This is a genomic window from Pseudomonas jessenii (assembly GCF_002236115.1).
GTDB lineage: Bacteria > Pseudomonadota > Gammaproteobacteria > Pseudomonadales > Pseudomonadaceae > Aquipseudomonas > Aquipseudomonas jessenii.
Map to the genome: position 1 here is coordinate 1 of NZ_NIWT01000005.1, position 230,686 is coordinate 230,686.

Below are 230,686 nucleotides of genomic sequence, written 5' to 3' on the forward strand. Positions count from 1 at the left end.
GCTCAGCAATCGTTGGTTACATCTTTGATTTCTCGCGGAGTAACTTGTGATGCTGATAATCTGTTGACTAGCAGTCTGACTCCACAAGCACCCACACGAATTGCTTGATTCAGTTGTTAAAGAGCGGTTGGTTAAGATCTTTCGTCTCAACCGAGGCGCGCATTCTACAGCAGCCTCATTTGCTGTCAAGTGATTATTTTCAGAAGTTTTCCAAGTTTCCTTTTCAACTTCAACCACTTGCGCTTCAGATCTCTCGTCAGCGGGAGGCGAATTCTACAGCGTTACACGCTGCTGTCAACACCTCTTTTTCAACTCCCTTTCGGCTTCGATGAACTGAAGCAACCTGCTGCCGAAAACTGCGTAACTCTTTGTTTACCAAGGAGTTTTCCGTTTCGACTGCGCCGGAAGTGGGGCGAATTATAGGCCTCTAGAATTCGCCGTCAACCCCTTATTTCAGCTTTATTCGGATTTGAGCGTAATACGCGCAAATGCCTTCTTCCCAGCCTGGCAAACATGGGTCGCGCCCAGTGCGTATATAAAGGTGCGATCGACAACCTCACCATCTATACGTACACCACCGGAACCCAGGAGATCTCGCGCCACCGCCGAGTTCTTAACCAACCCCGCTTTATTAAGGACAGCAGCGATCGGCATGTCTTCGGCAGCAGTCAATTCGATTTCCGGCAGATCATCCGGCAGCTCGCCATCCTTCATACGGTTACCGGCGGCACGATGAGCATTGGCCGCAGCCTCCTCACCATGGAAGCGCGCAACGATCTCCTCAGCCAACTTGATCTTGATATCGCGCGGATTGGCACCCGCCTCGACATCAGCGCGGAATGCATTGATCTCATCCATGGAGCGGAAGCTGAGCAACTCGAAGTAACGCCACATCAGCGCATCCGGAATGGAAACCAGCTTGCCGTACATCACACCCGGCGCCTCCTGGATGCCGACGTAGTTACCCAAGGACTTGGACATCTTCTTCACACCATCCAGACCTTCAAGCAGCGGCATGGTCAAAATGCACTGGGCTTCCTGACCATAACCACGCTGCAGCTCACGCCCCATCAGCAAGTTGAACTTCTGATCGGTGCCGCCGAGCTCCACGTCTGCGCGCAGAGCCACAGAGTCATAACCCTGAACCAGCGGATAAAGGAACTCATGAATGGCGATTGGCTGATTGGTTGTGTAGCGCTTATCGAAGTCATCGCGCTCGAGCATACGAGCCACGGTGTATTGCGAAGTCAGGCGAATGAAGTCGGCCGGCCCCATCTGATCCATCCAGGTGGAGTTGAATGCCACTTCGGTTTTTGCCGGATCCAGAATCTTGAAGACCTGAGTCTTGTAGGTCTCGGCATTCTCGAGGACTTGCTCGCGAGTGAGCGGCGGACGCGTGGCACTCTTGCCACTCGGGTCGCCGATCATCCCGGTGAAGTCACCAATCAGGAAGATCACCTGATGCCCCAGCTCCTGGAACTGGCGCAGCTTATTAATAAGCACGGTGTGACCCAAGTGCAGATCCGGAGCCGTTGGATCGAAGCCCGCCTTAATACGTAGCGGCTGGCCACGCTTGAGCTTTTCAATCAGCTCGGACCCGACCAACAGTTCTTCCGCACCACGTTTGATCAGCGCTAGCTGCTCTTCAACCGACTTCATAACAGACCCGCAAGGCTCAGATTCAAAGGGAACCAACCATACAAGATCGCGCGTCAAATACAAGGTTTGCCCGGCGCACGGACGCCAATCCGCAGACAGAGTGCCTACGGACTTGCTTCAGAGATGATTTGGTTATATTTTATACAGTTATTTCATCTTCATCATGTCATTCATCTTTTCCAATTCATCTTTTTCAAAGTCAAAACCACTTATGACCACAGAATCGTCTAAAGCGCCGCCGCTTTACCCGAAGACCCACTTGCTTGCTGCAAGTGGCATCGCCGCCCTTCTCAGTCTGGCGCTCCTGGTATTCCCTTCCAGCGATGTTGAAGCCAAAAAGACAACCCTGAGTCTTGAACTGGAAAGCCCTGCTGAACAACTGACACAAGAACAAGACGCTGCTGACGCCGTTCAAGCCACAAATGAACCAGCAACCTCCCCCTTCGCGCAGATCGACAACAGCGCCGAAGACACCCAGGAAACTGCTCAAGCCGAACCTGCACCGGTGCCGGTCGTCGAAGAAAAGAAGCCGGCAAGCCACAGGGAAGTGATCGTCACCAAGGGTGACACCCTCTCTACGCTGTTCGAGAAAGTCGGCCTCCCGGCCACCTCAGTGCACGACGTGCTGGCCAGCGACAAGCAGGCCAAGCAGTTCAGCCAGCTCAAGCACGGGCAAAAACTCGAATTCGAACTGAGTCCTGACGGTCAGTTGACCAACCTGCACAGCAAGCTCAACGACCTCGAAAGCATCAGCCTGACCAAGAACGACAAGGGCTATACCTTCAACCGCATTACCGCAAAACCAACCGTGCGCTCGGCTTACGTTCATGGCGTGATCAACAGCTCGCTGTCGCAGTCCGCAGCCCGGGCCGGCCTGTCTCACAGCCTGACCATGGACATGGCCAGTGTGTTTGGCTACGACGTGGACTTCGCCCAGGATATTCGCCAGGGCGACGAGTTCGACGTGATCTACGAGCAAAAAGTGGTCAACGGCAAGGCCGTCGGCACTGGCCCGATCCTGTCGGCGCGCTTCACCAACCGCGGCAAGACCTACACCGCCGTGCGCTACACCAACAAACAAGGCAACAGCAGTTACTACACTGCTGACGGCAACAGCATGCGCAAGGCGTTCATCCGCACACCGGTGGACTTCGCCCGCATCAGCTCGAAATTTTCCATGGGCCGCAAACACCCGATCCTGAACAAGATCCGCGCCCACAAAGGCGTCGACTACGCTGCACCGCGCGGCACGCCGATCAAGGCTGCCGGTGATGGCAAGGTGTTGCTGGCCGGCCGCCGTGGTGGCTACGGCAATACCGTGATCCTCCAGCACGGCAACACCTACACAACGCTCTACGGCCACATGCAAGGCTTCGCCAAAGGCGTGAAGACTGGCGGCACGGTGAAACAGGGCCAGGTGATTGGCTATATCGGCACCACCGGCTTATCCACCGGTCCGCACTTGCATTACGAGTTCCAGGTGAATGGCGTGCACGTCGACCCGCTGGGCCAGAAAGTCGCGATGGCCGATCCGATCTCCAAAGCCGAGCGCGCACGCTTCCTGGCACAGAGCCAACCGCTGATGGCGCGCATGGACCAGGAAAAAGCCACTCAACTGGCTTCGGCCAAGCGTTAAGTCATGGCGCTTTATATAGGTGTGATGTCCGGGACCAGCCTTGATGGCCTGGACATCGCGCTGATCGAGCAGACCCCGGCGATCAGGCTGATCGCCACGCACTACATCCCCATGCCCGATTCCCTGCGTACAGAGCTGCTTGGCTTGTGCGCCAGCGGTCCGGACGAGATTGCCCGCTCCGCCATCGCCCAGCAAAACTGGGTAAAGCTCGCGGCACAGGGCATCAATACCCTCCTCGCTCAACAGCACCTCATCCCTGACGATATCCGCGCGATTGGCAGCCATGGCCAGACCATTCGCCATGAACCAGCGCGCGGTTTCACGGTGCAAATCGGCAACCCGGCGCTGCTGACCGAGCTGACGGGTATCACCGTGGTCAGCGACTTCCGCAGCCGCGACGTAGCCGCCGGCGGTCAAGGCGCTCCACTGGTTCCAGCCTTTCATGAAGCCTTGTTCGAAGAGCGGGCCGGCAACCGTGCCGTACTGAACATCGGCGGTTTCAGCAACCTCAGCCTGATCGAGCCCGGCAAACCGGTGGCCGGTTTCGACTGCGGCCCAGGGAATGTGCTGCTGGATGCCTGGATTCATCAGCAGCGCGGCGACACCTATGACCGTGACGGCCAATGGGCCGCCAGCGGCAAGGTTGAACCCGATCTGTTGAAGGCACTGCTCAGCGACCCCTTCTTCGTCACCCAAGGCCCGAAGAGCACCGGCCGAGAAGTCTTCAACCTGCCATGGTTGATGCAGCACCTGGCGCAGCTGCCGACCTTCGCCGCCGAAGACGTACAGGCAACGCTGCTTGAGCTGACCGCACTGACCATCATCGAATCGCTGCAAGGCGCCCAGAAAGAGACTCAAGAAGTGCTGGTCTGCGGCGGTGGCGCGCATAACGCCGCACTGATGAATCGCCTGGCCAGTCTGCTGCCGAAGGCGAAAGTCAGCAGCACATCAGCATATGGCGTCGATTCCGACTGGGTCGAAGCCATGGCGTTTGCCTGGCTCGCTCACTGCTGCCTCGAAGGCATCGCCGCCAATCGCCCAAGCGTTACCGGCGCCCGTGGATTACGGGTCCTCGGCGCCATCTACCCCGCATAAATACCAGACAGCAAAACGCCGCAAGGCCCTAAGGCCCTGCGGCGTTCTGTGAAACAGGTGCGCTGATCAGATCGAGAACGAAGAACCACAGCCACAAGTGGTGGTCGCATTCGGGTTCTTGATGACGAAACGCGACCCTTCCAGACCTTCCTGGTAGTCCACCTCGGCACCTGCCAGGTACTGGAAGCTCATCGGATCGACAACCAGACTCACACCTTCGCGCTCGACGATGGTGTCGTCATCGGCCACTTCTTCATCGAAGGTGAAGCCGTACTGAAAACCTGAACAACCGCCGCCCGTAACGAATACGCGCAGCTTCAAGCGATCATTCCCCTCTTCATCGACCAGGCTCTTCACCTTGTGCGCGGCACCGTGGGTGAATTGCAAAGCCGTGGGGGTGAAGGATTCGACGCTCATGCTGACTATCTCCCGGCGTTACGCCGTCATATTGCGTGATGACGCGCATTATCCGCTTCTCCTAGAAAAGCGGTCAACTATTGTTATGGTATATCAACCAATCCAGTCGCCGGCCCGGAATGCAAAAAGGCCCGTCAGACGGGCCTTTTGCTGTACGCGATAACGCTTACGGCAGCATGCCGGCGTGGGACAGGCCCAGACGCTCATCCAGCCCGAACAGAATGTTCATGTTCTGCACGGCCTGACCCGAAGCACCTTTGACCAGGTTGTCGATCACCGACAGCACCACCACCAGATCACCGTCCTGAGGGCGATGCACGGCAATGCGGCAGACGTTGGCACCCCGCACGCTACGCGTCTCCGGATGGCTGCCGGCCGGCATCACATCGACGAACGGTTCGTTGGCGTAGCGCTTTTCAAACAGCGCCTGCAGGTCCACCGAGCGATCAACAACGGTTGCGTAGAGTGTGGAGTGAATGCCACGAATCATCGGCGTCAGGTGCGGAACGAAGGTCAGGCCGACGTCCTTGCCTGCTGCGCGACGCAGCCCCTGGCGAATCTCCGGCAGGTGACGGTGACCTTTGACCGCATAAGCCTTCATGCTTTCCGACGTCTCGGAGTACAACGAACCTACGGAAGCGCCACGACCGGCACCGCTGACGCCGGACTTGCAGTCAGCAATCAGATGCGCGGCATCGGCCAGGCCGGCTTCGAGCAATGGCAGGAAACCCAATTGCGTTGCAGTTGGATAGCAGCCCGGCACGGCAATCAGGCGCGCTTTCTTGATCTGTTCGCGATTGACTTCCGGCAAGCCGTAGACCGCCTCGTCCAGCAACTCCGGTGCACCGTGCGGCTGGCCGTACCACTTGGCCCATTCATCCGCATCTTGCAGACGGAAGTCCGCCGACAGGTCGATGACCTTGGTCCCGGCCGCCAGCAACTCGCCCGCCAAGGCATGGGCAACACCGTGCGGTGTGGCGAAGAACACCACATCGCAGGCACCCAGAGTCTTGATGTCCGGAACGCTGAACGCCAGGCCGTCGTAATGGCCTCGCAGGTTCGGATACATGTCGGCCACGGCCAGGCCAGCCTCGGATCGGGAAGTGATGACAACCACCTCAGCTTGCGGATGTTGCGCCAACAGACGCAGCAGTTCGACACCGGTGTAACCCGTGCCGCCGACGATACCGACCTTGACCATAAACCTGCCCTCAACGAACCCACTGGAAAGCCGTCGATAATAGGGGCCGCGCGCCCCTGCGACAACCGTCAAGGTGACGTGCGGACGCTCAACCCCCTACTATTCCCACTACCGTGAATTGGGGAATAACCAAAAATGCTCTATCTGTGGCTCAAAGCGTTTCATATCGTCAGCGTCGTATGCTGGTTTGCCGGCCTGTTTTACTTGCCACGACTGTTCGTTTATCACGCACAAAGTGAAGACACGATCAGCAAGGAACGCTTCAGCGTCATGGAGCGCAAGCTGTACCGGGGCATCATGGGCCCGGCGATGATCGCCACGCTGATCTTCGGCGGCTGGCTCATCTACCTCAATCCAGGCATCTTCAGCCAGGGTGGCTGGATACACGCCAAACTGACCCTGGTCGTGTTGCTGATCGGCTACCACCACATGTGCGGCGCCCATGTAAAACGTTTTGCCCGTGGCGAGAACACCCGCAGCCATGTCTTTTATCGCTGGTTCAATGAAGTGCCGGTTCTGATATTGCTGGCTATCGTAATTCTGGTCGTCGTTCGGCCGTTCTAAATCCACCAGGCACAACTTACCGGGGTACTTCCAATGTCGCTGCCCGCTCTGCTCGAAGAACGTTTGCGTCTGCCCGTGGTGGCGGCGCCGATGTTCCTGATTTCCAATCCGCAATTGGTACTCGCCTGTTGTCGCCAGGGCGTGGTCGGCAGCTTCCCGGCGCTGAACCAGCGCGAAAGCAGCGGTTTCAAGGCCTGGCTGGAAGAAATCGAAGCCGGGCTGGCGACAATGGAGAATCCAGCGCCTTATGCCGTGAACCTGATCGTCCACAACAGCAATCCTCGTTTACAGGCGGATCTGCAGATCTGCGTCGAGCACAAAGTGCCGATCGTGATCACCAGCCTGGGCGCAGTGAAAGAAGTGGTCGACGCGGTGCACAGCTACGGCGGCCTGGTGTTCCATGATGTGACCACTCGTCGTCATGCCGAGAAAGCGGCCGAAGCAGGCGTGGATGGCTTGATCGCCGTGGCTGCCGGCGCCGGTGGACACGCGGGGACCTGGAGCCCGTTCTCACTGATTGCCGAAATCCGCCAGTTTTTCGACAAGACCCTGTTACTGGCCGGCTGTTTGAACCACGGCCACGAAATTCTTGCCGCTCAATTGCTCGGCGCGGATCTGGCCTACTTTGGTACACGATTTATCGGCACGACCGAAAGTCACGCGCCCGACGCCTATAAAGAAATGCTGCTGACATCCAAAGCGGCAGACATCATCCATACTCCAGCCGTGTCGGGTGTCCCCGCGAGCTTCATGCGCCAGAGCCTGGAGGCCGCCGGTTTCGACATGGCCGCCTTGCAAGGCAAGGGCGAGATCAACTTCGGTTCCAAGCTCAAACCCGTGAGCGATGAGGCCAAAGCCTGGAAGACCGTTTGGTCTGCAGGCCAGGGCGTGGGAGAAATCGAAGACTTGCCGAGTGTCGAGCAGTTGATTGCGCGTCTCGACGCGGAGTACCGCCAGGCCCTGGAGCATGCCGCCCAGCTGCCAAAACGCTGGCCGCGCTGACAGCAAACCTTGGCCAGTCTTGCCCGGCCGGACTTACACTCGCCCGGGCACAACATTGTTCTTTCAACCTCTCGCGACAAGGATGCTTCGCACATGGGCGAAAATCATTTCAAAATCGTATTCGAGGGCGCCTTGCTGCCCGGTGTCGACATCACCACGGCAAAGCTCAATCTCGCCGATTTGTTCAAAAGCGATGTCACGGCCATTGAGCGCCTGTTCACCGGGCGTCCGGTAGCGCTCAAACGCAACCTGTCGCACGCCGATGCCCAGACCTATCTCCAGGCGCTGAGCAAAACCGGTATCGACGCCCGCATCGAAGCCGAAACGCCGATCGAGCTGAACCTCGCCGACGTTCATGACCATGCTCCGGTCGGCAGCCAGGCGCCTTTTGCAGATCCGCAGTCCCCTTACGCGCCGCCGCGCGCGCCCGTCGGCGAAGCCGTAGCGGAATTCGCCACGCTCAAACCCTTCAGTTTCGATGGCCGTATCGGCCGCTTGCGCTACCTCGCCTGGACGCTGGTGCTGTCGACTGTGCTCCTGGCCGTTTGCGGGGTGTTTGCCTTGGTCGCCCTGGCTATCATCGGCGCAGATTCGACCGCCGGCCTGATATTGGGCAGCTTGCTGGCCTTTATCCTGTTCATCGGATTTGTATTCGTCAGCATCCAGATCACCGTTCAACGTTTGCACGATGTCGGCTGGTCCGGCTGGTTGTGGCTGCTGAACCTGGTGCCGTTCGTTGGCAGTTTCTTTCCGTTCGTGATCATGGTTGTGCCGGGCAACGACACCGCCAACCGCTACGGCCCGCCGCCTCCGCCGAACAGTACCGCAGTCAAGGTACTGTCTTCGCTGTGGCTGATCGTTATCGCGCTGGTTCTGTTCGGCTCGCTGGCCGGTGGTCTCACAGCGATACGGGAAGAATACAAAAGTGCCGCCCAGAGCAGCTACGACAGCAGTTCGGTCACCACCGATGAAATCGAAGTCGAGGTCGAACCGGTGCCAAATTCCTCCGACGATGCAGCCGAAGAGGCCCAGCCCCCTGTAGACTCTGCGAAAGAATGAACAGCGCTCCTGGCCCCTGACACCTGCGTCGCGGCGCGGAGCTGTTGCGATGGAGAACTGCATGACCCGTTACGCTCTGATCACTGGCGCCTCCAGCGGCATCGGCCTGGCAATGGCCGAAGCGCTGGCCCGGCGCGGCCGCAGCCTGATTCTGGTGGCCCGACAACGTGATCAGCTGGAAAGTATTGCGATTGAACTGACCCAACGGTTCGGCGTGGAAGTGCTGTTCCGTGCCTGCGACCTGGGCGAGCCGCTGCGCCTGTCCGGATTCCTGCTGGAGCTGGAAGAAGGCGACCGGCAAATCGATCTGCTGGTCAACTGCGCCGGTATCGGCACATGCGGCCCGTTTCTGGCCCAGGACTGGATGACCGAGCAAGACCTGATCGAAGTGAACATCCTCGCCCTCACCCGCCTGTGCCATGCCATCGGCAACAGCATGGCCCTGCAAGGCGGCGGGCAGATTCTGAATGTGGCCTCTGTGGCGGCGTTTCAGCCGGGGCCGTGGATGAGCACCTATTACGCCAGCAAGGCGTATGTGCTGCACTTTTCCGAAGGATTGCGCGTCGAGCTGAAAAAATGTGCGATCAAGGTTTCGGTGCTCTGCCCCGGGCCGACCCGCACGGCGTTTTTCCGTACCGCGCAACTCGACAGCGAAAAGCTGACCAACAGCAAACTGCTGATGAGCCCCGAGGAAGTGGCGCTCTACACCGTGCGCGCACTGGAAAAGAATAAGGCGATCATCATTCCCGGGCGGCGCAACCGCTGGTTCGCCTTCCTGCCGCGGCTTGGCTCGCGGTGGCTGACTCGCACAATCGCCGGCATGGTCAACAAGGCCTACTGCCCGCGCTGATCCAACCCAAGGTAAAAGGCTGGGCGCAGGCATACGCCATGAGTACACTCAGGCCAGCCCAAACAACGGAGAAAACAGCTGTGGATACTCTGTTCACCAAGATCATCAACCGGGAAATCCCGGCGAAGATCATTTACGAGGACGACCAGGTACTGGCCTTCCACGACATTGCCCCACAGGCACCGGTACATTTCCTGGTGGTCCCGAAGAAACCCGTTCGCACCCTGAACGACCTGACCGAGGACGACAAGACATTGGCGGGGCACATCCTGTTCACCGCCCAGCGCCTGGCAAAGGAACTGGGTTGCGAAGACGGCTTCCGCGTCGTCATGAACTGCAATGAACTGGGTGGGCAAACTGTCTATCACATACATATGCACGTACTGGGTCAGCGCCAGATGCACTGGCCTCCGGGCTGATTGCTGCCTCCCCCTGTGGGAGCGGCGGTGCGGCGATCCGACTTGATCGCGAAGACGGAGTATCAGCCAGCATGGATGCTGAATGTCAGACCCTCTTCGCGAGCAAGCCCGCTCCCACAAAAGGCATCACGACACTGTCACAGTCTCTGCATCACAATGACCCAGCGCAAACCTTCCCCGGCCGATTGGGTTAAACTGGCCGCCGAAATTCCCCCGGAGGTCAGCATGACAACCCAACGTCACTACTCGCCAATTGACCGCCTTCTGCTGCAAGCCGATGCCGCGATGCGCACACTGCTGCCCTTCAGCGGCCAGCCGTACCGTCCGTCGCCCGCCATCGTGCAGCCGGATGCGAAAATGAGCGACGAAGACACGCGCCACGTTGCCGGCCTGATGCGCATCAACCACACCGGCGAAGTCTGCGCCCAGGCGCTGTACCAGGGACAGGCGCTGACCGCCAAGCTGCCGCAAGTGCGTGCTGCGATGGAGCATGCCGCCGAAGAAGAAATCGATCACCTGGTCTGGTGCGAACAACGCATCCATCAACTGGGTAGCCACACCAGCATCCTCAATCCGCTGTTTTATGGCATGTCGTTCGGGATTGGCGCAGTGGCCGGCCTGATCAGCGACAAAGTCAGCCTGGGGTTCGTTGCGGCAACGGAAGACCAGGTGTGCAAACACCTGAACGAACATCTGGAGCAATTGCCGGCCGAGGATGAAAAATCCCGGGCGATTCTTGAACAGATGCGTATCGATGAAAAACAACATGCCGAAAGTGCGCTGGATGCTGGCGGGTTCCGCTTTCCGGCACCGGTGAAGTTCGGGATGAGCCTGATGGCCAAGGTGATGACCAAGAGTACTTATCGGATCTGACTCCGTTTTTTTGTAGGAGCGAGCTTGCTCGCGATAAACCTGAGGGCAACGCGTTTATCCAGAAAACACGCGTTATCGTTAACGTCCATCGCGAGCAAGTTCGCTCCTACAAGGGCCAGCACCAGACACAAAAAAGGCGACTGCCGTGAGGGAGTCGCCTTTTTTGTGTCCGAAAATCTTACGCCATATTGCGCGCGTAGAAGATTTCGAGCATTTCGTGTTTCACCCGCTCGGTCACCTGGGCGCGCTGCTCAGAGGACAGGTTGCTGGTGGCGTCGCCGAACAGGTAGTTATCCAGTTCGAAGTTCTTCAGCAGCATCTTGGTGTGGAACAGGTTTTCCTGATACACGTTCACGTCGGTCATCTGGTACGCGTCGTAAGTGTCATCGGAGAGGTAGTTCTGGATCGAATTGATCTCGTGGTCGATGAAGTGTTTTTTGCCTTCAACGTCACGGGTGAAGCCGCGCACACGGTAATCCACGGTCACGATGTCCGAATCGAACTGGTGAATCAGGAAGTTGAGCGCTTTAAGCGGTGAAATGACCCCGCAAGTCGACACGTCGATGTCCACACGGAAGGTTGCAATGCCGTCGTCCGGATGGATTTCCGGGTACGTGTGCACCGTGATGTGGCTCTTGTCGAGGTGGGCCAGGATGATTTCGGGCAACGGGCCCGGGGACTCTTCGATCTGGCTATCGGTCGGGGTCACCGGTTCTTCAGAAATCAGAATCGTGACGCTGGCGCCCTGTGGCTCATAGTCCTGACTGGCAATGTTCAGGATGTTGGCACCAATGATATCGACAACTTCCGTGAGGATCTGCGTCAGGCGTTTCGCGTTGTACTCTTTATTGATGTACTCGACGTAAGCCTGCTGGTCTTGCGGAGTTTCCGCGTAGCAGATGTCATAGATGTTGAAGCTCAAGGTCTTTGTCAGGTTATTGAACCCGTGGAGCTTGAGTTTGCTTTTCACCGTTAAAAACTCTCTATGTGTTTGCGGCCCGGCCGCGTGATCAAGCATGCCCGTCAGATGCGAACAACGCACCTGCGTAGGACGGTTAACACCTCTTCGCGATGGCGATTTTGGTTGTCTGTTCGGGTGCGAGGCCTGTCGGCTGACGGGCCACTACCCTGAAAAAAGTGGCGCATTATGCAGACGTCAGCTTGGGATCGCCAGAGTCTGCACTGCTTTTATGATAGTTGAATGTCGATTCAACCGAGCTCGATGATTTCGTAGTCGTGAGTAATCTCGACACCGGCCGCGCCGAGCATGATCGAGGCCGAGCAATACTTCTCGGCAGACAGCTCGATGGCACGTTTGACCTGGGCTTCTTTCAGCCCGCGGCCCTTGACCACGAAATGCATGTGGATCTTGGTGAACACCTTTGGATCTTCGGTCGCGCGCTCGGCTTCGAGGAAGGCCTCACAGCTTTCGACCGCCTGGCGGGACTTCTTGAGGATGCTGACCACATCGAAATTGCTGCAGCCGCCGACACCCAGCAGCAACATTTCCATCGGCCGGACACCCAGGTTACGTCCGCCGGCATCGGGCGGACCGTCCATGACCACGACATGACCGCTACCGGATTCGCCGAGGAACATGGCTTCGCCAGCCCATTGGATGCGTGCCTTCATCGCCAAGACTCCACTGTATAAAAAAGGGTCGCCAGCTTAGCACAGGCCCCGTGATTGACAGCGCCCGGCGTCCTAGGACATATCCCACTGCCTTGTAGGTAAATGCTCGAATATTGCAGGAAGTGTCTGTTAAGCTGACGCCAATTCAATGGCGCATGGCCAGCTTTACTCCAGCGTTCACTATTCATAAAAACCAAACACACCGTGCAGTCTTTTCGGGATACAACCATGGTTGCTATTGCCCCCAACCCCAAGATCAAGAACCTCGACAAGCTGTTGATGCATTGCCAGCGCCGCCGTTATCAGGCCAAGAGCAACATCATTTGTGCCGGCGACCGCTCGGAAACGCTGTTCTTCATCATCAAAGGCTCAGTCACCATCCTGATCGAAGATGACGACGGCCGGGAAATGATCATTTCCTACCTGAACCCCGGGGACTTTTTCGGCGAGTTGGGTCTGTTTGAGCAGGCCGGCCTGGAGCAGGAGCGCAGCGCCTGGGTGCGGGCCAAGGTTGAATGCGAAGTCGCAGAAATCAGCTACGCGAAGTTCCGCGAGTTGTCCCTGCAGGATCCAGATATTCTTTACGTCCTCAGCGGACAAATCGCACAGCGCCTGCGCAACACTACGCGCAAGGTCGGTGACCTGGCATTCTTTGATGTAACCGGTCGAGTCGCCCGCTGTCTGCTGGAGCTGTGCAAACAGCCAGACGCCATGACGCACCCCGATGGCATGCAAATCAAGGTGACCCGTCAGGAAATCGGGCGGATTGTCGGTTGTTCGCGGGAGATGGTCGGTCGCGTGCTCAAGGATCTGGAAGAACGCAACCTGGTGGACGTCAAAGGCAAGACCATGGTGGTCTTCGGTACGCGATAAGCTCGAAAACCTAGCCGCTGAACATCTGCGCCAGCATCAACCGGTAGAGTTCGTCCAGACGTGCCAGTGCATGGGGTGCCGCGAACTTCTCATGCAGCGCGATGTGGCTTTCGGCGCGTACCCGTTGCTCCAGACCGCAGGCCTCGTTGAAACGATTGACCGCGGCGACCATTGACGCTCGCTCGTTATCGATCAGCATCGCTCCGTGCACCAGTCCTACCGGACGCTGCCCCCCCTGACTCTGGCGCCAGCGCTGGGCGGTTCCGACCATTTTGCGTCCATCGAGGTTGACGTTGAAGCGACCGTCACAGAAAGCGCCTTCGATTTCACCCAGGGACGAAGTACCACCCAACTCATCCAGCAACTGACAAATCGGATCGCACAAACGGTGGTAACCGGTTTCGATGCGATTCAGATCCCCTTCGCTGCGCGGCGGCGCGTAAACCAGTGCGATATTGATCGTTGAGGCCGATTGCGGCACCGGCTCGCCACCGGTTTCACGCAACAACACCGGCCAACCTGCCGCCGCCGACACTTCACATGCAGCCTCGAAACCGGGCAGGCGGTTCAAACGGCGCGGCATGACCAGCGCCCGATCGCTCGGCTGCCAAAACAGCAGGCCGAACTCCGCGTCGCCGGCGCATACCGAGGCCAACAGATCCTGTTCGGCTTTCAGGCCAGCTTCGATGGTCAGGGAAATTGGTGAGGTCATAAGGTATTCCGTAGGACATAAAGTCTGTGGTGCTTCTTATGCCGCTATCGCGAGCAAGCTCGCTCCCACATTTGATCCCGGCAGCTCATAGATTTTGTGGCCACCATCAAACCCTGTGGGAGCGAGCTTGCTCGCGATGCTTTTTAGTCTAGGGTTGAGCCGCTGACAGGCACGCCGCGCTCAGGGAAGAACAGGCGCTGCAACTCGGTACCCGGGCTTTCGGCACGCATGAAGGCTTCACCGACCAGGAACGCGTAGACGTCGCTGATTTCCATCAGCTCGACATCGGCGCGGTTGAGGATGCCGCTCTCGGTGATCACCAGACGATCACGCGGGATACGCGGCAACAGGTCGAGAGTGGTTTCCAGACTGACGTCGAAGGTGTGCAGGTTACGGTTGTTGACCCCGACCAACGGCGTGTCGAGGGTTTTCAACGCGCGCTCCAGCTCATCGCCATCGTGCACTTCAACCAGCACATCGAGATTGACGCTTTTGGCCACGGCCGCCAGCTCGGCCATTTTCACGTCATCCAGTGCGGAGACAATCAACAACACGCAATCGGCGCCCAGTGCACGAGCTTCGACGATCTGGTACGGATCGATCATGAAGTCCTTGCGGATCACCGGCAGGTTGCATGCCGCACGGGCCTGCTGCAGGTAGGCATCAGCGCCCTGGAAATAATCGATATCGGTGAGCACAGACAGGCAGGTCGCACCGCCCTTCTCGTAGCTTCTGGCGATGTCGGCGGGAACGAAGTTCTCGCGGATCACGCCTTTGCTCGGCGAGGCTTTCTTGATTTCTGCAATGACTGCCGGTTGCTTCAACTTGGCCTGGGCCAGCAACGCCTTGGCAAAACCGCGGGGTGCATCGGCCGCCTTGGCCAGGTTTTCCAGCTCGGCGAGGCTGACGCGAGCGCTACGCTCGGCGACTTCCTCAACCTTGCGCGCCAGAATCTTTTCCAGAACCGTCGGAACACTCATCCCTCATTCTCCACTTTGAATACCGCGGTAAATGCACCCAGTTCCTCAAGCTTTTCTCGAGCGAGGCCGGTGTGCAGCGCATCGTGCGCCAAGGCAACGCCTTCTTTCAGGCTGCTGGCAAGGTCGGCCGCGTACAGTGCGGCACCGGCATTGAGCACGATCATCTCGGCCGCTTTCTGACCGTTCTCGGTCTTGCGCTTGCCCAAGGCATCGCGAATCAGTTCCAGGGAAGCCGCCGGGCTTTCCACGGCCAGGCCATGCAGGCTCTGGCTCTTCATGCCCAGATCTTCCGGCTCGACCCAATACTCGGTGACCTGGCCGTCCTTCAGTTCAGCGACAAAGGTCGGCGCGGCCAGGCTGAATTCGTCCAGGCCATCCTTCGAATGCACCACCAGCACATGCTTGCTGCCCAGACGCTGCAACACTTCCGCCAGCGGCCGGCACAAGGCCTGGGTAAATACGCCGACCACCTGATGCTTCACACCGGCCGGATTCGTAAGCGGGCCAAGCATGTTGAACAGCGTGCGCAGGCCAAGATCGCGGCGCGGACCGGCGGCGTACTTCATGGCCTTGTGGTGGGTCTGGGCAAACATGAAACCGATGCCAACGTTGTCGATGCAGCGCGCCACTTGCACCGGGGTCAGGTTCAGATAGATACCGGCGGCTTCCAGCAGATCGGCACTGCCGCTCTTGCCCGATACCGCACGGTTGCCGTGCTTGGCCACGGTGCAACCGGCCGCCGCGACGACAAAGGAAGAAGCCGTGGACACGTTGAAGATGTTCGCACCGTCACCGCCGGTGCCCACCACATCGACCACACCGTCGAGGGTCTTGAGTTCGACCTTGTCCGCCAGTTCGCGCATCACCGACACGGCACCGACGATTTCGTCGATGCTTTCGCTCTTCATGCGCATGGCCATCATGAACGCGCCAATCTGCGCATCCGAGCATTGCCCGGTCATGATCTCGCGCATGACATCGCGCATTTCATCGGTGCTGAGGTCGAGGTGATCGACGATACGGCTCAGGGCTGTCTTGATGTTCATGAAAAGTCCTTAGCGCGTGCCGCCGGTTTGTTTGAGGAAGTTGGCGAACAGTTCGTGGCCCTGTTCGGTGAGGATCGACTCAGGGTGGAACTGCACGCCTTCGATGTTCAGAGTCTTGTGACGCAGGCCCATGATCTCGTCGACCGAGCCGTCTTCGAGCTGGGTCCACGCGGTCAGCTCCAGGCAATCGGGCAGGGTTTCGCGCTTGACGATCAATGAATGATAGCGGGTCACCGTCAGCGGACGATTCAGGCCTTCGAATACACCCTTGTCCTCGTGAAATACCGGGCTAGTCTTACCATGCATCACTTGGCGGGCGCGCACCACATCACCGCCAAAAGCCTGGCCGATGGATTGGTGGCCGAGGCAGACGCCAAGAATCGGTAGCTTGCCGGCGAAATGCTTGATCGCTTCAATCGAGATGCCGGCTTCGGTCGGGGTGCAAGGACCGGGGGACACAACGATGCGTTCAGGGTTGAGGGCTTCGATTTCAGCGATGGTCAGTTCATCGTTGCGCACGACTTTAACCTGGGAGCCGAGCTCGCCCAGGTACTGCACAACGTTGTAGGTAAAGGAGTCGTAGTTATCGATCATCAGCAACATGGCGTTAAGAACCTCTTGAATTCACTGACTTTAAAGATGGCCTTCGAATGATTTACCCGCAGAGCGCTGCACTTTGTCAGGTGCCGGTGTAGCGCCAGCAAAGCGGCATTTCAAACAGGTAAAGAAGGCAAAGCGGTACAGGTCCGGCGAAGCCGGCAAAAGAATTCAGGCGCGCCAACGCCAGCGGGCGTGTGCCTTGATGACTTGATCCAGGAGTTTACTGATGATCAACACGGGGAAGGTCTCGTTCGTACGTCCCGGCACAGTAACTTAGCTGGGCAGAGCGCGCAATATCACCGGGGATGCTGCCCGCGAAACTATCAAAGGCTTCGCGACAGATGGCAAAAGGCCGGAAGTTTTTGGTACTGTCGTTTCGTTCACTAAAACAATAAATAAACGGACTTGCTCATGATCAAACAGACGTTGTTTGTACCGCTCGCAGGATGCTTGCTCGCGATCGCATGCGCCCAGGCGAACGCCGCACCTAATCCTTATACAAATTTCGTTGTCTTCGGGGACAGCCTCAACGATGCAGGGACCTTTGCCGACACGGGCGGGCCTGCCGGGGCGACGCAGCGCTTCACCAACCGGACCGGGCCGGTGTACCTGGATGGCAGCGGCGAAGTCCGCTCGCTCAACTCCACACAGATTCTGGGCGGAAAACTGGGGTTCTCGGCGGACCAGACCGCTTCATCATCTTCGGCGGTACGCGCCAACAACGGCCAGCCCGATGGTAACAACTGGGCTGTAGGCGGCTACCGTACCGACCAGATTCTTGATTCGATTACCAGCACCTCCGCCACCGGCGAACGCACCCGGGCCGGCTATCTTCCATCCAATAACTTCCGTGCCGACCCGAACGCACTGTATTACCTGTCAGGTGGCGGTAACGACTTCTTGCAAGGACGCGTCACCAGCCTGCCACAGGCCAGTGCCGCCGCCGACCGCCTGGCCGATAGCGTGCAGACGCTGCAAACCGCCGGCGCCAGATACGTCATGGTCTGGTTGCTACCCGATATCGGCTTTACCCCCGCATTCAACGGCACCCCGCTGCAAGCGTTCACGTCCCAGCTCAGCGCCCAGTTCAACACTGAACTGGTAAGCCGACTGCAAAACATCAATGCCGAAGTCATCCCGCTGAACATTCCGGTATTGCTCAAAGAGACTTTCGCCAACCCGGCACAGTTTGGCCTGGCCACCGACCAGAACCTCATCACCACCTGCTTCAGCGGCAACGGTTGCACCGAGAACGCCCGCTACGGCATCAACAGCGCCACGCCGGACCCGACCAAGCTGATCTACAACGACTCGGTGCACCCCACCGAAGCCGGGCAGCGCCTGATCGCCGATTACGCGTACTCCCTGCTGGCGGCGCCGTGGGAGCTGACCCTGTTGCCGGAAATGGCCCAGGGCACCGTGCGCGCGCATCAGGATGAATTGCGCAACCAGTGGCTGGCCGATTGGGAAAACTGGCAAGGTGTCGGCCAATGGCGAGCCATTGTTTCCGGCGGCGGACAGCATCAGGACTTTGACGGTCAGGACAGCGTGGCAAGCGCCGACGGCAACGGCGCCAACCTGAACATCGGTGGCAGCTATCGTCTCGACGATGCCTGGCGTGTTGGTCTGGTCGCCGGTTTCTATAACCAGGAACTCGAAGCCGGCAACAACGACTCCGACTACAAGCTCAACACTTACCTGGGCACGGCATTCGCCCAGTACCAGCAAAACCGTGTGTGGGCTGACGCGGCGTTGACGGCCGGGCATCTGGATTACGACAGCCTCAAGCGTAAATTCCAGCTGGGCGTCAACGAACGCGGCGAAAAAGGCGATACCAGCGGCTACGTCGAAGCCTTCAGCGCACGCGTGGGTTACGACATTGCGCAACAAGCCAGCAGCCCCTGGCACCTGTCGCCGTTTGTCAGCGCCGACTTCTCCAAGGTACAAGTCGATGGTTACTCGGAGGACGGCAACAATTCCACGGCGCTGACCTTTGCCGATCAGGAGCGTATTTCCCGGCGCCTGGGCGCTGGCCTGCAGGGCAAATACCAGATCACCCCGCAAACCCAGGTGTTCGGCGAAGCGGCAATCGAGCGTGAGTACAACGACGACACCCAGGACGTGGACATCAACCTCAACAGCCTGCCGAACAACCAGTTCACGCTGGAAGGCTACACCCCGCAAAGTCACTTGCAACGTGTGAACCTGGGGGTGAGCCACAACCTCACCAAGGACCTGGCACTGCGCGCCAGCTATAACATTCGCAAGGACGACGACTTCACCCAACAAGGCATCAACGTAGGTGTTGCGCTGGACTTCTGATGTGCAGGCAATAAAAAACGCGGCGCCCTCACAGGCGCCGCGTTTTTTATGGTGGTGAAGTCATTGTGGGAGCGAGCTTGCTCGCGATGAGGGCTTCACAGGCAACATTGATGTTGCCTGACCCACCGTTATCGCGAGCAAGCTCGCTCCCACAGGATTTGTAGTCAGTTCAGCTTTCCGGGGTCTGTTCGGCCAGGGCAACGGCGCGGAACATCGCGCGGCGCTTGTTCAGGGTTTCTTCCCATTCCAGCGCCGGCACCGAGTCGGCGACGATGCCGCCACCGGCCTGTACATGCAGCTCGCCGTTCTTGATCACCGCCGTGCGGATCGCAATGGCGGTGTCCATGTTGCCGTTCCAGGCAAAGTAACCGACCGCACCGCCGTAGACGCCACGCTTGACCGGCTCCAGTTCGTCGATGATTTCCATCGCGCGAATCTTCGGCGCACCGGACAAGGTGCCAGCCGGCAGAATCGCCCGCAGTGCGTCCATGGCCGTCAGCCCGGCTTTCAGTTGCCCGGTGACGTTGGACACAATGTGCATCACGTTGGAATAACGCTCGATGACCATTTTCTCGGTGAGCTTCACCGAGCCGATTTCCGATACGCGACCGGTGTCGTTACGACCGAGGTCGATCAGCATCAAGTGTTCAGCGATTTCCTTGTCGTCCGACAGCAGGTCTTCTTCCAGCGCCAGGTCTGCCTCTTCATTGGCTCCCCGCGGACGGGTGCCGGCAATCGGGCGCACGGTGATCAGGTTGTCTTCGACCCGCACCAGTACTTCCGGCGAACTGCCAACGACGTGGAAGTCGCCGAAGTTGAAGAAGTACATGTAAGGCGTCGGGTTGAAGCAGCGTAGCGCGCGATACAGATCGATCGGCGCCGCCTTGAAATCGATCGACATTCGCTGGGACGGCACGACCTGCATGCAGTCACCGGCCAGGATGTATTCCTTGATGGTGTCGACGGCTTTTTCGTAATCATCCTGGGTGAAACTGGAGCGGAACACCGGGTCAGCCGATTGTTGCTTGCTGAAGTCCAGGCCACGGCGTGGGGTGATTGGTTGACGGAGTCTTTCCAGCAACTCTTCCAGGCGTGCCTGACCTTGCTCGAAGGCGTCATCCTGGGACGGGTCGGCCAGGACGATGGCGTGCATCTTGCCGGCCAGGTTGTCGAACACCACCACGGCGTCGGACACCATCAGCAGAATGTCCGGTACGCCCAGCGGGTCCGGGTTCGGGCACTTGCCCAAGCGCTTTTCCACATAACGCACGCAGTCATAGCCGAAGTAACCCACGAGGCCGCCGTTGAAACGCGGCAGGCCGGCAATGGTCGGCACGTTGTAGCGAGCCTTGAAGGTTTCGACGAAGGCCAGCGGGTCTTCCACATCGTGGCTTTCGGTCTCGACGCCATCGACGGTCACGCTAACGTGATGATCGTGAACCCGCAGCACGGTACGGCACGGCAGGCCGATGATCGAGTACCGGCCCCACTTCTCGCCGCCCTGTACGGACTCCAGCAAGTAGGAATTGGGCTCGTCGGCCAGCTTCAGGTAGATCGACAGCGGTGTGTCGAAGTCGGCCAGGGTTTCGCAGGCAAGCGGGATGCGGTTGTAGCCGGCAGCGGCCAAACGCAGGAATTCTTCGCGGATCATGAGGTGCCTCGTGGCTTGAGGATCGAACAGTCAGGTATGCAAACGCGCCGGAAACCGGCCAGGATCAAGTCAGGCGCGCCAACGCCAGCGGGCCAGGGCCTTGATGACTTTCATCCAGAGTTTGCGAGTGACCACCACGATGGCGTTTCCAGAAGGGGGTTTGACAGCGTCGGCCAACGTTATCTCAGCGGCCGGATCCAGGCAACCGGGAATTAGTTTGCGCAGGTCGTCGATCACCAGCGCCGGCGATTCTTCCGCGATCGGTCGGCCGTGGTTATAGCCGTAGCTCAGGGCTACGCACTTGACTCCCGCCGCTTTCGCCGCCAGCACATCGCTGCGCGAATCGCCAACGAACAACGACTGAGAAGCCGGAATATTGGCCATTTTCATCACGAAGAACAGCGCGGCCGGATCGGGTTTCTTCTGTGGCAGGGTGTCACCGCCGATGATCCAGCGGAAATAACGGCCGATTTTCATCTGATCCAGCAGCGGCGCAACGAAACGCTCAGGCTTGTTGGTGATCAGCGCCATCTCGACGCCCTGCTTCTGCAGCCATTTGAGGGTGTCGCGAACGCCGGGGTAAACCACGGTCAACTCATGGCTCTCGCCATAAGCCTGCATGAAATACTCCAGCGCCCGTTCGGCCTCGTCGTTATCGACCGCAGCATGATCAAGACCGCCAGCCAGCGCCCGACGCACCAGCACCGGCGCGCCATTGCCGACCCATTCGCGCACCGCTTCCAGACCGGCGGATTGGCGACCGAGTTTGAGCAGCATCTTGTCCACAGCCACTGCCAGGTCCGGGACCGAGTCGATCAACGTACCGTCCAGATCGAACATCACCAGCCGCGGCAGTTGCCCCGGGAACAGCTGCTCAAAACCACTCATGGGCGAGCCAGCGCCAGTTCGGAACGCATCTTGTCGATGACTTCCTGATAGTTCGGCGCATTGAAGATGGCCGAGCCGGCGACGAAGGTGTCAGCGCCAGCCGCAGCGATTTCGCGAATGTTGTTCACGTTTACGCCGCCGTCGATTTCCAGGCGAATGTCACGGCCCGAAGCATCGATCAGCGCCCGCGCTTCGCGCAATTTGTCGAGGGTGCCAGGGATGAACTTCTGCCCGCCGAAGCCCGGGTTGACGCTCATCAGCAGGATCATGTCGACCTTGTCCATCACGTACTTGAGCACGTCCAGCGGAGTTGCCGGGTTGAACACCAGGCCCGACTTGCAGCCGCCTTCGCGGATCAGTTGCAGGGAACGGTCGACGTGTTGGGTGGCTTCCGGGTGGAAGGTGATGTAAGTCGCGCCGGCTTCGATGAAGTCACCCACGATGCGGTCCACCGGGCTGACCATCAGGTGCGCGTCGATCGGCGCGGTCACGCCGTACTTGCGCAGTGCCGAGCAAACCATCGGGCCGATGGTCAGGTTCGGTACGTAGTGATTGTCCATGACATCGAAGTGCACGAAGTCGGCGCCGGCGGCGAGGACGTTGTCCACTTCTTCACCCAGGCGGGCGAAGTCGGCGGAGAGAATCGACGGAGCAATTACGAAGGGCTGCATGACGCACCTTTACTGAGCAGAATCACGATGGCGCGCATTGTATACCTCATGCTTTGACGCGCGCACCGTGAGCGCGATGATTGGACCTTGCCATCATCCATCAACGGCAATGGCTCTAGTACGCCGCGCGATAGATCTTTTCGATATCGACGGCACTCAACTTGCGTGGATTGTTGCGCATCAAGCGCTCGATCCCCGCCGCTTCCACGGCCATGGACGGGATGGCGTCCTCGGGCACACCGAAACTGCGCAGGCCCTGGGGAATTTCCACGGCGGCACACAGTTCGGTCATGGCTTGCACGGCTTTGTCGGCCGCTTCGTTGAGACTCAAATGAGCGGTCTTCACGCCCATGGCCTCGGCGATATCCTGCATGCGTTCGATGCAGGCCATCTTGTTCCAGGTCATGACATAGGGCAGTAGCAAGGCATTGCTGACCCCATGGGCAATGTTGAAGCGCCCGCCCAGCGGATACGCCAGCGCATGCACCGCGCCAACGCCGGCGTTACCGAACGCCATGCCGGCCATCAGGCTGGCAGTGGCCATGTCTTCCCGGGCTTGCAGGTTCGACGGGTTGGCGTAGGCCTTGGGCAAAGCCTTGGCGATCAGCTTGATGGCGCCGATAGCCAGGGAATCGGTAATCGGCGAGGCGTTGACCGACAGATAAGACTCGATAGCGTGCACCAGTGCATCGACGCCGCTGGCCGCCGTGACGCTGCGTGGACAGGTCAGGGTCATTTGCGGACTGACCAGCGCCACGTCCGGCAACAGGTAGTCGCTGACAATGCCCTTCTTCAGTTGCGCGACCTTGTCGGAAAGAATGGCGACGTTGGTCACTTCCGAGCCGGTGCCGGCCGTGGTCGGGATGGCGATCAGCGGCGGGCCTTTACGCGGGACCTGATCGATACCGAACAGATCCTCCAGCGCACCGTGGTACCCGGCGTAGGCTGCCACGCTCTTGGCAATGTCGATGGCACTCCCGCCGCCCAGGCCGATCAGCCCATCATGCCCGCCGTCGCGGTAAACCTGCATGCAATCTTCGACGATGGCGATTTCCGGGTCCGGCAGCACACGGTCGAAGATTTCGTAGGAGCGGCCACCCAACTGCGCCAGTGCCAGTTCTACCGTACCGGATTTGACCAGGGCGACGTCGGTGACGATCAGCGGATTGTCGATGTCCAGGCGTGTCAGCTCAGCGGCCAGCTGCTCGATGGCACCTGCGCCGGTGATCAGTTTGTGAGCGATTTTGAAAGAGGAAAGACTCATGTGCGCAGCCTCTTATAGATAGGGGAGCTGGGCACAATAGTAGCTGGGGATTTGGAGTTGGCTGGTATTCAGGTCATGAATGACCAAGGTTTCCGGGAACACCCAATAACACTGTAGGAGCGAGCTTGCTCGCGATGAACCTGAGAGTGACGCGGGCATTCAGAAGGCCCGCGTTATCGTTGGCGACCATCGCGAGCAAGCTCGCTCCTACAAGTTGCAGTGGATCGGTGTGTGGCTTCAGACCTGGGCAGTACGCAGTTTCTCGCTACGCCCACGCAACCATTCCAGGGTCAGCAACAGGATCACCGAGAAGGCAATCAACAGCGTCGCGGCCGCGGCGATGGTCGGGCTGAGGTTTTCGCGGATGCCGCTGAACATCTGCCGTGGCAGGGTCGCTTGCTCTGGGCCGGCGAGGAACAGCGTCACCACCACTTCATCGAACGAAGTCGCAAAGGCAAACAGCGCCCCGGAGATCACGCCCGGCGCAATCAGTGGCAAGGTCACCCGGCGGAACGTGGTCAGCGGCGAAGCGCCCAGGCTCGCAGCAGCCCGTACCAGGTTGTGGTTGAACCCCTGCAAGGTCGCCGACACGGTAATGATCACGAACGGCACACCCAACACCGCATGCACCACGATCAGCGAGAAAAAGCTGTTACCCAATCCCAACGGAGCAAAGAACAGATAACTGGCCACACCGATGATCACCACCGGCACCACCATCGGTGAAATCACCAGCGCCATCACCAGCGCCTTGCCGGGAAAGTCGCCACGGGTCAGGCCGATGGCCGCCAGCGTACCGAAGACCATGGCCAGCACCGTAGCCGCCGGGGCGACGATGATGCTGTTCTTCAGGGCGCGCATCCATTCCGCCGAGGCGAAGAAATCGTGATACCACTGCAATGAGAAGCCTTGCAGCGGGTACACCAGGAAACTGCCGGAGTTGAACGACAGCGGAATGATCACCAGCACCGGCAGGATCAGGAACAACAGAATCAAGCCGCAGAGAATCCGCAAGCTGTAGAACCACACCCGTTCGATGGGCGACATATAAGGACTCAGCATTTCGTTCTCCCCTTAGCTCAGGCGCAGGCGGCTTGCGCCTACCAGCCAGCTGTAAATCAGATAAAGCACGACCGTCGCGAGCAACAGCAGCCCACCAAGTGCGGTCGCCATGCCCCAGTTGATGCTGGTGTTGGTGTAGAAGGCGACGAAGTAGCTGACCATCTGATCGTTCGGGCTGCCCAGCAATGCCGGGGTGATGTAGTAGCCGATGGCGAGGATGAACACCAACAGGCAACCGGCGCCGACACCGGCATAGGTCTGCGGGAAGTACACCCGCCAGAAGCTGGCGAACGGATGGCAGCCGAGGGAAATCGCGGCGCGCATGTAGGTCGGCGAGATGCCTTTCATCACGCTGTAGATCGGCAGAATCATGAACGGCAGCAGGATGTGCACCATGGAGATGTAGACACCGACGCGGTTGAACACCAACTCGATCGGCTTGTCGATGATGCCCATGGCCATCAGGCCGCTGTTGATCAGGCCACCCGATTGCAGCAACACGATCCACGCCGCGACTCGTACCAGGATCGAGGTCCAGAACGGCAACAGCACCAGAATCATCAGCAGGTTGCTCTGGCGCGACGGCAGGTTCGCCAGCAGGTAAGCCAGAGGATACGCCAGCACCAGACAGATCACGGTGATGATCAGGCCCATCCAGAAGGTGCGGGCGAAGATGTCGAGGTAGATTGCCTGATCCGGGGTGGCCGGGGCGATTTCGCCGAGGTCGTCGATGCGGTGATCGACAGCCGCCAGCAGGTAATACGGGGTGATGCTGCTGGTGTTGCGGCGCACCGCTTGCCAGTAGGCCGGGTCCCCCCAACGCTCATCGAGGCCTTCCAGCGCTTCTTTATAGGAGGCCGGTTCAGTGGCAAGCGGCAAGGCGCGGGCCGTTTTGGTCAGCAGGCTGCGATAGCCGGCCAGTTCCATGTTCAGGCGCTTGGACAGATCGCCCAGGGTCTGATTCTTGCGAGCCTCGGCGAGGTCTTCGGCCGCTGCTTTGTAAACCGGTTCAGCGGGCAGGCCTCGGCCATCCCAACTGGCGATGGCAGTCACGGTGCGCGGCATGCCGCCGACCACTTCCGGGTTGCCAACGCTTTTGTAGAGCAGCGCCACGATCGGCACCAGGAACACCAGCAACAGAAACAGCACCAGCGGCGCGATCAACGCCTGGGCCTTCCAGCGGTTGACCCGCTCGGCGTGCTTGAGCCGCTGCTTCAAGGTGGGGCTGGTGCCCTCGTTCAGGGGAACGGCGATAGCCATGACGTACTCCGCAAATCTTTGATCAATCGTTAATGTGGGAGCGAACTTGTGGCGAGGGGGCTTGCCCCCGTTGGGTCGCGTAGCGACCCCGAAACCTGCATTCCCGATGCATCAGATGCACCGCATGCAATGGTTTTACGACTGCTACGCAGCCGAACGGGGGCAAGCCCCTCGCCACAAAAGCTCGCCCTCACAGGAGGGCGAGCCCTCTGCTTATTTCGCAGCCCAGGAATTGAAGCGCTGCTCCAGTTGCTCGCCGTTGTCAGCCCAGAAGCTGACGTCGATCTGCACCTGGTTGGCGATGTTTTCCGGGGTGGTCGGCATGTCTTTCAGGACATCCTTGGCCAGCAGCGGCACGGCTTGGGTGTTGGCCGGGCCGTAGGCGATGTTTTCCGAGTAGGTCTTCTGCTGCTGTGGCTGTACCGAGAAGGCGATGAATTTCTTCGCCGCTTCGGCGCGCTTGGCATCCAGACCTTTTGGAATGGCCCATGCGTCAAAGTCGTAGATGCCGCCGTTCCACACGACTTTCAGGTTGCTTTCTTTCTGCACGGCAGCGATACGACCGTTGTAGGCCGAACTCATGACCACGTCACCGGAAGCGAGGTATTGCGGCGGTTGTGCGCCAGCTTCCCACCACTGGATGTTCGGCTTGAGCTCATCGAGCTTCTTGAACGCGCGGTCCTGACCGTCCTTGCCAGCCAGCACTTTGTAGACGTCTTTCGGCGCAACGCCGTCGGCCATCAGTGCGAATTCCAGGGTGTACTTGGCGCCCTTACGCAGGCCACGCTTGCCCGGGAACTGCTTGGTGTCCCAGAAGTCCACCCAGCTGGTCGGTGCGGATTTCAGTTTGTCGGCGTTGTAGGCCAGCACGGTCGACCACACGAAGAAACCCACGCCGCAAGGCTGGATGGCGCCCTTGACGTAGTCTTCGGTCTTGCCGAACAGCGCCGGGTCCAGTTGCTCGAACATGTCTTCGTCGCAACCACGGGACAGTTCCGGCGATTCAACCTCTACCAGATCCCAGGACACGCTCTTGGTGTCGACCATGGCCTTGACCTTGGCCATTTCGCCGTTGTACTCGCCGGCCACGATCTTGCCGTTGCCTGCCGCTTCCCAAGGTGCGTAGAAGGCTTTGACCTGAGCCGCCTTGTTCGCACCGCCAAAGGACACCACGGTCAGATCCGGGCCGGCCGCCATTGCGTGTGCCGCGCCCATCATGCCCAGTGCCAAAGCGGTGAATTTCAGGGATCTCAACATTTATTGTTCTCTCCACGTGCAGGGTTGGTGTTGGTGTTGCCGGGGCGATCAATGCGCCTCTAAAAGTGGATCGAGCGCGCGAACGTGCTCGACCTGCCAGCCAAGCGGTACCACATCGCCGACGGCGAGCGAGGGATCAAGCTCGGCAATTGGCTGTTTCACGAAGAAGTCGGTCTTGCCGCAGACTTCCATGCGAACCCGGACGTGGTCGCCCAGATAGATGAATTCCTCGACTCGCCCGGAGAAGCGGTTGACGCATTGGTCGCTGGAGCCGTTGAGGCTCACTCGCTCCGGACGAATGGACAGGGTCACCGGCTCGCCGGTCTGGCCAACGTTGACCGCCAAGGCTTCCACCTTCTCACCGCGCCCGAGTTCCACAATGCAACGGTCGCCGGTTTGGCTGTGCAGGCGGCCATTGAGGCGGTTGTTCTCGCCGATGAAGTTGGCGACGAAGGTGTTTTTCGGCTCTTCGTAGAGGGTGCGCGGCGGAGCGATCTGCTGGATTTCGCCCTGATGGAACACCGCCACGCGGTCGGACATGGTCAAGGCTTCGCCCTGATCGTGGGTCACGTAGACCACAGTCACGCCCAGGCGCTGGTGCAGGTGCTTGATCTCCATCTGCATGTGTTCACGCAGCTGCTTGTCGAGCGCGCCGAGGGGTTCGTCCATCAGCACCAGTTGCGGCTCGAACACCAGCGCGCGGGCCAATGCCACACGCTGTTGCTGACCACCGGAGAGCTGCGCCGGGTAGCGCTGGGCGAAGGCATCGAGCTGGACCATGCTCAGCACGCGCTTGACCCGCGCACTGACGTCGCTCTTGTTCATGCCACGCACGGTCAGCGGGAACGCCAGGTTCTCGGCCACCGTCATGTGCGGGAACAACGCGTAGTTCTGGAACACCATGCCGATGTCGCGCTTGTGCGGCGGCACGTTGTTGATGGCGCGCCCGGCCAACAGGATTTCGCCCGCGGTCGGCGTTTCGAAGCCGGCGAGCATCATCAGGCTGGTGGTCTTGCCGGAGCCGGACGGCCCGAGCAATGTGAGGAATTCGCCCTTGCGAATATCCAGGTTGAGGTCCTTGACGATCAGGTTCTCGCCGTCGTAGCTCTTCTGCACTCCACGAAAGCTGACCAGAACATCATTGGCCCCTGCGCTTGAATCGACCTGGCTCATACCCACACCTTTGTTATTGATGACTGCTGTGGGGTTAAGCCTAGTGGACGCTGGGGACCGCGCAAATCGGGGCGCAAGAGAGATTCGCCTCAGCCGGATGGAAGGTTGGGGGTAGGGATTTCCCTACAAGGATGGCGGGGATGGATAGGGCAGCAGCACGCTTCAAGCTGCAAGCCGCAAGAATCGGCAAAGCCGCTGCAAAAACATGTCGCTTTTGGATATGCCGGTAATCGGATACTTGCTGGAGATCCCTGTGGGAGCGAGCTTGCTCGCGATGGCAGCATCACATTCAACATCGATGCTGAATGACCCGCCGCTATCGCGAGCAAGCTCGCTCCCACAGGTACAGCGATGTGCTTTAGAGGAGCTTGTGTTCCATCGCGTACTTCACCAGTTCCGCCAGCGAGGTGATGTTGAGCTTCTGCATCAGCCGCGCCTTGTGGGTGCTGATGGTCTTGCTGCTCAGCGCCAGTTGCTGGGCGATGTCGTTCACGTTGGCGCCCTGGGCCAGGCGTTCGAACACGGAAAATTCGCGCTCGGAGAGCAACGAGTGCAATGGACGCGAGTCGGTAAGACCGACCTCGAAAACCATGCGGTCGGCCAGTTCCGGGTCGATGTAACGCCCGCCTGACGCCACTTTGCGAATGGCCGTCAGCAACAGTGCCGGGTCGCTGTCCTTGGTCGCATAACCGGCAGCCCCCACCTTCAGCGCCCGGGCGGCCATTTGCGCCTCATCGTGCATCGACAGCACCAGGATCGCCGGCGGATTGTTCAGGGCGCGAATCCGCGGAATCGCTTCCAGGCCGTTGACGCCTGGCATGGAGATGTCCAGCAACACCACTTCGCAAGGCACATTACGCAAGGTGTCGAGCAACTGCTCGCCATTGCTCGCCTCCCCCACCACCAGCAAGTCCTTGGCCAGGCCGATCAACTGCTTGATGCCTTCGCGGACAATGGTGTGGTCTTCGGCTACCAGTACACGGATCACGTTCTTCTCCAGGTTCAAGATCATTCGCGAGCAGGCTCGCTCCCACATTTGGAATACGTTCCCCTGTGGGAGCGAGCTTGCTCGCGAAGGCGTCAGCACAGACACCACAAATTCTTCAGGATTCGTCCAGAGGCACTCGCACTTCTAACGTCGTACCCTCACCCGGCTCACTCTCCAGCGACAACTCGCCGCCCAGGATCAACACCCGCTCACGCATGCCGACGATCCCAAAGGACGTTGGCCTGCCAGGCGCGGCGACAAATCCTACGCCATCATCGCTGACCGTCAGACACAATTCGTTGCCTTCAAGGGTCAGTGTCAGTTCAACAGTATGCGCCTGGGCGTGCCGCATGACATTGGTCAGCGCCTCCTGAAGAATTCGAAACAGGCCGATCGCCTTCGCATCGCTGAGCACTGGCAAATTGTCCGGCACCTGCACCAGACACGGGATCTGCGTTCGCGCCTCGAACCGGCGGGCCTGCCATTCAATGGCCGAGGCGATACCTGCGTCGAGAATCGGCGGCCGCAATGCCGTGGCCACATCACGGACCAGCTGAAACAACTGAGCGATCAAGCGCTTCATGCTGTTCAAGCGCTCGTTAAGACCAGGGTCGAGCTGGGCGTACGCCAGTTCGCACATGGACGTTTCCAGCTTCAACACGGTGAGCATCTGCCCCAATTCGTCGTGAACTTCCCGGGCAATGCGCGCTTTTTCTTCTTCGCGCACGCTTTCCAGGTGCGCGGACAACTCACGCAGTTGTTCCCGGGAGCTGGCCAGTTCAATTTCGATGCGCTTGCTCTCGCTGATGTCCCAGACGATCCCGTCCCAAACATAGGCGCCGTCTTCCAGCCGGCGGGTGATGGCCTTGATTTCCGCCCAACGCTGCTCGCCCTGACGCGTGAGGATTCGCCCCTGCCACGACCAGTCGCTGTCAGTATCCAGCGCATGATCCTGGGTCTGGTGATAGCTGACCTTGTCATCCGGATGCACGAGGCTACGCAGGCCTTTATCGCGATGCGCCAGCGTGGCCGGCGAGTAACCCACCAGGCTTTCGCTGCCTTCGCTGATGTAGGCAAAGTCGATCTGACCGGTTACTGGCGCCCGCTCCAGCCGGAAAACCAGTCCCGGAACGTTGGCGGCGATGCCTTGCAGCCGCGCCTCGCTTTCCTGCAAGGCCGCCAGGGCGCGGCGCCGCTCGGTGACATCGTTGAGGTAAACCACCAAGTATTCGCCATCGCGAAAGCGCAGGAAACTCAACGAGACATCGGCCGGCAGGATGCTGCCATCAGCCCGCACGCAATTGGATTCGAAACTTTGCGGGCCCTCCTCACTGGCCCGGGCGCGCTTCCACAGGTTCAGCCAACGGTCCATGTGCAGGCCGGGCTCGAAATCGATCAGGGGCCGATCGATGATCCCTCCGGCCGGATAGCCCAGCATGCTTTCCGCCGCGCGGTTGGCGTAGCGCACATGGCTGTCCCAGTTGACCCAGAGGATGCCGACGGTGCTCTGGTCGATGGAAAACTGGGTGAGCCGCAAGGCCTCTTCGCTGGCGGCGCGCAAGGCAATGTCTTCCTGCGCGGCCAACAGGCGCTGCTCCAGGTTGTGCTGCTGGCGACGCTGCCAGACCACGATGACCATGCAACTCATCGCCAGCACGGCCAGCAGCAGGCAGAGGTTCTGCCAAAACCTCGGCGACTCGGTGAGCCGCGGATACTTGGGCTGCAGCCATTGATTGTGCAGTTGCTCCAGATCCTTGGCCGGGATCGCCCGCAATGCACTTTCGACAATGCCCGCCAGTTCCGGTTTGTCACGGAGCGTGGCCACCCGCAGCAACTGCGGCAGACCGACATCCCCCACCACGACCAATCCGGCGAACTCCGGTTCGACCGACAAGCGTCCCAGCTGCGCCTCATCGACCACCGCATAAGCCGCCTGCTGGCCCGCCAATAATTGCAATGCCTGGCGCTCCATCGGTACGCCTTGCAGATTCAGGTGCGGGTAGTTGCTGCGCAGGTAATCGGCGATGGCACTGGGCATGCGCACGGCGACGCGGGTCTGGCTGTCGAGTTTTTCCAGCTCGACCGCGCCAGCGCTTTTCTGATCGCTGACCACCAATTGCGGCACCCGCATGTAGGGGTCGGAAAACTGCCAGAGGCGCAGCCCGCCAGGGGTCTGGGTCACCCCCGGAGCGATGTCGATTTCGCCCTCGCGGGCCGCGGCTTCCAATTGCTCAAGATCGGGAAAATTGCGCCAGCTCAGTTCGACATTGAGGTTTTTTGCGAGCCACTTCATCAACTCGACGTTCACCCCGGACAGGCGCTGCAAGCGGCGATCGTATTGCGCATAGGGCGCCTGCAACACCACGCCGACCCGCAACTCGCCCTGCTGCACCAGCCAGTGCCGTTGTTCAGGGGACAGTTGGGCAGCGGGCGCCGGGGGCGCGGCGGCCGCCCAGCCCATCAAGGGAAACCACAAACAGCCGATAACCCACAGGCAGCGAAAAAGCATCATTGAACTCTCACACACTGACAAATACTGACCAACCCATTAGGCTGCCGGAACAACTTCTGGCCTGGAATACCCGATGCCCTCTGTCTACCGCCTGGCACTGCCAGCATTGTGCCTGTCGCTGATCCTGCCTTGCGCTTTTTCCGTCAAGGCGGCCGACCCGGCGCCCGCCGCGGAGGAAAAAACCGCCGAAGAAAAATCACTCGAACGTCAGCCGCTGCCTGAGCGTAGTCAGGAAGAAGCGACTGCACTTGAGCGAAAAATCCCGGCTCAGGAACAGCAACAACTGCAAGCAGGCTCCGACACCTTTCTGGCCTTGTGGAAACCGGCCAATACCGCCGAACCTAAAGGCGCGGTGATTATCATCCCGGGCGCCGGTGAAACCGTTGACTGGCCGCAAGCGATCGGCCCTTTGCGGCGCAAATTGCCGGATGCCGAGTGGAGCAGCCTGAGTATCACCTTGCCGGACCTGCAAAGCGACGCCATTGCGCCACGAATCGTGGAAGCAGCGCCGGCTCCCAAGCCCGCCGAAACCGGCAGTAAAGACTCGACCACCGCAGCCCCTATCGAACAGGTGGCCGGAGGCGAGGCCGATGTGGCCGACAAGGCCGTCACCGAAACCACCGAAGAACAGTCCAAGGCAGATGCCGAGCGCATCTTCGCCCGGATCGACGCCGCGATTGCATTCGCCGAACAGCAAAGCGCCCGCAGTATCGTGGTGTTGGGGCATGGCACCGGCGCTTATTGGGCGGCGCGCTATTTAAGCGAGAAGCAGCCTTCGCAAGTCGAGCGCTTCCTCATGGTCGCAGCGCAGACACCTGCTCAAGCGGAACCCGAGCTGGATGAGCTGGCGCCGAATCTGAAACTGCCGACCGCCGACATCTTCTACATGGACAAGCCGCTGGATCGCAATGCGGCGCTAGCCCGTCTGCAGGCCAACAAACGGGTGAAAACGTCGGCATTCAGCCAGGTCGCGCTCAAGGCGTTGCCGGATACCAAAGCCGAACAGGAGCAATTGTTCCGTCGGGTGCGGGGTTGGTTGAATCCGCAGAACCCCGCGGGCTGACAGATCGAGGCGCCTTCATCGCGGGTAAGCCACACTCCCACAGGTTTTATGCCGATCACAAAATTGCGGACGACATGAACCTGTGGGAGCGAGCTTGCTCGCGATAGCGGTATCACTGGCGAAGCAAGTTTTCCAGGCTAGCGAAAATCCCGCCGCTCCCGAATCAGCGTATAGGCGTTATGCAGTTCACGCGTTCGCTCGGTGGCCTCACGCACCTGCGTCGCCGTCGCGCCACTGCCGGCAATCTTGTCCGGATGATGGCGACTGAGCAGGCGCCGGTATGCACGCTTGATCTGCGCCGGTTCAGTGGTGGCCGACACCCCCAAAAGCCTCAACGCGTCCTGATAACTTGGCACACTGTTGCCCAATGGCCGTTTCTGCGGCTCATAGTCGTGGGCCAACGCCTGCACCTGATGGGGCGTCCAGCCCAGCCATTTGCCCCATTGGCCGATCAATTGACGTTCACTGCTGCCGGCACGACCATCGGCCCAGACCATTCGCCAGCAGGCGCGCAACACACCTTCCGCCGCATGGGGCTGGGCACTCAGGCGACGCAGATAACCGCGCAGGCGGTCATTGCCCGATTTTCCACGATTGAATGCGGCAATCGCCCGACGCTGGGCCGGTTCGGACATTTCCAGCGAGCGCATTTCCGCCCGGGCCTGTTGGATGTGGCCATCCACCACCCGCCCGTCGCACTTCGCCAGACGTCCCAGTAGCACGAAGAGCAATTCATCGTTGCGCAGCACCGGACGACCACCAAGCTTTTCCAGCAAATGCCCCCAACTCTGCAGGTGCAAGCGCCGGTCCAGCGCCTGCCCCAACAACGCGCCGAGCATGGCCCCCGGAATGCTGGCTATGGCAAAGCCTGCTCCGGCTCCGATCAGAGTCCCTGGCCACAGCATCTCAGCGGCTCGCTTCTATTAATGTTTCAACTTCGGCCAAACGCTCGTGAGTGCCGACATCGACCCAGTGCCCCCTCAATTGCTCGCCGGTCACCTGCCCGTCAGCCATGGCCTTGCGCAACAGTGGAGCGAGCTTGAAGGCCCCCTCGGTGCAACCGTCGAACAACTGCGGATGCAACACGGCGATACCGCTGTAGGTCAAGGTGCCAGCCCCTGGTTGACCGTCGAGCACCCGCGTTTCTACCAGGCCAAAGTCCCCGGCCGGATGATGGGGCGGGTTGCTGACCAGCACCAGGTGCGCCAGGCCGTTGATGGGCTGATGCAGCACGCTGAAGTCGTAATCGGTCCAGATGTCGCCGTTGACCACGACAAACGCTTCATCCCCCAACAATGGCAACGCGCGGAAAATTCCGCCGCCGGTTTCCAGGGGTTCACCTTCGGCCGAGTACTGAATGCTCACGCCATAACGCGAACCATCGCCCAGATAGTCTTCGATCTGCTGACCGAGCCAGGCGTGATTGATCACAATGTCGGTGAAGCCGGCAGCGGCCAGCGCTCGCAGGTGATACTCGATCAGCGGCACGCCGCCTGCACGAACCAGCGGTTTTGGCGTAGTCAGGGTCAGCGGGCGCATGCGCTCGCCTTTGCCCGCGGCCAGAATCATTGCCTTCATGCTTTCACTCCGGCACGCAGACTGGCCAGCAATACATCCAGCTCGGCCAGTTCAGGGCGGCGCGCAATCACCGCGTCTATGTACGCAAAGAAACGTGGCACATCACCCAGGTAACGCGGTTTGCCGTCGCGATGGCAGATGCGCGCGAAAATGCCGATGACTTTCAGGTGACGTTGCACGCCCATCAAGTCGCTGGCACGCAGGAAGTCCTCGAAGTCGGGCTGAACCGGAATCCCGAGGGCACCCGCTTGCTGCCAGTAGCTTTCGAGCCAGCCGTGCACGCGCTCCTCGGGCCAGCTGAGGAATGCGTCCTTGAACAGGCAGGTCACGTCGTAGGTCACCGGGCCATACACCGCATCCTGGAAGTCCAGCACACCGGGATTGGGCTCGCTGAGCATCAGGTTGCGCGGCATGTAGTCGCGATGCACCAGGACTTTTGGCTGTGCCAGGGCGCTGTCGATCAACAGTTCGCTGACCTGCTGCCAGAGCACTTGCTGCGCCGCGTCCAGTTCGATGCCCAACTCGCGCTTCACGTACCACTCGGGGAACAGCTCCAGCTCGCGACGAAGCAAGGCCACGTCATAGCTCGGCAGAGGCGCAACCATCGGCAGCTGCTGGAAAGCCAGCAACGCTTGCAGGGCATCCTTGAACAAATCGTCGGCGTTTTCGCTTTCGATGACGTCCAGATAGGTCTTGTTGCCCAGGTCATTGAGCAAAAGAAAGCCGCGTTCGAGGTCTTCGGCATAAATTTTCGGCACATTTATTCCGGATTTCGCCAGCAAAAAGGCGATATCCACGAAGGGTTTGCAGTTTTCCTGGGGCGGCGGCGCGTCCATCACGATGAAACTTTTGTCACCGCCTTCCCAGCGGAAATACCGCCGAAAACTCGCGTCGCTGCTGGCCGCAGTCAACGTGGCCGGGGGTACGACGCCCCAGCCCTGCTCGGCAAAAAGGGTCGCCAATTGTTCATCGAGCCAAACTTTCAGGTGTTGCAAGCGTACATCTTGATCAGGCATTGCAAGGGTCTCCGACGGCGCTAGCCGTCAAGCGGGTCATGCTTTATTATCCAGCATCTTTTTCAGACCATCGAGAGGCGTGCGGCCCACACCGCGGGCAGATGGCACGCAGGAAGCCCGGACTAATAAGATGGCATTGAAATCCCCCGCGTTTCGTAAAAAATTTCCGTTGTTGGTTACCGGCAGTTTGCTGGCGCTGCAACCCCTTGCCACTTCCTACGTGGTCGCCGCGGAACAGTTTGACTGCTCAGTCTCTGCTTCGGGCTCCTGGGACTGTGCGCCAAAGACGCCAGCGGCTGCATTGCCACCGCGTCCCGTCCATGACGGCAGCGCAGTTTCCGCCACCGGCGAAGCCCCGGCCGAAAACGGTTCCAGCGAAGACGCCGGCGCCAAGCCGGTGCTGGTCACCGAATCCAAAGGCCGTGGCCTGAAGTCGCGTAGCGCAGACTACAGTCACCTCGACTGGGTTCCCCGCGAGCAGCTTACCGCCGCACAATTGGCCGAAACCGGTCCTTATTGCTCCGGTTCCTATATCGAACCGATTCGTCCTGGCATGGATGACAAGACGGATAAAAGTGACGCTCCAACCTTTATCGGCGCAAAAGCCTCCCGCTATAAGCAGGATGAGCAAGTTGCGACCCTGGCCGGCGACGTTGTCATGCGTCAGGGCAGCATGCAGGTCGAAGCCGACGAAGCCAACCTGTATCAGGCCGAAAGCCGTGGCGAACTGAACGGCAACGTGCGCATTCGCGACAACGGTGCCCTGATCGTCGGCGACCACGCCGACGTGCAGCTCGACACCGGTGAAGCCAAGGTCGACAACGCCGAATACGTGATGCACAAATCCCGCATCCGCGGTAATGCGCTGTACGCCAAACGTGCCGAGAACGCGATCATCCGGCTCAAGGATGGTACGTACACCACGTGCGAACCGAACAGCAACGCCTGGCAGCTCAAGGGCAACAACATCACCCTGAACCCGGCCACCGGTTTCGGTACGGCGACCAACGTGACGCTGCGAGTCAAGGACATTCCGGTCCTGTACACGCCGTACATCTACTTCCCGATCGACGACCGTCGCCAGTCGGGCTTCCTGCCGCCAACCATCGGCACCGGCAGCGATACCGGCTTCATGCTGGTCACCCCGTACTACTTCAACCTGGCGCCGAACTACGATGCCACGTTGTACCCACGCTACATGGAAAAGCACGGCTTGTTGATGGAAGGCGAATTCCGCTACCTGACCAAGTCCAGCGAAGGCCAGTTCGGCGCGGCGTACCTCAACGACGAAAGCGACGAACGCGACAAGCAGAGCGACGCCGAAAAAACCCGCTACATGTACAACTGGCAGCACAAGGGTGGTCTCGACTCGCGAGTACTCACGCAAGTCGACTACACCAAGATCAGCGATCCGTATTACTTCCAGGATCTGCAGACCGACCAGATTGGCATCAAAAACAACGACTACGTGAACCAGCAGGGTTCCGTCACCTATCGTGGCGACAGCTATTCCGCTCGCGTGAACGCCCAGGCATACGAACTGGCGAGCGTGTCGAACATTACGCCGTACGATCGCCTGCCGCAGCTCACCCTCGACGGCATGCTGCCTTATCATCCGGAAGGCCTGGACTTCACGTACAACACCGAACTCGTACGGTTTGACCGGGATCTGCAGAGCGGAACATATTTTGACGAAGACGGTGTCGGCTCTCCCCGTCTTGATAACAACGTTCAAGGTCTGGCTCGCGCCAATGGCGACCGCCTGAACCTCGCGCCCGCCATCAGCCTGCCGATGAACACGACCTACGGCTTCCTGACACCGAAGCTCAAGTACCAGTACACCCAGTATCAACTGGACCTGGACAGCACCGGCAAAGGTCAGATTGCGAATCAGACCGCAGAACAGGACAGGCTCCTGGGAACATTCGACAGCAACCAGAACCGCGGCGTACCGATCGCCAGCATCGACAGCGGCCTGTACTTCGATCGCAATACCCAGTATTTCGGCAAGAACTACCGCCAGACCCTCGAGCCGCGCCTGTTCTACCTGTACGTGCCTGAGGTCGACCAGGAAGACATCCCGATATTCGATACCAGCGAATACACCTTCAACTATGCGTCGCTGTTCCGTGACAACCGCTTCTCCGGCTCCGACCGTGTCGGCGACGAGAACAAACTGTCCCTGGGTGTGACCAGCCGCTGGATCGAAGACAATGGCTTCGAACGTCAACGCCTCAGCGTCGGCCAGGCCTTGTACTTCAAGGACCGCGAAGTTCAGTTGCCGGGTATCGATGCAAAAACCCGCCAGGATACGCAAGCCAACGTGTCGCCTTACGCCCTGGAATACGAATATCGCTGGAACCGCGACTGGCGCACCACGGCCGATTACAACTGGGACCCGGACAGCCGCAGCCCTCGCTCGGGCAGCGCGATGTTCCATTACCAGCCTGAAGACAACCCGAACAAGGTCATCAACGCCGGCTATCGCTATCGCAATGACCAGGTCCGTTACGACCAGAACACCGGTCAATGGAGCGTTGGTGGCGGTGACTACGGCACCCCTGGCCAGCCTGGCTACGTGAAGGATTACTACAAGATCAAACAGCACGACTTCTCGGTGATCTGGCCGATCGTGCCGCAATGGAACGCCATCAGCCGTTGGCAGTATGACTACAACCGCAACCGTACCCTGGAAGCCTTCGGTGGCTTCGAGTACGACAACTGCTGCTGGAAACTGCGCCTGATCAACCGTTACTGGGTCGCTTATGACGAGTTCAGTCAGGAAGCACCGCAAAACGAAAAAGGCGACCATGGCGTCTTCCTCCAAATTGTTCTGAAGGGACTCGGCGGCCTGACTGGCGCCAAGGTAGAGAGCTTCCTCGACAAAGGCATTCAAGGTTATCGTGAACGTGAAGACCAAGCTTTCTGATTGTCTGCGCCCGCTGATGCTGGGCGCGCTGTTCCTGAGTACGGCGGCGAGCGCCGCCGTACAGTCCATCGATAAAGTGGTGGCCATCGTCGACAACGACGTGGTCATGCAGAGCCAACTGGACCAACGGGTTCATGAAGTTCAGCAAACCATTGCCAAGCGTGGCTCTGCCGTGCCGCCGGCCAGCGTGCTGGAGCAGCAGGTACTTGAGCGCCTGATCGTCGAAAACCTGCAATTGCAGATCGGCGAGCGTTCCGGCATCCGCATTACCGATGAAGAGTTGAACCAGGCTGTCGGCACCATTGCCCAGCGCAACAACATGTCGGTCGAGCAGTTCCGCGCCGCCCTGACTCGCGACGGCCTGTCCTACGACGACGCACGTGAGCAGATTCGCCGCGAAATGGTCATCAGCCGTGTACGCCAGCGTCGGGTTGCCGAACGCATTCAGGTCTCCGAGCAGGAAGTGAAGAACTTCCTGGCGTCGGACCTGGGCAAAATGCAGCTGTCTGAAGAGTTCCACCTGGCCAACATCCTGATTCCTACGCCGGAAAGCGCCAACTCCGACGCGATTCAGAGTGCAGCCAAGCAGGCCGATGCGATTTACCAGCAGCTCAAACAAGGCGCTGACTTCAGTCAGTTGGCGATCGCCAAGTCCGCCAGCGAAACCGCACTGGAAGGTGGTGACATGGGCTGGCGTAAAGCCGCTCAATTGCCGCCGCCGTTCGATCGCCTGCTGAGCACCATGCCGGTGGGCGATGTCACCCAGCCAATGCGCACCCCGGGCGGCTTCATCATCCTGAAGATCCTCGAAAAGCGTGGCGGCCAGACCCAGATGCGCGATGAAGTGCATGTGCGCCACATCCTGGTCAAACCGAGCCCGATCCGCGACGAAGCAAAAACCAAGGCCCTGGCTGACTCGCTCTACAGCCGTATCGAGGCTGGCGAAGACTTCGGCGAGCTGGCGAAAAGCTACTCGGAAGACCCGGGTTCCGCCCTCAACGGCGGCGATCTGAACTGGATCGACCCGAACGCACTGGTGCCCGAGTTCCGCGAAGTGATGGCCAGTACCCCGCAAGGTCAGCTGTCCAAGCCGTTCCAGACTCAATACGGCTGGCATGTCCTGGAAGTCCTTGGCCGTCGCGCCACCGACAGCACCACACAGGCTCGCGAGCAGCAAGCAATGACCGTTTTGCGTAACCGCAAATACGACGAAGAGCTGCAAACCTGGCTGCGTCAGATCCGTGACGAAGCGTACGTGGAAATCAAACTCCCTGGCGCCGACCAGGCAGCGCAGTGAAACCCCAACGTTTCGCGCTGACACCCGGCGAACCGGCCGGCATAGGTCCCGACCTGTGCCTGCTGCTCGCCTCGCAAGCCCAGCCTCACCCCCTGATTGCCATTACCAGCCGCGACCTGCTCATTGAGCGGGCCGCGCAACTGGGTGTGGCTATCGATTTGCTGCCGGTCACACCGGACAGCTGGCCGGATGTACCCGCGCCAGCCAACAGCCTGTATGTCTGGGATACACCGCTCAACGCCAAGGTCGTCGCCGGGCAACTGGACAAGGCCAACGCTGCCTTCGTACTGGAAACCCTGACCCGCGCCGGCCAAGGCTGCCTGAGCGGAGATTTCGCCGGCATGATTACCGCGCCGGTGCACAAAGGCGTGATCAACGAATCCGGCATCGCCTTTTCCGGGCATACGGAATTCCTCGCCGACCTGACCCACACCGCGCAAGTGGTGATGATGCTGGCCACGCGCGGCTTGCGCGTAGCCCTGGTGACCACTCACCTGCCCCTTCGCGAGATTGCCGATGCAATCACGCCGGAGCGTCTGGAGCGCGTCACGCGAATCCTGCACGCCGACCTGCAAAACAAGTTCGGCATCGCCCGGCCACGCATCCTGGTTTGCGGGCTCAACCCCCATGCCGGCGAAGGCGGACACCTGGGCCATGAAGAAATCGATATCATCGAACCCACATTAGAGCGCCTGCGCGGCGAGGGCATGGACCTTCGAGGCCCCCTGCCCGCCGACACTCTGTTTACCCCCAAATATCTGGAGCACTGCGATGCGGTGCTGGCGATGTACCACGACCAGGGCCTGCCGGTGCTGAAGTACAAAGGCTTCGGCGCGGCAGTCAACGTGACCCTCGGCTTGCCGATCATCCGCACATCGGTCGACCACGGCACCGCCCTGGACCTGGCCGGCAGTGGCAAGATCGACACCGGCAGCCTGCAAGTCGCCCTGGAAACCGCCTACCAGATGGCCGAGACCCGTTTATGACCGAGCAATACCAACACAAGGCGCGCAAACGCTTTGGCCAGAACTTCCTGCACGATGCCGGCGTTATCGACCGCATCCTGCGCTCCATTCATGCCAAGGCAGAAGACCGCCTGCTGGAAATCGGCCCGGGCCAGGGCGCACTGACCCAAGGCCTGCTCAGCAGCGGCGCGCAACTCGACGTGGTGGAGCTGGACAAGGACCTGATCCCGATTCTCAACCAGCAGTTTGCCGGCAAGAGCAACTTCAACCTGCATCAGGGCGATGCGCTGAAGTTCGACTTCAACAGCCTCAATGCCGTGCCTGGCAGCCTGCGCGTGGTCGGCAACCTGCCGTACAACATCTCCACGCCGCTGATTTTTCACCTGCTGCACAACTCGCACCTGATTCGCGATATGCACTTCATGCTGCAAAAGGAAGTGGTCGAGCGCCTGGCTGCCGGCCCTGGTGGTGGCGACTGGGGTCGCTTGTCGATCATGGTTCAGTACCACTGCCGGGTCGAGCACCTGTTCAACGTCGGCCCGGGCGCGTTCAACCCGCCGCCGAAAGTCGATTCGGCCATCGTGCGCCTGGTACCCCACGCGGTACTGCCACACCCGGCCAAGGATCACCGCCTGCTGGAACGCGTCGTGCGCGAAGCTTTCAACCAGCGCCGCAAAACCCTGCGCAACACTCTCAAGCTGCTGCTGAGCAATGCCGAAATCGAAGCAGCCGGCGTCGATGGCAGCCTGCGTCCCGAGCAACTCGACCTGGCCGCGTTCGTGCGCCTGGCCGACAAGCTCAGCGAACAAAAGCCTACCGCTGACTGACAGGCGATGAGCGCTATCGGGTAGGACGCCACTCTGGTCTACTACCCGATACTTGGCCTAGACTGAACCCCAACAGCTACGCCCCGCGTCCCGCTTCGTTTTTAAGGCCCTTTGCATGTCCGATCCTCGCTATCAGGTCGACGTCAGCGTCGTCACCCGCTATCTGGCAGAACAATCGCAACCCGAGCACGACCGCTTTGCCTTCGCCTACACCATCACCGTGCAAAACAACGGTGAAATGCCCGCCAAACTGCTTTCACGGCACTGGGTCATCACCGATGGTGACGGGCATGTCGAAGAAGTGCGCGGCGCAGGCGTAGTCGGCCAGCAACCGTTGATCGACCCCGGCAAGAGCCACACCTACAGCAGCGGCACGGTCATGACCACCAAGGTCGGCACCATGCAAGGCACCTATCAGATGCTGTCCGACGACGGTAAACATTTCGATGCCATCATCGCGCCCTTCCGCCTGGCGGTGCCTGGAGCCCTGCACTGATGGCAACGTACGCTGTCGGTGACCTGCAAGGCTGTCTTCAGGCCCTGCAATGCCTGCTCAAACAAGTGGCGTTCGACCCGAAACGCGATCGTCTGTGGCTGGTGGGCGACCTGGTCAACCGCGGCCCGCAGTCGCTGGAAACCTTGCGCTTCCTCTACAGCATTCGCGAATCGCTGGTGTGCGTGCTCGGCAACCATGACCTGCACTTGCTGGCGGCCGGACGCAATATCGAACGCCTGAAGAAGGCCGACACCCTGCGCGAGATCATTGAAGCGCCCGATAGCGCTGAACTGCTCGAATGGCTGCGCCAGCAAAAACTCATGCACTACGACGAACAGCGCAACCTTGCACTGGTCCATGCCGGCATTCCACCGCAGTGGTCGCTGCGCAAGGCCTTGAAGTGTGCCGCCGAAGTCGAGGCTGCCTTGCGTGACGACAACCTGTTGCCACCCTACCTCGATGGCATGTACGGCAACGATCCGGCGAAATGGGACAACGACCTCAAAGGCGTGACGCGCCTGCGGGTGATCACCAACTATTTCACCCGCATGCGTTTCTGCACCGCCGAAGGCAAACTCGACCTCAAGAGCAAGGAAGGCCTCGATACCGCACCACCTGGCTACAAACCCTGGTTCCAGCACAAGGAACGCAAGACCAAGAATCTGAAAATCATTTTCGGTCACTGGGCAGCACTGGAAGGCAACGTCGAAGAGCCGGGTATTTCGGCGCTCGATACAGGCTGTGTCTGGGGCGGCGCCCTGACCCTGATGAACGTCGACAGCCTTGAGCGCCTGTCCTGCAAATGCGACGAACACGGCCATGCCGTGCCGCCAGTCGCCTCATCCATTCCCCAAACATCACCAGCCAGCGCCCCGCGCTAGACTGCCCATTCAGCCGAGCCACAGGAGCCCGCCATGAGCGAATTCAAACGTATTCCCCCGGAACAGGCCCAAGCCCTGCGCGAACAAGGCGCAGTAGTGGTCGACGTCCGCGACCCGGCCACTTTTGCCGCCCTGCACATCGCAGGCTCCAAGCATCTGGACAACCATTCCCTGCACGCTTTCATCCAGGGTGCCGACCTCGATGCACCGACCGTGGTGGTCTGCTATCACGGCAATTCCAGCCAGGGCGCGGCCGCTTACCTGATCAGCCAGGGCTTCTCCGACGTCTACAGCATGGATGGCGGATTCGAGTTGTGGCGTACGACGTATCCTGCGGAAACGGCGCAAGGCACCACTGAATAATTTTTTTGTAACGTTGCAGGCCCCGGCTCCCGCGGGCTAGCGCGGTGGCAGACGAACGGTCTGCCACAACTAATTACGTATCTCGCCTTTACCTCCCGAATTCCCAACTATCCTTAAGCCCAGGCCATCCAAAACAGGGGAGAGCCGGTACACCGGCGCACGGGTCATCGGGAGTAGCTTTCGGAGTAGTCAGCTCCGGGAGAGTTCTGGGGGGTAAACAGCAATCGCCTGTTCGGTTGCTGCCAGCATCGACTGAGTGATCCGGCGTCGGCTCCACGTATCGAGCGAGGTGACGTCATGAGTATCTTTAGCCACTTCCAACAACGCTTCGAGTCCACACGCCAGGAAGAACTCTCTCTGCAAGAGTATCTTGAGCTGTGCAAACAGGACCGCAGCGCCTACGCCTCCGCCGCCGAGCGTCTATTGCTGGCCATCGGTGAACCGGAACTGCTCGACACCTCGACCAACTCGAGACTGTCGCGCATCTTCTCCAACAAGGTCATCCGCCGCTATCCGGCCTTTGAAGACTTCCACGGGATGGAAGAATGCATCGACCAGATCGTGTCGTATTTCCGCCATGCCGCTCAGGGCCTGGAAGAGAAGAAACAGATCCTGTACCTGCTCGGCCCTGTCGGTGGCGGTAAATCGTCCCTGGCCGAGAAGCTCAAGCAACTGATAGAAAAAGTGCCCTTCTATGCAATCAAGGGCTCGCCGGTTTTCGAGTCGCCCCTGGGTCTTTTCAACGCCACCGAAGATGGCGCGATCCTCGAGGAAGACTTTGGCATTCCACGGCGCTACCTCAACACCATCATGTCGCCATGGGCGACCAAACGCCTGGCCGAATTCGGTGGCGACATCAGTCAGTTCCGCGTGGTCAAACTCTACCCGTCGATCCTCAACCAGGTCGCTGTGGCCAAGACCGAACCTGGCGACGAAAACAACCAGGACATCTCGGCGCTGGTGGGCAAGGTCGATATCCGCAAACTGGAGGAGTTCCCGCAAAACGACGCCGACGCCTACAGCTACTCGGGCGCCCTGTGCCGGGCCAACCAGGGCCTGATGGAATTCGTCGAAATGTTCAAGGCACCGATCAAGGTGCTGCACCCACTGCTGACCGCCACCCAGGAAGGCAACTACAACAGTACCGAAGGCCTCGGCGCGATTCCGTTCACCGGGATCCTGCTGGCGCACTCCAACGAATCGGAGTGGCACACCTTCCGCAACAACAAGAACAACGAAGCCTTCATCGACCGGATCTACATCGTCAAAGTCCCGTACTGCCTGCGGGTCAGCGACGAAGTGAAGATCTACGACAAGCTCTTGTTCAACAGCTCGCTGGCCAAGGCCCATTGCGCGCCCGACACCCTGAAGATGCTGGCCCAGTTCACCGTGCTCTCGCGCCTCAAGGAGCCGGAAAACTCCAACATCTACTCGAAGATGCGCGTGTACGACGGCGAGAACCTAAAGGACACCGATCCGAAAGCCAAGTCGATCCAGGAATACCGCGACAATGCGGGCGTCGACGAAGGCATGAACGGTCTGTCGACCCGCTTCGCGTTCAAGATCCTGTCGAAAGTGTTCAACTTCGACCCGCACGAAATTGCCGCCAACCCGGTGCACCTGCTCTACGTGCTTGAACAACAGATCGAGCAGGAACAGTTCCAGGCCGAGACCCGCGAACGCTATCTGCGCTTCCTCAAGGAGTACCTGGCACCGCGCTACATCGAATTCATCGGCAAGGAGATCCAGACCGCCTACCTCGAGTCCTACAGCGAGTACGGCCAGAACATCTTCGATCGTTATGTGCTGTACGCCGACTTCTGGATCCAGGACCAGGAATACCGCGACCCGGAAACCGGCGAGATCCTCAACCGCGTAGCGTTGAACGAAGAACTGGAGAAAATCGAAAAACCGGCCGGCATCAGCAATCCGAAGGATTTCCGCAACGAAATCGTCAACTTCGTACTGCGCGCCCGGGCCAACAACAACGGCAAGAACCCGACCTGGCTCAGCTACGAAAAACTGCGGGTGGTCATCGAGAAGAAAATGTTCTCCAACACCGAGGACCTGCTGCCAGTCATCAGCTTCAATGCCAAGGCCAGCAAAGAGGACCAACAGAAACACAACGACTTCGTCACACGGATGGTCGAGCGGGGCTACACCGACAAACAGGTACGACTGCTGTCCGAGTGGTACCTGCGGGTCAGAAAATCACAGTAACCCGCTGCCGGTCAGACCGGTTGTCGTCAGCCAGAGGCCTGTGTACGCGTTTTCTGTTACACAGACCTCTGGAAGGTGTTCGAAAGTCGGTAGCGAGGTACAGGCAGCATCCAAAAGCGCTTGGGGGAGCGTGAACATCCCTTGGCACCGGTCCGATGCTGCATAACCGCTCGCCCCTTTCAGGACAGCTTCTAAGGAGCAGTCATGAGCTATGTGATCGACCGACGTCTCAATGGCAAGAACAAGAGCACGGTGAACCGCCAGCGTTTTCTGCGGCGCTACCGTGATCACATCAAGAAGGCTGTCGAAGAGGCGGTCAGCCGGCGCTCCATTACCGATATGGAACACGGCGAACAAATCAGCATTCCCGGCCGCGACATCGACGAGCCGGTGCTTCATCACGGTCGCGGTGGCAAGCAGACGGTCGTGCACCCGGGCAACAAGGAATTCACCAGCGGCGAACATATCGCCCGGCCACCGGGAGGCGGTGGCGGCCGAGGCCCCGGCAAGGCGGGCAATTCCGGCGAGGGGATGGACGAATTCGTCTTCCAGATTACCCAGGAAGAGTTCCTCGAGTTCATGTTCGAGGACCTCGAACTGCCCAACCTGGTCAAACGCAACCTGACCGGCACCGACACCTTCAAGACCGTGCGCGCCGGGATCAGCAACGAGGGCAACCCGTCGCGGATCAACATCATCCGCACCCTGCGCTCAGCCCACGCCCGGCGGATCGCCCTGTCCGGCAGCAGCCGCGCAAAACTGCGTGAAGCCAAGGAAGAACTTCTGCGAATCAAGCAAGAAGAACCGGACAACTTCGGCGATATTCAGGAAATCGAAGCAGAAATCGAAAAACTCAGCGCACGCATTCACCGTATACCGTTTCTCGACACATTCGACCTCAAGTACAACCTGCTCATCAAACAGCCCAACCCCAGTTCCAAGGCCGTGATGTTCTGCCTGATGGACGTGTCCGGCTCGATGACCCAGGCGACCAAGGACATCGCCAAGCGCTTCTTTATCCTGCTGTATCTGTTTCTCAAGCGTAACTACGACAAGATCGACGTCGTGTTCATCCGCCACCACACCAGCGCCCGCGAAGTGGATGAAGAGGAGTTTTTCTACTCCCGGGAAACCGGCGGCACCATCGTCTCCAGCGCCTTGAAACTGATGCAGGAGATCATGGCCGAGCGTTATCCGAGCAACGAGTGGAACATCTACGCCGCCCAGGCCTCAGATGGTGACAACTGGAACGACGACTCTCCGATCTGCCGCGACATCCTGATCAACCAGATCATGCCATTCGTGCAGTACTACACTTACGTTGAGATCACCCCGCGCGAACACCAGGCCCTGTGGTTCGAGTACGAGCGCATCGCCGAAGCCTTTTCCGATACATTTGCCCAGCAACAACTGGTCTCGGCCGGGGATATCTATCCGGTCTTCCGTGAACTCTTCCAGCGCAGGTTAGTGACATGACCGCCAAAGAGCAGAAACGCCAACCCATTTCCACCGGCTCCGAATGGACGTTCGAGCTGATCCAGGCCTACGACCGCGAAATCAGTCGTATTGCGGCCGGTTACGCACTCGATACGTATCCCAACCAGATCGAAGTGATCACCGCCGAACAGATGATGGACGCCTACGCCTCGGTCGGTATGCCGCTGGGTTATCACCACTGGTCCTATGGCAAGCACTTCCTCAGCACTGAAAAGTCCTACACCCGCGGCCAGATGGGGCTGGCGTACGAGATCGTGATCAACTCCGACCCATGCATCGCCTACCTGATGGAAGAAAACACCATCTGCATGCAGGCGCTGGTGGTGGCCCATGCCTGCTACGGGCACAACAGCTTTTTCAAAGGCAATTACCTGTTCCGCACCTGGACCGACGCCAGTTCGATCATCGATTACCTGGTGTTTGCCAAGCAGTACATCATGCAGTGCGAAGAACGCCACGGTATCGACGCTGTCGAGGATCTGCTCGACTCCTGCCATGCGCTGATGAACTATGGTGTCGATCGTTACAAACGCCCTTATCCGATCTCCGCGGAGGAAGAACGTCGCCGGCAAAAGGACCGGGAAGAACATTTACAGAAACAGATCAACGATTTGTGGCGCACCATTCCCAAGGGCGCGGACAAGTACAGCGACAAGGACAACGCACGCTTCCCCGCCGAACCCCAGGAAAACATCCTGTACTTCATCGAAAAACATGCGCCGCTGCTGGAGCCATGGCAGCGGGAAATCGTGCGTATCGTGCGCAAGATCGCCCAGTATTTTTATCCACAGCGTCAGACCCAGGTCATGAACGAGGGTTGGGCCACGTTCTGGCACTACACACTGATGAACGACCTGTACGACGAAGGCCTGGTCACCGACGGCTTCATGATGGAGTTCCTGACGTCCCACACCAGCGTGGTGTTCCAGCCTGGTTTCGATAGCCCCTACTACAGTGGCATCAACCCCTACGCCCTGGGGTTTGCCATGTACCGCGACATCCGCCGCATGTGCGAAGAGCCTACGGAAGAAGATCGCCGCTGGTTCCCTGACATTGCCGGTACCGACTGGCTGGCAGCCATCAAGTTCGCCATGAGCAGTTTCAAGGATGAGAGCTTCATCCTGCAGTACTTGTCGCCCAAGGTGATCCGCGACCTGAAGCTGTTCAGCATTCTCGATGACGACCAGAAGGACGACCTGCTGGTGCCCGCCATTCACGACGAAGGTGGCTACCGCATCATCAGGGAAACCCTCGCGGCACAGTACAACCTGGGCAATCGCGAGCCCAACGTGCAGATCTACAGCATCGACCGTCGAGGTGACCGCTCCCTGACCCTGCGTCACCAACAGCACGACCGCAAACCGCTGGGGGACTCGACCGAAGAAGTGCTCAAACACCTGCACCGCCTCTGGGGCTTCGACATTCACCTGGAAACCCTGCAAGGCGATCAGGTCATGAAAACCCACCATGTGCCGCCCAGAAGCGAGCACAGCGAAGGTGATTACGGCCGCCTGGACCTGGCCGTCATCCATCTTTGATCCGGTTTGTGCCTCCGAAAGCTCGATGCAACGGTTATCCTGTCGAGCTAACGGAGGTTTTTTATGCGTATTTATAAAGTCGGCGGTGCGGTACGTGATCGCCTGCTGGGCAAACCGGTTACCGATATCGACTGGGTTGTGGTCGGCGCTACCACCGAAGAAATGCTCGCCAAGGGCTTTCGCCCGGTGGGCGCGGACTTCCCGGTGTTCCTTCACCCCAAAAGCGGTGAGGAATACGCCCTCGCCCGCACCGAGCGCAAAAGCGGACGCGGTTACGGCGGGTTCACTTTTCACGCCAGCCCTGAAGTCACCCTCGAAGAAGACCTGATCCGCCGCGACCTGACCATCAATGCCATGGCCGAGGACGATCAGCAGAACCTGACCGACCCGTACCACGGCCAGCGCGATCTTGAAGCGCGCCTGCTTCGCCATGTTTCCCCGGCATTTGCCGAAGATCCACTCCGGGTCCTGCGTGTTGCCCGCTTCGCAGCGCGCTACGCGACGCTGGGTTTTACCGTTGCCCCGGAAACCCTGGCGCTGATGCACCAACTCAGCGAGTCAGGTGAACTTGAAGCGCTGACCCCTGAGCGCAGCTGGAAGGAAATTTCCCGCGCCCTGTTGGAGGATCAACCACAGGTATTTGTTGAGGTTCTGCGCGCATGCGGCGCACTCAAGGTTCTGATGCCCGAGGTCGACGCGCTGTTTGGCATACCGCAACCACCCGCCCATCACCCGGAAATCGATACAGGCGCACATACCCTGAGCGTGTTGCAGCAAGCCGCACTACACAAACAACCACTCACCGTGCGCTGGGCGTGCCTGCTGCACGACCTGGGCAAGGGACTGACGCCAGAGGATGAATGGCCGCGACACATTGCCCACGAGTTCAAGGGCCTGAAGCTGATCAAAGCGGTCAATGAACGCTTCAAGGTGCCGAGGGACTGCCAGGAACTGGCGCTGCTGGTGGGCGAGTACCACACCCATGGGCATCGCGCCCTTGAGCTGAAGCCATCGACATTGCTGGAATTGTTGCAAAGCTTCGACATTTACCGTCGGCCACAGCGGTTCGAGGAGTTCATCACCGCATGCGAGATGGATGCGCGTGGGCGCAAAGGGCTGGAAGAAAGAAGTTACCCACAGGCAGATTACTTGCGCGGCGCGGCAACTGCGGCGCGTAGCGTGGCGGTTCAGCCGTTGCTGGAGAAAGGCTTCAAGGGGCCGGAGTTGGGGGAGGAGATCAAGCGCGAGCGGCTCAAGGCGTTGAAGGCTTACAAAGAGGCGACGTCTGTCTGAAAAGCTTCGCGAGCAAGCCCGCTCCCACAGAAATTGCATCGTACCTGTGGGTGCGGGCTTGCTCGCGAAGGCGTCAGTAAGGTCACAACAAATCTGAAGGTGTCAGCTGTTCACCGCACCATTCGAACGCTACTGGCGCCAACACCTGATCGATCTGCGCTTCAGCCCACAAAGTCGCAAAACTCTTGCCTGCGCCCGGGTGCACGCGATCCGGCGCTATCAACGACAACGGCCACAGAACGAACGCATTTTTCAGAATTTCTGCCCGCGGCAAGATCAAGCCATCGAAATTGCCCACCAGGTCACCGAACAACAATACGTCGATATCCAGCGGCAAACCTCGGCGATCCGGTGCGTAACGACCGTTATCCGCCTCAATGAACTTCAATCGACGATCAAGTTCCATCAGCGGCAGATCGGTATACGCCGACACCACTAAATTGAAGAACGGCCCGCTCTTGATGCCCACCGGCTGGCTTTCGAACACCGCCGAACAGCGGATATCGACAAGGAATGCCGCCAGAGCATCGAGTCCCGCCCGCAAATGGGTTTCACGCTCGATATTGCTACCGAGCCCGAGGTACACCTGAGTCAGCGACATCCGCGCTCGATCTCCACGCCCACACCGCCGGTGGCAGCCGGGACGGCCCCGGGCTTGGTCAACTTAAGGCGCATCCAGGTGATCTTGAATTCGCTCATCAGCACTTCAACCAGGCGCTCGGCAAAGGTTTCCACCAACTGGAATTGCGCCTGCTCGGCAAACGCCTGGATGCGCGAGGAAACACTGGCGTAGTCGAGCGCCAGGGTCAGGTCATCACCGGCTGCGGCCGGGCGATTATCCCAGGCGAAACTCAGGTCAAGACGCAAGCACTGTCGGATGCCTCGCTCCCAGTCGTAGGCACCAATCACCGTGTCGACTTCCAGGCCCTCGATAAACACTCTGTCCAAGCACTTCTCTCCGCTACACGACAAGGGCGCAATGCGCCGTTAGAATCAGGGCTTCCTCGCCCGGAATAGTTAGCATGTTTTGGTTATTGGCGATCCTCGCCTACCTGCTCGGCTCTCTGTCCTTTGCCATTTTGCTCAGCCGCATGACCGGTAACCCCGATCCGCGAATGAGTGGCTCGGGCAATGCCGGTGCCACCAACATGTTGCGCCTGGCCGGCAAGAAGCTCGCCATCCTGACCTTGCTCGGGGACCTTTGCAAAGGCCTGCTGCCGGTACTGATTGCGCGTCTTGCGGGTCTTTCGCAGCAGGAACAGGCCTGGATCGGCGTCTATGCCGTCATCGGCCATCTGTTTCCGTTGTACTTTCGCTTTCGCGGCGGCAAGGGCGTTGCCACCGCTGCCGGCATGTTGCTGGGACTGTACCCGCCCGCTGCCCTTCTGGCGGTCTGCACCTGGCTCTTGACGTTCTACCTGACCCGCACCAGCTCCCTGGCCGCCCTCATCGCCACACCGCTGACCTTGCCGTTGCTGGCCTGGCAAGAACCGGCCGCCCTGCTGCCCATGAGCACGCTCACCGGGCTGATCGTCTGGCGTCATCGCGGCAATCTACGCGACCTGTTTGCCGGGCGCGAACGGCATTTCTAGCCGCCGGACATGAGCACCACTCATCACAATGCGGTCAACTGCTCCATCGGCCAACGCGCCTGCACGCTGATCGCCAGGCTTTCCTGCTGACCGGCCTGCAAGCGCTGGCAGCCGGCAAAGGCAATCATCGCGCCGTTATCGGTGCAGAACTGCGCACGGGCATAAAACACATCGCCCTTCATGTCGCCGAGCATTTTCTCCAGGGAAGTGCGCAACGCCTTGTTGGCACTGACGCCCCCTGCAATCACCAGGCGCTTCATGCCAGCGGCCTTCAGGGCACGCTTGCACTTGATGGTCAAAGTCTCCACCACGGCCTGCTGGAATGCCAGCGCGATGTCGCAACGGGCTTGCTCTCCGTCGTCCCCGGCGTTGACGCACTGTTGCCAGGTGTTCAGCGCAAAGGTTTTCAGGCCACTGAAGCTGAAATCCAGGCCCGGACGGTCGCACATCGGCCGCGGGAAGACGAAACGCCCTGCAACGCCTTGTTCTGCAAGGCGAGCGATCTCCGGCCCGCCCGGATAATTGAGCCCCATCATCTTGGCCGTCTTGTCGAAGGCCTCGCCGGCGGCGTCATCCAGGGTCTCGCCCAGAAGCGTGTACTGACCGATTCCGTCGACCTGAACCAGTTGCGTGTGACCACCCGACACCAACAAAGCGACGAACGGAAATTCCGGCGGTTGCGACTCCAGCATCGGCGCCAGCAAATGGCCTTCCATGTGATGCACGCCAAGGGCCGGAATACCCCAGGCAAAGGCCAGCGCCTGAGCACAGGAAGCCCCTACCAGCAAGGCACCCACCAGGCCAGGACCCGCGGTGTAGGCGATCGCATCGATCTCGGTCGGCACGCAGTCGGCCTCGGCCAACACCTGACGAATCAAGGGCAGCATGCGTTTGACGTGATCGCGTGAAGCCAGCTCCGGCACCACGCCACCATAGGCACGGTGCAGGTCGATCTGACTGAACAACGCGTCGGCCAGCAGGCCGCGTTCACTGTCATACAATGCGACACCAGTTTCGTCGCAGGATGTTTCTAATCCCAGTACTAGCATGGGTTTGCGCCTTGTTTAGGCTGAATTCGAAGGCGCGCATAATAGTCGTCGCGTGATGCCCCTACCAGCGGTTTTCGATCAGAGGCTTTGCATTCCGAGCGTTGAGGGGTTAACATCCGCAACCCTTAAAAACCGACGTCTTCAAGTGCTCTTTTGCCGCGAGGATGTTGACCCCGGTAATGAATGAAGGTAGCTCTGGATGCCAGCCGTCAAAGTAAAAGAGAACGAACCCTTCGACGTAGCTCTGCGTCGTTTCAAGCGCTCCTGCGAAAAAGCCGGTGTACTGGCTGAAGTTCGTAGCCGCGAATTTTACGAGAAGCCAACTTCTGAGCGTAAGCGCAAAGCAGCAGCCGCTGTTAAGCGTCACGCCAAGAAAGTTCAGCGCGAACAGCGCCGCGCCGTTCGTCTGTACTAATACACAGACGATCGTAGCAAGCTTCTGCCAAGCCCGGCCCTCAGCCGGGCTTATGGCATTTGCGTAAAACGCTTGATGCTTCACTGTCAAAGCCGCAGACGCGACCGAGACAAATCTGCTTCACCGCGTCAGACCTGGCTCTTTTGCCAGCGGTGCACGTCTTTTCTGACGAGCCTTTCAAGGCTACTGACGAGCACACCCACTGATTCCTCTCACGACGATCAGCCCAAGGCACCTGCTTGCGTGCCAGATGATGAGCTATCCGGGGCCTATGATTGGCCACAGCGGATTCAGCGCAACACATTCAAACAGTCGAATACTGATTGGCATTAACGTCAGTGGATTTTCGGCAGATACACTTCCCGACAGCGATTACGCAGACGACACTGGTCGAGCCGCACACTTTGCGCGCCTCAAACAATGACCGCGTTCGGTCGCCGTACGTTTCGGGTTCCTTTTCAGCGCAGATGACGAGAACGCCATGGCCGGGCTAATTCCCCAGAGCTTCATTGACGACCTTCTGAACCGCACCGACATCGTCGATGTGGTCAGCTCGCGCCTGCAATTGAAAAAGGCCGGCAAAAATCACACTGCCTGCTGCCCGTTCCACAAGGAAAAGACTCCATCGTTCAGCGTCAGCCCCGACAAGCAGTTCTATTACTGCTTCGGCTGCGGCGCCGGCGGCAACGCCCTCGGCTTCATCATGGATCACGACAACCTGGATTTCGTCCAGGCTGTCGAAGAACTGGCCAAAGCCGCCGGCATGGAAATCCCCCGTGAAGAAAGCGGCCGGCCGCACAAACCGCGACAGCCGACCGATTCGCCGCTGTATCCGCTACTGAGCGCCGCTGCCGACTTTTATCGCCAGGCTCTCAAAAGCCACCCATCGCGCAAGGCCGCCGTGGAATACCTGAAAGGTCGCGGGCTGACCGGCGAAATCGCCCGGGACTTCGGCCTGGGCTTTGCTCCGCCTGGCTGGGACAACCTGTTCAAGCACTTGAGCAGCGATACCCTGCAACAAAAAGCCATGATCGATGCCGGCCTGCTGATCGAAAACGCCGAAAGCGGTAAACGCTACGACCGCTTCCGCGACCGCGTGATGTTTCCGATCCGCGACAGTCGCGGGCGCGTCATCGCCTTCGGCGGCCGGGTATTGGGCGACGACAAGCCGAAATACCTGAACTCCCCGGAAACCCCGGTTTTCCATAAAGGCCAGGAACTCTACGGCCTGTATGAAGCGCGCAAGACCAACCGCAACCTCGACGAGATCATCGTCGTCGAGGGCTACATGGACGTCATTGCCCTGGCCCAGCAAGGCCTGCGCAATGCCGTCGCGACCCTGGGCACCGCCACCAGCGAGGAACACCTCAAGCGGCTGTTTCGCGTCGTGCCCAGCGTGCTGTTCTGCTTCGACGGCGACCAGGCCGGCCGCAATGCGGCATGGCGGGCGCTGGAGGCGACACTTTCGAGCCTGCAGGACGGTCGTCGCGCACGTTTTTTGTTCCTGCCCGAAGGCGAAGACCCGGACACTCTGGTCCGCTCCGAAGGCACCGACGCCTTTCGCGCACGGATCAACCAGCACGCGCAGCCACTGGCCGATTACTTCTTCCAGCAACTGACGGAAGAAGCCGACCCGCGCTCGCTTGAGGGCAAGGCCCATATGGCCACCCTCGCCGCGCCGTTGATCGACAAAGTCCCGGGCGCCAACCTGCGCACCCTGATGCGTCAGCGCCTGAGCGAAATCACCGGCCTGAGCGGTGAAGCGGTCAGTCAGCTGGCACAAAGCGCCCCGCAAGAAGCACCGCCGGCCTACGACCCGGGCATCGATTACGACGCGATGCCCGATTACAGCGACTATCATCAGCCGCAGGCACAGGAAATGTATGTGCCGCAGCAGGAATGGACGCCGAAGAAACCCGGTGCAGGAGGCAAGAAATGGGACAAGAAACCGTGGGACAAGAATGGCAAACGGGGCGGTGATCGTGATCAACCCCGCGCGCCACGGGTGCCCGCCGCCGTAGAACCGCCAACCCTCGCCGCCTTGCGCACGTTGCTGCATCACCCGCAACTGGCCGAAAAAGTCGAGGATGCCGGGCACTTCGCCGCCGAGGATCACACCAACACGCAATTGCTGGTGGCGCTGCTCGAAGCTGTACAGAAGAATCCCAAGCTAAACTCAATTCAACTGATTGCGCGTTGGCACGGCACAGAACAAGGCCGCTTGCTCAAGGCCTTGGCGGAAAAGGAATGGCTGATTGATGGAGATAACCTTGAACAACAGTTTTTCGACACCATTACTAGCTTGTCAGCCCGCCAACGCGAGCGAAACCTGGAACAACTTCTGCGAAAAGCGCGTCAAAGCGAATTGACCAGCGAAGAGAAAAATCAACTGCGCGACCTCTTGAGTCGCAATGTTTCCGCATCAAACCCGACCTCAACTGGCGCGTGAGGTCATAGCTCAGGTATAATCCTCGGCTTGTTTTTTGCCCGCCAAGACCTTCAGTGGATAGGGTGTTATGTCCGGAAAAGCGCAACAGCAGTCTCGTATCAAAGAGTTGATCACACTTGGTCGTGAGCAGGGCTACCTGACTTACGCGGAGGTCAACGACCACCTGCCGGAGGATATTTCAGATCCGGAACAGGTGGAAGACATCATCCGCATGATCAATGACATGGGGATCAACGTATTCGAGGTTGCGCCAGATAAGGATTCCCTTATGCTGGCCGACGCCGATACCGACGAAGCCGCAGCCGAAGAGGCCGCTGCAGCGTTGGCTGCGGTCGAGACCGACATTGGTCGCACTACCGACCCGGTGCGCATGTACATGCGCGAAATGGGTACGGTGGAGCTCCTCACGCGTGAAGGCGAAATCGAAATCGCCAAGCGTATTGAAGAGGGCATCCGTGAGGTGATGAGCGCAATCGCGCACTTCCCTGGCACGGTTGATCATATTCTCTCCGAGTACACCCGCGTCACCACCGAAGGTGGTCGCCTGTCCGACGTTCTGAGCGGTTATATCGACCCGGACGACGGCATCGCGCCGCCTGCGGCAGAAGTGCCGCCGCCGATTGACGCGAAAGCCGTCAAGGCGGATGACGATTCCGACGACGAAGAGGGTGAAGCCTCCGATGACGAGGAAGAAGCCGAAAGCGGTCCGGATCCGATCATCGCTGCACAGCGTTTTGGCGCTGTGGCCGATCAGATGGAAATCACCCGCAAGGCGCTGAAAAAGCACGGTCGCAACAACAAGGCAGCGATTGCCGAGCTGTTGGCCCTGGCCGAGCTGTTCATGCCGATCAAACTGGTGCCGAAGCAATTCGAAGGCCTGGTCGAGCGCGTTCGCAGTGCCCTGGATCGCCTGCGTCAGCAAGAGCGCGCAATCATGCAGCTCTGCGTTCGTGATGCGCGCATGCCGCGTGCCGACTTCCTGCGCCAGTTCCCGGGCAACGAAGTCGACGAAAGCTGGAGTGATGCCCTGGCCAAAGGCAAAGGCAAATACGCTGAAGCCATTGGTCGTCTGCAGCCGGACATCATCCGTTGCCAGCAGAAGCTGACCGCGCTGGAAACCGAAACCGGTTTGACCATCGCCGAGATCAAGGACATCAACCGTCGCATGTCGATCGGTGAGGCCAAGGCCCGCCGCGCGAAGAAAGAGATGGTTGAAGCCAACTTGCGTCTGGTGATCTCCATCGCCAAGAAGTACACCAACCGTGGCCTGCAATTCCTCGATCTGATCCAGGAAGGCAACATCGGCTTGATGAAAGCGGTAGACAAATTCGAATACCGTCGCGGCTACAAATTCTCGACTTATGCCACCTGGTGGATCCGTCAGGCGATCACTCGCTCGATCGCCGACCAGGCCCGCACCATCCGTATTCCGGTGCACATGATCGAGACGATCAACAAGCTCAACCGCATTTCCCGCCAGATGTTGCAGGAAATGGGTCGCGAACCGACCCCGGAAGAGCTGGGCGAACGCATGGAAATGCCTGAGGACAAGATCCGCAAGGTATTGAAGATCGCTAAAGAGCCGATCTCCATGGAAACCCCGATCGGTGATGACGAAGACTCCCATCTGGGTGACTTCATCGAAGACTCGACCATGCAGTCGCCAATCGATGTTGCAACCGTTGAGAGCCTTAAAGAAGCGACTCGCGAAGTACTGTCCGGCCTCACTGCCCGTGAAGCCAAGGTATTGCGCATGCGTTTCGGTATCGACATGAATACCGACCACACCCTTGAGGAGGTTGGTAAGCAGTTCGACGTGACCCGTGAGCGGATTCGTCAGATCGAAGCCAAGGCGCTGCGCAAGCTGCGCCACCCGACGAGAAGCGAGCATCTGCGCTCCTTCCTCGACGAGTGATCACAGAACCCCCGGCCCAGGCCGGGGGTTTTGCTTTGTACAGATTAAATCCCCCTGCTTCCCCCCTCCGCCCTGTAGCCGTCTACACTCGAAACATTCCCCCGAGCCATAACGAGACCGTTATGCCCAGACTGCCGACCGTGCTTTTTTTGCTGTCGCTGATGACCTGGACCGCAACGGCAGGCGCGCTGACTCTCACTGACGAAGAACGTAGCTGGCTGGCGGCTCACCCGGAATTGCGCCTGGGTGTCGATGCGTCATGGCCGCCCTTCGAGTTTCGTGACGATGAGGGCCGCTACCAGGGCCTTGCCGCGGATTACATTGAGGTCATCCGCAAAAGGCTGGCAACCCGGCTCACGCCCATCGAGCCGGTGAGCTGGACCGCCGTCCTGGAACAGGCCAAGAAGGGCAAGCTGGACCTGCTGCCGGGCATCATGTCGACCCCGGAACGCCAGAATTACCTGTCGTTCACCCGCCCCTATCTGGATTTTCCGATTGTCATCCTGGCCCATGTCGGGGGTCCTCAGCCACATAACCTGAAAGACCTGTACGGCCTGAAAATCGCCGTGGTGGAAAACTACGCCCCCCACGAACTGCTGCGTACCCACCATCCTGACTTGAACCTTGTGGCGATGCCCAACGTCAGTTCGGCGCTGCAGGCGCTGGCCATCGACGAAGTAGACGCAGTGGTAGGCGATCTGGCTTCCAGCGTCTGGAGCCTGCGCCAACTCAAGCTCGATGGGTTGTATGTCAGCGGTGAAACGCCCTATCGCTATCAACTGGCCATGGGTGTACCCCGCAACAACAAGATGCTGGTCGGCATTCTCGACAAAGTCCTGGCGGACATGAGCCCGGCTGAAATCAGCGCCATTCAGGAGCATTGGGTCGGTAACGTCCTCGATCATCGAACTTTCTGGAGTGACTTGCTGGTGTACGGCCTGCCCGGATTGCTGCTGCTGACTACCGTGCTGGCGGTGGTTATCCGCATCAACCGCCGCTTGAGCTCGGAAATCGCCCGCCGGGTCGACCTTGAACAGGAACTGCGCAGCAGCGAATACCACTATCGCGGCCTGGTGGAGAGCCTGTCGGCCATCGCCTGGGAAGCAAAAGTCACGGACTTCACCTACAGCTATGTATCGCCCCACGCCGAAGACCTTCTCGGTTATCCCCTGTCCCATTGGCTGATTCCAGGCTTCTGGCGCAACATCATTCACCCTGCCGACCTGACCCGCGCCCAGACCTTCTGCGATCACGAAGTACTGGCCGGGCGCGATCACCGCCTCGATTACCGGGTGATCACCGCCGACGGCCGCTGCCTGTGGGTGCGAGATATCGTCAGCCTGATCGAGCACGGGCATGAGCCGGTGCTGCGCGGTTTGATGATCGATATCACCGACGCCAAGCGCACTGAAGAAGCACTGCGCCTGTCGGAACAGAAATTTGCCTCCGTGTTCCAGCAATGCCCGGACATTCTGGTGATCGCGCGCCTGAGCGACGGTTGCCTGCTGGAGGTCAACGAAGCGTTCGAGGAGCAAATCGGCCTCAAGGCTGAGGACGTCATTGGCCAGACCGCCACCAACCTGAACATCTGGGGGATTCCCGGTGTCGGGCCGGGACTGCTGCAACGCTTGCAGGCCGGCAGCATCCGCAACCTGGAAATGCCCTTTCGCCGCAGCAACGGCCAGGTGTTTACCGGCCTGATCTCCGCCGAACCGTTCGACCTCGACATGACACCGGCGCTGGTGGTTGTGGTGCGGGACATCACCCAACTCAAGGAAACCCAGCAACAGCTGCAAACATCCGAAGAAAAGTTCGCCAAGGCCTTCCACGCCTCCCCCGACGGTTTGCTGCTGTCACGGCAAAGCGATGGCTTGCTGTTGGAGGTCAACGACGGTTTTAGCCGCATCACCGGGTTCAACAGCGCCATGTCGGTGGATCGTTCGGCGCTGGACCTGGGGATCTGGGTCAACCTCAATGAACGCAAGCAAATGCTCGATCTGCTGCGCCGCGATGGTTTTGTCCGCGACTTCAGTTGCCATATCCGCCGCAGCGACGGGCAGATCCGACTCTGTGAAGTATCCAGCCGTCCACTGCCGATTGGCGATGACGACTGCATGCTGACCATCGCCCGGGACATCACCGAGCGGCACCTGATGCAGGAAAAACTGCAACAGGCCGCCACCGTGTTCGAAAGCACCGCCGAAGGCGTGTTGATCACCGATACCCAACAGCACATCAGCGCGGTCAACCGTGCTTTCACCGAAATCACCGGTTACAGCGAAAGCGAAGCCCTGGGCCACACGCCACGCCTGCTCGCCTCGGGCCTGCATGACAGCGCGTTCTACGCGGCCATGTGGCATCAATTGACCGCCGAAGGCCACTGGCAAGGCGAGATTTCCAACCGACGCAAGAATGGCGAGCTGTATCCAAGCTGGCTGACCATCAGTGCCGTGCGCAACCGGGAGAACTTCATCACCCACTTTGTCGCGGTGTTCGCCGACATTTCCAGCCTCAAGCACGCCCAGGCCAAACTCGACTACCAGGCACACCACGACCCGCTGACCGGCCTGCCGAACCGCACGCTGTTCGAAAGCCGTCTGCTGACGGCGCTCAACAGCCAGCAGGAAAACGGCGGCCAGGGCGCGGTGCTGTTCCTCGACCTCGACCGCTTCAAGCACATCAACGACAGCCTCGGCCACCCGGTCGGCGACCTGCTGCTCAAGGGCATTGCCGTGCGCCTCAAGGAACAGTTGCGTGACATCGACACCGTGGCGCGCCTGGGGGGTGACGAATTCATTATCCTGCTGCCAGGCCTGCAACAATCCAGCGATGCCGACCACATCGCCACCAAACTGCTCAACTGTTTCGCCGCGCCGTTCCAGGCCGGTGAACACGAGTTTTTCATCAGCGCCAGCATCGGCACCAGCCTCTATCCGAAGGATGGCTGCGACGTTGCCACACTGATCAAGAACGCCGACGCCGCGATGTACCGCTCCAAGGCCAAGGGCCGCAACCGTGTCGAAAGCTACACCCGCGACCTCACCGCCCAGGCCAGCGAACGCGTGGCGCTGGAACACGAACTGCGCCGTGCCATCGAGCGCAACGAGTTGCGCCTGTGCTACCAACCGAAAATCAGCCTCGAAGACTACAGCCTGGTCGGCGCCGAAGCCCTGATCCGCTGGAACCATCCGACCTTTGGCGACGTGCCCCGGGAACACTTCATCCCGCTGGCTGAAGAAAACGGCATGATCCTGCAAATCGGCGACTGGGTCCTGGAAACCGCCTGCCGGCAGATGGCCGAATGGCACCGGCTGTACGAAAATCCCGGCCCGCTGTCGGTCAACCTGGCCGGTGCCCAACTACGCCAACCCAACCTGCTGGGTCGCATCGAACAGTTGCTCAAGGACAACGGTCTCAACCCCGGTTTCCTGCAACTGGAAATCACCGAAAACTTCATCATGAGCCAGGCCGAAGAAGCGCTGGCGGTATTGCATCAACTCAAACAACTGGGCGTGCAACTGGCCATCGATGACTTCGGCACCGGCTACTCGTCCTTGAGTTACCTCAAGCGCCTGCCGCTGGACATCCTCAAGATCGACCAGTCCTTCGTCCGCGGCCTGCCGGACGATCCCCACGACGCGGCGATCGTCCGCGCCATCATCGCCCTCGGACGCAGCATGCAGTTCACCGTGATTGCCGAAGGGGTCGAGACCCACGCGCAACAGCAATTCCTCGCCGCCGAAGGCTGTGAACAAATCCAGGGCTACATCGTCAGCCTGCCCCTACCCCCCGACGAATTTGCCGCAACGTTTCTTCGTACAGCAGTAAAGGCTTTTTCGGATAGCACAGTCGCAAAACCGTCGCTATAATCCGCGACCTACTGAGGGCCTATAGCTCAGTTGGTTAGAGCAGAGGACTCATAATCCTTTGGTCCACGGTTCAAGTCCGTGTGGGCCCACCAAACAAGAAAGCCGCGCAATGCGCGGCTTTTTCGTGCCTGGCGTTTAGTTTTGTTTACTTAAGCTCTCGCTTTATCGGATGACGCCCGCAGACCTTGTAGGCAAACTCCGAATCTTCTATTTGGGCACTTTGCCGCCTTGTTGCCCTTTTCTTCGACGGGATAGTCTCCGGACGTCGCTGACCATTCAGCGATCGGGCTTGGAAACCCGCCGAACTCTAGCCGCAACAGCGCCCTCATCACGATTGCTTGTATTGTGTGATCCTGAGTTATGACGGCTGTGCGTGGGACGCCTTCGGGCGTGCCGGTTCCTAGGTTCCCGGTTTTCCAACCTGCGTACAGCCGTCACCCATTCGCTTGGAAACGATTGTGGCGGCTCCTAGAACCCAGGAGTAAAACCATGACTGAAGCAGATTCACCCGCACCCTCAGACCTGAAAACCGCCGGCTTCACACCCTTCCTGTACCTCTCGGATCAACCTCTGTTCCACGTCTGCCGCAACGTCCCCATCGCCGACGCTCTGGCCCAAGCCTCCGACCTGCTGTTCCTCGCCAAGTCCCTCATCGTGGACGCCGCCTACTCCCAAGACTCCGACCGCCACGCCTGGGCCGCGCATTACCTGACGACGATGAGCAAAGCGGTGATTGATGATGTGGTAAAGGTGCTGACGCGCCGGCCTGTTCAAATGAGAAAGGAAGCAGCCCCATCGAAAAACACATAATCACGGCAAAGTTGATAATTCCCAAAAAGGGACCTATCGTTCCCTTTTTGGGACTTATAGAACCGACCATGCCTGCCATCCCGCTAAGCGATGCTCTCTTTACTGCCACCCAGCAAAAAGTGCTGGGCATGTTGTATGGCAAACCGGATCAGAGCTTCTATGCCAATGAAATATCCCGCTGGGCACAGGTCGGCAAGGGCAGCCTGATGCGTGAGCTGGAGCGTCTGCATAGCGCAGGCATTCTCACCATGAGTCGACGGGGTAATCAGACGCACTACCAAGCCAACCCTGAGTGCCCCATCTATGCAGAACTGCTTGGGATTGTGCGTAAGACTTTTGGCATTGCAGAGCAGCTGCGTGCGGCCTTGACTCCGCTGAATGATCAGTTGGTATGGGCGTTCATCTATGGCTCCATTGCCAAGGGTAACGAGCACGCAGGCAGTGACATTGACCTGATGCTGATTGGTGAAAATCTCAGTTACAGCGACTTGATGGAACGGGTACTGCCCGTAGAGGAACAGCTTGGCCGCACCATTAACCCAACGCTCTACACACTGGTCGACTGGCAAACCAAGAAGGCGGCCGGCAACAGCTTTGTAGTGCGGGTTGAACAACAGGACAAAATTGATTTGATTGGCCACAATCCAGCAGAGGTAGCCGATGGGCAGTAACGAAAATCTGGAAAACCTGGTGCGTAGCGGCGGCCTCAAAGCCGAACCGCCAGATCGCAAGGAATGTAAAGGGCTGCTGAGATCGGCCACGGACCGCTTGAAGGATGCTCACAGTTCGGCCCTGTCCTTCGCCAGTCGCTTCGACCTCGCCTACAACGCTGCACATGCCCTGGCACTGACGGCCATGCGTCTACAGGGTTTTCGCTCTGACCGCCGTTATCTGGTGTTTCAATGCCTTGTACATACTCTCGGTCTGAACAAAATCCAGGTACGCCTGTTTGCGCTTTGTCACGAGCGCCGCAATCTGGCTGAGTACGAAGGTTATATGGATGTAGACGAAACCCTTCTGGCTGAGCTACTAGGGGCGACTGATGCACTGTTGCTACGGGTGCAAGACGCAATGTTTGATAGCAAGTAACACTTCAGCTCTTCGTTATTTCCAATACTGAACGGCATCACTGCAACTGTCAGTCCAAACACGTAACGAAGGGATGGCCTGCACCGCCCGCAACCGTTCCAGCATCAGCCCGGTGTACACAACCTCATACGTATCCGCCCCCCGCCCCCATTGCTCAACGAGCACCATGCCGTCGACCAATGTCGCCGCCAATTCGGCAATCGTCCCGGCCTGATCTTCGATAATTCCTTGAGTCCGAATCCAAACCCGATCTGTCATCGCTTTAAGCTCCGCCGCTATCTGCTCAGACGACGCAGGATCGGTATCGGGGCAAGTGATATTGCGCAGCAGATGCTGAAGCTCCCTGATTTTTGCGTAGTCTTGTTCCGCCCCCTGCCCGCCTTTGAGGATGGCTGTGGCTTTCAGCTTATCGACGCGTTTGGCGGCTGAAGTTTTTGAAGGGAGTGTCTGCGCCATTGCGCCAGCCAGGAGCACCATCATCCGGGCTTCCAGATGCTCCTTCATGGCTTCCATCGACGAAATCGGGCGCACCAGCGTAATGCAGGCCCCTCCCTGGTGCCGCAGATCCATAGTCACCGTCAGGGTCACGCCGCCCGTTTCAAACCCCAGGGCGCGGGCCACGACGTAGTGGCCCATTTCGTGATGGGCGATCTGCAGGGCATGATCGCGTACTGCGGGGGGCATCTTCCTCGTCATATCCATTGCCTCGGAACCTTCGTTCTCGCATTCGACTACGAGTGACGGTCGCTGTCCATCCTGATGCCCCGCGCAATGTGGGAGCGAGCCTGCTCGCGATGGACTTGAAAGCACCGCGCCCATTCAGACAGCACGCGTTATCGTTCACGACCTTCGCGAGCGAGCTCGCTCCTACATCACCTTATTTGGGCAAAGCATAGGCAATCACATAATCCCCACGATCGGTCGACTGCCGCGCACCACCCACCGTCAGCAGGATGTACTGCTTGCCGGTTTTCGGCGATACGTAAGTCATCGGCCCGGACTGGCTGCCCACTGGCAAACGCGATTTCCAGATTTCGTTGCCGTTGCCGGTGTCGAAGGCGCGCAGGTAGAAGTCCTGTGTGCCAGCGAAGAACAGCAGGCCCGACTGGGTGGCCAGCGATGCGCCGAGGGTCGGCATGCCGATCGGGATCGGCAGGTGCATGCGGATGCCCAGCGGGCCGGTGTCTTGCACGGTGCCGACCGGGACTTGCCACATCAGCTTGTGGGTCTTGAGGTCGATGGCCGACATGGTGCCGAACGGTGGTTTCTGGCACGGAATGCCGACCGCCGAGAGGAAGCGCTCGCGCATGGCGCCGAACGGTGTGCCTTCCTGCGGTACCACGCCCATTTCAATTCCACTGGCCCCGGCGCCGATCTTGTCGCGCGGGATCATGTAGTTGGCCAGGCCCAGGCGCATGTCGTTGACGAACATGTAGTTCGTGTTCGGATCGACCGAGACGCTGCCCCAGTTCATGCCGCCCAACGAACCCGGGAATTGCAGGGCGCGGTCCATGCCCGGCGGGGTGTAGACGCCTTCGTGGCGCATGCCTTTGAACTGGATGCGGCACATCAACTGGTCGAACGGCGTGGCGCCCCACATGTCGGATTCGGTCAGGGTCTTGTTGCCTATTGATGGCATGTCCACCGAGAACGGCTGGGTTGGCGAGTAGCGTTCGCCGGGAACCTTGCCTTGCGGCACCGGGCGCTCTTCGACGCGGGCGATAGGCACGCCGGTTTCGCGGTTTAGCAGGAAGATTTCGCCCTGCTTGGTGACTTGCGCCAGGGCTGGCTGGGTGCCGCCCTTGTCGTCCGGCACGTCGTACAGCAGTGGCTGTGCCGGCAGGTCGAAGTCCCACAGGTCGTGGTGAGTGGTCTGGAAGTGCCAGCGTACCTGGCCGGTCTTCACATCGATAGCGACGATGGACGAGCTCCACTTGTCGTCGAACTCGGTACGTTGGCCGCCGAAGAAGTCTGGCGTCGCGTTGCCAGTCGGCAGGTACACCAGACCGAGCTTGGCGTCGTAGGACATGGCCGACCACACGTTCGGCGTGCCACGGGTGTAGGTCTCGCCAGCAGGTGGGCGTTTGGTGGTGTTCGGGTTGCCCGGGTCCCATGCCCATACCAGTTCACCACTGCGCACGTCGTAGGCACGCACCACGCCCGGCGGTTCGCCGGTGGAGTAGTTATCGGCCACGCGACCACCGACGATCACCACGTCCCCAGCGACCAATGGGGTCGAGGTTTGTTGGTAGTAACCGGGCTTTACTTCGCCCATGTCAGTGGTCAGGTCAACGGTGCCTTTGTTGCCGAACTCTTCGCAGGGCTTGCCGGTGTCGGCGTTGATGGCGATCAGACGCGCGTCGCCGGTCGGCAGAAACAGACGCTTCGTACAGGCGGTTGGCTGATTGTCCGAAGACACCGGGGTTTCGGAGTAGCCCAGGCCACGGCAACGCTGCCAGTTGGGCGCGGTGCCTTGCGGGTCGAACTTCCAGCGCTGGGCGCCGGTGTCGGCATCCAGGGCGAAGACTTTGCCGTAGGCGGTGCAGGTGTAGACGGTGTCACCGATTTGCAGTGGAGTGTTCTGGTCTTCGGCGCCGGCACCGGTGCTTTGCGGAATATCGCCGGTGCGGAAGGTCCAGGCGACCTGCAATTTGTCGATGTTGCCCTTGTTGATCTGGTCCAGGGCCGCAAAGCGATTACCGGCGGTAGTGTTGCCCCAGTGCGCCCAGTCTTTCTGTTCGGTGCCCGGAGTGACCGGCGTTACCGCGGGTTCGGTGGTGGCCTTGACCACGTGGGTCGGCACGAACATGTAGGCCATCGTCGCAACGACTGCGACACCCAAAATGCCAGCCAGACCATAAGCGCCACGCCCGCCGGTCGCGCCCGAAGCACGGACCAGGGTCGGATAGATCAGCGCCACAACCAGACCGATCACGGCAAAGGTCAGTATCCGTGAGACCAGCGGCCAGTATTCAAGGCCCGCATCCCAAACGGCCCAAATCGCAGTGAGGACCAACGCCACACCATACAGCCAGGCGCCGAGCGGCTTGCGCCGGGCAATCATCAACCCGGACGCCAGCATCGCCAGCCCCATCAGCAGGAAATACCAACTGCCACCCAGCGCGATCAGATAGCCACCGCCACCGGCCAGGCCAAGCCCGATCAGTGCAATCAGCACACCCAGCCCCGCCAGCAACCATTTACTGCCGGCGGCAGCCCCAGAATTGTTCATGTCGGAATTTTTCCCCAGTTGTGACAAGGTCGGAATAATGTACTACCTAGTTACTTATGGCAATTTGTCGCAGGCAAAAATGTCATGAACGGTATTGAGGCTAGATCAAATCTCCGTCGCGAGCGTCCTGCAGAAACTGCCTGTAACATGCTTGCGCACTGATCCATGCCGCTGGAGATAACCCTTTGCCTGACACTCGCACGCCTGTTCTCGATGAAATCGACCGCCAACTGATTGCCGCCCTGCAGATCAACGCCCGCGAGAGCGTGGCCATGCTCGCCCGGCAATTGGGCATTGCCCGCACCACTGTGACTTCGCGCCTGGCGCGGCTGGAAAAGGCCAAGGTGATCACCGGCTACGGCGTGCGCCTCGGGCAGCGGGTGGTGGATGGCGGGTTGCAGGCGTATGTGGGGATCACCGTGCAACCACGCTCCGGCAAGGAGGTGCTGCGGCGCCTGAGCGCGATGGCGCAGGTGCAGCAGTTGTGTGCGGTGAGTGGCGAATTTGATTATGTGGCGTGGTTGCGCACCGATTCGCCGGAGCAGCTGGATCAGTTGCTGGACCAGATTGGCAGTGTGGATGGGGTGGAGAAGACCACGACTTCGATCATCTTGAGCAGCAAGATTGATCGGGGGCAGCCGGTTTGAGTTTCTGCCTGTAGTTTTTTGGGTGCCAGAGCTGGCCTCTTCGCGGGCAAGCCCGCTCCCACAGTGGTCAGTGTGCATTGATAGATCGTCATACTGATCAAACTAATAGCAAAATGACGACACTTTGCGTCTTATTAACGTGTTCTGTGCTCTCTAGAATGGCTGGCATCTTTTCCTATACTCAGATGCGCATTCCGCGTCGGGTCGCCAGCAAGGTCAGCCATGAACAAGAACAATCGCCATCCTGCAGACGGTAAGAAACCAGTCACCATTTTCGGCCCGGACTTTCCTTTCGCCTTCGACGACTGGATCGAACACCCGGCCGGGCTGGGCAGTATTCCCGAGCACAATCACGGTGCCGAAGTGGCGATTGTCGGCGGCGGGATCGCCGGCCTGGTGGCGGCGTATGAGTTGATGAAGCTGGGCCTGAAACCGGTCGTCTACGAAGCTTCGAAAATGGGTGGCCGTCTGCGCTCCCAGGCATTCAATGGCGCCGAAGGCATCGTTGCCGAACTGGGCGGGATGCGCTTCCCGGTGTCGTCAACCGCGTTCTATCACTACGTCGACAAACTGGGTCTGGAAACCAAACCTTTCCCCAACCCGCTAACGCCCGCGTCGGGCAGCACGGTGATCGACCTCGAAGGTCAGACCCATTACGCACAGAAGCTGTCGGACCTTCCTGCACTGTTCCAGGAAGTGGCTGACGCTTGGGCCGATGCCCTGGAAGCCGGCTCGCAGTTCTCCGATATCCAGCAAGCCATTCGCGACCGCGACGTACCGCGACTCAAGGAACTGTGGAACACCCTGGTGCCGCTGTGGGACGACCGCACCTTCTACGACTTCGTCGCCACGTCCAAGGCCTTCGCCAAGCTCTCGTTCCATCACCGTGAAGTGTTCGGCCAAGTCGGTTTCGGCACCGGCGGCTGGGATTCGGACTTCCCGAACTCGATGCTGGAAATCTTCCGCGTGGTGATGACCAACTGCGACGATCACCAGCACCTAGTGGTCGGCGGTGTGGAACAGGTACCACAAGGCATCTGGCGCCATGTGCCGGAGCGTTGCGCGCATTGGCCGGCCGGCACCAGCCTCAGTTCACTGCACAACGGCGCACCGCGTACCGGCGTGAAGAAGATTGCCCACGCGCCGGGCGGCCGTTTCGCCGTCACCGACAACTGGGGCGACACCCGCGAGTACGCCGCGGTGCTGACCACCTGCCAGAGCTGGCTGCTGACCACCCAGATCGAATGCGACGAAACCCTGTTCTCGCAAAAAATGTGGATGGCTTTGGACCGCACCCGCTACATGCAGTCGTCGAAGACTTTCGTGATGGTCGACCGCCCGTTCTGGAAGGACAAGGATCCGGAAACCGGCCGCGACCTGATGAGCATGACCCTCACCGACCGTTTGACCCGTGGCACTTATCTGTTCGACAACGGCGACGACAAGCCGGGGGTGATCTGCCTGTCGTACTCGTGGATGAGCGACGCGCTGAAAATGCTGCCCCAACCGGTGGAAAAACGCGTGAAACTGGCGCTGGATGCACTGAAAAAGATCTACCCGAAAGTCGACATCGCCGCGCGGATCATCGGCGACCCGATCACCGTTTCGTGGGAAGCCGACCCGCATTTCCTCGGCGCGTTCAAAGGCGCCCTGCCCGGCCACTACCGCTACAACCAACGCATGTACGCCCACTTCATGCAAGACGACATGCCAGCCGAACAGCGCGGCATCTTCATCGCTGGCGACGACGTTTCGTGGACGCCGGCCTGGGTTGAGGGCGCGGTACAGACCTCGCTCAACGCGGTGTGGGGCATCATGAAACACTTCGGCGGTGCAACTCACGCCGAGAATCCGGGTCCAGGAGATGTGTTCAACGAGATCGGACCGATCGCCCTGCCCGAGTAAGAGGAATCCGAAATGCGCGTAGCCCTTTACCAATGTCCGCCGCTGCCCCTGGATGTCGCCGGCAACCTGCAACGCTTGCAGCAGCTTGCGCTGGAGGCAAAAGGCGCCGATCTGCTGGTGCTGCCGGAGATGTTCCTGACTGGCTACAACATCGGCGTCGATGCCGTCAGCGTGCTGGCGGAGGTGTACAACGGTGAGTCGGCGCAGCAGGTTGCGCGCATTGCCAAGGCTGCCGGGATCGCCATTTTGTATGGCTATCCCGAGCGCACCGAGGACGGACAGATCTACAACGCCGTGCAGTTGATCGACTCTGACGGCGAGCGCGTCTGCAACTACCGCAAAACCCATCTGTTCGGCGATCTGGATCACTCGATGTTCAGCGCAGGTTCCGACGAGTTTCCCATCGTTGAGCTCAACGGCTGGAAGCTCGGTTTCTTAATCTGCTACGACCTGGAATTTCCGGAGAACGCCCGACGCCTGGCCCTGGCCGGTGCCGAGCTGATCCTGGTGCCGACTGCGAACATGATTCCGTTCGATTTCGTCGCCGATGTCACCGTGCGCGCCCGCGCCTTCGAAAACCAGTGCTACGTGGCTTATGCCAATTACTGTGGGCACGAAGGCGACATCCACTACTGCGGCCAGAGCAGCATCGCTGCGCCGGATGGCAGCCGCATCGCTCAGGCGGGACTGGATGAATCGCTGATTGTCGGTGAGCTGGATCGACAGTTGATGGTCGATTCCCGCGCCGCCAATCGCTACCTCCTCGATCGCCGCCCCGAGCTTTACGGCGAGCTGAACAAGTCCTAATCCGCTAGCATTGGCACTTCACTGTTCTGGAAGTGCCCATGCCCGCGCTGAATCACCCTCGCCCCCACACTGAAACCCTGGCCAATGGCCTGCAGGTGACGCTGCGTCATGCCCCGAATTTGAAGCGTTGCGCAGCAGCGTTGCGGGTGGCCGCGGGCAGCCATGATGTGCCGCTGGCGTGGCCCGGCCTGGCGCATTTTCTTGAGCATCTGCTGTTTCTGGGCACTGAGCGTTTTCCCGCCGGGCAAGGGTTGATGGCCTACGTCCAGAGTCATGGCGGCCAGGTAAACGCACGGACCAGCGAACGCACCACGGACTACTTTTTCGAACTGCCACCCCAGGCGTTTGCCGGTGGGCTGGAGCGTCTGTCAGACATGCTCGCCCATCCACGTATGAATCCGGACGACCAGCAGCGGGAACGGGAAGTGCTGCAGGCAGAGTTTGTCGCCTGGTCGCAGGATGCCAAGGCGCAGCAGCAATTTGCGCTGTTCAATGGCCTGGCCGAGGCTCATCCACTACGGGGTTTTCATGCCGGCAATCGCGACAGTCTGCCACTGCAACAACCCGAGTTTCAGCAGGCGCTGCAGGATTTTTATCAGCGGTTTTACCAGACCGGGCAAATGACCTTGAGCCTGGCCGGGCCACAGAGCCTCGTTGAGTTGAAGGCAATGGCCGAAGCCTTTGGCAGTGTCATTGCCAAAGGCCAGACAGCCACTCAACAGCCCCCAGTACCGCTGATGGACGCCTCAACCAACAGTTATCAACAGGCTGGCGAGCGACGCCTGGATCTGCTGTTTGCCCTTGAAGTGCTGCCCGATTTCTCTGCCGATGCGTTGGCGTTCCTGTGCCACTGGCTGAACCTGGCAAAACCCGACGGCTTAATGGCGGACCTGCGCGAGCGCGGGCTGGCCGATCACCTCAAAGCCCAGCCGCTGTACCAGTTCGCCGGGCAAGCCTTGCTGCATATCGAATTCACCCTGCCCACCGCAGACCCGGCTTCAGGCATCCACGAATACTTGATGGACTGGCTCGGTTTCTTTGCCGCGCAAGACTGGAGCCGATTGCGCGAAGAGTACGCCACCCTGCTCCAGCGCCAGCAGCAAGTCAGCGGCGCCTTGCAACTGGCCCGACTGGACAGCGAACAACGCGAAGTCGGGTTATCCGAGCCGGGTGTTACCGCCCTCAAGCAAATCCTTCAACAAATCGGCGCTGTGGATAACTTCAGCGGCCCATGGCAATTGCCGGCACCCAACCCGTTCTTGTGCTCCGAAGCACCGGCAGCCAACGCCGGATTGATTCGCGGCCAGACCAGCGCCCACCGAGGCCTGCGCACTTTTGCCCAGGACCGTTCGCGCAGCCGTCGTGAACGTTCGCCGATGCAATTCAGCCAGGCATGGCCGGACAACGGTGCTGAAGGCGCGATTTATCTGCGCTGGCGTCTGGACTCGGCTCCCGGTAGCCACCTTCAATCACGGCTGGAAAACCACCTGCAACCGTTGCGCGAAGACGCGCACCAGGCCGGTGTGGAATTTTCCTTCAGTGCATCGGGCAACGAATGGCTGCTCAAACTGAACGGGCTACAGGAGCCGATGCCCAGCGTCCTGGAGCATGTGCTGAAAGAACTGACAAAACCTGACGCCGCTGTCTCACAAGCCGAATCGACGAGCGTTGCGCCAATACCGATTCGACAACTGCTCAACGCATTACCCGAATACTGCCTCGGGCAGTCCGCGAACTCGGATGACGTGCAGCCACTCTGGTCGAGTGCGCGATGGGATGGGCTGGCCATCGGGTTATCGGCTCAGACACAAGCGGCCATGGGCCTGGCCTTGAGCCGCATACCCGGCACGCCGGACAATCAACTGACGCCGCCCTCTTCGATCCTTGCTCGGCATCTGTGGAGCACTGTCGATACCGCCTCCAGCGAGCACGCGTTGCTGCTGTTCTGTCCTGCAGCCACCCAGGAAATGGCCGACGAAGCCGAGTGGCGTTTGCTCGCGCATGTCTGCCAGACACCGTTTTACCAACGCCTGCGGGTGGAGTTGCAACTCGGCTATGCGGTGTTCAGCGCCCTGCGGCAGATTCACGGGCAAACCGGGATGCTGTTCGGCGTGCAATCGCCAAGCGTTGCACCTGTGGAGCTGCTGCAACACATCGAGCAATTCCTGAATCGATTGCCGGAACTGATCAACGCACTCGACGACACCACCTTCAATGCTCAACGCCAGGCCCTGGCGGATCAGTTTTGCAGCGCTGCGCTCACCACGGCTCAAGCGGCCGAATTGCTCTGGCAAAGCAAACTGGCCGGCCGCTCGTCGGATTATCTGACGCACTTGCCCGAGGCGATTGTGCACATTGACCGGACCGGTCTACTGGCTGCGGCCCAACGCCTGAATCAGGCCGAAGGCGGCTGGCTGTGCCTTGCCAACAGCGTTACCCCAGGCGCGCCATGGCAAGCGGCAAAATGATCATTACCGGGGCTGCAAGGAGCTTTCTCAAAGTTTCACGGGCAATTTCTTTGAAATTTTGAGTAACATAGCAACCTAACTATCTGGAACCTCTCTGATTTGAGGTGGACTATACCTATAGATAGCGCTGTCCTACCCTACCTGAAGGAGTTCAATTTATGGCCTGGACCAAACCGGCTTACACCGACCTGCGTATTGGCTTTGAAGTCACCATGTACTTCGCAAGCCGCTAATCTCAGCTTTGGCAGAGATGCAGCACAACGCCTCGGTTATCCGAGGCGTTTTATTTTCAGCGTTGAAATGATGGAGCGTCCATGTTTGTCCAGATTCTAGGTTCCGCTGCCGGCGGCGGCTTCCCCCAGTGGAACTGCAACTGCGTGAACTGCGCGGGCTTTCGCGACGGCAGCCTGCGGGCCAAGGCGCGGACGCAATCGTCCATCGCGATTTCCGATGACGGCGTGAACTGGGTGCTGTGCAACACCTCCCCGGACATCCGCGCCCAACTCCAGGGCTTCGCCCCGATGCAGCCGGGCCGCGCCCTGCGTGATACCGGGATCGGCGCAATCATCCTGATGGACAGCCAGATCGACCACACCACCGGCCTGCTCATGTTGCGCGAAGGGTGCCCGCATCAGGTCTGGTGCACCGACATGGTCCATGAAGACCTGAGCACCGGGTTTCCGCTGTTCACCATGCTCAACCACTGGAATGGCGGGCTGACCTGGAATCGCATCGAACTCGACCAGAGCTTCAGCGTACCGGCATGCCCGAACCTGCGCTTCACCCCGCTGCCGTTGCGCAGTGCCGCGCCGCCGTACTCACCACACCGCTTCGACCCCCATCCGGGCGACAACATCGGCCTGATCGTCGAAGACCTCAACACCGGCGGCAAACTGTTCTACGCACCGGGCCTGGGCAAGGTGGATGAAGGGCTTCTGGAAATCATGGCCGGCAGCGATTGCCTGCTGGTCGATGGAACGTTGTGGGATGACGATGAAATGCAGCGTCGCGGCGTCGGCACCCGCACCGGTCGCGAGATGGGACACCTGGCGCAGAGCGGCCCCGGTGGCATGCTCGAAGTGCTTGAGCAATTGCCCAACCAGCGCAAAGTACTTATCCACATCAACAACACCAACCCGATTCTCGATGAAGACTCGCCAGAACGCGCGGAACTGGATCGGCGTCAGGTTGAAGTGGCGTATGACGGTATGAGTATTGTGCTGTAGCGGATGGCCCTATCGCGAGCAAGCTCGCTCCCACAGTTGACCGCATTCCCCTGTGGGAGCGAGCTTGCTCGCGATGAGGCCGGCAGCAGCAACACATATCCTGGTTGTTCCCCGGAGAACCGCAATGACTGACACCCCGATGTCCCCCGCCGAATTCGAAGCGGCTCTGCGCGCCAAGGGCGCCTACTACCACATCCATCACCCCTATCACGTGGCGATGTACGAAGGCCGGGCCACCCGCGAACAGATACAGGGCTGGGTCGCCAACCGTTTCTACTATCAGGTGAACATCCCCCTGAAGGACGCGGCCATTCTGGCTAACTGCCCGGACCGCGAGATCCGCCGCGAGTGGATTCAACGCCTGCTGGACCACGACGGTGCGCCCGGTGAAGACGGCGGCATCGAAGCCTGGCTGCGCCTGGGCCAGGCCGTGGGCCTCGACCCGGACCAACTGCGTTCACAGGAGCTGGTACTGCCCGGCGTGCGCTTCGCCGTGGACGCCTATGTCAATTTCGCCCGCCGCGCCAGTTGGCAGGAAGCCGCGAGCAGCTCGCTGACCGAACTGTTCGCCCCGCAGATCCACCAATCGCGCCTGGACAGTTGGCCCCAGCACTACCCATGGATCGACCCGGCCGGCTACGAGTATTTCCGCACGCGCCTGGGCCAGGCACGGCGTGATGTCGAGCATGGTCTGGCGATCACGTTGCAGCACTACACCACCCGTGAAGGCCAGGAGCGCATGCTGGAAATTCTCCAGTTCAAACTGGACATTCTTTGGAGCATGCTTGATGCCATGAGCATGGCCTACGAACTGAAACGCCCGCCGTATCACAGCGTGACCGGGGAACGGGTCTGGCACAAAGGAATCACCTTATGAGTTTCGATCGCAGCAAGACCCCGACCTGGCGTCCCGGCTACCGCTTCCAGTACGAACCGGCGCAAAAAGGCCACGTGCTGCTGTACCCGGAAGGCATGATCAAGCTCAACGAGAGTGCCGCGCTGATCGGCGGTTTGATTGATGGTGAACGGGATGTCGCGGCCATCATCAATGAGCTCGACCGACAGTTTCCCGGCGTGCCCGAACTCGGAGACGACATCGAGCAATTCATGGAGGTTGCCCGTGCGCAGCACTGGATCGAACTTGCCTGATTCATCAAGGCAAGTACCGCCCAAACCCGAGGTCGGCTTGCCGCTGTGGCTGCTCGCCGAGCTGACTTATCGCTGCCCGCTGCAATGCCCATACTGCTCCAATCCGCTGGATTTCGCCGAGCAAGGCAAAGAGCTGAGCACCGAGCAGTGGATCAAGGTGTTTCGTGAAGCGCGGGAAATGGGCGCCGCGCAGCTTGGCTTTTCCGGTGGCGAACCGCTGGTGCGTCAGGACCTCGCAGAGCTGATCGTTGAAGCGCGCAAGCTGGGTTTCTATACCAACCTGATCACCTCCGGCATCGGCCTGACCGAACAGAAAATCAGCGACTTCAAGAAGGCCGGCCTCGATCACATCCAGATCAGCTTCCAGGCCAGTGACGAGCAGGTGAACAATCTGCTGGCCGGCTCGAAAAAGGCCTTCGCGCAGAAACTGGAAATGGCCCGGGCGGTGAAGGCCCACGGTTATCCGATGGTGCTGAACTTCGTCACCCATCGGCACAATATCGACCAGATCGACCGCATCATCGAGTTGTGCATCGCACTGGAAGCGGACTTCGTCGAGCTCGCCACCTGCCAGTTCTACGGCTGGGCGCAACTCAATCGCGTTGGGCTTTTGCCGACCAGGGAGCAATTGGTGCGCGCCGAACGCATCACCAACGAATACCGCGCAAAACTGGAAGCCGAAGGGCATCCGTGCAAGCTGATTTTCGTCACGCCGGACTATTACGAAGAACGCCCGAAAGCCTGCATGAACGGCTGGGGCAGTATTTTCCTGACGGTCACGCCAGACGGAACCGCCCTGCCCTGTCACGGTGCCCGACAGATGCCGGTGCAGTTTCCCAACGTGCGCGACCACAGCATGCAGCACATCTGGTACGACTCGTTCGGTTTCAACCGCTTTCGCGGGTACGACTGGATGCCCGAACCGTGCCGCTCCTGTGACGAGAAAGAAAAAGACTTCGGCGGCTGCCGCTGCCAGGCGTTCATGCTCACCGGCGATGCAAGCAATGCCGACCCGGTATGCAGCAAGTCGCCACAACACGGCGTGATCCTCAAGGCTCGCGAAGAAGCCGGGCACGCGACCCAGACCATCGACCAACTGGCCTTTCGCAATGAACGAAACTCACGCCTCATCGCCAAAAGCTGAACCTTTCAGCGCTGCCAAAGCCGTGGCCGCCGGTATCGACTTTGCCGAACTGCAGGTCGGTCGACAGGGCCTGTTCTGGAACGAATACCGCCCCGAAGACGCTGCGTGCCGGATCTGGCATTGGCGTGACGGCGCAGCGAAATGCCTGACACCACCAGAGTTCAGCGTGCGCAGTCGGGTGTACGAATATGGCGGTGGAGCGTTTTGTCTGACGGACGATGGAATCGTTTTCGTCAATGAGGCCGACCAGCAGTTGTATCGGCAATCACTGCAAGACGAAGCGCCCGAAAGGCTGACGTCCGGAGCGTGCCGTTATGGCGATCTGCAGTTCGCCAACGGGCAAGTGCTGGCGGTCGAGGAGCACCGCGATCAACACCGATTGGTGGCGATCGATCTGTTGGATGGCGCACGTCACTTGCTGGCCGAGGGTGCTGATTTCTACGCGGCACCGACGCTGAGCCCTGATGCCCGGCGCCTGGCCTGGATCGAGTGGAGTCGCCCGGATCAGCCATGGACAGCGACCCGCTTGATGGTTGCCGAGCGCCTCGCCAACGGCGGCTTTGCCGAGGCCCGTTGTGTGGCGGGCGACGGCATTCAAGAGTCTGTGCAGCAACCGCGGTTTGATGCCGGCGGTCGCCTGTATTGCCTGACGGATCGCGCGGGTTACTGGCAGCCATGGAAAGAGTCTGAAAAAGGCCTGAGCCCATTGCCAAGTGCCAGCGCCGACCATGGCCCCGCGCCCTGGCAACTCGGCGGCAGCACCTGGTTGCCGCTGAGCGACAACAGTTATCTGGCCAGTTGGACCGAGGGCGGGTTTGGCCGACTGGGCATAGGCGGCGACTTCAGCGCCGACTTTACCGGCGACTACAGCCGCTTCCGCCATCTCGCCGTGGATGAGCAGTTCATCTATTGCATCGCGGCGTCGCCCGTCAGTTCAGCCGCCGTCATCGCCATCGACCGTCAGAGCCGGCAAGTGCAAGTGCTGGCCGGCGGCATCGCACCGCTTGCTCCCGAACAGATCAGCCGCCCGCAAACCTTGCGCTACCCAAGTGGCTCAGGCGAAGCACACGGCTTCTTCTACCCGGCGATGACCGGCGAGGCGAAACCGCCATTGGTGGTGTTCGTCCATGGCGGACCGACTTCGGCGTGTTACCCGATGCTCGATCCGCGTATCCAGTACTGGGCACAGCGGGGCTTCGCCGTGGCTGATCTCAACTATCGCGGCAGCAGCGGTTATGGCCGGGCCTATCGCCAGGCACTGCACCTGGGCTGGGGTGATGTTGATGTGCAAGACGCCTGCGCCGTGGTCAGTTACCTCAAGCAGCGAGGCTTGATCGACGGCGACCAGGCGTTCATTCGCGGCGGCAGCGCTGGCGGCTACACCAGCCTTTGCGCCTTGGCCTTTCACAACGTGTTCCGCGCCGGCGCCAGCCTGTATGGGGTCAGCGACCCGGTGGCGCTGGGGCGCGCGACCCACAAATTCGAAAGCGACTATCTGGATTGGCTGATCGGCGATCCGCAACTGGATGCCGAACGCTACGCCGCCCGCACGCCGCTGCTGCATGCCGGCAACATCCGCGTGCCGATGATCTTCTTTCAAGGAGAACTGGATGCCGTGGTCGTCCCGCAACAGACCCGCGACATGGTCACGGCACTGCAGGACAACGGCATCCTGGTCGAAGCGCATTACTACGCCGATGAACGCCATGGCTTTCGCAAGGCCGGTAACCAGGCCCATGCGCTGGAGCAGGAGTGGTTGTTTTATCGGCGGGTGATGGATTCAGTGGACTGAAGCCTGCGTTCATTACCGAAACGGTGGCGCCTCAATCGCGAGCAGGCTCGCTCCCACAATTAATCGCGTTCCTTTGGGAGAACTCGGTCGAATGTGGGAGCGAGCCTGCTCGCGAAGGCGATCTACCTGCCGACACTCGACTCAGCGCTTGGCAATGATGTACACCGCATGCACGATCCCTGGAATGTAACCGCACAACGTCAGCAGAATATTCAGCCAGAACGCCCCGCCGAATCCTACTTGCAGAAACACACCCAGTGGCGGCAACAGGATGGCGATGATGATGCGAATAAAGTCCATGGGGCAGCTCCTGATTGGGGTGGGCTCGCTCGAGCCCTACAGCTAATCGACCTGTGCCGTTTGTCAGGGTTCAGCCCGATTCCTCAGGCCAGTATCTCCAGACCGTGTTTGCGCACGATACTCAGCAACTTCAACGCCATGCCACTGGGGTGCTTATCCCCTGCTTCCCATTGCTTGACCGTGGAAGCACTGGTGTTCAGGTAGCGCGCGAACACCGGTTGGCTGACATTGTTGCGCTCGCGCAGTGCCTTGATCTCCTGCGCGGGAATCGCATCCGGCACTCTTGCAAGACAGGATTCATCGAACTCACGCATGGTCGCCTTGCTGATTGCACCTATGGCGTACAAGGCACTGGCCGATTCGTGGATCGACTCCGATAGCTCACTTTTGAATTTTTTACTCATTTAGTATCTCCACAAACTCCTTTGCATCCAGCAATTGCTGAATTTCCATTTCGGTCAGTCCACCATATGTCTTGGCCAACTCTCGCAAGTCGAGCAAATGCCTGGGACTGATATTGCTCTGATCTTTTTTTGCGTACAGAAACTGATAGACCCAATGAGCACCGCCCCTGGCCAGGATAATCGAGCGATGGCGGTTGGCATTCAAGCGCTTCTTCCAGACCCCGCCACCCAAATTGTCAGCCTGACCATTGAGCATTTCGGTGAATGCCTCCCTGAGCTCGTCATCACCGATCCAGGCCTTGGCAGCCTGCATTGCGAAGCGCTTTGTCTTGAACAGCCTTGGTGACATGGGCATCCCTTCCATAAAACATACCACTCAGTGGTATAGGAATCAAAACCAACGCGACAGCAACACCGTTTCGCTGGCACCGGCACTCCCTGCCGATGCACGCTAGAAAGCCATTAATGTGTTAACCGCTCAAGCCGAAACTGCCTTTGGAAAAAACCGGCCACAAAAAAACGCCCCACGCCAAAAGTATCGGGCGTGGGGCGTGCGTATTACCGCGAGACGGTTCTGGAATGTGTGCAGGGCGCGTCTGATCAGACGGCAATCCCTTTGCGGCACTGCAATTGTGCGGTTCGCACTCGGGAGAAGGCGCGCGCCAGGCGCAGGAGCATTTCATCGATGTTGGCGTTGCTGACGTTTAGCGCAGGGGTAAAGCGCAGGCAGTCGGGTTGCGGGGCATTGAGCAGCAAGCCTTCGTACAGCGCGGCCTTGACCACCGCGTCAGCGGAGTCGTCCGACAGCGTCAGCCCCCACAGCAGCCCTTGTCCGCGCAACTCGCCGAGACCGTAACGATGGGCCAAACGCCCTAACCCTTCACGCAGGTGTTGACCGGCCTCTGCGACGTGCTTGAGGAAAGCCTTGTCCTGCACGGTATCGAGCACCGAAAGCCCCGCCGCGGTCATCAACGCATTACCGTGATGAGTACCCGCCAACTCGCCAATGTCGAAACAGCAAGCCTTGCCCCGCGCCAGCAGCGCGGCCAATGGCACGCCGCCTCCCAAGCCTTTGCCGAGCACGACGATATCCGCCGTGACGCCGCAGGACTGTTCCGCGAGCAAGGTGCCACAACGGCCGATGCCGGTTTGCACTTCGTCGAAGATCAGCAAAATGCCGAGTTCACGGCACAGGCGTTCAACGCCCTTGAGATAGTGCACGGTGGCCGGGACCACGCCGGCTTCGCTCTGGATCGGCTCAAGCATGATCGCTACGGTCCGTTCATCCACGGCCGCATGCAACGCTGGCAGGTCATTGAACGGAACACGACTGAAGCCTGGCAATTGCGGCTCGAACCGGTTGGCCAATGTCGAACTGTCCGACGCCGAAATCGTCGCCAGGCTCCGGCCGTGGCAACCGTTGTTGGCCACAATGATTCGCGACGCACCGCCGCGATGCCGTTGACCCCATTTACGCGCCAGTTTGATCGCCGCCTCGCAGGCTTCGCTGCCGGTATTGAGCAGGTAGGCCTGGTCACTGCCGGTGCTGGCACACAAATGTTCGGCGAGGCTGAGCATGCTGCGGTTATGCAGACCAAAACCTGGGTTGATCAGCGACTGAGCCTGGGCTGTGATTGCATTGACCAGTACCGAAGGGCTATGACCGAGGCTGTTGGCCCCGCCGCCCTGGGAAAAATCCAGGTACGCACGATCATCGCTGTCCCACAACCATGAACCCTGGCCACGCACAAACACCTGTTTTGGCCGCTCGACACTGGGCATCAAGTACTCGCTGGAAAGGTTAACGCCTTGGGATGGCAGGGAGGCGTCCATGACCAGATCATCAAGACTGGGAGGACTGCGGCGCAGACTGAACAGATTCATCTAAAAAAAAACCTTTTTGAGGTTTTTTGCCTTACCTATGTAAATACCATCGAAGCAAAGGGTATTCATCGCGCTCTGTGGCCCTGTAAGCCCTGTGAATGCGGTTAGACTAGGCTCAGGCGAGGCGTTCAGCCATTTCGATTTCCCAGCATTTTCGATAAGTAATACTTATGGATTTCAAGCAACTGCGTTATTTCGTCGCGGTCTATGAAGAAGGCCACGTGGGCCGGGCCGCCGAGCGCCTGTCCATCTCCCAGCCGGCGCTGTCCCAGCAAATCCGCCACCTCGAGCAAAACCTCGATGTGAGCCTGTTCGAGCGCAGTAGCAAACGCCTGTTGCCGACTCTCGCGGCCCACACGCTGTACAACCATGCCCTGCCTTTGCTCGATGGCCTGCAACGGGCACGGGAAGCGCTCGGCAACTTCAAGGGTCAGGCGCTGCGCACCCTGGCCATCGGTGTATTGCAAACCGTGCACACCAGCCTCGTTCCGCAGATGCTCGAGCGGGTGCGCAAGGCGCAGCCGCATCTGGTGGTGCAGATCTACGAACTGACCGGCCTGGAAATCGAGCGGCGACTGCTCAACGGTTCTCTGGATATCGGCATCAGCTACCTGCCACCCCGCCAGCCTGGCTTGCATGGCGTGATGCTGTACGAAGACGAACTGACCCTGGTCATCCCGGCGGAGCATCCGCTGCGTGAATTCAAGAAGGTGTCCATGAGTCAGGCTGCCGAACTGCCGATGTTGCTGCTGGGCGAAGAGTTTCAGATCAGGCAGATCTGGCAGGCACAGCTGACAAGCCTCGGACGTCGCCCACAGGTGCAAGCCGAATTGAACAACATGGCCGGCATCCTCGACAGCCTGCCCCACACGCGCCTGGCGACGGTACTGCCCGGTCGTTCGCAAAAGACCCATGGCAACCACGAACTGCTGTGGAAACCCCTGAGCGAACCGCGAGTGCCGCTGAAAGTCGGTTTAGTGTGTCGGGATGTGCAACGGCAGCAGGCCTCGCTGGCATTGCTGCGGACATTGCTGGAAGAAGTGATAAATGGCCCGGACGGGCGCTTGAACAGCGCGCAGGCTCTGGATGGGCCAAGCTGAAAACTTTTCTTCAGGCAAAAGAAAACCCCGCCGAAGCGGGGCTTTGCAGACTGTTTCCCTGACATCCATTTCACTCCGCCGTCCTGGCAGAATCCTACGTGTCCCTGTTGTTGCTTTGCGCTTCCTGCGCTACGTCCATGAGAAGTAGATTAGCTCTGGATCCAATTTGCATCTATGGGAGAACAGCAGCACGTTATGTAAGAGAATGCTTACATAACGTTACTTCATCAGAATTGTCCCGCATCCAGCAGGAACAACGATTCGCTGCCGGCCTTCACCGACGCGCTCAACGAGTGAATGCGCGGCAGCAGGCGGGCAAAATAGAAGCGCGCCGTGCCCAGTTTGCTGGCGTAGAAATCGTCTTGCGCTTCCTTGCCGAATGCCGCCTTGGCCATCAGGGCCCACATGTAGGCGTAGGCCACGTAGCCGAACACCTGCAGATACTCGACCGACGCCGCGCCGATTTCGTTCGGATTGCTCTTCGCCCGGTCCAGCAACCACGCGGTCAGTTCATCGAGGGAGGTCACGGCGTCGTTCAGCGGCTTGGTGAACTCCGCGAGATCCGCGCTGGCGGTCGCTGTGAAGTGGCGAATCTCGTCGGCGAACAGGTTGTAGAACGCCCCGCCGCTGCCGACGATCTTGCGCCCGACCAGGTCCAGCGCCTGGATGCCGTTGGTGCCTTCGTAGATCTGGGTGATGCGCACGTCACGCACCAGTTGCTCCTGGCCCCACTCACGGATGTAACCGTGGCCGCCGAAGATCTGCTGGCCGTGTACGGTGGTTTCCAGGCCGAGGTCGGTCAGGAACGCCTTGGCCACCGGGGTCAGCAACGCCACCAGGTCTTCCGCGCGCTTGCGGGTGGCGGCGTCTTCGCTGAACTTGGCGGTGTCCAGTTGCATCGCCACGTAGGTGGAGAACGCACGGCCCCCTTCGTTCGAGGCTTTCATGGTCAGCAGCATGCGCCGCACGTCCGGGTGGACGATGATCGGGTCAGCCACTTTGTCCTTGTTCTGCGCGCCGGTCGGCGAACGGCTTTGCAGACGGTCGCGGGCGTATTCCACGGCGTTCTGGTACGAGCGCTCGCCCGTGGCCAGGCCCTGGATACCGACGCCCAGACGCTCGTAGTTCATCATGGTGAACATCGCCGCCAGGCCCTTGTTCGGCTCGCCGACCAGGTAACCCACGGCTTCATCGAAGTTCATCACGCAGGTAGCGGACGCCTGGATGCCCATCTTGTGTTCGATCGAACCGCAGTTGGCTGGGTTACGTGCGCCCAGGCTGCCATCGGCATTGACCATGAACTTCGGCACCAGGAACAGCGAAATGCCTTTCGGCCCCGCCGGTGCATCCGGCAGCTTGGCCAGCACCAGGTGGATGATGTTTTCGGTCAGGTCGTGTTCGCCACCGGTGATGAAGATCTTGGTGCCGCTGACCTTGTAGGAACCGTCAGCCTGAGGCTCGGCCTTGGTGCGGATGATCCCCAGGTCGGTACCGGCGTGCGGCTCGGTCAGGCACATGGAACCGGCCCAGATGCCGGCGTACATGTTCGGCAGGTACGCGGCTTTCAGTTCTTCGCTGGCGTGGGCGTTGATCGACAGGCAAGCACCGGCGGTCAGCATCGGGTACAGGCCGAACGACAGGCTGGCGGAGTTGACCATTTCCTCGACCTGGGCCGAAACGGCTTTGGGCATGCCCATGCCGCCATAGGACGGATCACCACCGACACCGACCCAGCCGCCTTCAGCGTAGGTCTGATAGGCCTGTGGGAAACCTGCCGGCGTGGTGACGGCACCGTCCGCCCAATGGCAACCTTCTTCGTCAGCGGCACGGCTCAGCGGTGCGATGCTTTTGCTGGTGACTTTGCCGGCTTCTTCCAGGATGGCTTCGACGGTTTCTGCATCGACGGTTTCGGCCAGTGCAGGCAGTTCGGCCCAGAGTTTGGCGACCTCGAAAACTTCATTGAGGACGAAGCGCATATCGCGCAGGGGCGCTTTGTAGTCAGCCATGGCAAACCTCGCAAGATCTATACAGGTGATTCACAGGAAGAGTGTTTTCGTTGGGTCGGAGTGTACCTCAACAACTTTTGCGACACATAGGGTCAACTCATGACCGTTTTGTTATTTTTAGTCATTACCGTAGGCGGGAGTGAACGGATAAAACTGTAGGAGCGAGCTCGCTCGCGAAAAACCCCAAGGCGCCACTGGGCATCTGGTTTTACGCGTTATCGTTCACGACCATCGCGAGCAAGCTCGCTCCTACAGGGTAGGTGTCAGAGCGCAAATAGCTCCGCAGGCAGTTGCATCAGGCAATCGCTACCTGCTTCGACGGCTGCCCGATGAGCGGCAGTGCGCGGCAACAGACGCTTGAAGTAAAACTCGTTGGTCGCCAGTTTGCCCCGGCAGAAATCGCCATCGCCGCTGCCCGCATCGAGCTGCGCCTGAGCCACCAGCGCCATGCGCAACCACAGGTAGCCGAGGATGATGTAACCGCTGTACATCAGGTAATCCACCGACGCAGCACCGACTTCGTCCGGGTTTTTCATCGCCGCCATACCGACCCTGGTGGTCAATTCACCCCACTGCTGGTTCAGTTGATTGAGCTGCGCCACATACCCGGCCAGTTGTGGATGTTCGGCGTTCGCCGCGCAGAACTTGTGGACGATTTTGGTGAAGCCACGCAGCAGTTTGCCCTGGCTGCCGAGTACCTTGCGCCCGAGCAGGTCCAGCGCCTGAATGCCGTTGGTGCCCTCATAGATCGGCGCGATCCGGCAGTCGCGTACCAGTTGCTCCATTCCCCATTCACGAATGAACCCGTGACCGCCAAACACTTGCATGCCGTGGTTGGTCACCTCCAGCCCGGTGTCGGTCATGAAGGCTTTGCAGATTGGCGTGAGGAACGCCAGCAAGTCTTCGGCATCCCGGCGCGCCGTTTCGTCCGGGCTCAGGTGTGCAACGTCGAGCAACTGTGCGGTGAAGTAGGTCAGCGCGCGGTTGCCCTCGTTGAAGGCTTTCATGGTCAGCAACATCCGCCGCACATCGGGGTGCACGATGATCGGGTCGGCGGCCTTTTCCGGCGCTTTCGGGCCGGTCAGCGAGCGCATCTGCAAACGGTCGTTGGCGTATTTGATCGCGCCCTGGAAGCTCGCCTCCCCCAGACACAGCCCTTGCATGCCGGTGCCCAGTCGCGCGTGGTTCATCATGGTGAACATGCAGTTGAGGCCCTTGTTCGGCTCGCCGATCAGGAAGCCCTTGGCCTCGTCGAAGTTCAGCACGCAGGTGGCCGAGGCCTTGATGCCCATTTTGTGTTCGATCGAGCCGCAGGACACGCCGTTGCGCTCGCCCGCTTCCCCCGTCGCATCGGGCAGGTACTTGGGCACGATGAACAGTGAAATGCCCTTGGTTCCGGCCGGTGCGTCCGGCAATTTGGCCAGTACCAGGTGAATGATGTTGGCGCTCATGTCGTGCTCGCCGGCGGAGATGAAGATCTTGCTGCCGGAGATCGCATAGCTGCCATCGGCCGCAGGCACGGCGCGGGTCTTGATGATGCCCAGGTCGGTGCCGCAATGGGCTTCGGTCAGGCACATGGTGCCGGTCCATTGGCCAGCGGTGAGCTTCTTCAAATAGGTCTGCTTTTGCGCCTCGGTTCCATGGGCGTGGATCGCCGACATCGCACCGTGGGTCAGTCCGGGGTACATGCCCCATGAGGTGTTGCTGGAAGCCACCATCTCGCTGATCACCAGACCCAGAGAGATCGGCAACCCTTGACCGCCGTAAACCGGATCCGCCGCCAAGCCATGCCAGCCGCCCTCGACATATTGGGCGAATGCCTGCTTGAAGCCTGCGGGCGTCGTGACCACGCCATTGTCGAAATGGCAGCCTTCTTCATCGCCACTGCGGTTCAGCGGCGACAGTACGTTTTCGCAGAACTTCGCCCCTTCTTCGAGGATCGCATTGACCATGTCCGGGCTGGCATCGGTGGCCCCCAGCGCGGCGTAGTTACTGTGAAAGTCGAAGACGTGGTCGATCAGAAAGCGCATGTCGCGCAAGGGAGCTTTGTACTCGGGCATGGTCATTCTCCGTCGGCAGATTTCTCCAACCTACTGCTGCCGACCACGCCTCACAATCACTTTGCGCTCGCTGAATGCGCCATCATCACTCAACCGTAGCGGCGTCCATGCGCACGGCGCCACGGCGGTTCTGCCCGAACGCCATCACGCAGTTGCGCCCGGCGCCCTTGGCGCTGTAGAGCGCCTGGTCAGCGGACTTGAGCACCTCTTCGGGGGTGCGTTGTTCGATCCGTTCGGCAACGCCGATACTGACCGTCACCGACACACTCGACGCACCGGAACCGGCACGCCGCTGGCGCCCCTGACTATCGTCCTGCGGGCGGTTTTCCTGATTGCGCAGCTGAATGTTGTAAGTGGCGATGGACTCGCGGATGACTTCCAGGTGCGGCATGCACTCTTCGAGGGTCTTGCCTGCAAACACCAGGGCAAATTCCTCGCCGCCATAGCGATACGCCTTACCGCCACCGCCGATTTTCGACAGCTTGCTGGCCACCAGTCGCAGCACCTGGTCGCCGACGTCGTGGCCGTGGGTGTCGTTGAATTTCTTGAAGTGGTCGACGTCGCTCATGGCCAACACGTAGTTGCGCCCCAACCGTTGCATGCGTTCATTCAACGCGCGACGGCCCGGCAGCCCGGTCAGTTCGTCGCGGAACGCCATTTGATAGGCCTCGTGGGCAACGGCGGCTGCGATCATCAGCATCACCTGGCTGCACATGATGTTCAGCGTGAACGGCAGGATGAAGGTTTTCGGCAACATCCAGAACAACCCGAGCAGCCCCACCCATTGCGCGGCATGCAGCGGTCGCGGGTTGCGCCAGTATTGCCAGGCCAGCAACAGGAACGCAGCGATGAACACCGGATAGGACAACTGGATCAGGCTCATCCAGGCGCCATGCAAGGCAGGCCAGCGAATCTCCGACAGCCAGATCAGCAGCGCGTGTGGATAACTTTGCTCAAGCCCCAGCGCCACGCTGCCGACCGCCAACAAGACCGCGAAACGCGCCACCATGTCCTGGAACAGATGGGTGCGTTCCTGCCACGCCGCGAACACGCCAAACAGCAGAGGCAGCAGCAGGCAACACAAATGAAAGACTACCGCGGCGTCGTCACGCACCTTGCCGTTGTCGCGGTAATAGTCGGTCTGGGTGTCGAGCAGGAAGTAGGCGATGTACACCGTGACCATCAGAAACAGTTCACGCTGGCGTCGGTACACCGCGCAATAGGCGCCACCGAGCAACAACACCAGGGTGGGCAGCACGTTGAACAGCGACGTGAAGAAGACGTTCAGATCCTTGATGTAAGCAGCCGCAAGCCCCGCCACCAACAGCAGCAATGACGGCAGGAAATGACTGAAACGTACAGCAGATGAGCGCGGCAAGGGTAAAGCTCCGACCCGTCAAATCAATAGATGGCAATGTGCCAACCACTGTAACGGCAGGACGCCCGAGTTACTGAGTGAATTACTGAGGTATTTTTCAAAGGGCGTTGCAAACATTTTCCACCGCCAACCTTTAAAGCAAAAAAGCCGCTGTTCCCGAAGGAGCAGCGGCTTTTTCAAGCACTTCGCTAAGGCTTAGTAGCCCAGGTCGAAGTTCTCTTCTTTCATGTCCATCAGGTTGTTGGCGCCCGACAGCATGGTTACGACGTGAGTGCGGGTACGCGGCAGGATGCGCTGGAAGTAGAAGCGCGCAGTCTGCAGCTTGGCGGTGTAGAACGCCTCTTCGGAAGTGCCGGCAGCCAGTTTCTCGGCAGCCAGGCGCGCCATGTCGGCCCAGAAGTAGGCCAGGCAGGCGTAACCGGAGTACATCAGGTAGTCCACGGAGGCCGCGCCGACTTCTTCGCGATCTTTCATGGCGGCCATACCGACCTTCATGGTCAGCTCGCCCCATTCCTTGTTCAATGCGGCCAGCGGAGCGACGAACTCTTGAACCGCTTCGTTGCCTTCGTTGGTCTGGCAGAACTTGTGGACGATCTTGGTGAAGCCTTTCAGAGCCTCGCCCTGGGTCATCAGCACTTTACGGCCCAGCAGGTCGAGTGCCTGGATACCGGTGGTGCCTTCGTACAGCATCGAGATACGGCTGTCGCGGACGTTCTGCTCCATGCCCCACTCGGCGATGAAGCCGTGGCCGCCGTAGATCTGCACGCCGTGGTTGGCCGATTCGAAACCGACTTCGGTCATGAAGGCTTTGGCGATTGGAGTCATGAACGCCAACAGTGCGTCGGCTTTCTTCTTCTCTTCTTCGTCCACGCCGTACTTGACGATGTCGACCTGCTTGGCGGTGAAGTAAACCATCGCGCGGTTGCCTTCGGCGAATGCCTTCATGGTCAACAGCATGCGGCGTACGTCAGGGTGCACGATGATCGGGTCAGCGGCTTTGTCCGGCGCTTTCGGGCCAGTCAGCGAGCGCATCTGCAGACGGTCGCGAGCGTATTTCAGGCCGCCCTGGAAACCGACTTCAGCGTGGGCCAGGCCTTGCAGCGCGGTACCCAGACGTGCGGTGTTCATGAAGGTGAACATGCAGTTCAGGCCTTTGTTCGCCGGGCCAATCAGGAAACCGGTAGCGCCGTCGAAGTTCATTACGCAGGTAGCGTTGCCGTGGATGCCCATTTTGTGTTCCAGGGAACCACAGGACACGGCGTTGCGCGCACCGATCGAACCGTCTTCGTTCGGCATGAATTTCGGAACGATGAACAGCGAGATGCCTTTGGTGCCAGCCGGTGCATCCGGCAGGCGAGCCAGCACGATGTGGACGATGTTGTCGGCCATGTCGTGTTCACCGGCCGAGATGAAGATCTTGGTGCCGGAAACTTTGTAGGAACCGTCGGCCTGAGGCTCGGCCTTGGTGCGCAGCATGCCCAGGTCGGTGCCGCAGTGCGGCTCGGTCAGGCACATGGTGCCCGTCCACTCGCCGGAAACCAGCTTGGTCAGGTAAGCCTCTTGCTGCTCAGGGGTGCCGTGCTCGGAGATGGTGTTCATCGCACCGTGCGACAGGCCTGGGTACATGCCCCACGACCAGTTGGACTCGCCAACCATTTCGCTGATGGCCAGACCCAGGGACTCCGGCAGGCCTTGGCCGCCGTGCTCTACGTCGTGAGCCAGGCTTGGCCAGCCACCTTCGACGAATTGCTTGTAGGCTTCCTTGAAGCCAGTCGGGGTCTTAACGCCGGACTCGCTCCAGGTGCAGCCTTCGAGATCGCCCACGCGGTTCAGCGGAGCCAGTACCTGCTCACAAAACTTGGCGCCTTCCTCAAGAATGGCGTCAACCATGTCCGGAGTTGCGTCGGCACAAGCCGGAAGGCTCTGATAGTGCGCTTCGTAACCGAGCAGCTCGTCACGAACGAAGCGAATATCACGCAAGGGGGCCTTGTAGTCAGGCATAGCGATAAACCTCTGCTGATGTAACCGGGAATGAACGACCGCATTGATTTGTTGTTGCGATCAAACAGTTGTTTGAAACATACGTTTACGCCCAAATCTTGTCAAGCGTCGATCTTTTTCCATTCGTCACCGCCGATCAGGCGCATCTGCGCGCAACCGCACGACGGACATTGACCGAGCGAGCCACCATGCAGAAAAGATTAGTTGAGTGAGAAGGACTTACGCAGAAAAACGCCGCGAACAGGCGCGGCGTTGGAGAGACGGATTCAATGAGGATCAGGCGAAAGTATCGATCAGCGTTCCGAGCACTTCGTCGGATGCCTTGGCGACTTTGGCGCCCAGTTCGACCTGAAATTTGCCTTGGGCCATTTCGACCACATTGCTGGCCAGGTCCGATTGCCGGCTGCGATCAACCGATCGCAGACGATCGACCTGCGCCTCGGAGGACTGGCTGGTGACCGAGCGCTCGATCGTCGTGTTGGCGATCTGCCCGGCGGCTTGATCGACACGGTTCTGCCCTGTCTGAAGAGTGCTCAGACCGGCATAAAAAGCGGTGTTTCCTGAGATTTCCAAGGGAGAGCTCGTCCTTTCAAAGGATCAATAGTGCCCATTGAAGCAGAGTGGCCGGTAAAACACTCGACAAAAACACTAATGGCACAGTGCCTTCCCATAGGCAAAGCCCGCAAGCCACTCGCCTCAGTCCAACAGGTCCAGTTGCAAGTGCTCGGCCACTGCCTCGGCCGTAACGGCCTTGAGTTTCGGCACACGCCCCAGGCACGGTGCCGGGAGGCGCTCAGCCAGGGTAGCCAGGTTTTCTTCCAGCCGCGAGGTCTTCGGGTCGATGATGTTGGCCACCCATCCCGCCAGTTGCAAACCGTCCCGGGCAATCGCTTCGGCGGTCAACAGGGCATGGCTGATACACCCCAGGCGTACACCGACCACCAGGATCACCGGCAGCTTCAATGCGATGGCCAGGTCCGACAGATTGTCCTGATCCGCCAGGGGTACGCGCCAGCCACCAGCGCCTTCGATCAGGGTGAAGTCCGCCTGCATGCCCAGAATCTGCCGCATCGGCGCCAGCAACGACTGCACCGTCAGCGCCACGCCCGCCTCTCGCGCCGCCAGATGCGGGGCAATGGCCGGCTCGAAGGCCATCGGATTGACCTGTGCATAGGTCAGCGGCAGCGAACACTGCGCCAGCAAGGCCAGCGCATCGGCGTTGCGCAGGCCTTTAGGTGTCACATCGCAACCGGACGCGACCGGCTTGCCCGCCGCCGTGCTCAAACCCGCCGAACGCGCCGCATGCAGCAGCCCCGCAGCGACCGTGGTTTTACCGACATCGGTATCCGTGCCGGCGATGAAATAGGCTGCGCTCATAAGGGTTTCTCCAAAACGGCGTACACCACTTGATAAGTCGCCGGCAGTCCCTGGGCCTGACGAAACTGTTCGTAAGCCTCGATCAAACCCAAAATCCGCGCCCGGCCGGTCAAGCCACCCGGCCGCCCGGGATTGAGATTGTGCGCACCCAACGCCTTGAGTTCATGGGTCAGGCTGCGCACATCCGGGTAATACAGCACGTGCGCAAGGTTTTGCAGACTGACCACCCTCAAGCCGCTGGCCGCACACAGTTGTTGATAAACACCAAACTCCCGGAAGCGGTTGACGTGCACCATGCCGTCGACTTCGCGCCAGCTGTCGCGCAATTCAAACAACGTCCCTACACACAGACTAGCAAACGCGAAAATGCCGCCCGGTTTCAGTACTCGAAAGGCTTCACTGAGCACCGAGTCGAAGTCTGCGCACCACTGCACCGCCAGGCTGGAGAAGATCAGGTCGCAAGACGAATCCTGCAGTGGTAGTCGCTCGGCATCGCCGGCCACGAAGTATGTGGCACCGCCCAATGGCCGGGCGTGGTTGAGCATGCCCTCGGCAATGTCCAGCGCCACCCCGTGGCTGCCCGGAAATTGCTCACCCAGGGCACGACTGAAATGCCCGGTGCCACAGCCCAGGTCCAGCCAGCGCTGCGGTACGAAGTCCTGCGGCAAGTGCCCGAGCAATTGGCTGCCCACATCACGCTGCAACTCGGCCACGCTGTCGTAGCTTGCTGCCGCGCGGGAGAATGAGGCTGCTACCTGGCGCTTGTCGGGCAAGGCGCCGGGCAGGTTGGGAAGGGATAAATCAGTCATCGCCGGACTCATGCAAAAAGGCCTGGATCGCCCCCGCCACACCGTGGGGATCCTCCAGGAGAAACACGTGGCTGGCCTGTTCAATCAGACCGATTTCGACATCCGGCAGCAATGCCAACAACTCGCCCGCCGCTTCCACCGGCACCAGCCCATCGAGGCCGGCGAACAGATGCAACTGCGGACCGCGGAACGAATGCAGCGCCTGTCGTGTATCCAGTTGCGCGAGCACTTGCAGACCACTCAGCAACACCGGCGCAGCGGTGTTCGGGGCACCGCCGAGCAACAACCGCGACAATCCGCGTGGGTCTTCGGCGCCTTGGGCACAAAGCAGTGAAAAGCGTTTCAAGGTCGCGCGCGGATCGGCTTCACATCCCGCCAGAAACGCATCGAAGGTTTCCCCGGACATGGCGCTTGTCCATTGATCATGAGCGACAAAAGAAACGTTGCTGGCCAGGGTGAACACACCACAGCAGCGATCGCCACGCCGGGCCGCCAATTCGCAGGCGAGCATGCCGCCCAATGACCAACCGCCCAGCCACACGTCTTGCGGCAAGGTCGAATCAAGCTCATCGAGCCACTCTTCAAGATCGCTCGACGCCAGCTCTGGCAACGGCTCGATCTCGACGCGCAGGTGCTCATCCAGGCCACGCAAGGCCGCCGCCAGAGGCTCCAGCGGTGAAACGCCAAGGCCCCAGCCGGGCAGCAGAATCAGACGATCACGCATGGCTTGGCTCCGGCTTCAGTTGTTGAAAACAATCGGCCAGTCCGTTTAACAATAGCTGTACCTGGGCCTCACTGTGGGCAGCCGTCAACGTGACCCGCAGCCGGGCACTGCCGGCGGGTACGGTCGGCGGGCGAATCGCGGTCACCATCAACCCGCGTTCACGCAGCATTTGCGAAAGGCGCACCGCTCGCCCCGCGTCACCGATCATGATCGGCTGGATCGGCGTGAAGCTGTCCATGAGTTCCAGGCCAATCTGCTCGGCACCTTTGCGGAACTGGCGGATCAGCGTCTGCAAATGCTCGCGGCGCCAGTGTTCGCTGCGCAGCAGTTCCAGGCTTTTCAACGTGGCGCAGGCCAGCGCGGGGGGCTGGCTGGTGGTGTAGATGTAGGGGCGGGCGAACTGGATCAGGCTTTCGATCAGCTCTTCGCTGCCAGCCACAAAGGCACCTGCCGTACCGAATGCCTTGCCGAGGGTGCCGACCAGCACCGGAACGTCATCCTGGCTCAAGCCAAAGTGTTCGACGATGCCGCCACCGTTGGCACCCAGCGGTCCAAAACCATGGGCATCGTCGACCATCAACCAGGCGCCTTTGGCCTTGGCTTCTCGGGCCAGCGCCGGCAAGTCGGCAAGATCACCGTCCATGCTGAACACGCCGTCGGTGACCACCAGTGTATTGCCGGTGGCTTTTTCCAGGCGCTTGGCCAGGCTCGCCGGGTCGTTGTGCAGATAACGATTGAATCGCGCGCCGGACAACAGCCCCGCGTCGAGCAGCGACGCATGATTGAGCCGGTCTTCGAGCACCGTATCACCCTGCCCCACCAATGCCGTGACCGCACCGAGGTTGGCCATGTAGCCGGTGGTGAACAGCAACGCCCGCGGGCGACCGGTCAGGTCGGCCAACGCTTCTTCCAGGGCATGGTGCGGGGAACTATGGCCGATGACCAGATGCGATGCCCCTCCGCCGACACCCCACTTCGAAGCGCCGGCACGCCAGGCTTCGATCACTTGCGGATGATTGGCCAGGCCCAGGTAGTCGTTGTTACAGAACGCCAGCAACGGCTGGCCATCGACCACCACTTGCGGCCCCTGCGGGCTTTCAAGCAGCGGGCGCTGGCGGTAGAGGTTTTCGGCACGACGGGCGGCAAGGCGTGCGGCGAGATCGAAAGACATGCAGGCCTCGAAGTTCAGATCACAGAAATCAAAATGAATGCGATCCCTGTGGGAGCGAGCTTGCTCGCGATGGCGGCGTCACATTCAACATTGATGTCGACGGACCTGACGCAATCGCGAGCAAGCTCGCTCCCACAGTGTTTTGCATTCCAGCCAGAGAAGTCGGTGGAAGACTCAAACAGCCGCGTTGTAAAACTGCTCGCTGCTCTTCTGCTCCACCAGCGCCTGCTCGATAGCTGCCTGATGCACCTCATCGGCGTGCTCTTCGCGGGCTTCCGGCAGGATGCCCAGACGCGAGAACAGTTGCATGTCCTTGTCGGCCTGCGGGTTGGCGGTGGTCAGCAGTTTGTCGCCGTAGAAAATCGAGTTGGCACCGGCGAAGAACGCCAGGGCCTGCATCTGCTCGTTCATGGCTTCGCGGCCGGCGGACAGGCGCACGTGGGATTGCGGCATCAGGATGCGCGCGACGGCGAGCATGCGGATGAAGTCGAACGGATCGACGTCGTCGGCATTTTCCAGCGGCGTACCGGCGACTTTCACCAGCATGTTGATCGGCACCGACTCCGGATGCTCAGGCAGGTTGGCCAACTGGATCAGCAGGTTGGCGCGGTCGTCCAGCGACTCGCCCATGCCCAGAATGCCGCCGGAGCAGATCTTCATCCCCGAATCACGCACGTACGCCAGGGTTTGCAGGCGTTCGCTGTAGGTGCGGGTGGTGATGATGCTGCCGTAGAACTCCGGCGAGGTATCGAGGTTGTGGTTGTAGTAGTCGAGGCCGGCCTTGGCCAGCGCTTCGGTCTGCTCCTGATCCAGGCGACCGAGGGTCATGCAGGTTTCCAGGCCCATGGCTTTCACGCCTTCGACCATCTTCAACACGTACGGCATGTCCTTGGCCGACGGATGCTTCCACGCCGCGCCCATGCAGAAGCGGGTCGAACCGATGGCCTTGGCGCGAGCGGCCTCTTCGAGGACCTTCTGCACCTCCATCAGTTTCTCTTTTTCCAGGCCGGTGTTGTAGTGACCGGACTGCGGACAATATTTGCAATCTTCCGGGCAGGCGCCGGTCTTGATCGACAGCAGGGTCGACACCTGGACGCGGTTGGCGTCGAAATGCGCACGGTGCACCGTCTGCGCCTGGAACAACAGGTCATTGAATGGCTGAACGAAGAGTGCTTTGACTTCGGCCAAAGTCCAGTCATGACGCAGGGTGGCAGTGGTGCTGGCGCTCATGGGCGTTTCCTTTGAATTATGCTTTGGCAGTCGGCTGGGTAATGGAGTTTCACAGCCGCTTCACAGATGTTTCGGCATATTTAAGGAAGAGCGATGCGCTGTCAACCACGATACGAAGGACCGGTTTACATCTGGTTAAAAAACAAACAATCATGCCTTTTGTGCGATGAAACCGCCGACGGCATCCCTCCTGTCTGCACGGCCTGCGAAATCGAGTTGCCCTGGCTCGGTGATCACTGCCTGACCTGCGCCCTGCCGCTCCCGGCCGCAGGACTGACCTGCGGCCATTGCCTGAAGCAGCCACCGGCCTTCGAACAAGTGATTGCGCCCTGGACCTACAGCTTTCCGGTAGACAGCCTGATCACCCGCTTCAAACACAACGCCAAGTGGCCGTTTGGTCGCCTGCTCGCCGAACTTCTTGCTCAATACCTGCAACATCGCTTCGAAGACGATCTGCTGCGACCCCAGGCGCTGATCCCGGTGCCGCTGGCCAATCGGCGCCTGCGTCAGCGCGGGTTCAATCAGGCGGCGATGCTGGCTCACTGGTTGAGTGCGAGTCTCGATATCCCTTGCGACGAACGGTTGCTGCTGCGCACTCAAGACACCGACGCCCAACAGGCATTGAACGCCGAAGCCCGCCTAAGGAACCTGCGCAATGCTTTCGCCCTGGCACCCGGCGCGGTCGTCAAAGGCCGGCACCTGGCTCTGGTCGACGACGTACTGACCACCGGAGCCACGGCCCAGGCCCTGGCTCGCCTGTTGATGGACGCCGGGGCGGCGAGGGTCGACGTCTATTGCCTGGCCCGCACGCCCAAACCCGGCGAGACACCCTGACTTGACTCGCGCGGCCCAAGCGACCAACGTCCTCACCATCGTCACCACCCAAAGCGACTTGTCATGTCTTTGCCAACCTTGCTGTCCCAGCACATTGTCCGCCGTCCGCAGCGCATCGCCCTGCTGCAGCACATCGCCGAACAAGGCTCGATCACCCGCGCGGCCAAAAGCGCGGGCTTGAGCTACAAGGCTGCCTGGGATGCGATCGATGAGCTGAACAACCTGGCGCAGAAGCCGCTGGTGGAGCGGATTGTCGGCGGCAAGGGCGGCGGCGGTGCGCGCCTGTCCAACGAAGGCGAGCGGGTGTTGCGCCTGTACCAGAAGCTGCAAGCCTTGCAGGCCCAAGTGCTGGAAGCAGCTGAAGACGCGAGCGATCTGGATCTGCTCGGGCGCCTGATGCTGCGCACCAGCGCGCGCAATCAGTTGCACGGCAAGGTGATTGCGATCGAACCTCAGGGGCGCAACGACCTGATTCGCCTCGAAGTCGCCGAAGGCGTGATCGTCGCCGCGCAAATTACCCACGACAGCACCGAGCGCCTGGAACTGCAAATCGGCACTGAAGTCGTGGCATTGATCAAGGCCGGCTGGCTCGACGTGCTGCAAATCGACTCTGTCGAAACGCCTGAAAACAATTGCCTCAGCGGCATCATCGAAAAAATTCTCGACGCCGACGACGGTCCCAGCGAAGTGCGCATCACCCTGCCCAACGGCCTGACTCTATGCGCCTTGGCCGAACCGAGTCATCTGCGAGCATCGGGGCTGACGTGCGGCAAACCGGTGCGCGTGGAGTTTTCGCCGTCCAGGGTTCTGCTGGGCACACCGCTGTAAGCAGAACTGCAACAAAAGGTTCATGACTCATCTTTAAGGTGTCTGCAAAATCCGCAGGGAGCCTGAAATGAGCCTATTAGAAGAAAACCAGTCCACCGACCTCGAAACCATGGTCGGCCTCAGCCGTCGCGGCTTCATCAGCGCAGGTGCCCTGTGCGGCGCGGCGATGTTCCTTGGCGGCAACCTGCTGAGCCGCAGCGTGATGGCCGCCAGTGTCAGTGCCGGCAACAGCCAGTTGCTGGGTTTCGACAGCATTGCCGCCGCCACCAGCGACACCATCACCCTGCCACCGGGCTACAAGTCCTCGGTGCTGATCAGCTGGGGCCAGCCCCTGCACAAGGACGGTCCGGCGTTCGACCCGAGCGGCAACGGCAGCGCCGAACATCAGGAAGTCCAGTTCGGCGACAACAACGACGGCATGAGCCTGTTCGAATTTCCGGGCGAAAAAGACCGGGCGCTGATGGCGATCAACAACGAATACACCAACTACCGCTACCTCTACGCCCACGGCGGCATGCCGCAATCGGCGCAAGAAGTGCGCAAGGCGCTGGCCTGCGAAGGTGTGTCGGTGATTGAAGTGCAGCGCAAGAACGGCCAATGGCAATTCGTCCAGGGCTCACGCTACAACCGCCGCATTCACGGCAACGCACCGATCACCCTGAGCGGCCCGGCCGCCGGACATGCCCTGCTCAAAACCAGTGCCGATCCGCACGGCAAGAACGTCCTGGGCACCTTCCAGAACTGCGCCAACGGCAAGACGCCGTGGGGCACCTATCTGACCTGTGAAGAGAACTTCACCGACTGCTTCGGCAGCAGCAACGCCGAGCAGAAGTTCGAGCCGGCGCAAAAACGCTACGGCGTGGTGGCCACCAGCAAAGAAATGAACTGGCACCAGCACGACGAGCGCTTCGACATGGCGAAGAACCCCAACGAGCTCAACCGTCACGGCTGGGTGGTGGAGATCGATCCGTTCGATCCGAAATCGACGCCGGTCAAACGCACGGCCCTGGGCCGCTTCAAGCACGAAAACGCCGCACTGGCCGAAACCGGCGACGGTCATGCCGTGGTGTACATGGGCGACGATGAACGCGGTGAGTTCATCTACAAATTCGTCAGCCGCGACAAGATCGACCACAAGAACCCCAAGGCCAACCGTGACATTCTCGACCACGGCACCCTGTACGTGGCGCGGTTCGATGCTGGCGACAGCAACGTCGATCACCCGAAAGGCCAGGGTGAATGGATCGAACTGACCCACGGCAAAAACGGCATCGACGCCAGTAGCGGTTTTGCCGATCAGGCCGAAGTTTTGATTCACGCGCGTCTCGCCGCCAGTGTGGTGAAAGCCACGCGCATGGACCGCCCGGAATGGATCGTGGTCAGCCCCAAGGATGGCCAGGTCTACTGCACGCTGACCAACAACGCCAAACGCGGCGAAGACGGGCAACCGGCGGGCGGGCCGAACCCGCGCGAAAAAAACGTCTACGGCCAGATCCTGCGCTGGCGCACCGAGCGTGACGATCACGGCTCGAAAACCTTTGCCTGGGACCTGTTCGTCGTCGCCGGTAATCCGGGGGTTCACGCCGGCACACCAAAAGGCGGATCATCGAACATCACGCCGCAGAACATGTTCAACAGCCCTGACGGCCTGGGCTTCGACAAGGCCGGACGCTTGTGGATTCTCACCGACGGCGATTCGAGCAACGCCGGAGACTTTGCCGGCATGGGCAACAACCAGATGCTCTGTGCCGATCCGGTAACCGGCGAGATTCGTCGCTTCATGGTTGGCCCGGTAGGTTGTGAAGTGACGGGAATCAGCTTCTCGCCAGACCAGAAAACCCTGTTTGTCGGGATTCAGCATCCGGGTGAAAACGGCGGTTCTACCTTCCCCGAGCACCTGCCCAACGGCAAGCCGAGGTCTTCGGTGATGGCGATTTCGCGGGAAGATGGCGGGATCGTCGGCGCCTGACAGCCCCTCATCGCGAGCAGGCTCGCTCCCACAGGATTGGCGCGATTTCAAATCTGGCGCATGACCTGTGGGAGCGAGCTTGCTCGCGATGGCGGCAGCCCAGACAGCACACATCCACTAAAACCGCGCCGTCTGCGCTACCATGCCTGGCCGGACGCAGCAGCCTGCTGCGCGCAGGAGTCAGCATGGCCCACCCGTTTGAAACCCTCACACCAGACCTCGTGCTCGATGCCGTCGAAAGCATCGGCTTTCTCAGCGACGCGCGCATCCTGGCGCTCAACAGCTACGAGAACCGTGTCTATCAGGTCGGTATCGAAGACGCCGAGCCGCTGATCGCCAAGTTCTACCGGCCGCAACGCTGGAGCAACGAAGCGATTCTGGAAGAGCACCAGTTCACCGCCGAACTCGCCGACTGCGAGGTGCCGGTCGTGGCGCCGTTGATCCACAACGGTGAAACCTTGCACGAACACAACGGTTTCCGTTTCACCCTGTTCCCCCGCCGTGGCGGTCGAGCACCGGAGCCGGGCAACCTCGACCAACTCTATCGCCTGGGCCAGTTGCTCGGGCGCCTGCATGCGGTCGGCTCGACCCGACCGTTCGAGCACCGTGAAGCGCTGGCGGTAAAAAACTTCGGCCATGACTCGCTGGCCACATTGCTCGACGGCAACTTCATCCCCCGCAGCCTGCTGCCGGCCTACGAGTCAGTGGCCCGCGATCTGCTCAAGCGTGTGGAAGATGCCTACAGCAACACGCCGCACCAGAACATCCGCATGCACGGTGACTGCCACCCCGGCAACATGATGTGCCGTGACGAGATGTTCCATATCGTCGACCTCGACGACTGCCGCATGGGCCCGGCAGTGCAGGACATCTGGATGATGCTCGCCGGCGATCGTCAGGATTGCCTGAGCCAGTTGTCGGAACTGATGGACGGCTACAACGAATTCCACGACTTCGATCCCCGTGAACTGGCCTTGATCGAACCGTTGCGCGCCCTGCGCCTGCTGCATTACAGCGCCTGGCTCGCCCGCCGCTGGGACGATCCTGCCTTCCCCCGCAGTTTTCCGTGGTTCGGCACCGAGCGTTATTGGGGTGATCAAGTGCTGGCCTTACGCGAGCAGTTGGCGGCGCTCAACGAAGAGCCCCTGAAACTCTTCTAACCCCACCCGAAACCCTGTGGGAGCGAGCTTGCTCGCGATGACGGCAGCAAATTCAACATTGCTACAAGCTGATCCACCGCTATCGCGAGCAAGCCCGCTCCCACAGGTTGTCCGTGTTCACAAATGTCCTACCTATTCAGTCAGGACATTCGCAGACAAATCTCCTTACAATCCTCTCTTTGTTAGCTGCCTAAGCAAGGATTCTGCATGCAAGCCGCCAACCCGCGTCGCGGGTACATTCTGGGCCTGAGTGCCTATATCATCTGGGGGCTTTTCCCCCTCTACTTCAAAGCCATCGCCAGCGTGCCCGCAGTGGAAATCATCATCCACCGGGTGCTGTGGTCGGCGCTGTTCGGCGCCTTGTTGCTGATGGTCTGGAAGCATCCCGGCTGGTGGCGCGAGCTGCGGGAGAACCCCAAGCGACTGGCGATCCTGGCCCTGAGCGGCGCACTGATCGCGGCCAACTGGCTGACCTACGTCTGGTCGGTGAACAACGGCCGCATGCTGGAGGCAAGTCTCGGTTACTACATCAACCCCTTGGTGAACGTGTTGCTGGGCATGCTGATCCTCGGCGAACGGCTGCGGCGCATGCAATGGATTGCCGTCGGCCTGGCGGCGGTGGGTGTGGCGCAGCAGGTCTGGCAAGTCGGCAGTCTGCCGTGGGTGTCGTTGGTGCTGGCCCTGACCTTCGGTTTCTATGGCCTGATTCGCAAGCAGGCACCGGTCAAGGCGCTGCCGGGGCTGGTGGTGGAAACGTGGATGCTGGTGCCGATTGCCCTTGGCTGGTTGCTGCTCAATCCGACGGCCAGCAGCGCCCAGGCCGAATTCTGGACCACTTCCCAAGCCTGGTGGCTGGTCGCCGCTGGTCCGATCACGCTGGTGCCGCTGGTCTGCTTCAACGCTGCTGCACGGCATTTGCCCTACACGACACTGGGGTTTCTTCAGTACCTGGCGCCAACCCTGGTTCTGCTGCAAGCCGTTCTGCTGTTTGGCGAGCACCTGTCGTCCAGTACCTTGGTAGCGTTCATGTTTATCTGGGCCGGTCTGGCGGTTTACAGCATCGATGCGTGGATAAGTTTGCGCCGCCGCAGCTGATCAAAAAACACACAAAACCCTACAGGCCACGTCTCCCGTGGCCTGCATCATTCCTTCCCAAGGTTATCCACAGCGTGATCCCCGCCGATTGTGCGCAAGTGGCTGAAACTGCTGGTTTTTTGATCAGATCATGAAGAACCCCGGTCGGCGTGGCCTGGCGGGGTGTCTCTACAGGTTACCCACAGGCCGGTGCACGTTTAACTTGGATAACCTGATCAGGGATCACTGCGTAGCACCAACTCGACCATCAGATCGTCCGCCAGGGTTTCCAGGCGCGATTGCAGCACGTCCAGCGACAGCGTCAGCGGGACCGCGAGAATCGCCTCGGCATGGAACAACGGCTCGCTGCTCATCGGGGCCGGGCGCACTTCGGTGACCAGCCGTTCCAGACTCACCCCCTGCTCGCTCAACAAGCGTGTGATGTCACGCACGATCCCCGGACGATCATTTCCCACCAGTTCCATGGCGATCGGCTTCCAGGTGCAGGATTGTTCGATGCTGCTTTCGGCGACCAACACGCGAATGCCTTGGGCGGACAGGCCCTGCAGGGCCGCGACCAATTCATCGTAGGCCTCGGCCGGCACGCCCACCCGCAGAATCCCGGCGAATTGCCCCGCCATGCGCGACATGCGGCTTTCCAGCCAGTTGCCGCCGTGCTCGGCAATGCATTGGGCAATGCGCTCGACTTGCCCGGGCTTGTCCGGAGCAAAAACAGTGAGTACGAGGTGGTCCATGGCGCAGCCCTCCAGTCATGACTTTTGTTATAGAGAACCAAGTATAGGCAAGGGGAACATTGTGGCGAGGGGGCTTGCCCCCGTTCGGCTGCGCAGCAGTCGCAAAATGAGCGGATGTAATTTTTCGTGGTACATGCACGGGAGCGGCTTCGCCACTCAATGGGGGCAAGCCCCCTCGCCACAAAAACAGGCACCCCATAGCAGAGCACCAAAGATAATGTGTACAACTTTTGATATTTAACTGGAACAATCCAATAGTTTTTTGAGAACATCACGCTCCCCGACGTGACCGCAATGCGTCATGGGGTCGCAGAACGACGTAATTAGTCTAATTTTCACAACCGCAATTCATCATGTAGTATGCCGCAGCGCGCACTACATAACGTTGGATCGATGTCTGCCGCAGGCACGTTCGCAACCCTGAAAGCCCTGTCAGCAAGGCCCCAAGCCGTTGATTGGTCCCAACCCAGCCGCCTGTCATGGGCATGTACTGGTAGAGGGGTTTGTGGTTTAAATGGCCAGAGGCTTCATTGTTAAATTGAAGAGCTGAAAAGCGAAATAGCTGAGCAGAGTGAGGCAAGCAATGACTGAACACGTTCAAGTCGGTGGCCTGCAGGTCGCCAAAGTCCTGTTCGACTTCGTGAACAACGAAGCCATTCCCGGTACCGGCCTCACCGCCGATAAGTTCTGGGCCGGTGCCGACAAGGTCATCCATGACCTGGCACCGAAGAACAAAGCCCTACTCGCCAAACGCGATGATTTCCAGGCTCGTATCGATGCCTGGCACCAGGAACGTGCAGGTCAGGCGCACGACGCCGTGGCCTACAAAACTTTCCTGCAAGACATCGGTTATCTGCTGCCAGAAGCGGCCGATTTCCAGGCAACGACGCAAAACGTCGATGAAGAAATCGCCCGCATGGCCGGTCCACAACTCGTGGTGCCGGTGATGAACGCCCGCTTCGCTCTCAATGCTTCGAACGCCCGCTGGGGTTCGCTGTACGACGCGCTCTACGGCACCGATGCCATCAGCGAAGCTGACGGCGCGGAAAAAGGCAAAGGCTACAACAAGATTCGCGGCGACAAGGTCATCGCCTTCGCCCGCGCCTTCCTCGATGAAGCGGCGCCACTGGCAGCCGGCTCCCACGTCGACTCCACCGGCTACAAGATCGTCGACGGCAAACTGGTGGTCGCCCTCAAAGGCGGCAGCAACACCGGCCTGCGCAACGATGCGCAACTGATCGGCTTCCAGGGCGATGCCGCTGCACCGACCGCGATCCTGCTGAAAAACAACGGCCTGCATTTCGAAATCCAGGTCGACGCCAGCACCCCGGTCGGCCAGACCGACGCGGCCGGCGTCAAAGACATCCTGATGGAAGCCGCGCTGACCACCATCATGGACTGCGAAGACTCGGTTGCCGCAGTCGATGCCGATGACAAAGTGGTGATCTACCGCAACTGGCTCGGCCTGATGAAGGGCGATCTGTCGGAAGAAGTCGCCAAGGGCGGTCAGACCTTTACCCGCACCATGAACGCCGACCGCACCTACACCGCCGTCGATGGCAGTGAACTGAGCCTGCACGGTCGTTCGTTGCTGTTCGTGCGCAACGTCGGTCACCTGATGACCATCGATGCGATCCTCGACAAAGACGGTAACGAAGTGCCTGAAGGCATTCTCGATGGCCTGGTGACTTGCCTGGCATCGATGCACAACCTGAACGGCAACACCTCGCGCAAAAACACCCGCACCGGCTCGATCTACATCGTGAAGCCGAAGATGCACGGCCCGGAAGAAGCGGCGTTCACCAACGAGCTGTTCGGTCGCATCGAAGACGTGCTGGGCCTGCCCCGCAACACCCTCAAAGTCGGGATCATGGACGAGGAGCGTCGTACCACGATCAACCTCAAGGCCTGCATCAAGGCGGCGAGCGAGCGCGTGGTGTTCATCAACACCGGTTTCCTCGACCGCACGGGCGATGAAATCCACACCTCCATGGAAGCCGGCCCGATGGTGCGCAAGGCGGACATGAAGGCGGAAAAATGGATCGGCGCCTACGAGAACTCCAACGTCGATATCGGTCTGAGCACCGGCCTGCAAGGTCGCGCACAGATCGGTAAAGGCATGTGGGCCATGCCGGACCTGATGGCGGCGATGCTCGAACAGAAAATCGCTCACCCGATGGCCGGTGCCAACACCGCCTGGGTACCCTCGCCGACCGCTGCTGCCCTGCACGCGCTGCACTACCACAAGGTTGACGTGTTCGCCCGTCAGGCCGAACTGGCCAAACGTGCCCATGCTTCGGTAGACGACATCCTGACCATCCCGCTGGCGGTCAACCCGCAGTGGACCGCCGAACAGATCAAGAACGAACTGGACAACAACAGCCAGGGCATTCTCGGTTACGTGGTGCGCTGGATCGACCAGGGTGTCGGCTGTTCGAAAGTGCCGGATATCAACGACGTCGGCCTGATGGAAGACCGTGCAACGCTGCGTATTTCCAGCCAGCACATCGCCAACTGGCTGCGTCACGGCATCGTCACCGAAGAGCAAGTGATGGAAAGCCTCAAGCGCATGGCGCCGGTGGTTGACCGTCAGAACGCCGGCGACGCGCTGTACCGTCCGCTGGCCCCGAACTTCGACAGCAACATCGCCTTCCAGGCGGCGGTCGAACTGGTGGTCGAAGGCACGAAGCAGCCGAACGGCTACACCGAGCCGGTCCTGCACCGTCGTCGTCGCGAGTTCAAGGCTGCCAATGGCCTGTAACTGAGCGTCTGCGCCGGACATGAAAAAGCCCTGATCGAAAGATCAGGGCTTTTTCTTTTTGGGCTGTCCGCGATCTCCCACAGAGGTAGTTCAGGGCTGACAGGCTTGGACTAAGGCTCCACCCCAAGTTCATGCTTGACCAGTTCCAGCAGCTTGCCGGCATCAATCGGCTTGAGCAGAAAGTCCACCACATTCAAATGCATCGCGGCGATCGCATCTTTCACGTCGGCATCACCCGAGACGATGATGATCGGCAACGCCGCCCGTACCGACTCGCGCACCTGTCGGATCAGGTCCAGGCCGTCGACGAGGCCCATGCGCAGGTCGGTAATCACCAGTCCGATCGAAGGTTTCTCCTCCAGCATCTTGAGTGCTGCTTCGCCACTGGCCGCCGTCATGCAGTGAATACCGTCAAGCGCCAGGATCTCTGACAACAGTTCCCTGGCGTCTTTATCGTCATCGACGATCAGCACCCGTTGTGGCGGCAGGTCAGGTTCCAGCATGACGGCGCTCAAGGCTTCGCGCTCGGCGTCGCTCAAAATATCGTGGTCGGACATGGCTTTCTCTACATGTTCAATTCATTTCCCTAGCACAGTGACGAGACATCGCTAAGCAGGCCTTAAATGTGCGCTTCGTCGGATATTTTTCCAATAGGGGGACGGAGAGGTTTTTCGCACAGTTGCGTAGGATTCTTCCGACATTTCAGCATACCAATCGCCTACCTAGACTTACGTCCAATGGGCACTCCGGCCACAGGGGTCGACCATGTCTGGGTCATCCGACAACAACAATTCAAAAAAGACTGCGGTAATGGTTATGAGTAAAGCGGACGCCTTCACACAGGCAGGGAAAACCGCGGTGTTGCAGAACATCCAGGGCACGTTGCAATTCCTCCAGCGCTTCCCGCCCTTCAATCAGATGGAACACGCTCACTTGGCGTATCTGGTCGAGCAATGTCAGATGCGTTTTTACGCCCCCGGCGAGAGCATCATCAAACCCGCTGACGGCCCGGTCGAGCACTTCTATATCGTCAAGCAAGGCCGGGTCGTGGGCGAGCGTCCGCATACGGTAAACGGTAGCACCGAAACGGTTTTCGAGATCACCACTGGCGAATGTTTCCCTCTCGCGGCGTTGCTGGGTGAACGGGCGACCCGCACCGAGCACCTGGCCGGCGAAGACACCTTCTGCCTGCAACTGAACAAGCCGGCATTCATCCGCCTGTTTTCGCTATCGGACACCTTCCGCAACTTCGCCCTGCGCTGCGTCAGCAGCCTGCTGGATCAGGTCAACCAGCAAGTGCAGCAAAAAGCCGTGGAAACCCTGGGCACCCAATATTCGCTCAATACCCGACTGGGCGAGTTGGCCATGCGCCACCCGGTGACATGCGCCCCGCAGACGCCATTGCGCGAAGCCGTGACGTTGATGCACGAACAACAGGTCGGCAGCATCGTGGTGGTCGATGAACTCAAGGCGCCACTGGGGATTTTCACCCTGCGCGACCTGCGCCAGACCGTGGCCAACGGCAGCAGTGATTTCAACGAAGCCATCGAAGGGTACATGACCCGGGCGCCGTTCTTCCTGTCGCCGGATCAGAGTGCATTCGACGCGGCGATTGCCATGACCGAGCGGCACATCGCCCATGTCTGCCTGGTCAAGGACCAGCGTTTGTGCGGCGTGGTTTCCGAGCGCGATCTGTTTTCCCTGCAACGGGTCGACCTGGTGCATCTGGCGCGCACTATCCGCAATGCCCAGAAAGTGGAAAACCTGATGGCGCTGCGGGGCGAAATCGGTCAACTGGTCGAGCGCATGCTGGCCCACGGCGCGTCTTCGACGCAGATCACCCACATCATCACCTTGCTCAACGACCACACCGTGTGCCGAGTGATCGAACTGACCCTCGCCGAAAAAGGTGACCCTGGCGTGCCGTTCAGCTGGCTGTGTTTTGGCAGCGAAGGCCGTCGCGAGCAGACCCTGCACACCGATCAGGACAACGGCATTCTGTTCGAAGCCAGGGATGCGGCGCATGCCGCCGAGATTCGCGGCAAGCTGCTGCCCATTGCCCAGCAGATCAACCAGAGCCTGGCGCTGTGCGGCTTCACCTTGTGCAAGGGCAATATCATGGCTGGCAACCCTGAGCTGTGCCTGTCCCGGGCCGAATGGGCGCGGCGCTTTGCGGCGTTTATCCGCGAGGCAACCCCGGAGAACCTGCTGGGTTCGAGCATCTATTTCGATTTGCGCGTGGTCTGGGGCAGCGAGCAAGGCTGTGAGCAATTGCGCCGGAGCATTCTCGACCAGGTCGGCGACAACCGCTTGTTCCAGCGCATGATGGCTGAGAATGCGTTGCGCAATCGCCCGCCCGTAGGGCGTTTCCGCGAGTTCGTACTGGCGCGAAAAAATGGCGAGAAGGCCACCCTGGACCTGAAGACTCAGGGTCTGACACCCTTTGTCGACGGCGCCCGGTTGCTGGCCCTGGCCCACGGTATCGAAACAAACAACACGCTGGAGCGTTTTCGCCAGTTGGTCGACAAGGAGGTCATCGATCCCCTGGACGGCGCCGCGTACGAAGAGGCCTATCACTTCATCCAGCAAACACGCATGCAGCAACATCAACTACAGACCCGAGAGAATTTTCCTTACTCAAATCGGGTCGATCCCGACAGCCTCAATCATCTGGACCGGCGCATCCTGCGTGAGTCCCTGCGCCAGGCACAGCGCCTGCAAAGCAGCCTGACCTTGCGGTATCAGATATGAGCCTGTTTTCATGGCTGCGCCCAGCCGGCCCGAGCTTGTCCGCAGACCTGCAACAACGTCTTCAACGCCTGCCGACGGTCACCGGGTTGAGTGAATGCAGCCTGCGCGAGCAGCGCTGGGTAGTGCTCGACCTGGAAACGACCGGGCTGAATATGAACAAGGACCGGGTACTGTCCATCGGCGCCGTGGTGATCGAGGATGGTGCAATCGATTTCAGTCGACAGTTCGAGCGAACCTTGCAATGCGGCGAACTCAAACTCGGCCCCAGTGTGCTGATTCACGGCTTGGGCCCCAGTGCAATTGCTGCCGGAAGCGATCCGGCCGAGGCGCTGCTCGAACTCATGGAGTTTGTCGGCGACAGCCCGGTGCTGGCCTTCCATGCGCCGTTCGACCAGCACATGTTGGGGCGCGCCCTGAAGGATCATCTGGGTTACAAGTTGCAGCATGCCTTTCTGGATGTGGCAGATATTGCGCCACTGCTATGCCCCCAGGCGCACATTCGCGAGGCCGGGCTGGACGATTGGATCGACTGGTTCAAGCTCGAAGTCTTCGAGCGCCACCACGCCAGCGCCGACGCCCTGGCCACCGCCGAACTGGCACTGATACTGTTCAGCCGTGCGCGGCAGCAGCAGATTCATAGCCCGTTGAATTTGCAACAGCGCTTGAGTCAGTGGAAGCGCCGGCAGCAGGCGCCTTCATTCTGACCTTCAGGCCCCTCCTGTAGGAGCGAGCTTGCTCGCGATGGTCGTGAACGGTGACGCGTGCTGTCTGGAAAAATGCGTCGCCTTCAAGTTCATCGCGAGCAAGCTCGCTCCTACAGGGGCCTTCGCCAAATCCCCACCCGACCAACGCCAATTGCTTACCTCCCTCGCCTCTGCCACAATCGCGAACAATTCTCGTTAGTTAATATTTCCCAATCGGTGATGCGGCGTGTCGTCAGTCCCAAGCCCTCAAAGTGAGCTCGTCGGTGCGTTATATCGCGACCATCGCGGTTGGCTATTGGCCTGGCTTCGACGCAACGTCGCCTGCCCGCAGCGGGCCGAAGACCTGAGCCAGGACACTTTCGTGCGCTTGCTGGGCCGTGAAGAACTGAAGGCACCGCGCGAGCCGCGGGCATTCCTGGTGGCGATCGCCAAGGGCCTGCTGTTCGATTATTTCCGTCGCGCCGCGCTGGAACAGGCCTACCTCACCGAGTTGATGCTGATTCCCGAAGCCGAACAACCGTCGGCGGAAGAACAGCAAATGATCCTCGAAGACCTGAAAAACATCGACCGCTTGCTTGGCAAGCTTTCCAGCAAGGCCCGGGCGGCATTCCTCTATAACCGCCTCGACGGCCTCGGTCACGCGGAAATCGCCGAGCGCCTCGGTGTGTCGGTGCCGCGGGTGCGCCAGTACCTGGCCCAAGGCATTCGCCAGTGCTATATCGCGCTGTATGGTGAGCCGACATGAACCCGGTCAGTTCCAAACCGGTATCGGCCAGCGTGCTGGACGCGGCGATTGCCTGGCAGCTGTCCATGGACTCCGCCAACCCGGTAGAGCGCGAAGAGTTCGCCAAGTGGCACGCGGCCCATGAAGAACATGCCCGCGCCTGGCGCCAGTTGGGCATGCTCGACCAGCGTTTCAGCGTGGCCAGCGGCCCGGCCCGCACTGCCTTGCTGCAATCACGCGAAGGCATTCGTCGGCGAGTGCGCAAGCTTGGCAACGGTGTCGCCAGTATCGTTGCCGTGATCGGCCTGGCCCTGTTCGCCGGGGATCGTTACCTGCCGATCGACTATTGGCTGGCCGACCAGCGCACCGCCGTTGGCGAGCAGCGCACCCTGCGTCTGGCTGACGGCACGCTGATCAATCTCAATACCCACAGTGCGCTGGATGTGCGTTTCGATGAAAAGCAGCGGCGCATCGTGCTTCAGGAAGGCGAAATACTGGTTGAAACCGGCCATGGCGATCCCCGGCCGTTCATCGTCGAAACCCGCGAAGGCAGCATGCGTGCGCTGGGTACGCGGTTTCTGGTCAAGCGCGAGGAAGACGGAACGCGCTTGAGCGTATTGCAGTCGGCGGTGGCGGTTCACCCTGAGTCCAACCCTGACGAAAAGATTCTGCACGAAGGCCAGCAGGTACTGATCCGCAACAACGGCCTGGGCCCGGTTCTGGCCGTCAACCTCGGTGCGGATGCCTGGACCCGCGGCATGCTGGTGGTGGACAACACACGGCTGGAAGACCTGGTGCATGAAATCGGCCGCTATCGAAACGGTTACGTCGGGGTCGCGCCGGAAGTGGCCGACCTGCGCATCACCGGCAGTTTCCCGCTGCGCGACACCGACCTGGCACTCAACGCCCTGCTGCCGACCCTGCCGGTGCAGATCGAACAGCACACGCAGTGGTGGGTGAAGGTAGTGGCCAAGACCGAAACAAAGCCCTGAAATGCTTTGTGTCTGATCGGCCGTCATCGCGAGCAAGCTCACTCCCACATTGGAATGCATTTCAAAATGTGGGAGCGAGCTTGCTCGCGATGGCAGCGTTCGACGCCCCACAAAAACCGATTTGACCCAATACCAGCCGCAACCGACTTCTGAATCGAAATTATTTTCATCCAGCCCTATCACTTTTTGATTTTCGTACGGCACACAGGCAATTGAGAAATGTTTCCATTCAGGAGCCGCTGTATGCCTCGTTCGCTAGACTCCCTGTTACGCCGCAGTTTGCTGGCGGTTGCCATTGCCCTTTGCACCCCTTTGGCCAGCAGCCAACTGGTCGCCGCTGAACAGGCGTCCAGCGTCCGCGCCTACAACCTGCCGACCGCTCCACTGGTCAACACCCTGAACCAGATTGCCAGCCAGGCCGGTCTGGCCCTGTCGTTGAATCCATCCTTGGCGGCGGGCAAGACCTCGGCGCCGGTCAAAGGCCAGTTCGACGCAGCCGGCGCCCTGCGCGAAGCCCTGCGTGGCACCGGGCTGCAACTGGAACAGAGCAGTGCGGGCACCTATAGCCTGGTGGCCGTGCCCGAGGGTGTGATGGACCTGCCGGTAACCAGCGTGATTGGTGTGCAAGACACTGAAAGCGCCTGGGGCCCGGCACAGGGCTACCTGGCCAAGCGCACCGCCGCCGGCACCAAGACCGACACCGCGCTGGTCGAGGCACCGCGTTCGATTTCGGTCGTCACTCGCGAGCAGATGGACGACCGCAACGCGCACACCCTCGACGATGCCGTGCGCTACTTGCCGGGGATCACCTCCAGCAGCTTCGGCAGCGACACCCGCGCCGACTGGTTGCGCGTGCGCGGTTTCGAGCCGACTCAATTCCTCGACGGCCTGCCACTGCCAAAAGGTGTGTACTCCAACCCGAAACAGGAAACCTGGAACCTCGACCGCCTGGCGCTGCTGCGCGGCCCGGCCTCCTCCGTGTACGGCCAGACCCCGCCGGGTGGCCTGCTGGACATGGTCAGCCGTCGCCCAAGTGCTGAAGCCAGCAGCGAGATCCAGCTGCAATACGGCAGCGACAATCATCGCCAGATCAACTTCGCCAGCACCGGCAAGATCGATGACGAAGGCCAGTTCCTTTACAGCCTCAGCGGCGTGCTGCGCGACGGCGGCACGCCCATCGACCACATCGATGACAAGCGCTACAACATTGCCCCCAGCCTGACCTGGAACATCGACGAAGACACCAAATTCACCCTGCTCACGCAGTTCACCCGTGACGATACCGGTATCACCAGTCAGTTCTATCCGATCCAGGGCACCAAGATCGACATGCCGTTCGGCGATATCTCCCACCACAAGAACCTGGGTGACCCGAACTACGACTTCTACGACCGCACCTACTACGCACTGGGTTATGCCTTCGAACACCGCTTGAACGATGTCTGGCAGTTCCGCCAGAACCTGCGCTACACCAAGTCGGAGCTGTCGTTCCAGGCCGTGACCGTCAATAGCTACGGCCCCTCTTACGGGTCTGTTGTTGACGATCAAGGCAATACCGGCCGTGGCACCACCAATGTCGACGAAGACATCGCCCAATTCGCCGTGGACAACAACTTCCAGGGCGACTTCGTCACCGGCGACGTCAGTCACACCTTGCTGATCGGCCTGGACCACCAGCGCAACACCACCAACTACCTCTCGATCTTCGGCACCGCGCCGGGCATCAACGTCAACGACCCGGTCTATGGCTTGCCGATCGAGCGTCCGGCACGCTCCACAGCCTTCTATGACTACGAACAGAAGACCCAGCAGACCGGCCTGTACATCCAGGACCAGATGGCCCTCGGCCAATGGCGCCTGACCCTCGGCGGTCGTGAAGACTGGGTCCACACCGGTACCACGTTCTTCAACAAGGGCGATGCCACCAACACCGAACGCGACAAGAACTTCAGCGGCAACGCGGCGATCAGCTACGTGTTCGACTCGGGCTTCGTGCCTTACCTGTCCTACGCCGAATCGTTCCAACCGACCAGCAATGCCGTCGCCTCGCCGACCGAGTCGTTCAAGCCGACCGAAGGCAAACAATGGGAACTGGGGATCAAGTACCAGCCACCGGGCAGCAACACCCTGCTGACCGCGGCTGTGTATGACCTGACCCAGAAAAACGTTTCCGTCACCAACAACGTGGGTAACGTGACAGTCACCAGCCAGACCGGCGAAGTGAAAGTCAAAGGCCTGGAGCTGGAAGCCGTTTCCGACGTGACCGAAAACCTCAAGGTCACCGCTGCCTACACCCTGGCCAAATCCGAAGTGCAAGAGGGCATCTACAAGGGCAATCGCCTGCAACTGATGCCTAACCAGCAAGCGTCGGTGTGGGGCGACTACACCTGGCACAACGGCGTGCTGGATGGCTTCGGCATCGGCGCCGGCGCGCGCTATACCGGCAATACCTATGGCGACCAGGCCAACACCTGGCTGGGCAAGGCCGACGCCTACACGGTGTTCGACGCAGTGGTTCACTACGACCTCGGTCGCCTGGACAACAGCCTCAAAGGCGCTTCGCTGGCCGTCAACGCAACCAACCTGCTCGACAAGGACTACATCTCGACTTGCGACAGCTACTACTGCTACTACGGCGACCAGCGCAGTGTCGTCGCCAGTGCAACCTACAAGTGGTAACGCTTTGAGCTGACACGCCCAATGACCAGGCCGTCCTTCGTGGGCGGCTTTGGTTTTTCTGAAGGCTATGAAATGAAAAGTAAAACAATTCGCCGCTGGTCCTTCGTCCACACCTGGTCCAGCCTGATCTGCACCGCGTTTCTGCTGATGCTGGCACTGACCGGCCTGCCGTTGATCTTTCACCACGAGATCGACCACTTGCTGGGCGATGCGCCTGAAGTGAAGGTAATGTCGGCGGACACCCCGCACCTGAATTTGCAGCAGTTGGTGGACGCGGCCGAGAAACATCGTCCCGGTGAAGTCATGCAGTACTTCGGCTTCGAGGACGATGAGCCCAACGCAGTGCTGACCATCATGGCCGCGACCGCAGGCACCGAGCCGAACTCGTCCCACACCTTCATGCTCGACGCCCGTACTGGCGAAGCGCTGGAAACGCCATCGGCCAACGGCGGCTTCATGATGGTCATGTTGCGCCTGCACGTGGACATGTTCGCCGGCTTGCCGGGCAAGTTGCTGCTGGCGTTCATGGGAATTGCGTTCGTGGCAGCGATCGTTTCCGGCACGGTGCTGTACTTGCCGTTCATGCGCCGCTTGAAATTCGCCACCGTGCGCCAGGACAAATCCACTCGCCTGCGCTGGCTCGACCTGCATAACCTGATCGGCGTCGTGACGTTGACCTGGGCGCTGGTGGTCGGCGTAACCGGCGTCGTCAGTGCCTGCGCAGACCTACTGATTGCAGCATGGCGCAACGACACACTGGCCGCGATGATCGCGCCGTATCGCGATGCACCACCGCTGACTCAACTGGCGCCGGCCAACCGTTTGCTCGACATCGCCAAGGAAGTCGCACCGGGCATGCAGCCGGACTTCATCGCCTTCCCCGGCACACGCTTTTCCAGTGAGCACCATTACGCAGTGTTCATGAAGGGCAGCACGCACCTGACCTCACACCTGCTCACGCCGGTTCTGATCGATGCCAGCACCCTGCAAGTCACCGCAGTGGTCGAGCGCCCGTGGTACATGGACGTCATGGGCATGTCACAACCGCTTCACTTCGGTGACTACGGCGGGATGCCGATGCAGATACTCTGGGCGACCCTCGATGTGCTGACCATCATCGTGCTCGGCAGCGGGGTCTACCTGTGGGTGGTGCGGCGCAAGGCTGCCAGGCCTGTGCTGGAAAAAGCGGAGAGCGTGGCATGAAGCCCCGGCAGTCGAACTTCTGGAAAGTGTTTAGCACTCCAATCGTCATCGCCTTGTTCAGCGCGGCAGGGTTGTTTGCCGCGTTGCTCGGGGATGGTGTGTGGGATTCGCTGAGCTGGCTAGGCTTGGGCATCCCCGCCGCTGTTGCCCTGCGAGGCCTCCTGCAACGCCCCTGAAGGGACATCCCCCCTGTAGGGGCGAGCTTGCTCGCGATGCACCCGAGAACTCCCCGGGGTGTCAGTCTTCCAACGTCATCGTTGACGACCATCGCGAGCAAGCTCGCTCCCACAAGGGGTCAAGCCATGATGCTTGAGCAATCAGACCAACGCGCTATGCTGCCCGACACTGCCACCGACCGAGACGCTGCCATGTCCGCCCCGAGCATGACCCTGTACCACAACCCGCTTTCCCCCTTCGTTCGCAAAGTCATGGTGCTGCTGCACGAAACCGGACAACAGAACCGCGTGGCGTTACAGACCAGCGTGCTCACCCCGGTCAACCCGGACCTGACCCTGATCGACGACAACCCCCTGAGCAAAATCCCGGCCCTGCGCCTGGCCGATGGCAACATCATCCATGACAGCCGGGTCATCCTCGACTACCTCGACCACCAGCACGTCGGTAACCCGCTGATCCCCCGCGAAGGTTCGGCCCGCTGGCGACGCCTGACCCTCGCTTCGCTGGCCGACGGGATCATGGACGCGGCCGTGCTGGTGCGCTACGAAGTCGCCCTGCGCGCCCCGGAGAAACACTGGGACGAATGGCTCGACGGCCAGCGCGACAAGATTCGTCGCGCCCTGGCCTTGCTGGAAAAGGACGCGATTGCCGAATTGACCTGCCACTTCGACGTGGCCGCGATTAGTGTGGCCTGTGCATTGGGTTACCTGGACCTGCGCCATCCGGATCTGGACTGGCGCACAGCGAATCCGCAGTTGGCGGCGTGGTATTTCGAGGTGAGCCAGCGGCCTTCGATGATTGCAACGATGCCGAAGGTTTAGCCTGGTGACACCAACGCACTATCAGTTCTGCTAGTAGGCAAAAACTGAAAAAGCTCCGATGCTCAAGGTCCTGCTATCCGGACCTTGAACGGAGTTCAGTCGATGCCCAATTCAACTCGTGAAACCGTACTGTGCCGCTACCATTACGATCCGCTGGATCGCCAGAATGGCTGTACTCCACTTCAGCAGCCCGCCATTCAGCGTTTTCATTGCAAAAGTCGACTGGCCACTGAAATTCAGGGCTCCGCTCGGTGGAGCATCTTTCAGCAAGATGACCAACTGCTGGCGCAACACAGTCACCTCGACGCCAAGGTGACCGCCACACTGCTGACAACTGACCAACAACGATCCGTGCTCAACGCACTAGAGGCGACTCAACCTAATCCCCTCGCCTACACGCCCTACGGTCATCGCCCGGCGAAGAACAGTTTACTCAGCTTGCTCGGGTTCAACGGCGAACGGCCGGACCCGGTGACCGGGCATTATCATTTGGGCAATGGGTATCGGCAGTTCAATCCGGTGTTGATGCGGTTTAACAGCCCGGATAGTTGGAGTCCGTTTGGGGAGGGTGGGTTGAATGCGTATGCGTATTGCTCGGGAGATCCAGTCAATAAAGTGGACCCTAATGGGCATGCTTTTGGTAGTTTTTTAATGGTTGTTGGGGGAATAGCTAGTATTGCTGGAGGCGTCATTCTTGTGAAAAAAGAAGGATCTGCAGCTTTTATTGGTGGTTTGGCGCTGATGGCGCTCGGTGTTGCCGCGATAGGAGCAGGGATAGGGGGCATGATGACAAGTTCATTCCGTTCATTGGCTGACCGTCGTTTATCGTCTTCCCCCCCGTTACCCGTTAGACCCTCCCCTCCTCTACCTTCTACTACGCCTATATCATTCAATATTCCTAAACCCTTACCTAACCCGCGACCTACTACGCCTGTTTCAGATTTATCTCGACCAAATTCCACCAATGGTGTATTCGAACCGCATACGCTGGATCAGCTTAAATCTATCGGTAAATTTAATATCCCCAGACCCAATTACAATGGAACTGGTGGAATTACGTCCAATTCCAGTTTCTCAGGAACGTCCAATGTAGGAGCTAACAGAGCATTTAATCATCCCTCCTCACTTGACGAAAACATTAAAACTACTAGGAGAGCCTAATAGACCACAAAGGTGGAGAGATAAAAAAGACGACTGATTTAAATTTAAGAAAAAATGGGGACAAGAAAAAATGGAAAAAATGGGGACGGATTTATTTAAGTAAATCCGTCCCTATGCCTCGCACTATGCCCTAACTTTTTTTGACTAGCTGCCAAGCGGAAAACAACTTCGCGATCCGCATCGCCAACAACCGCCCCAACCGCTGATCCTCCCGCAACCCCACTGACCGGCTCATTCCACCTCTCCCATATCAAACGCCACCGGCTTCACTGCTTTCTGCCCAACCCCATACCAATCCAGCTTGCGCGTCAGCACCATAAACACGCCCAGCAAACCGAACAGCAACAACGACCCCATCAACAGCGCGTAATCCTCCGCGCTCAACAAACCATAAAGCAGCCCATACAACGCCGCCAATCCCACAGAAAAACTCAAGCCGTGGCGCACGCTGCGCAACACGTGGCAAACGTAGAACCCGATCAACAACACACAACCGCTGGCGGACAACAGGTACGCCAAGGCAAAGCCGATGTGCTCGGACAACGACAACAACAGCAGATAGAAGAACGCCAGCGCCACACCTACCAACGCATATTGCACCGGGTGCACCGCTAGGCTTTTCAGCACTTCGAACAGGAAGAAACCGGCAAAGGTCAGGACGATGAACAGCAGCGCATATTTGATCGCCCGGTCGCTTTTCAGGTACTGGTCCACGGGTTCGATGAAGCTCACGCCGAAGCTGCGACCGAACAACGCCTCACAGCCACCGCGGGACACGCAGCTGTTCAGCGTTTCTTGCAGGTTGGTGGAGAAAAACGAGGTCTGCCAATGGGCGGTAAAGCCCTGATCGGTAATCTCGCGCTGGGCAGGCAGGTAGTTGCCGATGAAGCTTGGATGCGGCCAGTTGGCGTTCAACGAAACTTTACTGGTCTTGCCCACCGGCAGTATTTGTAACTGGCCGGTGCCTTGCAGCTTCAGGTCAAAACCGAAGGCCAACTCCGTGGCCTGCTTTGTCTCCAACGCCGGCAGGGTCACGTGGACGCCTTCACCCAGCCAGCTCACTTGGCTGCCCGGAATGAAGTCCAGGTTCTGGCCGTTGAGTTCAAGCTTCAAAGCGTTTTCGATACCACGAATGTCGCTGATGCCAACAGCGAGGAACGGCTGGTCGAACTGGTAATCGGCGAAATCTTCCTTGATGCCCAGTTGAACCGGCAGGGAAAAGTGGCCGCTGATGCGGTTGTCTGCATGGAACAACCGCGCCTGGTAAATACCTCGGGAACGCAGTTCGGTCTGAACGTCTGCGTCGAGTTCGAAGCGCTCCGGCAGAAAATACAAACGACCGCGCTCTTCACCGAACTCCTGATAACGCTCGTTGGTTTTTTCGTGGGTCTTCCAGGTGCGCACGACTTTACGATACGGCACCACCATCAGCGGGCCGCTCAATTGCTGGCTGTAACTGGAGCTGCGGGCAATGTCTTCGAGCACACCGTCGCGCAGTTGCTGACGCTCCTGGATCACGCCGTTGATCATCAGCAGTGGAATCAGCAACAACAGAATCAACAGGGCAATTGCCCCGAGTTTTAGGGTCAGGCTACGGTTCATGGGACTCTCCCTGTTTTGGATGGGGAGAGTCTGGATTCGGTATGTGGTGGGGCCATGGGGGGAATGTGGAGATTGTGTGGAGATTCAGCCTGCTCGCGATTGGCCGTAACTCGGTCTTAAGGCAGGTGTAACTTCACCTCCACACCGCCGTCGACATTACCAATACTCATCGTACCGCCATGCAGCTTGACCACTTCCTCGACAAAATTGAGCCCGAGCCCGGTGCTTTTGCGCCCACTGTCGGGACGCGGCAACGAGTAAAAGCGCTCGCTCAAACGCGGCAGCGCGTAGTCGGGAATCGGCTCTGCCTGATTGAAAAGCTTGAACTCGACCTGCTCGCCTGTCCGTTCGGCGGTGAATCGCAGCACACCTTCAACAGGGGTGAAATCCAGCGCATTGTCCAGCAGATTACCCAACGCCTGACGCAGCAGAAATGGCTCGCCGATCAGCATCAGGTCCGATGAAATCGTTTGCTCTACGCGAAACTGTTTACCTTCGATTCGCGCAGATTGCGCGTTCAGCAGGCCATCCACCAAAGCCGCCAATGGCACCGCCACCCGCTGCTCCAGCCCTTGGCGTTGCTCGACCTGCGCCAGGTTCAAAAGCCGCTCGATCAGCTGCTGCATGCGCGCACTTTCACTGTCGATATTGCCGACGAAACGTTGCCGCTGTGCCAGAGGCATTTCGCCCTGTAACAGTTCCGCCGCGCCACGAATCGCCGCCAACGGACTCTTCAGCTCATGGGTCAAGGTGTGCACGTAACGTTCGACGTAGGCCTTGCCTTCAAGCTGCGTGCGCATCTGCTCCACTGCCGTGGCCAATTGCTCCAGTTCACCGCCGCGATAATGCGGCACTTCAACCCGCCTGCCTTCACTGACGCCTTGGGCGTACGCCGTCAATCTTCGCAGGGCTCGGCTCAGCCACCAGGACAACAACGCGCCGAACAGCAGACCGAGACCGATCAGCCCGGCTCCGTACGCCAGCAACCGGCGTTCCGTGCGATCCACATAGGGCTGCAACGAGCTGTTGGGCTTGGCCACAGTGACCACGCCGATGATCTGGCCGTTGTCGCGAATCGGCGCGCCGACGTGCATCACCGAAGACGCCGGATCGTTCGGGTCATTGCGCGTGGAGCGTGCGCCGTATTCGCCACGCAGGGTCAGGTAGACGTCGTTCCAGCGCGAGTAATCCTGCCCCACCGCCGTCCCGCTGGAGTCCAGCACGACGAAGCCCTTGGCGTCGGTGACGTAGATGCGGTGGTTGACCTGATTCTTTGGCAAGCCCCAGATTTTCGCTCCGGGCTGTCGCTCACCATAGGCCTTGAGCAGTTCCGGCCAGCGGTTCTGGTTGAGGCTGCCGGCCTTGAAGTCGTCGCGCAGGATCTCGGCCATCAGGTTGGCAGTATCGACCAGGGTTTCTTCGGTGGACTGGCGCACGCCGGGGCGGATCTCCTGCATGACCGTGTTGAGCACAAAGTAGCCGGTCAGGCCGATGAACAGTGCGTAGACCAGGAAAATCCGGATTCCCAGCGGCATCAGCTGTGTCCCGGGTTGTAGCTATAGCCGAGGCCGCGGTGGGTCTGGATCGGTTCGGCGTCAGCCTTCACCAATCGCAACTTGGCGCGCACGCTCTTGATGTGGCTGTCGATGCTGCGCTCGTAACCGGCGTCGGCGGCCACACCCAGGGCATCGAGCAACTGTTCGCGGCTGAAGACTCGCTCGGGCTGCTCCAGCAGGCATTGCAGCAGACGGAATTCATGGCGGGTCAGGGTCAGCAGTTGACCGCGATAACTGATTTGCACACGCTCACTGTCGATGCGAAACAGCGTCGCCGACGGTTCGCTCACCGTGCGGGGCACCATGCGCTTGAGAATCGCCCGGACCCGCGCCGCCACTTCTCGAGGGCTAAACGGTTTGACCACGTAATCGTCGGCGCCGATTTCCAGGCCCACGACGCGATCGATTTCGCCATCCCGGGCGCTGAGGAACATCACCGGCACTTCGCTGAAGCGCCGCAGTCGCTTGCAGGTTTCGAAGCCGCTGATGTCCGGCAGGCCGATATCGAGAATGATCAGATCCGCCGGGGTCTGGCGCTGGTGCTCCAGCGCCGCCGCGCCCAGGCTCAGCCATGTGGTGGTGAAGCCCTCGCCTTGCAGGGCGAAAACCAGGGTATCGGCAATGGCCGCTTCGTCTTCGACAATCAGGATATGAGGCATGGCGTCCGAGCCCGGCAGTGATGTGGGCGAACGGTGACTCAAGGGGGAATCGGCGTCAATCAGGATGAGCTGATTGTCGCTCAGGTCTGTAGTACCTAGCAGTTCTGCTAGTAGGCAGCTTCTGAAAAAACTCCGATGCTTAAGTTTATGCGATCCGGACCTTGAACGGAGTTCAACCCATGTCTAACACATCCCGTGACACTGTACTGTGTCGCTATCACTACGATCCACTGGATCGCCAAAATGGCTGCACAGTACTTCAGCAACCCGCCATCCAGCGTTTTCATTGCAAAAGCCGACTGACCACTGAGATTCAGGGCGCCGCTCGGTGGAGCATCCTTCAGCACGACGACCAGTTGCTGGCCCAGCAAAGTCGCCTCGACGCCAAAGTAGGCACCACCCTGCTGGCTACCGACCAACAACGCTCGATACTCAATGCCCTGGACGCCACTCAACCTAATCCCCTCGCCTACACACCTTACGGCCATCGTCCGGCGGAAAACGGTTTGCTCAGACTGCTCGGCTTCAATGGCGAACGGCCGGACCCGGTGACCGGGCATTATCATTTGGGCAATGGGTATCGGCAGTTCAATCCGGTGTTTATGCGGTTTAATAGCCCGGATAGTTGGAGTCCGTTTGGGGAGGGTGGGTTGAATGCTTATGCTTATTGCTTGGGGGACCCAATAAACAGAATCGAGGTGGAGGGGCACGCTAGTTCACTACTTAGGAGCTTTTGGAAAGGATTTAAAAACCTTACTGGAATGAGAACCCCAAGCAAATATAAAGTCGCAATGCCTGCATCCGGAGTCGTCAAAACTAATAGCCTAATAACACCCACCCCGGTACCGAAAAGCCATCAAGGCAATTCCTTAAAAAACGCCAAGGACTTTGATGTGAATACTTTATCCCCTGCCGAAATGGACTTAAACTACAGGCGAAAGCCCAATGAAACTCTGGCAAATAAAATTCCTGTCACGTATATAAAAGACCCCAAAGAAAAATTGGCCAATCTTTTATCCGCAAGAGAAAGCGTATCAAAAAGAATCATCTCCGACAGTCCTAAGACAAGAGCAAGACGTCTATACCTGCTCGACAATATAAACACTGAAATTGCCGGACTCACCACAGACGTAAAACACATACGCAACCAACATCAAGAAATATCCATATAACTCTCACAACAGAACGAGAACGCTCAACTAACAATCCGGCTTGTCCGCCGTAAACCGCCGAGCCGGATTCACCGCCGCGCCAAACTCACGCAAGGCCTTAGCGCCGATCAGCAACGGATAGTTGAAGCTGCTGCGGTCAGTCAGGTTGACCTCGACCGTGCGCTTGACGTTGCCCAGGCACAGTTCCAGGTCAACCACCGGCCGTTTGGTAGGCGCCGTCGTTTCTTCATCCTCTTCCTCTTCGGAACGGGTCTTGATCTTGCTGATGCGCGCGATCTTGTGCTCGTAGACCTTGTTGCTCGCATCCTTGGTCGCGAGGCGGAAACGCACCCAGTCTTCACCGTCTCGCTTGAAGGTTTCGATGTCCTTGGCCGACAGCGACGCAGTCAGCGCGCCAGTATCCATCTTGGCCTTTAGCACTTCGCCGCCGATTTCCGGCAGGGCGATGTATTCGTAACGACCATAGAGGGTCGGCTCGGCGGCCATGACCGGCAGGGCGATGAGGGAGAGCACTGCAAGGAGGGATTTCACGTAATGGGTTTCCATGAGAGTGAGCAGTCGGATTTTAGACCGTCGTGCGCTTGATCGTTCCCACAAGGTTACCGACCCAAAAGTGAAACATTCGTCAGCACCGATTTGGCCTGTCGCCCGAAGCTGCTTATCATGGCGCGCCCAACCGCTTCCACGAGTGACTTATGCGCCGCCTGCTCACCGGCTGTTTCGTGACCCTGCTGCTCCTGCTCAACACCCTGATCCTGATCGGACCGTTGATGGTGTTTGCCCTGCTCAAACTGATCCTGCCCGGCCGTTTTCGCGATTACGCCTCATGGTCGGTGATGTGGATCGCCGAGACCTGGTCCGAGATCGACAAGCTGATCTTCCGTGTCTGCATCCCTACCCAATGGGACATCCGTGGCGGTGACGATCTGCGTCGCGACACTTCATATCTGGTGATCAGCAACCATCAATCCTGGGTCGACATCCCGGCGCTGATCCAGACGCTGAACCGGCGCACGCCGTTCTTCAAATTCTTCCTCAAGAAAGAGCTGATCTGGGTGCCCTTACTGGGCCTGGCGTGGTGGGCGCTGGATTACCCGTTCATGAAGCGCTACAGCAAGGCGTTCCTGGCCAAATACCCGGAACTGGCCGGCAAGGATCTGGAAATCACCAAACAGGCCTGCGAACTGTTCAAGCGCCAACCGGTGACGGTGGTCAACTACCTCGAAGGCACCCGCTTCACGGCGGCTAAATGTGACCAGCAACAGTCGCCGTTCAATCACCTGCTCAAGCCCAAGGCCGGCGGGGTGGCCTTTGTGCTGGCGGCGATGGGTGAGCAGCTCGACGCGATTCTCGATGTGACAGTGGTTTACCCGCAGCAGACGATTCCGGGGTTCTGGGACTTGATCAGCGGCAACGTTCCGCGGGTCATCATCGACATCAAGACTCGCGAACTCGACCCGGCGCTGTGGCAGGGCGATTACGAAAACGACCCTGCGTTTCGCGAGAAGGTCCAGAATTGGGTCAACCAGCTCTGGATCGAGAAGGACCGGCGCATCGACGCGTTACGCGCCGGGCGCCGCTGAATCAGCTACCGGTGCCGGTGCCCCAGATGCTGCCCAGGCTGCTCAGCAGCGAACCGCCGACGCCCTGCTGACCGAAGTATTGCAGGAGCACCGGGGCAAACTGGCCGATCATGCCGCTGTCCATGCCCAGGGCGCTGAAGGCGTTGTTCAGGTCGTTGGTGTCCTTGACGTTGCCCAAGGCGTTGTCCAGCCCTGCAGCTTTGCCGCTGGAGCCGAGCAGGCCGGCCAGTGCACCCAACTCCCCGCCGCCCGAGAGCATGTCGATGCCCGGCACGCTTTTGGCCAGTTCCGAGTAGTCGGTCGAGCTCAACTGGTTCTTCGCCAGCCCCAGCATCGCCCCGGCACCGCCAACGGCTTGCTCTGGGGTGATGTCCAATTCACTGAGGGTGCTCAGCAGGTTGGCGGTCTGCGGTGTCGGTGCGGCAGTCGCGGCCTCGTCACCACCCTTCATGCCGGCAATGGCATTGACCGCATCGCCCAGATTGAACTGTGCGAAGACCGGGCTGGCTGCCAGGGTCAGGAGTGATGCCAGTGCAAAACCGCGTGAAATCTTCATTCAGACATCCTCTTGCGTCATGAAAAACGCCCGGCTTACGGGCGCAAAGCTGCCGATTTGACCGGGCAGACGCGGGCATGTTCCTCAGGTTTCCATCCATTTACCATCCGCTCGTCACAAAGCAGCCCTGAAGTCTGCGGCACTATCAGATCTGCTAGTAGGCGGCTCTGTTCGAATGCACCACAGTAAAACCCTGGATCGACAAACTCATTCAGGAACCCGGCCATGCTCCCCAATCGAGAAACGCTGCTCTGCAGTTACCGCTACGACCCGCTGGATCGTCTGGTTGATTGCACGCCCTCTGCGCAGTCCCCCACCCGACGCTTTTACCTGAAAGATCGTCTAGCCACGGAGATTCAAGGTGTGGTGCAGCATTCGATCATGCAGCACGACGATCAACTGCTGGCTCAGCAACAGCGTCAGAGCGGGGCTATGGAAGCGCGCTTACTTGCCACTGATCGACAGCGTTCGGTTTTGAATGTACTTGATGTCGCTCGACTACATCCCCTCGCCTATTCTCCCTATGGTCATCGCCCTGCGGAAAGTGGCTTACTCAGCCTGCTCGGCTTCAACGGCGAACGGCCGGATCTGGTGACGGGGTGTTATTTGTTGGGGAACGGCTATCGGGCGTTTAACCCTGTGTTGATGCGGTTTAACAGTCCGGATAGTTGGAGTCCGTTTGGGGAGGGCGGGTTGAATGGGTATGCGTATTGTGTGGGAGATCCGGTGAATCGAACTGATCCGACAGGACACTCAAATATTTTCCTCCGCGCCTTCAAGGGAATAATGAATAGACTTGGGAGAACACCGTCCCATGCACGTAACATTGCAAAGCACTCTGCGGAACCAATTTCGAAGACGACACACACATCTCTAAAACGTACGCCCCCCATCAATACAATTGGTCAAAGACAAACTCCAAAATCAGAGTCAACAATGCCTTTCGAACCTCATAACGAGCGCCCCCATTCGCCGACGGGGACTTCTAATACTTTACAGGCGTTAAAACCCACCTACGAACCCATTCCAAAAAGCCTTCCACCTTCCATTGTGCGCGTGGAAAACACACTCGATGGTGGCATAACAGTCGTACCCGTGAGCAATGAAGCCATGGAGAACATCAAACTCGTGGCCAGAACCAATCCATACACTTCACCCGCTAAAGCTTCAGCAATAGTTCGTGGCTTGGCAGGGCTTCCCGATCTTCCTCTAGGACAACGTTACCTGTTTCCTAACGTCAGACACTCTTAAAGACAAAGGGCGACAGTATGTCGCCCTTTTTTTTACCGCGCGACTTACGCCGCACTAAACATCTTATGCGGATCAATCACAAACTTCTTCGGCACGCCCGCATCGAACTCGCCATAACCCTGCGGAGCCTGATCCAGGCTGATCACCTGAACGCCCACCACTTCGGCGATGTTGATGCGGTCCCACATGATCGCTTGCATGAGCGCGCGGTTGTACTTCATCACCGGGGTCTGGCCGGTGTGGAAGCTGTGGGACTTGGCCCAGCCCAGGCCGAAGCGGATGCTCAGGCTGCCCATTTTCGCGGCAGCGTCGACAGCGCCCGGGTCTTCGGTCACGTAGAGGCCGGGGATGCCGATCTTGCCTGCCACACGCACCACGCCCATCAGCGAGTTGAGCACGGTGGCCGGGGCTTCGTGTTTCACGCCGTCATGGCCATGGCCACGGGCTTCGAAACCAACGGCGTCGATGGCGCAATCCACTTCCGGCTCGCCCAGCAGTGCAGCGATCTGTTCGTGCAGCGGCGTGTCCAGGGACAAGTCGGCGATCTCGAAGCCCTGAGCCTTGGCGTGGGCCAGACGCACGGTGTTGACGTCACCGATGATCACCACCGCCGCGCCCAACAGACGGGCCGAAGCAGCCGCCGCCAAACCGACCGGACCGGCACCGGCGATGTACACGGTGCTGCCCGGGCCGACACCAGCGGTCACGGCACCGTGATAGCCGGTCGGCAGGATGTCGGAGAGGCAGGTCAGGTCGCGGATTTTTTCCATCGCCCGGTCGCGATCCGGCAGTTTCAGCAGGTTGAAGTCGGCGTACGGCACCATGGCGTATTCGGCCTGGCCACCGGTCCAGTCGCCCATGTCGACGTAACCATAAGCACCGCCCGGACGTGCCGGGTTGACGCTCAGGCAGACGCCTGTGTGCATTTCTTTGCAGGAACGGCAGCGCCCGCAAGCCACGTTGAACGGTACGGACACCAAGTCGCCGATCTGCAGGTTCTCGACGTCGCTGCCCTTTTCGATCACTTCACCGGTGATCTCATGGCCCAGGACCAGACCGGTTTGAGCGGTGGTACGGCCGCGCACCATGTGCTGGTCGGAACCACAGATATTGGTGGAAACCACGCGCAGGATCACGGCGTGGTTAATTTTCCTGCCACGCGGGTCCTGCATTTTCGGATAATCAATACTCTGCACTTCGACCTTGCCAGCGCCGAGATACACCACACCACGATTGCCAGACATGCTTTCACCTCGCTGTTGTTTTTATGGAACCGCGTTGCCCAGGCAGGCAGCGCGTTAAATGCTCGGGTTATTGCCGTTGTCATTTGTGTTGCTTATAAGGGCCTCATCGCGAGCAAGCTCGCTCCCACAGGTTTTTGTGTCGTTCACAAATCTTGTGTCCGCCCCCGATCCACTGTGGGAGCGAGCTTGCTCGCGATGGCGATTTAAAGAACGACCGTTCTGTTGGCGTTCAAAAACACTCTTCTCTCGATGTGATACCCAACCGCCCTCGCCAAAGTCAGCCCTTCGATATCCCGCCCCTTGGCGATCAGGTCTTCCGGATAATGGCTGTGGTCCACCGCCTCCACACCCTGGGCAATGATCGGGCCTTCATCCAGGTCGTTGTTGATGTAATGCGCGGTGGCGCCCACCAGTTTCACGCCCTTGTTGTAGGCCTGGTGGTAGGGCTTGGCGCCCTTGAAACCGGGCAGCAGGGAGTGGTGGATGTTGATCGCCTTGCCATCGAGCTTGCGGCACAGCTCCGGCGACAGCACTTGCATGTAGCGCGCAAGGATCACCAGTTCCGCACCGGACTCTTCAATGACCTGCCATACCTGACGTTCCTGGGACGGCTTGTCGTTCGGATCCAGCGGGAAGTGGTAGTACGGAATCTGGTGCCAGTCAGCCAGCGGCTTGAGGTCCGGGTGGTTGGAGACCACGGCGGCCACGTCCATCGACAACTGGCCGATGCGCTGGCGATAGAGCAAATCGTTGAGGCAGTGATCGGCCTTGGAAACCATGATCACCACTTTCGGCCGGTAGTTCGGCGCGGTCAGTTCGAAGATCATGCCAAAGGCTTCACCGCGCTCGGCGAGGCCCGCGCGGAAGGACTGCTCGTCGAAACCGTCAGGCTGGCGGAATTCCACACGAATGAAGAAACGGCCCGAGAGTCGGTCATCGAAGGAATGGTGCTCGGTGACGTAGCAGCCCTGCTCGAACAGAAAGCGGGTCACCGCGTCCACGGTGCCGAGGACGCTGGGGCAGTCGGCGGTCAGAATCCATGTGTCTGGGGCGCGGCTCATGGTGCGGTGACTCCTGTGATATCTAAAGATGACGCTGCATCTTGTGGGAGCGAGCTTGCTCGCGATGGGCGTCAACGATAACGCGTACTTACTGGATCAACGCGTCGCCCTCAAGTCCATCGCGAGCAAGCTCGCTCCCACAAGTGATCGCCTCCATGGCGGGTGGTGATCAGGCCTGAACGCTGAGGCCGAATTCGGCAGAAGCATCCTGCAACCACAGCCACCAGTAATCCGAGAAGCTGCGACGAATCAGCAGTTCCCAGGTGTCTTCGGCGGTGTGACGGATCATCAGTTGCGACTTGGCGAACACCGTGCCGACGGCTTTGCCCACCGGGAAGTTGTTCGGGTGCACGTCGTAGCTGGTGGACTTCATCAGCACCTGGCGCACGTTCGGGCCGCTCAGTTCGAGGAGTTGCTGGCCGCCGCTGACGTTGACGATCGCAATGTGCAAATCGCCCAGCGCTTTGCGCAGTTTTTGCTCGGCGGCCAGTTCTTCACCGGTCGGCACGATCAGCAGCCACTCATCCGGCCCCATCCATTGCAAACTGGTTTCGCCTTTGACGATGACGCTCAGCGCGCCCGGCAACTCGATGCCCAGGGCCTTGTGCACGCCCGCGGCAAACGCGGCATCGTGGCCATCGCCGCGGATGGTCAGGTGGCCGAGGAGTTTTTTCTCACGCACGGTCACGCCGGCGTTCTTGCGACCCTTGCCCACCAGGCTGGCGAGGTCGGCGTGATGCAGCGACGACTCGGCCTTGGCCCCGGAGGTTGGGCGTTGTTGGTAAACATTGGCTGCGGTCATAAAGCACCTGTTTTGAATTCTGTTGGTTCTGGCCCTTGTGGTGGCTGTTCTATCGCCATCGCGAGCAAGCTCGCTCCCACAGGGGTTAGGCGATCTCCTGTGGGAGCGAGCTTGCTCGCGATGGCGGCAGCTCACACCCCACAGGACCCGAAGCCTTTACACGTTCTGGCGTTCGCCTTTCGGATCAAAGAACACCGAAGAAACGATTTCCGCCTCGATCACGCTGCCGTCCGCCAATGGCGCGAAGACACGCTCGCCCATGCGGTTCAGGCCGCCCTTGACTACGCCCATGGCGAACGAATAGCCCAGGGAGTTGTGCAGGTAACTGGAAGTCACGTGACCCACCATGGTCATCGGGATGGCTTGCTTGGTGTTGAACACCAGTTGCGCACCTTCCGGCAGCCATTTGGTCGGATCGATCGGTTTCAGGCCAACCAGTTGCTTGCGCTGATCACGCACGCAGTCTTCACGGTTCATGCCACGCCAGCCGATCCACGAGAACGGTTTGGTGCGACCGACACACCAGCCCATGTTCAGGTCGTCCGGGGTCATCGAGCTGTCAGTGTCCTGACCGACGATGATGAAGCCCTTCTCGGCCCGCAGCACGTGCATGGTTTCGGTGCCGTACGGCGTCAGGTTGTACTTCTTGCCGGCGTCGACGATTTTTTCCAGCACGCCCATGGCGTAGTCGGCTTGCACGTTGACTTCGTACGACAGTTCACCGGTAAACGAAATCCGGAACACCCGCGCCGGCACACCACCGACCAGACCTTCTTTCCAGGTCATGAACGGGAAGGCTTCGCTGCTCAGGTCGATGTCGGTGACTTCAGCAAGCAGCTTGCGGCTGTTCGGCCCGGACAGGGTCATGGTCGCCCAGTGGTCGGTGACGGAGGTGAAGTACACCTTCATGTCCGGCCATTCGGTCTGGTGGTACAGCTCCAGCCACTGCAGCACACGAGCCGCGCCGCCGGTGGTGGTGGTCATGACGAAATGGTTGTCGGCCAGGCAAGCCGTCACGCCGTCGTCGAAGACCATGCCGTCTTCTTTGCACATCAGGCCGTAACGGGCCTTGCCCACATCGAGCTTGGTCCAGGCGTTGGTGTAGACGCGGTTGAGGAACTCACGCGCATCCGGGCCCTGGATGTCGATCTTGCCCAGGGTCGAAGCATCGAGCAGGCCGACGCTGTCGCGCACGGCTTTGCATTCGCGCTTCACCGCGGCATGCAGGTCTTCACCGGATTTCGGGAAGTACCAAGGACGCTTCCACTGGCCGACGTCTTCGAACTCGGCGCCGTTTTTCAGGTGCCATTGATGCAGTGCGGTGTAACGCACCGGCTCGAAGATGTGCCCACAGTGACGACCGGCCACGGCGCCGAAAGTCACCGGCGTGTAGTTCGGACGGAACATGGTGGTGCCCATCTGCGGGATGGTCACGTTCAGCGAGCGGGCAGCGATGGCCAGGCCGTTGACGTTGCCGAGCTTGCCCTGATCGGTGCCGAAGCCCAGTGCGGTGTAGCGCTTGACGTGCTCGACCGACTCGAAGCCCTCGCGGGTCGCCAGTTCGATGGCGGCGGCGGTGACATCGTTTTGCAAGTCGACGAATTGCTTCGGTGCCCGTGCGGTGCTCTTTTCATGGGGCACCTGGAACAGCGCCAGGGTCGGCTCTTCGAGACGGCTCAGGGCTTTCGGCAGTACGCCTTCAACCGTCTGGAATCCGGCTTCAGCAGCGGCGCGAGCGCCACCTTCAAAACCGTCGGCCAGGGAATCGCCAAGGCCGTAGACGCCGTTGATGCCACCGACGCACACGCGTTTCTGCGGTGCTTCGCCCGGTACGAAACCGAGGATGTCTTCACGCCAGATCGGCTTGCCACCCAGGTGCGAAGCCAAGTGAACCACCGGGCTGTAGCCACCGGAGCTGGCAACCACGTCGCAGTCGAGCCATTCGCCAGGGCTGGTCACGGTGTGGGCCTTGACGTCGATGGCGGCCACACGGGCAGCGGTCACGTGCTTGCTGCCACGAGCCTCGATCACGGCACTGCCGGTGAGGATGCGGATGCCTTTGGCGCGGGCTTCTTCCACCAGCGCACCACGCGGATTGCTGCGGGCGTCGGCGATGGCCACCACTTGCAGGCTGGCATCGAGCCAATCCAGGGCAACGCGGTAGGCGTGGTCGTTGTTGGTCGACAGCACCAGCTTCTTGCCCGGTGCCACGCCGTAACGACGCACGTAGGTCGAGATGGCGCCGGCGAGCATGTTGCCCGGCACGTCGTTGTTGCCGTAGACCAATGGACGCTCGTGAGCGCCGGTTGCCAGTACCACGCGATTGGCGCGGACCCGGTGAATGCGCTGACGCACCTGGCCAATCGGTGCGCGGTCGCCGAGGTGATCGGTCAGGCGCTCGTGAATGGTCAGGAAGTTGTGGTCGTGGTAGCCGTTGACGGTGGCGCGCGGCAACAGCAGCACGTCCGGGGTGTTCTTCAGCTCGTCGATGACGCTGGCCACCCACTCCATCGCAGGCTTGCCGTCGAGGCTTTCGCGTGAATCGAGCAGGCTGCCGCCGAACTCTTCCTGTTCATCGGCGAGGATCACCCGGGCACCGCTGCGCGCAGCCGCCAGGGCAGCCGCCAGACCAGCAGGGCCAGCACCGACGATCAGCACGTCGCAGTGCTGGTTCATGTAGTCGTAGGTGTCCGGATCGTTTTCGGTCGGCGAGCGACCAAGACCGGCGGCCTTACGAATGTACTTCTCGTAGGTCATCCAGAACGATTGCGGGTACATGAAGGTTTTGTAGTAGAAGCCCGGTGGCATCAGCTTGCCGCCGACCTTGCCGAGAATCCCCATCATGTCGTTGTTCACGCTCGGCCAGCCGTTGGTGCTGGTGGCGACCAGGCCTTGATACAGCGCCTGTTGCGTGGCACGCACGTTCGGGATCTGCGTGGCTTCGGTGGCGCCGATCTGCAGTACCGCGTTCGGCTCTTCGGCACCGGCGGCGAAGATACCGCGCGGACGGGAATACTTGAAGCTGCGACCGATGATATCGACGCCGTTGGCCAGCAGTGCAGCGGCCAGGGAATCGCCTTCGAAGCCTTTGTAGTTCTGGCCGTTGAAGGTGAAGGTCAAGACTTTGTTGCGGTCGATCCGTCCGCCATTGGACAGGCGATTGATCTGGCTCATACCTTCTCTCCCAGAGCCGTGCTGGCCGCTTTCGGGCTATCGGTCTTGTCGGTGAATTGTGGCTTGGTGCCGATCTTGTAGGTTTCGAGAATCTCGTAGGTCACGGTGTCGCGGGTGACGTTGAAGTACTGACGGCAACCGGCGACGTGATCCCACAGCTCGTGGTGCAGACCGCGCGGGTTATCGCGGAAGAACATGTAGTCGCCCCACTCCTCGTCGGTGCAGCTGTTCGGATCCAGTGGGCGCGGGATGTGCGCCTGGCCGGATGCATGGAATTCCTCTTCGGAGCGCAGTTCGCCGCAGTGAGGACAGAAGATATGCAACATGGGGATTTCTCCTGTTAGTGGGCAACCGCAGCAGCGCCGTGTTCGTCGATCAACGCACCGTTGTGGAAACGGTCGATGGAGAAAGGTGCAGCCAGTGGGTGCATTTCACCCTTGGCCAGGCTTGCGGCAAATACGTTGCCCGAGCCAGGTGTAGCCTTGAAGCCACCGGTGCCCCAACCGCAGTTGAAGAACATGTTCGGTACCGGAGTTTTCGAAATGATCGGGCAGGCATCCGGCGTGGTGTCGACGATGCCGCCCCACTGACGGTTCATGCGTACCCGCGACAGCACCGGGAACATCTCGACGATGGCCTGGATGGTGTGTTCGATCACCGGGTACGAACCACGCTGGCCGTAGCCGTTGTAGCCGTCGATACCGGCGCCGATCACCAGGTCGCCCTTGTCGGACTGGCTGATGTAACCGTGTACGGCGTTGGACATGATCACGCTGTCGATAATCGGCTTGATCGGCTCGGACACCAGCGCTTGCAGCGGGTGGGATTCGATCGGCAGGCGGAAACCGGCGAGCTTGGCCATGTGCCCGGAGTTACCGGCGGTCACTACGCCGACGCGCTTGGCGCCGATGAAGCCCTTGTTGGTTTCAACGCCGATGCACACGCCGTTTTCCTTGCGGAAACCGATCACTTCGGTCTGCTGGATCAAGTCCACGCCGAGGGCGTCGGCGGCCCGGGCAAAGCCCCAGGCCACGGCATCGTGACGGGCCACGCCGCCGCGACGCTGGACGGTGGCGCCCATCACCGGGTAGCGGGTGTTCTTGGAGCAGTCGAGGTACGGAATCTCGTCGGCAACCTGCTTGGCATCGAGCAGTTCACCGTCCACGCCGTTGAGGCGGTTGGCGCTGACCCGACGCTCGGAATCACGAATGTCCTGCAGGGTGTGGCACAGGTTGTAGACGCCGCGCTGGGAGAACATCACGTTGTAGTTGAGGTCCTGGGACAGGCCTTCCCACAGTTTCATCGCGTGTTCGTACAGGTGCGCCGACTCGTCCCACAGGTAGTTGGAGCGAACGATGGTGGTGTTGCGCGCGGTGTTACCGCCGCCCAGCCAGCCTTTCTCGACCACGGCCACGTTGGTGATGCCGTGTTCCTTGGCCAGATAGTAGGCCGTGGCCAGACCATGCCCGCCACCACCGACGATGACCACGTCGTAGACCTTTTTAGGGGTCGGCGTGCGCCACATTTTCTGCCAGTTTTCATGATGGCTGAGAGAGTGTTTGAAGAGGCCGAAGCCCGAGTAGCGTTGCATAGTCATTTACTCCAAAACCGCACTCAGCGATAAACCGGGAAGTCCGCGCACAGGGCTGCCACTTGCTCGGCGACATTGGCCTCGACATCGGCGTCGCCGAGGTTGTCGAGGATGTCGCAGATCCAGCCGGCCAGCGTGACGCACTGGGTCACCTTGAAGCCGCGAGTGGTGACCGCCGGGGTGCCGATGCGCAGGCCAGAGGTCACGAACGGCGACTGTGGATCGTTCGGGACAGCGTTCTTGTTCACAGTGATGTGGGCGCGACCGAGTGCTGCATCCGCCTCTTTGCCGGTGAGGCCCTGACGGATCAGGCTGACCAGGAACAGGTGGTTGTCGGTACCGCCGGACACTACATCGTAGCCGCGTTTGATAAACACGCCGGCCATGGCCTGGGCGTTGTCGATCACTTGCTGTTGATAAGCCTTGAAGCCAGGCTCCAGCGCTTCCTTGAAGCACACCGCCTTACCGGCGATCACGTGCATCAGCGGGCCGCCCTGGGCACCGGGGAAAACTGCTGCGTTGAGCTTCTTCTCGATTTCTTCGTTGGACTTGGCCAGGATCAGGCCGCCACGTGGACCGCGCAGGGTCTTGTGGGTAGTCGTGGTGACCACATCGGCGTAAGGCAGCGGGTTCGGGTACAGACCAGCGGCAACCAGACCAGCCACGTGGGCCATGTCGACGAACAGCAGTGCACCGACCTTGTCGGCGATCTGGCGGAAGCGCGGGAAGTCGAGGGTCTTGGAGTAAGCCGAGAAGCCGGCGACGATCATCTTCGGCTTGTGCTCGACGGCCAGACGCTCGACTTCGTCGTAATCGATCAGGCCGGTGTTGGTATCGATGCCGTACTGCACGGCGTTGTACAGCTTGCCCGAGGACGACACTTTGGCGCCGTGGGTCAGGTGGCCGCCGTGGGCCAGGCTCATGCCGAGAATGGTGTCGCCGGCTTGCAGCAGGGCCAGGTACACGGCGCTGTTGGCCGAGGAACCGGAGTGCGGCTGGACGTTGGCGTAATCGGCACCGAACAGTTGCTTGGCGCGCTCGATGGCCAGCGCCTCAACCTTGTCGACGTGTTCGCAGCCACCGTAGTAGCGCTTGCCCGGATAACCTTCGGCGTATTTGTTGGTCAGGCCACTGCCTTGCGCTTCCATGACGCGTTTGCTGGTGTAGTTCTCTGACGCGATCAGCTCGATGTGATCTTCCTGACGTTGCTCCTCGGCATTCATCGCCGCCAGCAGTGCATCGTCGTAACCCTGGATCTGGTCTTGCTTGCTGAACATCGCGTCTCTCCCAGCGGCGGCGGTGCGCCATTCGTCTCGGTGAGGCACTGGCTTTTCGGCAGTGCCCTTTGGTAGCGATGGTATGACTGGCTTGGAGTCGTCAAATGCCTACGGGCGCCACGCAAAGGTGCGTTTACGACATGGGAAGAAAAGGCTGGCCTGAGGATATCTCTGTGGCGAGGGGGCTTGCCCCCGTTCGGCTGCGAAGCAGTCGCAGTTTCAGCAGGTGCGGTTTATCTGAAAAACTGCCTTTTAAGCGTTTGGGGCCGCTACGCAGCCCAACGGGGGCAAGCCCCCTCGCCACAAAAGCAGGGTCAGGCGATAACCTGTCGCACTGCGAGCAACAGCAGAAAATGCAAGGGATAGAGCGCATACGCCCAGCGCCGCATCGGTGGTGGTTTTACGCCCTTTGCATGTCGCAATAAGAACAGCCCGAGCCATGGCGCAATCAGGCACGTGACGATGGCCGGAATTGCCGCGACATTGCCCAGGCGAGTGGCGTAATACAGCACCTGCCACTGATTGGCCGCCAGGCATACCAACCCCGCCAACAGCGCGAAATACCAGGGCCGTTGCAGTACCGGCAGCATCGCCAGCGGCAACAGAACGCCAAAGAAACCGAACATCAATCGCTGGGAGAAAAACCCTGCCAGCAGCAACGCGCCGACGGCCAGCAGGCGCGACGCAAGCACCGGCTGCTGCCAGCCACGAATCACCAGCAAGCCCAGGGCAAGGGTGGGCAGCACGTTCAAGGTGTCGGGATTGTGAATATACATCCGGTAAGGAATTTCACTCACCGCGCTAAACAGCAACAACCAGCCCAGATAGCGCCATTGCCCACCGTCCACCAGAACAGGCTTTCGTGACAGATTGGCCGCCATCGCCAGGCAGAACCACGGGAATGCCAGCCGCCCCGGCACATACAACAGATCGGCGGAATAACCGACATATCGCAGGTGATCGAGCACCATGCTTAAAAGCGCCAACCACTTGAGCAGATCCAGTGCCCCGTCGCGCTGCTTTAAGTGCATGGCCTTGTGCATCGTCACGTGCATAATTGCCCTTCGACTGTGTATGTTCCCGACAGCGACATCCTGTGCGCTCCACCTGACGATCTTGGGTACAGTGCGCACCCTCATTGACCACGGGACGCTTCACCATAGGCATCTCGACCACGGAAGCAGGCCATGACCGACAAGAGCCAACAATTCGCCAGCGACAACTATTCCGGCATCTGCCCTGAAGCCTGGGCCGCCATGGAGCAGGCCAACCACGGCCACCAGCGCGCATACGGCGACGACGAATGGACCGCCCGCGCCTCCGACGGATTCCGCAAACTGTTCGAAACCGACTGCGAAGTGTTTTTTGCCTTCAACGGCACCGCCGCCAACTCGCTGGCGCTGTCGTCGTTGTGCCAGAGTTACCACAGCGTGATCTGCTCGGAAACCGCCCACGTCGAAACCGACGAATGCGGCGCCCCGGAATTCTTCTCCAACGGCTCCAAACTGCTGATCGCCCGTACTGAAAACGGCAAGTTGACCCCGGAATCGATCCGCGAGGTCGCGCTCAAGCGCCAGGACATCCACTACCCGAAACCCCGTGTGGTGACCCTGACCCAGGCCACCGAAGTCGGCAGCGTCTACACCCCGGACGAAATCCGCGCCATCAGCGCCACCTGCAAGGAACTGGGCCTGAACCTGCACATGGACGGCGCACGATTCTCCAACGCCTGCGCCTTCCTCGGCTGCACCCCGGCTGACCTGACCTGGAAGGCCGGCGTCGACGTGCTGTGCTTCGGCGGCACGAAAAACGGCATGGCCGTGGGCGAGGCGATTCTGTTCTTCAACCACAAACTGGCCGAAGACTTCGATTACCGCTGCAAACAGGCCGGACAGCTTGCTTCAAAAATGCGCTTCCTGTCGGCGCCGTGGGTCGGGATCCTGGAAAACGACGCCTGGCTCAAATACGCCAACCACGCCAACCACTGCGCGCAATTGCTGGCCGAACTGGTCAGCGACATCCCCGGCGTGGAGCTGATGTTCCCGGTACAGGCCAACGGCGTGTTCCTGCAACTGTCGGAACCGGCCATCGCCGCACTGACCGCCAAGGGCTGGCGTTTCTACACTTTCATCGGCAACGGCGGCGCACGCTTCATGTGCTCGTGGGACACCGAGCAAGAGCGCGTGCGTGAATTGGCGAAGGACATTCGCGAAGTGATGTCTCACTAACACTCTAAACCCTGTGGGAGCGAGCTTGCTCGCGATGAGGTCAGCACATCCAGCATTGATGTCGACTGACACTCCGCTATCGCGAGCAAGCTCGCTCCTACAGGGTGTACCCACCTCTACGTTCGCACCTGAAGACTTCGTCTACATTGTTTGTCGAGCCTTTGCTCACATAACAACAATCAGGAGCGTACGCATGTCATTGCAAGGCAAAACCCTGTTCATCACCGGCGCCAGCCGCGGCATTGGTCGCGAGATTGCGCTGCGCGCCGCGCGCGACGGGGCCAACATTGTGATCGCCGCCAAAAGCGCCGCCCCCCACCCCAAGCTGCCGGGCACGATTTTCAGCGTGGCCCAGGAAGTCGAAGCCGCAGGTGGCAAGGCACTGGCCCTGCAAGTGGATGTGCGCGATGAAGATGCCGTGCATCAGGCCCTGGCCCAGGCCAACGAACATTTCGGTGGCATCGATGCACTGATCAACAATGCCGGGGCGATCAAGCTCACCGGGGTTCAACACCTCGAACTCAAGCGCTTTGACCTGATGCACCAGATCAACACCCGCGCCGTATTGCTGTGCAGCCAGGCTGCGTTGCCGTACCTGAAGAAGTCCAGCGGCCATATCCTCAACCTCTCGCCGCCGCTGAACCTGGCCGCCAAGTGGTTCGCGCAATACAGCCCCTATACCGTGACCAAGTACGGCATGAGCATGCTGACCCTGGGCATGAGCGAGGAATTCAGGAATTACGGGATCAGCGTCAACTCGCTATGGCCACAGACGATGATCGCCACCGCTGCCATCGAGTTTCAGTTGGGGTCGAGGGAATCGTTCAAGCATGCGCGCCTGCCTGCGATCATGGCGGATGCGGCGCATGTGATTCTGAGCAGCGCAAACCGCAGCCTGACCGGGCGTTTGCTGATCGATGAGGAGATTCTGCGGGAAAGCGGTGTGACGGAGTTCGAACACTATCGGTTCGCGCCGGACAGCAACGACAAGCTGATGACCGACTTGTTTATCGACTAAACACCCTCCCCTGTAGGAGCGAGCCTGCTCGCGATGAACCTGAGAACACCGCGGGGGTCAGGTTGTCAGCGTTATCGTTGACGTCCATCGCGAGCAGGCTCGCTCCTACAGGGACTATTGCGCAACCATTAGAATTCGATGCGCACGTCGCCTTTAGGCACACTGCAGCACGAAAGAATGAACCCTTCTGCTTCGTCTTCCTCGGTGATCCCGCCGTTGTGGTCCATTTCCACTTCACCACCCAGCTTCAACACCTTGCAGGTGCCGCAGATACCCATGCCGCACGCTTTCGGAATCATCAGGCCGACCTTGGCCGCCGCCGCATGCACGGTCTCGCCCGGGGCCACACGGATGCTCTTGCCGGACGCCGTGAACTCCACCTGGTGCAGATCCGCCACGTCGACTTCCGGTGCCTCGGCCGCTTGCTCGGCGTGTTCCACGGCGTCGGCGCGCGCCTCTGGCGGGGTCGCACCGAAGGATTCTTCGTGATAACGCGACATGTCGAAGCCAGCGGCTTCCAGCAAGCGCTTGACCGCATTCATATACGGTGTCGGGCCGCAGCAGAACACTTCGCGCTCAAGGAAGTCAGGCGCCATCAATTCAAGCATTCTGTGGTTCAGGTAACCGCGATAACCGGCCCAGGGCTCACCCATACCGTGCTTCTCGCAGATCAGGTGCAGGCTGAAGTTGTCGATCCGCGACGCCATGTGTTCCAGCTCACGGTGGTAAATGATGTCCTTGGGCGAACGGGCGCTGTGGATAAACACCATGTCGACATTGCCGTTGGTGTCGTAGAACCAGCGCGCCATGGACATGACCGGCGTGATACCGACGCCGCCGCTGAGGTAAAGCACCTTTGGCGCGGTGAAGTCCATGGCATTGAACAGCCCGACCGGTCCGTGCACCGCCAGCTCCTGGCCTTCGTGCAGGGTGTCGTGCAGCCAGTTGGAGACCTTGCCACCCGGTACGCGCTTGATGGTCACCGAAAAGCTGTACGGCACCGATGGCGAGCTGGAAATGGTGTACGAACGCATGATCGGCTGGCCTTCAATCTCCAGCTCCAGGGTGACAAACTGCCCCGGTTTGAAGAAGAACATGATCGGCTGATCGGCCATGAAGCAGAAGGTGCGCACATCCCAGGTTTCCTGGATGACTTTGACGCAACGGACGATGTGCCGACCATTGGCCCAGGTCTGGGTGGTTACCGGATTCAGGAAACTATTGGACATGCTGATCTCCACGGCCGACTGCCGGCCTTCATGTTGGCGATTCTGCGTATAGCGCAGATCACCCATTTACCTATCTGCGACATTGACATGCTTATCGCGACCAGCCCCCAACGACTGGGGCTTGCGCGTCGGGAACAGATTGCACCATGTCGCCCATGGATAAGGTTCTGGCCTGCGCCGGCCCCACACTCGCCCCATACCAAGACACATTCTTTACACCTTGCGTAGCAACCCTGATCAGCCACTTTCGCGGCCACGCAGATGGCCTTGAGGAAATACACGATGGACGTCACTACTACCCTGAGCCTGGGCGATCCGCTGGAACCCGCACGCAAGGCCACCGCGCAGATGCTGCAAGAGCGCGAGCGCACGTTCTCGCTGCCGCAGCCGTTTTACTCCGACGAGCGCCTGTTTGATATCGACATGCAGGAAATCTTTCAGAAAGAGTGGTTGATCGCTGGCATGACCTGCGAGATCCCTACCAAGGGCAACTACCTGACCCTGCAGATCGGCAAGAACCCGATCATCGTGATCCGTGGCGCCGAAGGCGTGGTGCACGCGTTCCACAACGTCTGCCGCCACCGTGGCTCGCGCCTGTGCACCAGCGACAAGGGCAAGGTCGCCAAGCTGGTTTGCCACTATCACCAGTGGACCTACGAACTCGACGGCCGCCTGCTGTTCGCCGGCACCGAAATGGGCGCCGACTTCGACATGAACCAGTACGGCCTCAAGCCGGTGAACGTGAAGACCGCCGGCGGCTACATCTTCATCAGCCTGGCGGAGAACCCGCCGGCCATCGATGACTTCCTGTCGACGCTCAACCACTACATGGAACCGTACGACATGGAGAACACCAAGGTGGCGGTGCAAACCACCTTGATGGAAAAGGCCAACTGGAAACTGGTGCTGGAAAACAACCGCGAGTGCTACCACTGCAACGCGTCGCACCCGGAACTGTTGAAAACCCTGCTGGAGTGGGACGACGTCACCGACCCGCGCGCCGACCAGGCCTTCAAGGACCACGTAGCCGCCTCCGCCGCTGCCTGGGAAGCCGAGAAAATCCCTTACGCCCACGCCAGCTTCGGCCTGCGCAACCGCATCGTGCGCATGCCGCTGCTCAAGGGCACCGTGTCGATGACCATGGACGGCAAGCAGGGCTGCGCCAAGCTGATGGGTCGCATCAAGAACCCAGACCTGGGCTCGATGCGCATCCTGCACCTGCCGCACTCCTGGAACCACTGCATGGGCGACCACATCATCGTGTTCACCGTGTGGCCGATCAGCGCCCAGGAAACCATGGTCACCACCAAGTGGATCGTGCACAAGGACGCGGTCGAAGGCGTGGACTACGACGTGGAGCGCATGCGCCAGGTCTGGGACGCCACCAACGACCAGGACCGTCGCCTGGCCGAAGAAAACCAGCGCGGCATCAACTCCACTGCTTATCAGCCGGGTCCGTATTCCAAGACCTATGAGTTTGGTGTGGTGAATTTTGTGGATTGGTACAGCGAGCGGCTGTTGAACAACCTCGGGGCCGAGCCTGCGCCGTATCTCAAAGGGGTTCCGGTTAGCGGCTAACACTAGAAGAGTTGAATCGGTTGAGGCCTGTGTACCACTCGATACACGGGCCTCATTTCTTTCAGGGCTGGGGATGAACGGGCAATCTAACCCAATCTGATTCGGTGCCATTTACAAACTTGCATCTGACACCAACTGCAATGGGAATGAGGGGAATCAAATTTTCAAGAGTGAACGTTCTTGTAGTCCCTAATTGAGTTTCAGACTCCACAATGAAAACCTTGAAAACGTAACCAGTTACATTATCAGCCCCTTCCACGGGAAGATCCCAGGCAAAAGAGACACTGCGATTACCATTAGCAGTTATTCGGAAATTAACGGGTTCACTGCCGCCGCCACTGGAAGTCTTAAACGTAATGCTTGCGTAATCGGATAACTTGAGATCCCAAGCTACAGAGCGAACATAAAATGTATAAGTCTCGTCCGAATTCAAACTATCAATCACTACACTGTTTTGAAGTGAAGATATTGGCGATGCATCATTACCGATATAGTACTGAGAGGAGACTACGCCTGGGCTGGAATTTTGCCATTCAAATTTCGCCGAAACCATACCAGGCACCACTGTAAGATCTTTAGGTGGTAGTGGTTTATCCAAGACATTGAACGTGATTGATGGACAATACGCAGATCGAATGCCATTTAATACTTGATAACAGGTTAAGGTAACTTTTCCAGGCGGAAAGGTTGTAGCAGAAAAACTAGCCCATCGCCCATCTGCGTTGACATCGACCTGACCGCAAGGAATAAGACTGCCATCGCGTATTTCGAAAAAATGAACTATTGCACCGAGTATACCATCTTCCCCACTAATCAATGGAATAGCTGTCACTTGTGAGTTATAAGCAGGCGTTAAGATTTTAGGCATCAGTGGCAGGTTGATAGTTAATCGGGTAGGTTCCGAGAATGAAGAGGTGACACCCTCAAGACGCTGGATACATCCCAAGGAGAATTGCCGCCCCGGGAAACTGATACTGGGCTCCCCGCCCCACTGCCCATCCAACCCTACCGTTGCCTGACCATATAAGGGTGTAGAAGTACCACTTTTGTAAAACAAAACCGTCGCGCCTGGTTTACCCTCTCCGCTTATCCAAGGCTTGGGGGTTTCTACAGTGGAACCATCGATGGGCATGAGTATCCTTGGAGCAGGAATTCCAAGATTGAATGTCACGGGGGTCGAGGGCTCTGACCTGACTCCGTTTAGCTGCTGTACACAGCTCAGGGAAAATTGCGGCCCGGTTAAATCAATAATTGTGTTTCCAATCCACGCCCCATCAGCACCCGCCGCTGCCGAACCGTAAACAGGTGAACTGGTCCCACTCCTGTAGAACACAACCGTTGCGCCAGGCAGCGCTCCGTTGCCGCTGATCAATGGCCTGGGCGTCGTCACAGTAGAGCCTTCGGATGGCTCAAGAATGCTTGGAGCAGGAATTCCAACATTGAATGTGACTGACGCGGGCTCTGAGCCCACGCCGTTTAAAGTCTGTCTACAAGCCAGGGAGAACTGCCCCAGAGGAAACTGTCTGCTGTTGAAGCCTGACCACTGACCATTTTCATCCGCCACAGCCCTACCGTAGTCGAGTATAAAATCCCCGCTCCTGTGGAACCATACTGTTGCACCGGGTAACGCGCCCTCGCCACGTATCAATGTTGTAACGCTCACATATTCTGAGCCGTCGGACGGTGCAAGAATGGTTGGGGGATTCATGAATGTGAATGTTACGGGCTCCGAGAACGGCGAGGTCACACCAGCCAGCCGCTGCAAACACCGCAACGAAAACGCCTGCCCTGGCAAATCCGCCTCAGCTTTTCCGAACCAACTTCCATTTGAATCCACGCGTGCAGAGCCGTAGTAAGTGGGCGGCTCCTTCGTATCATAGAACTCAACCGATGCATCAGCTACAGCCCCCCGGCCGTTAATATCAGGTTTTCTGTTGCCCACCATACTGCCATTGGCAGGATTTCTGATTTCAGGCGACAACAGGGTTCCTACGTACCGAATGGTAATGGGCGATGTCCAATGGGAGCCGTGACCATTCAGTTTCTGCCAGCAACTCAACTCGTAAACCTGAGGCGGTGTCACCACCGAAATTTCCCAGGTTCCTTCATTGTCGACAACGCCTGCCCCATATTCAATGCCACCTTCACCTTCGCCGCTGAGGGTAATTATTGCTCCGGGTGCTCCAACTCCTGCCACGGTCAGCCTAGGCCCAAACACAATTTCTCCCTCTGAGGGCCTCAAAATAGCCAACCGAGGACGTACCGGCTTGCCGATATTGCTTTCAATACAATGCCGAATAAACGCCGCACTTTCACGCGTAACAAAATCAAAATTGATAATGTTGCTTTTGCGCTGCCAATCTCCACCCACGGGGTACCACTGACGGAGTGTCGAAATAATACTTCCCGGCCCACCAGCAGTACTATAAGTTGTTGCGGTCATCGACCAGGGCACATCGTTAAAGGGCGGATTATTCATTACACCAGCGATATGACCGTAAAGGCGCTCCGCACTGACGGCTCCATCACCTACCCACTGATGCTTTATTTTAGTCCAGAAGTACGTATAGTCACGCGCCCCACCCTCATAGACCTCCGGCGGCACGGCAACAATCATGTTGCGCCCTGGATATCTTGCTTTTATTTGTTCGAGGGTTAACTCTCTGGCGCTACGCGGGAGCATTCGTCCGGTGTACTGCCGCATGAAATGAGCATGAATGGCCGCGTAAGGAACCGGCCTGTCGTCGCGTTGGACATAAAATGCATGAAAATCCAGAATGACTATTTCTCCGGGATTGGCTTCATGAAAGCGATTGAGATCATTCAACATATCGGCAAACGTTCTACCCGACTGCAAGTTATGAGTGAACAGCAACCCTCTGTTGACGTCACCATAGCCCGCAAACCACTTAAGCCGGATATCTAAAACTCGTACACCATTATCGAGCTGATGGCGAAAACTCTTATCCTGGCAGGTGATATAAGAATTCGAATACCCGGCCTCGTAATCCATCCCCGAATTATGAGCACTGGCCAGGCTAAGCTCACCGAGCGTCAAATGCTTTATCGACGAATGAAGATCAGTCATCCAGCGATTCAAGCTATAGGCATAAAGGTCTGAATCAACACTTTGAAGGCTATTTTCGTCGTCCATACCGATCTCCACTGGGGAATTCACGAGACTAAGAGGGTAGTGGGACTGTCTCTTTTCATAACCTGTAATAAATGACAGCTTTTTAGATCTTTTCTGTCCAAGCACGCCGCTGCTGAGAACAGTTAATACTTTCGCTTGCGCATTTATAGGGACATGTCAGTAACGAACAACCCGTCGACCTGTTCAAAATACGATCAATTCCGCTCAGGGTTATAGCCAGCAGGTCTCCTGGCCCTATGCCAACATGTTATCCACAGATCCACACACAGCAGATGGGGACAACTGAATGAAACGTGCGCCTTTGCGGCAAAAAAATTGAAGAAAAAGCGTGACTTACTCAGGGCGGTTGATTCTGCAGGCGACTGATCATTTATTGACCAACGGCTTGGAGAACAGATAATCCGTGCCCTCCAGCGGACGACGAACACCTTATCCACAGAAGCGCCAACAGACTTTGGGGGCAACTTGTGCACTGTCGCCATATCTTGTGGAAAACCCTGTCCAGACAGCAGATTTCAAGGCGTTCAGTGTGCATCGAGGGGTATTAACACACATTTGGTTATTTATTGATCAAAACCTTGAAGGGCCCGATTAACAAGGCTTACAGCCGATAGCAAACATCTTATCCACAGAAGCGCCAACAGAGATTGGGGGCAAGTCTGCATCAGCAGCAGCACATATCCCCTTGAAAAAGCATGGAAAAACCACGAGCCAGGCTGGGTGTTTTTTGATCGACGCCATGCAAGGCTTGATTTGTATGGGGTGTAGCGAGGGGCGAACATGTTATCCACAGAACCACCAACAGGGATTGTGGGTAACCGTCCAAGCTGTTCAGACTCTATTGAGGCATGAGCGACCTGAATCGAGATCCAGGTTCAATTCAAAGTCTTTGAAGGCGCGCCATCCGAGTAATATCGACGGCACGTATTGTCCGTCCACCAACGACGGCGGGATGGTAAAGCCCGGGTAGTATTTGTAGCTGACCACCAAGGTGTCGCCTTGCAGGGCCAATACGCCGGTGAAGCGTTGAAAGTGCTTATTGTCGCCGGTGTAAACGTTCGAGCCTCCCGGTGTCAGCGCCTGCGCCACGCTGACGTGCCTGCCGGGCGACGCGGCCGTCAGGTAGTCGACATTTCCCGTATCGATGATGGCTTGCGTTGTCCGACGATCCAGCTGTGCGGCAACTACCAGCCGTTGGTTGAGATCCAGGCGGCTCAAGACAATTGGCGCATCACAGCGCCGGGCAGGCGGCGGATTAAGCTCCAGTGTTCTCCTGGTTATCTTCAAGCGCCCCAGCTTGCTGATCAGATCCAGCCCCAACAAATTATCCCGGTCGCTGACAAAGACCAGGACGTTCCTGAACTCACGGGTGCCGACTCTCAATGACCCGAGAATTCCCAACCTCGCGGCCAGGCCCCTTTCGCCATAAAACGTGCTGTAGCGATAATGAGCATCGGGCAACATCCTGATCCCCAACTGTTTCGCAGTTTCAATGTTGACCCGGGTTTGCGGTGCCCCCGTGTCCAGTACAAAACGCGCCGAGACACCGTTGGCCGTTCCGACTTCGATAAATGGCAGCGATTGTTCAGCGATGTAGAAGTCATTGGCATACGGATGGAGCTGCAGCACCTCATGTCGCGCAGATCCCTTGACCGAGAAATTGCCAGCCCTCGTCAGAATAGCCAGTGATTCGCTGCCAAACATGGAGAACAGGGCATTCAGGTCGGCATCGACCGCAATCGCCCGGGCATGCTTGCCCTTGATGGCCAGATAGTATTCGGGGATTTGGTTGGCGGCCTTGGCTTCGAGCATTCTGGCCAGGACCGTCACTGAACAGCTGAGGTGCTTATCGGCATCCAGTACCTTGTCGCACTGCTGCCGTAGCTGCGCCAGGGACGCGTCGCGCCCCTGCCCGGTCTCCAGCCATTGATAAAAGTCCTGATCAGCCACGGGCACGTTTGCCGGGACAGCAGACAGCAAGCCGGTGGATATCCACAGGGTCGATGCAAAAAGCGCCGGAAGAGCGAAAGTCTTCATGTTCAAGCCAGTCATAAAAACCGGATTTCATGAGTCAGCGCTGAACGTCTGAAAACTCCCTAAAGCGTGTCGCACCCTTGATCAGCGCATAGAAAACTGTAGCTCATCGCCCTCGTCAACGTGGAACGAGGGCGCGTGGCGTTGGGGATAACCTTCGCTGGTTAGAACCCCCGCAGACTCAGGGCCTGTGCATAAGATAGGCGTCACCGGTGACGCGGATCATGGGATGAGGGGTGACCTGGCAGGTTTTGATGATCTCGAAACCGTGCCGCTCGTAAAAGCGCCGGGCGCCAGTGTTGGCGGCATAGTCGATCAGGCTCAGGCCATTGAGCCCCAGTTGGTCGGCACGTTCTTGAGCATGGGCGAGAAACTGCACGCCCAGGCCCCTGTTGCGCCAGCCCTCGTGCAGGGCAAGGCTGGAGATATAGAGTGTGTCGGGCACTTCCATGTCGGCGTAAGGCGCCAGTACCGGGTCGGTCGTCGGCACCGCCAGTGGATCGTGGCGCATCACGTAGCTGTGCATCATGCCAATGACCTGGCCACCGGCCTCGGCAATCAGGCAATTCTGGTAGGAGAAATCCACGTCGTCCCGGGCATACCGAATGGTGCCGACGTCCAACAGATCCTGGCCGGGCTCCGCGATCTGGCTCCAGATGTAGTCTGAAGCGCCTTCGGATGAAATCTGGAACAACCGCGCAATCTCACGCGCATCCGCGCGGACTGCCGAACGAAATTCAACTGTCATTGTTTCCCCGTGAATTCTGGTAATGCAGGCATCCGGTGGGACCAGTGTTAGCGTTCACCGAAGATCAAAGTTGTAGGAGCGAGCCTGCTCGCGAAAAACCTGAGGACACCACAGTCATTCAGACATCCCGCGTCATCGTTAACCACCATCGCGAGCAGGCTCGCTCCTACAGGAGATCTGTGCTGAAACCGGGTTAGCGGACCACACCTTCCTCAATCAGCAGCTTGAGGATCGCTTCTGCCCCCGCTTGCGCCGTAACGCCTTTGAGCACTTGCCCACCACCACCGCTGGCCTTGGCCGTCGCGGCTTTCATGCGATCGGCGCCGCTCTTGGCCTTGATCACCTTAAGGCGCTTGGGCCGTGGCTTGGCCGGCTGCAGGGTGGCGACCGCGAGCAGTTCATCGTCGATGACCTCGACGTCCTGTGCCTGCAGCACGCCGCGTCGGGCCGGGCCGTACGCACTCTGCCGTGGCTTGGGCGCGGCGTTATCCACAGTCGCCAGGAACGGCAAGCGAACCTTCAAGCGACGACGCTGACCACGCGGCAACGCTTGCAGCACCAGCGCCGAACCGCCATCGATGGACTCGACTTGCGCCAACCCCACCACCAGCGGCCAGCCCAGGTTTTCAGCGAGGAGGAATGGCAACATGCCCGATCCTTCGCCGGTTTCCGCCTGGCTGCCGGTCAACACCACCTGGGCCCCGGCATCGCGCAGATAATCGGTCAGCGCCGGCAGCGCGTCGGCGCCTTGTGGTTGTTCCAGCACGTGCAGTTGTTCCAGGCCCATGCCCAGATACGCACGCAATGCAGGCTCGGTGATGTCGCCGGCATGCAGCACCTGCAAGTTATCCCCAGCCAATTGCAGGCCCAGTTCCACCGCCCGCGCATCCTGTTCCGCGCGACGCGGCCGACCGGACGTCGGGTGGGCGCCGATGGACACCAGGCTGATGATTTTCGTGCTCATAACCCTTTCCTTCCCTTAAGCCGCATCGCGCTTGGCGTCGTTGCGGTAAGCCGCTACCGCATCGATCAAGGCTTGAAGAATCTCGGCACTTTCGCCAATCACCGACAGGTCGGCCCGTTTGATCATGTCGCAGCCAGGGTCGAGGTTGATCGCCACCACCTTGTCGCAGGCACCAATGCCTTGCAGGTGCTGGATCGCCCCGGAAATCCCCACCGCCACATAGACCCGTGCGGTGACCCAGGTGCCGGATGCCCCGACCTGACGGTCGCGAGCCATAAAGCCGTCGTCCACCGCCACCCGCGATGCGCCTTCGGTCGCGCCGAGGGCTTCGGCAGTCCTGTGGAAAAGTCCCCAGTCCTTGACCCCATTGCCGCCGGAGAAAATGAACTCGGCTTCGGCCATGGGGATTGCCGCCGGATCGACGGCCACTGCGCCCAGATCTTCGATTCGCGACAGGCTGCGTGCCACGGTTGTGGATAACTCCACGGGCAGCGCTTCGTGACGGGTTTCGCTGACCGGCTCGGCGCACTCGGCAGCCGCCAGAATCAGTCGCGCCAGCGGACGGGCAAGGTCTTGCAGGCCAGCACCGGCGCGGCCGATGCACTCCTGATCCTTGACTTGCCAGACCCGCGTGGCCGGGCGCTCGCCCAGTGCTGCGGCAAAACGTCGGCCGAGTTCGCCACCACCGCTGCGGCTGTCCGGCAGCAACCAGTGATGCGGGCTGAACTGGTTATCCACAGCCCGCAGGCCCTGGACCCGTTGTTCCGGTGCATAACCGCTGAATTCTTCGCCGTCCAGCACCAGCAGGCGGTCGACGCCCGCCGTGGCGAAAGCGTTTTCCTTGTGTTCGCCGAACACCACGGCCAGCACTGCACCGTCCTTGCCGGCCAGTTGATGAGCCAGGCCCAGCAGGTCGCGGTCGTGGCTGCTCAAGCGGCCGCCGACCATGTCCGGCACCACGCTGATGTAAAACGCTGGCGCGGCCACCTGATGCAGCGGCAATTGCACTTCGACGGCAGCCGAGCGTTTGGTCGCCCCGCCCTGCTGTGCGCCACTGCGGTCAATGCGCTTGATGCCGTTGGGGCCAATGAAACCGACACCATGGGGATTCTTGCGGATGACGCCGTTAGGCCCCATCCAGCTGTGTTGCGCTGGCTGCATGGCCGCGTGCAGCGGGTGCAGACGGTTGCGGGCGATCCATTCGGCGCGAGGGTCGCGGCGGATAATGTCACTCATCAATGCACCTCCGCAGGTTCACGTTTGGCCGGTGCCGAAGGCTTTCCCGGCGCGGCGTCTTCAAGCAACGCGTCCGCCACCAGCTCGGCAATGTCCTTGATCAGCGGCCTGGGTTCGACCACGCCTTCGAGCATCGCCGTGCACTGTGGACAACCCACGGCCACCAGTTCGGCGCCGGTTTCGCGGATGTCTTCCATGCGCATGTCGGGAATGCGTTGCTTGCCAGGGATGTCGGTGATCGGCGCGCCGCCACCACCGCCGCAGCAGCGGGAGCGGAAACCGGAGCGTTGCATTTCTTTCACTTCAATCCCGAGCGCACGCAGTACCTGGCGCGGTGCCTCGTATTCGCCGTTGTAACGGCCGAGGTAGCACGGATCGTGATAGGTCACGCTATCGCCTTTGTGCTGGCCAAGATTGAGCGCGCCAGCATCGATGATTTCCGCCATGTAGGTGCTGTGGTGCTGCACCAGGTAGTTACCATCGAAGGCGCCGTACTCGTTTTTCAGCACGTGGAAACTGTGCGGATCGCAGGTGACGATACGGTTGAAACTGTATTTGGCCAGGGTCTGGATGTTGCGCTTGGCCAACAGCTGGAAGGTTGCTTCGTCGCCCAGGCGCCGGGCCACGTCACCGCTGTCGCGCTCTTCGAGGCCGAGCACGGCGAAGTCGATTTTCGCCGCCTTGAGCACTTTGACGAAGGCGCGCAGGGTGCGCTGGTTACGCATGTCGAAGGCACCGTCGCCGACCCAGAACAGCACGTCGGTGGATTTCTTTTCTCCGAGCAGGTTGAGGTTCAGGTCCGCTGCCCAGTTCATCCGCCCGCCCGGCGCGAAACCGCCAGGGTTGTCGGTGGCGATCAGGTTTTCCAGGACTTCGGCACCCTTGTTCGGGGTCGCGCCTTTTTCCAGGGTCAGATGACGGCGCATGTCGACGATGGCATCGACGTGCTCGATCATCATCGGGCATTCCTCGACGCAAGCGCGGCAGGTGGTGCACGACCACAGCGTCTCGGCATCTACCAGACCGTTGACGATCGGCTGATGCGGATTGCCCGCGTGTTCGCCAATGGCTTTGCCTGGATACGGGCTGCCGGCGAACTTGGCATCGGTGCCACCGGCCAGGCCGACGACCATGTCCTGAATCAGTTTTTTCGGGTTCAGCGGCTGACCGGCGGCGAAGGCCGGGCACGCTGCTTCGCATTTACCGCACTGCACGCAGGCGTCGAAGCCGAGCAACTGGTTCCAGGTGAAATCCTTGGGTTTTTCCACACCCAGTGGCGCGGTCAGGTCGCTAAGATCCAGCGGTTTCAACCCCGTGGAACGACCACCACCAAAACGTTCGGCGCGGCGGTGCCAAGCCAGGTGCAGGGCACCGGCAAAGGCGTGTTTCATCGGCCCGCCCCAGGTCATGCCGAAGAACAGTTCCGACACGCCCCACAACACGCCAACCCCGAGAATCGCCGCCAACAGCCAGCCACCGAAATTTTCCGGCAGGATGCCCGCCACCGGCAGGGTCAACAGGAAGAACGAGGCCGAAAACGCCAGCAGGCTTTTCGGCAGGCGCATCCACGGGCCTTTCGACAGGCGCGACGGCGGATTGCGCCGACGCAGGTAAACGAAGATCGCACCAACGAACATCACCGCCGACATCAGCAGCAACGCATAGCCGAGGAAGCGGTTATGCAGGCCGAAACCATGCACCAGAATCGCCAGCACGATGGACGCCACCGCACCGCCAGCCGTGGCGACGTGGGTGTTGGCAATGTATTTGTCCCGCGCTACCACATGGTGCAAGTCGACCATGTAGCGCTTGGGCATGGCGAACAGGCCGCCGATCAGGTCGACCTTGGAGGCTCGGCCCCGGCGCCACATGGCCACCCGCCGCAACGCGCCCAGGACACCAAGGCCCAGGGCGGCGAACAACAGGATTGGAAGAAGGGTGTTCAACATGGTGAAGCTCCCAAAGACCTCGGGCTTAACTACCTGGATACCTTGCTCGACTCCCTGTAGGAGCGAGCTTGCTCGCGATGGGCGTTAACGATGACGCGTGCGGTCTGGAAGAACGCGGCGCCTTCAAATTCATCGCGAGCGAGCTCGCTCCTACACAGGGTTATGTGCAAGCCGTTAGAAATCCTTGCACAGCCGCAGCGCGTCGTAGATCGCCGCGTGCACGTTACGCTGGGCCACGCAGTCGCCGATGCGGAACAGCAGGTAGCCGTCGCCGCTCTGTTCCAGGCAAGGTTGCGGCTTGATCGCGAACAAGGCTTCGACGTCGATCTGGCCTTTGTTGCGCGAGCCTTCCTTCAGCGCGTAGTAGATTTCTTCGTCCGGACGCACGCCGTTTTCCACGACCACTTGGTCAACCACCCGCTCCTCTTTGGCGCCGGTGTATTCGTTTTCCAGTACCGCTACGAGCTTGTCGCCTTCGCGGTAGACCTTCTCCAGCATCATGTCGCCGGTCATGATCACTTCTTTCGGATACATGCTGCGGTAGTAAGTCGGGAACGACGTACCGCCAATCGCCACACCAGGCTTGATGTCGTCGGTCACGATCTCGACCTGGCTGCCCTTGTCGGCGAGGAAGTCGGCGGTCGACATGCCGGTGAACTCGCAAATGGTGTCGTAGACCAGCACGTTCTTGCCCGGTGCCACCTTGCCATCGAGGATGTCCCAGCTGCTGACCACCAGGCCTTCAGCCGCGCCCCAGTGTTCGTTCTGCTCGATGAACGGATGACCGCCGACGGCCAGCACCACCACGTCCGGACGCAGGTCCATGATGGTTGGCGCGTCAGCCGCGGTGCCCAGGCGCAGGTCGACTTTCAACCGCGCCAGTTCCAGTTGATACCAGCGGGTGATACCGGCGATCTGGTCCCGTTGCGGGGCTTTCGATGCGGTGGTGATCTGCCCGCCGATGAATTCCTTTTTCTCGAACAGGGTCACATCGTGGCCACGCTCGGCGGCCACGCGGGCGGCTTCCATCCCGGCAGGACCGGCGCCGACCACCACCACCTTGCGTTTCACGCCAGTGGTTTTTTCGATGATGTGCGGCAGGCCCATGTATTCACGAGAAGTCGCGGCGTTCTGAATGCACAGCACATCCAGACCCTGATACTGACGGTCGATGCAGTAGTTGGCACCGACGCATTGTTTGATCTGGTCTATCTGGCCCATTTTGATCTTGGCGATCAGGTGCGGGTCGGCGATGTGCGCGCGGGTCATGCCGACCATGTCGACGTAACCGCCTTCCAGGATACGTGTGGCCTGGTTAGGGTCCTTGATGTTCTGCGCGTGCAGCACTGGAACCTTGACCACTTCCTTGATACCGGCAGCCAGATGCAGGAACGGCTCCGGCGGATAACTCATGTTCGGAATCACGTTGGCCAGGGTGTTGTGGGTGTCGCAACCCGAACCCACGACGCCGATGAAGTCGAGCATGCCGGTATCGTCGTAATACTTGGCGATCTGCTTCATGTCTTCGTGGGATAGACCATCCGGGTGGAACTCGTCACCGCAGATGCGCATGCCCACGCAGAAATCGTCACCGACCTCGGCGCGTACGGCTTTCAAGACTTCCAGACCGAACTTCATGCGGCCTTCGAAGGTGCCGCCCCATTCGTCGGTACGCTTGTTGACCCGTGGGCTCCAGAACTGGTCGATCATGTGCTGATGCACCGCCGACAGTTCGACACCGTCCAGGCCACCGGCCTTGGCGCGGCGGGCCGCTTGAGCGTAGTTACCGATCACCCGCCAGATCTCTTCCGGCTCGATGGTTTTGCAAGTGGCACGGTGCACCGGCTCGCGCACGCCCGACGGCGACATCAGCGTCGGCCAGTTGAAGCCGTCCCAACGCGAGCGACGGCCCATGTGGGTAATCTGGATCATGATCTTGGCGCCGTGCTTGTGCATGGCGTCGGCAAGATTCTGGAAGTGCGGAATGATGCGGTCGGTGGACAGGTTCACCGAACTCCACCATTCCTGCGGGCTGTCGATGGCCACCACGGACGAACCGCCGCAAATCGCCAGGCCGATACCGCCCTTGGCTTTCTCTTCGTAATACTTGACGTACCGGTCGGTGGTCATGCCGCCGTCGGTGGCATAGACCTCGGCGTGCGCGGTGCTGAGCACGCGGTTGCGGATGGTCAGTTTGCCGATCTGGATCGGCTGGAACATTGCTTCGAAAGCCATGGCGGGTTCCTCGACTTACAACGGCTTGACGGTGAACAAGCCGTCTTCGTGGCCCTCTTCGGAGCCACCGTAGACTTGTTCGGCCACGGTGCGGATCTTGCTGCCGCGAGCGGCGAGGATCTGATCCATAGCCCCTGCAAACCAGCCAGTGAACATGTAGTCGACCTTGCGCCCGACCTTGCCGTACACGTAGACGAATGCCGAGTGTTCGAGCTTGACGCTGGCGGTGCCTTTGTCGAGGTCGATGTCCTGGATCTTGAACAGGCCCCAGCCGCGCTGCGACAGGCGCTTCATGTAGTGTTCGAACACCGCGACACCTTCCAGGCCGTGGCATTCGGCTTCTTTTTCACACCAGTGCCAAGCGGACTTGTAGCCGGCCTTGTAGAGGATTTCGGCATAGGCTTCAGCGCCCAGCACTTCCTCGATGCCCATGTGGTTGTTAACGAAGAAATGGCGCGGCACGTACAGCATCGGCAGGGCGTCGGAGGTCCAGACACCGGTTTCGCTGTCGACTTCGATTGGCAATTGCGGGGCGATCTTGGCCATGGAAACTTAACTCCAGAAAAATTTTGGTGTTGCCCCCGGCACGGGCGGCCGGGGGAAAGGATTCAGAGGTGCGGCGGCTTATTCGCCCCAGACATCTTTCAAGACGTTGACCCAGTTCTCGCCCATGATCTTGCGTACCACGCGCTCGGAGTGGCCGCGCTTGAGCAGGGTCTCGGTCAGGTTCGGGAACTCGCCCACGGTGCGGATGCCCAGCGGGTTGATGATCTTGCCGAAACTGGTCAGGCGGCGGGCGTAGCCCTTGTCGTGGGTCAGGTATTCGAAGAAGTCCTGGCCATGGCCCTGGGTGAAGTCGGTGCCGATGCCGATGGCGTCTTCGCCGACGATGTTCATCACGTACTCGATGGCTTCGGCGTAGTCGTCGATGGTCGAATCGATGCCCTTGGCCAGGAACGGCGCGAACATGGTCACGCCGACAAAGCCGCCGTGGTCGGCGATGAACTTCAGTTCTTCATCGGACTTGTTGCGCGGGTGCTCTTTGAGCCCCGATGGCAGGCAGTGGGAGTAGCAGACCGGTTTCTTCGACTCGAGGATGACTTCTTCGGAAGTCTTGGAACCGACGTGGGACAGGTCGCACATCACACCAACGCGGTTCATCTCGGCGACGATTTCGCGACCGAAACCCGACAGGCCGCCGTCACGCTCGTAGCAACCGGTGCCCACCAGGTTCTGGGTGTTGTAGCACATCTGCACAATGCCGACGCCCAGTTGCTTGAACACCTCGACATAGCCGATCTGGTCTTCGAAGGCGTGAGCGTTCTGGAAGCCGAACAGGATGCCGGTCTTGCCCTGCTCCTTGGCTTTACGGATGTCGGCGGTGGTGCGCACCGGGATCACCAGGTCGCTGTTCTCGCGAATCAGCTTCTGGCTCGCGGCGATGTTGTTGACGGTGGCCTGAAAGCCCTCCCACACCGACACGGTGCAGTTAGCCGCCGTCAGACCGCCCTTGCGCATGTCTTCGAACAGTTCACGGTTCCACTTGGCGATAATCAGCCCGTCGATAACGATGCTGTCGGCGTGCAATTCGGCTGGGCTCATCAGGCTGTCCCCTTGTTAGCGATTCATGCGCCGAATCGTGTGCCGGCGCTTTGGGGCCAGCATATGCCTCGGTGCAGGGGCAGCCGGGTGCAAAAACGACAGGGGGTTTGCCGAAAGCGTCAATCCGCGACAAAGGGTCGTCGCCAGGCACAATCATCGACCTGTTCAAGGCCCCTGGCTTGGGCCAGAATTCGCCGCATCACTGGATGCTTCACTGGACAAGAGCGGCGACGATAATGAAATCGATCATTCTGGCAATGGCACTGATTGCGACCGGCGTACACGCAGCGGAGGTGGCCGACGACAATCCCTGCGACAAAGTCGAAAACGACATCCAGACCCTCGAGTGCTCGGCCTTCAGCAAAACCTCCGCCGAAGACCTGCTCAAGGAAAACCTCCAGGGCCTGACCGAGCGCATGCAGTCGCAATACGGCAAAAACCCGTCGCAACTGGCCGACATCACCGCCAAGATCAAAGCCGCCCAACAGCAATGGCTGAAGACCCGCGACGCAGACTGCGCCGTCGAAGCCTTCCCGGCCACCAGTGGCAGCAAGGCGCTCACCATTGCCCAGAACGATTGCATTGCACGGATGAGCGACGAGCGGTCGGAGTTTTTGGAGTCGATTGGGCAGGAGTGATCCGTTCCCCAGCCAGCTTGAGCTGTAAGCTGCACACCCTCTGTCACTAATGGGATTGAACATGAAAGTCTGCGGCATCGAAATCAAAGGCAGCGAAGCGATCATCGCCGTGGCCACGCTGGACGGTCAGGCGCTGAGCCATGTCGCGCTCGCCACCAAGAAAATTGCCCTGGACGATGACGACGAGGCCGCCAACGTCAAAGTATTCGCCGCTCAGGTCGCTTCGTTTGTCCGTGAGAATTCCATCGACCGCATTGCGATCAAGAAACGCAGCAAGAAAGGCGAGTTCGCTGGCGGGCCGACCACGTTCAAGATCGAGGGGGTTTTCCAGTTGCTGGAGAATTGCGAGGTGACCTTGCTGTCGCCGCAGACCATCACGGCGCAGTGCAAGAAATTCAATGTCGAGCTGCCGGCGACGCTGAACAAATATCAGCATGAGGCCTACAAGGCTGCGTGTTCGGCATTGGTGAAGAAGTAAATAAACTTCCGGAACACCAATAACCTGTGGGAGCGAGCTTGCTCGCGATGGCGGTAAGGCAGTCGACATCTATGTTGAATGTGCCGACCTCATCGCGAGCAAGCTCGCTCCCACAGGTTTCTCGGGTGATTATGCCTTGGCGGTGCGTCGATCCTCCCGCGGGCACCGCTCATACTTCGCCCGATAACTGCGGGTGAAATACGACGGCGATTCAAACCCGCAGGCAATACTCACTTCCAGCACGCTCATGTCGGTCTGGCGTAGCAACTGCCGGGCCTTTTCCAGCCTTAATCGCAAGTAGAAATTGCTCGGCGTGTCGTTCAGATGCAGGCGAAACAGGCGCTCCAGCTGCCGCCGCGTCACCTTGATCGATTCCGCCAGTTCCAGCGTGCTCAGCGGCGGTTCGCTGTGCTGCTCCATCTCGCCGATCACGTGAACCAGCTTCTTGTTGCTGATGCCATAACGGGTGGCGACTTCCATGCGCTGATGGTCTTTGCGCGGGCGGATGCGGCCGAGCACGAATTGTTCGCTGACCTGGATCGCCAGCCCGGGGCCATGGGCCTGGGCGATCAGATCCAGCATCAGGTCAATGGAAGCGGTGCCGCCAGCGGAGGTGATGCGCCGGCGGTCGATCTCGAACAGTTCCTGGGTGACGCTGAGCTGTGGATAGGACTCTTTGAAGGCATCGATAGCTTCCCAGTGCAGGGTCAGGCGATGACCGTCGAGCAAACCTGCCTCGGCGAGGATGAAGCTGCCGGTGTCGATGGCGCCGAGGGTCACGCCTTCGTTGTCCAGGCGGCGCAGCCAATGTTCCAGCGCCGGGGTGGCGAACTTCAGGGGTTCGAACCCGGCGACCACCAGCAGCGTCGCGCCTTTCTTCAGCGGCTCCAGCGCCGCATCGGCGTTGACCGACATGCCGTTGCTGGCCAGCACCGCCCCGCCGTCGGCGCTCAGCACATGCCAGCGATACAGCTCGCCGCGAAAGCGATTGGCGACCCGCAACGGCTCGATGGCCGAGATAAATCCGATGGCCGAGAAACCCGGCATCAACAAGAAGTAGAAATCCTGGGACATGGAGCGCACTCGATTGGCAGGTAGCGAGAGGGCGAGGAGCGTGAGGACGTTGATACGCCTGTTGCCCGCGGCATTCAAGAGCACAGGTCGCTGCAGTGCAAGAGTCGGTCGCCGCAGTGCGCTTTCATGGGCGCTTAGCTGCGTAACTTGGCATCACCGGCGCATCAGACACCGGAACTCACAATAAACGAACTGCCGAGGAACCCGAGATGAAACGACTGATCAGCAGCTGTGTTCTTGCACTCAGTGGTACCGCTTTGCTGAGCGCCAGTGTCATGGCCGCCGAACCCGCCGCGTGCCAGAACGTGCGCATGGGTGTAGTGAACTGGACCGACGTGATCGCCACCAGTGCCATGACCCAGGTATTGCTCGACGGCCTCGGCTACAGCACCAAACAAACCAGCGCCTCCCAGCAAATCATCTTCGCCGGGATCCGCGACCAGCGTCTGGACCTGTTCCTCGGCTACTGGAACCCGCTGATGACCCAGACCATCACCCCGTTCGTCGATGCCAAGCAGGTCAAGGTGCTTGAAGCACCAAGCCTGCAGGATGCCCGCGCGACCCTCGCCGTGCCGACCTACCTCGCCGACAAGGGCCTGAAAACCTTCGCTGATATCGCCAAATTCGAAAAAGAACTGGGCGGCAAGATCTACGGCATCGAGCCTGGCTCGGGCGCCAACACCCAGATCAAGGCGATGATCTCCAAGAACCAGTTCGGCCTCGGCAAGTTCCAGCTGGTCGAATCCAGCGAAGCCGGCATGCTCGCCGCCGTGGATCGCGCCGTGCGTCGCAACGAAGCCGTGGTGTTCTTCGGCTGGGCGCCGCACCCGATGAACGTCAACGTGAAAATGACCTACCTCACCGGCAGCGACGACGCCCTTGGCCCGAACGAAGGCAAGGCCACCGTATGGACCGTCACCGCACCGACCTACACCGAACAATGCCCGAACATCGGTCGCCTGCTGAGCAACCTGACGTTCACCGCCGAAGACGAGAGCCGGATGATGCAGCCGCTGCTGGATCACAAGGACGCTTTCGAGTCGGCCAAACAATGGCTCAAGGATCACCCGCAGGACAAAAAACGCTGGCTTGAAGGCGTCACCACCTTCGATGGCAAACCGGCGGCTGAAAACCTGAAACTGACCAGTAAATAAACCGAATGAACCACCGACTCGCAGCCCCACCGGGCTGCGAACGGGATCACCACGCCCGGCCAAAACCAAAAACTCGCCTGTAAGGAACCGCCAAATGAACCACGACGTCATCATCACCTGCGCACTCACCGGTGCTGGCGACACGACCGCCAAGAGCCCGCACGTGCCGGTCACCCCGAAACAAATCGCGGCCGCCGCCGTGGAAGCCGCCAAGGCCGGTGCCACCGTGGTTCACTGCCATGTGCGCGACCCGCAAACCGGCAAGTTCAGCCGTGATGTGGCGCTGTACCGCGAAGTGATGGAGCGCATCCGCGAGGCGGACGTGGACATCATCGTCAACCTCACCGCCGGCATGGGCGGCGACCTGGAAATCGGCGCTGGCGAGAACCCGATGGAATTCGGCCCGAATACCGACCTGGTCGGCCCGCTGACCCGCCTGGCCCACGTCGAAGAACTGCTGCCGGAAATCTGCACCCTCGACTGCGGCACCCTGAACTTCGGCGACGGCGACACCATTTACGTCTCCACCCCGGCCCAACTGCGCGCTGGCGCCAAACGCATCCAGGAACTGGGCGTGAAAGCCGAGCTGGAAATTTTCGACACCGGCCACCTGTGGTTCGCCAAGCAGATGATCAAGGAAGGCCTGCTCGACAACCCGTTGTTCCAGCTGTGCCTGGGCATCCCTTGGGGCGCACCGGCGGACACCACCACCATGAAAGCCATGGTCGACAACCTGCCGGCCGACGCGGTCTGGGCCGGTTTCGGTATCGGTCGCATGCAGATGCCGATGGCGGCACAAGCAGTGTTGCTCGGCGGCAACGTGCGGGTCGGGCTGGAAGACAACCTGTGGCTGGACAAGGGCGTACTGGCGACCAACGGCCAACTGGTCGAGCGCGCCTCGGAAATCCTCAGCCGTCTCGGCGCCCGCGTCCTGACCCCGGCTGAAGGCCGAGCAAAAATGGGCCTGACCAAGCGCGGTTAATCCCACCACCTTTTCCCCCACAGTTTTTTTTCCGAGCCAAATTCAGGAATTGACCATGAGCTTTATCACCGAAATCAAAACCTTCGCAGCGTTAGGCAGCGGTGTCATCGGCAGCGGTTGGGTATCCCGCGCCCTCGCCCATGGCCTGGATGTAGTGGCCTGGGACCCGGCCCCCGGTGCCGAAGCGGCCCTGCGCAAGCGTGTCGCCAACGCTTGGGGCGCACTGGAAAAACAAGGTTTGGCACCGGGTGCATCGCAGGATCGCCTGCGTTTTGTCGCAACCATCGAAGAGTGCGTGCGCGATGCCGATTTCATCCAGGAGAGCGCCCCGGAACGGCTGGAGCTGAAACTGGACCTGCACAGCAAAATCAGCGCGGCAGCCAAGCCCAATGCGCTGATCGGCTCCAGCACCTCTGGCCTGTTGCCGAGCGAGTTCTACGAGAGTTCGACGCACCCGGAACGCTGTGTGGTCGGTCATCCGTTCAACCCGGTTTACCTGCTGCCACTGGTGGAAGTGGTCGGCGGTAAAAACACCGCCCCTGAAGCGGTGCAAGCGGCCATGAAGGTCTATGAATCCCTGGGGATGCGCCCGCTGCACGTGCGCAAGGAAGTGCCGGGTTTCATCGCCGACCGCCTGCTCGAAGCACTGTGGCGCGAGGCGCTGCACCTGGTCAACGACGGCGTGGCGACCACTGGTGAAATCGACGATGCAATCCGCTTCGGCGCCGGCTTGCGCTGGTCGTTCATGGGCACCTTCCTGACCTACACCCTGGCCGGCGGCGATGCCGGCATGCGTCACTTCATGGCGCAGTTCGGCCCGGCGTTGCAATTACCGTGGACCTACCTGCCGGCGCCGGAGCTGACCGACAAACTGATCGATGATGTGGTCGATGGCACCAGCGATCAACTGGGCAAACACAGCATTTCGGCGCTGGAGCGCTATCGTGATGACTGCCTGCTGGCGGTGCTGGAGGCGGTGAAGACCACCAAAGAGAAGCATGGGATGGCCTTCAGCGAGTAAACCTCAAGCTAATGGGCCAGCAGGTCTGCCCCCTTCGCGAGCAAGCCCGCTCCCACATTTGATCGCAGGTGTCTGATACAACTCGGTCACCTGTGGGAGCGAGCTTGCTCGCGATAGCGGCAATCCGGTCACCACACAAATTGGATCAGAAACCATGCCCACCCTCACCACCTACCAAACCACCATCATCCCCGACTGGGTCGACTACAACGGCCACCTGCGCGACGCCTTCTACCTGCTGATCTTCAGCTACGCCACCGATGCCCTGATGGATCGCCTGGGCCTGGACAGCAACAGCCGCGAGGCCAGCGGCAACTCGCTGTTCACCCTCGAACTGCACCTCAATTACCTGCACGAGGTGAAGCTCGACGCCCAGGTCGAAGTGCACACCCAAATCATCGCCCACGACAACAAGCGCGTGCACCTCTATCACAGCCTGCATCTGGTGGGTGATGCCCGGGAACTGGCTGGCAATGAACAGATGCTGCTGCACGTGGACCTCGCCGGGCCGCGTTCGGCGCCGTTCAGCGAGCAGTCCTTGAGCCAGCTGCAAGCCATCGTCGCCGAACAGGCGGACCTGCCAGCGCCCGAGTACATTGGCCGAGTGATCGCATTACCCCAAAAAAAATAACAAGGAGATCGCCATGAACACCGCCGCTGCCTTTGCCGACTTTCGTACCTATCCGTTGATCAGCGCGCTGACTGCCGTGCAGACCCTGGCGGACCGTGTTCTGGTGAAGTGGGCCGACAATCGCGTCAGCCCCTTCCACCATCAATGGCTGAGAGACAATTGCCCGTGCCCCCAGTGCGTGTACACCGTGACCCGCGAGCAAGTGCTGGAAATCGTCGATACAGCTCAAGACTTGATCCCTGACCAAGTGCACATCGACACCGAAGGTTGCCTGTCGGTTGATTGGCAGGACGGCCACAGCAGCCGCTTCGACCCCGGCTGGCTGCGCGCCCACGCCTATGACGACGAGTCCCGCGCCGAGCGCCAGGCACGCAAGCCAAAAGCCAGGCTTTGGCACAGTAATTTGCAGTTGCCGGTATTCGAGTATCAGGCGCTGATGAACGACTCTGACGCCTTGTTGCAATGGTTGTTGGCGGTACGGGATGTCGGATTGACCCAAGTCCGTGGCGTGCCCACCGAACCCGGCTCTCTGAAGCTGATCGCCCAACGGATTTCCTTCATCCGCGAGAGCAATTTCGGCGTGCTGTTCAACGTGCAATCCAAGGCCGACGCCGACAGCAACGCCTACACCGCGTTCAACCTGCCGCTGCACAGCGATTTGCCAACCCGAGAGTTGCAACCGGGGCTGCAATTCCTGCACTGCCTGGTCAATGACGCCGAGGGTGGCGAGAGCATTTTTGTCGACGGGTTTGCCATTGCCGATGCCTTGCGCCGGGAAGACCCCGAATCTTTCAAAAGCCTCTGCGAAATCCCCGTGGAGTTTCGCAACAAGGACCGTCACAGCGACTACCGCTGCCTGGCACCGATCATTGCCCTGGATACGTTGGGGCAAGTGTCGGAAATCCGCATGGCCAACTTTCTGCGCGGCCCCTTCGATGCATCCGTGGAGCAGATGCCCAAGTTGTATCAGGCCTACCGGCGCTTTATCGCAATGACCCGCGAGCCTCGATTCAGGTTGATGCAGCGGCTCAATCCCGGTGAACTGTGGTGCTTCGACAACCGCCGCACCCTGCACGCCCGCAACGCCTTCGACCCCGCCACCGGCGCCCGGCATTTCCAGGGCTGCTATGTCGACCGGGATGAGTTGTTGTCGCGCATCCTCGTGTTACAGCGCTGAACCGCGTCATCGTTCATCGCGAGCAAGCTCGCTCCCACAGGGATTGCGAATAACCTGTGGGAGCGAGCTTGCTCGCGATGGCGCCAGTGCAGACACCTCCCATCTCCCGGATTCACAGGCAAAAAAAACCCCGATCAAGCCGTGACAGGATCGAGGCAGAGGGTACTGTTGAGGAGCTGCCGTGCGAGGGTGACCAAACCTTCGTGAAGCGAGCTGAGTCCAGTGTGCCCCCTCCTTTGGCCGGCAAGTTGCCCGAAAACGACCTGTTCATAGCCAATGCTGCCATTGCGACAATTCGCCCTTGCCGACACCCGGCACCCCTACCAGAATCGAACCAAGACACCGTTCCCTGAAGAAGGATTGCGTCATGATGCACGCCGATTTGATAGACCAGGAAGACCTGTTGGGCCAGCTCAAGTCGTTGGGCTTCGAGGTGCCCACCGGCGCCACCGCCGAGCAAGCCTGCGAGTGTGCGGTACGAGGTTTGAACGATGTACGGGCGATGACCCTGCGGACCATGGTCAAACAGATGTACACCAGCAGCGCGACCATCTTGCCGGCGGTGCGCCAGGCGATCGACAAGCAGTTGTTGCCGGCGCTGGCGGAGTATCAGCAGAGCCACACAGGCCGATAAACAGCCTTCGCGAGCAAGCTCGCTCCCACATTTGATCTGTGTCGTTCACAAAACCAATGTGGGAGCGAGCTTGCTCGCGATGAAGGCGCCTCGGTCTAGAGCCTTACACTGGCAAACGTAGACTCATTACGCGCCTGGCTCAGCGCCGACAACGGCCCGGACAACGGCGACAGCACCAGCGCTTGAGGCAACGGCATCATCGCCACCTGCTGGGTGGTGTTGGACCCTACGCGCTCGTCACGCGGCGGAATGCCGAAGTATTCGCGGTAGCACTTGGAGAAGTGCGGCGTGGACACAAACCCGCACACCGAAGCCACTTCGATGATCGACATCGGCGTTTGCTTGAGCAGCTGGCGCGCGCGGATCAGGCGCAGCTTGAGGTAGTAACGCGAAGGCGAGCAGTGCAGGTACTTCTGGAACAGGCGTTCGAGCTGACGACGGGACACCGCGACATACACCGCCAGTTCGTCCAGGTCGATCGGCTCTTCAAGATTGGCCTCCATCAACGCGACGATTTCCTGCAACTTCGGCTGGTTGGTGCCGAGCATGTGCTTGAGCGGTACACGCTGGTGATCCTGTTCGTTGCGGATGCGCTCGTAGACAAACATTTCCGAGATCGCGGCGGACAGTTCACGTCCGTGATCGCGACTGATCAGGTGCAGCATCATGTCCAGCGGCGCGGTGCCGCCGGAGCTGGTGAAGCGATTACGGTCGAGGGTGAACAGGCGGGTGCTCATCGCTACACGCGGGAAAGCTTCCTGCATCGCCGCCAGGCATTCCCAGTGCACGCTGCAATCGAAACCATCGAGTAGGCCGGCGCAAGCCAGGGCCCAGCTGCCGGTGCACACCGCGCCGAGGCGGCGGGACTGGCGAGCCTGGCTTTGCAGCCATGACACGTGTTCCCGGGTAACGGTGCGCTGGATGCCGATGCCGCCGCACACGATGACGGTGTCCATCGGCGGGGCTTTGTGCATGGAAGCGTCGGGGGTGATTTGCAGGCCGTCACTGGCCCAGACCTGGCCGCCATCGACGGTGAGGGTGGTCCAGCGATAAAGCTCGCGACCGGACAACTGGTTGGCCATGCGCAGCGGTTCCACTGCGGAGGCCAGAGAAATCAGCGTGAAATTGTCCAGCAGCAGAAAGCCGATGGATTGAGGCGCACGGTTCTGGGGTTGGGCCCCGGAGTTGAACGTCGTCATCGCGGTATCTCCTCACACAAAGCGGGTGATGGCCTCAGGCGGAGGCTCTTTTTATTGCCATCGTTCTCGCGTGGGAGACGGGCTTTGTAATGACAGAGCAATTGCCATGCCTAAATTTGAATGCGCGTTCAATAACTCCTAAAAACGACGTCGGAATGTGTCTATGTATGTCTTGCAAGGCGTGGGGATTTAAATGGCCATCAGGACTGGCAAGCGCCCCGGCCCACAAGCTGTGAGCAATTCGGTAGCACTTGTGGGAACGGCGTTTCGCCGCATCGCAGAGGAGTGTCACCGCAAGCACGGGTGACGGGCGGTCGAAGGCTGGCTGGCCCTCGATCAGTGGCAAGGCGATTTATCTGTGAGCGACGCGCCAAAAGGTGGCGCGCTTTCGAGCGGGTGTTCACTTAGCGCGCAGTTTTGACTGGTCTGGCGCTATCGCGAGCAAGCTCGCTCCCACAGGGATTTATGGTGTGTCTCACTTCTCCAATCCACACCGAATCCTGTGGGAGCGAGCTTGCTCGCGATGGGGTCAACGCGGTCTCAACACTCCACCGCACTCACCGCCAACCCACCCCGCGATGTCTCCTTATATTTGTCATGCATGTCGGCACCGGTATCGCGCATGGTGCGGATCACCCGATCCAGCGAAATGAAGTGCTGACCATCACCGCGCAATGCCATTTGCGCGGCGTTGATCGCCTTCACCGCGGCAATTGCGTTGCGCTCGATGCACGGCACCTGGACCAGCCCACCCACCGGGTCGCAGGTCAGGCCGAGGTTGTGCTCCAGGCCGATCTCCGCCGCGTTGCACAGTTGCTCTGGCGTGGCGCCAAGGATTTCCGCCAGCCCCGCCGCCGCCATGGCGCAGGCCGAACCGACTTCGCCCTGGCAACCGACTTCGGCACCGGAGATCGAGGCGTTCTTCTTGCACAGGATTCCCACCGCCGCCGCGCCGAGGAAGTAGTCGACGACATTGGCGTCGGTTACGGCCTCGCTGAATTTCATGAAGTAGTGCAGCACCGCCGGAATGATCCCCGCCGCGCCGTTGGTCGGTGCCGTGACCATGCGCCCGCCGGCGGCGTTTTCTTCGTTGACCGCCAGGGCGAACAGGTTGACCCATTCCATGGCGCTCAAGGTCGAGCCGATCACGTTGGGTTTGTTCAGTTCCTGCAGGCTGCGATGCAGCTTGGCCGCGCGGCGGCGCACGTTCAACCCGCCGGGCAGGATGCCTTCGTGTTTGAGGCCCTGTTCAACGCAATCCTGCATGGCGCGCCAGAGCTTCATCAGGCCGCTGCGGATTTCATCCTCGCTGCGCCACACCCTCTCGTTGGCCATCATTAACTCAGCCACGCGCAGGTTGTGTTTTTTACACAGTTCCAGCAGCTCGGCGGCGCTGGAAAAATCATAAGGCAACACCGTGCTGTCGAGGTCGACGACACCGCTGGAGGCCTGCGCTTCATCGACGACAAAACCGCCGCCGACCGAATAGTAGGTGTCGCGATGCAACTCGCCGTCATCACCCTCGACAATCAGGGTCATGGCGTTGGGATGGAATGGCAGGTTCTCGTCGATCAGGCGCATGTCCCGGCCCCAGATGAAGGGCACCGGCAAGCGAGCGTCGAGCAGCAGCGTGTCGGTCTCGCGCAGGTTGGCGATACGGATGCCGATTTGCGACGGATCAATCGCATCCGGCCACTCGCCCATCAGCCCCATGATCACTGCATTGTCGCTGCCGTGGCCGATACCGGTGGCCGACAACGAGCCGAACAGCTGGACTTCGACACGCCGCACCTGCTCAAGCAACCCACGCTCGCGCAGGCCCTGCACAAACAACGCCGCCGCCCGCATGGGCCCCACGGTGTGCGAACTGGATGGGCCGATGCCGATTTTGAACAGGTCGAAAACACTGATAGCCATTACTGCCGAACTCCTGGATGGGCCCACTGCGCACGCAAAAACGCACGGTGACGGAGCTGCTACGCTCAAGCTGCAATCCGCCGAGATGACCGCATCATCAAGCTTTTATCGTGTTGTTCGACGTCTCTAACCGACGCACTCATGCCCACCAGCGCCGCGTGTCTTTTACGCCGTGTTTTCGCCGTTTTTTTGCGGTTCAGAAGAGGAAAAGGGCCTGAAAAAATCTGTAAACGACGTCACCGACACTGGATGCGACCATCCCTGTACTGGATACGACGCACCCTGTAGGCGTCAGATTTTCACTGGTACATGATCATATCGACTCGATTGCAAGGCGCTGCGGTAGAGCTGTCTCCAGAACGCCATCCAACCGCAACCTATAAGTGCGGTGGTCCAGTCGGAACACTGCCAAAAAAAACACCAAGGAGTCCATCCATGAAAGGTTCCCCGTCGTTGTTGTTGGCCGCCATGCTTAGTCTGCCGGTTCTGGCGCAAGCCGCAGAACCGGCGCAGTGCAGTACCGTAAACTTCTCCGATGTCGGCTGGACCGACATCACCGCGACTACCGCGACCACCAGCGTCGTGCTCAACGCCCTCGGCTACAAGACCAAGACCACCATGATTTCCGTGCCCGTGACCTACAAGTCCCTGGCCGACGGCAAGAACATGGACGTGTTTCTGGGCAACTGGATGCCGACCATGGAAAACGACATCAAGGCCTACCGCGATGCCGGCACCGTGGAAACCGTACGCACCAACCTCAAGGGCGCCAAGTACACCCTCGCCGTCCCTCAGGCGCTGTACGACAAGGGCCTGCATGACTTCGCCGACATCGCCAAATTCAAGAAAGAGCTCGACGGCAAAATCTACGGCATCGAGCCTGGCAACGACGGTAATCGTCTGATCCAGAGCATGATCGACAAGGATGCCTTCGGCCTGAAGACCGCCGGTTTCAAAGTCGTCGAGTCCTCCGAAGCAGGCATGCTGTCGCAGGTTGACCGCGCACAGAAACGCGACACCGCCGTGGTGTTCCTCGGCTGGGCGCCGCACCCGATGAACAAGCGCTTCAAAATTCAATACCTGACCGGTGGCGATGACTTCTTCGGCCCCGACTTCGGTGCCGCCACCGTGGCGACCAACACCCGCAAGGGTTACGCGCAGGAGTGCAGCAACGTTGGTCAGTTGCTGAAGAACCTGGAGTTCACCGTCGACATGGAAAGCGAACTGATGGGCAACATCCTGGACGACAAGATGAAGCCTGACGCGGCCGCCAAGGCCTGGCTGAAAAACAATCCACAGGTGCTCGATACCTGGCTCGCTGGCGTGACCACCATTGACGGTAAACCAGGCCTGGAGGCCGTGAAAGCCAAACTGGCCAAGTAATCGCTTATGCCGGGCGGCCTCGGCCGTCCGGGCTGTTTATTTCCTTGCATGCGGACGTTCACTACCATGCTGATTGATCAGAAAATCCCCTTAGGCCAGTACATCGCGGGCTTCGTTGAATGGTTGACGCAACACGGCGCCAACACCTTCGACGCCATCGCCGTGTCACTGGAAACGATGATCCACGGCGTGACGTTTGCGCTGACCTGGTTCAACCCGCTGGTACTGATCGGCGTAATCGCACTACTGGCACACTTCATTCAACGTAAATGGGGCCTGACAGCGTTTGTCGTTGCCTCCTTTCTGCTGATCCTCAATCTGGGGTACTGGCAGGAGACCATGGAAACCCTCGCCCAGGTGTTGTTCGCCACCCTGGTCTGCGTGATCATCGGCGTGCCGCTGGGCATCGTCGCCGCGCACAAACCGATGTTCTATACTTTAATGCGTCCGGTACTCGATCTGATGCAGACCGTACCGACGTTCGTGTACCTCATTCCTACCCTGACCCTCTTCGGGCTGGGTGTGGTCCCGGGTCTGATCTCCACGGTGGTGTTCGCGATTGCCGCGCCCATCCGCCTGACCTACCTGGGTATTCGCGATGTCCCGGAAGAATTGATGGACGCCGGCAAGGCCTTTGGCTGCTCGCGCCGTCAATTGCTCTCGCGAATTGAACTGCCTCACGCCATGCCAAGCATCGCGGCCGGCATCACCCAGTGCATCATGCTGTCGTTGTCGATGGTGGTGATCGCGGCACTGGTTGGCGCCGACGGTTTGGGCAAACCCGTGGTCAACGCACTGAATACCGCTGATATCGCCCTGGGCTTCGAAGCAGGTCTGGCGATCGTACTGCTGGCGATCATGCTCGACCGTATCTGCAAACAACCCGACGCCAAAGTAGGGGGTGACGCATGAGCATTATTCGCTTCGATAACGTTGACGTTATCTTCTCCAAGGATCCACGCGAGGCACTCAAGCTGCTGGATCAAGGCATGACCCGTAACGAGATCCTGAAAAAGACCGGGCAGATTGTTGGTGTTGAAAAAGCCAGCCTGGACATCGAAAAAGGTGAGATCTGCGTACTGATGGGTCTGTCCGGCTCTGGTAAATCCAGCCTGCTGCGCTGCATCAACGGCCTCAACACCGTCAGCCGCGGCAAGCTGTTCGTCGAGCACGAAGGCAAGCAGATCGACATTGCCTCCTGCACCCCGGCAGAACTGAAAATGATGCGCACCAAGCGCATTGCGATGGTGTTCCAGAAGTTCGCCCTGATGCCTTGGCTGACCGTTCGCGAGAACATCAGCTTCGGTCTGGAGATGCAGGGTCGTCCCGAGAAGGAACGCCGCAAGCTGGTGGACGACAAGCTGGAGCTGGTGGGCCTGACCCAGTGGCGCAACAAGAAACCCAACGAGCTGTCCGGTGGTATGCAACAACGCGTGGGCCTGGCCCGTGCCTTGGCGATGGACGCCGACATCCTGTTGATGGACGAACCGTTCTCGGCGCTCGACCCACTGATCCGCCAGGGTCTGCAAGACGAGCTGTTGGAACTGCAACGCAAGCTGAGCAAGACCATCGTATTCGTAAGCCACGACCTCGATGAAGCCCTGAAACTTGGCAGCCGTATCGCGATCATGAAAGACGGCCGGATCATCCAGTACAGTGTGCCGGAAGAGATCGTGCTGAACCCGGCGGACGACTACGTGCGGACCTTCGTGGCCCACACCAACCCGCTGAACGTACTGTGCGGCCGCAGCCTGATGCGCACCCTGGACAACTGCAAACGCATCAACGGTTCGGTATGCCTCGATCCGGGCGGCGATTCGTGGCTGGACCTGGCGGAAGGCAACACTATCAAAGGTGCGCGTCAAAACGGTTCTGCTCTGGATCTGCAGAACTGGGTACCGGGTCAGGCTGTTGAAGGCCTGGGTCGTCGGCCAACCCTGGTGGACTCGAACATCGGTATGCGCGATGCGCTGCAGATTCGTTATCAGACCGGCAACAAACTGGTGCTGCACGATAACAACCATGTAGTGGGGATTCTTGGCGACAGCGAGCTGTATCACGCACTGCTCGGCAAGAACCTGGGGTAAGGCAACAGACACAAAAACGCCGCGAGAGTATCGCGGCGTTTTTGTTTGTGGGGATATCGGGTGACGCAGCTTTGTGGCCGATGGCCCCATCGCGGGCAAGCCCGTTCTCACATGGACGCAGAACAACCTGTGGGAGCGAGCTTGCTCGCGATGAGGGCTTAACATTCAACATGAGTGTTGACTGTCCCTCCGCTATCGCGAGCAAGCTCGCTCCCACAGGGGGTTGCGGAGCATTCACTGCACCGCAGTTCCTCACACCTTAGCTATAAACCCGGCCAAGGAGCTGCCGATGGCTTTCAAACTGATCGAGCACGTCACGGGTGATCTGATCCTGGGTGAAGCCCATCAAGTCGTAGTCCTGGCTACCGTTGTGCAGATACACTTCGGCACGATAGTAACGCTGACGCGCCTCATCGGACTGAGCCGATTCGGTTGGCGTGGCCAGGTAGCCATCCAGGCTGACTTCGTAGACAAACGGGTTGCCCTCTTCCATCTCGACCCGTACGCCCATGCAACGCTTGGACTTGCCCAGCAGCGTCTGAACCTCCAGACCTTGGGCACGCATTTGCGCCGTCGCATCTTCCAGCGCCGGAGTCACGTGCTTGTCCATGAAGCGCTGCACCACCGACTGGCTCGGTTGCAGGTCCAGCTGGGTCAAACGCTCAGTGAAACCACGGCGACCACGTGCCGCCAGTTCCGCTTGCTCCTGTTCGATCTGCACGTCCTGGCGCATGGCCTTGTGCAAGCCGAACATGAAGAACACCAGCACCACCGAGAACGGCAGACCGGCCAGCACCACCATGGTTTGCATGGCTTCGAAGTTGCCGGCGAACAGCAGGCCGATGGTCACCAGGGTGATCACCGCCGACCAGAAGATCCGCAGCCAGTGCGGCGCGTCTTCGTCGACATTGCCGCCCTTGCACGAAAGGTTGGCCATCATCACCGCGCCGGAGTCCGCCGGGGTCAGGAACAACACGAAACCGACAAAGATCGATACGCCGATCACAACCTTCGACGCCGGGTAATGCTCAAGCAACTGGTAGATCGCCATGGACGGCTGTTCCAGCGCCGTCTTCCCGAGCTCCACCGCCCCATGGTTCATCACCAGGTCCAGGGCAGAGTTACCGAAGATCGACAGCCACGCCAGGGTGAAGCCCAGCGGAATCAGCAGCACGCCGGCTACCAGTTCGCGCACGGTGCGACCACGGGAAATACGCGCGATGAACATGCCCACGAATGGCGCCCAGGAAATCCACCAGGCCCAGTAGAACAGGGTCCACAGGCCCAGCCAGCGGTCGGACTTCTCACTGTCGCCTTCGTACACATACAGATCGAAAGTCTTCAGCACCACGCCGTTCAGGTAGTCACCGACGTTCTGTACGAAGCCGTTGAGCAGGTGCAAGGTCGGGCCGAACAACAGGACGAAAATCAGCAGGCCGCTGAACAGCACGATGTTGAGGTTGGACAGACGGCGGATGCCGTTTTCCACGCCCGACACGGCAGCGATGGTCGCCACGGTGCTCATCACGATGATCACGATCAGCAGGTTGGTGTTGCTGTGCTCCATGCCGAACAGGTTTTCCAGCCCTGACGACACTTGCAGCGAACCAATCCCCAGGTTGGTCACCAGCCCCAGCAGGGTCACGAACATGCCGAAGCCGTCCACCGCGTGCCCGGCCGCGCCCTTGACCCAACGCTCGCCCACCAGCGGATACAACGCCGAACGCAACGCCAGCGGCTGGTTGTGCCGGTAGGCAAAGTACGCCACGGCCAGGCCGACCAGCGCGTAGATCGCCCAGCCATGCAAGCCCCAGTGCAGGAAGGTCAGCTGCACCGCCTGACGAGCCGCCAGGTTGCTGCCAGCCACGCCTTCCGGCGGGTTGAAGTAGTGGTCCAGCGGCTCGGACGCGCCGAAGTACAGCAGCGAAATACCGATACCCGAGGAGAACAGCATCCCCGCCCAGGCACCGTAGCTGAAGTCCGGGGTGTCGTCCTTGCTGCCCAGTTTCAATTTGCCGTAGGACGAAAACGCCAGACCAACGACAAAAATCAGGTAGGCGGCGATCACCACCATGTAGTACCAGCCGAAGCTGCGGGACAACCAGGCTTGCGCCGTACCCAGCATTCTGCCGGCCTCTTGCGGGGCGATGATCAGAATGGCGGTCAACAACAGAATCAACGCGGTAGAGGTGTAGAACACCCAACCGTTGACCGTCACCTTCTCGGGTGGGGTCTTTATTAGCGAGGCAGAACTCATGGCACAGATGCTCCGGGCAGTGCGAGAGAAGAACGCAAGACAAACGGGTTACCCGACCAATCGGTTAGTGGGCAGCCGACCGGCGGGTGATATAAAGACAGCCCGAAAAAAGCCCGAAGCCCTTGAGACGCCGTGGCGTATAGGCTTCGAGCTATTTCGGATGTCGGTTTGCCGCCATTTACATGTAGGAAAAATCTGTAAGCAGCGACGATTTGTCGCAGATCTTATTCTTTGTTGATTGAACGTTCAATCAAAACAAAATAGACTGGCCCTCAAGCCGATGGACGTTCTGCGTCTGCGGGAAGGCCTAAGGAGATGTGCAAGATGCCCAAGGTCGGTATGCAACCCATCCGCCGCCAGCAATTGATCGAAGCCACTTTGCAGGCCGTCGATCAGGTCGGAATGGGGGACGCCAGCATTGCGCTGATCGCCCGTTTGGCCGGTGTCTCGAATGGCATCATCAGTCACTACTTTCAGGACAAGAATGGCCTGATCGCCGCCACCATGGGGTACCTGATGACCGTCCTGAGCGAGAACGTCACCCTGCGCCGACAGGCGCTGACAGATGACAGCCCGAGGGCTCATCTGCAGGTGATCATCGAAGGCAACTTCGACGCCAGCCAGGTCAATGGCCCGGCAATGAAAACCTGGCTGGCCTTCTGGGCCACCAGCATGCACCAGCCGTCTTTGCACAGGTTGCAGCGGATCAACGATCACCGTCTGTATTCCAACCTGTGCTGCCAGTTTCGCCGCGTGCTGCCGCTCAATGATGCGCGCAGTGCCGCCCGAGGCCTGGCAGCGTTGATCGACGGCCTGTGGTTGCGCGGCGCGTTGTCGGGAGATGCTTTCGACACCGAGCAGGCGCAACAGATTGCTTACGAATACATGGATACCCAACTGGCCAAGCGGGTGAGTTAGAGCACACATAAACGCTCAACCACCGAACCGCGCCAGCCACTTAATGCTCTTGCGAGGACTTTATGGCCCGTTTCGAACTGCAAAAACTCTACATCGATGGCGCGTACAGCGACGCCAGCAGCGACGCCACTTTCGAAGCCATCAACCCGGCTAACGGTGAAGTCCTCGCAAAAGTGCAACGTGCTACCAAGGAAGACGTCGAACGCGCCGTCGTCAGCGCCGAAAAGGGCCAGAAGATCTGGGCCGCCATGACCGCCATGGAGCGTTCGCGCATCCTGCGTCGTGCCGTGGAAATCCTGCGCGAGCGCAACGACGAACTGGCCGCCCTGGAAACCCTGGACACCGGCAAGGCCTACTCCGAAACCCGCTACGTCGACATCGTCACCGGCGCTGACGTGCTGGAGTACTACGCAGGCCTGGTACCGGCCATCGAAGGCGAGCAGATTCCGCTGCGCACCACTTCGTTCGTCTACACCCGTCGCGAGCCGCTGGGCGTCGTGGCCGGTATCGGCGCGTGGAACTACCCGATCCAGATCGCCCTGTGGAAATCCGCACCAGCCCTGGCGGCCGGTAACGCGATGATCTTCAAGCCAAGCGAAGTCACCTCGCTGACCACCCTGAAACTGGCCGAGATCTACACCGAAGCCGGCGTACCAAATGGCGTGTTCAACGTCCTGACCGGCAGCGGCCGTGAAGTCGGCACCTGGCTGACCGAACACCCGCGCATCGAGAAAGTCTCGTTCACCGGCGGCACCGATACCGGCAAGAAAGTCATGGCCAGCGCTTCGAGCTCTTCGCTCAAGGACGTGACCATGGAACTGGGTGGCAAGTCGCCGCTGATCATCTGCGACGACGCCGACCTCGATCGCGCCGCCGACACCGCGATGATGGCCAACTTCTACAGCTCCGGCCAGGTTTGCACCAACGGCACTCGCGTGTTCGTACCGGCTCACCTGAAGGCCGCTTTCGAAGCCAAGATCGCTGAGCGCGTTGCGCGCATCCGCATCGGCAACCCGGAAGACGAAAACACCAACTTCGGTCCGCTGGTCAGCTTTGCGCACATGGAAAGCGTGCTGGGCTACATCGCCAAGGGCAAGGAAGAAGGTGCCCGCCTGCTGTGCGGCGGTGAGCGCCTGACCGACGGTGAATTCGCCAAGGGTGCGTTCGTGGCGCCGACCGTGTTCACCGACTGCACCGACGACATGACCATCGTCCGTGAAGAAATCTTTGGCCCGGTGATGGCGATCCTCTCCTACGAAACCGAAGAAGAAGTGATCCGCCGCGCCAACGACACCGACTTCGGCCTGGCCGCCGGTATCGTCACCAAGGACCTGAACCGCGCCCACCGTGTGATTCATCAGCTGGAAGCCGGTATCTGCTGGATCAACGCCTGGGGCGAATCCGACGCGAAGATGCCGGTCGGTGGCTACAAGCAGTCGGGTGTCGGCCGTGAGAACGGCATCAGTTCGCTGAACAACTTCACCCGCATCAAATCGGTACAGGTCGAACTGGGCGATTACGTCTCGGTGTTCTAAGTACTGCGAGGTCTCTGTGGCGAGGGGGCTTGCCCCCGTTGGGCTGCGAAGCAGCCCCCTCTCCAGACACCGCAAGTCTTCAGATAGAAAGCAGTCGCTGATTTTACGACTGCTGCGCAGCCGAACGGGGGCAAGCCCCCTCGCCACAGGTTGTGCAGTGTCCCAGCGACCGCGACCTGACCAACTTCAAAGAGGGTGCATTCAATGTCCCAAGAATTCGACTACATCATCATCGGTGCCGGCTCTGCCGGTAACACCCTGGCGACCCGTCTGACCGAAGACGCAGGCGTCACCGTCCTGCTGCTCGAAGCAGGCGGCCCGGACTACCGTTCCGATTTCCGCACACAGATGCCGGCCGCCCTGGCGTTCCCGCTGCAAGGCCGTCGCTACAACTGGGCTTACGAAACCGATCCAGAGCCACACATGGACGGTCGTCGCATGGAGTGCGGTCGCGGCAAGGGCCTGGGCGGTTCCTCGCTGATCAACGGCATGTGCTACATCCGCGGCAACGCCATGGACTACGACGGCTGGGCAAAATTGCCAGGCCTTGAGGACTGGTCGTACCTGGACTGCCTGCCGTATTTCCGTAAAGCGGAAACCCGCGACATCGGCCCTAACGACTACCACGGTGGCGACGGCCCGGTCAGCGTGACCACGCCGAAAGCCGGCAACAACCCGCTGTTCCACGCCATGGTTGAAGCCGGCGTGCAGGCCGGTTACCCGCGCACAGAAGACTTGAACGGCTACCAGCAGGAAGGCTTCGGCCCGATGGACCGCACCGTGACGCCGAAAGGTCGTCGTGCCTCCACCGCCCGTGGCTACCTGGACGTCGCCAAGAAGCGTTCGACCCTGACCATCGTCACCCACGCCCTGACCGACAAGATCCTGTTCGAAGGCAAGCGTGCGGTCGGCGTGCGTTACCTGGTCGGCGCTGCCGAGGAGCGCGTTGAAGTCAAGGCGCGCAAGGAAGTACTGCTGTGCTCCGGCGCCATCGCTTCGCCGCAGATCCTGCAGCGCTCCGGCGTGGGCCCTGCCGAACTGCTGAACAAACTCGACATTCCGGTGGTCCACGATCTGCCGGGCGTCGGTGAAAACCTGCAGGATCACCTTGAGCTGTACCTGCAATACGCTTGCACCCAACCGGTCTCGCTGTACCCGTCGCTGCTCTGGTACAACCAGCCGGCCATCGGTGCCGAGTGGCTGTTCAACGGCACCGGCATCGGCGCCAGCAACCAGTTCGAAGCCGGCGGTTTCATCCGTACCCGTCCGGAGTTCGAATGGCCGAACATCCAGTACCACTTCCTGCCGGTAGCGATTAACTACAACGGCAGCAACGGTGTGAAAGAGCACGGCTTCCAGGCGCACATGGGCTCCATGCGTTCGCCAAGCCGCGGGCGCATCCAGGCCAAGTCCAAGGATCCGCGCCAGCACCCGAGCATCCTGTTCAACTACATGGCCACCGAGCAGGACTGGCAAGAGTTCCGCGACGGCATCCGCCTGACCCGGGAAATCATGCAGCAACCTGCACTGGACGCCTTCCGCGGTCGCGAAATCAGCCCGGGCGTCGAGGTGCAAACCGACGAGCAACTGGACAAGTTCATCCGCGAACACGCCGAAACCGCGTTCCACCCGTCCTGCTCGTGCAAGATGGGCACCGACGAAATGGCCGTGGTCGATGGCGAAGGTCGCGTGCATGGCATGCAAGGCCTGCGTGTGGTCGATGCGTCGATCATGCCGATCATCACCACCGGCAACCTCAATGCACCGACGATCATGATGGCCGAGAAAATCGCCGACAAGATCCGTGGTCGCAAGCCATTGCCGCGCAGCACCGCCACTTACTATGTGGCGGGTGAAGCGCCGGTGAAGGGCAAGCCGGTGCGGGAAGTGAGCCAGACTGCATAAGTCGCTACACCGCGTCACGGCCAATCGCGAGCAAGCTCGCTCCCACAGGTTTCGGGTTGGATTGCAGATTTGTGATCCAGCCCGGACTACTGTGGGAGCGAGCTTGCTCGCGATGGGGCCCTGACAACCAACACACATCTTCCGGCCGAACCCGATAATCCCTCTCTACACCGTTTCACCCTTGATCCTCCCCCCTCGCAGGCCTAATCTAGCGCCACGCAATCGTTTCACCTCTCCCCTCGCAGCACCGCTCCATCGCCACTCCATACCCAGGAGGTTCACGAATGTTCGATTTCTACCCCCAGCTCAAGCAGCGCTTCGCTGCCTTGCGCACGGGTGCTGAATTCTTTTCCCTGCGTTATGTGCGCGAATCCGGGCAGTACCTGTCGGTGCGCAAGAACGTCGCCGAACCACCGAGCCTGAGCCGTGACGAAGGGGCGATGCTGACCGTGCGGGTCAATGGCGTCGAGGCCTATGCGGCCACTAACGACCTGTCGCAACAGGGCTTGCAAGCCGCCCTCGAACGCGCCGAATTCCAGGCCCGTCGACTCAAGCCCCACGCCTTGCTGGACCTGCGCGAGCAGGCTGTTTCCAGCGACCGCGCCGATTACTTTTCACCCAACCTCGACCAGGCCTTCCCGTCCCTGAGCGACTGCTTCCAACTGCTTGGCACCGAGTCGGCCGCCGTGCCCAAGGACGAGCGCCTGGTGAACTGGCAGGTCAGCCTGGGTATCACCCACGTCGAGCAGATTTACCTCAACAGCGCCGGCGCCGAACTGCGCCAGGCCCAACGCTTTGTGTACCCCGGCCTGGACGTCACGGCCTACGACGGCAACGACAGCCAGACCCGCAGCCTTGGCCGCGAGAACTTCGGCCAGCAAGGCGCGGCGGACGTCATCAGCCGCTGCGGCCTGATCGGTGCCGGTGCCCAGGTGGCCGATCAGGCCCTGCAATTGCTCCTGGCGCCAAACACCCCGCAAGGCAAGCGCGACCTGCTGCTGATGCCCGACCAGATGATGCTGCAAATCCACGAGTCCATCGGCCATCCGCTGGAACTGGACCGCATTCTCGGCGACGAGCGCAATTACGCCGGTACCAGTTTCGTCAAAGCCAGCGATTTCGGCCACCTGCAATACGGTTCCGGCCTGCTCAACGTGACCTTCGATCCCGACATCCCCGAGGAGCTCGCCAGTTACGGCCATGACGACGACGGTACGCCCGCCAGCAAACAGTTCCTGATCCGCGAAGGCCTGTTGCTGCGCCCGCTGGGCGGTGCGTTGTCGCAATTCCGTGCCGGCATGGACGGCGTCGCCAACAGCCGCGCCTGCGGCTGGAACCGCCCGCCCATCGACCGCATGGCCAACCTCAATATCGAGCCCGGCGATCAGTCCATCGAGCAACTGATCGCTGGCATCGAACACGGCGTGCTGATGTCGACCAACCGCTCATGGTCGATCGACGATGCACGCAACAAATTCCAGTTCGGCTGCGAATGGGGCCAACTGATCGAAAACGGCGAACTCAAGGGCGTGGTGAAGAATCCCAACTATAGGGGCATCTCCGCGCAGTTCTGGAAAAGCCTCAGCGCCGTCGGCGACGCCGGTACCCTCAAGGTCCTCGGCACACCGAACTGCGGCAAGGGCGAACCGAACCAGGTGATCCGCGTCGGCCACGCGTCACCGGCCTGCGTGTTCAGCAACGTTGATGTATTCGGAGGAGACGCCTGATGAATCCTTCAAACAGCCAGTCCGCGTCGTTCAAGGCGCTGGTCAACAGCCTGCGTGCAGCCCTGCAAGAGCCCGAGCAGTTCACCCTCAGCTACGCCGCCGAGTCGTCGGCCTTCGTGCGTTTCAACCACGCTAAGGTGCGTCAGGCCGGTCAGGTGCAGCAGGCGAGTATCGGCTTGAAGCTGATCAACGAAGGCCGCCATGCCGACCTGAACATCACCCTGGCCGGCGATCCCCAGGTTGATCTGCGACGTTTGACCGAAGGCCTGCAACAGCTGCGGGAAACCTTGCCGCTGCTACCTCCGGATCCTTACTTACTGCTCAACCACAATGGCTGGCAGAGCAACAACGTGCAGTCGCATCCGCTGCCGGACACCGAACAGGTGGTCGCGCAAATCACCCAGGCCGCCGAAGGCCTGGATCTTGTCGGTTTCTACGCTGCCGGACCGATCAGTCGCGGCTTTGCCAGTTCTTCGGGTGCCTTCGGCTGGCATCAGGCCAACAGCTTCAATTTCGACTTCAGCCTGTTCCACGAGAATGGCCAGGCCGTGAAAGCCAGCTACGCCGGGCATGACTGGAACAGCGAAGGCTTTGCCAGACGCTTCCAGCAAGCCCGCGAGCAGCTTGAGTTTCTGGGCCGGCCGCTGCGCACTTTGGCACCCGGCCAATACCGCGCCTACCTGGCACCGGCGGCGCTGGAAGAAATCATGGGCATGCTGTGCTGGGGGGGATTCTCTGCACAGTCGATTGCCAGCAAAAGCAGCCCGCTGCAAAAGCTCTACGGTGGCGACAGCGCCTTCAGCCCGCTGGTCTCGCTGGATGAAAAAGTCAGCGGCTCACTGAGCCCGGCGTTTTCCGATGAAGGTTATCCACGCAGCGACCTGGGGTTGATCGTGGACGGCAAGGCCGGGGCACAACTGGTCAGCTCGCGCAGCGCCGCGGAATACGGCTTGACCGCCAATGGTGCCAGCGGCGGTGAATCACCGAGCGCGCTGAACATGAAGGCCGGGGCATTGCCTGACGCGGACATCCTCAAGCAATTGGGCACCGGGCTGTACATCAGCAACCTGTGGTACCTGAACTTCTCGGATCAACCGGCCGCCCGCCTGACCGGCATGACCCGGTTTGCCACGTTCTGGGTCGAAAACGGCGAGATTCAGGCACCGGTCAGCACCATGCGTTTTGATGACAGCGCCTTCAGCCTGCTCGGTTCGCAGCTGGAAGCGTTGACCCAGGAGCGGGAGTTGTTGCTGTCGGCGAGTACGTACAGCCAGCGGGCGACGGCGTCTGCGTTGTTGCCGGGGGCGCTCGTAAACCGGCTCACATTAACGCTGTAACCACAAACTCCCGGAACACCGGGAACCTTGTGGGAGCGAGCTTGCTCGCGATGAGGCCATTTCATTCAACATCATTGTCGACTGATCTACCGCTATCGCGAGCAAGCTCGCTCCCACAATGACTGTGATCACAAATCATTTAGCATTGACTTCATCCACAAGAGGTCCCATGCCCAACCGCCCGCCTCTCGACGCTGTGACTGCCCGTTGGATACCCTGGGTCGTCGCCATTGCCTTCTTCATGCAGTCCCTCGATGGGACGATCCTCAACACCGCCCTGCCCGCCATGGCCCGGGACCTGGCCGAAGATCCGCTGCGCATGCAAGGTGTGATCATCGCCTACATGCTCACGGTCGCCTTGCTGATTCCCGCGTCCGGCTGGATCGCCGATCGCTTCGGCACCCGGAAAATCTTCTTCAGTGCGATTTTGCTGTTCAGCCTCGGCTCGCTGCTCTGCGCATTGTCGACCAGCCTGACCCAGTTGATCGGCTCCCGGGTGATCCAGGGCTTGGGCGGCGCGTTGATGCTGCCGGTCGGGCGGCTGGTGGTGTTACGCGCCTACCCGCGCTCGGAGCTGGTGCGGATCATGGGCTTCATCACCATTCCCGGGCTGCTCGGCCCCTTGATCGGCCCGACCATGGGCGGCTGGATGGTGCAATACCTGACGTGGCACTGGATATTCCTGATCAACCTGCCGGTGGGGCTGGTCGGTTGCTACGCCGTGTGGAAGTTCATCCCGGACCTGCGCGGCACCGAGCGCACCCGTTTCGATAGCCTGGGCTTCGTGCTGTTCGGCGCGGCGATGATTCTGATCACCATCGCCATGGAAGGCCTGGGCGAATTGCACCTGCCGCACCTGCGGGTGATGTTGCTGCTGTTCGGCGGCATGGCGTGCCTGGCGGCGTACTGGCTGCGTGCCGGGCATATCGAAAACCCGCTGTTCGCGCCGTCGTTGTTCAAGACCCGGACCTTTGCCGTGGGCATTCTCGGCAACCTGTTCGCCCGCCTCGGCAGCGGCGCCCTGCCCTTTCTGGTGCCGTTGCTGCTGCAAGTGGCGCTGGGCTATTCGCCGTCCCAGGCCGGGATGAGCATGCTGCCGTTGGCGGCGGCGGCGATGATCGCCAAGTGGGTGGCGCGGCCGCTGATCGAACATCTGGGTTACCGCATCGTGCTCACCGGCAACACCCTGGCGCTGGGGATCATGCTGGCGAGCATGGGCCTGGTCAGCGAGCAGACGCCGTACTGGCTGCTGCTGTGCCAGCTGGCGATCCTTGGCGCGATCAACTCCTTGCAGTTCACCGCGATGAACACCGTGACCCTGATCGACCTCGACGATGCCAGCGCCAGCAGCGGCAACAGCCTGCTGTCGGTGGTCGCGCAATTGTCACTGAGTCTGGGGGTAGCCTGCGCCGGTGCATTGCTCGGCGGGTTCACGGCCGAGATCGGAAATGACGGCGTGGACACGGTTTTGGGCGCCTTTCAACTGACGTTTGTGACGGTTGGAATCATGGCAATGCTGGCCGCGACGATCTTTTCCCAGCTGTCACGGAATGACGGACGGCGAGTCAAACGTCCGGAAGAACACATAGAGCCTTAGGGCGAATGGCCACCGGACTGGTACACTGCGCGACATTTTGTTTTGCAGGCCAGTCCCGTGACCACCATCGCCACCGAATTTAATACTTTGCCGCTGTCCGCCGCCATGCTGGCTAACCTCGACTCCCTCGGTTATGCCCAGATGACGCCGATCCAGGCGCAAAGCTTGCCGGTGATCCTCAAGGGGATGGACCTGATCGCCCAGGCCAAGACCGGCAGCGGCAAGACCGCCGCGTTCGGCATCGGCCTGCTGAACCCGATCAATCCGCGTTACTTCGGTTGCCAGGCGCTGATCCTGTGCCCGACCCGCGAGCTGGCCGACCAGGTCGCCAAGGAAATCCGCCGCCTGGCCCGTGCCGAAGACAACATCAAGGTCCTGACCCTGTGCGGCGGCGTGTCCCTCGGCCCGCAGATCGCTTCGCTGGAACACGGCGCGCACATCATCGTCGGCACCCCGGGCCGTATTCAGCAGCACCTGCGCAAGGGCTCGCTGGTGCTCCACGGCCTCAACACGCTGATCCTCGACGAAGCCGACCGCATGCTCGACATGGGTTTCTACGATTCCATCGAAGAAATCATCATGCAGGCTCCGGAGCGTCGCCAGACCTTGCTGTTCTCCGCAACCTACCCGGTAGGCATCAAGCAGTTGGCCTCGAAGTTCATGCGCAACCCGCAGCAGGTCAAGGCCGAAGCGTTCCACGACGACACGCAGATCGAGCAGCGCTTCTACGAGATTTCCCCGGATGACCGCATGAGTGCAGTGACCAAGGTGCTTGGCCACTTCCGTCCGGCCTCCTGCGTGGCCTTCTGCTTCACCAAGCAGCAAGTTCAGGAAACCGTCGATCACTTGACCGCCAAGGGCATCTCCGCCGTCGGCCTGCACGGCGATCTGGAACAACGTGACCGCGACCAGGTGCTGGCGATGTTCGCCAACCGCAGCACTTCGGTGCTGGTGGCAACCGACGTCGCTGCGCGCGGCCTCGATATCGATTCCCTGGACATGGTGATCAACGTCGAGCTGGCCCGTGATTCGGAAATCCACATTCACCGCGTCGGCCGTACTGGCCGCGCCGGTGAGAAAGGCCTCGCGATCAGCCTGGTGGCGCCGTCCGAAGCACAGCGCGCCCAGGCTATCGAGCAATTGCAGAAGACACCATTGACCTGGGATCAGGTGGACAACCTCACCTCCAAGGGTGGTGGTCCGCTGTTGCCGCAGATGAGCACCCTGTGCATTGCTGGCGGCCGTAAGGACAAGGTTCGTCCGGGCGACATTCTTGGCGCACTGACCGGTGACGCCGGCATCCCCGGTGCCCAGGTCGGCAAGATCGCGATTTTCGACTTCCAGGCCTATGTGGCCGTGGAGCGCGGCGTCGCCAAGCAGGCCTTGCAGCGTTTGAACGACGGCAAGATCAAGGGCCGTTCGTTGCGCGTTCGCATCCTGTAACAACACGCCCCCCCTGTAGGAGCGAGCTTGCTCGCGAAAAACCTGAGCTCACCGCGGTGAGCCAGACTGCCAGCGTTATCGTTCACGCCCATCGCGAGCAAGCTCGCTCCTACAGGGACCGCAATAGTTTTTTGTGAGGACACCGTTTTGCGCTCTACCGAAGTCGTGATCATTGGCGCTGGCGCCGCAGGGTTGATGTGTGCGCTGACCGCCGCCGGGCGCGGGCGCAAGGTGTTGCTGCTCGACCATGCCAACAAGGCCGGCAAGAAAATCCTGATGTCGGGCGGTGGCCGCTGCAATTTCACCAACATGTACACTGAACCGAGCAATTTCCTCTCGCAGAACGCTCACTTCTGCAAATCCGCCCTGGCCCGTTATACCCAGTGGGATTTCATCGGCATGGTGGCCAAGCACGGCGTGCCGTACCACGAGAAAAAACTCGGCCAGTTGTTCTGCGATAACAAATCCAGTGACATTCTCGAAATGCTGCTCAACGAGTGCGATCAGGTCGGCGTCAGCCTGCACCTGGACACCTCGATCCAGACCATCGAGAGGCTTGAAAAAGGCTACTTGCTGGACACGACGCTTGACCAAATCACCTGCGAATCCCTGGTGATCGCCACCGGCGGCCTGTCGATCCCGACCCTGGGCGCCACCGGTTTCGGCTATCAAGTGGCCAAGCAGTTCGGCCACGAACTGCTGCCGACCCGCGCCGGCCTGGTGCCGTTCACCATTACCGATCAGCTCAAAGCCTTGTGCACCGAGTTATCCGGAACGTCGGTGGATTGCCTGGTGAGCTGCAACGACCAGAGCTTCCGCGAGAACATCCTGTTCACCCACCGCGGCCTCAGCGGCCCGGCGATTTTGCAGATTTCGTCGTTCTGGGAATCCGGCGACACCGTCGAGATCAACCTTCTGCCGGATCACGACGTACCGAGCTGGCTGCAACAGCAACAGGCCGAACGCCCCAACAGCGAGCTGAAAACCCTGCTCGGTGAAATCTTCACCAAGAAGATGGCCAACCTGCTGGCGGACAACTGGTTCGTCTCCAAACCGATGAAGCAGTACACCCACGCGGAACTGGCCGATATCGCGGAAAAACTGGCGAGCTGGAAAGTCGTACCCGCCGGCACCGAAGGCTATCGCACCGCCGAGGTGACCCTGGGCGGCGTCAACACCAATGAAGTGTCGTCCAAGACCATGGAATCGCTGAAGAGCCCGGGGCTGTACTTCGTCGGCGAAGTGCTCGACGTGACCGGGCATCTGGGCGGGTTCAACTTCCAGTGGGCGTGGGCATCGGGCTACGCGGCTGCGCAGTACGTCTGATTCAAAAATCAATACAACCCCTGTGGGAGCGAGCTTGCTCGCGATGAGGCCATAACATTCAACAGAGATGTTGACTGACAGGCCGCCATCGCGAGCAAGCTCGCTCCCACAGGGGTTTGAAGTGCCTGACAAGGAACAGATTTTGCTGTCTGATGTGATCGACGCCATTGCGTCGGCGTCATTAGTGGCTCAATTTAGCGTCATTGCCTCGGAAGGCCTTCGCATTTCATGTCATCGACTTCGTTCCGCCAGTCTCTGCGTCGCCTTTGGGCGCTGGATAAGTTCAGCTACAGCGTGCGGGTATTCATTGCCCTGACCGGCACCATGGCGCTGTGTTGGTATCAGGATGAAATGGGCCTTCTGATCCCGTTGTTCCTGGGGATCATCGCCAGTGCCCTGGCCGAGACCGACGACAGCTGGCAGGGCCGTCTCAACGCACTGGCAGTGACGCTGGTGTGTTTTGCGGTCGCCGCCCTCTCCGTCGAACTGCTCTTCCCCTACCCCCCGCTGTTTATCATCGCCTTCGCCCTGGCCGCATTCTGCCTGACCATGCTCGGCGCCCTCGGCGAGCGCTATGGCGCGATTGCCTCGGCGACGTTGATCCTTTCGGTCTACACCATGATCGGCGTGGACCAGCGTGGCGGTGCGGTCACCGACGTCTGGCACGAGCCGATGCTGCTGGTGGCCGGTGCTGCCTGGTACGGCTTGCTGTCGGTGTTGTGGCAGGCGCTGTTTTCCAATCAGCCGGTGCAGCAGAGCCTGGCACGGCTGTTCCGCGAGCTGGGCTTTTACCTGAAGCTCAAATCCTCGCTGTTCGAGCCGATCCGGCAGATGGACGTGGAGGCGCGGCGTCTGGAGTTGGCCCAACAGAACGGCCGGGTGGTGGCCGCACTGAACGCCGCCAAGGAGATCATCCTGCACCGGGTCGGCAACGGGCGCCCGGGGTCGAAAGTCAGCCGCTACCTCAAACTGTACTTCCTCGCCCAGGACATCCACGAGCGTGCCAGTTCGTCGCACTACCCGTACAACGCCCTGGCCGACGCCTTCTTCCACAGCGACGTGCTGTTCCGCTGCCAACGCCTGTTGCGCCAGCAAGGCAAGGCCTGCCGGGCACTGGCCGAATCGATCCAGATGCGCCAGCCGTTCACCTATGACGCCAGTTTCGCCGAGGCCCTGAGCGACCTGGATGCCTCTCTCGAACACCTGCGCATCCAGAGCAACCCGGCCTGGCGCGGCTTGCTGCGTTCACTGCGGGCACTGGCAGCCAACCTCGGCACCCTCGACCGCTTGCTCAGCGATGCCAGTAACCCCGACGCCCTGGCCGACGCCACCGACAGCAGCCTGCTCGACCGTTCGCCGCGCAGCCTCAAGGACGTGTGGCTTCGCTTGCGCACGCAGCTGACGCCGACCTCGCTGCTGTTCCGCCATGCCCTGCGATTGCCCCTGGCCTTGAGCATCGGCTACGCCATGGTGCATTTGATTCACCCGTCCCAAGGCTACTGGATCATCCTCACCACGCTGTTCGTTTGCCAACCGAACTACGGCGCCACTCGCCGCAAACTCGGTCAACGGATCATCGGCACCGCCATTGGCCTGACACTGGCCTGGGCGCTGTTCGACCTGTTCCCGAACCCGCTGATCCAGTCATGCTTCGCCATCGCCGCCGGGGTGGTGTTCTTTACCAACCGCACCACCCGCTACACCCTGGCGACGGCGGCAATCACCCTGATGGTGCTGTTCTGCTTCAACCAGGTAGGTGACGGTTACGGACTGTTCCTGCCACGCTTGTTCGATACCTTGCTCGGCAGCCTGATTGCCGGGCTGGCGGTGTTCCTGTTCCTGCCGGACTGGCAGGGCCGACGCCTGAACAAAGTGCTGGCCAACACCCTGGCCTGCAACAGCATCTACCTGCGCCAGATCATGCAGCAATACGCTGCGGGTAAAAGCGACGACCTGGCTTACCGCCTGGCCCGCCGCAACGCGCACAACGCCGACGCGGCACTGTCGACCACACTGGCCAACATGCTGATGGAGCCGGGACATTTCCGAAAGGAGGCGGATGTGGGCTTCCGCTTCCTGGTGCTGTCACACACGCTACTCAGTTACCTGTCGGGCCTGGGCGCACACCGGGAAACCCAACTGCCGACGGACGTGCGTGAACATTTGATCGAAGGGGCCGGAGTGAAACTGGCCGCCAGCATCGACGAGATCGCCCAAGGGCTGGCGAGCAAGTCTTCGATTGAAATTCAGAGCGATGAAGAAGAAGCACTGGCCAATGAACTGGAACAGATGCCTGATGAAATCGATGAGGGGCAGCGGTTGGTGCAGACGCAACTGGCGCTGATCTGCCGGCAGTTGGGGCCGCTGAGGACGTTGGCGGCGCATCTGATCAAGGACACCAGTGAGGATTGAGATCTGTGGTGTCTGGGCGGGCCTCATCGCGAGCAAGCTCGCTCCCACAGGGGGCTCTGGTGTTCACAAAACTTGTGTCGACTGAAGATCTACTGTGGGAGCGAGCTTGCTCGCGATGAGGCCATCAGCAACAACACAGAAACTGGCTCAACCCACTCACATCCCATGCCGTTTCATCAACTTGTCATAACTCCCGTCCACCTTCATCGCCGCTATCTCGCGGTCGAAACCGGCGACGATCCGTGCATGCTCGGGATTCTTCAGGCTGACCATGATATGCAGGCTGTTCTCGCTCAATGGCTTGGGCAGGAACTCCACGGCGTTCCGCACCTTGGGTGACTCACGGGCCAGGTAGTAACGGGCGACGAATTCATCTTCCAGCGTCAGCTTGACCCGGTCGGCCGCGAGCATGCGCACCGCCATGGCGAAACTGTGCACAGGGACTTTCTGCAACGACTCGTCGTTGTCGAACGGGGGCGAATAGGCGTATCCACGCACCACGGCAATCGGATAGGTGTGCAATTGCTGCAGGTTGTTGAATTCGACGGGCGCGTCTTTGCGCTTGAGAAAGCGCACGCGATTGAGCAGGTACTCGCCGGAGAACTGGCCAAGCCTGGTCCGCTCCTCCGAGTACCAGGCGTTGACCAGCACGTCGTATCGGCCCTCGCCCAATCCCATCAAGGCCCGTGCCCAGGGCACCTGCTCGAACTCACTGGCGTAGCCAGCCCTGGCGAGCGCGGTACTGACAATATCCGTCGCCAGACCGCCGTTGACGAGCGTGGAATCGGTAAAGGGAGGCCAGGCATCAGCGACCAGCCGCAGTTTTTCTGCCGCTGCTCCCTGACCCAGCAACAGCAATCCAATCAAGGCCAAAGCTCGATGCAATCGCGGCATGCCAGAAAATCCTTAGCGGGCGGCTTGCCCGACGTGTTTTCAGCCAAAACCCCAAGGCCCCTGTACCGGCAAGGCCCGGGTACTCAACATTCGCTCATCGAAGCCATAGCACAGCGCTTCGGTCCAGATTACACAAAGAAGACATCCGCGCGAAAAATGAATGATGGCATTTTGGCCTTTGTCACAGATTCTTCCGCCATAAAGACTTCTGGCGTGAGTGCGCTTAGTATCGGAACGACGTTTTCAGGGAATCAAAACATGACAGTCGACTGGATCTGCAAACACCACAGCGACCTGGGCAAGGAGCAGCTGTACGCCATTTTGCAGTTGCGTGCAGAAGTGTTCGTCGTTGAACAGAAATGCGTTTACCAGGATATCGATGGCCAGGATCTGGAAGGTGACACCCTCCACGTGATGGCCTGGGACGGTAACCGGCTGGTGGCCTACTTGCGCCTGCTTGACCCGCAATCACAGGGCGGCGATGTGGTGATCGGGCGGGTGATCATTGCACCCCAGGCACGCGGTGCCGGGCTGGGGCATGAGCTGATGGAACAGGCACTCAAACAGATCGAAAAATACTGGCCCGGTCTGCCGGTCTACCTCTCGGCCCAGGCGCATTTGCAGGGGTATTACGGGCGGTACGGGTTTGTCGTGGCGGGTGAGGAATATGTCGAGGATGGCATTCCACACATTGGCATGCGTCGCCCCTGAAGGCCCTATCGCGAGCAAGCTCGCTCCCACACTGGATTGGGTTCACAACTCAAATCAACTGTGGGAGCGAGCTTGCTCGCGATGGCGTCAGCTCAGGCACCGCAAATCTCAGGGATACTCCAACACCGCCTTGATCTGCCGCAGATTGCGCTCGATCCAACCGCGATCGATCGCACCCCACTCGCGAATCCGATAGCGCCCCGCATGGTTGCGCGCGCCCTCTTCCTGCTCGAACTCACAAATGATATCCAGATCCGCCAACGCCGCGATGGTGTCCTGTGCCGTGCGCCGGGGCATACCGGTGACTTCGGTCAGCGCCGGGACGCTGCTGGCCAGCCCGCTGTCGATCAGGTACGCCACGTACAACCGGCGATAGAAGCTGCTCTTGGTCTTGCTCACGTCCATCCAATGCTCCTTAAAAGGTCGCAGCCTGCGGCAGCTCCTACAGATCCCGCCACGTCAGGTACACCCGCACATCAAATTCCACCTGGTGATAACCCGGCAGCATGTGTTCGCACAGTTTGTAGAATGCCTTGTTGTGGTCCGATTCCTTGAAGTGCGCCAGCTCATGCACCACGATCATTTTCAGGAACTCGCAAGGCGCTTCCTTGAACAGCGAAGCGATGCGGATTTCCTTCTTGGCCTTGAGCTTGCCACCCTGCACCCGTGAAATCGTGGTGTGCAGGCCAAGGGCACGGTGGGTCAGGTCCAGACGGTTGTCGAACAGCACCTTGTCGATGGCCGGAGCGTTACGCAAGTACTCCTGCTTGAGGTCCAGAGCATAGGTGTACAGCGCCTTGTCGCTCTGCACCCCGTGCTTTTGCGGGTAACGCTGGTTCAGGTAATCGCCCAGCCGACCGTCGGCGATCAGCTGGCGTACCTGGTCCTGCAAGGTGGCGGGATAGGCCTGGAGATATTTCAACACGGTCATCGGGGCGGCAATACAGGTCACTAAAAGGTCGCCAGTGTAGCGAATTCAGCGGGGCAGCGCGCTCCAGTCAAACGGCTGGACAAAGACCCCGGTGTCTTCGGCCATCATCGGCCGGGCCACCAGAAAACCTTGCACATATTCACAGCTGTTGGCTTGCAGCCATTCATACTGAGCGACGGTTTCCACCCCTTCGGCAATCACCAATATTCCGAACTGCTTGCACAGGTCGATCACACTGCGCACCAGCGCCGCATCCCTTGCCGAATCCGGCAACCGGGCGATCAAATGGCGGTCGATCTTCAGAGTATCCAGCGCCAGGTCGCGCAAGTGCGTCAGGGAACACGGTCCGACCCCGAAGTCATCCAATGCCACGCGTACGCCCAGATTGTGCAGCAGGCGCAATTGCTTGCGGGTTTCTTCGGGGTTGCGCATCAAGGCCTCTTCCGTGACCTCGACTTCCAGATGATGCGGTTGCAAGCCATGACGCTCCAGCACCTGGCGCAACTCGGTGACCAGGTTGGGCATGCCGAACTGCGTACTGCTCAAGCTGACGCCGAGCACCAGGTCCTCGGCAAACAGGGACTCCCAGGCTTTGCGTTGCCCGGCGCCGCGATGGTAAATCCAGCTGCCCAGGCGACTGATCAGCCGCGCCTCCTCCAGCAATGGCAAAAACAGCCCCGGGGGGACATCGCCAACGCTCGGATGCTGCCAGCGCAACAAGGCCTCGAAGCCACGAATCCGCCCGTCGGCAATCGCAACCTGAGGCTGATACACCAGATTGAAATCCCGCTTCTCGATGGCCGTGCGCACACTTTCTTCCAGCATCAGCCGCGTGCGCGCCCGGCCGTTCATTTCATGATCGTAGAAGCGATATTGCTGGCGGCCGGCACGCTTGGCCTCGTACATGGCAATGTCGGCCGCCCGCATCATCCCGTCGAGATTGGCGCCGCAATCAGGGAACGTGGCAATGCCGATGCTGGCACCCAGAGCGATATCGAGGCCGTCGATCTGCTGACAGATCGACACTCGCTCGATGAGCTTCTCGGCAATCTTCGCCGCCTGCTCGGGGAACTCCAGATCCAGCAGCGCGGTGAACTCGTCGCCGCCCATCCGCGCCAGAATGTCGAAGGGCCGCAGGCAAGCCTTCAACTGTTCGGAGACCCAGCGCAGCACCCGATCGCCGGCATCGTGCCCGAGCGAATCATTGACTCGCTTGAAGCCGTCGAGGTCCAGATACATCAGGACCCAGGAGCTGTCGGAACGCTCACCGCGCAACAGCAGGTTCTCTACGGTCTGGTAGAAACCCCGGCGGTTGAGCAATCCGCTCAGCGGATCGGTGACCGCCTGAAACTCCAGTTGCTGATGCAGATGGCGCACCACCGACATGTCCAGCACGGTCACGACCATCGCATGTTGCTCGGCGGGCAATGGCGCGCAGGACAAGGCCACCGGCACTTGCTGCCCGGGTGCCGTACGTAGCAGGGCATCGTGCAGGCGCAAGGTTTCGCCTCGTTTGTATCCGGCCAGCAACTCGGAGTCGGCCCAGATCGGGATATGCGGTTTTTGCAGGTAGTCCAGAAACTCCTTGCCTTGCAGTTCCTGCACCGGGGCATTGAGCAACCGTGAAATCGCCGGATTGGCAAAACGAATCAGACCGTCCTCACCCAATACCAGAATGCCTTCGGCTGCGTTTTCCAGCACCGACGCATTAAAGGCACGAGCCGCTTCCAGATCATGACTCAGGCGCTGCAAGGCCCGGCGGTTACGCTGGTGCTCGAGCAACGCCTGGACCTTGGGCGTAAAGACCTGTGGGTCGAACGGCTTGAACAGATAATCCACCGCACCACTGGCATAGCCCTTGATCACGGCATCCTGGGACTGTTCGTTGGCGGTCAGGAAAATGATCGGCGTCAGACGGGTCCGCTGGCTACCGCGCATCAGGCGCGCCACTTCATAACCGTCCATGTCCGGCATCTGCACGTCCAGAAGCACCAGGTCGATATCGTGTTCAAGTAACAAGCCGAGGGCCTCGAAACCCGAGGTGGCAGTAATGACCCGCCAGCCCTGGCGCTGTAACAACGCGCGCATGCTGATCAGGTTTTCGGGGTAATCGTCGACGACTAAAAGGGTTGAGCTGCCTTCTACTGGCGTAGGTTGCGCGCATTCCATGCTGCTTCTCTAATTGCGGGGTGTCAGGCCGGTTTCTCGTGAAAACCGGACAAATACTGCGTCTTCACTCTAGACCCGGTTCTGCAAAAGCAGAAGGTGTCAGTAAGCCATCATTTAATCATAGTGTCTTTTTACCGACTAACGGTCGATGGTTCAGGCGATGGAAACCGGGAAAGATGTCGCTTCGACAGGATGTTGACGTCAGCCACCCGTCAGACGGGCATTAACAAAATCTCCCGCTACGCTTATAAAGGCCGCCCCCGAAGGTGCGGGCTAGAGCTTCTGGCACGTCCGTGCAGCATGAATCAAGTGGAAGAACCGACATGATCGATCTTGCAACCTGGAACCTCAGCGTCCCCGTTGGCAGCCCGCCGTACACCGTCGAAACCGCCAAGCTGGTGGACGGTTTCAAGGATCAATACTTCCATTCAGACACAGGCACATTGTTTTTCTGGACGCCCGTGACCGGCTCCCGTACCGAAAACGCAATTTATCCACGTACCGAATTGCGTGAAACCTACAGCAACGGCACGTTGAAAAACTGGTACTACCCGGACGCCGACAATTTGTTGTATGCCACTCTGGCAGTGAACCAGGTGCCGAGTTCCGGGAAAATCGTCATCGGCCAGATCCATGCCTATCAAAGCCAGAAACCTCTGGTGAAGGTTGAATACCAATACAAAACCAGTACAGCCACCGGCAATATCGTCGCCAAGGTCCGGATGCATCCCGATGACGATACAGGCCGGGTGATCATCGTTGCGACGGGGGTGAAACTCGATCAGGAGTTCAACTACCTCATTCACCTCAGCCCCGGTGGCGCCTTGGGCATCAGTGCGGCAGGTTATCAATGGGATACGCAAATCAGCACAACCTGGCGTGACAAACCGCTGTATTTCAAGGCCGGGGTCTATGTACAGGACAACACCGGGTACACCACTGAAGGCGGCAAAGTGACCTTCAGCAAGCTGGATATCGATCACAACAATTGATATCGAGGCACTGTTGATCTTGTGGGAGCGGGCTTGCTCGCGAAGGCGTAATGTCAGACGACATTAATGTTGAATGACACACCGCTTTCGCGAGCAAGCCCGCTCCCACACTGACCGCGTCGATCCTGGATCATCGCCCACAAAAAACCCGCCTCTCGGCGGGTTTTTCATCAAGGCAGTTTAACGCTCAGGCTTAGTTGACCTTGGCGTTCAACTCACCTTTCAGGTAACGCTGATACATGCCTTCCAGCGAGATCGCCTTGATCTTCGAAGCGTTGCCGGCAGTACCGAAGGCTTCGTAGCGAGCGATACACACGTCACGCATGGCGGTGACGGTGGCGCCGAAGAATTTACGTGGGTCGAACTCGCTCGGGTTGGTGGCCATCAGGCGACGCATTGCGCCAGTGGATGCCAGGCGCAGGTCGGTGTCGATGTTGACCTTGCGCACGCCGTGCTTGATGCCTTCGACGATTTCTTCAACCGGTACGCCGTAGGTTTCCTTGATGTCGCCGCCGTACTGGTTGATGATCGCCAGCCACTCTTGCGGAACCGAAGACGAACCGTGCATCACCAGGTGAGTGTTCGGAATGCGCTTGTGGATTTCTTTGATACGGTCGATGGCCAGCACGTCGCCGGTAGGCGGCTTGGTGAACTTGTAGGCGCCGTGGCTGGTGCCGATGGCGATGGCCAGGGCATCCACCTGAGTGCGTTTTACGAAGTCAGCGGCTTCTTCCGGGTCGGTCAGCATCTGGCTGTGATCCAGGACGCCTTCGGCGCCGATGCCGTCTTCTTCACCGGCCATGCCGGTTTCCAGCGAACCCAGGCAGCCCAGCTCGCCTTCTACCGAAACGCCGCAGGCGTGAGCCATGGCTACGGTTTGTTGGGTCACACGCACGTTGTAGTCGTAGTCGGTCGGGGTCTTGCCGTCTTCACCCAGGGAGCCGTCCATCATCACCGAGCTGAAGCCCAGCTGGATGGAGCGCTGGCAGACGTCAGGGCTGGTGCCGTGGTCCTGGTGCATGCACACCGGGATGTGCGGGAATTCTTCGATGGCTGCCAGGATCAGGTGACGCAGGAACGGTGCACCGGCGTATTTGCGAGCACCGGCCGAAGCCTGGACGATCACCGGGGAGTCAGTCTTGTCAGCGGCTTCCATGATGGCGCGCATCTGCTCAAGGTTGTTGACGTTGAAGGCTGGAACGCCGTAGCCGAACTCGGCTGCGTGGTCCAGCATCTGGCGCATGCTGATAAGTGCCATTGTGTATATCTCTCCCGGTTGAGGGTCGTTAATCGTGCCAGCCTGCCGTAGCGGCGGCGGCTATTCAAGTTATTGCAGATCGGGGGTTGGGCCCGGCTGCGAATTCAGGTGTTACCAAAATCTTAAATACGACACAAAAACCCTGTGGGAGCGAGCTTGCTCGCGATGGGGGCGGCACATTCAGCATTGATGTGACTGTGATACCGCTATCGCGAGCAAGCTCGCTCCCACAAATGGATCTCTGTATACCAAATCAATCGTATTATTCAGCCTTACAACCGCGGCCAATCAAATCATTGGTGGCGACCCAGTAAACCAGGCCTTCCTCACCTTTTATGTGAAACGCCAGCATGTCATTGCTGTACAGCGAACCCGATGCACCCGGTTCCTGTTTCAAGCGGTAGACCTGATCGGCACCGCCCAGACGCACGTCGACTTCCCTAAGGCTGTCGTCGGTGTAGCGCCACAGCACTTTGGCTTGGCTGTCGCAGGTCCAGGTGGTCCAGTTATCCACAGGCGCGGACGACTGGAACGGGTTCAACTGAGCACAACCAGCCAACAGCGCCAGCGCCGTAACGGCGATAAAACCTTTCATCCATGTCCCTCGACTGACGGCACACGCCGCCAGCCCTGAGTAAAGAGTCAGACCCGTCAAGGGCAGCCATGTTCCTTGGCGGGTGCCCGGGTCTCGTATTTGTCCAGGCCCTCGGGCCCGGAGCGCTTGTTGAGCACCGGGTTGGTTTCCGCCTGCCAGTCGGCCTGATAACAGCCGCTGCGTGACGCAGGCGCCTCGGGTTCCGGCGTGGCTTTCGGGCTGCTCCCGCAAGCCGCCAGTGAACCCGCGACGATCAACAGCGCTAACGTCTTGACCATGTCAACACTCCCTTGCCTGGTCAAACGGGCGACCCTCAGGCCTTGGCCCGGCTTTCCAGGACTTCAACGGCTGGCAGGACCTTGCCTTCGACGAATTCGAGGAACGCACCGCCACCGGTAGAAATGTAGGAGATCTGCTCTGCCACGCCATACTTGTCGATGGCCGCCAGGGTGTCGCCACCGCCGGCAATGGAGAACGCCGCGCTATCCGCGATGGCCTGGGCCAGTACCTTGGTGCCATTGCCGAACTGATCGAATTCGAACACGCCGACCGGACCGTTCCACAGGATAGTCTTGGACGACTTCAGCAGCTCGGCGAAATTCGCCGCGGTCTGCGGACCGATGTCCAGGATCATGTCGTCGGCAGCGACGTCAGCGATCAACTTGACGGTCGCAGCGGCGCTTTCCGCGAATTCCTTGGCAACCACTACGTCCACTGGCAGCGGTACGCTGACCTTGGCGGCGATGGCGCGAGCGGTGTCCAGCAGGTCCGGCTCATACAGGGATTTACCGACCGGGTGACCGGCAGCGGCCAGGAAGGTGTTGGCGATGCCGCCACCGACGATCAACTGGTTGCAGATCTGGCTCAGGCTATTCAGCACGTCGAGTTTGGTCGACACCTTGGAGCCGGCAACGATAGCCGCCATCGGCTGGGCCGGGGCACCCAGGGCTTTGCCCAGTGCCTCCAGTTCAGCGGCCAGCAGCGGGCCGGCAGCAGCGACTTTGGCGAACTTGGCCACGCCGTGGGTCGAACCCTCGGCACGGTGAGCGGTACCGAAGGCGTCCATCACGAACACGTCGCACAGGGCGGCGTATTGCTGGGCCAGTTCGTCAGCGTTCTTTTTCTCGCCTTTGTTGAAGCGCACGTTTTCGAACAGCACGATGTCGCCCGCTTTCACGTCAACACCGCCCAGGTAATCGGCCACCAGCGGCACTTCACGACCCAGAGCACGGCTCAGGTAGTCGGCGACTGGCTTGAGGCTGTTCTCGGCCGAGAACTCGCCTTCGGTCGGACGGCCAAGGTGCGAGCAGACCATCACGGCCGCGCCTTTTTCCAGGGCCAGCTTGATGGTCGGCAGCGAGGCCAGGATACGCGCATCGCTGGTGACAACACCGTCCTTGACTGGAACGTTGAGGTCTTCGCGGATCAATACGCGCTTACCTTGCAGATCGAGGTCGGACATCTTCAACACGGTCATGGGTCGCACTTCCTACGGTTTTTTTGAAGTTGCTGTTTGCAGATAGTGTTCTGCAACGTCCAGCATTCGGTTGGCAAAACCCCATTCATTGTCGAACCAGGCCAGGATGTTCACCAGCCGAGGGCCGGAAACGCGGGTCTGACTGGCATCGACGATCGCCGAATGTGGGTCATGGTTGAAATCACAGCTTGCGTGGGGTAGCTCGGTGTAGGCCAGCAGGCCTTTGAGCGGGCCGCTGGTGGCGGCTTCGCGCAGGATCCGGTTTACCTCGGTGGCGTCGGTCGCGGTGGCGGTCTGCATCGTGATATCGAGGCAGGACACGTTGACCGTCGGCACCCGCACGGCTTTGGCCTGAATTCGTCCGGCAAGTTCCGGCAGCAGGCGTTCGATACCTCGTGCCAGACCGGTGGACACCGGAATCACCGACTGGAACGCCGAACGGGTACGGCGCAGGTCTTCGTGGTGATAGGCATCGATGACCGGCTGATCGTTCATCGCCGAGTGAATGGTGGTGATCGACACGTAGTCCAGACCAATGGCCTGATTCAGCAGGCGCAACAGCGGCACGCCGCAGTTGGTGGTGCAGGACGCGTTGGACACCAGCAATTCGTCGCCGGTCAGGCAGTCCTGGTTCACGCCGTAGACGATGGTCGCGTCAACGTCCGTCTCGCTGGCCATCGGCTGGGAAAACAACACACGCGGGGCGCCGGCGTCGAGGAAACGCTGGCCGTCTTCGCGAGTGTGATAAGCGCCGGAGCACTCCAGCACCAGATCGACGCCCAGGGACGCCCAATCGATGCCTTCGGGGGTGGCACTGCGCAGGACCTTCACGCAGTCGCCATTAATATGCAGACAATCGCCCTCGACCTTCACTTCGCCGGGGAACCGGCCATGGGTGGAGTCAAAGCGTGTCAGGTATTCGATACTGGCCATGTCCGCCAGATCGTTGATCGCGACAATCTCGAACCCGGCCTTTTCGCCTCGCTCGAACAACGCACGCAAGACGCAACGACCAATCCGGCCGTAGCCGTTGAGTGCAACTTTGTAGGGACGCGGTTGAGGCATGGGGTTCTCGATAGACGCAGGCAAACGAATTCTCGTTAACAACACAACCCTTGTAGGAGCGAGCTTGCTCGCGATGGTGGCCCAGACAACGCGGGCATTCAGGCATCCAGCGTTATCCTTAATGACCATCGCGAGCGAGCTCGCTCCTACAGGGGGTTCGCGGTGGTCAGAAACCACCGCGTTGTGCTTAGTCTTCCAGCAGCTCTTCAGCCTGACCCAGGATGTTTTCCAGGGTGAAGCCGAACTCTTCGAACAAGGCCGGCGCAGGCGCCGACTCGCCGTAGGTGGTCATGCCGATCACGCGGCCTTCCAGGCCCACGTACTTGTACCAGTAGTCCGCGTGGGAAGCTTCGATGGCGATACGGGCGCTGACCTGCAACGGCAGGACCGATTGCTTGTAGCCGGCGTCCTGGGCATCGAACACGCTGGTGCACGGCATGGAAACCACACGCACCTTGCGGCCCTGCTCGGTCAGTTTGTCGAAGGCCTGAACGGCCAGGCCGACTTCCGAGCCGGTGGCGATCAGGATCAGCTCAGGCTCGCCTGCGCAGTCCTTCAACACGTAACCGCCACGCGCGATCTCTTCGATCTGAATCGCATTGCGGGTTTGGTGCTGCAGGTTCTGACGCGAGAAGATCAGGGCTGAAGGACCGTCCTTGCGCTCCAATGCGCACTTCCAGCTCACCGCCGATTCAACGGCGTCGGCTGGGCGCCAGGTATCGAGGTTCGGCGTGCAGCGCAGGCTGGCCAGTTGCTCGATTGGCTGGTGAGTCGGGCCGTCTTCGCCCAGACCGATGGAGTCGTGGGTGTAGACGTGGATCACCCGCTGTTTCATCAGGGCCGACATGCGCACCGCGTTACGCGCGTATTCCATGAACATCAGGAAGGTCGCGCCGTAAGGCACCAGGCCACCGTGCAGCGCAACGCCGTTCATGATCGCCGTCATGCCGAATTCACGCACGCCGTAGTACATGTAGTTGCCGCTGGCATCTTCGGCGGTAACACCTTTGCAACCTTTCCACAGGGTCAGGTTGGAACCGGCCAGGTCAGCCGAACCGCCGAGGAACTCAGGCAGCAACGGGCCGAACGCATTCAGGGCGTTCTGGCTGGCTTTACGGCTGGCGATGGTTTCGCCCTTGGCCGCCACTTCGGCGATATAGGCCGAGGCTTTTTCGCTGAAGTCAGCTGGCAGGTCACCGCTCAGACGACGCACCAGTTCGTTGGCTTCAGTCGGGAACGCGGCGGAGTAAGCAGAGAAACGCTGGTCCCACTCGGCTTCAACAGCGCGACCGGCTTCCTTGGCGTCCCACTCGGCATAGATATCGGCCGGGATTTCGAACGGGCCGTGATTCCATTTCAGCGCCGCACGGGTCAGGGCGATTTCCGCGTCACCCAGCGGGGCGCCGTGGCAATCTTCCTTGCCTTGCTTGTTCGGAGAACCGAAACCGATGGTGGTCTTGCAGCAGATCAGGGTTGGCTGCTCGCTTTTACGTGCAGTGTCGATCGCCGTCTTGATCTCTTCCGGGTCGTGACCGTCGACATTGCGGATCACTTGCCAGTTGTAGGACTCAAAACGCTTCGGGGTGTCGTCGGTGAACCAGCCTTCGACTTCGCCATCAATGGAGATGCCGTTGTCATCGTAGAAGGCGATCAGCTTGCCCAGGCCCAGGGTACCGGCCAGGGAAGCGACTTCGTGGGAAATGCCTTCCATCATGCAGCCATCACCCAGGAACACATAGGTGTGGTGGTCGATAATGTTGTGACCAGGACGGTTGAACTGCGCAGCCATGACTTTTTCAGCCAGAGCAAAACCCACGGCGTTGGCCAGGCCCTGGCCCAGTGGACCGGTGGTGGTTTCTACGCCTGGGGTGTAGCCGAGTTCCGGGTGGCCCGGGGTGCGGCTGTGCAGTTGACGGAACTGCTTGAGGTCATCGATCGACAGGTCGTAGCCGGTCAGGTGCAGCAGCGAGTAGATCAGCATCGAGCCGTGGCCGTTGGACAGCACGAAGCGGTCACGGTCGGCAAACGAAGGATTGCTCGGGTTGTGCTTGAGGTAGTCGCGCCAAAGCACTTCGGCGATATCTGCCATACCCATAGGGGCACCGGGATGGCCGCTGTTGGCTTTTTGCACGGCATCCATGCTGAGGGCACGAATGGCGTTGGCACGCTCACGACGGCTAGGCATCGCTGTTCTCCTGGGGGCTTGATTAAAACGAAACGGAAAAAAGGCGAGCATTTTCCCTCACCGGGCCGCCTCGGGGCAATGACAGATAGTCATCTGAAGGCGTTTTTCCAATGGATAACGACGTATTCGCCTGGTGAAACCTTTCCGCCGTCCGATTGTTGACAAAAGCTAACGTCGAGAAGTGCCATCTATCGAGCAATATCAAAACTTTTTGATACTGCTCTTGCGATACCTTCGACCCGTGACTAGACTGCCGGCCTTATGAATTTACGCGTGCCCTCCATTCAACATGACGATTGCGATGAGCTGGCGGCCTTGTGCAAGGCTGGCGGCGATCCCCTGCGGTTGAATGTCTTGCGCGCACTGGCCAATGACTCGTTCGGCGTACTGGAACTGGCGCAGATCTTCGGCATCGGCCAGTCAGGCATGAGCCACCACCTCAAGGTACTGGCACAGGCCGACCTGGTGGCAACGCGCCGCGAAGGCAACGCGATTTTCTACCGTCGCGCGCTGCCCCACACCGAACTGCTGGGCGGCAAACTGCACGCAGCATTGCTCGAAGAAGTGGACAACCTGACGCTGCCGACCGACGTACAGTCGCGCATCACCCAGGTCCATGGGCAACGTGCGGCGGCCAGCCAGGATTTTTTCTCAAGGGTTGCGGAGAAGTTTCGCGCCCAGCAAGACTTGATCGCCGGCCTGCCGCAATACCGCGAAAGCGTGGTGGCCCTGCTCGACAAGCTGAGCTTCGACAAAGACGCCACGGCCATTGAAGTCGGCCCCGGCGATGGCGCATTCCTGCCGGACCTGGCGCGCCGCTTCGCGCAAGTCACGGCGCTGGATAACAGCAGCGCGATGCTCGAACTGGCGCGCCAGGTCTGCGAACGCGACAAGCTGACTAACGTTAGCCTGCAACTGGCCGATGCATTGAACGGCGTCAGCCTCAAGGCCGATTGCGTGGTACTGAACATGGTGCTGCACCATTTTGCCGCACCGGCCGATGCGCTCAAGCACATGGCCCATTTGCTGCAACCAGGCGGTAGCCTGTTAGTGACAGAGTTATGTAGCCACAACCAGAGTTGGGCCAAGGAGGCCTGCGGTGATCTCTGGCTGGGGTTTGAACAGGACGATCTGGCCCGTTGGGCCACCGCTGCGGGACTCGTTCCCGGGGAAAGCCTCTATGTAGGCTTACGTAATGGTTTCCAGATCCAGGTCCGCCATTTTCAGCGACCGGCTGGCGACACTCACCATCGGTAATTTCAGGAAAACATCGAGATGAGCGAATACTCCCTTTTCACCTCCGAGTCCGTGTCTGAAGGGCATCCGGACAAAATCGCCGACCAGATTTCTGATGCGGTGCTGGACGCCATCATTGCTGAAGACAAGTTCGCCCGTGTGGCGTGCGAGACTCTGGTGAAAACGGGCGTGGCGATCATCGCCGGCGAAGTCACCACTTCCGCCTGGGTTGATCTGGAGCAGATCGTTCGTGACGTGATCACCGACATCGGCTACACCAGCTCCGACGTCGGCTTCGACGGCGCGACCTGCGGCGTGATGAACATCATCGGCAAGCAGTCCCCTGACATCAACCAGGGTGTCGACCGTGCCAAGCCTGAAGATCAGGGCGCCGGCGACCAGGGTCTGATGTTCGGCTACGCCAGCAATGAAACCGACGTGCTGATGCCTGCACCGATCACCTTCTCGCACCAACTGGTGCAGCGCCAGGCTGAAGCCCGTAAATCCGGCCTGCTGCCTTGGCTGCGCCCGGACGCCAAGTCGCAAGTGACCTGCCGTTACGAAAACGGCAAGGTTGTCGGTATCGACGCCGTCGTTCTGTCGACCCAGCACAACCCGGAAGTGTCGTACAACGACCTGCGCGAAGGCGTGATGGAGCTGATCGTCAAGCACGTGCTGCCTGCCGAACTGCTGAGCAAGGACACCCAGTTCCACATCAACCCGACCGGCCAGTTCATCATCGGCGGCCCAGTGGGTGACTGCGGTCTGACCGGTCGCAAGATCATCGTCGACAGCTACGGCGGCATGGCCCGTCACGGCGGTGGCGCGTTCTCCGGTAAAGATCCATCGAAGGTTGACCGTTCGGCGGCCTACGCCGGTCGTTACGTGGCCAAGAACATCGTTGCCGCCGGCCTGGCCGAGCGTTGCGAGATTCAGGTGTCCTACGCCATCGGTGTTGCCCAGCCGACTTCGATCTCGCTGAACACCTTCGGCACCGGCAAGATCAGCGATGACAAGATCGTCAAACTGGTCCGCGAAGTGTTCGACCTGCGTCCATACGCGATCACCACCATGCTCGACCTGCTGCACCCGATGTATCAGGAAACCGCTGCGTACGGCCACTTCGGTCGCACCCCGGCGACCAAGACCGTTGGTGACGACACCTTCACCACGTTCACTTGGGAAAAAACCGACCGCGCCGACGCCCTGCGTTCTGCTGCCGGCCTGTAAGGTTCCCCCGCAACACCCGAAGCCCCGCACGGTTCGCGCCCTGCGGGGTTTTTTATTGCCTTGCGCTTGAGACCGCGTGGCCGCCTTCGCGAGCAGGCTCGCTCCCACAGTTGATCTTTGGTGTGACAAAGACCCATGGGCAAACGCAATTCCCTGTGGGAGCGGGCTTGCTCGCGATGAGGCCAGCACAACCACCAGAAATACCCGGCAAAACACCCCCTCGCTGCGCCAACTGATACTGACCTAGCCTTCACGCACCTCACCGAGCAAGGACGCTCAAGATGCTTCCCGACCTGCGCCTGTTTTTCGCCGCTCTTCTGACCTTTGCCTACCTGACCGCCAGCGCCGCCGAGTGCCCGGAATGGCCAGCCGAACGCGCCCGGAACGAAGTCGGCAAACTGCAACAACAAATCGACCTCTGGGACGACAACTATCACCGCCAGGGACGCTCACTGGTCGCCGATGAACTCTACGACCAGTCCCGCGCGCGACTCACCCAATGGCGCCACTGCTTTAACCTGAGCCCGCCCGCAGACCCCTTGCGCACTGCGCGCGGCACGCTGCCCCACCCCATCGCCCACACCGGCCTGGACAAACGGCACGATCAGCCCGCCGTGGAAAAATGGCTGCGTGACCGGGTGGACGTCTGGGTCCAGCCTAAAATCGATGGCGTGGCGGTGACCCTGGTTTACCGCAGCGGCCTGTTGGCCCAGGCAATCAGCCGCGGCGACGGCCAAAGCGGCCAGGACTGGACGGTTCCTGCACGGCAGATTCCGGCCATCCCGCAACGGCTATCTCAGGCCCGGGACTTGATCGTGCAAGGCGAACTGTATTGGCGCCTGACCGATCACGTGCAGGCCCGGGCCGGTAGCCTCAATGCTCGTGGCTCGGTAGCCGGTCTGATGGCACGCAAGGTCTTGAGCGCCGAACAGGCCGCCGGCATCGACCTGTTTGTCTGGGACTGGCCCCAAGGACCGGCGAGCGTACCCGAGCGTGCCGCGGCGCTGACTGCGCTGGGCTTCCCGAGTACCACGGCATACAGCCAGCCCATCGCCTCCGTCATTGATGCCGAACGCTGGCGCGAGCACTGGTATCGTTCCCCCTTGCCCTTTGCCAGCGACGGCATCGTCCTGCGCCAGAATCAGCGCCCAGCCGCCGAACGCTGGCAGGCCAGGTCACCCTACTGGGCCATCGCCTGGAAATACCCCTTCGCCCAGACACTGGCCGAAGTCCGCCAGGTTCACTTCAAAATCGGCCGGACCGGGCGGATCACTCCGGTTCTTGAACTGACCCCGGTAAAGCTCGATGACCGGCAGATCAAGCACGTCAGCGTCGGTTCGTTGCAACGCTGGCAGACGCTGGACATCCGCCCGGGTGACCAGGTCGCCATCAGCCTGGCCGGGCTGGCCATTCCCAGGCTCGATAGGGTTGTATTGCGCAGCAGCGAACGCGCCGAATTGAACGCGCCGCGGGCAGAGGACTTTCATTCATTGAGTTGCTGGCAACCGACTCGGGGCTGTGAGAGCCAGTTTCTTGCGCGCCTGACCTGGCTCAGCAGCAAACAAGGCCTGGCGCTGCCCAATGTGGGTCCGGGCACCTGGGAAAAACTTCTTGCAACAGGTCGGCTGAACGGTCTGTTGGATTGGTTGACCCTCGATGCCCAAGAGCTTGCTACCATTGATGGTTTCGGCGAGCGCAGCGCGGCTCGTCTTGCAGACAGCTTCAACCGAGCCCGGCAACGCCCGTTCGCGCACTGGCTGAAAGCCTTGGGATTGCCGCCGACAGGTCAGGCGCATCTCGGCGATTCATGGCTGGTACTGGCGCAGCGAGACATCGAACAATGGCGGGCCGAGGCCGATATCGGGCCAGGGCGCGCGGCGCAACTGAACGCTTTTTTCCGCGATCCGCAGGTACTGGGCTTGAGTGAAACGTTACGTGATGCGGGGATTGACGGCTTTTAGTTGTCGGCCCTGCGCCCAGCGGGAACCACAAGGGACCGCTGGGCTCCAACAGCCATTGCCACAGTGGTCTGCTTGATTTCCTACATGGAGCTTTTATGAAATTTCTTTCACCGCTCGCCCTGTTGACCCTTTGCAGCGTGCTGGCCACCCCGTTGATGGCGGACGAGGAAGCGCCGGGGCTGACCGGTTGCGCCGCCAAGAAGCAAGGCATCGTCAACCAGATCGAATTGGCCAAGGTCCACGGCAACGCCGACCAGCAGGCAGGCCTGGAAAAGGCCTTGAGCGAAGTCGAAGCGAACTGCACCGACGCCTCGCTGAAGAAGGAACGGGAAAACAAGGTGCTCGACGCCAAGCACGAAGTCAGCAAGCGTCAGGCAGACCTCGACAAGGCCATGAGCAAAGGCGATCCCGACAAGATCAACAAGCGCAAAGACAAACTCGCCGATGCCCGCAAGGAATTGCAGAACGCACTCGATGAGTTGGATAAGTAACGCAGCAGTTTTTTTGTGGCGAGGGGGCTTGCCTCCGTTGGACTGCGAAGCAGTCCCAAAATCGCTGAACCGAACTCAGTCAGATATACCTGACAGTTCAAACAAACGACGGCTACGCCGTCGAACGGGGGCAAGCCGCCACAGGTCATGCGTAGCGCCGAATCAATGATCCCGAAACGCCTTATGACAAGCACTGCAAGCATCTTCGACTTTCTGTACCGCCGGCCCCAGGTTGCTGGCCTTGTAGGGTTGGACCTGGCTGGCGATCACCAATTCACCGGTGGCGCTTTCAAGGTCGCGGGCCATTGCCTGAAAGCGTGTCTGTTGCTCCCAGACATCGCTCTTGGCGCTGGTGTGATCCTCCTCGCGCACTTGCGGAAAATGCTGCCACGGCTCACGGGACAACGCATCGAGTTTCACCGCACCTTCGGCGAACTTCGGGCCATCGAAGGCAATGCGCCCACGCAACATACCGCCCAGGTCTTCGCCAGTCTTGAGCATCTGCTTGAAAATGGCCTTGCGCTGGCCGAGCGGCGAGTTGGGGTCGATACCGCCACAAGCGGACAGCGTCAGGCAGGCCAGCAATACAACAGAAAGTCTTTTAAGAGTCATGGTGGCTTCAGGTCACGGGAAACGGCGGCCAGTATCCTCGCGTCATCGGCAAAGACCAATAGCCCTATTATCAATAAGGGTTGCTTGAGCGCATGGAGCGCTCAGGCAACCGGCAAAGGAACCACTCCATGAACAGCCGTTTCAAGGCATGGCGTCACAGCCTGGCCTGGACCCTGCCGATGGTGGCCCTGCTCGCAGGCTGCACCGGTGGCGACAACCAACAACCGAAAACCCACGCCTTGGCCACCTACTCCAGCGCCACATGGGAAGCGCTGCCGGCGGTGTCCGACAGCGACCTGGTCGCCGGTTTCGGTTCCTGGCGCAGCGCCTGTACCCGCCTCAAGGCCGATCCGGTCTGGGGTGGCACCTGCGCAGCGGCTGTCAACGTGCCGCAAACCGCCAGCGACATTCGCGGTTTTCTCAAACAGAACCTCGATGTCTATGGCCTGCGCGCCACCAACGACAACCCCAACGGCCTGATCACCGGCTACTACGAACCGGTCTATCCCGGGAGCCTGACCCAGACCAGCGCTGCCAATGTCCCGGTCTATGGCGTCCCCGAGGACATGATCATCGTCGCCCTCGACAGCATTTACCCGGAACTCAAGGGCAAGCGCCTGCGCGGTCGACTCGAAGGTCGCGTGCTCAAGCCATACGACGATGCGGCAGCCATCGAAAGCAAAGGGGTCAATGCGCCGGTCGTGGCCTGGCTGACCGATCCTATGAACCTGCAGTTCCTGCAAATCCAGGGTTCGGGTCGTATCCAGCTCGACAATGGTCGCCAGTTGCGCATTGCCTACGCCGATCAGAACGGCCACCCGTATCGACCGATCGGCCGCTGGCTGGTGGAACAGGGCGAACTGAAAAAAGAAGACGTGACCATGGGCGCCATCAGCACCTGGGCCAAGGCCAATCCATCGCGGATTCCCGAACTGCTCGGCAGCAACCCCAGTTATGTGTTCTTCACCCGCAACCCGGACAGCAACGAAGGTCCGCGCGGCTCGCTGAACGTACCGTTGACCGCCGGTTACAGCGCGGCGGTGGATCGCAAGGTGATTCCGCTGGGCAGCCTGTTGTGGCTGTCCACCACCCGACCGGACGGCACGGCCCTGGTTCGCCCCGTGGCAGCACAGGACACCGGCGGCGCCATTGCCGGCGAGGTTCGGGCGGATCTGTTCTGGGGCACCGGGGATGCGGCCGGGCAACTGGCCGGGGACATGAAACAGCAGGGGCAGATCTGGATGCTCTGGCCCAAAGGCGCGACGTTGCCGCAAGTGCCGCAGGTGGCGGATGCCGAGAAGACCAAGCCCTGAGGCGAGTGTTGACCGTTAGATAGCTTTCGCGAGCAGACCCGCTCCTACACTGGAACGCACACTCCTGTGGGAGCGAGCTTGCTCGCGATGAGGCCGGCAAAAACCCTGAAGATCTGTCAGGCTGACACCACAAAGAAACTCACGATCAACCCCATCCCCACGAACCACATCAACGACCGCAGCGTCGCCCAGTCCGCCAGATAGCAAATGATGTAGAGCAGCCGGCTGGTAATGAACAGCACGGCCAGCACATTGATCGTCACCAGTTCGGCATTACCGGCCAGATGCGCCACGATCACCGCCGCAGCGAACGCCGGGGTCACTTCAAAACTGTTCAGTTGCGCCGCATTCGCGCGCCTGCCCAAGCCTTCCAGCGAATCGAGAAAGTCCCGGGGATCATGGTTGTCTCTCAACCTGAACCCGCCACTGATCTTGGCCACGCCCACACACACATACGGCAGGAAAATCGCGATCAAAATGCACCACAGAGCAACCGTCATAAAGCAGTCCCTTCTTCACGTTTCAGAACAGTCAAAATTTCATGACCAATATACCGATCAGCACCAGCCCACAGGCCAAGAGACGCGGCCCGCCAAAAGGCTCTTTCAGGTAACGCATGCCAAACAGCACCACCAGAATTACGCTGATCTCGCGCAACGCCGCCGCTTCTGCAATCGAGCCCAGCTGCATCGCCCACAGCACCAGAGCGTAGCTGAACAACACGCAGAACCCGACGGCCAGGCCCAGTCGCCACTGCTCGCGCCAGAACAACATGAACGCGGGTCGTTTGCGCACCAACGCCAATAGCGGAAACGGCCAGGCACTGAGCAAGGTGACCCAGACCAGATAATCCAGTGGATGGGACCAGCGTCGCAATGCCTGCCCGTCAATGTAGGTGTAGCAACCGATGCACAGGCCGATCAGCGCCACCACCGGCAACATCGACCAGGGCAAACGCGCACCGCCGCCGCCCTGCCAGAGCAGGCACAGCATGCCGAACGGGATCAGCAGGATTCCGAAAATCTGCTGATGGGTCAGCACTTCCCCGGCAAAGATCAGCGTCAGCGCCAGCACCACCAACGGTGAAAGGCCGCGCATCAATGGATAGACCAGCCCGAGGTCGCCGACCCGATAGGCCTGGATCAGCAAATAGCGATAGAGCAACTCGAACGCCGCCGACGCCAGGATCCACGGCCAGATCTCCAGTGGCGGCATGCTCAGGAACGGCAGCATCAGCACGACAAAGAGCAGCGCCACGCTGTCCATGCAGGCCACCACCAACAGCCGCTCCGCACTGAACTTGATCAGGGTATTCCACGCCGCATGCAACAGCGCCGCCACCAACACCAACGCCGTCGCAAGCACGGCCTACTCCTTTTGTTGTCTCCACAATCCCCGTAGGAGCGAGCTTGCTCGCGAAAAACGTGAGGACAACGCGCTCAATCAGAGAGCACCCGTCATCATTCACGTCCATCGTGAGCGAGCTCGCTCCTACAGGGGCCGGGTAGAGAATTGATTCGCCATATTTCACTGTCTGTTTATACTGCAAGCGACCACGCCGCACTCAGTTGCGCACACACTAATTCCAATAAAAATCCTGCCCGGCCCGCTCTCGTCGAGAACGGTCGTCGGCCTGCGTATGCCTGATCACAGCGTCAAGACTACCGACAGAGACCTTGCGCATGCCACTCGCTTTGCTTGCCCTCGCCGTTGCCGCCTTCGGCATCGGCACCACCGAATTCGTCATCATGGGTCTTTTGCCCGATGTCGCCCGCGACCTCGGCGTGAGCATTCCCGACGCCGGATTACTGATCACCGGCTACGCCCTGGGCGTGGTGTTCGGTGCACCGATCCTCGCGGTCGGCACCGCCAACATGCCGCGCAAGGCCACGTTGTTGGGCATGACGCTGATGTTCATCCTCGGCAACATGCTCTGCGCGCTGGCGCCAAACTACGCCACGCTGATGGCCGCGCGCGTGATCACGGCACTGTGCCACGGCGCATTTTTCGGCATTGGTTCGGTAGTGGCCGCCGGGCTGGTGGCCCCCAACAAAAGGGCTCAGGCGATTGCCATGATGTTCACCGGCCTGACCCTGGCCAACGTGCTCGGCGTGCCACTGGGTACCGCACTCGGGCAATACGCAGGCTGGCGCTCGACCTTCTGGGCGGTGTCGTTGATCGGTGTGCTGGCCGCGATTGCGCAATGGGTCTGGCTGCCGAAAAACATCGCCATGGATAAAGCCAACCTGGCCAGCGAATTCAAGGTGCTGGGCAAGGCCAACGTACTGCTGGCCCTGGGCATGAGTGTGCTGGCCTCCACCAGCCTGTTCAGTGTGTTTACCTACATCGCGCCGATCCTGCAGGACATCACCGGCGTCAGCCCCCACGGCGTCACCCTCATGCTGCTGTTGTTCGGCGTTGGCCTGACCGCCGGCAGCATGCTCGGTGGCCGTCTGGCGGACAGCCGCTTGCTGCCTTCGCTGGTGGGCATGGCGCTGGCGGTACTGGTGGTACTGGCGGCATTCACGCAAACCAGTCACTCGGTCATCCCGGCGGCCATCACACTGGTGTTGTGGGGGACGTTTGCCTTTGCCTTGTGCCCGATCCTGCAACTGCTGATCATCGATCAGGCCTTTGAGGCACCAAACCTGGGTTCGACCTTGAACCAGAGCGCCTTCAACCTCGGCAACGCCGCCGGGGCATGGATTGGCGGGCTGGTTGTGGCCAGCGGTGCCGATCTGGCGGACTTGCCCTGGACCGGTGCACTGGTCAGCGGGCTGACCGTGTTGACCGCACTGTTTTTCATTTATCGCCAGCGTCGCGGTGCGGCTGCGCTTGATGCGGTGGGCTGAGGATCAGCTTGATGGTTTTTTGATTTTCTGCGGATCGGGCGCTTCGCTCTGATCCGCAGATTTTTTCGGCGGCCCGCTTTCGCTGCGAATCTGCGCATGGCTGATCAGCGCGAAAATAAAACTGCCACCGATGATGTTCCCCGCCAGCGTCGGCCCGGCGAACACCAGCCAGAAATCACTCCACGGCAACTCGCCGGCAAATACCAGATACGAAACCTCCAGCGAACCGACCACGATGTGGGTGAAATCCCCCAGCGCCATGAGGTAGGTGATGAGGATGATGATCCACATCTTGGCGCTCTCCATGGACGGGATCATCCAGACCATGGTGGCGATCATCCATCCGGAAATGATGCCCTTGGCGAACATCTGGCTGGCGTGGTTTTCCATGACCTTGCGGCCGATATCGAGGAAGGCGACATCGGTCTTGCTGTCGAAAATCGGCAGTTCCAGCATCACGTACGCCACCAGCAAGGTGCCACAGAGGTTGCCGATCAGCACCACCGTCCACAGCCGTAGCAGCCGGCCGAAGTTGGCCAGCGTCGGTTTGGTCATTACCGGCAACACGGCAGTCAGGGTGTTTTCGGTGAACAGTTGCTGACGAGCGAGAATCACCGCGAGGAAACCGGCGCAATAACCGAAACTCGCGATCACCTTGAATCCTTCGCCATCCGGAAGACGCGAATTGAGCAAGCCCATGCCCATCAGCGACAGCCCCATGGTCAACCCCGCCGCGAGCGCCGACCACCACAACGCGGCAATGCTGCGCTCCAGTTCCTGGTCGCCCTGGGTACGGATGATCTCGTGCAGCACCGCGGCACGGGGTGGCTGGCTCTTTTCGACTTCGTGCTCTTCTTGCGCCGAAAGGTTCGGGGTCTTGCCGTCTTGTGCCGAGTTCATGGGATGCGCAACCGGTGGCGGGCTATTCAGCTATGACCTGTGCAGCGGGGATTCCGTTCTGTAGGAGCGAGCCTGCTCGCGATGGACTTGAGAGCACCACTGGGTGTCAGGTACCCAGTGTTATCGTTAACGACCATCGCGAGCAGGCTCGCTCCTACACGCTGGCGTCGTCCTTGAACTGGTCCTTGACGTACTTGATCTCGGTCCGGCCGTGAGGCGCCGGCAAGCCGTCTTCACCGAGGTTCACGAACACCATTTTTTCAACGGTGAGAATGCTCTTGCGGGTGATCTTGTTGCGCACCTCGCACGTCAGGGTGATCGAAGTGCGGCCGAACTCGGTCGCCGTGATGCCCAGTTCGATGATGTCGCCCTGGCGCGAGGCGCTGACGAAATTGATTTCGGAAATGTACTTGGTGACCACACGCTGGTTGCCCAACTGAACGATGGCGTAGATCGCCGCCTCTTCGTCGATCCAGCGCAGCAGGCTACCGCCGAACAGCGTGCCGTTAGGGTTGAGGTCTTCGGGTTTTACCCATTTGCGGGTGTGGAAATTCATGTTCACTCCTGAGCGTCTTGCCGAATGATGCCGACCATCATGGCAGAGCCCGACCTAGAGCTCTATTGAGCATCGTCTATGGTCTCGATTACCGTTCGGACATTGACCGACAGAAACGCTTTGGAAGATCGGCATAGCCCGCTATAATCGCCACCGTTTCAAAACGGTCATCTTCAATTGCTACCGTTTCCCGCCACCTGTCCGAGGGGCGCTGCAGCAGGTTTGACCTGTCAGGCTCGGATGGGGCGTTGCCTGGCCTTCACTGGCTGGACACTAAACGCACAACGGCGCCCATTCGCATACATTACGAATGGAGGCTCTTCATGAGCGCTGTTATCACGCCTGCAGATTTTAACGATTACAAAGTTGCCGACATGTCCCTGGCTGCCTGGGGCCGTCGCGAAACCATCATCGCCGAATCCGAAATGCCAGCCCTGATGGGTCTGCGCAACAAGTATTCCGCCGAGCAACCGCTCAAGGGCGCGAAGATCCTCGGCTGCATCCACATGACCATTCAGACTGCCGTGCTGATCGAAACCCTGGTTGCCCTGGGTGCCGAAGTACGCTGGTCGTCCTGCAACATTTTCTCGACTCAGGACCAGGCTGCTGCTGCCATCGCCGCTGCCGGCATCCCGGTTTTCGCCTGGAAAGGTGAAACCGAACAAGAGTACGAGTGGTGCCTGGAGCAGACCATCCTCAAAGATGGCGCGCCTTGGGATGCCAACATGATCCTCGACGACGGCGGTGACCTGACCGAGCTGCTGCACAAGAAGTACCCACAGGTTCTGGACCGCGTCCACGGCGTGACCGAAGAAACCACCACCGGCGTTCACCGCCTGCTGGACATGCTGGCCAAGGGCGAGCTGAAAATCCCGGCCATCAACGTCAACGACTCGGTGACCAAGAGCAAGAACGACAACAAGTACGGCTGCCGTCACAGCCTGAACGATGCGATCAAGCGCGGCACCGACCACCTGCTGTCCGGCAAGCAAGCGCTGGTCATCGGCTACGGCGACGTGGGCAAGGGTTCGGCCCAGTCCCTGCGTCAGGAAGGCATGATCGTCAAGGTTTCCGAAGTCGACCCGATCTGCGCCATGCAAGCCTGCATGGACGGTTTCGAAGTGGTTTCGCCGTTCATCGACGGTATCAACAACGGAACTGAAGCAAGCATCGACAAGGCATTGCTGGGCAAGATCGACCTGATCGTGACCACCACCGGTAACGTCAATGTTTGCGACTCGAACATGCTCAAGGCCCTGAAGAAGCGTGCCGTTGTCTGCAACATCGGCCACTTCGACAACGAAATCGACACCGCTTTCATGCGCAAGAACTGGGCATGGGAAGAAGTGAAGCCGCAGGTTCACAAGATCCACCGTACCGGCGCTGGCGATTTCGACCCACAGAACGACGACTACCTGATCCTGCTGGCCGAAGGCCGTCTGGTTAACCTGGGTAACGCCACCGGCCACCCGAGCCGTATCATGGACGGTTCGTTCGCCAACCAGGTTCTGGCCCAGATCTTCCTGTTCGGCCAGAAGTACGCCGACCTGTCGCCAGCCCAGAAAGCCGAGCGCCTGACCGTTGAAGTACTGCCGAAGAAACTCGACGAAGAAGTGGCCCTGGAAATGGTCCGTGGCTTCGGCGGCGTAGTGACTCAACTGACCAAGACCCAGGCCGACTACATCGGCGTGACCGTTGAAGGTCCGTTCAAGCCGCACGCCTACCGCTACTGATAGACCGGCTTTTCCTGTGTAGGAGCGAGCTCGCTCGCGATGGACGTCAACGATAACGCGTGCTGTCTGGATGAACGCGTTGCCTTGATGTTTTTCGCGAGCAAGCTCGCTCCTACAGGGGGCCAGCGTCCGCCTTATGAGTTTCCAAGGATATGACCATGTCCCAAGAACGTCGCTACAGCTTCGAGTTCTTCCCTACGAAGACCGATGCTGGGCATGAAAAGCTGCTCGCCACTGCTCGCCAGCTGGCCATCTACAACCCCGATTTCTTCTCCTGCACCTACGGCGCCGGCGGTTCGACCCGCGATCGCACGCTGAACACCGTGCTGCAGCTCGAAAGCGAAGTCAAAATCCCTGCCGCTCCGCACCTGTCCTGCGTGGGCGATAGCAAGGACGACCTGCGCGGCCTGCTGGCCCAGTACAAGGCTGCCGGCATCAAGCGTATCGTCGCCCTGCGCGGTGACCTGCCTTCGGGCATGGGCATGGCCAGCGGTGAGTTGCGCCACGCCAATGACCTGGTTGAATTCATTCGTGAAGAAACCGGTGATCATTTCCACATCGAAGTCGCCGCTTACCCGGAAATGCATCCGCAAGCGCGCAATTTCGAAGACGATGTGGCCAACTTCGTGCGCAAGGCCAACGCTGGCGCCGACAGTGCGATCACCCAGTACTTCTTCAACGCCGACTGTTATTTCTACTTCGTCGAACGCGTGCGGGCGCTGGGCGTGAACATCCCGATCGTGCCGGGTATCATGCCGATCACCAACTACAGCAAGCTGGCGCGCTTCTCCGATGCCTGCGGTGCGGAAATCCCGCGCTGGATCCGCAAGCAACTGGAAGCCTATGGCGACGACACCCAGAGCATTCAGCGCTTTGGCGAACAGGTCATCACCGAGATGTGCGAACAACTGCTGCAGGGTGGCGCTCCAGGGCTGCACTTCTACACGCTGAACCAGGCCGAAGCGAGCCTGGCGGTGTGGAACAACCTGAAGTTGCCGCGTTAAAAAGTCGTTGAAGCACGATTAAAAGATCGCAGCCTGCGGCAGCGCCTACAACGGAATGTTAAATCCCGTAGGAGCTGTCGCAGGCTGCGATCTTTTTGCTTTCAACGCACTATTAATGTGCAGCAATCCACGGAGTTAGAGCATCTGCGGTCAGTTTCTGGCTCTTTCCGGTTTCTCGTCGTAATCTCAGCCTATGCCTTTGATCACGCAGTTAATCGCCGTGCTTGTCTTCACTTGCCTGAGCTTCGCCGCCCGGGGCGAGAAGCTGCGCATTGTCACGGAGCCTTGGGCGCCCTATGTGTACGAAGACAACGGCAAATCCCTGGGCCTGGACTACGAAACCACCGCCATTGTCTTCAAGCGCCTGGGCATCGAAGTGGAGTGGCAGTTCCTGCCATGGAAACGCTGCTTGTCGATGCTTGAAACAGGCCAGGCCGACGGCGCCCTGGACATCTTTCACAGCGACGAACGCGAAGCGACGCTGCTCTACCCCAGCGAACCGCTCTCGGAAGTCCAGTTCGTGATGTTCTACGCCAATGACCGGCCCCACCCGTTTCGCAGCCTCGATGACTTGCGCGGCCTGACCATCGGCACCTCGCCGGGTTACCTGTACAGCAAGGACTTCAGCGATTCGACACTGTTCACCCGCGAGCCGGCCCCCACCCATGAAGCCAACTTCGGCAAACTGGTACGCGGGCGAATTGACCTGCTGATCACCGACCGCCGGGTCGGCCAGCATTTGCTCGACGAACTGGGCATCCGCGACAAGATCACCGAAAACCCCACGGTCATCAGCCAGCAAAGCCAGTTTCTCGCGGTCCGGCGCAATGCGGGCATGGATCTGCTGGTGCAACGTTTCGGCGCCGAACTCAAGCGCTTCAAGCGCGAGCCCGCCTACGCTGAACTGAGCGCCCGCTACGGCGCGGAACCGGCAGCCAGCGTGAAGTCTGAAAAGGCCACGGCCGCCACGGAAAAAACCGTTGAGCAGCAGGAAAGCGGCGCGCAGTGATAGCTCTGTTATACTCCGGCCTTCCCGCCAGGCTCACGCCCGGACGCTCGGAATCGTTAAAGGCATCTCAACCCCGCTACTGCGCAGCTTTCAGCCCGCGCGAGCGCTTGCAGACGAGCCTTCGAAACCCAGCAGGACCGGACGGGATTGCGTCCTCTTAAACGCCATTCGCGCCAGGCAAGACTCCCATTGGGCCAAGCCCTAACTAGAACAGGATTACTCATGTCCTTTGCTTCCCTCGGTCTCTCCGAGGCTTTAGTCCGCGCCATCGAGGCGGCGGGCTATACCGAGCCTACTCCGGTGCAACAGCGGGCCATTCCCGCCGTGTTGCAAGGTCGCGACCTGATGGTCGCGGCACAGACAGGTACTGGTAAAACCGGCGGTTTCGCCCTTCCGATCCTGGAGCGGTTGTTCCCCAACGGTCATCCGGACAAGTCCCAACGTCACGGCCCGCGCCAACCGCGCGTACTGGTCCTGACCCCGACTCGCGAACTCGCCGCGCAAGTGCATGAAAGCTTCAAGGTCTATGCCCGTGACCTGAAGTTCGTCAGCGCCTGCATCTTCGGCGGTGTCGGCATGAACCCGCAGGTTCAGGCCATGTCCCGCGGCGTAGACGTGCTGGTGGCCTGCCCTGGCCGCCTGCTCGACCTGGCCGGCCAAGGCAGCGTCGATCTGTCCCACGTGGAAATCCTCGTGCTGGACGAAGCCGACCGCATGCTCGACATGGGCTTCGTCCATGACGTGAAAAAGGTCCTGGCCCGTCTGCCGGCCAAACGCCAGAACCTGCTGTTCTCGGCGACCTTCTCCAAGGACATCACCGACCTCGCCGGCAAGCTGCTGCACAACCCGGAACGCATCGAAGTCACGCCGCCAAACACCACGGTCGAGCGTATCGAGCAACGCGTATTCCGCCTGCCGGCCAGCCACAAGCGCGCCTTGCTGGCCCACCTGATCACCGCTGGCGCCTGGGAACAGGTACTGGTGTTCACCCGCACCAAACACGGCGCCAACCGCCTGGCCGAGTACCTGGACAAGCACGGCCTGAGCGCCGTCGCGATCCACGGCAACAAGAGCCAGAACGCCCGCACCAAAGCCCTGGCCGACTTCAAGGCCGGCACTGTGCGCATCCTGGTGGCCACCGACATCGCCGCCCGCGGCCTGGACATCGACCAGTTGCCACATGTGGTCAACTTCGAACTGCCGAATGTTGATGAAGACTACGTACACCGTATCGGCCGTACCGGCCGTGCCGGTCGTTCGGGCGAGGCGATTTCGCTGGTAGCCCCGGACGAAGAAAAACTGCTGAAAAGCATCGAACGCATGACCAAGCAGAAAATCGCCGACGGCGACCTGATGGGCTTCGATGCAAGCACCATCGAGGCGGAAAAGCCTGAAGTGCGCGAGCGTCCGGACATGCGCAACCCGCGCAATCCACGTGGCCCGCGCGGCGACGGTCCGAACGGCAGCGGTGGCGGCGGTGGTCGCAAGGACAAAGGCAAGGACAAGGGCAAGGAAAAACCGGCTGGCGAACGCGGTGAGCGCCCGGCCCGTCAGCAGAAACCACGTGAAGGCACTCCGGCTCGCGAACAGCGTCCGTCGCAACCTCCTCGTGCCGCTGCTGACCGCGCCCCGGACGAGTTCCTGGACGACGATATCGATAACTTCGGTAACCGCGTCGACTACGTGCCGCAGCAGAAGCCCGCGCAAGGCCGTGGCCGTCGCCCGGGTGCTCCGGCACAAGGCACCGCGGCAGGTTCGGGCGCTCCACGTTCCGGCAAGCCACAAGGTCGCCAGAACGGTCCCCGCAACAGCGATGGCGCCAGCACCGGCACTCCGCCAGCCAAGCGTAACGGCCCTCGCAGTGGCGCACCGCGCGACGGCCAGGCCCGTCGCGAAGATTCGCGCAATCGCCGTCCGGCCCGTGACGACCAGCCACGTTCGGAACCTGCCGTACAGAACCCGCGTGGCCCGGCGCCGAAGATCATGCACAAGGAGTCGAAGGCGGATCGCTTCCCGACACCTGAGCAGCTGGATCAACTGCCAAGCCGTCCTCGTGGTGAGAAACCAGCGCTGCTGACCCGCAATCGCTGAGTTATCGCTGCAATGAAAAATGCCCCTGATCGCGAGATCAGGGGCATTTTTTATGGCTGATGAAATCCTGTAGGAGCGAGCCTGCTCGCGATGGTCGTCAACGATAACGCTGGAAGCCTGATGCTCCGCGGCGCTCTCAGGTCTATCGCGAGCAGGCTCGCTCCTACAGTCTCAGCATTACTTCGCTTTTACACCTTCAAAGGTCACGTACATCTCAACCGCATCGGACGATGGGCCCAGGTCTTTCTGCTTGCCGAAGTCGGAACGCTTGAGGCTGAAAGTACCCTCGAAGCCTGCACGGTAGCCGCCCCATGGATCCTTGCCTTCACCCAGGAAGGTAGCCTTGACCACGATTGGTTTGGTTACACCGAGGATAGTCAGGTCGCCAGCTACATCGGCAGTGTCCTTGCCAGCGGCGTTTTTGCCGGTGGGTTTGACGCTGGTGGAAACGAACGTGGCTTTGCTGCCGTTCAGGAAGTCTTTGCTGGAGATGTGCTTGTCACGCTCGGCGTTGTTGGTGAAAACGCTGGCGGTGTTCACGTTGAACTCGATCTTGCTGTCTTCAGGCTTGGCAGCGTCGAAGCTGAACTTGCCGTCGATGTCCTTGAAAGTACCGGTGATGAAGCTGTAGCCCAGGTGGCTGATCTTGAAGTCAACGAAGGCGTGCTGGCCTTCTTTGTCGACCACGTAGTCAGCGGCCATGGCGTTACCGGCGGACAACAGGGCGGAACTGATTGCCAGAGCGGCCAGAGTCTTTTTCAACATGCTTTGTTTTCCTTTGGAGTCGAGGTTGAACTTCAGGCTTTGCGACCCAGCATTCGCTTGAGGGTCACATCACGGTCGATAAAGTGGTGCTTCAATGCTGCCAACGCATGGAGGCCGGAAAAAATTACCAGCACCCACGCCAGGTAGAGGTGAATCACGCCAGCGGTATCTGCCTGGTCCGGCAGTCCGGATACCAGCGCAGGGACTTCAAACAAGCCAAACACCGGGATACCGACACCTTCTGCAGTGGAAATCAGGTAACCGGCAATCATCACAGCGAACAGACTGAGGTACAGAAAGCCATGGCCGAAATGGGCGCCCAAGCGCGTCATGCGGCTGTAGCTGGCCAGGGTTGGCGGCGGTGGGCTGATGAAGCGCCACAGCACCCGCAGCAGCATCACACCCAGCAACACCAGGCCGATACTCTTGTGCAGGTCCGGCGCGTCTTTGCGCCAGGTGCTGTAGTAGTCGAGCCCGACCATCCACAGCCCAAGCGCGAACAGACCGAAGACCGCCAGTGCCACAACCCAGTGAATGACGATACTGACCCAGCCATAGCGGGAGGTAGAGTTACGTAGCTGCATTGCCTAGATCCTGTAAGTGCTGGCCCAAGACTATCGAGTTATCTATCGAATTAAAGCGGAAAAATTTGCTTTGAAATATCGAAAAATGCGATCAAGAGTCTGAAGCCTGCGAGTTAAGGAAAGATTAAACGCGAAATTGTGAGAAAAAGTGAATACAAACCGGAGAACACCTGTATCAAAAGGTTTATTCGATTCTGGTCCAGGTTTTTCTCCAGGCAAAAAAAACGCGGCCCTTGAGCCGCGTTTTTTTCGCCTGAGCGTTGCTGAGCCTTGGTGTCAGTGGCCCCACTGCTCTCCGATTCAACATTTTTGACCGGTGCCGTCCTGGCAGGCTCCGCCCTCCCCGATCCAGACACCTGATGGCTGCCGCTTCCTTGTCTGCTTCACGTAACCTTCAACGGTTTTTTCATTAAAGCGATACATATGTATCGCCATTTCCGTAGTTGAACTTGGTTCAATGTGGGTTCAACAGCTCATTGAACAATGAAAAAACATGGCCATTACATACACCCACTTTCAAGCAAGTAGCTCGCAGGCGCTCCCCCAATCAAATGATGTCCGCAGGATAGTAACTTATGTCCGGAAATTGACGATTTCGATTGGTATTGCAAGCTGACGGAAATCTAGTCATTTACGATCAACGCACGGCGAATCTATGCTGGGCGCGCTTTGGATTCGCCCCTGGGCGTATTCCAAAAAAGAATGCCACGTTAATAATCAGTGGCATTCCAATTTTTCATTGGGGTCTCCTGTAGAATCTCGACACACGCTAATTATGATAAACACCTTGATTACTTAGGTCCTTGGAAAACCGGAGGCGCCTGAAAACAATCAGCATCGTGCGGATTAATCTGGCATTTATAAGCCAACTCAGAGCTATACCCTTTAGGAAACCATTCGCTACTTACACAGCCAGAAAGCACTATCAACATGAGTATTACTGCTAGTGATTTCATATATCCTCCAGTTATCTGAAGAACATAAAGTCAAAGATCTGGAGCCAGCTATCATTTAGCTCCGAATCTTTTGTGAGAAGCTTCTGATGCATCGCAGCAGCATGTAGGACCGTACAGCCAAACCGGATGGTTGATATTTGATGGCAAAAAAAAAGCGCGACCCTAGGGCCGCGCTTTTTTACACCTGAACGTTACTGAGCCTTGGTCACAGTGTCCGTCGCAGGTTTGGCCGCTGGCTTCTTCGCCGTCTCGGCTTTCTTCACCGGAGTCTTGGCCGGGGCCTTTTTCGTTTCGGTCTTGGCTGGGGCCTTGGCCGGTGCCTTCTTCGCAGGCTCGGTTTTCACCGGTGCCACAGGCTTCGGTGGTTCGACCGGTGCCGGTGCAGCAATCGGTGCTGGAGCAGGTGCCGGAGTTGCCGGTGCTACCGGCTCTGGCGCCTTGACTGGCTCTGGTTTCTTCTCGTCATCCGAGCCGCCGAACAGGTTGCTGAAGAAATTGCCTTTCTTCGCCACCACCGCACCAGCGCCCGCCGCTGCAGCGGCCGGCCCCACTTTCGCCGGTTCGAACGACTTGCCCGCCGCCAGGTCTTCAACCTGGCTGGCCGCACGCTGGCCAGTGCGCAGCGCACCTTCCAGGGTTCCCGGGTACAGGGTGTCGGTGTGTTCGCCAGCGAAGGCTACGCGCTGAATCGGGCGTTCCCACAGGCGCCAGAACTTGCTGATCTGGCCCGGGCCGAAGGCCAGGTAGGCACCGCCAGTCGACGGGTCGGTGCTGTAGCGACGGATTTCATAACCGGTGAACGAACCACGGGCCTGTGGATAAAAAGCGTGCAGGCGAATCAGTACCTGATCAGCCATCTGCTTGTCGCCGAACGCCTGCATGACGCGGGCGTTGTCGCCGGACAGGTTGATCACCACGTTGGCACCGCCCTTCAGGGCAGGCTCGACCCACAACATCCCCAGGCCGGTGTTGCTGTAGATCTCGCCGGACATGCGCGCCTTGCTTTCCCACACCGGCGTCTTGAACTTGAGCATGATCTGGTCACGCCAACCGTAGTTGGTGCCCTTGATCGCCGCCAGGTGTTGTGCGTCCAGCGCCGGGGTCATCTGGATCTTGTTCAGGGCGCGCAACGGCACGGCCAGCACCACGTAGTCGGCCTGGTAGCCGACGCTGCCGACCTTGACGGTGACGCCGTCCTTGTCCTGGCTGATGGCCGAGACCGGGGAAGCGGTCTTAATGGTTTTCAGCTGCTTGACGAAGGCCTGGGCCAGCACCGGGCTGCCACCGACCAGGCGCGAAGCACGCAGGTCACGATCGGAGACGCCACGGTAGACGCGACTCTGCTGCGCGAAGTACAGCAGCGACAAGCGCGAAGGTTCGTCGTAGCGGGTACGGATCTGCTGGTTGATCAACTGGCGAGCGGTGGCCGGCAGGTTCTGCTTGTCGAGCCAGCTCGACACGTTGATCTGATCCAGCGCGTGCAGGGTGTTGTTGGCGGCCGGGTTCAGCGGGTCGTCGATCGAGCGCGCCAGATCGTCCACGGTCTTGTCGAAACGCTTGAGCGCCTCGGCGGTGGCTGGCTGCTTGGTCGCCAGATCGGCGGCGGAGAAATACTCGCCATCGATCAGGTAGCTTGGGGTCCGCACGAATTCAGGGGCCGGCGTGGTGCTCAGCTTGAAGTTCGAGACGTACTTGTTCAGCACCGGCTGGGCCTTGTCATTGCCGATCCATTCGCTGGTGGCCATGCCGGAACGGCCGCCCAGGCTCGATTTGGCTTCCAGCAGGGTGACCTGCCAGCCCTTGTTCTGCAGCTCGTACGCGGCAGTCAGGCCCGACAGGCCGCCGCCGATCACGATCGCGGTTTTATCCTTGGCCAGCGCAGACACGCTGAACAGCCCCAACATCACCAGCGCACAGGCGCGCAGCCAACCGACAGACATTCAGCGAACTCCGGAATCACACGAGGAAAACAGTAGTTTTTGCGAGCCAGACGGCTCAAGAGCCGCGAAGGATACGTCAGCCTTCAGACGCCCGCCAGCAACGTCTATCGGCCTGTACAAAGTAGCTCATTCGACACAATGGGTTGTCCCCGCGGCACGCATTGCATAGGCTTGCGCGATTGTTTGTCCGCGCAGGTAACGGACCGCCTCCAGGAGAGTGAAAATGGGCCTGAATAATCAGTGGATGCAACGCGATCTCGCCGTGCTGTGGCATCCCTGCACCCAGATGAAAGATCACGAGCAACTGCCGCTGATCCCGATCAAGCGCGGGGAAGGCGTGTGGCTGGAAGACTTCGAAGGCAAGCGCTACCTCGATGCGGTCAGCTCCTGGTGGGTCAATGTGTTCGGACACGCCAACCCGCGGATCAACCAACGCATCAAGGACCAGGTCGACCAGCTCGAACATGTGATCCTGGCCGGCTTCAGTCATCAACCGGTGATCGAGTTGTCCGAGCGCCTGGTGAAGCTGACGCCGGAAGGCCTGACCCGGTGCTTCTACGCCGATAACGGCTCGTCCTGCATCGAAGTCGCGCTGAAAATGAGCTTTCACTACTGGCTCAATCGCGGTCAGCCGAACAAGAAGCGCTTCGTCACCCTGACCAACAGCTACCACGGCGAAACCATGGCGGCGATGTCGGTGGGTGACGTGCCGCTGTTCACCGAGACCTACAAAGCGCTGTTGATGGACACCATCAAGGTGCCGAGCCCGGATTGCTACCTGCGCCCCGAGGGCATGAGCTGGGAAGAACACTCGCGCAACATGTTCGCCGCCATGGAGCAGACCCTCGCCGAAAACCACGACACGGTCGCGGCGGTGATCGTCGAGCCGCTGATCCAGGGCGCCGGTGGCATGCGCATGTACCACCCGGTGTACCTCAAATTGCTGCGAGAAGCCTGCGACCGCTACGGCGTGCACCTGATCCACGACGAAATCGCCGTCGGCTTCGGCCGCACCGGGACGATGTTCGCCTGCGAACAGGCCGGCATCCGCCCTGATTTCCTGTGCCTGTCCAAAGCCCTGACCGGTGGCTATCTGCCGCTGGCGGCGTGCATGACCACCGACGAGGTCTACAGCGCCTTCTACGACGACTACCCGACCCTGCGCGCCTTCCTGCACTCCCACAGCTACACCGGCAACCCGCTGGCGTGCGCTGCGGCCCTGGCGACCCTGGACATCTTCGAAGAAGACAACGTCATCGAGAACAACAAGGCCCTGGCGCAGCGCATGGCTACGTCGACGGCGCATCTGGTCGACCACCCGAACGTGTCCGAAGTGCGCCAGACGGGCATGGTGCTGGCCATCGAGATGGTCAAGGACAAGGCCAGCAAAGAGGCTTGGCCGTGGCAGGAACGCCGTGGTTTGAAGGTGTTCCAGCACGCCCTGGAGCGCGGTGCCTTACTGCGTCCATTGGGCAGCGTGGTGTATTTCCTGCCGCCGTATGTGATCACCCCGGAGCAGATCGACTTCCTTGCCGAAGTGGCCAGCGAAGGAATCGACATCGCGACCCGCGACAGCGTCAGCGTGGCGGTGCCGAAGGACTTCCACCCGGGGTTCCGTGATCCGGGCTGATGATGCGGTCAATGTGGGAGCGAGCTTGCTCGCGATAGCGGTCTTCCAGCCACCATCAATGGTGAATGTCTGATCGTCATCGCGAGCAAGCTCGCTCCCACAGAAGTCCCCACCGTTCCATGACCAACACCTTTTTCAGAGACCCAGCATGAGATTGTCCCGCTTCTTCATCGACGCCCCCCTGAGCATCGGCGAGCACGAGTTGCCCGAAGCCCAGGCCCACTACATCAGCCGCGTGCTGCGCATGGCCGAGGGCGATGCGTTGCAGTTGTTCGACGGTTCGGGCCAGGAGTTTCGCGCCAGGCTGGTCGACGTCGGCAAAAAGCGCGTCGTGGTGCAGGTCGATGAATGCTTCGCCGGGCAGATCGAGTCGCCGCTGCAAATCCATCTCGGCCAGGGCCTGTCCCGGGGTGAACGCATGGACTGGGCGATCCAGAAAGCCACGGAACTGGGCGTCACTGAAATCACCCCGATCTTCACAGAGCGCTGCGAAGTCCGACTCAAGGACGAGCGCGCCGACAAACGCCTGCTGCACTGGCGCCAGGTGGCGATCAGCGCATGCGAACAGTGCGGGCGTTCAAGGGTGCCGGTGATTCATCCGCCGCTGTTGCTGACTGACTGGTTGAAGCAGACACAAGCCGAGTTGAAATTGGTGCTGCACCCGGTGGCCGAACCGTTGGTGAGCCACGCCAAACCTTCAAGTCTGGCATTCCTGATCGGCCCGGAGGGTGGTTTGTCCGATGCCGAAGTCGATCAGGCCAAGGCCGGCGGCTTCCACGCCGCCCGCCTCGGTCCACGGGTGCTGCGCACCGAAACCGCGCCGGTTGTTGCACTGGCGGTGGCCCAGCAACTCTGGGGTGATTTCTAGGCTACTGCACCGGATCACTCACCGGTTTGGCAATGATCGCCTTGAGTTCGCTGGTCATCGGGAACTCAAGGTTCAAACCCTTCGGCGGGATCGGCTGCTCGAACCAGCGTTTGTAGATGCCATTGATCTCGCCCGAGCTGTACAGATCCGCCAACGCGCCGTTGACCAGCGCCAGGAACTGCGGATCGTCCTTGCGCACCATGCAGCTGTAGATCTCCCGCGATTGCTCCTCCCCGACCACCACCCACTTGTGCGGGTCATTGGCCTTGGCGCGCTCACCGTAGAGCAGCGCGTCGTCCATGTAGAACGCCGCCGCCCGGCCCGACTGCAGCATCTGGAAGGCTTCGCCGTGGTCCTTGGCGCTGATCACGAACATGTCGATCTTGTGATCGACGTTATAGCTTTTCAGGAAGCGCTCGTTGGTGGTGCCGGCGGTAGTCACCACGTTCTTGCCGCGCAGGTCAGCGAAATTCTTGATCCCGCTGTCCTTCGCGGTCAGCAACTGGCCTTTGACATAGATGAAGCCATAGGAGAAGGCCACCTGCTTCTGCCGTTCGGCGGTCACGCCGGTGGAGCCGCACTCCAGGTCAACGGTGCCGTTCTGCACCAGTGGAATGCGGGTCTGCGAGGTCACCAGGTTGTACTTCACCTTCAGGTCCGGCAGCGCCAGTTGCTGCTGGATGCGCTCGACGATCTTGCCCGCCAGATCCACCGAGTAACCCATCGGCTTGCCGCTGTGATCACCCACGTAGGAGAACGGCACCGAAGCATCGCGATAGCCCAGGGTGATGCTGTTGGCGCTGGCGATCTTGCTCAGGGTGCCGGTCAGCGGCGCTTCATTGGCCTGAACCTGACTGCCGAGCAACAGGCCAAGCGTACAAGCGAGCAACGTGATTTTTTGCATTGTTATTCTCCGTTGTGGGTGTTGGTTTATCAGACGCGTGCAGCGATGACGGTGATTTCCACCAGCACCTGCGGGCGGGCCAGTTCGGCCTGCACGGTGGTGCGGCTCGGTGCCTGCCCCGGCGATAGCCAGGCCGACCAGACCTCGTTCATCGCGGCGAAATCCTCGGTGATGTTCTTCAGGTAAATGGTCGCACTGAGCAGATGATCCTTGTCGCTGCCCGCCTCCGCCAGCAAGGTATCGATTTTCGCCAGCACTTCGCGGGTCTGGCCGGTGGCATCCAGGGCATCGCCCGGCACCTGCCCGGAGAGAAACACCAGGTCGCCAAAGGTCACGGCGCCAGACAGGCGCGGGTTGCTGTGCAGTCGGGTAATGGTCATTGCAGTGTCCTTTTCAGAAATCAGTATTCAGGCGGCCCGGTGGCTGAAACCCTGAAGGTCAATGGAAGGCCGGCGCTCGCCGATCAGCTCGCTGAGCAAGCGCCCGCTGCCGCATGCCAGGGTGAAACCCAGCGCGCCGTGGCCGAGGTTGAGCCACAGGTTGCGATACGCCGTCGCACCCAGTAGCGGCACGCCGCTGGGGGTGGCCGGGCGCATGCCGGCCCACTCGACGGCTTCGTCATAGGCGCCGGCATTTGGAAAGGTGTCATGGGCCTGACGCTTGATCAGCGCCAGACGCTTGGGGTCCAAAGCAGGGTCGAAGCCGACGATGTCGACCATCGCCGCCACTCGCAATTGCTTACCGATGCGGGCGTAGACAATCTTGCGGTCATAGTCGGTGATGCTCACGTCCGGTGCCCGGTGACCGGCGCCGATCGGCACGGTCAGGCTGTAGCCCTTGAGCGGATAAAGCGGCAGTTGCAGCCCGGGTAGCGCCAATAACGGACTGCGGTGACCGGCGGCGATCACCAGTTGATCGACCTGCAGCACTTGCTCACCCAGTTCGATGGCGTTGACGCTGCCGTTGCTGTGGCGAATGCCGGTCACCGCTTGCCCGAGACGAAACTCGCAACGGCCGGACGCTTGTAGCCGGGCGGCCAGTTGCTGGCAGAAGCCGTGGCAGTCGCCAACCTCTTCGTCCGGGGTGTAGATCGCCCCGACAAAGGGCGCATCGATCAGCGCCGGTTCCAGTTGCGCGCATTCGGCCGGCGACAACACTTGCTGTTGCTGCGGGTCGGCCAGGCCTTGGCGCGCATGCTCGAAGCTGCTGTTCTGGCGGAAAGTCACCAGTTTGCCATTGCGCCGCCACTGGAATCCCGCCAGTCCATCATCCTCGCGCCAGGACTTCAATGTGTCCTGGCTGAACAATGCCAGGCGCAGCAAGTGCGCGGCGTTCTCGCGGTTGACCGAGCGGCGGCAGGCGCCGAGGAACGACGCCATCCAGCGCCACTGTGCCGGGTCGAAGCGCGGGCGCAACTTCAGCGGTGAATCGCCGCGCAGCATCCAGCCGATGGCTTGTAAAGGCACACCGGCGTCGGCCAGCGGCGCGACATAGCGATAGGACAACTGGCCACCGTTGGCGAAGCTGGTTTCGCTGCCCAGCGAGTCCCGTGCCTCGACCACCGTCACCTCGAAGCCGTCGCGCACCAGCGCATAGGCCGTTGCCAGGCCAATCACGCCGCCACCGATGATGCACACACGCTGAGCCATGTCCGTCCTTAAAACCGTTGTGAAGACGACACCGAGGTTAGAGCCAGGTGACAGACGTTGAACAATGCATAAAGATGGCAAACCCATAAACAAAGGTTATGGACTTGCCATGCGCCTTCGCCATATCGAGATTTTCCAGGCCATCCGCCAGACCGGCTCAATCAGCGCTGCCGCGCAATTGCTGCATGTCTCGCAGCCGGCGGTGAGCAAGGTGTTGCAGCACGCCGAGCAGCAATTGGGCTTCCCGTTGTTCCTGCGGGTGCGCGGCAAGTTGCAGGCAACCCCGGAAGCGCTGGAGCTGGAGCGCGAAGTGGACAAGGTCAGCGAAAGCCTGCAAGGCGTACGACGCCTGGCGCAGAGCCTGCGCCGCGAACCTGGCCACAGCCTGCGCATCGGTGCCACCCCGGCGCTGGCCCTGTCATTGCTGCCACCGGCCATTCACGAATGGACCGGGCGTTACCCGGACATCGTTTGCGAACTCTCCAGCGCCCACAGTCGCGAACTGGTGCAGAACCTGTTGATGCGCGAAGTGGATGTCGCCCTGACCCTGCAAAGCCCGGATCACCCGGGGCTCAAGGCCCAGGCGCTGGCGTCCGGCGTGCTGGTGGCGCTGGCGCCGAGTGGTTACTGGCCTCAGGAAGATGCGGGCAAACCGTTGCCACTGATGGCGTTGGCGGATGCACCACTGATCGGTTTATCCAGCGCCGATCCGCTGGCCGCGCGGCTCGACAGTTACCTGGAAGCGGTCGAACCCCCGCCCCGGGTACGCATCGCCGTGCAAACCTACTCACTGGCACGGGCGATGGTGGAATCTGGCGCGGGCCTGGCGGTGATCGATCCGTTCACCGCCCTTGGCGCCTCTCCCGCCACCACAACGATCCGCCCTCTGGCACCGCCGTTACCCATTACCCTGTACGCAGTGACCCGCGCCGCCGAACCACCGCCCCACACCTTGAACGATCTGTTGCAGGTATTCAGCCGGCGAGCCCGGGAGCAGTTGGATCGCCTGGTCCCGGTACAGCCTTAAAGGACATAAAAGAAAATCGCCACAAAGTGCAGCAGGCTCCCGGCGATCACGAACAGATGCCAGATCCCGTGGGCATGGCGCAGTCGGTGATCAACGGCAAAAAAGACAATCCCGACGGTGTACAACACCCCGCCCGATGCCAGCCACGCAAATCCGGCGCTGCCCAGCGCCGCGAGCAGTGGCTTGACCGCCACCAGTACAATCCAACCCATCACCGCATAAATCACGATCGACAGAATCCGCGCTTCCGAACGCGGCTTTATCTCTTGCAGGATGCCGATCAGCGCCAGTCCCCAGACAATCCCGAACAACGTCCAGCCCCACGGCCCGCGCAGGGTCACCAGGCAGAACGGCGTGTAGCTGCCGGCGATCAACAGGTAGATCGAAAAGTGATCGACCTTCTGCATGATCGCTTTCTTGCGCCCGCGCACGCTGTGGTACACGGTCGACGCGCTGTAAAGCACCATCAGGGTAAAGGCGTAGATCGCCATGCTGACAATCTTCCACGGACTGCCGTCGAGACTGGCCAGCACAATCAGCCACACCCCGCCGATAAACGCCGCCACGGCCCCGACAAGATGCGTCCAGGCGTTCAGTCTTTCCCCGTGATACATGCGTTGCTCACCTCGAAATTCGTTACCGCAGAGCGCAAGGCTCAGGCTTGAAGCGTAAAAGCGCAATGTTTCTGTACGACGGGCCCGGAGTAATTGGGCACAATCGAGTCATTCCAAAAAGAGTCCGCCCCATGCTGATCGATGAAGAGTTGACCCTGAAAAAACTCGAGGTGTTCCTGGCTTTCATGCGCACCGGCAACCTGGCGCGGGCCGCTGCCGAGTTGCAGACCAGTAACGTCAGCGTGCATCGGGCGATCCATTCCCTGGAAAGCGCCCTGCGCTGCCCCCTGTTCAAGCACGAAGGCCGCAGCCTGACGCCGCTGGAAAGCGCTTATGTGCTGGAAGAGCGGGCGCAGAAGCTGATTCAGGATGTCGTCGAAAGCGTGCGCCTGACCCGCGAAGCCGCCGGGTTCTCCGCCGAGCGTTTCAAGCTGGGTTCGCTGTATTCACTGACGGTCAAGACCGTGCCGCAACTGATCATGGGTTTGAAGATCCGCCGCAGCGAGCTCAACATCGACCTGATTCTGGGCTCCAACATCGACCTGCTCTACAAGCTCAAGAACATGGAAGTCGATGCGGCCCTGGTGTCGCTGGACGACAGTGTCAACGACCCGGATTGCGAGCAGATCCCGCTGTTTTCCGACGACATCTTCCTCGCCACCCCCGCCGACTCGAAGTTTGCCCAGCGAACCGAAGTCGACCTGGCCGAGGTCCGCGACGAAACCTTCATCACCCTGACCCAGGGCTTCGCCACCCATCAGGACGGCAAGCGGGTATTCGAGCAGGCAGGGTTCGAACCGAAGGTGGCGATGCAGGTCAACGACATCTTCACCCTGCTGAGCATGGTCAGTTCGGGCGTGGGTTATGCGTTGCTGCCGGGGCGGATTGCGGCGGTGTACGAGAACCGGGTGAAGCTGATCCCGTTGCAGGAAAAGTACCGGTTGCAGCAGCACATTGGCGTGGTGTTCCTGAAAGCCAAGGAGCGTGATCCGAATCTGCTGGCGTTGCTGGCGGAGTGTCGGATGTATGCCAATCGGCAGGTTTGAAACCTTATCGACCCCATCGCGAGCAAGCTCGCTCCCACATAGGAATGCGATTCCCTGTGGGAGCGAGCTTGCTCGCGATGGGGTCTGAACATTCAATGACGATGCAGCGGACTAGCCGACAATCCCGCGAACAATGAAGTACAACAACGAAGGCCCCAGCAAGCAGCCCAACCCGGTGTGGAATGTCGCGGTCAACGCGCCATAAGGCACCAACCGCCGATCCGTCGCCGCCAGCCCCGCCGTTACACCGCTCACCGTCCCGGCCAGCCCACCGAACACCATCGCCGAGCGCGGATTGTCCAGGCCCATCCAGCGCGCCGCCATCGGCGTGCCGACCATAACCAGAATCGCCTTGATCAGACCGGTGGCAATCGACAGCGCCACCACATCGGAACTGGCGCCAATGGCCGCGCCGGTCACCGGCCCGACAATGTAGGTCACCGCACCGGCGCCGATGGTGGTCATGCTCACCGCATCGCGGTAACCGAAGGCCCAGGCCATGCACGCGCCGACAATAAACGGCAGCACCGTGCCCAACAGCAGCGCGATCACACCGATCAAGCCGGCCTTTTTCGCTTCCGTGGCCTGCACCTCGAAGGCCGTGGCGACGATGGCGAAGTCCCGCAGCATGGCGCCGCCCATCAGCCCGATGCCGGAAAACAGGGTCAGGTCCGCCAGGCCTTTTTGCCCGCCGGTCATCGTGCCGCCGACCCAGGCCAGTACCAGGCCGATGACGATGGCAATCGCCGAGCCGTGGATACGCCCGAAGGTCAGGCGTTTGGAGATCACTACCGACACCCACATGATCACGCCGACAAAGGCGAATGCGGTGACCAGACCGTTGTGTTCCAGACCGTTCTTGATGAGTTCCCACATATCAGCGACCTCCTGCCGGTGCGCCAACCGCCGTTACATCCACCGGTTCATCGGGCAAGGGCTCGCCTCTATGGGTCCGGCTGATCAGGGCAATGGTGCAGCCGCAGATCACCACCGAACCGATCGCTGCCAACACCGCCACCGGACCACCATGCAGCGCCGTGACCACGTTTTGTTGCGCCGCCATCGCCACCACCACCGGGATGTACATCGCGCCCCAGAAGCCGACGCCCATCTCGCAATCCTTGGTCATGCCGCCACGGTTGTGCATCCACAACCGTGCGCAAATCAGCAGGATCATCGCGATCCCGACACCGCCGACGTTTGACTTCACACCCAGCAACACCCCGAGCATGTCCCCCATGATCACCCCTGCCAGCGTACAGATCGCCAACAGCGCCACACCGTAAATAATCATTGCTGTAGTCCTCAAAGTGCATTTCGAATGTTGTTTTTGTTGTGCGAAGCCTTAAGTCAGATGATCTAAGGGTGGCGGCTTCCCTCCTCACGCATCAGCGCCTGCAAGGTGTCGAGCCGTGCACCGTCGAAGGCAATCACGGTGCCCTGCTCGAACACCCGGCGCGCCAGTCCGGTCAGCACCGCACCGGGCGGCAGTTCGATCTGTAGACGTACGCCGCGCTCGTAGGCGCTTTGTACCGTGCCGCGCCAATCGACGATGCGGCACATGTTGAAGGCCAAGTCGTCACGCAAGGCTTCAGGCTTGATCATCGGACGCGCGCGACTGCCGCTCAGGTAGCCCATCTTCGGGGTGTGCAGCGGCACCTTGGCGAAGGCTTCGGCCAACCGTTGCGCGGGCGCCTCAAGCAATGGGCAGTGGGATGGCACGCTCACTGCCAGGCGCTTGGCCAAGCCCGCCCCGCAACCTTTCGCCAACCCGGCCACCGCTTTCATCGCCGCGTCACTACCGGCAATCACCACCTGGTTATCGGCGTTGATATTGGCCAGATAAACCGGCATTTCTGCGCTGTGCACCCGGGCCAGTAATCCTTCCACCGTGGCCAGATCCAGACCGATGATCGCGGTTATGCCGTAGCCCTGTGGATAAGCCTGCTGCATCAACTCACCCCGCAGGCTGACCAGATGCAGCGCATCGCTGAAACCCAAGGCACCGGCCACCACCGCTGCCGGGTAAGCGCCGATCGACAAGCCGGCCACGTAGTCGGGGGCCATGCCCAACTGGCGTGAAGCAGCGACGCCGGCGATCAGCAGGCAAAGCTGAACCGCCCTCGTCGACTGCAACGCCTCGGCAGAATCCAGCTGCGTCACATCTTCACCGAGCAGGTCGCTCGCCTCGTTCAACGTTTCCCGAGGTAAACGCGCGAGCATTCCGGGTTGTTGTGCACCCTGGCCGGGGAACACCAGCAAGCTGCTCATGCTGCTTGCTCCTGTGGATTCCACGGATCAGTCACCAGGGTGGCTTGAATGGCATTTTTCAGCAGGACTCGCGACGAAGCACCGGCCCATTCGCGCAAGGCAACGGCGCCCGACGGTGCCTGCAGTTGCAGGTCCACGCGGCACACGGCTGTATCAAGAACGGCCACCAACGCCTGGGCGTCGACACGACTCAACGGACGTGGCGTACGCAAGATCAGGTCGAGGTCGCTGCCCTCGTGCAAAGCGGCAAACCCACTGGCCAACTCGAACCCGGCGCTGCCGCTGACACCCCAGACCCAACCACTGTCATCGAGGTGCGAACGCAGTCGCGCCAAGGCACGCAGCGCCGGGAAATCGCGCCGGCCTTGAACATGGCAGAGCTCTTCCGGCTGCACCCGCCGCGTGATGGCGGCGACTTCCATCACCGCGGCAAATCGCTGTTCGCGCAACGGCCCGCGCACGCCCACGGCCACCTGCCCCGCCGCGCTCAAGGCGCGACGGACTACCACCGGCTGGCCGGCACTGATCGACTCGATCACCCACGCAGGCGCATCCGCCGGCAACTGCTGCGGGGTCATGCCCCACAGCAGGTCGTGTGCCAGTAGCGTGCTCACCACTGCGCTCTCAGCAATTGACGAACCTTGCTCGACGCCGCCCGATTGGCCGCACCCAGCCGACCGCTCAGATCACGGCCAGCGGCGGCCACATCGTCAATCGCCTGATGCAGGCACTCGGTCACCCGCGCCAGATCCGCCGCCGTCGGCTGCTCGATCTTCTCCACCACCAAGGTTTCCCACAGCAACCCGAGGCTGGCATAGCTGTCGATGTCATAGGCCATCGGCGGCACGCTGGCAGCCAAGGCTTCGAGCTCTTCGACGCTGCGCAAGGTCACCCGCGCGGCCGACGCCTTGCCCATGGCGTGCACCATCACTCCCGGATCGCGCAGGGCGATCAAGCGATTGGCCTGATAGCCGTGGGCCAGAAACGCGCCCGACATCGCCTTGCCCACCAGCAAACCGATCACCGCATGACCGGCCAGACGGGCACGGGCATAACTGCCCGCCGCAGCGGCCAGCGCCTGATGAATGCCGAGGGCTTCCTCCCGTCGACCGTAAGCCTGGCTCGGCACGTCGACGATGGCGATAAGAGCGCGCTTGCGTGCCTTGTTTTGATCAGCGGCGATGACTTCATCCACAGCCTTGGCCAGGCCCCAGCCTTCGAGCAAACCCACTTCGCCGTTACGTGCACGGACAAAGCGGTTTTCCGGGTCGGCCACCACCGCGAGGAAACGCACAGGCTGATCGCCCATCACGGCGTCCGCGACCTTCAGCGAAGCCGGCAAACCCTCGACCGCTTTCGTTCCGGCGCTCAAGGCGTTGAACCAGTTCAAGCCTCGCAGGGAATACGAACTCATGGGCGTTCTCCTTGGTACAGATCGCGAACCACGGACGGCTCGATTTGCGGTTCGGCATCCAGACGCGCCAACCGTTGCAGGAACAACCCGGCCTGTTGGCTACGCGGTTGCGTTGGCAATCCTTGCTGGAGTAACTCACCCACCTGCTTGCGGATCTGCGCCACGTCGTCGGCAACATAGCGATCCACCAGACCACTGGCGAAGCGTTGCTCGCCACCGGTCAGGCTCCAGATGAAGGGCCGGTCGCGGGAGTCGTACTCCTCGAGTCCGGCTTCCTGTTCGATCACCTGCGGGCCGTTCAGGCCGAGCCGCGCTTCCTGGGTCACCAACAAATAGCTGCACAACCCGGCGGCAATCGACATGCCGCCAAAGCAACCGACGCTGCCCGCCACCACACCGACCACGGGTTGGTACTGCTGCAAATCGACAATCGCCGCGTGGATGTCGGCAATGGCCGCCAGGCCGAGGTTGGCTTCCTGCAAGCGCACGCCGCCGGTTTCCAGCAGCAGCACGGCGCGGGTCGGGATACCGTTGCGGTTGTCTTCGGCGGCCAGTTCCAGCGCGCCGGCAATTTTTGCTCCGCCGACTTCACCGAGGCTGCCGCCCTGGAACGCGCCTTCGATGGCCGCGATCACCACCGGCAAACCATCGAGGTTGCCCTTGGCGATCACCACGCCATCGTCGGCTTGCGGCACCACGCCCTGGCGCGACAGCCACGGCGACATGATCCGTTGAAAGGGGTCGAGCAGTTCGCGGAAGGTGCCGGCATCGAGCAGGGTCTTGGCCCGTTGCCGGGCACCGAGTTCGACGAAGCTGTGCTTGTTGAGCAAAGATGCGCTGTCAGTCATGGCCGATCTCCTCGAAGCCTTGCTCCAGACGCAGGCGCACCACACCGGGTGTCGCGCCGAAATCGTGGATATCGATATCCATGGCCGGGGGCGTCTGGCCGTCGAACATCCGTGCAAACAGATGCCGCCAGCGTTGTTCGCTGCCGTTGACCGAGGTCTGCACATTGATCGTCAACTTGCCGGCCTGACCCGGTTCGATCAACACTTCCAGATCGCCAGAGCCGACACAACCCACCAGGGTGCGACCGCGTGGCGGCTGCCCGGCGGGGAATTCAAAGGATAAGGTTTCCATCAAAACACTCCCTGGATAAGGCCGTCGCCAGACGCGATACGGTCGATGAACAGGCAGGCTGCGAGCAGGTCGGCAGCGCCACCGGGCGAGGCATTCAACGCGATGAGTTGTTGGTCCAGCTCATGCAGGCGGCGACGTCCGCCGAGGCTGGCGCTGCCGCCCGCATCGAGCACCGCCCGGGCGCCCAGTTGCATGGTGTTCAGGCCTTCTTCACCGGCGCGGTAAAGCACGCAGGTGTCGGCCAGACTCGTCATGATCGCCAACAGTGCGTCGAGCCGGGCGTTCTGCTCGCCATGACCGGCGGCGCGGCTGCGCAGCAGTTGTGGCAGTGCACGTTGGGTCACCGCCGGAAAACCCAGTTGCGCTTCTTCACGGGCGCCGCGAGCGCCGTAGCGTTGGGCGACTTGCGCACCGTGACTGAGCGGACGTGGCGCAAAACGGTCGTCGAGCAGGGCCAGCCGCGCCGCCCGTAACGCCACGCTATTGGCGTTGCAGGATTGAGGTTCCAGTGCAGCGGCAGTGATCAGCAAGCCCAAGGCCCAGATCGCCCCGCGATGGGTGTTCACCCCGCCGGTGGTGTCGAGCATGGCTTGCTCACCTTCGCGACCAATGCGGCCCACGGCTTCGCGCAGGGGCAAGCCGATCTCGCCGAACTCGATGGCGGCTTCCGCCATTTCTTTAAAGGCCGGCCACAAGGACAGAGCCGAGGCGTGCATCAGCCCCAGGTGCAAATCGGTGTGGGCGCCATTGCCGCGACGGTCGACCAGTGCCGGTTTCGGCGACAGATCAGCCTCGTCGATCAACGCATCCACTGCCAGGTCCGCCAGCCGTTCGGCCAGGCTCAGGCTCAGGCTTTTTGGTTGCAGGTTAAGTGCGTGCATTACCAGCTCCTGAACTTGGCGGGCGGGTTGTAGAGGCCACCGGACCACTCCACCAGATCGGCCACGCTTTTCGCCGCGAGCAGTTCGCGGGTGGCGTCGGTGCGGCGGATGCCGAGGTCTTCGGGCAAGGCGATCAGGCCTTCGCGGCGCATGCGCGCGGTGTCTTTGGGGTTGTGGCGCAGGCCGATGGCGGTCACCCCGGCGACGGCGGCGATCATCGCCTGGCGTTCTTCCAGTGAGCGCGCCTTGTACAGGTAGGCGATGCCTTCTTCGGTCAACAAGTGGGTGACGTCGTCGCCGTAGACCATGATCGGCGCCAGTGGCATGCCGCTTTTCTTCGCCACATCCACCGCATCGAGGGTTTCGACGAAGGTCGGTTTGCCGCCCTCCTGGAAGGTCTCGACCATCTGCACCACAAGTTTCTTGCCGCGTTCGAGCATCGGCTCGGCCACATCGGTATTGCGCATGTCGAGCCAGGCCGGCGTGCCATGGCGACGACCGCGTGGGTCGTGGCCCATGTTTGGTGCGCCGCCAAAACCGGCCAGGCGCCCGCGGGTGACGGTGGAAGAATGGCCGTCGCCATCGACCTGCAAAGTCGCGCCGATGAACAGGTCCACGGCGTATTGCCCGGCCAGCTGGCTGAACATCCGGTTGGAACGCAGGGAGCCGTCGCGCCCGGTAAAGAACACATCCGGCCGCGCCGCAATGTAGTTCTCCATCCCCAGTTCGGTGCCAAAGCAATGCACGCTTTCGACCCAACCACTTTCAATCGCCGGGATCAGCGTCGGGTGCGGGTTGAGCGTCCAGTTGCGGCAGATCTTGCCTTTGAGGCCGAGGGATTCGCCGTAGGTCGGCAGAATCAATTCGATGGCAGCGGTGTTGAAACCGATGCCGTGGTTGAGGGATTGCACGTTGTGTTTTTCGTAGATCCCGCGAATCGCCATCATCGCCATCAGCACGTGCACAGGCTTGATGTGCCGAGGGTCGCGGGTGAACAGCGGTTCGATATAGAACGGCTTGTCGGCCACCACCACGAAGTCGACCCAGGACGCGGGGATGTCGACGCGCGGCAGGTCGCTGACGTCGTCCACCAACTGGTTGACCTGGACGATGACGATGCCGTCGCTGAAGGCCGCCGGCTCGATCAGCGCCGGGGTGTCTTCGGTGCTCGGC

199 protein-coding genes, 1 tRNA gene and 1 riboswitch (1 of these 201 cut by a window edge) are annotated in these 230,686 nt (G+C 60.1%); of the genes, 99 read left to right on the top strand and 101 right to left on the bottom strand.

Features of this window, described 5'->3' with window-relative positions; all coding sequences use genetic code 11:
• Window positions 1-459: 459 nt before the first annotated feature.
• Window positions 460-1,659: a tyrosine--tRNA ligase gene (gene tyrS, locus PSJE_RS16775; protein WP_090451715.1), complete on the bottom strand. Its 1,200-nt coding sequence runs from the start codon at window positions 1,657-1,659 to the stop codon at window positions 460-462.
• A 211-nt stretch (window positions 1,660-1,870) separates the two neighbouring features.
• Here tyrS and PSJE_RS16780 point away from each other — a divergent pair, with 211 nt between their 5' ends.
• On the top strand, window positions 1,871-3,295 hold the full coding sequence (locus tag PSJE_RS16780) for a peptidoglycan DD-metalloendopeptidase family protein (RefSeq protein ID WP_090451717.1): 1,425 nt from the start codon (window positions 1,871-1,873) through the stop codon (window positions 3,293-3,295).
• A 3-nt stretch (window positions 3,296-3,298) separates the two neighbouring features.
• Window positions 3,299-4,390 (top strand): anhydro-N-acetylmuramic acid kinase, encoded by a 1,092-nt coding sequence (locus PSJE_RS16785; protein WP_090451719.1) that lies wholly within the window; start codon window positions 3,299-3,301, stop codon window positions 4,388-4,390.
• Between the two features lie 66 nt (window positions 4,391-4,456).
• On the opposite strand, the gene erpA is transcribed toward PSJE_RS16785, so the two are convergent.
• Window positions 4,457-4,807, bottom strand: a complete 351-nt coding sequence (gene erpA, locus PSJE_RS16790) for an iron-sulfur cluster insertion protein ErpA (protein WP_007906865.1) — start codon at window positions 4,805-4,807, stop codon at window positions 4,457-4,459.
• Between the two features lie 166 nt (window positions 4,808-4,973).
• Entirely contained in the window at window positions 4,974-6,008 is a 1,035-nt protein-coding gene (gene argC / locus PSJE_RS16795) for an N-acetyl-gamma-glutamyl-phosphate reductase (RefSeq protein ID WP_007980174.1), read from the bottom strand.
• A 135-nt stretch (window positions 6,009-6,143) separates the two neighbouring features.
• Here argC and hemJ point away from each other — a divergent pair, with 135 nt between their 5' ends.
• From hemJ to coq7, 6 genes are all read left to right on the top strand, one after another.
• Window positions 6,144-6,572, top strand: coding sequence for a protoporphyrinogen oxidase HemJ (gene hemJ / locus PSJE_RS16800; RefSeq protein ID WP_090451721.1), 429 nt, complete (start codon window positions 6,144-6,146; stop codon window positions 6,570-6,572).
• 33 nt (window positions 6,573-6,605) lie between these two features.
• Window positions 6,606-7,574, top strand: coding sequence for an NAD(P)H-dependent flavin oxidoreductase (locus PSJE_RS16805; RefSeq protein WP_090451722.1), 969 nt, complete (start codon window positions 6,606-6,608; stop codon window positions 7,572-7,574).
• Between the two features lie 93 nt (window positions 7,575-7,667).
• Window positions 7,668-8,633 (top strand): DUF805 domain-containing protein, encoded by a 966-nt coding sequence (locus PSJE_RS16810; RefSeq protein WP_090451724.1) that lies wholly within the window; start codon window positions 7,668-7,670, stop codon window positions 8,631-8,633.
• Window positions 8,634-8,694: 61 nt separating this feature from the next.
• Window positions 8,695-9,483: an SDR family NAD(P)-dependent oxidoreductase gene (locus PSJE_RS16815; protein ID WP_032829767.1), complete on the top strand. Its 789-nt coding sequence runs from the start codon at window positions 8,695-8,697 to the stop codon at window positions 9,481-9,483.
• 80 nt (window positions 9,484-9,563) lie between these two features.
• Window positions 9,564-9,902: a histidine triad nucleotide-binding protein gene (locus tag PSJE_RS16820; RefSeq protein ID WP_057713090.1), complete on the top strand. Its 339-nt coding sequence runs from the start codon at window positions 9,564-9,566 to the stop codon at window positions 9,900-9,902.
• A 225-nt stretch (window positions 9,903-10,127) separates the two neighbouring features.
• A complete protein-coding gene (gene coq7, locus PSJE_RS16825) occupies window positions 10,128-10,775 on the top strand; it encodes a 2-polyprenyl-3-methyl-6-methoxy-1,4-benzoquinone monooxygenase (RefSeq protein ID WP_090457704.1) in 648 nt (215 codons plus the stop codon).
• A gap of 178 nt (window positions 10,776-10,953) precedes the next feature.
• Here coq7 and speD read toward each other — a convergent pair whose 3' ends face one another.
• Window positions 10,954-11,745: an adenosylmethionine decarboxylase gene (speD, locus tag PSJE_RS16830; RefSeq protein WP_057713089.1), complete on the bottom strand. Its 792-nt coding sequence runs from the start codon at window positions 11,743-11,745 to the stop codon at window positions 10,954-10,956.
• A gap of 239 nt (window positions 11,746-11,984) precedes the next feature.
• Window positions 11,985-12,407, bottom strand: coding sequence for an OsmC family protein (locus PSJE_RS16835; protein WP_008061600.1), 423 nt, complete (start codon window positions 12,405-12,407; stop codon window positions 11,985-11,987).
• A 228-nt stretch (window positions 12,408-12,635) separates the two neighbouring features.
• Here PSJE_RS16835 and crp point away from each other — a divergent pair, with 228 nt between their 5' ends.
• Window positions 12,636-13,280 carry a cAMP-activated global transcriptional regulator CRP gene (gene crp / locus PSJE_RS16840; RefSeq protein ID WP_057713088.1) on the top strand — a complete coding sequence of 215 codons (645 nt, stop codon included), beginning with the start codon at window positions 12,636-12,638 and terminating at the stop codon, window positions 13,278-13,280.
• Between the two features lie 10 nt (window positions 13,281-13,290).
• On the opposite strand, the gene PSJE_RS16845 is transcribed toward crp, so the two are convergent.
• The 4 genes from PSJE_RS16845 to PSJE_RS16860 all read right to left on the bottom strand — a co-directional run bounded on the left by PSJE_RS16845 (window position 13,291) and on the right by PSJE_RS16860 (window position 16,621).
• Complete coding sequence (locus PSJE_RS16845) at window positions 13,291-13,992, bottom strand: lipoate--protein ligase family protein (RefSeq protein ID WP_090451726.1); 702 nt, start codon at window positions 13,990-13,992, stop codon at window positions 13,291-13,293.
• Between the two features lie 143 nt (window positions 13,993-14,135).
• Window positions 14,136-14,972 carry an indole-3-glycerol phosphate synthase TrpC gene (gene trpC, locus PSJE_RS16850; protein WP_090451728.1) on the bottom strand — a complete coding sequence of 279 codons (837 nt, stop codon included), beginning with the start codon at window positions 14,970-14,972 and terminating at the stop codon, window positions 14,136-14,138.
• Window positions 14,969-16,018, bottom strand: a complete 1,050-nt coding sequence (trpD, locus tag PSJE_RS16855) for an anthranilate phosphoribosyltransferase (protein WP_090451730.1) — start codon at window positions 16,016-16,018, stop codon at window positions 14,969-14,971. Before trpD ends, trpC begins: the two co-directional genes overlap by 4 nt.
• 9 nt (window positions 16,019-16,027) lie before the next feature.
• Complete coding sequence (locus tag PSJE_RS16860; protein ID WP_007906885.1) at window positions 16,028-16,621, bottom strand: aminodeoxychorismate/anthranilate synthase component II; 594 nt, start codon at window positions 16,619-16,621, stop codon at window positions 16,028-16,030.
• Window positions 16,622-17,029: 408 nt separating this feature from the next.
• On the opposite strand from PSJE_RS16860, the gene estP reads away from it, so the two are divergent.
• The gene (estP, locus tag PSJE_RS16865; protein WP_090451732.1) at window positions 17,030-18,940 is read left to right on the top strand and encodes an esterase EstP; all 1,911 of its coding nucleotides are present in this window, start codon (window positions 17,030-17,032) and stop codon (window positions 18,938-18,940) included.
• A 169-nt stretch (window positions 18,941-19,109) separates the two neighbouring features.
• Here estP and trpE read toward each other — a convergent pair whose 3' ends face one another.
• The 10 genes from trpE to PSJE_RS16920 all read right to left on the bottom strand — a co-directional run bounded on the left by trpE (window position 19,110) and on the right by PSJE_RS16920 (window position 31,666).
• Window positions 19,110-20,591 carry an anthranilate synthase component I gene (gene trpE, locus PSJE_RS16870; RefSeq protein ID WP_090451734.1) on the bottom strand — a complete coding sequence of 494 codons (1,482 nt, stop codon included), beginning with the start codon at window positions 20,589-20,591 and terminating at the stop codon, window positions 19,110-19,112.
• A 69-nt stretch (window positions 20,592-20,660) separates the two neighbouring features.
• Entirely contained in the window at window positions 20,661-21,479 is an 819-nt protein-coding gene (locus PSJE_RS16875; RefSeq protein ID WP_057713082.1) for a phosphoglycolate phosphatase, read from the bottom strand.
• Window positions 21,476-22,150: a ribulose-phosphate 3-epimerase gene (gene rpe, locus PSJE_RS16880; RefSeq protein WP_007980198.1), complete on the bottom strand. Its 675-nt coding sequence runs from the start codon at window positions 22,148-22,150 to the stop codon at window positions 21,476-21,478. The genes PSJE_RS16875 and rpe overlap by 4 nt, the downstream gene beginning before the upstream one ends.
• A gap of 115 nt (window positions 22,151-22,265) precedes the next feature.
• Window positions 22,266-23,414, bottom strand: coding sequence for an iron-containing alcohol dehydrogenase (locus PSJE_RS16885; RefSeq protein ID WP_057713081.1), 1,149 nt, complete (start codon window positions 23,412-23,414; stop codon window positions 22,266-22,268).
• 237 nt (window positions 23,415-23,651) lie between these two features.
• Window positions 23,652-24,476, bottom strand: coding sequence for an ABC transporter permease (locus PSJE_RS16890; protein ID WP_007980200.1), 825 nt, complete (start codon window positions 24,474-24,476; stop codon window positions 23,652-23,654).
• 12 nt (window positions 24,477-24,488) lie between these two features.
• Complete coding sequence (locus tag PSJE_RS16895; RefSeq protein WP_007980201.1) at window positions 24,489-25,736, bottom strand: ABC transporter permease; 1,248 nt, start codon at window positions 25,734-25,736, stop codon at window positions 24,489-24,491.
• Between the two features lie 213 nt (window positions 25,737-25,949).
• The gene (locus tag PSJE_RS16900; RefSeq protein WP_057713080.1) at window positions 25,950-26,993 is read right to left on the bottom strand and encodes an ABC transporter substrate-binding protein; all 1,044 of its coding nucleotides are present in this window, start codon (window positions 26,991-26,993) and stop codon (window positions 25,950-25,952) included.
• A gap of 48 nt (window positions 26,994-27,041) precedes the next feature.
• Window positions 27,042-28,166: an ABC transporter ATP-binding protein gene (locus PSJE_RS16905; protein ID WP_046039490.1), complete on the bottom strand. Its 1,125-nt coding sequence runs from the start codon at window positions 28,164-28,166 to the stop codon at window positions 27,042-27,044.
• A gap of 358 nt (window positions 28,167-28,524) precedes the next feature.
• On the bottom strand, window positions 28,525-29,178 hold the full coding sequence (locus tag PSJE_RS16915; RefSeq protein WP_191622237.1) for a response regulator: 654 nt from the start codon (window positions 29,176-29,178) through the stop codon (window positions 28,525-28,527).
• Window positions 29,179-29,269: 91 nt separating this feature from the next.
• A complete protein-coding gene (locus PSJE_RS16920) occupies window positions 29,270-31,666 on the bottom strand; it encodes a PAS domain-containing sensor histidine kinase (RefSeq protein ID WP_090451736.1) in 2,397 nt (798 codons plus the stop codon).
• A gap of 73 nt (window positions 31,667-31,739) precedes the next feature.
• On the opposite strand from PSJE_RS16920, the gene PSJE_RS16925 reads away from it, so the two are divergent.
• Window positions 31,740-32,729: an alpha/beta hydrolase family protein gene (locus PSJE_RS16925; protein ID WP_090451738.1), complete on the top strand. Its 990-nt coding sequence runs from the start codon at window positions 31,740-31,742 to the stop codon at window positions 32,727-32,729.
• 137 nt (window positions 32,730-32,866) lie between these two features.
• Here the strand turns inward: PSJE_RS16925 and PSJE_RS16930 are convergent, their stop codons facing one another.
• From PSJE_RS16930 to PSJE_RS16940, 3 genes are read right to left on the bottom strand one after another with little or no spacing between them, the layout of a single operon-like run.
• Window positions 32,867-33,634, bottom strand: a complete 768-nt coding sequence (locus tag PSJE_RS16930) for a TerB family tellurite resistance protein (RefSeq protein ID WP_057713077.1) — start codon at window positions 33,632-33,634, stop codon at window positions 32,867-32,869.
• A 1-nt stretch (window position 33,635) separates the two neighbouring features.
• Window positions 33,636-34,307, bottom strand: coding sequence for an N-acetylmuramate alpha-1-phosphate uridylyltransferase MurU (murU, locus tag PSJE_RS16935; RefSeq protein ID WP_057713076.1), 672 nt, complete (start codon window positions 34,305-34,307; stop codon window positions 33,636-33,638).
• On the bottom strand, window positions 34,304-35,323 hold the full coding sequence (locus tag PSJE_RS16940) for an aminoglycoside phosphotransferase family protein (RefSeq protein ID WP_090451739.1): 1,020 nt from the start codon (window positions 35,321-35,323) through the stop codon (window positions 34,304-34,306). The genes murU and PSJE_RS16940 overlap by 4 nt, the downstream gene beginning before the upstream one ends.
• 130 nt (window positions 35,324-35,453) lie before the next feature.
• Here PSJE_RS16940 and PSJE_RS16945 point away from each other — a divergent pair, with 130 nt between their 5' ends.
• From PSJE_RS16945 to PSJE_RS16995, 11 genes are all read left to right on the top strand, one after another.
• Window positions 35,454-38,252, top strand: coding sequence for an LPS-assembly protein LptD (locus tag PSJE_RS16945; protein WP_090451741.1), 2,799 nt, complete (start codon window positions 35,454-35,456; stop codon window positions 38,250-38,252).
• On the top strand, window positions 38,233-39,549 hold the full coding sequence (gene surA, locus PSJE_RS16950; protein WP_139212578.1) for a peptidylprolyl isomerase SurA: 1,317 nt from the start codon (window positions 38,233-38,235) through the stop codon (window positions 39,547-39,549). Before PSJE_RS16945 ends, surA begins: the two co-directional genes overlap by 20 nt.
• The gene (gene pdxA / locus PSJE_RS16955; RefSeq protein ID WP_090451744.1) at window positions 39,546-40,535 is read left to right on the top strand and encodes a 4-hydroxythreonine-4-phosphate dehydrogenase PdxA; all 990 of its coding nucleotides are present in this window, start codon (window positions 39,546-39,548) and stop codon (window positions 40,533-40,535) included. Before surA ends, pdxA begins: the two co-directional genes overlap by 4 nt.
• Window positions 40,532-41,341 carry a 16S rRNA (adenine(1518)-N(6)/adenine(1519)-N(6))-dimethyltransferase RsmA gene (rsmA, locus tag PSJE_RS16960; protein WP_090451746.1) on the top strand — a complete coding sequence of 270 codons (810 nt, stop codon included), beginning with the start codon at window positions 40,532-40,534 and terminating at the stop codon, window positions 41,339-41,341. Before pdxA ends, rsmA begins: the two co-directional genes overlap by 4 nt.
• Window positions 41,342-41,456: 115 nt before the next feature.
• Window positions 41,457-41,837, top strand: coding sequence for a Co2+/Mg2+ efflux protein ApaG (gene apaG, locus PSJE_RS16965; RefSeq protein ID WP_007980214.1), 381 nt, complete (start codon window positions 41,457-41,459; stop codon window positions 41,835-41,837).
• Window positions 41,837-42,718: a symmetrical bis(5'-nucleosyl)-tetraphosphatase gene (locus tag PSJE_RS16970; protein ID WP_090451748.1), complete on the top strand. Its 882-nt coding sequence runs from the start codon at window positions 41,837-41,839 to the stop codon at window positions 42,716-42,718. The genes apaG and PSJE_RS16970 overlap by 1 nt, the downstream gene beginning before the upstream one ends.
• 33 nt (window positions 42,719-42,751) lie before the next feature.
• Window positions 42,752-43,081, top strand: coding sequence for a thiosulfate sulfurtransferase GlpE (gene glpE, locus PSJE_RS16975; protein WP_008051614.1), 330 nt, complete (start codon window positions 42,752-42,754; stop codon window positions 43,079-43,081).
• Window positions 43,082-43,378: 297 nt separating this feature from the next.
• Window positions 43,379-45,301, top strand: a complete 1,923-nt coding sequence (locus tag PSJE_RS16980; RefSeq protein ID WP_057713069.1) for a PrkA family serine protein kinase — start codon at window positions 43,379-43,381, stop codon at window positions 45,299-45,301.
• Between the two features lie 204 nt (window positions 45,302-45,505).
• Window positions 45,506-46,777, top strand: a complete 1,272-nt coding sequence (locus PSJE_RS16985) for a YeaH/YhbH family protein (RefSeq protein ID WP_090451750.1) — start codon at window positions 45,506-45,508, stop codon at window positions 46,775-46,777.
• Window positions 46,774-48,336, top strand: a complete 1,563-nt coding sequence (locus PSJE_RS16990) for a SpoVR family protein (RefSeq protein WP_057713067.1) — start codon at window positions 46,774-46,776, stop codon at window positions 48,334-48,336. Before PSJE_RS16985 ends, PSJE_RS16990 begins: the two co-directional genes overlap by 4 nt.
• A 63-nt stretch (window positions 48,337-48,399) precedes the next feature.
• Window positions 48,400-49,629 (top strand): multifunctional CCA addition/repair protein, encoded by a 1,230-nt coding sequence (locus tag PSJE_RS16995; protein ID WP_090451752.1) that lies wholly within the window; start codon window positions 48,400-48,402, stop codon window positions 49,627-49,629.
• A gap of 82 nt (window positions 49,630-49,711) precedes the next feature.
• On the opposite strand, the gene folK is transcribed toward PSJE_RS16995, so the two are convergent.
• Together folK and folB are read right to left on the bottom strand one after the other, a co-directional pair.
• Window positions 49,712-50,230, bottom strand: coding sequence for a 2-amino-4-hydroxy-6-hydroxymethyldihydropteridine diphosphokinase (gene folK / locus PSJE_RS17000; protein ID WP_090451754.1), 519 nt, complete (start codon window positions 50,228-50,230; stop codon window positions 49,712-49,714).
• Window positions 50,221-50,577: a dihydroneopterin aldolase gene (gene folB, locus PSJE_RS17005; protein WP_008051601.1), complete on the bottom strand. Its 357-nt coding sequence runs from the start codon at window positions 50,575-50,577 to the stop codon at window positions 50,221-50,223. The genes folK and folB overlap by 10 nt, the downstream gene beginning before the upstream one ends.
• Before the next feature lie 74 nt (window positions 50,578-50,651).
• On the opposite strand from folB, the gene plsY reads away from it, so the two are divergent.
• Window positions 50,652-51,221: a glycerol-3-phosphate 1-O-acyltransferase PlsY gene (plsY, locus tag PSJE_RS17010; RefSeq protein ID WP_057713064.1), complete on the top strand. Its 570-nt coding sequence runs from the start codon at window positions 50,652-50,654 to the stop codon at window positions 51,219-51,221.
• A 23-nt stretch (window positions 51,222-51,244) separates the two neighbouring features.
• Here plsY and tsaD read toward each other — a convergent pair whose 3' ends face one another.
• Window positions 51,245-52,270 (bottom strand): tRNA (adenosine(37)-N6)-threonylcarbamoyltransferase complex transferase subunit TsaD, encoded by a 1,026-nt coding sequence (tsaD, locus tag PSJE_RS17015; protein WP_057713063.1) that lies wholly within the window; start codon window positions 52,268-52,270, stop codon window positions 51,245-51,247.
• Window positions 52,271-52,469: 199 nt separating this feature from the next.
• Between tsaD and rpsU the strand changes: the two genes are divergently transcribed.
• From rpsU to PSJE_RS17055, 8 genes are all read left to right on the top strand, one after another.
• Window positions 52,470-52,685, top strand: coding sequence for a 30S ribosomal protein S21 (gene rpsU, locus PSJE_RS17020; RefSeq protein WP_002551877.1), 216 nt, complete (start codon window positions 52,470-52,472; stop codon window positions 52,683-52,685).
• Window positions 52,686-53,166: 481 nt separating this feature from the next.
• Window positions 53,167-55,134, top strand: coding sequence for a DNA primase (gene dnaG / locus PSJE_RS17025; RefSeq protein WP_008051597.1), 1,968 nt, complete (start codon window positions 53,167-53,169; stop codon window positions 55,132-55,134).
• A 67-nt stretch (window positions 55,135-55,201) separates the two neighbouring features.
• Window positions 55,202-57,049 (top strand): RNA polymerase sigma factor RpoD, encoded by a 1,848-nt coding sequence (gene rpoD / locus PSJE_RS17030; protein ID WP_057713062.1) that lies wholly within the window; start codon window positions 55,202-55,204, stop codon window positions 57,047-57,049.
• 122 nt (window positions 57,050-57,171) lie between these two features.
• On the top strand, window positions 57,172-60,918 hold the full coding sequence (locus PSJE_RS17035; protein ID WP_090451756.1) for a bifunctional diguanylate cyclase/phosphodiesterase: 3,747 nt from the start codon (window positions 57,172-57,174) through the stop codon (window positions 60,916-60,918).
• Window positions 60,919-60,933: 15 nt separating this feature from the next.
• Window positions 60,934-61,010, top strand: a tRNA-Ile gene (locus PSJE_RS17040).
• A 397-nt stretch (window positions 61,011-61,407) separates the two neighbouring features.
• On the top strand, window positions 61,408-61,728 hold the full coding sequence (locus tag PSJE_RS17045) for a DUF3077 domain-containing protein (protein WP_090451758.1): 321 nt from the start codon (window positions 61,408-61,410) through the stop codon (window positions 61,726-61,728).
• Window positions 61,729-61,796: 68 nt separating this feature from the next.
• Window positions 61,797-62,399, top strand: a complete 603-nt coding sequence (locus tag PSJE_RS17050) for a nucleotidyltransferase domain-containing protein (RefSeq protein WP_057713049.1) — start codon at window positions 61,797-61,799, stop codon at window positions 62,397-62,399.
• Window positions 62,389-62,817, top strand: coding sequence for a hypothetical protein (locus PSJE_RS17055; protein ID WP_090451760.1), 429 nt, complete (start codon window positions 62,389-62,391; stop codon window positions 62,815-62,817). Before PSJE_RS17050 ends, PSJE_RS17055 begins: the two co-directional genes overlap by 11 nt.
• 15 nt (window positions 62,818-62,832) lie before the next feature.
• Here PSJE_RS17055 and PSJE_RS17060 read toward each other — a convergent pair whose 3' ends face one another.
• Window positions 62,833-63,513, bottom strand: a complete 681-nt coding sequence (locus PSJE_RS17060; RefSeq protein WP_090457706.1) for a zinc metalloprotease — start codon at window positions 63,511-63,513, stop codon at window positions 62,833-62,835.
• 181 nt (window positions 63,514-63,694) lie between these two features.
• On the bottom strand, window positions 63,695-66,049 hold the full coding sequence (locus tag PSJE_RS17070) for a glucose/quinate/shikimate family membrane-bound PQQ-dependent dehydrogenase (protein ID WP_090451762.1): 2,355 nt from the start codon (window positions 66,047-66,049) through the stop codon (window positions 63,695-63,697).
• A 185-nt stretch (window positions 66,050-66,234) separates the two neighbouring features.
• Between PSJE_RS17070 and PSJE_RS17075 the strand changes: the two genes are divergently transcribed.
• The 10 genes from PSJE_RS17075 to PSJE_RS17120 all read left to right on the top strand — a co-directional run bounded on the left by PSJE_RS17075 (window position 66,235) and on the right by PSJE_RS17120 (window position 77,187).
• The gene (locus PSJE_RS17075) at window positions 66,235-66,696 is read left to right on the top strand and encodes an Lrp/AsnC family transcriptional regulator (protein ID WP_046039454.1); all 462 of its coding nucleotides are present in this window, start codon (window positions 66,235-66,237) and stop codon (window positions 66,694-66,696) included.
• Window positions 66,697-66,918: 222 nt separating this feature from the next.
• Complete coding sequence (locus PSJE_RS17080; RefSeq protein ID WP_057713046.1) at window positions 66,919-68,601, top strand: flavin monoamine oxidase family protein; 1,683 nt, start codon at window positions 66,919-66,921, stop codon at window positions 68,599-68,601.
• A 12-nt stretch (window positions 68,602-68,613) separates the two neighbouring features.
• On the top strand, window positions 68,614-69,408 hold the full coding sequence (locus PSJE_RS17085; RefSeq protein WP_057713045.1) for a carbon-nitrogen hydrolase family protein: 795 nt from the start codon (window positions 68,614-68,616) through the stop codon (window positions 69,406-69,408).
• A gap of 38 nt (window positions 69,409-69,446) precedes the next feature.
• On the top strand, window positions 69,447-71,876 hold the full coding sequence (gene pqqF / locus PSJE_RS17090) for a pyrroloquinoline quinone biosynthesis protein PqqF (protein ID WP_090451764.1): 2,430 nt from the start codon (window positions 69,447-69,449) through the stop codon (window positions 71,874-71,876).
• 158 nt (window positions 71,877-72,034) lie between these two features.
• The gene (pqqA, locus tag PSJE_RS17095) at window positions 72,035-72,109 is read left to right on the top strand and encodes a pyrroloquinoline quinone precursor peptide PqqA (RefSeq protein WP_003444522.1); all 75 of its coding nucleotides are present in this window, start codon (window positions 72,035-72,037) and stop codon (window positions 72,107-72,109) included.
• Between the two features lie 81 nt (window positions 72,110-72,190).
• Window positions 72,191-73,102, top strand: a complete 912-nt coding sequence (gene pqqB / locus PSJE_RS17100) for a pyrroloquinoline quinone biosynthesis protein PqqB (RefSeq protein ID WP_090451766.1) — start codon at window positions 72,191-72,193, stop codon at window positions 73,100-73,102.
• 124 nt (window positions 73,103-73,226) lie between these two features.
• Window positions 73,227-73,979 carry a pyrroloquinoline-quinone synthase PqqC gene (pqqC, locus tag PSJE_RS17105; RefSeq protein ID WP_007993179.1) on the top strand — a complete coding sequence of 251 codons (753 nt, stop codon included), beginning with the start codon at window positions 73,227-73,229 and terminating at the stop codon, window positions 73,977-73,979.
• Window positions 73,976-74,251, top strand: coding sequence for a pyrroloquinoline quinone biosynthesis peptide chaperone PqqD (gene pqqD, locus PSJE_RS17110; RefSeq protein WP_090451769.1), 276 nt, complete (start codon window positions 73,976-73,978; stop codon window positions 74,249-74,251). The genes pqqC and pqqD overlap by 4 nt, the downstream gene beginning before the upstream one ends.
• Window positions 74,223-75,395: a pyrroloquinoline quinone biosynthesis protein PqqE gene (gene pqqE / locus PSJE_RS17115; protein WP_090451770.1), complete on the top strand. Its 1,173-nt coding sequence runs from the start codon at window positions 74,223-74,225 to the stop codon at window positions 75,393-75,395. Before pqqD ends, pqqE begins: the two co-directional genes overlap by 29 nt.
• Window positions 75,361-77,187, top strand: a complete 1,827-nt coding sequence (locus tag PSJE_RS17120) for a S9 family peptidase (protein ID WP_090451771.1) — start codon at window positions 75,361-75,363, stop codon at window positions 77,185-77,187. Before pqqE ends, PSJE_RS17120 begins: the two co-directional genes overlap by 35 nt.
• Window positions 77,188-77,328: 141 nt before the next feature.
• Here the strand turns inward: PSJE_RS17120 and PSJE_RS17125 are convergent, their stop codons facing one another.
• The 4 genes from PSJE_RS17125 to PSJE_RS17140 form a co-directional block, all read right to left on the bottom strand.
• Complete coding sequence (locus PSJE_RS17125) at window positions 77,329-77,487, bottom strand: YqaE/Pmp3 family membrane protein (RefSeq protein ID WP_003228885.1); 159 nt, start codon at window positions 77,485-77,487, stop codon at window positions 77,329-77,331.
• Window positions 77,488-77,570: 83 nt separating this feature from the next.
• Window positions 77,571-77,891, bottom strand: coding sequence for a helix-turn-helix domain-containing protein (locus tag PSJE_RS17130; RefSeq protein ID WP_046039442.1), 321 nt, complete (start codon window positions 77,889-77,891; stop codon window positions 77,571-77,573).
• The gene (locus tag PSJE_RS17135; protein WP_057713038.1) at window positions 77,884-78,240 is read right to left on the bottom strand and encodes a type II toxin-antitoxin system RelE/ParE family toxin; all 357 of its coding nucleotides are present in this window, start codon (window positions 78,238-78,240) and stop codon (window positions 77,884-77,886) included. The genes PSJE_RS17130 and PSJE_RS17135 overlap by 8 nt, the downstream gene beginning before the upstream one ends.
• A 251-nt stretch (window positions 78,241-78,491) precedes the next feature.
• Window positions 78,492-79,775 (bottom strand): aspartate aminotransferase family protein, encoded by a 1,284-nt coding sequence (locus PSJE_RS17140; RefSeq protein WP_090451773.1) that lies wholly within the window; start codon window positions 79,773-79,775, stop codon window positions 78,492-78,494.
• A 170-nt stretch (window positions 79,776-79,945) separates the two neighbouring features.
• Here PSJE_RS17140 and PSJE_RS17145 point away from each other — a divergent pair, with 170 nt between their 5' ends.
• Complete coding sequence (locus PSJE_RS17145) at window positions 79,946-80,875, top strand: LysR family transcriptional regulator (protein WP_057713036.1); 930 nt, start codon at window positions 79,946-79,948, stop codon at window positions 80,873-80,875.
• A gap of 227 nt (window positions 80,876-81,102) precedes the next feature.
• On the opposite strand, the gene PSJE_RS17150 is transcribed toward PSJE_RS17145, so the two are convergent.
• From PSJE_RS17150 to bioB, 10 genes are all read right to left on the bottom strand, one after another.
• Entirely contained in the window at window positions 81,103-82,881 is a 1,779-nt protein-coding gene (locus PSJE_RS17150) for an acyl-CoA dehydrogenase C-terminal domain-containing protein (RefSeq protein WP_090451775.1), read from the bottom strand.
• Window positions 82,882-83,144: 263 nt separating this feature from the next.
• The gene (locus PSJE_RS17155) at window positions 83,145-84,941 is read right to left on the bottom strand and encodes an acyl-CoA dehydrogenase C-terminal domain-containing protein (protein WP_090451777.1); all 1,797 of its coding nucleotides are present in this window, start codon (window positions 84,939-84,941) and stop codon (window positions 83,145-83,147) included.
• Between the two features lie 85 nt (window positions 84,942-85,026).
• Window positions 85,027-86,319 (bottom strand): GGDEF domain-containing protein, encoded by a 1,293-nt coding sequence (locus PSJE_RS17160; protein ID WP_057713033.1) that lies wholly within the window; start codon window positions 86,317-86,319, stop codon window positions 85,027-85,029.
• A gap of 195 nt (window positions 86,320-86,514) precedes the next feature.
• Complete coding sequence (locus PSJE_RS17165; RefSeq protein WP_057713032.1) at window positions 86,515-88,320, bottom strand: phenylacyl-CoA dehydrogenase; 1,806 nt, start codon at window positions 88,318-88,320, stop codon at window positions 86,515-86,517.
• A gap of 276 nt (window positions 88,321-88,596) precedes the next feature.
• Window positions 88,597-88,893, bottom strand: coding sequence for a pyrroloquinoline quinone biosynthesis protein PqqE (locus tag PSJE_RS17170; protein WP_090451779.1), 297 nt, complete (start codon window positions 88,891-88,893; stop codon window positions 88,597-88,599).
• A gap of 123 nt (window positions 88,894-89,016) precedes the next feature.
• Complete coding sequence (bioD, locus tag PSJE_RS17175; RefSeq protein WP_090451781.1) at window positions 89,017-89,697, bottom strand: dethiobiotin synthase; 681 nt, start codon at window positions 89,695-89,697, stop codon at window positions 89,017-89,019.
• The gene (gene bioC / locus PSJE_RS17180) at window positions 89,694-90,506 is read right to left on the bottom strand and encodes a malonyl-ACP O-methyltransferase BioC (RefSeq protein ID WP_090451783.1); all 813 of its coding nucleotides are present in this window, start codon (window positions 90,504-90,506) and stop codon (window positions 89,694-89,696) included. Before bioC ends, bioD begins: the two co-directional genes overlap by 4 nt.
• A complete protein-coding gene (locus PSJE_RS17185; RefSeq protein ID WP_057713028.1) occupies window positions 90,499-91,230 on the bottom strand; it encodes an alpha/beta fold hydrolase in 732 nt (243 codons plus the stop codon). Before PSJE_RS17185 ends, bioC begins: the two co-directional genes overlap by 8 nt.
• The gene (gene bioF, locus PSJE_RS17190; RefSeq protein ID WP_090451785.1) at window positions 91,223-92,401 is read right to left on the bottom strand and encodes an 8-amino-7-oxononanoate synthase; all 1,179 of its coding nucleotides are present in this window, start codon (window positions 92,399-92,401) and stop codon (window positions 91,223-91,225) included. Before bioF ends, PSJE_RS17185 begins: the two co-directional genes overlap by 8 nt.
• 174 nt (window positions 92,402-92,575) lie before the next feature.
• A complete protein-coding gene (gene bioB, locus PSJE_RS17200; protein WP_090451787.1) occupies window positions 92,576-93,631 on the bottom strand; it encodes a biotin synthase BioB in 1,056 nt (351 codons plus the stop codon).
• A gap of 93 nt (window positions 93,632-93,724) precedes the next feature.
• On the opposite strand from bioB, the gene PSJE_RS17205 reads away from it, so the two are divergent.
• The 5 genes from PSJE_RS17205 to rarD all read left to right on the top strand — a co-directional run bounded on the left by PSJE_RS17205 (window position 93,725) and on the right by rarD (window position 99,517).
• Window positions 93,725-94,465, top strand: a complete 741-nt coding sequence (locus tag PSJE_RS17205) for a ComFC family protein (RefSeq protein WP_090451789.1) — start codon at window positions 93,725-93,727, stop codon at window positions 94,463-94,465.
• A 63-nt stretch (window positions 94,466-94,528) separates the two neighbouring features.
• Window positions 94,529-95,293 carry a TOBE domain-containing protein gene (locus PSJE_RS17210; protein WP_090451791.1) on the top strand — a complete coding sequence of 255 codons (765 nt, stop codon included), beginning with the start codon at window positions 94,529-94,531 and terminating at the stop codon, window positions 95,291-95,293.
• A gap of 67 nt (window positions 95,294-95,360) precedes the next feature.
• Window positions 95,361-97,262: a PhoX family protein gene (locus PSJE_RS17215; RefSeq protein ID WP_090451793.1), complete on the top strand. Its 1,902-nt coding sequence runs from the start codon at window positions 95,361-95,363 to the stop codon at window positions 97,260-97,262.
• A 185-nt stretch (window positions 97,263-97,447) separates the two neighbouring features.
• A complete protein-coding gene (locus tag PSJE_RS17220) occupies window positions 97,448-98,422 on the top strand; it encodes a serine/threonine protein kinase (protein ID WP_057713022.1) in 975 nt (324 codons plus the stop codon).
• Between the two features lie 207 nt (window positions 98,423-98,629).
• Window positions 98,630-99,517, top strand: coding sequence for an EamA family transporter RarD (gene rarD, locus PSJE_RS17225; RefSeq protein ID WP_090451795.1), 888 nt, complete (start codon window positions 98,630-98,632; stop codon window positions 99,515-99,517).
• A gap of 215 nt (window positions 99,518-99,732) precedes the next feature.
• Here rarD and PSJE_RS17230 read toward each other — a convergent pair whose 3' ends face one another.
• A complete protein-coding gene (locus PSJE_RS17230; protein WP_057713020.1) occupies window positions 99,733-100,251 on the bottom strand; it encodes a glycine cleavage system transcriptional repressor in 519 nt (172 codons plus the stop codon).
• Window positions 100,252-100,834: 583 nt separating this feature from the next.
• On the opposite strand from PSJE_RS17230, the gene PSJE_RS17235 reads away from it, so the two are divergent.
• Complete coding sequence (locus PSJE_RS17235; protein ID WP_090451797.1) at window positions 100,835-103,012, top strand: malate synthase G; 2,178 nt, start codon at window positions 100,835-100,837, stop codon at window positions 103,010-103,012.
• A gap of 110 nt (window positions 103,013-103,122) precedes the next feature.
• Here PSJE_RS17235 and PSJE_RS17240 read toward each other — a convergent pair whose 3' ends face one another.
• Window positions 103,123-103,569 carry a response regulator gene (locus PSJE_RS17240; RefSeq protein ID WP_090451799.1) on the bottom strand — a complete coding sequence of 149 codons (447 nt, stop codon included), beginning with the start codon at window positions 103,567-103,569 and terminating at the stop codon, window positions 103,123-103,125.
• A 253-nt stretch (window positions 103,570-103,822) separates the two neighbouring features.
• Here PSJE_RS17240 and PSJE_RS17245 point away from each other — a divergent pair, with 253 nt between their 5' ends.
• The 9 genes from PSJE_RS17245 to PSJE_RS17285 all read left to right on the top strand — a co-directional run bounded on the left by PSJE_RS17245 (window position 103,823) and on the right by PSJE_RS17285 (window position 114,224).
• Entirely contained in the window at window positions 103,823-105,763 is a 1,941-nt protein-coding gene (locus PSJE_RS17245) for a putative nucleotidyltransferase substrate binding domain-containing protein (protein ID WP_057713017.1), read from the top strand.
• Window positions 105,760-106,467 carry a 3'-5' exonuclease gene (locus PSJE_RS17250; RefSeq protein ID WP_090451800.1) on the top strand — a complete coding sequence of 236 codons (708 nt, stop codon included), beginning with the start codon at window positions 105,760-105,762 and terminating at the stop codon, window positions 106,465-106,467. The genes PSJE_RS17245 and PSJE_RS17250 overlap by 4 nt, the downstream gene beginning before the upstream one ends.
• Window positions 106,468-106,693: 226 nt before the next feature.
• Window positions 106,694-107,212, top strand: a complete 519-nt coding sequence (locus PSJE_RS17255; protein WP_090451802.1) for an RNA polymerase sigma factor — start codon at window positions 106,694-106,696, stop codon at window positions 107,210-107,212.
• Entirely contained in the window at window positions 107,209-108,183 is a 975-nt protein-coding gene (locus PSJE_RS17260; RefSeq protein WP_090451804.1) for a FecR domain-containing protein, read from the top strand. Before PSJE_RS17255 ends, PSJE_RS17260 begins: the two co-directional genes overlap by 4 nt.
• A gap of 243 nt (window positions 108,184-108,426) precedes the next feature.
• A complete protein-coding gene (locus PSJE_RS17265) occupies window positions 108,427-110,862 on the top strand; it encodes a TonB-dependent siderophore receptor (protein ID WP_090451806.1) in 2,436 nt (811 codons plus the stop codon).
• Window positions 110,863-110,934: 72 nt separating this feature from the next.
• Window positions 110,935-112,065 (top strand): PepSY-associated TM helix domain-containing protein, encoded by a 1,131-nt coding sequence (locus PSJE_RS17270; RefSeq protein ID WP_057716549.1) that lies wholly within the window; start codon window positions 110,935-110,937, stop codon window positions 112,063-112,065.
• A complete protein-coding gene (locus tag PSJE_RS17275; protein WP_057713012.1) occupies window positions 112,062-112,241 on the top strand; it encodes a hypothetical protein in 180 nt (59 codons plus the stop codon). The genes PSJE_RS17270 and PSJE_RS17275 overlap by 4 nt, the downstream gene beginning before the upstream one ends.
• A 192-nt stretch (window positions 112,242-112,433) precedes the next feature.
• On the top strand, window positions 112,434-113,063 hold the full coding sequence (locus tag PSJE_RS17280) for a glutathione S-transferase family protein (protein ID WP_057716548.1): 630 nt from the start codon (window positions 112,434-112,436) through the stop codon (window positions 113,061-113,063).
• A gap of 102 nt (window positions 113,064-113,165) precedes the next feature.
• Entirely contained in the window at window positions 113,166-114,224 is a 1,059-nt protein-coding gene (locus PSJE_RS17285; RefSeq protein ID WP_090451808.1) for an RHS repeat-associated core domain-containing protein, read from the top strand.
• 231 nt (window positions 114,225-114,455) lie between these two features.
• On the opposite strand, the gene creD is transcribed toward PSJE_RS17285, so the two are convergent.
• The 3 genes from creD to creB form a co-directional block, all read right to left on the bottom strand.
• A complete protein-coding gene (gene creD, locus PSJE_RS17290; RefSeq protein ID WP_090451810.1) occupies window positions 114,456-115,826 on the bottom strand; it encodes a cell envelope integrity protein CreD in 1,371 nt (456 codons plus the stop codon).
• Window positions 115,827-115,942: 116 nt separating this feature from the next.
• Window positions 115,943-117,361 (bottom strand): two-component system sensor histidine kinase CreC, encoded by a 1,419-nt coding sequence (gene creC / locus PSJE_RS17295; protein ID WP_090451812.1) that lies wholly within the window; start codon window positions 117,359-117,361, stop codon window positions 115,943-115,945.
• A complete protein-coding gene (gene creB / locus PSJE_RS17300; RefSeq protein ID WP_090451814.1) occupies window positions 117,361-118,041 on the bottom strand; it encodes a two-component system response regulator CreB in 681 nt (226 codons plus the stop codon). Before creB ends, creC begins: the two co-directional genes overlap by 1 nt.
• A gap of 179 nt (window positions 118,042-118,220) precedes the next feature.
• On the opposite strand from creB, the gene PSJE_RS17305 reads away from it, so the two are divergent.
• Window positions 118,221-119,213: an RHS repeat-associated core domain-containing protein gene (locus PSJE_RS17305; protein WP_090451815.1), complete on the top strand. Its 993-nt coding sequence runs from the start codon at window positions 118,221-118,223 to the stop codon at window positions 119,211-119,213.
• A gap of 27 nt (window positions 119,214-119,240) precedes the next feature.
• Here the strand turns inward: PSJE_RS17305 and rloA2 are convergent, their stop codons facing one another.
• Window positions 119,241-119,744: a retropepsin-like aspartic peptidase RloA2 gene (gene rloA2 / locus PSJE_RS17310; protein WP_154863366.1), complete on the bottom strand. Its 504-nt coding sequence runs from the start codon at window positions 119,742-119,744 to the stop codon at window positions 119,241-119,243.
• Window positions 119,745-119,908: 164 nt separating this feature from the next.
• On the opposite strand from rloA2, the gene PSJE_RS17315 reads away from it, so the two are divergent.
• Window positions 119,909-120,796 (top strand): acyltransferase, encoded by an 888-nt coding sequence (locus PSJE_RS17315; protein ID WP_090451819.1) that lies wholly within the window; start codon window positions 119,909-119,911, stop codon window positions 120,794-120,796.
• A 1-nt stretch (window position 120,797) separates the two neighbouring features.
• Here PSJE_RS17315 and PSJE_RS17320 read toward each other — a convergent pair whose 3' ends face one another.
• Window positions 120,798-121,352: a DUF2780 domain-containing protein gene (locus PSJE_RS17320; protein ID WP_090451821.1), complete on the bottom strand. Its 555-nt coding sequence runs from the start codon at window positions 121,350-121,352 to the stop codon at window positions 120,798-120,800.
• A gap of 225 nt (window positions 121,353-121,577) precedes the next feature.
• Here PSJE_RS17320 and PSJE_RS17325 point away from each other — a divergent pair, with 225 nt between their 5' ends.
• Window positions 121,578-122,603: an RHS repeat-associated core domain-containing protein gene (locus PSJE_RS17325; RefSeq protein ID WP_090451823.1), complete on the top strand. Its 1,026-nt coding sequence runs from the start codon at window positions 121,578-121,580 to the stop codon at window positions 122,601-122,603.
• Between the two features lie 44 nt (window positions 122,604-122,647).
• Here the strand turns inward: PSJE_RS17325 and fdhA are convergent, their stop codons facing one another.
• The 8 genes from fdhA to PSJE_RS17365 form a co-directional block, all read right to left on the bottom strand.
• Entirely contained in the window at window positions 122,648-123,847 is a 1,200-nt protein-coding gene (gene fdhA, locus PSJE_RS17330; protein WP_090451825.1) for a formaldehyde dehydrogenase, glutathione-independent, read from the bottom strand.
• Window positions 123,848-124,050: 203 nt separating this feature from the next.
• Entirely contained in the window at window positions 124,051-124,908 is an 858-nt protein-coding gene (gene purU, locus PSJE_RS17335; RefSeq protein WP_007981374.1) for a formyltetrahydrofolate deformylase, read from the bottom strand.
• Between the two features lie 169 nt (window positions 124,909-125,077).
• The gene (locus tag PSJE_RS17340; RefSeq protein ID WP_043302458.1) at window positions 125,078-125,710 is read right to left on the bottom strand and encodes a sarcosine oxidase subunit gamma; all 633 of its coding nucleotides are present in this window, start codon (window positions 125,708-125,710) and stop codon (window positions 125,078-125,080) included.
• Window positions 125,711-125,866: 156 nt separating this feature from the next.
• Entirely contained in the window at window positions 125,867-128,884 is a 3,018-nt protein-coding gene (locus PSJE_RS17345; protein WP_090451827.1) for a sarcosine oxidase subunit alpha, read from the bottom strand.
• Complete coding sequence (locus PSJE_RS17350; RefSeq protein WP_007980417.1) at window positions 128,881-129,210, bottom strand: sarcosine oxidase subunit delta; 330 nt, start codon at window positions 129,208-129,210, stop codon at window positions 128,881-128,883. Before PSJE_RS17350 ends, PSJE_RS17345 begins: the two co-directional genes overlap by 4 nt.
• 14 nt (window positions 129,211-129,224) lie before the next feature.
• On the bottom strand, window positions 129,225-130,475 hold the full coding sequence (locus tag PSJE_RS17355; protein WP_007947735.1) for a sarcosine oxidase subunit beta: 1,251 nt from the start codon (window positions 130,473-130,475) through the stop codon (window positions 129,225-129,227).
• 23 nt (window positions 130,476-130,498) lie between these two features.
• A complete protein-coding gene (gene glyA, locus PSJE_RS17360) occupies window positions 130,499-131,752 on the bottom strand; it encodes a serine hydroxymethyltransferase (RefSeq protein WP_057712999.1) in 1,254 nt (417 codons plus the stop codon).
• 314 nt (window positions 131,753-132,066) lie between these two features.
• The gene (locus PSJE_RS17365) at window positions 132,067-132,783 is read right to left on the bottom strand and encodes a TraX family protein (RefSeq protein WP_224795433.1); all 717 of its coding nucleotides are present in this window, start codon (window positions 132,781-132,783) and stop codon (window positions 132,067-132,069) included.
• Between the two features lie 156 nt (window positions 132,784-132,939).
• Between PSJE_RS17365 and PSJE_RS17370 the strand changes: the two genes are divergently transcribed.
• Together PSJE_RS17370 and PSJE_RS17375 are read left to right on the top strand one after the other, a co-directional pair.
• A complete protein-coding gene (locus tag PSJE_RS17370; RefSeq protein WP_090451829.1) occupies window positions 132,940-133,980 on the top strand; it encodes a threonine aldolase family protein in 1,041 nt (346 codons plus the stop codon).
• Between the two features lie 193 nt (window positions 133,981-134,173).
• Window positions 134,174-134,998 (top strand): SDR family oxidoreductase, encoded by an 825-nt coding sequence (locus tag PSJE_RS17375; protein WP_057712997.1) that lies wholly within the window; start codon window positions 134,174-134,176, stop codon window positions 134,996-134,998.
• A gap of 128 nt (window positions 134,999-135,126) precedes the next feature.
• On the opposite strand, the gene gbcB is transcribed toward PSJE_RS17375, so the two are convergent.
• Entirely contained in the window at window positions 135,127-136,227 is a 1,101-nt protein-coding gene (gbcB, locus tag PSJE_RS17380) for a glycine-betaine demethylase subunit GbcB (RefSeq protein WP_090451831.1), read from the bottom strand.
• Window positions 136,228-136,509: 282 nt separating this feature from the next.
• Between gbcB and gbcA the strand changes: the two genes are divergently transcribed.
• On the top strand, window positions 136,510-137,805 hold the full coding sequence (gene gbcA, locus PSJE_RS17390; protein WP_090451833.1) for a glycine-betaine demethylase subunit GbcA: 1,296 nt from the start codon (window positions 136,510-136,512) through the stop codon (window positions 137,803-137,805).
• Window positions 137,806-137,866: 61 nt separating this feature from the next.
• Here gbcA and PSJE_RS30660 read toward each other — a convergent pair whose 3' ends face one another.
• From PSJE_RS30660 to PSJE_RS17435, 9 genes are all read right to left on the bottom strand, one after another.
• Window positions 137,867-140,959 carry a hypothetical protein gene (locus PSJE_RS30660; protein WP_139212582.1) on the bottom strand — a complete coding sequence of 1,031 codons (3,093 nt, stop codon included), beginning with the start codon at window positions 140,957-140,959 and terminating at the stop codon, window positions 137,867-137,869.
• Window positions 140,960-141,790: 831 nt separating this feature from the next.
• A complete protein-coding gene (locus tag PSJE_RS17400; protein WP_224795434.1) occupies window positions 141,791-142,996 on the bottom strand; it encodes a retropepsin-like aspartic protease in 1,206 nt (401 codons plus the stop codon).
• 178 nt (window positions 142,997-143,174) lie between these two features.
• Window positions 143,175-143,741, bottom strand: coding sequence for a GNAT family N-acetyltransferase (locus tag PSJE_RS17405; protein ID WP_057712994.1), 567 nt, complete (start codon window positions 143,739-143,741; stop codon window positions 143,175-143,177).
• 193 nt (window positions 143,742-143,934) lie between these two features.
• A complete protein-coding gene (gene etfB, locus PSJE_RS17410) occupies window positions 143,935-144,705 on the bottom strand; it encodes an electron transfer flavoprotein subunit beta (RefSeq protein WP_090451839.1) in 771 nt (256 codons plus the stop codon).
• Between the two features lie 15 nt (window positions 144,706-144,720).
• Window positions 144,721-145,941, bottom strand: coding sequence for an electron transfer flavoprotein subunit alpha (gene etfA, locus PSJE_RS17415; RefSeq protein WP_057712992.1), 1,221 nt, complete (start codon window positions 145,939-145,941; stop codon window positions 144,721-144,723).
• Complete coding sequence (gene dgcB / locus PSJE_RS17420; protein ID WP_090451841.1) at window positions 145,941-147,890, bottom strand: dimethylglycine demethylation protein DgcB; 1,950 nt, start codon at window positions 147,888-147,890, stop codon at window positions 145,941-145,943. Before dgcB ends, etfA begins: the two co-directional genes overlap by 1 nt.
• 174 nt (window positions 147,891-148,064) lie before the next feature.
• A complete protein-coding gene (dgcA, locus tag PSJE_RS17425) occupies window positions 148,065-150,125 on the bottom strand; it encodes a dimethylglycine demethylation protein DgcA (RefSeq protein WP_057712990.1) in 2,061 nt (686 codons plus the stop codon).
• A 15-nt stretch (window positions 150,126-150,140) separates the two neighbouring features.
• A complete protein-coding gene (locus tag PSJE_RS17430) occupies window positions 150,141-150,671 on the bottom strand; it encodes a DUF5943 domain-containing protein (RefSeq protein WP_008048169.1) in 531 nt (176 codons plus the stop codon).
• Window positions 150,672-150,749: 78 nt separating this feature from the next.
• Window positions 150,750-151,727, bottom strand: coding sequence for a dipeptidase (locus tag PSJE_RS17435; RefSeq protein ID WP_032829497.1), 978 nt, complete (start codon window positions 151,725-151,727; stop codon window positions 150,750-150,752).
• A gap of 236 nt (window positions 151,728-151,963) precedes the next feature.
• Between PSJE_RS17435 and PSJE_RS17440 the strand changes: the two genes are divergently transcribed.
• Complete coding sequence (locus PSJE_RS17440) at window positions 151,964-152,365, top strand: lysozyme inhibitor LprI family protein (RefSeq protein ID WP_057712989.1); 402 nt, start codon at window positions 151,964-151,966, stop codon at window positions 152,363-152,365.
• A gap of 61 nt (window positions 152,366-152,426) precedes the next feature.
• A complete protein-coding gene (locus PSJE_RS17445) occupies window positions 152,427-152,843 on the top strand; it encodes a DUF3010 family protein (RefSeq protein ID WP_090457710.1) in 417 nt (138 codons plus the stop codon).
• Between the two features lie 129 nt (window positions 152,844-152,972).
• Here PSJE_RS17445 and PSJE_RS17450 read toward each other — a convergent pair whose 3' ends face one another.
• Window positions 152,973-153,917: a GlxA family transcriptional regulator gene (locus tag PSJE_RS17450; RefSeq protein WP_090451843.1), complete on the bottom strand. Its 945-nt coding sequence runs from the start codon at window positions 153,915-153,917 to the stop codon at window positions 152,973-152,975.
• 209 nt (window positions 153,918-154,126) lie between these two features.
• Between PSJE_RS17450 and PSJE_RS17455 the strand changes: the two genes are divergently transcribed.
• From PSJE_RS17455 to PSJE_RS17485, 6 genes are all read left to right on the top strand, one after another.
• The gene (locus PSJE_RS17455) at window positions 154,127-155,071 is read left to right on the top strand and encodes a choline ABC transporter substrate-binding protein (RefSeq protein WP_090451845.1); all 945 of its coding nucleotides are present in this window, start codon (window positions 154,127-154,129) and stop codon (window positions 155,069-155,071) included.
• A gap of 94 nt (window positions 155,072-155,165) precedes the next feature.
• Window positions 155,166-156,053, top strand: a complete 888-nt coding sequence (gene cdhC, locus PSJE_RS17460; RefSeq protein ID WP_057712986.1) for a 3-dehydrocarnitine:acetyl-CoA trimethylamine transferase CdhC — start codon at window positions 155,166-155,168, stop codon at window positions 156,051-156,053.
• Between the two features lie 55 nt (window positions 156,054-156,108).
• Window positions 156,109-157,074, top strand: a complete 966-nt coding sequence (locus PSJE_RS17465; protein WP_090451847.1) for an L-carnitine dehydrogenase — start codon at window positions 156,109-156,111, stop codon at window positions 157,072-157,074.
• 154 nt (window positions 157,075-157,228) lie between these two features.
• Window positions 157,229-157,705, top strand: a complete 477-nt coding sequence (locus PSJE_RS17470; protein ID WP_090451849.1) for a thioesterase family protein — start codon at window positions 157,229-157,231, stop codon at window positions 157,703-157,705.
• A 13-nt stretch (window positions 157,706-157,718) separates the two neighbouring features.
• Window positions 157,719-158,882 carry a gamma-butyrobetaine dioxygenase gene (locus tag PSJE_RS17475; protein WP_090451851.1) on the top strand — a complete coding sequence of 388 codons (1,164 nt, stop codon included), beginning with the start codon at window positions 157,719-157,721 and terminating at the stop codon, window positions 158,880-158,882.
• A gap of 367 nt (window positions 158,883-159,249) precedes the next feature.
• A complete protein-coding gene (locus PSJE_RS17485) occupies window positions 159,250-159,516 on the top strand; it encodes a hypothetical protein (RefSeq protein WP_007995656.1) in 267 nt (88 codons plus the stop codon).
• Between the two features lie 95 nt (window positions 159,517-159,611).
• Here PSJE_RS17485 and gbdR read toward each other — a convergent pair whose 3' ends face one another.
• Both gbdR and PSJE_RS17495 read right to left on the bottom strand, forming a co-directional pair.
• Window positions 159,612-160,715 (bottom strand): choline metabolism transcriptional regulator GbdR, encoded by a 1,104-nt coding sequence (gene gbdR, locus PSJE_RS17490; RefSeq protein WP_007975492.1) that lies wholly within the window; start codon window positions 160,713-160,715, stop codon window positions 159,612-159,614.
• A 540-nt stretch (window positions 160,716-161,255) separates the two neighbouring features.
• Window positions 161,256-162,632: an L-serine ammonia-lyase gene (locus PSJE_RS17495; protein WP_090451855.1), complete on the bottom strand. Its 1,377-nt coding sequence runs from the start codon at window positions 162,630-162,632 to the stop codon at window positions 161,256-161,258.
• Window positions 162,633-163,067: 435 nt separating this feature from the next.
• On the opposite strand from PSJE_RS17495, the gene PSJE_RS17500 reads away from it, so the two are divergent.
• The 3 genes from PSJE_RS17500 (at window position 163,068) to choV (ending at window position 166,102) form a co-directional block, all read left to right on the top strand.
• Entirely contained in the window at window positions 163,068-164,015 is a 948-nt protein-coding gene (locus PSJE_RS17500) for a choline ABC transporter substrate-binding protein (protein ID WP_057712981.1), read from the top strand.
• 66 nt (window positions 164,016-164,081) lie between these two features.
• Entirely contained in the window at window positions 164,082-164,927 is an 846-nt protein-coding gene (gene choW / locus PSJE_RS17505) for a choline ABC transporter permease subunit (RefSeq protein ID WP_057716544.1), read from the top strand.
• Complete coding sequence (choV, locus tag PSJE_RS17510; RefSeq protein WP_047534342.1) at window positions 164,924-166,102, top strand: choline ABC transporter ATP-binding protein; 1,179 nt, start codon at window positions 164,924-164,926, stop codon at window positions 166,100-166,102. Before choW ends, choV begins: the two co-directional genes overlap by 4 nt.
• A 259-nt stretch (window positions 166,103-166,361) precedes the next feature.
• On the opposite strand, the gene PSJE_RS17515 is transcribed toward choV, so the two are convergent.
• A complete protein-coding gene (locus PSJE_RS17515; RefSeq protein ID WP_224795436.1) occupies window positions 166,362-168,302 on the bottom strand; it encodes a BCCT family transporter in 1,941 nt (646 codons plus the stop codon).
• Window positions 168,303-168,683: 381 nt separating this feature from the next.
• On the opposite strand from PSJE_RS17515, the gene betI reads away from it, so the two are divergent.
• The 9 genes from betI to yccS all read left to right on the top strand — a co-directional run bounded on the left by betI (window position 168,684) and on the right by yccS (window position 182,559).
• A complete protein-coding gene (betI, locus tag PSJE_RS17520) occupies window positions 168,684-169,277 on the top strand; it encodes a transcriptional regulator BetI (protein WP_007985937.1) in 594 nt (197 codons plus the stop codon).
• Window positions 169,278-169,339: 62 nt separating this feature from the next.
• The gene (gene betB, locus PSJE_RS17525; protein WP_057712979.1) at window positions 169,340-170,812 is read left to right on the top strand and encodes a betaine-aldehyde dehydrogenase; all 1,473 of its coding nucleotides are present in this window, start codon (window positions 169,340-169,342) and stop codon (window positions 170,810-170,812) included.
• Window positions 170,813-171,016: 204 nt separating this feature from the next.
• A complete protein-coding gene (betA, locus tag PSJE_RS17530) occupies window positions 171,017-172,717 on the top strand; it encodes a choline dehydrogenase (protein ID WP_090451859.1) in 1,701 nt (566 codons plus the stop codon).
• Window positions 172,718-173,001: 284 nt separating this feature from the next.
• Window positions 173,002-174,444 carry a TldD/PmbA family protein gene (locus PSJE_RS17535; protein ID WP_057712977.1) on the top strand — a complete coding sequence of 481 codons (1,443 nt, stop codon included), beginning with the start codon at window positions 173,002-173,004 and terminating at the stop codon, window positions 174,442-174,444.
• Window positions 174,444-175,781, top strand: coding sequence for a TldD/PmbA family protein (locus PSJE_RS17540; RefSeq protein ID WP_090451861.1), 1,338 nt, complete (start codon window positions 174,444-174,446; stop codon window positions 175,779-175,781). Before PSJE_RS17535 ends, PSJE_RS17540 begins: the two co-directional genes overlap by 1 nt.
• Before the next feature lie 169 nt (window positions 175,782-175,950).
• Window positions 175,951-177,378: a multidrug transporter subunit MdtD gene (gene mdtD, locus PSJE_RS17545; RefSeq protein ID WP_057712975.1), complete on the top strand. Its 1,428-nt coding sequence runs from the start codon at window positions 175,951-175,953 to the stop codon at window positions 177,376-177,378.
• 105 nt (window positions 177,379-177,483) lie between these two features.
• Window positions 177,484-178,821, top strand: a complete 1,338-nt coding sequence (gene dbpA, locus PSJE_RS17550; protein WP_235863953.1) for an ATP-dependent RNA helicase DbpA — start codon at window positions 177,484-177,486, stop codon at window positions 178,819-178,821.
• A gap of 147 nt (window positions 178,822-178,968) precedes the next feature.
• Window positions 178,969-180,147, top strand: coding sequence for a BaiN/RdsA family NAD(P)/FAD-dependent oxidoreductase (locus PSJE_RS17560; protein ID WP_090451865.1), 1,179 nt, complete (start codon window positions 178,969-178,971; stop codon window positions 180,145-180,147).
• A 228-nt stretch (window positions 180,148-180,375) separates the two neighbouring features.
• Window positions 180,376-182,559: a YccS family putative transporter gene (yccS, locus tag PSJE_RS17565; RefSeq protein ID WP_090451867.1), complete on the top strand. Its 2,184-nt coding sequence runs from the start codon at window positions 180,376-180,378 to the stop codon at window positions 182,557-182,559.
• Window positions 182,560-182,715: 156 nt separating this feature from the next.
• Here yccS and PSJE_RS17570 read toward each other — a convergent pair whose 3' ends face one another.
• On the bottom strand, window positions 182,716-183,453 hold the full coding sequence (locus PSJE_RS17570; protein WP_090451868.1) for a substrate-binding periplasmic protein: 738 nt from the start codon (window positions 183,451-183,453) through the stop codon (window positions 182,716-182,718).
• A gap of 258 nt (window positions 183,454-183,711) precedes the next feature.
• On the opposite strand from PSJE_RS17570, the gene PSJE_RS17575 reads away from it, so the two are divergent.
• Window positions 183,712-184,164, top strand: a complete 453-nt coding sequence (locus PSJE_RS17575; protein WP_057712970.1) for a GNAT family N-acetyltransferase — start codon at window positions 183,712-183,714, stop codon at window positions 184,162-184,164.
• A gap of 108 nt (window positions 184,165-184,272) precedes the next feature.
• Here PSJE_RS17575 and PSJE_RS17580 read toward each other — a convergent pair whose 3' ends face one another.
• Genes PSJE_RS17580 through PSJE_RS17590 form a run of 3 tightly spaced genes read right to left on the bottom strand, consistent with a single transcriptional unit; the run spans window position 184,273 to window position 187,264 of the window.
• Window positions 184,273-184,569: a winged helix-turn-helix domain-containing protein gene (locus PSJE_RS17580; protein ID WP_090178776.1), complete on the bottom strand. Its 297-nt coding sequence runs from the start codon at window positions 184,567-184,569 to the stop codon at window positions 184,273-184,275.
• Window positions 184,570-184,606: 37 nt separating this feature from the next.
• Window positions 184,607-185,095 carry a YgjP-like metallopeptidase domain-containing protein gene (locus PSJE_RS17585; protein WP_057712969.1) on the bottom strand — a complete coding sequence of 163 codons (489 nt, stop codon included), beginning with the start codon at window positions 185,093-185,095 and terminating at the stop codon, window positions 184,607-184,609.
• A gap of 45 nt (window positions 185,096-185,140) precedes the next feature.
• Window positions 185,141-187,264, bottom strand: a complete 2,124-nt coding sequence (locus PSJE_RS17590; protein ID WP_090451870.1) for a putative bifunctional diguanylate cyclase/phosphodiesterase — start codon at window positions 187,262-187,264, stop codon at window positions 185,141-185,143.
• Between the two features lie 323 nt (window positions 187,265-187,587).
• Here PSJE_RS17590 and PSJE_RS17595 point away from each other — a divergent pair, with 323 nt between their 5' ends.
• Window positions 187,588-188,256 (top strand): polysaccharide lyase family 7 protein, encoded by a 669-nt coding sequence (locus tag PSJE_RS17595; protein ID WP_090451872.1) that lies wholly within the window; start codon window positions 187,588-187,590, stop codon window positions 188,254-188,256.
• A gap of 193 nt (window positions 188,257-188,449) precedes the next feature.
• Here PSJE_RS17595 and fba read toward each other — a convergent pair whose 3' ends face one another.
• The 6 genes from fba to tkt form a co-directional block, all read right to left on the bottom strand.
• Complete coding sequence (gene fba, locus PSJE_RS17600; RefSeq protein WP_007981624.1) at window positions 188,450-189,514, bottom strand: class II fructose-bisphosphate aldolase; 1,065 nt, start codon at window positions 189,512-189,514, stop codon at window positions 188,450-188,452.
• Window positions 189,515-189,776: 262 nt separating this feature from the next.
• Window positions 189,777-190,109: an MliC family protein gene (locus PSJE_RS17605; RefSeq protein WP_090451874.1), complete on the bottom strand. Its 333-nt coding sequence runs from the start codon at window positions 190,107-190,109 to the stop codon at window positions 189,777-189,779.
• Window positions 190,110-190,165: 56 nt separating this feature from the next.
• Entirely contained in the window at window positions 190,166-190,387 is a 222-nt protein-coding gene (locus PSJE_RS17610; protein ID WP_090451877.1) for a hypothetical protein, read from the bottom strand.
• 35 nt (window positions 190,388-190,422) lie between these two features.
• Complete coding sequence (locus tag PSJE_RS17615) at window positions 190,423-191,586, bottom strand: phosphoglycerate kinase (protein ID WP_090451879.1); 1,164 nt, start codon at window positions 191,584-191,586, stop codon at window positions 190,423-190,425.
• 12 nt (window positions 191,587-191,598) lie between these two features.
• Entirely contained in the window at window positions 191,599-192,651 is a 1,053-nt protein-coding gene (gene epd / locus PSJE_RS17620; RefSeq protein ID WP_057716543.1) for an erythrose-4-phosphate dehydrogenase, read from the bottom strand.
• Between the two features lie 187 nt (window positions 192,652-192,838).
• Entirely contained in the window at window positions 192,839-194,836 is a 1,998-nt protein-coding gene (gene tkt, locus PSJE_RS17625) for a transketolase (RefSeq protein ID WP_090451881.1), read from the bottom strand.
• Between the two features lie 261 nt (window positions 194,837-195,097).
• Here tkt and PSJE_RS17630 point away from each other — a divergent pair, with 261 nt between their 5' ends.
• The 4 genes from PSJE_RS17630 to PSJE_RS17645 all read left to right on the top strand — a co-directional run bounded on the left by PSJE_RS17630 (window position 195,098) and on the right by PSJE_RS17645 (window position 199,754).
• A complete protein-coding gene (locus PSJE_RS17630) occupies window positions 195,098-196,093 on the top strand; it encodes an ArsR/SmtB family transcription factor (protein ID WP_057712962.1) in 996 nt (331 codons plus the stop codon).
• Window positions 196,094-196,111: 18 nt separating this feature from the next.
• The gene (gene metK, locus PSJE_RS17635) at window positions 196,112-197,302 is read left to right on the top strand and encodes a methionine adenosyltransferase (RefSeq protein ID WP_007975460.1); all 1,191 of its coding nucleotides are present in this window, start codon (window positions 196,112-196,114) and stop codon (window positions 197,300-197,302) included.
• Between the two features lie 281 nt (window positions 197,303-197,583).
• The gene (gene ligB, locus PSJE_RS17640) at window positions 197,584-199,263 is read left to right on the top strand and encodes an NAD-dependent DNA ligase LigB (protein ID WP_090451883.1); all 1,680 of its coding nucleotides are present in this window, start codon (window positions 197,584-197,586) and stop codon (window positions 199,261-199,263) included.
• A gap of 95 nt (window positions 199,264-199,358) precedes the next feature.
• Window positions 199,359-199,754, top strand: a complete 396-nt coding sequence (locus PSJE_RS17645; RefSeq protein WP_057712960.1) for a DUF1090 domain-containing protein — start codon at window positions 199,359-199,361, stop codon at window positions 199,752-199,754.
• Window positions 199,755-199,916: 162 nt separating this feature from the next.
• On the opposite strand, the gene PSJE_RS17650 is transcribed toward PSJE_RS17645, so the two are convergent.
• A complete protein-coding gene (locus PSJE_RS17650) occupies window positions 199,917-200,366 on the bottom strand; it encodes a c-type cytochrome (protein WP_057712959.1) in 450 nt (149 codons plus the stop codon).
• Window positions 200,367-200,494: 128 nt separating this feature from the next.
• Here PSJE_RS17650 and mltA point away from each other — a divergent pair, with 128 nt between their 5' ends.
• Entirely contained in the window at window positions 200,495-201,679 is a 1,185-nt protein-coding gene (gene mltA / locus PSJE_RS17655) for a murein transglycosylase A (RefSeq protein ID WP_090451885.1), read from the top strand.
• Window positions 201,680-201,795: 116 nt separating this feature from the next.
• On the opposite strand, the gene PSJE_RS17660 is transcribed toward mltA, so the two are convergent.
• Both PSJE_RS17660 and PSJE_RS17665 read right to left on the bottom strand, forming a co-directional pair.
• Window positions 201,796-202,179, bottom strand: a complete 384-nt coding sequence (locus PSJE_RS17660; RefSeq protein WP_057712957.1) for an MAPEG family protein — start codon at window positions 202,177-202,179, stop codon at window positions 201,796-201,798.
• Window positions 202,180-202,210: 31 nt separating this feature from the next.
• Window positions 202,211-203,044 (bottom strand): EamA family transporter, encoded by an 834-nt coding sequence (locus PSJE_RS17665; protein ID WP_090451887.1) that lies wholly within the window; start codon window positions 203,042-203,044, stop codon window positions 202,211-202,213.
• A 317-nt stretch (window positions 203,045-203,361) separates the two neighbouring features.
• On the opposite strand from PSJE_RS17665, the gene PSJE_RS17670 reads away from it, so the two are divergent.
• Complete coding sequence (locus tag PSJE_RS17670; protein ID WP_090451889.1) at window positions 203,362-204,531, top strand: MFS transporter; 1,170 nt, start codon at window positions 203,362-203,364, stop codon at window positions 204,529-204,531.
• Between the two features lie 3 nt (window positions 204,532-204,534).
• On the opposite strand, the gene PSJE_RS17675 is transcribed toward PSJE_RS17670, so the two are convergent.
• Window positions 204,535-205,431 (bottom strand): formate/nitrite transporter family protein, encoded by an 897-nt coding sequence (locus PSJE_RS17675; protein ID WP_090451891.1) that lies wholly within the window; start codon window positions 205,429-205,431, stop codon window positions 204,535-204,537.
• 154 nt (window positions 205,432-205,585) lie between these two features.
• Window positions 205,586-205,987: an acyl-CoA thioesterase gene (locus PSJE_RS17680; RefSeq protein WP_008019918.1), complete on the bottom strand. Its 402-nt coding sequence runs from the start codon at window positions 205,985-205,987 to the stop codon at window positions 205,586-205,588.
• 197 nt (window positions 205,988-206,184) lie between these two features.
• Window positions 206,185-206,287, top strand: a riboswitch (S-adenosyl-L-homocysteine riboswitch).
• A 23-nt stretch (window positions 206,288-206,310) separates the two neighbouring features.
• On the opposite strand from PSJE_RS17680, the gene ahcY reads away from it, so the two are divergent.
• The 4 genes from ahcY (at window position 206,311) to rhlE2 (ending at window position 211,824) form a co-directional block, all read left to right on the top strand.
• Entirely contained in the window at window positions 206,311-207,720 is a 1,410-nt protein-coding gene (gene ahcY / locus PSJE_RS17685) for an adenosylhomocysteinase (protein ID WP_090451894.1), read from the top strand.
• Window positions 207,721-207,878: 158 nt separating this feature from the next.
• The gene (metF, locus tag PSJE_RS17690; RefSeq protein ID WP_057712952.1) at window positions 207,879-208,724 is read left to right on the top strand and encodes a methylenetetrahydrofolate reductase [NAD(P)H]; all 846 of its coding nucleotides are present in this window, start codon (window positions 207,879-207,881) and stop codon (window positions 208,722-208,724) included.
• A gap of 193 nt (window positions 208,725-208,917) precedes the next feature.
• Window positions 208,918-209,733 (top strand): substrate-binding periplasmic protein, encoded by an 816-nt coding sequence (locus PSJE_RS17695; RefSeq protein WP_090451896.1) that lies wholly within the window; start codon window positions 208,918-208,920, stop codon window positions 209,731-209,733.
• A 222-nt stretch (window positions 209,734-209,955) separates the two neighbouring features.
• Window positions 209,956-211,824, top strand: coding sequence for an RNA helicase RhlE2 (gene rhlE2 / locus PSJE_RS17700; RefSeq protein ID WP_090451898.1), 1,869 nt, complete (start codon window positions 209,956-209,958; stop codon window positions 211,822-211,824).
• A 177-nt stretch (window positions 211,825-212,001) separates the two neighbouring features.
• On the opposite strand, the gene PSJE_RS17705 is transcribed toward rhlE2, so the two are convergent.
• The 3 genes from PSJE_RS17705 to PSJE_RS17715 form a co-directional block, all read right to left on the bottom strand.
• On the bottom strand, window positions 212,002-212,589 hold the full coding sequence (locus tag PSJE_RS17705; RefSeq protein ID WP_090451900.1) for a YceI family protein: 588 nt from the start codon (window positions 212,587-212,589) through the stop codon (window positions 212,002-212,004).
• A 32-nt stretch (window positions 212,590-212,621) separates the two neighbouring features.
• Entirely contained in the window at window positions 212,622-213,173 is a 552-nt protein-coding gene (locus PSJE_RS17710; protein ID WP_057712948.1) for a cytochrome b, read from the bottom strand.
• A gap of 1,147 nt (window positions 213,174-214,320) precedes the next feature.
• Window positions 214,321-216,069, bottom strand: a complete 1,749-nt coding sequence (locus PSJE_RS17715) for a flavin monoamine oxidase family protein (protein WP_090451902.1) — start codon at window positions 216,067-216,069, stop codon at window positions 214,321-214,323.
• A 223-nt stretch (window positions 216,070-216,292) separates the two neighbouring features.
• Between PSJE_RS17715 and PSJE_RS17720 the strand changes: the two genes are divergently transcribed.
• Both PSJE_RS17720 and PSJE_RS17725 read left to right on the top strand, forming a co-directional pair.
• Entirely contained in the window at window positions 216,293-217,699 is a 1,407-nt protein-coding gene (locus PSJE_RS17720; RefSeq protein WP_090451904.1) for an adenosylmethionine--8-amino-7-oxononanoate transaminase, read from the top strand.
• Window positions 217,700-217,847: 148 nt separating this feature from the next.
• A complete protein-coding gene (locus PSJE_RS17725) occupies window positions 217,848-218,567 on the top strand; it encodes a 16S rRNA (uracil(1498)-N(3))-methyltransferase (protein ID WP_090451906.1) in 720 nt (239 codons plus the stop codon).
• Window position 218,568: 1 nt separating this feature from the next.
• Here the strand turns inward: PSJE_RS17725 and PSJE_RS17730 are convergent, their stop codons facing one another.
• The 3 genes from PSJE_RS17730 to PSJE_RS17740 are packed head-to-tail and all read right to left on the bottom strand — an operon-like array spanning window position 218,569 to window position 221,120.
• Window positions 218,569-219,471 (bottom strand): transporter substrate-binding domain-containing protein, encoded by a 903-nt coding sequence (locus PSJE_RS17730; protein ID WP_090451909.1) that lies wholly within the window; start codon window positions 219,469-219,471, stop codon window positions 218,569-218,571.
• Between the two features lie 29 nt (window positions 219,472-219,500).
• Window positions 219,501-219,851 carry a RidA family protein gene (locus tag PSJE_RS17735; RefSeq protein ID WP_057712943.1) on the bottom strand — a complete coding sequence of 117 codons (351 nt, stop codon included), beginning with the start codon at window positions 219,849-219,851 and terminating at the stop codon, window positions 219,501-219,503.
• A gap of 27 nt (window positions 219,852-219,878) precedes the next feature.
• Window positions 219,879-221,120, bottom strand: a complete 1,242-nt coding sequence (locus tag PSJE_RS17740) for a D-amino acid dehydrogenase (RefSeq protein WP_090451911.1) — start codon at window positions 221,118-221,120, stop codon at window positions 219,879-219,881.
• A 109-nt stretch (window positions 221,121-221,229) separates the two neighbouring features.
• On the opposite strand from PSJE_RS17740, the gene PSJE_RS17745 reads away from it, so the two are divergent.
• The gene (locus PSJE_RS17745) at window positions 221,230-222,147 is read left to right on the top strand and encodes a LysR family transcriptional regulator (RefSeq protein WP_090451913.1); all 918 of its coding nucleotides are present in this window, start codon (window positions 221,230-221,232) and stop codon (window positions 222,145-222,147) included.
• Here the strand turns inward: PSJE_RS17745 and trhA are convergent.
• Window positions 222,144-222,761 (bottom strand): PAQR family membrane homeostasis protein TrhA, encoded by a 618-nt coding sequence (gene trhA / locus PSJE_RS17750; protein WP_090451915.1) that lies wholly within the window; start codon window positions 222,759-222,761, stop codon window positions 222,144-222,146. The two genes, PSJE_RS17745 and trhA, sit on opposite strands and share 4 nt — an antisense overlap.
• A 131-nt stretch (window positions 222,762-222,892) precedes the next feature.
• Here trhA and PSJE_RS17755 point away from each other — a divergent pair, with 131 nt between their 5' ends.
• Entirely contained in the window at window positions 222,893-223,807 is a 915-nt protein-coding gene (locus PSJE_RS17755) for a LysR family transcriptional regulator (protein ID WP_090451917.1), read from the top strand.
• 111 nt (window positions 223,808-223,918) lie between these two features.
• Here PSJE_RS17755 and madM read toward each other — a convergent pair whose 3' ends face one another.
• The 9 genes from madM to mdcA form a co-directional block, all read right to left on the bottom strand.
• Window positions 223,919-224,683 carry a malonate transporter subunit MadM gene (gene madM, locus PSJE_RS17760; RefSeq protein ID WP_057712938.1) on the bottom strand — a complete coding sequence of 255 codons (765 nt, stop codon included), beginning with the start codon at window positions 224,681-224,683 and terminating at the stop codon, window positions 223,919-223,921.
• Between the two features lies 1 nt (window position 224,684).
• The gene (gene madL / locus PSJE_RS17765; RefSeq protein ID WP_090451919.1) at window positions 224,685-225,101 is read right to left on the bottom strand and encodes a malonate transporter subunit MadL; all 417 of its coding nucleotides are present in this window, start codon (window positions 225,099-225,101) and stop codon (window positions 224,685-224,687) included.
• A gap of 65 nt (window positions 225,102-225,166) precedes the next feature.
• Window positions 225,167-226,078: a malonate decarboxylase subunit epsilon gene (gene mdcH, locus PSJE_RS17770; protein WP_090451921.1), complete on the bottom strand. Its 912-nt coding sequence runs from the start codon at window positions 226,076-226,078 to the stop codon at window positions 225,167-225,169.
• The gene (locus PSJE_RS17775; protein WP_090451923.1) at window positions 226,075-226,695 is read right to left on the bottom strand and encodes a malonate decarboxylase holo-ACP synthase; all 621 of its coding nucleotides are present in this window, start codon (window positions 226,693-226,695) and stop codon (window positions 226,075-226,077) included. The genes mdcH and PSJE_RS17775 overlap by 4 nt, the downstream gene beginning before the upstream one ends.
• Window positions 226,689-227,492, bottom strand: coding sequence for a biotin-independent malonate decarboxylase subunit gamma (gene mdcE, locus PSJE_RS17780; RefSeq protein ID WP_090451925.1), 804 nt, complete (start codon window positions 227,490-227,492; stop codon window positions 226,689-226,691). The genes PSJE_RS17775 and mdcE overlap by 7 nt, the downstream gene beginning before the upstream one ends.
• A complete protein-coding gene (locus PSJE_RS17785; RefSeq protein WP_090451927.1) occupies window positions 227,489-228,340 on the bottom strand; it encodes a biotin-independent malonate decarboxylase subunit beta in 852 nt (283 codons plus the stop codon). Before PSJE_RS17785 ends, mdcE begins: the two co-directional genes overlap by 4 nt.
• Window positions 228,333-228,632: a malonate decarboxylase subunit delta gene (locus tag PSJE_RS17790; protein WP_057712932.1), complete on the bottom strand. Its 300-nt coding sequence runs from the start codon at window positions 228,630-228,632 to the stop codon at window positions 228,333-228,335. The genes PSJE_RS17785 and PSJE_RS17790 overlap by 8 nt, the downstream gene beginning before the upstream one ends.
• Complete coding sequence (locus PSJE_RS17795; protein WP_090451929.1) at window positions 228,632-229,513, bottom strand: triphosphoribosyl-dephospho-CoA synthase; 882 nt, start codon at window positions 229,511-229,513, stop codon at window positions 228,632-228,634. The genes PSJE_RS17790 and PSJE_RS17795 overlap by 1 nt, the downstream gene beginning before the upstream one ends.
• Window positions 229,513-230,686, bottom strand: the 3' portion of a protein-coding gene (gene mdcA, locus PSJE_RS17800; RefSeq protein WP_008001151.1) for a malonate decarboxylase subunit alpha. It continues 497 nt past the right edge of the window; the window shows 1,174 of its 1,671 coding nt (coding positions 498-1,671); its start codon lies off the right edge, out of view; its stop codon occupies window positions 229,513-229,515. The genes PSJE_RS17795 and mdcA overlap by 1 nt, the downstream gene beginning before the upstream one ends.

Excerpts from the sequence above, each read along its gene's own strand:
- tyrS (WP_090451715.1), bottom strand. The coding sequence starts at position 1,659 with ATGAAGTCGGTTGAAGAGCAGCTAGCGCTGATCAAACGTGGTGCGGAA.
- PSJE_RS16780 (WP_090451717.1), top strand. The coding sequence starts at position 1,871 with ATGACCACAGAATCGTCTAAAGCGCCGCCGCTTTACCCGAAGACCCAC.
- PSJE_RS16785 (WP_090451719.1), top strand. The coding sequence starts at position 3,299 with ATGGCGCTTTATATAGGTGTGATGTCCGGGACCAGCCTTGATGGCCTG.
- erpA (WP_007906865.1), bottom strand. The coding sequence starts at position 4,807 with ATGAGCGTCGAATCCTTCACCCCCACGGCTTTGCAATTCACCCACGGT.
- argC (WP_007980174.1), bottom strand. The coding sequence starts at position 6,008 with ATGGTCAAGGTCGGTATCGTCGGCGGCACGGGTTACACCGGTGTCGAA.
- hemJ (WP_090451721.1), top strand. The coding sequence starts at position 6,144 with ATGCTCTATCTGTGGCTCAAAGCGTTTCATATCGTCAGCGTCGTATGC.
- PSJE_RS16805 (WP_090451722.1), top strand. The coding sequence starts at position 6,606 with ATGTCGCTGCCCGCTCTGCTCGAAGAACGTTTGCGTCTGCCCGTGGTG.
- PSJE_RS16810 (WP_090451724.1), top strand. The coding sequence starts at position 7,668 with ATGGGCGAAAATCATTTCAAAATCGTATTCGAGGGCGCCTTGCTGCCC.
- PSJE_RS16815 (WP_032829767.1), top strand. The coding sequence starts at position 8,695 with ATGACCCGTTACGCTCTGATCACTGGCGCCTCCAGCGGCATCGGCCTG.
- coq7 (WP_090457704.1), top strand. The coding sequence starts at position 10,128 with ATGACAACCCAACGTCACTACTCGCCAATTGACCGCCTTCTGCTGCAA.
- PSJE_RS16835 (WP_008061600.1), bottom strand. The coding sequence starts at position 12,407 with ATGAAGGCACGCATCCAATGGGCTGGCGAAGCCATGTTCCTCGGCGAA.
- crp (WP_057713088.1), top strand. The coding sequence starts at position 12,636 with ATGGTTGCTATTGCCCCCAACCCCAAGATCAAGAACCTCGACAAGCTG.
- PSJE_RS16845 (WP_090451726.1), bottom strand. The coding sequence starts at position 13,992 with ATGACCTCACCAATTTCCCTGACCATCGAAGCTGGCCTGAAAGCCGAA.
- trpC (WP_090451728.1), bottom strand. The coding sequence starts at position 14,972 with ATGAGTGTTCCGACGGTTCTGGAAAAGATTCTGGCGCGCAAGGTTGAG.
- trpD (WP_090451730.1), bottom strand. The coding sequence starts at position 16,018 with ATGAACATCAAGACAGCCCTGAGCCGTATCGTCGATCACCTCGACCTC.
- PSJE_RS16860 (WP_007906885.1), bottom strand. The coding sequence starts at position 16,621 with ATGTTGCTGATGATCGATAACTACGACTCCTTTACCTACAACGTTGTG.
- estP (WP_090451732.1), top strand. The coding sequence starts at position 17,030 with ATGATCAAACAGACGTTGTTTGTACCGCTCGCAGGATGCTTGCTCGCG.
- trpE (WP_090451734.1), bottom strand. The coding sequence starts at position 20,591 with ATGATCCGCGAAGAATTCCTGCGTTTGGCCGCTGCCGGCTACAACCGC.
- PSJE_RS16875 (WP_057713082.1), bottom strand. The coding sequence starts at position 21,479 with ATGAGTGGTTTTGAGCAGCTGTTCCCGGGGCAACTGCCGCGGCTGGTG.
- rpe (WP_007980198.1), bottom strand. The coding sequence starts at position 22,150 with ATGCAGCCCTTCGTAATTGCTCCGTCGATTCTCTCCGCCGACTTCGCC.
- PSJE_RS16885 (WP_057713081.1), bottom strand. The coding sequence starts at position 23,414 with ATGAGTCTTTCCTCTTTCAAAATCGCTCACAAACTGATCACCGGCGCA.
- PSJE_RS16890 (WP_007980200.1), bottom strand. The coding sequence starts at position 24,476 with ATGCTGAGTCCTTATATGTCGCCCATCGAACGGGTGTGGTTCTACAGC.
- PSJE_RS16895 (WP_007980201.1), bottom strand. The coding sequence starts at position 25,736 with ATGGCTATCGCCGTTCCCCTGAACGAGGGCACCAGCCCCACCTTGAAG.
- PSJE_RS16900 (WP_057713080.1), bottom strand. The coding sequence starts at position 26,993 with ATGTTGAGATCCCTGAAATTCACCGCTTTGGCACTGGGCATGATGGGC.
- PSJE_RS16905 (WP_046039490.1), bottom strand. The coding sequence starts at position 28,166 with ATGAGCCAGGTCGATTCAAGCGCAGGGGCCAATGATGTTCTGGTCAGC.
- PSJE_RS16915 (WP_191622237.1), bottom strand. The coding sequence starts at position 29,178 with ATGATCTTGAACCTGGAGAAGAACGTGATCCGTGTACTGGTAGCCGAA.
- PSJE_RS16920 (WP_090451736.1), bottom strand. The coding sequence starts at position 31,666 with ATGATGCTTTTTCGCTGCCTGTGGGTTATCGGCTGTTTGTGGTTTCCC.
- PSJE_RS16925 (WP_090451738.1), top strand. The coding sequence starts at position 31,740 with ATGCCCTCTGTCTACCGCCTGGCACTGCCAGCATTGTGCCTGTCGCTG.
- PSJE_RS16930 (WP_057713077.1), bottom strand. The coding sequence starts at position 33,634 with ATGCTGTGGCCAGGGACTCTGATCGGAGCCGGAGCAGGCTTTGCCATA.
- murU (WP_057713076.1), bottom strand. The coding sequence starts at position 34,307 with ATGAAGGCAATGATTCTGGCCGCGGGCAAAGGCGAGCGCATGCGCCCG.
- PSJE_RS16940 (WP_090451739.1), bottom strand. The coding sequence starts at position 35,323 with ATGCCTGATCAAGATGTACGCTTGCAACACCTGAAAGTTTGGCTCGAT.
- PSJE_RS16945 (WP_090451741.1), top strand. The coding sequence starts at position 35,454 with ATGGCATTGAAATCCCCCGCGTTTCGTAAAAAATTTCCGTTGTTGGTT.
- rsmA (WP_090451746.1), top strand. The coding sequence starts at position 40,532 with ATGACCGAGCAATACCAACACAAGGCGCGCAAACGCTTTGGCCAGAAC.
- apaG (WP_007980214.1), top strand. The coding sequence starts at position 41,457 with ATGTCCGATCCTCGCTATCAGGTCGACGTCAGCGTCGTCACCCGCTAT.
- PSJE_RS16970 (WP_090451748.1), top strand. The coding sequence starts at position 41,837 with ATGGCAACGTACGCTGTCGGTGACCTGCAAGGCTGTCTTCAGGCCCTG.
- glpE (WP_008051614.1), top strand. The coding sequence starts at position 42,752 with ATGAGCGAATTCAAACGTATTCCCCCGGAACAGGCCCAAGCCCTGCGC.
- PSJE_RS16980 (WP_057713069.1), top strand. The coding sequence starts at position 43,379 with ATGAGTATCTTTAGCCACTTCCAACAACGCTTCGAGTCCACACGCCAG.
- PSJE_RS16985 (WP_090451750.1), top strand. The coding sequence starts at position 45,506 with ATGAGCTATGTGATCGACCGACGTCTCAATGGCAAGAACAAGAGCACG.
- PSJE_RS16990 (WP_057713067.1), top strand. The coding sequence starts at position 46,774 with ATGACCGCCAAAGAGCAGAAACGCCAACCCATTTCCACCGGCTCCGAA.
- PSJE_RS16995 (WP_090451752.1), top strand. The coding sequence starts at position 48,400 with ATGCGTATTTATAAAGTCGGCGGTGCGGTACGTGATCGCCTGCTGGGC.
- folK (WP_090451754.1), bottom strand. The coding sequence starts at position 50,230 with ATGTCGCTGACTCAGGTGTACCTCGGGCTCGGTAGCAATATCGAGCGT.
- plsY (WP_057713064.1), top strand. The coding sequence starts at position 50,652 with ATGTTTTGGTTATTGGCGATCCTCGCCTACCTGCTCGGCTCTCTGTCC.
- tsaD (WP_057713063.1), bottom strand. The coding sequence starts at position 52,270 with ATGCTAGTACTGGGATTAGAAACATCCTGCGACGAAACTGGTGTCGCA.
- rpsU (WP_002551877.1), top strand. The coding sequence starts at position 52,470 with ATGCCAGCCGTCAAAGTAAAAGAGAACGAACCCTTCGACGTAGCTCTG.
- dnaG (WP_008051597.1), top strand. The coding sequence starts at position 53,167 with ATGGCCGGGCTAATTCCCCAGAGCTTCATTGACGACCTTCTGAACCGC.
- rpoD (WP_057713062.1), top strand. The coding sequence starts at position 55,202 with ATGTCCGGAAAAGCGCAACAGCAGTCTCGTATCAAAGAGTTGATCACA.
- PSJE_RS17035 (WP_090451756.1), top strand. The coding sequence starts at position 57,172 with ATGCCCAGACTGCCGACCGTGCTTTTTTTGCTGTCGCTGATGACCTGG.
- PSJE_RS17045 (WP_090451758.1), top strand. The coding sequence starts at position 61,408 with ATGACTGAAGCAGATTCACCCGCACCCTCAGACCTGAAAACCGCCGGC.
- PSJE_RS17050 (WP_057713049.1), top strand. The coding sequence starts at position 61,797 with ATGCCTGCCATCCCGCTAAGCGATGCTCTCTTTACTGCCACCCAGCAA.
- PSJE_RS17055 (WP_090451760.1), top strand. The coding sequence starts at position 62,389 with ATGGGCAGTAACGAAAATCTGGAAAACCTGGTGCGTAGCGGCGGCCTC.
- PSJE_RS17060 (WP_090457706.1), bottom strand. The coding sequence starts at position 63,513 with ATGACGAGGAAGATGCCCCCCGCAGTACGCGATCATGCCCTGCAGATC.
- PSJE_RS17070 (WP_090451762.1), bottom strand. The coding sequence starts at position 66,049 with ATGAACAATTCTGGGGCTGCCGCCGGCAGTAAATGGTTGCTGGCGGGG.
- PSJE_RS17080 (WP_057713046.1), top strand. The coding sequence starts at position 66,919 with ATGAACAAGAACAATCGCCATCCTGCAGACGGTAAGAAACCAGTCACC.
- PSJE_RS17085 (WP_057713045.1), top strand. The coding sequence starts at position 68,614 with ATGCGCGTAGCCCTTTACCAATGTCCGCCGCTGCCCCTGGATGTCGCC.
- pqqF (WP_090451764.1), top strand. The coding sequence starts at position 69,447 with ATGCCCGCGCTGAATCACCCTCGCCCCCACACTGAAACCCTGGCCAAT.
- pqqB (WP_090451766.1), top strand. The coding sequence starts at position 72,191 with ATGTTTGTCCAGATTCTAGGTTCCGCTGCCGGCGGCGGCTTCCCCCAG.
- pqqC (WP_007993179.1), top strand. The coding sequence starts at position 73,227 with ATGACTGACACCCCGATGTCCCCCGCCGAATTCGAAGCGGCTCTGCGC.
- pqqD (WP_090451769.1), top strand. The coding sequence starts at position 73,976 with ATGAGTTTCGATCGCAGCAAGACCCCGACCTGGCGTCCCGGCTACCGC.
- PSJE_RS17120 (WP_090451771.1), top strand. The coding sequence starts at position 75,361 with ATGAACGAAACTCACGCCTCATCGCCAAAAGCTGAACCTTTCAGCGCT.
- PSJE_RS17125 (WP_003228885.1), bottom strand. The coding sequence starts at position 77,487 with ATGGACTTTATTCGCATCATCATCGCCATCCTGTTGCCGCCACTGGGT.
- PSJE_RS17130 (WP_046039442.1), bottom strand. The coding sequence starts at position 77,891 with ATGAGTAAAAAATTCAAAAGTGAGCTATCGGAGTCGATCCACGAATCG.
- PSJE_RS17135 (WP_057713038.1), bottom strand. The coding sequence starts at position 78,240 with ATGTCACCAAGGCTGTTCAAGACAAAGCGCTTCGCAATGCAGGCTGCC.
- PSJE_RS17140 (WP_090451773.1), bottom strand. The coding sequence starts at position 79,775 with ATGAATCTGTTCAGTCTGCGCCGCAGTCCTCCCAGTCTTGATGATCTG.
- PSJE_RS17145 (WP_057713036.1), top strand. The coding sequence starts at position 79,946 with ATGGATTTCAAGCAACTGCGTTATTTCGTCGCGGTCTATGAAGAAGGC.
- PSJE_RS17150 (WP_090451775.1), bottom strand. The coding sequence starts at position 82,881 with ATGGCTGACTACAAAGCGCCCCTGCGCGATATGCGCTTCGTCCTCAAT.
- PSJE_RS17155 (WP_090451777.1), bottom strand. The coding sequence starts at position 84,941 with ATGCCCGAGTACAAAGCTCCCTTGCGCGACATGCGCTTTCTGATCGAC.
- PSJE_RS17165 (WP_057713032.1), bottom strand. The coding sequence starts at position 88,320 with ATGCCTGACTACAAGGCCCCCTTGCGTGATATTCGCTTCGTTCGTGAC.
- bioD (WP_090451781.1), bottom strand. The coding sequence starts at position 89,697 with ATGAGCGCAGCCTATTTCATCGCCGGCACGGATACCGATGTCGGTAAA.
- bioC (WP_090451783.1), bottom strand. The coding sequence starts at position 90,506 with ATGACTGATTTATCCCTTCCCAACCTGCCCGGCGCCTTGCCCGACAAG.
- PSJE_RS17185 (WP_057713028.1), bottom strand. The coding sequence starts at position 91,230 with ATGCGTGATCGTCTGATTCTGCTGCCCGGCTGGGGCCTTGGCGTTTCA.
- bioF (WP_090451785.1), bottom strand. The coding sequence starts at position 92,401 with ATGTCTTTCGATCTCGCCGCACGCCTTGCCGCCCGTCGTGCCGAAAAC.
- bioB (WP_090451787.1), bottom strand. The coding sequence starts at position 93,631 with ATGAGCGCCAGCACCACTGCCACCCTGCGTCATGACTGGACTTTGGCC.
- PSJE_RS17205 (WP_090451789.1), top strand. The coding sequence starts at position 93,725 with ATGCGCTGTCAACCACGATACGAAGGACCGGTTTACATCTGGTTAAAA.
- PSJE_RS17210 (WP_090451791.1), top strand. The coding sequence starts at position 94,529 with ATGTCTTTGCCAACCTTGCTGTCCCAGCACATTGTCCGCCGTCCGCAG.
- PSJE_RS17215 (WP_090451793.1), top strand. The coding sequence starts at position 95,361 with ATGAGCCTATTAGAAGAAAACCAGTCCACCGACCTCGAAACCATGGTC.
- PSJE_RS17220 (WP_057713022.1), top strand. The coding sequence starts at position 97,448 with ATGGCCCACCCGTTTGAAACCCTCACACCAGACCTCGTGCTCGATGCC.
- rarD (WP_090451795.1), top strand. The coding sequence starts at position 98,630 with ATGCAAGCCGCCAACCCGCGTCGCGGGTACATTCTGGGCCTGAGTGCC.
- PSJE_RS17230 (WP_057713020.1), bottom strand. The coding sequence starts at position 100,251 with ATGGACCACCTCGTACTCACTGTTTTTGCTCCGGACAAGCCCGGGCAA.
- PSJE_RS17235 (WP_090451797.1), top strand. The coding sequence starts at position 100,835 with ATGACTGAACACGTTCAAGTCGGTGGCCTGCAGGTCGCCAAAGTCCTG.
- PSJE_RS17240 (WP_090451799.1), bottom strand. The coding sequence starts at position 103,569 with ATGTCCGACCACGATATTTTGAGCGACGCCGAGCGCGAAGCCTTGAGC.
- PSJE_RS17245 (WP_057713017.1), top strand. The coding sequence starts at position 103,823 with ATGGTTATGAGTAAAGCGGACGCCTTCACACAGGCAGGGAAAACCGCG.
- PSJE_RS17250 (WP_090451800.1), top strand. The coding sequence starts at position 105,760 with ATGAGCCTGTTTTCATGGCTGCGCCCAGCCGGCCCGAGCTTGTCCGCA.
- PSJE_RS17260 (WP_090451804.1), top strand. The coding sequence starts at position 107,209 with ATGAACCCGGTCAGTTCCAAACCGGTATCGGCCAGCGTGCTGGACGCG.
- PSJE_RS17265 (WP_090451806.1), top strand. The coding sequence starts at position 108,427 with ATGCCTCGTTCGCTAGACTCCCTGTTACGCCGCAGTTTGCTGGCGGTT.
- PSJE_RS17270 (WP_057716549.1), top strand. The coding sequence starts at position 110,935 with ATGAAAAGTAAAACAATTCGCCGCTGGTCCTTCGTCCACACCTGGTCC.
- PSJE_RS17275 (WP_057713012.1), top strand. The coding sequence starts at position 112,062 with ATGAAGCCCCGGCAGTCGAACTTCTGGAAAGTGTTTAGCACTCCAATC.
- PSJE_RS17280 (WP_057716548.1), top strand. The coding sequence starts at position 112,434 with ATGTCCGCCCCGAGCATGACCCTGTACCACAACCCGCTTTCCCCCTTC.
- PSJE_RS17285 (WP_090451808.1), top strand. The coding sequence starts at position 113,166 with ATGCCCAATTCAACTCGTGAAACCGTACTGTGCCGCTACCATTACGAT.
- creD (WP_090451810.1), bottom strand. The coding sequence starts at position 115,826 with ATGAACCGTAGCCTGACCCTAAAACTCGGGGCAATTGCCCTGTTGATT.
- creC (WP_090451812.1), bottom strand. The coding sequence starts at position 117,361 with ATGCCGCTGGGAATCCGGATTTTCCTGGTCTACGCACTGTTCATCGGC.
- creB (WP_090451814.1), bottom strand. The coding sequence starts at position 118,041 with ATGCCTCATATCCTGATTGTCGAAGACGAAGCGGCCATTGCCGATACC.
- PSJE_RS17305 (WP_090451815.1), top strand. The coding sequence starts at position 118,221 with ATGTCTAACACATCCCGTGACACTGTACTGTGTCGCTATCACTACGAT.
- PSJE_RS17315 (WP_090451819.1), top strand. The coding sequence starts at position 119,909 with ATGCGCCGCCTGCTCACCGGCTGTTTCGTGACCCTGCTGCTCCTGCTC.
- PSJE_RS17320 (WP_090451821.1), bottom strand. The coding sequence starts at position 121,352 with ATGAAGATTTCACGCGGTTTTGCACTGGCATCACTCCTGACCCTGGCA.
- PSJE_RS17325 (WP_090451823.1), top strand. The coding sequence starts at position 121,578 with ATGCTCCCCAATCGAGAAACGCTGCTCTGCAGTTACCGCTACGACCCG.
- fdhA (WP_090451825.1), bottom strand. The coding sequence starts at position 123,847 with ATGTCTGGCAATCGTGGTGTGGTGTATCTCGGCGCTGGCAAGGTCGAA.
- purU (WP_007981374.1), bottom strand. The coding sequence starts at position 124,908 with ATGAGCCGCGCCCCAGACACATGGATTCTGACCGCCGACTGCCCCAGC.
- PSJE_RS17340 (WP_043302458.1), bottom strand. The coding sequence starts at position 125,710 with ATGACCGCAGCCAATGTTTACCAACAACGCCCAACCTCCGGGGCCAAG.
- PSJE_RS17345 (WP_090451827.1), bottom strand. The coding sequence starts at position 128,884 with ATGAGCCAGATCAATCGCCTGTCCAATGGCGGACGGATCGACCGCAAC.
- PSJE_RS17350 (WP_007980417.1), bottom strand. The coding sequence starts at position 129,210 with ATGTTGCATATCTTCTGTCCTCACTGCGGCGAACTGCGCTCCGAAGAG.
- PSJE_RS17355 (WP_007947735.1), bottom strand. The coding sequence starts at position 130,475 with ATGCAACGCTACTCGGGCTTCGGCCTCTTCAAACACTCTCTCAGCCAT.
- glyA (WP_057712999.1), bottom strand. The coding sequence starts at position 131,752 with ATGTTCAGCAAGCAAGACCAGATCCAGGGTTACGACGATGCACTGCTG.
- PSJE_RS17365 (WP_224795433.1), bottom strand. The coding sequence starts at position 132,783 with ATGCACTTAAAGCAGCGCGACGGGGCACTGGATCTGCTCAAGTGGTTG.
- PSJE_RS17370 (WP_090451829.1), top strand. The coding sequence starts at position 132,940 with ATGACCGACAAGAGCCAACAATTCGCCAGCGACAACTATTCCGGCATC.
- PSJE_RS17375 (WP_057712997.1), top strand. The coding sequence starts at position 134,174 with ATGTCATTGCAAGGCAAAACCCTGTTCATCACCGGCGCCAGCCGCGGC.
- gbcB (WP_090451831.1), bottom strand. The coding sequence starts at position 136,227 with ATGTCCAATAGTTTCCTGAATCCGGTAACCACCCAGACCTGGGCCAAT.
- gbcA (WP_090451833.1), top strand. The coding sequence starts at position 136,510 with ATGGACGTCACTACTACCCTGAGCCTGGGCGATCCGCTGGAACCCGCA.
- PSJE_RS30660 (WP_139212582.1), bottom strand. The coding sequence starts at position 140,959 with ATGGACGACGAAAATAGCCTTCAAAGTGTTGATTCAGACCTTTATGCC.
- PSJE_RS17400 (WP_224795434.1), bottom strand. The coding sequence starts at position 142,996 with ATGAAGACTTTCGCTCTTCCGGCGCTTTTTGCATCGACCCTGTGGATA.
- PSJE_RS17405 (WP_057712994.1), bottom strand. The coding sequence starts at position 143,741 with ATGACAGTTGAATTTCGTTCGGCAGTCCGCGCGGATGCGCGTGAGATT.
- etfB (WP_090451839.1), bottom strand. The coding sequence starts at position 144,705 with ATGAGCACGAAAATCATCAGCCTGGTGTCCATCGGCGCCCACCCGACG.
- etfA (WP_057712992.1), bottom strand. The coding sequence starts at position 145,941 with ATGAGTGACATTATCCGCCGCGACCCTCGCGCCGAATGGATCGCCCGC.
- dgcB (WP_090451841.1), bottom strand. The coding sequence starts at position 147,890 with ATGTTGAACACCCTTCTTCCAATCCTGTTGTTCGCCGCCCTGGGCCTT.
- dgcA (WP_057712990.1), bottom strand. The coding sequence starts at position 150,125 with ATGGCTTTCGAAGCAATGTTCCAGCCGATCCAGATCGGCAAACTGACC.
- PSJE_RS17430 (WP_008048169.1), bottom strand. The coding sequence starts at position 150,671 with ATGGCCAAGATCGCCCCGCAATTGCCAATCGAAGTCGACAGCGAAACC.
- PSJE_RS17435 (WP_032829497.1), bottom strand. The coding sequence starts at position 151,727 with ATGAGCCCAGCCGAATTGCACGCCGACAGCATCGTTATCGACGGGCTG.
- PSJE_RS17440 (WP_057712989.1), top strand. The coding sequence starts at position 151,964 with ATGAAATCGATCATTCTGGCAATGGCACTGATTGCGACCGGCGTACAC.
- PSJE_RS17445 (WP_090457710.1), top strand. The coding sequence starts at position 152,427 with ATGAAAGTCTGCGGCATCGAAATCAAAGGCAGCGAAGCGATCATCGCC.
- PSJE_RS17450 (WP_090451843.1), bottom strand. The coding sequence starts at position 153,917 with ATGTCCCAGGATTTCTACTTCTTGTTGATGCCGGGTTTCTCGGCCATC.
- PSJE_RS17455 (WP_090451845.1), top strand. The coding sequence starts at position 154,127 with ATGAAACGACTGATCAGCAGCTGTGTTCTTGCACTCAGTGGTACCGCT.
- cdhC (WP_057712986.1), top strand. The coding sequence starts at position 155,166 with ATGAACCACGACGTCATCATCACCTGCGCACTCACCGGTGCTGGCGAC.
- PSJE_RS17465 (WP_090451847.1), top strand. The coding sequence starts at position 156,109 with ATGAGCTTTATCACCGAAATCAAAACCTTCGCAGCGTTAGGCAGCGGT.
- PSJE_RS17470 (WP_090451849.1), top strand. The coding sequence starts at position 157,229 with ATGCCCACCCTCACCACCTACCAAACCACCATCATCCCCGACTGGGTC.
- PSJE_RS17475 (WP_090451851.1), top strand. The coding sequence starts at position 157,719 with ATGAACACCGCCGCTGCCTTTGCCGACTTTCGTACCTATCCGTTGATC.
- PSJE_RS17485 (WP_007995656.1), top strand. The coding sequence starts at position 159,250 with ATGATGCACGCCGATTTGATAGACCAGGAAGACCTGTTGGGCCAGCTC.
- gbdR (WP_007975492.1), bottom strand. The coding sequence starts at position 160,715 with ATGACGACGTTCAACTCCGGGGCCCAACCCCAGAACCGTGCGCCTCAA.
- PSJE_RS17495 (WP_090451855.1), bottom strand. The coding sequence starts at position 162,632 with ATGGCTATCAGTGTTTTCGACCTGTTCAAAATCGGCATCGGCCCATCC.
- PSJE_RS17500 (WP_057712981.1), top strand. The coding sequence starts at position 163,068 with ATGAAAGGTTCCCCGTCGTTGTTGTTGGCCGCCATGCTTAGTCTGCCG.
- choW (WP_057716544.1), top strand. The coding sequence starts at position 164,082 with ATGCTGATTGATCAGAAAATCCCCTTAGGCCAGTACATCGCGGGCTTC.
- choV (WP_047534342.1), top strand. The coding sequence starts at position 164,924 with ATGAGCATTATTCGCTTCGATAACGTTGACGTTATCTTCTCCAAGGAT.
- betI (WP_007985937.1), top strand. The coding sequence starts at position 168,684 with ATGCCCAAGGTCGGTATGCAACCCATCCGCCGCCAGCAATTGATCGAA.
- betB (WP_057712979.1), top strand. The coding sequence starts at position 169,340 with ATGGCCCGTTTCGAACTGCAAAAACTCTACATCGATGGCGCGTACAGC.
- betA (WP_090451859.1), top strand. The coding sequence starts at position 171,017 with ATGTCCCAAGAATTCGACTACATCATCATCGGTGCCGGCTCTGCCGGT.
- PSJE_RS17535 (WP_057712977.1), top strand. The coding sequence starts at position 173,002 with ATGTTCGATTTCTACCCCCAGCTCAAGCAGCGCTTCGCTGCCTTGCGC.
- PSJE_RS17540 (WP_090451861.1), top strand. The coding sequence starts at position 174,444 with ATGAATCCTTCAAACAGCCAGTCCGCGTCGTTCAAGGCGCTGGTCAAC.
- mdtD (WP_057712975.1), top strand. The coding sequence starts at position 175,951 with ATGCCCAACCGCCCGCCTCTCGACGCTGTGACTGCCCGTTGGATACCC.
- dbpA (WP_235863953.1), top strand. The coding sequence starts at position 177,484 with ATGCTGGCTAACCTCGACTCCCTCGGTTATGCCCAGATGACGCCGATC.
- yccS (WP_090451867.1), top strand. The coding sequence starts at position 180,376 with ATGTCATCGACTTCGTTCCGCCAGTCTCTGCGTCGCCTTTGGGCGCTG.
- PSJE_RS17570 (WP_090451868.1), bottom strand. The coding sequence starts at position 183,453 with ATGCCGCGATTGCATCGAGCTTTGGCCTTGATTGGATTGCTGTTGCTG.
- PSJE_RS17575 (WP_057712970.1), top strand. The coding sequence starts at position 183,712 with ATGACAGTCGACTGGATCTGCAAACACCACAGCGACCTGGGCAAGGAG.
- PSJE_RS17580 (WP_090178776.1), bottom strand. The coding sequence starts at position 184,569 with ATGGACGTGAGCAAGACCAAGAGCAGCTTCTATCGCCGGTTGTACGTG.
- PSJE_RS17585 (WP_057712969.1), bottom strand. The coding sequence starts at position 185,095 with ATGACCGTGTTGAAATATCTCCAGGCCTATCCCGCCACCTTGCAGGAC.
- PSJE_RS17590 (WP_090451870.1), bottom strand. The coding sequence starts at position 187,264 with ATGGAATGCGCGCAACCTACGCCAGTAGAAGGCAGCTCAACCCTTTTA.
- PSJE_RS17595 (WP_090451872.1), top strand. The coding sequence starts at position 187,588 with ATGATCGATCTTGCAACCTGGAACCTCAGCGTCCCCGTTGGCAGCCCG.
- fba (WP_007981624.1), bottom strand. The coding sequence starts at position 189,514 with ATGGCACTTATCAGCATGCGCCAGATGCTGGACCACGCAGCCGAGTTC.
- PSJE_RS17605 (WP_090451874.1), bottom strand. The coding sequence starts at position 190,109 with ATGAAAGGTTTTATCGCCGTTACGGCGCTGGCGCTGTTGGCTGGTTGT.
- PSJE_RS17610 (WP_090451877.1), bottom strand. The coding sequence starts at position 190,387 with ATGGTCAAGACGTTAGCGCTGTTGATCGTCGCGGGTTCACTGGCGGCT.
- PSJE_RS17615 (WP_090451879.1), bottom strand. The coding sequence starts at position 191,586 with ATGACCGTGTTGAAGATGTCCGACCTCGATCTGCAAGGTAAGCGCGTA.
- epd (WP_057716543.1), bottom strand. The coding sequence starts at position 192,651 with ATGCCTCAACCGCGTCCCTACAAAGTTGCACTCAACGGCTACGGCCGG.
- tkt (WP_090451881.1), bottom strand. The coding sequence starts at position 194,836 with ATGCCTAGCCGTCGTGAGCGTGCCAACGCCATTCGTGCCCTCAGCATG.
- PSJE_RS17630 (WP_057712962.1), top strand. The coding sequence starts at position 195,098 with ATGAATTTACGCGTGCCCTCCATTCAACATGACGATTGCGATGAGCTG.
- metK (WP_007975460.1), top strand. The coding sequence starts at position 196,112 with ATGAGCGAATACTCCCTTTTCACCTCCGAGTCCGTGTCTGAAGGGCAT.
- ligB (WP_090451883.1), top strand. The coding sequence starts at position 197,584 with ATGCTTCCCGACCTGCGCCTGTTTTTCGCCGCTCTTCTGACCTTTGCC.
- PSJE_RS17645 (WP_057712960.1), top strand. The coding sequence starts at position 199,359 with ATGAAATTTCTTTCACCGCTCGCCCTGTTGACCCTTTGCAGCGTGCTG.
- PSJE_RS17650 (WP_057712959.1), bottom strand. The coding sequence starts at position 200,366 with ATGACTCTTAAAAGACTTTCTGTTGTATTGCTGGCCTGCCTGACGCTG.
- mltA (WP_090451885.1), top strand. The coding sequence starts at position 200,495 with ATGAACAGCCGTTTCAAGGCATGGCGTCACAGCCTGGCCTGGACCCTG.
- PSJE_RS17660 (WP_057712957.1), bottom strand. The coding sequence starts at position 202,179 with ATGACGGTTGCTCTGTGGTGCATTTTGATCGCGATTTTCCTGCCGTAT.
- PSJE_RS17670 (WP_090451889.1), top strand. The coding sequence starts at position 203,362 with ATGCCACTCGCTTTGCTTGCCCTCGCCGTTGCCGCCTTCGGCATCGGC.
- PSJE_RS17675 (WP_090451891.1), bottom strand. The coding sequence starts at position 205,431 with ATGAACTCGGCACAAGACGGCAAGACCCCGAACCTTTCGGCGCAAGAA.
- PSJE_RS17680 (WP_008019918.1), bottom strand. The coding sequence starts at position 205,987 with ATGAATTTCCACACCCGCAAATGGGTAAAACCCGAAGACCTCAACCCT.
- ahcY (WP_090451894.1), top strand. The coding sequence starts at position 206,311 with ATGAGCGCTGTTATCACGCCTGCAGATTTTAACGATTACAAAGTTGCC.
- metF (WP_057712952.1), top strand. The coding sequence starts at position 207,879 with ATGTCCCAAGAACGTCGCTACAGCTTCGAGTTCTTCCCTACGAAGACC.
- PSJE_RS17695 (WP_090451896.1), top strand. The coding sequence starts at position 208,918 with ATGCCTTTGATCACGCAGTTAATCGCCGTGCTTGTCTTCACTTGCCTG.
- rhlE2 (WP_090451898.1), top strand. The coding sequence starts at position 209,956 with ATGTCCTTTGCTTCCCTCGGTCTCTCCGAGGCTTTAGTCCGCGCCATC.
- PSJE_RS17705 (WP_090451900.1), bottom strand. The coding sequence starts at position 212,589 with ATGTTGAAAAAGACTCTGGCCGCTCTGGCAATCAGTTCCGCCCTGTTG.
- PSJE_RS17710 (WP_057712948.1), bottom strand. The coding sequence starts at position 213,173 with ATGCAGCTACGTAACTCTACCTCCCGCTATGGCTGGGTCAGTATCGTC.
- PSJE_RS17715 (WP_090451902.1), bottom strand. The coding sequence starts at position 216,069 with ATGTCTGTCGGTTGGCTGCGCGCCTGTGCGCTGGTGATGTTGGGGCTG.
- PSJE_RS17720 (WP_090451904.1), top strand. The coding sequence starts at position 216,293 with ATGGGCCTGAATAATCAGTGGATGCAACGCGATCTCGCCGTGCTGTGG.
- PSJE_RS17725 (WP_090451906.1), top strand. The coding sequence starts at position 217,848 with ATGAGATTGTCCCGCTTCTTCATCGACGCCCCCCTGAGCATCGGCGAG.
- PSJE_RS17730 (WP_090451909.1), bottom strand. The coding sequence starts at position 219,471 with ATGCAAAAAATCACGTTGCTCGCTTGTACGCTTGGCCTGTTGCTCGGC.
- PSJE_RS17735 (WP_057712943.1), bottom strand. The coding sequence starts at position 219,851 with ATGACCATTACCCGACTGCACAGCAACCCGCGCCTGTCTGGCGCCGTG.
- PSJE_RS17740 (WP_090451911.1), bottom strand. The coding sequence starts at position 221,120 with ATGGCTCAGCGTGTGTGCATCATCGGTGGCGGCGTGATTGGCCTGGCA.
- PSJE_RS17745 (WP_090451913.1), top strand. The coding sequence starts at position 221,230 with ATGCGCCTTCGCCATATCGAGATTTTCCAGGCCATCCGCCAGACCGGC.
- trhA (WP_090451915.1), bottom strand. The coding sequence starts at position 222,761 with ATGTATCACGGGGAAAGACTGAACGCCTGGACGCATCTTGTCGGGGCC.
- PSJE_RS17755 (WP_090451917.1), top strand. The coding sequence starts at position 222,893 with ATGCTGATCGATGAAGAGTTGACCCTGAAAAAACTCGAGGTGTTCCTG.
- madM (WP_057712938.1), bottom strand. The coding sequence starts at position 224,683 with ATGTGGGAACTCATCAAGAACGGTCTGGAACACAACGGTCTGGTCACC.
- madL (WP_090451919.1), bottom strand. The coding sequence starts at position 225,101 with ATGATTATTTACGGTGTGGCGCTGTTGGCGATCTGTACGCTGGCAGGG.
- mdcH (WP_090451921.1), bottom strand. The coding sequence starts at position 226,078 with ATGAGCAGCTTGCTGGTGTTCCCCGGCCAGGGTGCACAACAACCCGGA.
- mdcE (WP_090451925.1), bottom strand. The coding sequence starts at position 227,492 with ATGAGTTCGTATTCCCTGCGAGGCTTGAACTGGTTCAACGCCTTGAGC.
- PSJE_RS17785 (WP_090451927.1), bottom strand. The coding sequence starts at position 228,340 with ATGACTGACAGCGCATCTTTGCTCAACAAGCACAGCTTCGTCGAACTC.
- PSJE_RS17790 (WP_057712932.1), bottom strand. The coding sequence starts at position 228,632 with ATGGAAACCTTATCCTTTGAATTCCCCGCCGGGCAGCCGCCACGCGGT.
- PSJE_RS17795 (WP_090451929.1), bottom strand. The coding sequence starts at position 229,513 with ATGCACGCACTTAACCTGCAACCAAAAAGCCTGAGCCTGAGCCTGGCC.